Consider the following 228,461-nt stretch of genomic DNA (forward strand, 5'->3'; position numbering starts at 1 on the left):
GGCGCGCTCAACCTGTCCCAGGGGTTTCCCGATTTCGATGGTCCGCAGGCCCTGCGCGATGCGGTTGGCCGGCATATCGCCCAAGGTCATAACCAGTATTCACCCATGACCGGGTTGCCGGCCCTGCGTCAGCAGATTGCGGCGAAGATCGCCCGCAGTTATGGCGCCAATGTCGACGCCGATCAGGAAGTCACCGTGACCCCCGGTGCGACCCAGGCGATTTTCTGCGCCATCGCAGCGGTGGTTCAGAGCGGCGATGAAGTGATCGTGTTCGACCCTTGCTATGACAGCTACGAACCCTCTGTCCAATTGGCCGGTGGGCGTTGCGTGCACGTCCAGCTGGGACTGGATGACTTTGCCATCGATTTCCAGAAGCTCGGCGAAGCTCTGAGCCCGCGTACGCGGATGATCATTCTCAACACGCCCCACAACCCCAGCGGCGCCTTGATCAGTCGCGCCGAGCTGGATCAATTGGCGGCGTTGATCCGTGATCGCGATATCTACCTGATCAGCGATGAGGTCTATGAACACCTGGTGTTCGACGATGTGCCCCATGCCAGCGTGCTCGCCCATGAGGAACTGTACCGTCGCGCCTTCGTGGTCAGTTCGTTCGGCAAGACCTACCACGTCACTGGCTGGAAAACCGGCTACGTCGTAGCGCCACCGGCCCTGACGGCGGAGTTGCGCAAGGTCCATCAGTACGTCAGCTTCTGTGGCGTGACGCCGCTGCAATACGCCCTGGCCGACTACATGGCCGAGCATCCCGAACATGTGGAAGAGTTGCCGGATTTCTACCAGGCCAAGCGCGACCTGTTCTGCGATCTGCTGGCCCCGTCGCGGTTCAGCTTCAAGCGCGTGACCGGTACCTATTTCCAGTTGGTGGATTATTCGCATATCCGCCCGGACCTGAACGATGTCGACATGGCGGTCTGGATGACCCGTGAGCACGGCGTGGCGACGATTCCGGTGTCGGTGTTCTACCAGACCCCACCCGAAGGCCAGCGCCTGGTGCGCCTGTGCTTTGCCAAACGCGAGGAGACGCTGCGCGAAGCAGCGGAAAAACTATGCGTGATCTGAGCGCGTTGCCAAACCTCAACATCGCCCTGATCCAGACCACCCTGACCTGGCATGACCGCCAGGCCAACCTGGAGCATTTCGAAGGCCTGCTGGAGCAGGCGCGGGGTGCTGATCTGGTCATCCTGCCGGAAATGTTCACCACCGGGTTTTCCATGGAATCGCAAACCCTGGCGGAGCCGGAACACGGGCTTACCAGCGTATGGATGCGGACCCAGGCGGCAAGGCTGGATGCGGTGATCACCGGCAGCGTGATTGTCCAGGCCGCTGACGGCAGCCATCGCAATCGCCTGCTCTGGGTGCGACCGGACGGCGAGGTGCTGCACTACGACAAGCGCCATCTGTTTCGCATGGCCGGCGAACACGATCACTACACGCCGGGCGAACGCCAGGTGCTGTTCGAGCTCAAGGGGTGGCGGGTCCGTCCGTTGATTTGCTACGACCTGCGTTTCCCGGCCTGGAGCCGCGACGCCGACGACACCGATCTGTTGCTGTACACCGCCAACTGGCCGGGGGCCCGGCGCCAGCACTGGAACCGCCTGCTGCCCGCCCGCGCCATCGAGAACCTGTGCTACGTGGCGGCAGTGAACCGCATCGGCACCGACGGCAAGGGCTTTGCCTATACCGGCGACAGTCAGGTGCTGGACTTCCAGGGCGAAACCTTGCTCAGCGCAGGGGAGGCTGATGGTGTGTTCATGGTGAGTTTGAATGCAGCGGACCTGGCGGCGTATCGCACGCGGTTTCCGGCGAACCTGGATGCCGACCGTTTCGAATTCATCTGATTGAAACGATTCAGCCCTTAAGAAGCGCTGTTGCGTGCCGATAACGGGTCAGCCAAGGAGGAGTCCACATGACCACGATCAGCGCAACTACCGTAAATCCTTACCCGCTCTCGGCCTCAAAGGCCCGGATCGGCGGGGCGGCCGAAGAAACGACGGCCACTTCGCCGGCATCGACCGATGCGGGTGATGAGAAGGAACAATCACTGAAAGTCGATACCAGCGGCGCCAACATCGCCGGGGCGCCTGCCGCCGGTGGTGTGGATACCGTCGAGCAGTTGAAGAAGCAGATCGAGCAGGCCGAAAAGCTGTTGGCCCAGCAGCAGGCCGAACTGGTCCGTGTGCAAAAGAGCCAGGCCAGCGAAGAGCAGAAGATCCAGCAAGCGATGGCCATCCAGACCCAGATCATGGGCACCCAGGCCGCTTTGCAGAGCCTGCGGGCCTCGTTGTTGCAGGCCATGGCCGGTTCTGTCGACACCCATGCCTGAGTTTTTGGTTGTTTGATCATTCCCACGCTCCGCGTGGGAACGAGGCCCCAGGGTTCACACCCCGGGGCCTTTTTGCATTGCAGCCGCGAATCAGGCCGCCTTGGCCTCAGGCTGGCTCAGCGAGCGGTTCAGTGCGCTGAACAGAGCCTTGAAGCTGGCGGTGGTGATGTTTTCATCGATGCCCACGCCGTGCACCGCACGTTCACCGTTGACCCGCAGTTCGATGTACGCCGCGGCCTTGGCGTTGGTGCCGGCGCCGATGGCGTGTTCGTTGTAGTCCATGATCTCCACGGGGATCGGCAGGCCGGCCACCAGTGCCTCCAGCGCGCCGTTGCCCTTGCCGCGCCAGTGCAGGTTGGTTTCGCCCTGGCCCTTGCTGGCGACTTCCACTTCCACGGCGCTGTTGCCGTTCTCTTCCTGCAGGCGATGGCTGACCAGCGCGTACGGGGTGTTGGCTTGCAGGTATTCGCGCTGCAGCAGGCTGTGGATCTGCTGGGCGGTCATCTCGAGGCCGAGACGGTCGGTCTCGCGCTGAACCACCTGGCTGAATTCGATCTGCATGCGACGCGGCAGGCTGATGCCGTACTCCTGTTCCAGCAGGTAGGCGATGCCGCCCTTGCCCGACTGGCTGTTGACGCGAATCACTGCTTCGTAGCTGCGACCGATGTCGGCCGGGTCGATCGGCAGGTATGGCACTTCCCACAGCGTGTCGGATTTCTGCTGGGCAAAGCCCTTGCGAATGGCATCCTGGTGCGAGCCGGAGAACGCGGTGTGAACCAGGTCGCCGACATAGGGGTGGCGCGGGTGCACCGGAATCTGGTTGCACTCTTCGACCACTTTGCGCACGCCGTCGATGTCGGAGAAATCCAGCTCAGGGTGGATGCCCTGGGTGTAGAGGTTCAGCGCCACGGTCACCAGGTCGACGTTGCCGGTGCGCTCGCCGTTACCGAACAGGCAGCCTTCGACACGGTCGGCGCCGGCCATGAGGCCCAGCTCGGTGGCGGCTACGCCGGTACCACGGTCGTTGTGGGTGTGCAGGCTGATGAGCACGCTGTCACGACGGGTGATGTTGCGGTGGAACCACTCGATCTGGTCCGCGTAGACGTTCGGGGTGGCGACTTCCACGGTGGCGGGCAGGTTGAGGATCACCTTGTGCTCGGGTGTCGGGTTCCAGACTTCGATCACCGCGTCACAGACCTCCTTGGCGAACTCCAGCTCAGTGGCGCTGAACGTCTCTGGCGAGTATTCGAACTGCCACTGGGTTTCCGGCTGTTGGGCGGCGTATTTGACGAACAGCTTGGCCGCATTCACTGCGATTTCCTTCACGCCTTCCTTGTCCTGATTGAACACGATGCGGCGGAACGACGGGCAGGTGGCGTTGTACAGGTGGACAATGGCTTTCTTCGCGCCGCGCAGGGATTCGAAGGTGCGGGCGATCAGGTCTTCACGGGCCTGGGTCAGCACCTGGATGGTGGTGTCGTCCGGGATGTGGCCTTCTTCGATGAGGGTGCGCACGAAGTCGAAGTCAGTCTGCGAGGCGGCCGGGAACGACGCTTCGATTTCCTTGACGCCCACGGCGACCAGGGTTTTCCAGAAGCGCAGTTTCTTGACCGCGTCCATCGGCTCGATCAGCGACTGGTTGCCATCGCGCAGGTCGGAGCTGCACCAGATCGGCGCGGCGGTGATGGTCTTCGACGGCCAGGTACGATCCGGCAGGTTGATGGTCGGGAAGGCGCGGTATTTGGAAGACGGGTCTTTGAGCATGCTCATGGGCGGAATCCTTATTGTCTTGGCCGGAAAAAGGCGGCCTGCCGGTGGTTCGAACGGGGGTGGCTCTGCAGCCTGGACGGGGTGCCGCGATTCAGCCCGGCAGTCGTGCGCTGACGAGGCACAGGCTGCGGTGCTGGCGAAGCTGAATGAGGGTGTGAGAGGTTTTCATGCCCTCAACCCTAACCGGGTGGGGGGAGGATCGCAAGCAGTCGGAAAAAATTGAGATAAGTTCTGCTTTATCGAAGGTTTTCGAGATTTTATTGCGATATTTTGTGGGGATTGTCGGTTTATTGCGTTGAAGTTTGTCGCTTGGCAATCTCTGGAACAGGGGTGCATGTGCCGGCCTCATCGCGAGCAAGCTCGGCTCCCACAGGATATTCGACGCTTTCGAAATGGCGCAGTACCTGTGGGAGCCGAGCTCGCTCGCGATGAGGCCAGTAGGCTCACCACAAAAAACTCAGGGCTCGAACGCCCCGATGAAAATCGCCGGATCCACCCGCGCATCGTTCAGGCTGATGTTCCAATGCATGTGCGGTCCGGTTGCTCGACCTGTAGAGCCAACCTTGCCCACCACCGCGCCCCGGGCCAGTTGCTGGCCGACCTTCACGTCGATCTTCGACATGTGGCAGAACATGCTGATGAAGCCCTGGCCATGGTCGACGAACACGGTGTTGCCGTTGAAGAAGTAATTGCCGGTGAGGATCACCTTGCCGGCCGCCGGCGTCTTGATCGGCGTGCCGGCGGGCACGGCGAAGTCCAGGCCGGCGTGGGGGTTGCGTTCTTCGCCGTTGAAGAATCGACGTACGCCAAACCGGCTCGACAGCGGACCGCTGACCGGTTTGTCCAACAGCAGGTTACTGGGGATGTTCGGGCTGAAGCTGCGGTAGGCCTTCAACTGCACGGCCAGCTCGGCGTTGATGCGCTTGAGGTCCGCGGGGTTCGGGTTGACCTGGCGTTTGTTCTTCAGGGTGATGCGCTGCTCGGGGTACTTTTTATAGCCGACCACGAACGGCTGGGTGCCGCCGCCGCTGCTGATCTGCTGGGTGCCCGGCTGGACGGTCAGCGGGATGCCGACAATAGCCAGCCAGTTGTTCTGTTCCTTGACCACGAGCACCGGCTTGCCTTGGTAAGTGGCTTTCGGCGCCTTGGCCGCGCTGCCCAGGTCGACCACGGCCACGCCACCCGGAACCGGTTTGTTCAGCAGGCGGGTGATGTAACTGTCGGCGTGGGCGTTGAGAGTCAGGCACAGCAAAAGCAGGGGAGCTAGAAGTCGCGGCATGGATCAATCCAGTAGAGAAAGGGTGACCGGTGTCAGGTGATTGTCTTCGACTCGTACCAGCAGCTCGCCTTCGCCGAGTCGGGCCGTCAGGCGCTGGCCGGTCCGGGTCTGTTCGGCACTGCGGATCGCATGACCGCGTTCATCCAGCAGAATGCTGTAGCCGCGGCCGAGGGTCGCCAGGGGGCTGACGATGTGCAGCGTTTGCATCTGGTTGTGCAATTGCACGCGTCGCGCTTTCAAGCCTTCGCGCATGGCCCGAGGCAGGCGTTCGGCCAGGCTGTCAAGGCGCTGGCGCAGCAGCGCCAGGTGGCGGCCTGGATGTTGTCCGGCCAGGCGCGTTTCCAGGCGGATCAGACGCTCGTGACGGGTATTGAGGCTGCGTTCGAAGGCCCGGCGCAGGCGCATGTCCAGATCGTCCAGGCGCTGGGCCTGTTGGCGCAGGCGTTCGCCGGGGTGACGCAGTCGTCGGGTCAGGCCTTCGAGGCGCAGTTGGTCGCGCATCAGACGGTCACGCATACGCATCACCAACCGCCGATGCAGGCTTTCGACCCGGCGTACCAGATCGCTCGCGTCCGGCGCCAGCAGTTCTGCTGCGGCGGACGGGGTCGGGGCGCGCACGTCGGCGACGAAATCGCTGATGGAAACGTCGGTTTCATGGCCGACGGCGCTGACGATCGGCGTCACGCAGGCATCCACGGCCCGGGCCACGGCTTCTTCGTTGAAACACCATAGGTCTTCCAGGGAACCGCCGCCTCGGGCCAGGATCAGCGCATCGAAACCCCGGGCGTCCGCCAGCTTCAGGGCGCGGACGATCTGCGCGGTGGCTTCGCGGCCCTGCACGGCGGTAGGGATCAGTGTCAGGGCAACTTGCGGCGCACGGCGACGGAACACGCTGATGATGTCGCGGATCACCGCGCCGGTGGGCGAACTGATGATGCCGATACGTTGCGGGTGCGCGGGCAGAGGCACCTTGCGCTCGGCGCTGAACAGGCCTTCGGCGCTGAGTTTTTCCTTCAGGGCATCGAAGGCCAGGCGCAGGGCGCCATCGCCGGCCGGCTCCACGGTGTCGAGAATCAGTTGATAATCGCCACGGCCCTCGAACAGCGAAACCTTGCCGCGTACCTTGACCGCCAATCCGTCCTTCAAGGCCTGGCGCACCCGCGCGGCGTTCTGCCGGAACAGTGCGCAACGCACCTGGGCGCCGCTGTCCTTGAGGGTGAAATACACGTGGCCGGAGGCGGGGCGGGCGAGGTTGGAGATTTCGCCCTCGACCCAGATGTTGCTGAACACGTCCTCGAGCAACACTCGCGCGCGGCCGTTGAGCTGGCTGACAGTCAGGACCTCGCGGTCCAGGCCCAGGCGGGCAAAGGGATCTTTAATCATGGGCGGCATGATAAGGGCATTTGCCGCTTAATCTCCATGTGTAGAAACAATTGGACCGGGTTGCTTTCATCGCGAGCGGGCTCACAATGACCGCATGGAACCCTGTGGCAAGTGACCTGACTGGTGCCTGCCAGCGGCCTCGCGCTGATCGGGCGCTGCCTGAGTCCTTGACCTTGTTTGGCCAGGGATTAAGCTGCCGGCCTCCATTTTTATCCTGTGGAGCAAAGCTTGCTCTCACAAAGAAACGCCAGGCCTTGCCATGAACTCCCAAAGCATCATCGTCCCGAAAATTTCCACCTTGCCGGTCCATGAGCCTCGGGCCCGGGCGATCGTGCGCTGGCTGGTGCGCAAGAACATTGTCGAGGAACAGTTGACCACCTGTGGGCGCACCGGCAATCGCATGGCCCACGCCATCGCCCCTGGCGCCCGCGCCGTGGTCCTGCGTCCCGATGCCTTGCCGTTCGACGAGCCGGTCAACGGCCTGGAGATCATCACCAAGCGCTGCATCTATACCCCGGCCAAGGGCTTTCTCGAGGAAGCGGGTTGCGCAGAATGCCGCCGGGAAATCGGCGAGGCGCTGTTCGAAAGCCTGGAGGACTGGATGCCTAACCGTACCGACAACTTCACCTGCCCCGAATGCAGGCATGAAGATGACATCAACGGCTTCCTGTTCCTGCAGCCCTGCGGCTTCTCCAACCTGGGGTTCATCTTCAACAACTGGCTGGAGGCGGGGTTCAAGCAGGACTTCCTCGACGAATTCGCCGATTGGCTGGATCAGCCAGTGAGTTGGGTGCAGGTGGAGTTGTAGGTAGGCACACTGGAGACTGCTTTTGTGGCGAGGGGATTTATCCCCGCTGGGGCGCGAAGCGGCCCTAAACCCAGGCTGTGCGGTACATCAGGCATATGAGTCGACCACCTTGGGACTGCTGCGCAGTCCAGCGGGGATAAATCCCCTCGCCACAGGGGGGCGGTGTACCGCCGCAGTGGAGCGATCAGCCCCGTCAATCACCCCGCCAATAATAGGCAGAGTTTTACATTGAGCCAGACGGTGTGCATGAGTATAATGGCGCGCTTCCATTTTTCCCGCTCGGGAGCCCCCGCGATGCTGCGTATCAGCCAAGAAGCTCTGACCTTCGACGACATTCTCCTAGTGCCTGGTTATTCCGAGGTGCTGCCTAACGAAGTCAGCCTCAAAACCCGTCTTACCCGTGGCATCGAACTGAATATCCCGTTGGTTTCCGCTGCCATGGACACCGTGACCGAAGCCCGTCTGGCCATTGCCATGGCCCAGGAAGGCGGTATCGGTATCATCCACAAGAACATGACCATCGAACAGCAGGCCGCCGAAGTGCGCAAGGTCAAGCGGTTCGAGGCTGGCGTGGTCAAGGACCCGATCACCATCGAGGCCGATGCCACGGTGCGCGATCTGTTCGAACTGACCCGCATGCACAACATCTCCGGCGTTCCGGTGCTGCACGATGGCGACCTGGTCGGCATCGTCACCTCCCGCGACGTGCGTTTCGAGAACCGCCTGGATGCCACCGTCCGTCAAGTGATGACGCCTAAAGAGCGCCTGGTCACCGTCAAGGAAGGCACCAGCAAGGACGAAGTCCGCGAATTGCTGCACAAGCACCGCATCGAGCGCGTGCTGATCGTCGACGACAAATTCGCCCTCAAGGGCATGATGACCGTCAACGACATCGAAAAAGCCAAGGCCTACCCGCTGGCCAGCAAGGACGACCAGGGTCGTCTGCGCGTCGGTGCCGCGGTCGGTACCGGCAAGGACACCGGTGATCGCGTCGCCGCGCTGGTCAATGCCGGCGTCGACGTGGTGGTGGTCGACACCGCCCACGGCCATTCCAAGGGCGTGATCGACCGCGTTCGCTGGGTCAAGCAGAACTTCCCTGAAGTGCAGGTGATTGGCGGCAACATCGCCACCGGCGCTGCCGCCAAGGCCCTGGCCGAAGCTGGCGCCGACGCGGTCAAGGTCGGTATCGGCCCTGGCTCGATCTGCACCACCCGGATCGTCGCCGGTGTCGGCGTGCCGCAGATCAGCGCCATCGCCAACGTCGCCGCCGCCCTTGAAGGCACTGGCGTACCGTTGATCGCCGACGGCGGCATCCGTTTCTCCGGTGACCTGTCCAAGGCCATCGTGGCCGGTGCTTCTGCCGTGATGATGGGCTCGATGTTCGCCGGTACCGAAGAAGCACCGGGCGAGATCGAACTGTTCCAGGGGCGTAGCTACAAGGCTTACCGTGGCATGGGTTCGCTGGGCGCCATGTCCCAGGCCCAGGGCTCTTCCGACCGCTACTTCCAGGACTCCTCCGCGGGTGCCGAGAAGCTGGTACCGGAAGGCATCGAAGGTCGTGTGCCGTACAAAGGCACCCTGACCGCGATCATCCATCAGCTGATGGGTGGCCTGCGTTCCTCGATGGGCTACACCGGCAGCGCCAACATCGAAGAGATGCGCACCAAGCCGGAGTTCGTGCGCATCACCGGCGCTGGCATGGCCGAGTCCCATGTCCACGACGTACAGATCACCAAGGAAGCGCCGAACTACCGCGTAGGTTAAGGCTTCCAGCAAAACGTTAATCACCGGGGCTGTTCATTCAGCCCCGAGTTGTTTCTGATTCACTACATGAGAATGAGTCATGGCCCTCGACATTCACGCTCACCGCATCCTGATCCTCGACTTCGGTTCCCAGTACACCCAGCTGATTGCCCGCCGCGTGCGTGAAATCGGCGTGTACTGCGAATTGCACCCGTTCGACATGGATGACGAAGCGATTCGCGAGTTCGCTCCCAAAGGCGTCATCCTCGCCGGCGGTCCCGAGTCCGTGCACGAAGCCGACAGCCCGCGCTGCCCGCAAGCGGTGTTCGACCTGGGCGTACCGGTCTTCGGCATCTGCTACGGCATGCAGACCATGGCCGAGCAGCTCGGCGGCAAGGTGGAAGGCTCCGACCTGCGTGAGTTCGGTTATGCCCGTGTTGACGTGGTCGGCAAGAGCCGCCTGCTGGATGGCATCGAAGACCATGTCGACGCCGATGGCCTGTTCGGCCTGGACGTGTGGATGAGCCACGGTGACAAGGTCACCAAGATGCCGGAAGACTTCCACATCCTCGCCAGCACCCCGAGCTGCCCGATTGCCGGCATGTTCAGCGACGAGCGTCGTTACTACGGCGTGCAGTTCCACCCGGAAGTGACCCACACCAAGCAGGGCGGCCGCATCCTGTCGCGCTTCATCCTCGACATCTGCGAGTGCGAAGCTCTGTGGACACCGTCGAAAATCGCTGAAGACGCCATCGCCCAGGTGCGCGCCCAGGTCGGTACCGACAACGTGCTGCTGGGCTTGTCCGGCGGCGTCGACTCGTCGGTGGTCGCTGCGCTGCTGCACAAGGCCATTGGTGATCAACTGACCTGCGTCTTCGTCGACAACGGCTTGCTGCGCCTGCACGAAGGCGAGCAAGTGATGGCCATGTTCGCCGAGAACATGGGCGTCAAGGTGATCCGCGCCAACGCCGAAGAGCAGTTCCTGACCAACCTGGCCGGCGAGTCCGACCCGGAGAAGAAGCGCAAGATCATCGGTCGTACCTTCATCGACGTGTTCGATGCCGAATCCTGCAAGCTCGACAACATCAAGTACCTGGCCCAGGGCACCATCTATCCCGACGTGATCGAGTCGGCCGGCGCCAAGAGTGGCAAGGCCCACGTGATCAAGTCTCACCACAATGTCGGTGGCCTGCCGGAAGAAATGAACCTCAAGCTGGTCGAGCCGCTGCGCGAGCTGTTCAAGGACGAGGTCCGTCGCCTCGGCCTGGAACTGGGCCTGCCTTACGATATGGTCTACCGCCACCCATTCCCAGGCCCGGGCCTGGGCGTGCGGATCCTCGGTGAAGTGAAGAAGGAATACGCCGACCTGCTGCGTCGCGCCGACCACATCTTCATCGAAGAACTGCGCAAGGCCGACTGGTACCACAAGGTCAGCCAGGCGTTCGTGGTGTTCCAACCGGTGAAATCCGTCGGCGTGGTCGGCGATGGCCGTCGCTACGCCTGGGTCGTGGCCCTGCGTGCGGTGGAAACCATCGACTTCATGACCGCTCGCTGGGCACACCTGCCGTACGAGTTGCTGGAAACCGTTTCCGGCCGCATCATCAACGAAATCGACGGCATCTCCCGCGTCACTTACGACGTGTCGAGCAAGCCGCCGGCGACGATTGAGTGGGAGTGACGGAACGTCCCTAGGAGATACCATCTCCTACTGTCCCGGAATCGACGCAAGGTCGATTCAGTAGTCGGGGAGGGAAGAGCGCTTGTACAGGCCCTTCGCTTCCCGAACTCCGACGAACTCGGGTTCGTTGGTAAATAATCGTTTTTTTGCGCATCCTTTATTTTCTAATTGTTTTTGTTCGATCGTAACCATTAGCTGACAAGATCAGGCATGCCGCATCATTTTTGAGTACCTGAAAATCGTCTTGTCCAAAGAGAGGGCAGCGGGGGAAGCTGATGATGCTGTGATCGATCAACATCGCCCCGAAAAGCCCGCTGGACGCTGAGGCTGTTTGGATAGCCTTCCCCGGACTTTAGATGCCAGAGGAACTGGGATCGGATCAAGTCCGTATCGAACGGCGTTACTCCTTGTCAGGCGCAAATACTGTCCCCAATTGTTCATTTGGGTCAGTAAACAAAAAAACCGTGTGAACCTACATTTACACGGTTTTTTTTCATTTCAGCGCCGCGCCACATCCGAGAAATAGAACTTGTCGAGGGTATGCCGCGATTCGGTGTATTCGAACTGCCGGCCGTCCTGGAGAAAGGTCTGGTTGCTGACCACGATGACATGGCTTTGGCCGTCGAGGTCGAGGTGTTGCTGGTCGTCATTGCTGCACCGGACGGCTTCGATGGTGCGCTGGGCATAGGCGATCTGCAGTTGCAGGGTCTGTTCGATGTAGGCATAGATCGATCGCTCGGCGATCTCGCGGGTCAGGTCGGGGATCACGTCGCTGACGAAATGGTTGATGTCCAGGATCACCCGTTTGCCGTCGATTCTTCGCACGCGCTTGATGCGCGTCACCTGGCTGCCGGCGGGGGCCTTGATGTGTTCGAGCAATGCACCTTCCAGCGGCAGTTGGCTGAACTCGACCACTTCAGTGCGGACGTCATCGCCCAGGCGCGGGTACGTCTCCTGGAAGCTGACAATGCCGCCGAGCTGGAATTCGATAGGGGAGGTTGACAGTACAAAGGTGCCCTTGCCATGGATCTTCTGGGCGAAACCGCGCTCCTGAAGCTGTTCGATCGCCTTGCGCACGGTGCCTCGACTGGCTTGGTAGCTGTCCATCAATTCGGTTTCGGAAGGCAGGCGGGCGCCACGCTCCAAGCGTTCGGTGGTGATGCTGGCGAGCAGGTCGCTGTAGATCCGGTTGTATTTACTCATGGAAATGGCTCTGTAACGCGCGGTACACCGGGGGCGGAACCTTAAGGGGGAAGTGGGGGGCTTGTCCAATCCACTGTGGTTTTTGAAGCAAGGAGCGTAGGGCGTTTCGCGATGATAGTGGAATGCTGCAATAAAAAACTACAACTCGTCTGTACGAGTTGTTGCTTTAACTCGTACAGACGAGTATTTTTCCTTCCGTGTGTTGTCGACTCCCAATAACAAAAACGACGCGGAAGAAAAAAGCATGAGCCACGATTACCCCAGAATCGCCAGCGAGCTGCTGCAAAGCCTCGGCGGCGTCGGCAACATCGAGCAGGCAGCCCATTGCGTGACGCGCCTGCGGCTATCCCTCAAGGATGCATCACAGGTGGACAGTGCAACACTGAACCAGGTCGACCTGGTCAAGGGCTCGTTTTTCACTGGCGGACTGTTCCAGGTGGTCATCGGGCCGGGCGAAGTGGAAAAGGTCTATGCCGCCTTGCGCGAGTTGACCGGCCTGGCGGCCGCGACCATCGCCGACGTCAAGCGCAAGGGCGCACAGAAAGGCAATGGCATGCAGCGTCTGGTGCGGGTCCTTTCCGATGTGTTCATGCCGATCCTGCCCGCGCTGGTAATCGCCGGCCTGTTGATGGGCGTCAACAACCTGCTGGGCGCCAAGGGCATGTTCATTGCCGACCAGACGTTGCTCGACGCATACCCGAACCTGGACGGTGTCTGGAGCCTGATCAACCTGATGGCCAACACCTCTTTCGTTTTTCTTCCGGCGTTGGTGGGCTGGTCGGCGGCCAAGCGTTTTGGCGGCAGTGAGATCCTGGGTATCGTGCTCGGGCTGATGCTGGTCCACCCGGATCTGCTCAATGCCTGGAACTACGGCAAGGCCGTGGCGGGGCTGGATGGCCAGAGCCTGCCGTACTTCGATATCTTCGGTTGGTTCCGAATCGAAAAAGTCGGTTACCAGGGACAGATCCTGCCGATCCTGTTGGCGGCCTATGTCATGAGCGTGATCGAGCAATGGTTGCGTGCCAGGGTGCCCAACGCCATCCAGTTGCTGGTCGTGCCGATCACCACCATCGTCGTCACTGGCGTGCTGGCGCTGGCGATCATTGGCCCGGTCACCCGGCACCTGGGAATCCTGATCACCGAAGGCATGGTGGCGTTGTTCGATCTCGCGCCGGTGATTGGCGGGGCTATCTTCGGCCTGTTGTACGCGCCGCTGGTGGTCACCGGCATGCATCACATGTTCCTGGCGGTGGATCTCCAACTGATCTCGACCCAGGGCGGGACCTTCATCTGGCCGATGATCGTCATGTCCAACCTTGCCCAGGGTAGCGCGGCGCTGGCGGTGTTCTACATGACCCGCAATGCCCGGGACAAGAGCATGGCCTCTACCTCGGCGATTTCCGCCTATTTCGGCATCACGGAACCGGCGATGTTCGGCGTCAACCTACGCTACAAGTTTCCCTTCTACTGCGCCCTGGCGGGCTCGGCCCTGGGCTGCATCTTCCTGTCGCTGAACAAGATCAAGGCTTCGGCCATCGGCGTGGGTGGTCTGCCGGGTTTCATTTCCATCGTTCCCGACTATATACCGATGTTCGTGATCGGCATGGTCATCGCCATGACCGTGCCCTTTGCGCTGACCTGCGGGTTGAGCATGAAGATCGTCCGCCCCGGCTATCGCGTCGCCTGACACCCGGCTTGTCCACGATGGGCCATGGGCCCGCACTGAAGGAATCGCGTCATGCAAGACTGGCAACGCTCGGTGATCTACCAGATTTATCCGAAGAGTTTCTACAGCCACGGCGGTCAGGCGACCGGTGATTTGCTGGGGGTCGTGGACAAGCTCGATTATCTGCACTGGCTCGGGGTGGATTACCTGTGGCTGACGCCGTTCCTGCGTTCGCCACAGCGCGATAACGGCTATGACATCAGCGACTACTACGCCATCGACCCCAGCTACGGCACGATGGCTGACTGTGAGCTGTTGATCGCCGAGGCCGGCAGACGCGGTATCAAGTTGATGCTTGATATCGTGGTCAATCACACGTCCATCGAGCATCCCTGGTTTCAGGCCGCCCGCAGCAGCCTCGACAACCCGTACCGCGATTTCTACATCTGGCGCGACCAGCCGAACAGCTGGGAATCCAAGTTCGGCGGCTCGGCCTGGGAATACGAGGCGCAGACCGGCCAGTATTACCTGCACCTGTTCGATCACACCCAGGCCGACCTGAACTGGGATAACCCTCAGGTGCGTGCCGAAGTGTTCAAGATGATGCGCTTCTGGCGGGACAAGGGCGTGGGGGGCTTTCGCCTCGATGTCATCAACCTGATTTCCAAGCCGACTGATTTTCCTGATGACCACACCGATGGTCGGCGTTTCTATACCGATGGCCCGAACGTACATCGTTACCTGCAGCAAATGCACCAGGAGGTCTTTGAAGGTTTCGACCTGATCAACGTTGGCGAGATGTCGTCCACCAGTCTCGAGCACTGCATTCGCTATTCGTGCCCGGACTCGCGCGAGTTGTCGATGACCTTCAATTTCCATCATCTGAAGGTGGATTATCCGAATCTGCAGAAATGGGTGCGAGCCGACTTCGATTTCTTCCAGCTCAAACGCATCTTGTCCGACTGGCAGACCGGCATGCAGGTCGGTGGCGGTTGGAACGCGCTGTTCTGGTGTAATCACGACCAGCCGCGGGTGGTCTCGCGCTTCGGAAATGACGGTGAGCACCGGGTGGCTTCGGCGAAAATGCTGGCCACCGCGTTGCACTTCCTCCAAGGCACGCCCTTCGTGTATCAGGGCGAAGAGCTGGGGATGACCAATCCGGGCTTTGATCACATCGACCAGTACCGCGACGTCGAGACCTTGAACATCTTTCGTCTCCAGCGTAACGCCGGGGTGTCCGAAGCCGACGCCATGGCGGCGATCATGCAGAAGTCGCGGGACAACGGGCGTACACCGATGCAGTGGACTGCCGGACCGAACGCGGGTTTCAGCCAGGCCGAGCCCTGGATCGGCGTACCGGCCAACGCTGCCGTCATCAACGTCGAACATCAACTGCAAGATCCGACATCAGTGCTGCATTTTTACCGCCAGCTGATAGCCCTGCGCCGTAGCGAAGCCTTGATCCAGGAGGGCGTCTACCGCCTGTTGCTGCCCGAACATCCTCTTGTGTGGGCCTACCTGCGGGAGGGGCAGGGGGAGCGTTTGCTGGTCGTCAATCATTTCCATGGCGGTGACTGCGAGGTTGAGTTGCCCGACGGGATTATCACCCCCGACATGAAGCAACGATGGGTGATCGGTAACTACGACCGGGGGCACCGTGATCGACGGGTGCGCCTGCGGCCCTACGAGTCGTTCGTACTGCACCTGAGCGATTGAATCAAAGCCCGTTCTGACCCAGGCATCGCCTGACAGCGATCACGTTGCGCTCGACGCACCGTGTGGCCCTTTATCGTCCATTCGTTGGCTGGCAAAGGGGGGGCAGCGCATTACAAAAATAAAAAACAAGGAGCGGCATATGAGAACAACAATAAATCGGGGCCTTGCGGTGTCCTGTATCTGCCTGGCATTGCCATTCCCGGCCCAGGCGCTGGAGTTTTCCGGCTACTTGCGCAGTGGCGTCGGCAGTGCAACCAATGGTCGATCGCAATCCTGTTTCCAGTTGCCCGGGGCACAGAGCAAGTACCGATTGGGCAATGAATGTGAGCAATATGGCGAACTGGAACTGCGCCAGGACCTTCTCACCCTCGATGACGGTTCGGTGTTGAGCGTGGACGGCATGGCATCGCTATACAACCATTACGACCGTACGCCGACTTTCCAGGGTGACAACGGCGCAGCGCGGATGCCGCAGATGTATGCCCAGTGGTCGAACATGCCCAGTCTGAACGGAGGGTCGCTTTGGGCCGGTCGGCGCTACTACAAACGTAACGACATTCATATTTCCGATTTTTACTACTGGAACCAGAGCGCCACCGGAGGCGGGATCGAGGACGTACTCATTGGCGGGCTGAAATACAGCTATGCCTTCTCGCGCAAGGACAACCTGTATCAGAAGGATCCGGTCAATCGACATGATTTCAACGTGGCTGGTTTCAAGACCAACCCCGGCGGCGAGTTGGAACTGGGCTTGAGCTTCATCGACCAGGCGGCCCGTCGTGATGCCCATCGCGGCTGGGCGCTGACCGCCCAGCATGTGCAGCAGGCCTTTGTGGGTGGCAAGAACAAGCTGGCGTTGCAATATGGCGAGGGGCCCGGCACCGGGCTGGGGTATACCGGCGATACGGGCCTGGATGACAGCAACAAGAGCTATCGTCTGGTTGAATTCTTCGATTGGCAGGTCACGCCGCGTTTCGGTGGGCAGGCGCAGGCGGTTTATCAGAAGGATATCCGCCGCGATGGCGGCGGCCAGGACTGGGTATCGCTGGGGGTTCGCCCGGCCTATGCCATCACTGACCAGTTCAAGCTGGTGGCTGAACTGGGCCATGACCAAGTGCAGGCGAGCGACGGCACGCGCAAGCTGAGCAAGTTTACCTTTGCACCCACCTGGTCGCCCAAGGGGCCGGAGTTCTGGGCCCGACCGGAGATACGGCTTTATTACACCTACGCCAGTTGGAACGAAGCGGCCCAGCGTGCGGCCAACCAATTGGCGGCGGGGTCGGCATTGTCCGACACCGGCGCATTTGACCGCGCGCGACATGGCTCCAACGTGGGCGTGCAGATCGAGTACTGGTGGAAATGATCCATGTAGCGCGTGTCGGCGGATCCTTTTATCGCCGTGATGCCCGCAAGAATAGACAGCAGCAGGTGAAGTCATGAACACAACGCAACCTTTGCAATTGCTCGCGCCGTTGTCCGGGGTCCTGATGCCTCTGGACAATGTGCCGGATCCGGTTTTCTCCAGCCGTGTAGTGGGAGACGGGATTTGCATCGACCCGACTTCCCAGACCCTTTGCGCACCGTTGGCCGGTGTCATCGGCACGCTCCAGGGCAGTGGCCATGCGGTGAGTGTCACCGGTGACAACGGCGTTCAGGTACTGATGCACATTGGCCTGGACACGGTGAACCTGGCAGGCAAGGGCTTTACCCCCCGGGTGGAAGCGGGTCAACGTGTCGAGGCCGGGCAGCCGCTGATTGATTTTGATGCCGACTACATTGCCCTGCATGCGCGCAGCCTGTTGACCTTGGTGCTGGTGGTCAGCGGCGAGCCCTTCAGTGTGCTGGCAGACCAGGCTGCTTGCATCGAGAGCGGCGACCCGCTGTTGCGGGTAAGCCTGGGCCAGTCGGGACCTGTCGACGATGCACGGCAGGGCTCGGCGCTGTTTTCCAGGCCATTGATCGTGCCCAACGAATGTGGCTTGCATGCTCGCCCTGCCGCGGTGTTCGCCGAGGCGGCCAAGGGATTCGACGCAGACATCTGCCTGCATCGGCAGCAGGCCGGCGCCAATGCCAAGTCCGTGGTGGCGGTCATGGCGCTGCAAACGGTCAAGGGCGACAGCGTGCAGATCAGCGCCACTGGCCCTCAGGCCGGGCAAGCCATCGACGCATTGGAACAGCTGTTGCTGTCGGGGTGCGGTGAAACGGTTGGCGTGCCGTCGGCGCCGGTGTCGTCCCATGTTGCCGAACCGTCGATGTCGGATCGGCTGCGAGGTGTCTGCGCTTCGCCCGGTTTGGCGTTTGGCGAGGTGGTTCAAGTCGCCTCGCAGGTGTTGGACATCGACGAGGCGGGCCTCGGCATTCAGGCTGAACAAGCGGCCCTGGACCAGGCGCTGGGCCAGGCGGCTGAAGCGTTGAGGACCTTGCAGGGCGAAGCGACGGGCAGTGTCCAGGCGCAGATTTTTCGCGCTCATGAAGCATTGCTGGAGGATCCCACCCTGCTGGAGCACGCCCAAACCCTGGTCCTTGAGGGCAAGAGCGCGGCATTCGCCTGGAACGCCGCTACGCAGGCAACTGCCGAACTGTTCCAGCAGTTGGGTAGCGCTTTGCTGGTCGAACGGGCAATGGACCTGGCCGATGTAGGGCAGCGGGTGCTCAAATTGATCCTGGGGGTGCAGGAAGGCGCCTGGACATTGCCCGAGCGTGCGATTCTGGTGGCCGAGCAACTGACACCCTCCCAGACCGCCAGCCTGGATACCTCGCGAATAGCCGGTTTTGTCACGGTCGATGGGGGAGCTACCAGCCATGTGGCAATCCTTGCCCGAGCGCTGGGCTTGCCGTCGTTGTGTGGCATGCATGGACAGGTGCTGGCCATCGCCAATGGCACCCAAGTGTTGCTGGATGCCGACAGCGGCGAATTGCATTTGAATCCTGATCAGGCCCGGATCGAGCAATTCCGGGTCCTGCGTGACGGGCAGCATCAGCGCCGCCAGCGAGACATCGAACAGGCGGCCCTGCCGGCCCGCACCATTGATGGTCACCGAGTCGAAATCAGCGCTAATGTCGGTTCGCTACGGGACGTGGAGCAGGCCATGACCCTGGGAGGTGAAGGGGTGGGGCTGCTGCGCTCCGAACTGCTTTATCTGGATCGCTTGCAGCCGCCGGGGCATGACGAGCAGGCAGCGCTGTACAGCGCCGTCGCCCAGGCACTGGGCCCGGAGCGCAACCTGGTGGTGCGGACCCTGGATGTGGGTGGAGACAAGCCGTTGGCCTACGTACCCATGGAGCGCGAAGACAATCCGTTCCTGGGAATGCGCGGCATTCGCTTGTGCCTGGAGCGACCACAACTGTTGCGCGAGCAGTTCCGGGCGATACTCGCCTGCTCCGGAATGGCGCGCCTGCACATCATGCTGCCCATGGTCACCCAATTGTCGGAGTTGCGCCTGGCGCGGCGGATACTGGAGGAGGAGGTTGGCGGCCTTGGCCTGAAAGAGCAGCCGAAGCTGGGGATCATGATCGAGGTCCCGGCGGCGGCCCTGATGGCTGATCTGTTTGCTCCCGAAGTGGATTTCTTTTCCATCGGCACCAACGACCTGACCCAGTACACCATGGCTATGGACCGAGACCATCCGCGCCTGGCCAGCCAGGCCGACAGCCTGCATCCCTCGGTATTGCGACTGATCGCTCGTACCGTCGATGCCGCGCATGCCCAGGGCAAATGGGTCGGGGTGTGTGGCGCGCTCGCCTCGGAACCCTTGGCGGTGCCGGTGTTGCTGGGGCTTGGTGTGGACGAACTATCGGTCAGCGTGCCGTTGATTCCAACAATAAAGGCGTGTGTGCGTGAATGGGACCTGGGCGACTGCCGCAGGCTTGCCCAACAAGCCCTTGGTCGGGAAAGCGCCGAACAGGTGCGCGGTATCCTGCGCATGCATTCATCCACGATCGACCCGGCCAGACTGGTCATGGAGCATTGAACATGTTTGACAAACTGCAGCGGACATTCTGGAAGGCCCTGACCCCGGACCTGGTGCCGGATGAGCCCCAGCCGGCGGCATCGGTTGATGGCGTCGCGCCGGCTATCGTCGCCGCGCTGGGTGGCGCGGATAATCTCAAGCGCCATCAGGCCGTGGCATTGACGCGACTGCGGGTGGAGTTGCGGGATGTTGCCCGGATAGACCGGTCGGGGTTGAAGGCCGCAGGAGTGGCAGGGGTGTTGCCGCTGGACAACGGCGTGGTACACCTGATCACCGGTTTGCCATCCTGAGCCGTCAAGACGGCTGGAGGTGGGGTCGGGCACGTAGCCGAGGCGCGCTCTATACTGACGCACGTCCAGTTTCGGCGACGGTCCCGCCGCCATAAGGAGCCCGTCATGAACGACACCCAAAGACTCGCTGCCCTGCGCATGGTTTTGATCGTGGTGGGCCTGATCTCCGTGTTTGCGATCGGGCCGCTGATGTTGCTATGGCCGTCCGGTTGGACATGGCACAGCGGTCATTCCGACTATCCGCTGATGATCGTTGGCCTCTACGCGACCCTTGGCGTGTTCCTGCTGAGAGCTTCACGGGATCCGCTGAAGCACCTGAGCCTGATCTGGTTCACGGTCTGGTCGAGCGTCGTGCATGGCGCGATCATGGCCGTGCAGTCCTTTGGTGTCGGGATGGACGGCATGAGCCATTATGGCCACCTGCTCGGCGATGTGCCTGCGCTGTTCGTGGTCGCGGCGGTGCTGGCGTTCTTCACTCCCCGTGGCGAGAAGGCGCGTTTACTGGCGGGTTGATCCATGTGTTGAGGTGTACCTGAAAAGCCCTGTGGATAACCTCTCCAGGGCTTTTTAGTGGCCGTACTGTTTTTCCTCAGCGCTCTTCTGCACCTGACAGCGAAAGCCGTCCGGTACCGTCACCTTTCGCTACGATTCGGCCCTCATCGGTGCGCCGAGAATGCCTATCATCCAAGGGAATGATCTGGTTGTCATTTGACAACCAGGCAGGTCATGCGAATACTGGAGAGCACTGATGATTCGTCCCTCGCATCCGAAAAAGGAAGTCGAAGAAGCGCTCAGGCGTGCCGAAGCGTTGGGGTGGCGTATAGAGGTCGGTGGTGGTCACGCATGGGGGCGGGCTTATTGTCCGTATAACGACGAGGAGTGTCGTTGCGGTGAGTTCTGTATCACACCGATATGGAGCACGCCGAGAAACCCTGGCAATCATGCGCGAGCATTACGACGCGTCGTGGACAATTGCACTACCCATCGCAATCGTTGCGAGGCTGATGACGATGCTGAGGAGTAAGACATGGAATATACCTTTACCCTGAAATATCAGCTTGCTGACGATGACCGTACCTCGGATGAACTGGTGGAGCGGCTGGGGGTAGCGGGCTGCGACGATGCCCTGGTAGGCATGGGACAGCCGGGACGGTTGGCTCTCGAATTCACGCGCGATGCTCCTGATGCGATTGAGGCTGTGCTCAGCGCTTTGAGCGACGTGCGCCGTGCGGTGCCATCGGCCAGGCTGATTGAAGTCGCCCCTGATCTGGTTGGGCTAACCGACGTAGCCGAGATCGTCGGCGTGTCTCGGCAGAACATGCGCAAGTTGATGTTGGCCCACCCAAACAGCTTCCCGACGCCCGTACACGAGGGCAGCGCGTCTATCTGGCATTTGGCGGACGTTCTGACCTGGCTGCAGAGCAAGGGCAGCTATTCGCTTACCAGGAATGTGTTGGACGTGGCCCAAGCAGCCTTGCAGGTCAACGTTGCGAAAGAAGGCCGACGCTTACCAGGATTGGTTTTCAAGGACTTGGAAGCTTTGGTTGGCTGACAACCTGGGATGAGGGGCGCCGTGAGGCGCCTTCATCGCATCTGGCGGGGATGACGCGACAATCCTTCACTTAATATTTCTCAATTGCGGGTGTATCGTATTCGCCTTTTGCGGACCTTCCGGTTCGCCGCGGATTCAATAGGTGGTTACCTTCATGTCGTTTACCCGTCGCCAAATACTCGGTGGCCTGGCCGGTCTTGTTGTCGTGGGCGTTGGCGCGGGAGGCGCATCGCGGTATTGGTTGGGCAAGCGGGCGGATGCCGAAGCCGGGCACGACTATGAATTGATTGCGGCGCCTCTGGACGTCGAGCTGGTGGCCGGACACAAGACCCAGGCCTGGGCCTTTGGGCCATCGGCGCCGGGTACCGAATTGCGGGTGCGCCAGGGGGAATGGTTGCGGGTGCGTTTTATCAACCACCTGCCGGTCGCCACCACCATTCACTGGCACGGGATCCGCCTGCCGCTTGAGATGGACGGTGTGCCGTATGTCTCGCAACTGCCGGTGCTGCCGGGGGAATACTTCGATTACAAGTTCCGTGTGCCGGACGCTGGCAGTTATTGGTACCACCCCCACGTCAACAGCAGCGAAGAGCTGGGGCGTGGATTGGTGGGGCCGCTGATCATTGAAGAGCGCGAGCCCACCGGTTTCAAATACGAAAAGACCCTGAGCCTGAAGAGTTGGCACGTGGATGAGCAGGGTGAGTTCGTCGCGTTCAGCATCCCTCGCGAGGCGGCCCGTGGCGGGACGGCCGGGAGACTGGCGACCATCAACGGCGTGGCGGGAGCGGTGATCGACCTGCCGGCCGGGCAGATCACCCGGGTGCGGCTGCTCAACCTCGACAACACCCTGACCTACCGGATCAATATTCCCGGGGTCGAAGCCCAGATCTATGCCCTGGACGGCAATCCTATCGAACCGCGCCCGCTGGGCAAGGAGTACTGGCTCGGTCCGGGCATGCGCATCTGCCTGGCAATCAAGGCACCGGCGGCCGGAGAAGAGTTGTCGCTGCGCAACGGCCCGGTGCGCCTGGGCACCCTGCGTTCGGTACCCAACAACGATGCGCCGACCCAATGGCCACCCGCGTTGCCGGCCAACCCGGTGGCCGAGCCGGACCTGGCCAATGCCGAGAAACTCAACTTCAATTTCGAGTGGGTCGGTTCGGTGTCGGTCAATGTCGACAACGGCAAGCCACCCAGCCTGTGGCAGATCAACGGCAAGGCCTGGGACATCACCGACAAGACTTGCGCCGACCGGCCGATTGCCACGCTGAAAAAGGGCAAGAGCTACATTTTCGAATTGAAGAACATGACCCAATACCAGCATCCGATCCACTTGCACGGCATGAGCTTCAAGGTGATCGCGTCCAACCGCCACAAGGTCATTCCGTATTTCACCGACACCTACCTGCTGGGCAAGAACGAGCGGGCACAGGTCGCGCTGGTGGCGGATAACCCGGGTGTGTGGATGTTCCATTGCCATGTGATCGACCACATGGAAACCGGCCTGATGGCCGCCATCGAGGTCGCGTGATGCGCCAGATTCGTCCTGCCCGGATCATCGACCGCAGTCGCGACCAGGACTTCATGCGCGAAGCCCTGGCGCTGGCCGCGCAAGGGGCGGCCCTGGGCGAGGTGCCGGTGGGCGCGGTGCTGGTGCAGGACGGCGAGATCATCGGGCGCGGCTTCAATTGCCCGATCAGCGGCCACGATCCCAGCGCCCACGCGGAGATGGTCGCCATCCGCGCCGCCGCCCAGGCCGTGAGTAATTATCGCCTGCCTGGCAGCACCCTCTATGTGACGCTCGAACCGTGCAGCATGTGCGCCGGTCTGATCGTCCACTCCCGCATCGCCCGGGTCGTCTACGGTGCGTTGGAACCCAAGGCCGGCATCGTGCAGAGCCAGGGGCAGTTTTTCAGCCAAGCGTTCCTGAACCACCGTGTGATGTTCGAGGGCGGGGTATTGGCGGAGGAATGCAGCACGGTGTTGAGCGAGTTCTTCAAGGCGCGCAGGGCCAAGTCCCAGGATTGAACACCCCCCCGCCTTTGTGGGAGCGAGCCTGCTCGCGATAGCGGAGTGTCAGTCAACAACACTTTTGACTGATTTACCGCTATCGCAAGCAGGCTCGCTCCCACAGGGATGGGGGTTGTTTGATCTATCTATTTACGCGCCACAATCACCGCCCGCATCGGCGCCGGCAAGCCCTCGATGGTCTTGCTGTGGTCGTCGGGGTCGAGAAAATCGCTCAGCGACTGATATTTCATCCATTCCGTGCTGCGTTGTTCTTCCACGGTGGTGAGGCTCACGTCCACGCAGCGCACATCGCTGAAACCAGCGCGGCGCAGCCAGCGTTCCAGGGCCGGCACCGAAGGCAGGAACCAGACGTTGCGCATCTGCGCGTAGCGGTCCTCGGGCACCAGCACCTGGTGCTCGTCGCCCTCGATCACCAACGTTTCCAGCACCAGCTCACCACCCTTGACCAGACAGTCCTTGAGGGCCAGCAAGTGCTCGATTGGGGAGCGGCGGTGGTAGAACACGCCCATGGAAAAAACTGTGTCAAAGCCCTCCAGGTCTGGCGGCAGGTCTTCGAACGGGAAGGGCAGGTGCCAGGCATTGGGCTGCGACAGATAGCGCTGCACTGCCTGGAACTGGCAGAAGAACAGCCAGTTGGGGTCGACGCCGATCACCGTGTCGGCCCCGGCGCCGAGCATCCGCCACATGTAGTAACCGTTGCCGCAGCCTACATCGAGGATGCGCTTGCCCTTGAGATCCAGGTGCGGCGCCACACGCGACCACTTCCAGTCCGAGCGCCATTCGGTGTCCACGTGCACGCCGAACAAGTCGAACGGCCCTTTGCGCCACGGCGACAGGCCCATCAGTGCGGTGCGCATCCGGGCGCGGGTTTCGTCGCTGCAATCGGTGTCGAGGGTCAGCCCGTTCAACAGGTCGATTTTGCTCGGTTGCAGCAGCGGCAAGGCGTCGAGGGCGCTCTGCCAGCGTTCCAGGTCGCCATGGCCCTTTTCCATTTTGGTGTCGAGTTGCGCCTGCAGCGTCGCGGCCCAATCGGCCAGGGGCGTGCCGGCCAGGCGGCGGGCGAGGGGGGACAGATCAATCATGGCAAGGCAATCAACGAGGCGAAGTTAAGACACTGGAACCACGGCACGACTTTCGAGAATCCGGCCGCCAACAGGCGTTCGCGGTGTTCTTCGAGGCTGTCGGGCTTCATGACGTTTTCGATGGCGCTGCGTTTCTGGGCAATCTCCAGTTCGCTGTAGCCGTTGGCGCGTTTGAACGCCACGTGCAGGTCAGTGAGCAGCGCGTGTTCCTGCGCATCGTTGAAGCGCAGCTTTTCTGACAGGATCAGGGCGCCGCCGGGCAGCAGGGATTGGCGAATGCGGCTCAACAAGGCCGTGCGCTGATCCGGTGCGATGAACTGCAGGGTGAAGTTCAGCGCCACTACCGAGGCCGGCTGGAATTCCAGGGCCAGGATGTCGCCCTCGATCACCTCCACCGGCAGCAACTCCTGGAACATCGAGTCCTGGCCGTTGAGGTATTCGCGACAGCGCTCGACCATGGCCGCTGAGTTATCCACAGCGATCACCCGGCAACCGTCGGTACGCACATGGCGGCGCAGCGCCTGGGTCACCGCGCCGAGGGAGGAGCCCAGGTCATAGAGCACGCTGCCCGGCTGGGCGAATTGCGCGGCGAGCACGCCGAGGTTTTCGACAATGGTCGGGTAGCCCGGCACCGAGCGCTTGATCATGTCCGGGAATACCCGCACTACGTCCTCGTTGAAGGCGAAGTCAGGCACTTGGGCCAGGGGTTGGGCGAATAGGCGATCAGGGTCGTTGCTCACGGCGGTTCCGGCGACAGGGTGAAAAGGCGGGCATTTTAGCCAATTAATGCGCCAAAGCGTGATCTTTGATTGACGCCCGGCCCCGCCCTCATGCTCGTCGGCTCCACGGGTGCTTGCGACAGTCCGATCGAGATGAACAGCACGCAACTTCCAGGCACATTTTGTTTAGCGGTGTTTTCGATTCGTTTCTTGCTGAATAAAGATGCGTTGATATAAAAAGCGCAACTTCAAAGGCGCCTGCTGGTGTGGATATACCCATGCACTGTAAGGAACTGTTGAATTTACGCCAATCCATCAGGGAAGTTATAAATGTTTGTGCAAGGGATAAAAGCTGCTGGGCAAATACGATTTTTTATATTTGCAACAATCGCGACGGTTGCATTTCCGGTCGCTGCGGACAGCGCGGAGCACTTGTACACAGACGAGAAAGTTGCTCTCGCTATCAATGCAGGCGTTCTGAGTGGTCAGACCCACGAGCGGGTCTACGCGCCCGAGGAGGGCGGGAGGAGGATCAGCCAGCTCGACTGGAAGTACAACAATGCTGCGGTCATCAAAGGCTCTCTCGATTGGAACGTGCTGCCTTGGATGTCACTAGGGGCGTCGGGCTGGACGACCATCACCAGCACAGACGGTTATATGAATGACGATGACTGGGTCGATGCCTCCCAGAGCCAATGGACAGACCGTAGCGTTCACCCCGACACGACCCTGAGGTATGCCAACGAATTCGATCTCAATCTCAAGGGGTGGCTATTGAACGAACCTGCTTATCGCCTGGGCCTGATGGCTGGGTACCAGGAACGCCGCTTCAGCTTTACCTCCAAGGGGGGATCCTTTAGTTACAACAGAGGTGCATACACTGGCGAGTTCCCAGCGGACGTAACGATTATTGGCTACAAACAGCACTTTAAAACCCCGTATGTTGGATTGGTCGGCAGCTATCGATACAAGCGTTTCGATATGGAGGGGGTGTTCAAGTACAGTCGCTGGGCTTCTGCCACTGACATTGATGAGCACTACCTGGCCGATAAGACGTTTGTCGGCAAAACAAAGCATCAACAGTATTATTCGTTGGGAGGAAAGTTGGGCTATGACATGACCGCCAACACGAATATTTTCGTGGAGAGCACGTGGAGTCGCACACGGAATAAAAAAGGCAGCCTTACCGTCAAGAATCGTTCCGATAACTACCGCGATAGCTACACCGACTCCGCAGGCATCGAAAGCTCCAGCGTCATGACGACCATCGGGCTGAAATACGTTTTTTGAACAAGACGCGGCGCCGCATCGTGAAGCCGGCCGCCCCCATCAGCGCGAGGGCGGCCGGGCCATTCTCACTTCACCGCAATGGCACAGTCGAAGGTTTCCACGGGCGGTACTTCGGGGGCCCAGGGCTGTTGATAAGTCAGGCGCAACCGGCCGGTGCCGGTGGCGAATGCCTGGAAGCGCCAGGTCGACACGCCAGCGGCACCGACGATGCCGGCGTCTTCCGGATTGCGGTAGACCTCGGGGCCCAGCGCTTTCAACACGCCGCCCGCCGAGTCCTGGATGGCCCAGCGGTACCCGGTGGTGGGGTTGCTGGGCAAGCTGAGGATCATGTTCTGCCCGTTGTTGAGCCGCACCGGGCATTCGCTGAGTTTTTCCACGGTCACGTTGTTTTTCGGTTGCGTGGCGCAAGCGCTCAGCAGGGCAAGGCTGACGGGGACAAGCAGGCGGGTGAGGGACATGGGGACTCCGGCATTCACGACGAATGGGGAGCATAACCGAGATGCTACGGGGTGTGTCAGGTGGGCATGGGTTGTTGCTGGTGACATCATCGCGGGCAAGCCTTACTCCCACAGAACAGGGTGTGGATCACAATTTCTGTGAACAACACCCACCCCCTGTGGGAGCAAGGCTCGCCCGCGATGGGGCCAGGGCAGGCGCTACATAACCTTCAGAACAACACCTTCGCCACATCCGCAAAGCGCTTGGCAAAGTGCACTGTGATGCCTTCCTTCAGATACTCCGGCAGCTCTTCGAAGTTGCCCCGGTTGGCTTCCGGCAGGATCAGTTCGAGGATTTTCTGCCGGCGCGCCGCAATGACCTTCTCACGGACCCCGCCAATCGGTAGCACGTACCCGGTAAGGGTCAGTTCTCCGGTCATGGCGACGCCTTTTTTCGGTGGCTGGTTGCGGGCCAGGGACAGCAGGGCGCTGGCCATGGTCACCCCGGCGCTCGGGCCGTCCTTGGGCGTGGCGCCTTCCGGCACGTGCAGGTGGACAAAGGCCTCGTCGAAGAACTTCGGATCGCCACCGAACTGCTTCAGGTGCGAACTGACATAGCTGTGGGCGATTTCCGCCGACTCCTTCATCACGTCACCCAGTTGCCCGGTGAGCTTGAAACCGCGATTGTGGGTGTGGATGCGCGTCGCTTCGATCGGCAGGGTGGCTCCGCCCATACTGGTCCAGGCCAGGCCGGTAATCACGCCGACCCCGGACAGCACCTGCTCGTTGCGGAACACCGGTTTGCCCAGGGAAGCCTCAAGGTCTTTAGGCCCAAGCTTGATCACCGCCTTTGGATCGTCGATCAGCTTCATCACCGCCTTGCGCACCAGTTTGCCCAGTTGCTTCTCCAGCTGCCGTACCCCGGCTTCGCGGGCGTAGCCGTCGATCAACGCCTTCAAGGCGCTGTCACTGATGCTCAGGCTGCCCTTGGACACCCCGGCCTTGGCCAGTTGCTTGGGCCACAGGTGGCGCTTGGCGATGGCGATCTTTTCTTCGGTGATGTAGCCCGACAGGCGAATCACTTCCATCCGGTCCAGCAGCGGGCCGGGGATCGAGTCCAGGGTGTTGGCGGTGCACACGAAGAGCACTTTGGACAGGTCCAGGCGCATGTCCAGGTAGTGATCGAGAAACTCGACGTTCTGCTCCGGGTCGAGGGTTTCCAGCAAGGCCGAGGCCGGATCGCCCTGGTAGCTCTGACCCATCTTGTCGATCTCGTCGAGCATGATCACCGGGTTCATTACTTCGACATCTTTGAGCGCCTGTACCAGTTTGCCCGGCTGGGCACCGATGTAGGTGCGCCGGTGCCCCTTGATCTCGGCTTCGTCGCGCATGCCGCCGACGCTGAAACGGTAGAACGGCCGGCCGAGGGATTCGGCAATGGACTTGCCCACGCTGGTCTTGCCCACGCCCGGCGGGCCCACGAGCAGCACGATGGAGCCGCTGATCTCGCCTTTATAGGCACCCACGGCGAGGAATTCGAGGATGCGGTCCTTGATGTCGTCCAGGCCGGCGTGGTGCTGGTCGAGCACCTTGCGCGCGTGCTTGAGGTCGAGTTTGTCCTGGCCGTACACGCCCCATGGCACCGAGGTGGCCCAATCCAGATAATTACGGGTGACGGCATATTCCGGCGAACCGGTTTCCAGGATGGAGAGCTTGTTCATTTCCTCTTCGATACGCTTCTGGGCCTGGGCCGGCAACACCTTGCCCTCCAGTCGCTGCTCGAACTGTTCGAGGTCGGCGCTGCGATCATCCTTGGTCAACCCCAGCTCCTGCTGAATGACCTTGAGCTGTTCCTTGAGGAAGAACTGGCGCTGATGTTCGCCGATCTTGCTGTTGACCTCCGCCGAGATCTCTTTCTGCAGCCGCGCGACTTCCACTTCCTTGCGCAGCATCGGCAGCACTTTCTCCATGCGCTTGAGCATCGGCACGCAATCGAGCACTTCCTGCAGCTCACTGCCGGTGGCGGAGGTGAGTGCGGCGGCAAAATCCGTCAGTGGCGACGGATCGTTGGGGCTGAAGCGGTTGAGGTAGTTCTTCAGCTCTTCACTGTACAGCGGGTTGAGCGGCAGCAGTTCCTTGATCGCATTGATCAGTGCCATGCCATAGGCCTTGACCTCGTCGGTCGGCTCGCTCGGCTGGTGCGGGTATTCGACTTCCACCAGGTACGGTGGCCGATGGTGCTTGAGCCAGGTGCGGATGCGCACGCGGGTCAGACCTTGGGCAACAAACTGCAATTTACCCGCCTCGCGACTGGCGTGGTGCACCTTGACCAGTGTGCCGTACAGCGGAAGCGCCGACGTATCAAAATGGCGCGGGTCTTCCTGGGGCGTATCCATGAAGAACAGTGCCAGGGAATGATGTTCGGACTTGGCCACCAGTTCCAGGGTTTCGGCCCAGGGTTCTTCATTGACGATAACCGGCAGCACCTGGGCCGGGAAGAACGGGCGATTGTGGATGGGGATGATATAGACCTTGTCCGGCAGGTTCTGGCCGGGCAGGGCCAAGCCGGTGCCGGAGGCGGTGTGCTCGATATGTTCGGGGTCAGCGTATTCGTTCGTGGCTTCTGTAGAGTGCTGGTCGCTCATGGGGCACCTGCGCAATGGAGTATGGAGCTTAGATGGGGCAGGTGGGGGGTGGTTTCAATGGTAGGCGATTGTTAGCGGCTATTTCATGGCGTGTTGTTCAGCGTCGTGACAGGTGCTGCGGCGAGGGCGCAAGCTCCCCCGCCACAGTGGATCGTATGTTCGTTGGCTTCAGGCAACCCGATTCAAATCGTTATGGCGGGTTTCCTTCAGGCACAGCACCGCGATCACGCTGAGTACAGCGGCAGCCGATACGTAGCCGCCGACATAGCTCAAGCCGCCCATGGCCACCAGTTTCTGGGCAAAGAACGGGGCGGCCGAGGCGCCGACGATGCCGCCCAGGTTATAGGCGGCCGACGCGCCTGTATAACGTACGTGGGTTGGAAAGAGCTCCGGCAGCAAGGCACCCATGGGGGCGAAGGTCACGCCCATCAGGAACAATTCGATGCACAGGAACAGCGCCACGCCTGAGCTCGAGCCTTGGGTCAGCAATGGCTCCATGAGAAAGCCCGAGGCAATTGCCAGTACGCCACCGGTGACCAGCACCGGCTTGCGTCCGAAGCGGTCGCTGGCCCAGGCTGACAACGGTGTGGCGGCGGCCATGAACAGCACGGCAAAACACAACAGGGCAAGGAAGGTCTCGCGGCTGTAGCCGAGGGTGGCGACGCCGTAGCTCAGGGAGAACACCGTGGAGATGTAGAACAACGCATAACACACCACCATCGCCGCTGCGCCCAGCAATGTAGGCGCCCAATACTGGCTGAACAGCTCGACCAGCGGCACTTTCACTCGCTCCTGACGGGCCACGGCATTGGCGAAGACCGGGGTTTCATGGAGTTTGAGCCGCACGTAGAGGCCGATGATCACCAGCACGGCGCTGAGCAGGAACGGAATCCGCCACCCCCAGGAGCGGAACTGCTCGTCGTCCAGGCTCATCGCCAGGGTCAGGAACAGCCCATTGGCCGCCAGGAAGCCAATGGATGGGCCCAGTTGGGGGAACATGCCGAACCAGGCACGCTTGCCCTTGGGGGCGTTCTCGGTGGCGAGCAGCGCGGCGCCACCCCATTCACCGCCCAGCCCCAGCCCCTGACCGAAACGCAGCAGGCACAGCAGGAACGGTGCCCAGGCGCCAATGCTGGCATACCCGGGCAGTACGCCGATGAGGGTGGTGCAGATGCCCATCAGCAGCAGCGAGGCCACCAGCGTGGACTTGCGGCCGATCCGGTCGCCAAAATGGCCGAACAGCGCCGAACCCAGCGGACGGGCGAGAAAGGCAATGCCGAATGTCAGGAAGGACGACAGCATCTGTGCCGTGCCTGACGTCTGTGGAAAGAACACCGGCCCGATCACCAGGGCCGCAGCCGTGGCGTAGACGTAGAAGTCATAGAACTCGATGGCGGTACCGATGAAGCTCGCGGTTGCCACGCGGGTGGTGGAGTTCGTCGGCTGGGCAAGCGCGGCGTCGTTGCAGGTCGTGGAGGTCATGCAGTTATCCCTGACAGTCATGTGCTCCGTTGGAGCGAATTATTATGGTTGAAGACGACTATTTTGCTGCTCCGTGCTGGTGCAAGGGCACTATGGGATCGAACTGTGGAAGCAAGGCTTGCCCGCGATGAACGATAACGCGGTTCTAACTGTTGCACTGCGGCGGGGCCTTCGCGGGCAAGCCTTGCTCCCACAGGGTGTTGCGTACGCTAGGAAGCTGTCGGCACCGAACTGTTATGCCACGCCAGCACCTGGCTGACGCGGTTGTCCACGGTCTCGATGATTTCCAGGCGATAACGGCCGATTTTCAGACAGACCGGGCTTTCGGGAATGGTTTCCAGCGCTTCGGTCACCAATCCGTTGAGGGTCTTGGGCCCGTCGCAGGGCAGGTGCCAGCCAAGGGTCTTGTTCAGTTCACGGATCGACGCCGCGCCATCGATCATCAGGCGCCCGTCAGGCTGCGGATGGACGTGAGGGTTGTCGAGGCTGTGTTCGCTTTCGAATTCGCCGACGATTTCTTCGAGGATGTCTTCCAGGGTGACGATACCCAGCACTTCGCCGTATTCGTCCACCACCATGCCCAGGCGCCGTTGCTGCTTGTGGAAATTCAGCAGTTGCAGTTGCAGCGGTGTACTTTCGGGCACGAAGTAAGGTTCATGGCAGGCAGCCAGCAGCGCCTCCTGGGTCAGGCTCGCGTCCGCCAGCAGATGGCGGATCTGGCGGGTATTGAGCACCGCTTCGACCTGGTTGATATCGCTGTGGAACACTGGCAGCCGGGTCCGGCGATTCAGGAGCAGCTGTTCGATGATATCCCCGATGGGGTCATCGAGGTTGATGCCGTCGACCTCGCTGCGGGGTACCAGGATGTCGTTGACGGTGATGTTGTCGAGGGCGTGGATGCCGGAAACCGGATGTGGCCGCCCGGTGCTCTGTTCATGCTCATGCTCGACGCGCGCGGGTGCGGGCATTTCGTCGTCGCTTTGCTGGACGGCACTGGTCTTGCGGATAAAGGGTCGCAGCAGCAACTCGCTCAGGCCATTCAACAGCCAGGCGAGGGGATAAAGCAGTTTCAGTGGTACGCCAAGCAGGGTATTGCCCAGCGTCAGGATCGCGTCAGGGTAACGGCTGGCCAGGGTGCGCGGCAGGTAGTCGGCGAACACCAGCAGCGCGGCGCTGATGGCGAGCCAGGCGATCCACGGGCCGTTTTCCAGCCAGGTGAAGATCGCCAGCAAGGTGCCGATCACCAGCGCCAGGGCGCGACACAGGGTGTTGCACAGAATCAGGCTGGTCAGGGGGAAGTCCAGCTTCGCCAGCGGCTTGTCGCCGGCGCGTGAAGCCTTGCGCTGGGCCAGCAGGTGGTGCCGGGCGGCTTCGATGGCGGTAAACAGGGCCGCCCAGAGAATCAGCAAGACCAGTACAGCGAGCAGCGGCCCCGCGGGCAACCTATCCATCAGCGCCGTCCGTCAGATATGCAGGATGTATTCACGGACCAGTTTGCTGCCGAAGTACGCCAGCATCAGCAGGCAGAAACCGGCCAGGGTCCAGCGAATGGCTTTATGACCGCGCCAGCCAAGACGGTTGCGGCCCCACAGCAACACGCTGAACACTACCCATGCCAGGCAGGCCAGCAGGGTTTTGTGCACCAGATGCTGGGCGAACAGGTTCTCGACGAACAGCCAGCCGGAGATCAGTGACATCGACAGCAGGGCCCATCCGGCCCAGAGGAAGCCGAACAGCAGGCTTTCCATGGTCTGCAGTGGAGGGAAGTTGCGGATCAGTCCGGACGGGTGCTTGTTCTTGAGTTGGTGGTCTTGCACCAGCAGTAGCAAGGCCTGGAACACCGCGATGGTGAACAGGCCATAGGCGAGCACCGACAGCAGGATGTGGGCGAGGATACCCGGTTCTTCGTCGATGACCTGCACCGTGCCCGATGGCGCGAACTGCGACAGCAGCACCGTTGCCAGCCCCAGGGGGAAGAGCAGCACCAGCAGGTTTTCCACCGGGATACGCGAGCAGGCCAGCAGCGTCAGGGCGATCACTGCGACGGCGATCAGGCTGGCGGCGTTGAAAAAGTCCAGGCCCAGGCCGATCGGTGTCATCAGGTGGGTAAAAAGGCTGGCCGCGTGGCCAAGCACCGCCAGCACGCCGAGCGTGACCAGCAGGCGTTTGTTCGCCTTGGCACCGGTGGCCAGGCGGGTGCCTTGATAGAGGGTCGCAGCGGCATAAAGGCAAGCGGCGGCGAGGGAGGCAAGCAAGCTGGGTGACAAGGGGAGCATAAATCCTGTTAGGCAAGCCCGAAAGACGCTGAGTTTGGCATAGAACCCATCCTGCACGAAAGACCGCCGCGAGGTGTACGCGGCACGCTTCTTCGCTATAATCCGCGACCTGCCCACGCCGCAGGCTCGCCGAGCACATTTTTCACGGTCTGGGCCGCCATTATCCCGGCCTCATACGGGCCTGAAAGGATCGCGCATGTTTGAAAACCTAACCGACCGTCTCTCGCAGACGCTGCGCCATGTCACTGGCAAGGCGAAGCTGACCGAGGACAACATCAAAGACACCCTGCGCGAAGTGCGCATGGCGTTGCTCGAAGCCGACGTCGCCCTGCCGGTGGTCAAGGACTTCGTCAATTCGGTCAAGGAACGCGCCGTCGGCACCGAAGTGTCGCGCAGCCTGACGCCGGGCCAGGCGTTCGTGAAGATCGTCCAGGCCGAACTCGAAAGCCTGATGGGCGCCGCCAACGAAGACCTGAACCTGAGCGCCGTACCGCCAGCCGTGGTGCTGATGGCCGGTCTGCAGGGCGCGGGCAAGACCACCACTGCCGGCAAGCTGGCGCGCCTGCTCAAGGAGCGCAAGAAGAAGTCGGTCATGGTGGTGTCCGCGGACGTCTACCGTCCGGCGGCGATCAAACAGCTGGAAACCCTGGCCAACGACATCGGCGTGACATTCTTCCCGTCCGACCTGAGCCAGAAGCCGGTGGACATCGCCCAGGCGGCCATCAAGGAAGCGAAGCTCAAGTTCATCGACGTGGTCATCGTCGACACCGCCGGTCGCCTGCACATCGATGAAGAGATGATGGGTGAGATCAAGGCGCTGCATGCCGCGGTCAATCCGGTGGAAACCCTGTTCGTGGTCGATGCCATGACCGGTCAGGACGCGGCCAATACCGCCAAGGCGTTCGGCGATGCGCTGCCGTTGACCGGCGTGATCCTGACCAAGGTCGACGGTGACGCCCGTGGCGGTGCCGCGCTGTCGGTACGGGCCATCACCGGCAAGCCGATCAAGTTCATCGGTATGGGCGAGAAGAGCGAAGCGCTCGAGCCGTTCCACCCTGAGCGCATCGCGTCGCGCATCCTGGGCATGGGTGACGTGCTCAGCCTGATCGAGCAGGCCGAGCAGACCCTCGACAAGGAAAAAGCCGACAAGCTTGCGAAGAAGCTGAAGAAGGGCAAGGGCTTCGATCTCGAAGACTTCCGCGATCAGTTGCAACAGATGAAAAACATGGGCGGCCTCGGCGGGCTCATGGACAAGCTGCCGAACATCGGCGGCGTGAACCTGGCGCAGATGGGTAACGCCCAAGGCGCGGCTGAAAAGCAGTTCAAGCAGATGGAAGCCATCATCAACTCCATGACCCCGGCCGAACGTCGTGACCCTGACCTGATCAGTGGTTCGCGCAAGCGCCGCATCGCCATGGGTTCCGGCACTCAGGTGCAGGACATTGGTCGCTTGATCAAGCAGCACAAGCAGATGCAGAAGATGATGAAGAAGTTCTCCACCAAGGGTGGGATGGCCAAGATGATGCGCGGCATGGGCGGAATGCTGCCCGGTGGCGGCATGCCCAAGATGTAAGAATCCAGGCACCGGCAATCATGCCGGTGCAGCCCACGGGGACGTGGGATCTCCAGCCAACCCGTCTTCCGCGGGCGCTGATCGTCGCAGATCTGAATGGCAGGCCGGCACTCGCCGGAAAAAGTCATTTGCAAAAGTCTGGATATTCCTTAGAATATGCGGCCTTTCGGGCACCCATGCCCGCTGTGCATTTAGATTTGCAGCACCGACTACAGGAACGATGTTCACATGCTAACAATCCGTCTTGCCCTTGGCGGCTCCAAAAAGCGCCCGTTTTACCACCTGACCGTAACCGACAGCCGCAACCCGCGTGACGGTTCCCACAAAGAGCAGGTTGGTTTCTTCAACCCTATCGCCCGTGGTCAGGAAGTTCGTCTGTCCGTGAACCAAGAGCGCGTTGCCTACTGGCTGAGCGTTGGTGCACAACCTTCTGAGCGCGTTGCTCAGTTGTTGAAGGAATCGGCTAAGGCTGCGGCCTGAGCAATATGAACGCGACGCCAAAAGATGCTGATGATCTGATCGTTGTCGGCAAAATCTATTCAGTACATGGCGTTCGCGGCGAAGTGAAGGTTTATTCCTTTACTGATCCGATCAAGAACCTGTTGGACTACAAAGCCTGGACGCTCAAGCGCGAAGGCAGCGTGAAACAGGTTGAGCTGGTCAGCGGACGCGGGAACGACAAGTTCCTGGTCGCAAAGCTCAAGGGTCTCGATGATCGTGAAGAAGCGCGTCTTCTGGCCGGTTATGAGATCTGCGTGCCGCGCAACCTGTTCCCTGAACTGACCGACGGCGAGTACTACTGGTACCAGCTGGTGGGTCTGAAGGTCATCGACCACCTCGGGCAATTGCTCGGGAAAATCGATCACCTGCTCGAGACCGGTTCGAACGATGTCATGGTGGTAAAGCCTTGCGTCGGCAGCCTGGATGATCGCGAACGCCTGTTGCCCTATACCGGGCAGTGCGTGTTGGCCGTTGACCTGGAGGCAGGCGAGATGAAGGTGGAATGGGATGCGGATTTCTGAACGTGGCCAATTTGCGCGTTGAAGTCATCACATTGTTTCCCGAGATGTTTTCCGCCATCAGCGAGTACGGCATAACCAGCCGCGCGGTGAAACAGGAGCTGTTGCAGCTGACCTGTTGGAATCCGCGGGACTACACCACGGATCGGCATCACACTGTGGACGATCGCCCGTTTGGCGGTGGTCCGGGCATGGTGATGAAGATCAAGCCCCTGGAAGATGCACTGGTTCAGGCCAGAGCGGCAGCCGGGGAGGGTGCGAAGGTGATCTACCTGTCGCCCCAAGGCCGTCAGCTGACTCAGTCGGCGGTACGCGAACTGGCGAATTCGGATGCATTGATCCTGATTGCCGGTCGTTATGAAGGCATTGACGAGCGTTTTATTGAAGCTCATGTCGATGAAGAGTGGTCGGTTGGCGACTATGTACTGTCTGGCGGCGAGCTGCCGGCGATGGTCCTGATCGATGCGGTTACACGACTGCTGCCTGGAGCTTTAGGGCATGCAGATTCCGCTGAGGAAGATTCCTTTACGGATGGTCTGCTGGATTGCCCGCACTACACCCGACCGGAGGTGTATGCGGATCAGCGTGTTCCCGACGTGTTGCTAAGTGGCAACCACGCGCACATCCGGCGTTGGCGTTTACAGCAGTCCCTTGGTCGGACCTGGGAACGACGCGCCGATCTTCTGGAAAGCCGCTCGCTTTCTGGAGAAGAGAAGAAGCTGCTCGAGGAATACATCCGCGAGCGGGACGATAGTTAACAACGTATCGATGGTAAGTCCGAGACTTGCCTTAGGAGCACAGCATGACTAACAAAATCATCCTTGCACTCGAAGCAGAGCAGATGACCAAAGAAATCCCTACCTTTGCCCCGGGCGACACCATTGTCGTTCAGGTGAAAGTGAAGGAAGGTGACCGTTCCCGTCTGCAAGCGTTCGAAGGCGTCGTTATCGCCAAGCGTAACCGTGGCGTGAACAGTGCTTTCACCGTTCGTAAAATCTCCAACGGTGTTGGCGTAGAGCGTACTTTCCAGACCTACAGCCCGCAAATCGACAGCATGGCTGTGAAGCGTCGCGGTGACGTACGTAAAGCCAAGCTGTACTACCTGCGTGACCTGTCCGGTAAAGCAGCTCGCATCAAGGAAAAACTGGCCTGAGTCCAGCTTCCGATGCAAAAAAAGCAGCCTGAGGGCTGCTTTTTTGTTGCCTGCGATTTGCTCTTTGAGCACCCTGCATACTTTCTCTATCGCACGGATGCAGCGTTCATACGCATCCACCAAGAGTGTTTATGCCAGCCATCGATCATCCGCTGATAGACCAGTTTCTCGACGCCCTGTGGCTGGAGAAAGGGCTTTCCGACAATACCCGTGACGCCTACCGCAGCGACCTGGCACTGTTCAACGGCTGGTTGCAGGAGAAAAACCTGGAACTGGCCAATGCCGGACGTGAGCTGATCCTCGATCACTTGGCGTGGCGCCTGGAACAGAACTACAAGCCGCGCTCGACCGCGCGATTTCTCTCCGGCGTGCGTGGGTTCTATCGTTACTTGCTGCGGGAAAAACTGATCGCGGTGGATCCGACCTTGCGGGTGGAGATGCCACAGTTGGGGCGCCCGCTGCCCAAATCCCTGTCCGAAGCCGATGTGGAGGCGCTATTGGCGGCACCGGACCTCAGCGAAGCCATCGGCCAGCGCGATCGGGCCATGCTGGAGGTCCTGTACGCCTGCGGCCTGCGCGTCACCGAGTTGATCAGCCTGACACTGGAGCAGGTGAACCTGCGCCAGGGTGTCTTGCGGGTGATGGGCAAGGGCAGCAAGGAGCGTCTGGTGCCAATGGGCGAGGAAGCCATCGTCTGGGTCGAGCGCTACCTGCGGGACGGTCGCCATGAACTGCTGGGAGGGCGCCCCAGCGACGTATTGTTCCCGAGTCGTAACGGCGATCAGATGACCCGCCAGACGTTCTGGCACCGTATCAAGCATCAGGCCAAGGTCGCCGGGATCGGCAAATCCCTCTCGCCCCACACCTTGCGTCATGCCTTCGCCACGCACCTGCTCAACCATGGAGCCGACCTGCGGGTGGTGCAGATGCTGTTGGGCCACAGCGACCTGTCCACCACCCAGATCTACACCCATGTCGCCCGGGCGCGCTTGCAGGATCTGCATGCCAAGCATCATCCACGCGGCTGAGGGAGAGATGCACCGCCCCACAGCGCTATGGGGTCTCCATCGCTTCGATGGTCCGCCGAGATCCGCTGTGGGAGCAAGGCTTGCCCGCGATGGCCGCGCCGCGATGCATCGGATGAGCAGCGTTATCGTTCATCGCGGGCAAGCCTTGCTCCCACAAGCCCGCTCCCACAAAAAATGCACCGCCAATGTCTTGCGTCAGCGGCATTCGGCCCCGCCAGCCTTATGTGGTAGGCTTGACCGGTTTGCACAGTGGGCGGCCGGAACCGGATCTGCGGGTTGGCGTTTCTCGTCCCATTTGTTTGCCTCAGGAGTTCCCATGCGTTTGATCCAGATGTTCACCGCCGCTGCCATTGCGTTGGCCAGCACCTTTGCCATTGCCGACGACGCGGCGGACAAGGCTATTCGCAAGAGCCTGGAAAACCTTCAGCTCGAAGTACCGATCGAAGCCATTTCTGCCAGCCCGATGGCCGGCCTGTATGAAGTCAAGCTCAAAGGCAGCCGCGTGCTCTACGCCAGCGCCGACGGTCAGTACATCGTCCAGGGCAACCTGTTCGAGCTCAAGGACGGTAAGCCGGTCAACCTCACCGAGCTGACCGAGCGCCAGGGCGTTTCCAAGCTGATCAACGGTATTCCGGTTGCCGAAACCGTGGTCTACCCGGCTGTGGGTGAAACCAAATCCCATATCACGGTGTTCACCGACACTACGTGCCCGTACTGCCACAAGCTGCACGCCGAAGTGCCGGAGCTGAACAAGCGAGGCATCGAAGTGCGCTACGTCGCGTTTCCACGCCAGGGCCTGGGCTCGCCGGGCGACGAGCAGTTGCAGGCCGTGTGGTGCTCCAAGGACAAGAAAGCAGCCATGGACAAGATGGTCGATGGCAAGGAGATCAAGGCCGCCAAGTGCGAGAACCCGGTCTCCAAGCAGTTTGCCCTGGGGCAGTCAATAGGCGTGAACGGTACGCCGGCAATTGTTTTGGCAGATGGTCAGGTAATTCCGGGCTACCAGCCGGCGCCGCAAGTCGCCAAACTGGCCCTCGGCGCGAAATAATCATGGGCAATATGCTGATGAAGAGCATGGCTCGGCGAAAACCTTCGCCGGGCCGTTAAACGCAGAGCCGCGTTGCTGCGCGGCTGTATTTCACGGCCGACCTTGCGTCGGCCGTTTCATGGGGAGTCAAGAGTGAATCCGGTCAAAGTAGGCATCTGTGGGTTAGGTACCGTCGGTGGCGGCACCTTCAACGTACTTCAGCGTAACGCCGAGGAGATTGCCCGCCGTGCCGGGCGTGGAATCGAAGTGGCACAAATTGCCATGCGTACGCCAAAGCCTCAGTTCCAGACGACCGGTATTTCGATTACCAACGATGTATTCGCCGTGGCGGCCAACCCTGAGGTCGATATCGTCATCGAGCTGATGGGCGGCTATACCGTGGCCCGTGAGCTGGTGCTCAAGGCCATCGAGAACGGCAAGCACGTGGTCACCGCCAACAAGGCGCTGATCGCCGTGCACGGTAACGAAATTTTCGCCAAGGCCCGTGAAAAGGGCGTGATCGTGGCGTTCGAAGCCGCCGTGGCTGGTGGTATCCCGGTGATCAAGGCCATCCGTGAAGGCCTGTCGGCCAACCGCATCAATTGGGTCGCCGGTATCATCAACGGCACTGGTAACTTCATCCTCACCGAAATGCGCGAGAAGGGCCGGACCTTCGAGGACGTGCTCTGCGAAGCCCAGGCCCTGGGTTACGCCGAGGCCGATCCGACGTTTGACGTGGAAGGCATCGATGCGGCGCACAAGCTGACGATCCTGGCGTCCATCGCCTTTGGTATCCCGCTGCAGTTCGACAAGGCCTACACCGAAGGCATCACCAAGCTGACCACTGCTGATGTGAACTACGCCGAAGCCCTGGGCTACCGCATCAAACACCTGGGGGTTGCCCGCAGCACCGCCAGCGGCATCGAGCTGCGCGTGCATCCGACCCTGATCCCGGCCGACCGCCTGATAGCCAACGTCAACGGTGTGATGAACGCCGTCATGGTCAACGGTGACGCCTCTGGATCGACCCTGTTCTACGGCGCCGGCGCTGGCATGGAACCGACCGCTTCATCGGTCGTGGCCGACCTGGTGGACGTGGTGCGTGCCATGACGTCGGATCCGGAGAACCGTGTGCCGCACCTGGCGTTTCAGCCGGACTCGCTGTCGGCGCATCCGATTCTTCCGATCGAAGCGTGCGAAAGTGCTTACTACTTGCGCATCCAGGCCAAGGACCATCCGGGCGTACTGGCCCAGGTGGCGAGCATCCTGTCGGAGCGCGGCATCAACATCGAGTCGATCATGCAGAAGGAAGTCGAGGAACACGACGGCCTGGTGCCGATGATTCTGCTGACCCACCGCGTGGTCGAGCAGCGTATCAACGACGCGATTGCAGCGCTGGAAGCGCTCCAGGACGTGGTAGGCCCTGTGGTCCGTATCCGCGTTGAACATCTGAATTAATTCAGCTGCAAGCGGCAAGTCACAAGCTACAGGTTGAAAGCGGATCGGCTTCTACTTGTAGCTTGCAGCTTGACGCTCGAAGCTCAAACCAAAGGTTTGCCCCCATGCGCTATATCAGCACCCGCGGCCAGGCACCGGCCCTGAATTTCGAAGATGTCCTGCTGGCCGGCCTGGCCACGGACGGCGGCCTCTATGTGCCGGAAAACCTGCCGCGTTTCACCCAGGAAGAAATCGCCTCCTGGGCCGGCCTGCCGTATCACGAGCTGGCCTTCCGCGTCATGCGTCCGTTCGTCACCGGCAGTATCCCGGACGCCGACTTCAAAAAGATCCTGGAAGAGACCTATGGCGTCTTTTCCCACAACGCCATTGCCCCGCTGCGTCAGCTCAACGGTAACGAGTGGGTAATGGAGCTGTTCCACGGCCCGACCCTGGCATTCAAGGATTTCGCTCTGCAATTGCTCGGTCGTCTGCTGGACTACGTGCTGCACAAGCGTGGCGAGCGCGTGGTCATTGTCGGTGCTACTTCCGGCGACACCGGTTCGGCCGCCATCGAAGGCTGCAAGCACTGCGAGAACGTCGACATCTTCATCCTGCATCCGCACAACCGTGTCTCGGAAGTGCAGCGCCGGCAGATGACGACGATCTTCGGCGATAACATCCACAACATCGCCATTGAAGGCAACTTCGATGACTGCCAGGAAATGGTCAAGGCCAGTTTCGCCGACCAGGGCTTCCTCAAGGGCACGCGGCTGGTGGCAGTGAACTCGATCAACTGGGCGCGGATCATGGCCCAGATCGTTTATTACTTCCACGCGGCCCTGCAGTTGGGCGGTCCGGCACGTTCGGTGTCGTTCTCGGTGCCTACCGGCAACTTCGGTGACATCTTCGCCGGCTACCTGGCGCGCAACATGGGCCTGCCGATCAATCAACTGATCGTCGCCACCAACCGCAACGACATCCTGCACCGCTTCATGAGCGGCAACCAGTACGTCAAGGAAACCCTGCACGCCACGCTGTCGCCCTCCATGGACATCATGGTGTCGTCGAACTTCGAGCGCCTGCTGTTCGACCTGCATGGTCGCAACGGCGCGGCGATTGCCGGGCTGATGGACAGTTTCCGCCAGGGTGGCGGTTTCAGTGTCGAGGCCGAGCGCTGGACCGAAGCCCGCAAGCTGTTCGACTCCCTGGCGGTGGACGACGCGCAAACCTGCGAAACCATTGCCGAGGTGTTCGAGCAGAGCGGCGAGTTACTTGACCCGCACACTGCCATCGGCGTGAGGGCTGCCCGTGAGTGCCGCCGCAGCCTGGACATCCCCATGGTGATTCTGGGAACCGCTCACCCGGTCAAGTTCCCGGAAGCGGTGGAGAAAGCTGGTGTAGGAAAAGCGCTTGAACTACCTGCACATCTTTCGGATTTGTTTGAGCGAGAAGAGCGCTGCACGGTGCTGCCTAATGACCTCAAAGCCGTACAGGCCTTTGTCAGTCAGCATGGCAACCGTGGCAAGCCTCTCTGATCGCTGAAACCTGTCACATTTTGAAGCCCGTCTCCTGACGGGCTTTCTTGTTTCTGCATGCCAAACTGATCGGGTTTTCGCCCCTTGGAGGGACGGGCGAGTCATCTCGAAGGAAATGCAGATGTTGTTTTTTATCAAATGCAAACCAGCGTTGAGCTGGATGGCAGGGCTGGCCCTGATCTGCTGGATGCAGTGGGGTGGCGCGGCACAGTTGGCAGCCTTTGACGCGCCGCCGTTCCAGTCTGGCGAGCGGCTGGTGCTGGACGCGCAGGAATTGCAGTGGATCGAGGAGCACCCCAGGGTCGTCGTGGCCTCGATGCAGTTTCCGTTGTACCTGTTCAAGAATGAACGTGGGCAGTGGAACGGACTGAACAACGACATTCTCCTGCGCATTGCACGGATGACGGGTCTCGAGTTCGTGCACCGGGAGTCGTTCTCCCCCGACCAGTTGCTGGCGATGCTGGAGCGGGGCGAGGCTGACATGACGACCACCATGGCGATGAACGATGAGCGTCGGGACTTCCTCAACTTCAGTCACGCATTTGGCGGTTCCGGCTGGGTATTCGTCGGTCGCGACGGAGAGCCGGCGCTCCATTCGCTGGAACAACTGAGGGGGAAGGTCCTGGCACTGCCGGCACGGCATGCATTGGAGACGGAGATCCGTCGTGACCACCCCACTGTCGAGCTGCGCACGGTCAAAACCTATGCAGAGGCGAGGGCGCTGGTGGAAAGTGGGGAGGCCCATGCCACCATCGAAAACGAAACCGGAGTGCATCTCTATCCTGCGGGACAGTTGAAGGTAGGAAAAACTCTTGATGGTAAGTGGGAGCCAGACTATCTGGCTGTACGTCAGGATCTACTGCCGCTGCTGAGTATCCTGAACAAGGCACTGGAAGTGTTTCCGGCCGAGGAAATGCGTGCCCTGCGTTCCAAGTGGATGGCGGGTGTCGTCCCCAGCAAGGCGCCGTCGCTTTGGCTGCGGGTGTCCCAATGGGGCTACTGGTGCGTCGTCGTGCTCGGGGTGTCCGGCCTTCTGTCGCTGCTGTGGAGCCGACGTCTGCAGATACAGATCGATCAGCGCCACAAGGCCGAAGCGGTCCTCAACGACCAATTGATGCTCCAGAAGGCCTTGATGGACGCCATTCCCGATCCGATTTTCATCCGTGATCTCGAAGGGCGTCTGCTCATGTGCAACAAGAGCTATGAGGAACAGTTCGCGACCCGTTTTGAAAAGCTGCGAGGGACACGCTTGACCGACTCCCCCGCGTTTCCGCCGACCACCGCCGAGTTGCTGCATGGAGAGATGATGGAGCAGCTGCGAACGGGTCAGTCCCGCTTCAGCGACCGCCAAGTGATGTTCAACAGTGGACTGCGGGATATCTACCATTGGTCGGTGCCGTTCTACGGCGCCGATGGGCGGTTGCGTGGTCTGCTGGGGGGCTGGAGCGATGTCGGGCGGCGATGGCGGCGTTCGCAAAGGATCCTGGCCTGATGCACGCGCACGATGAGAATGGCTTCCCGCAAAAGCTGTTTTTTCCCTGTCATATTGAACGCGCATCCTCAGTTGAACAGGCCGGTTCGGTGCGCTGACGAACTTTCTGCTGCGGCCGACGGTCACTTACTGTGCACATGCAGTTGTTTTCGGACTATTGAAGGGTGATCGAATGGAAAGTATCAGCCTATTGCTGGGTGAGGCTTTGAGCCCGTATCAGGTCACGCTGACTCCCTCCGGCGCCGGTGGCGAATGCCTGGTGACGCTGAAGAGTGCTTCTGGAGCCATCATGGTTGAGCGGGTGTTCAATCAGGCGCAGTTGACCGACAAGCGTCAACTGACGGACGTGGTCGATGGTCTGCATCGGGATGTACTGATCGCCGAGGGGCGTTTGGAGCCTTGTGTGATCGCGGCACTGCGTAATGTGGCTCGCGACAAGGTCATGACCGCAGCGAATTGAATGGCAGGTTGTGGGAACCTTCCTACCGTCCCGTGAGTCAGACTTTTTACCAACAAGATCAAGCATTGTGCTCCGGTGCTTGTCGCTTGTTGCACGGACCTCGAATGGTCACGTTTAACCCCGAGTCGTCTCCCCACTTCTCGGGGTTTCTTTTTGCCTGTCGTTTCGTTCCGTGTGGGAGCGCCTCAGCGAACCTTCCACGTCCGACTGCCAGGACACAAGGCGTTCCTGGCTGAAACGGTGCGGGCGTATTCAGGATTTGACACCTTTAAATCGCCCCCTCGGTGCGCAGGCGAGCGATTTGCTGCGCATCGTAGCCAAGCTCGCCGAGCACCTGGGCGTTGTGTTCCCCAAGCGTTGGCCCGACCCATTCGGCGCTGCCCGGCGTGTCGGAAAGTTTCGGTACGATGCCTGGCATCTTGAACGCCTTACCGTCCGGCAGCTTGGCTTGCAGGAACATTTCACGGGCCAGGAATTGTGGATCGCTGAACATGTCTTCGGCGCTGAAGATTCGGCTGGCCGGCACTTCGGCCCGGTTCAACTGTTCGATGACGGTATCGAGCGGCAATGAGTTGACCCAGCGATCGATGACGCCGTACAGCTCTTCGCGGCGGCTGTCTCGGCCGTCGTTGCTGGCCAGTTGCGGGTCATTGGCCAAATCGTCACGACCGATGACCTGCATGAAACGCTTGAAGATCGCGTCGCCGTTGGCGCCAATCTGCACGTGCTTGCCATCGGCGCTGGTGTGAATCGACGACGGCGTGATGCCGGGCATGATATTGCCGGTGCGCTCGCGGATGAAACCGAACACGTCGAATTCCGGCACCATGCTTTCCATCATGGCGAATATCGCCTCGTACAATGCCACGTCCACCACTTGTCCGCTGCCGCCGTTGACTTCGCGGTGACGCAGGGCCATCAATGCACCGATCACGCCCCACAGGGCGGCGATGGAGTCACCGATGGAAATCCCGGTGCGCACTGGCGGGCGGTCTTCGAATCCGGTGATGTAGCGCAGGCCGCCCATGGATTCGCCCACTGCGCCGAACCCGGGCTGATCCTTCATCGGCCCGGTCTGGCCGAACCCGGAGAGACGCACCATCACCAGCTTCGGGTTCAATGCGTGCAGCACCTCCCAGCCCAGGCCGAGCTTTTCCAGTACGCCGGGGCGAAAGTTTTCGATCAGGATGTCGGCTTCGCCAATCAGCTGTTTCAGGACCGCCAGCCCGTCGGGGTGTTTCAGGTTCAGGGTCAGGGATTTCTTGTTGCGCGCCTGGACGAACCACCACAGGGAGGTGCCTTCATACAACTTGCGCCACTTGCGCAGCGGGTCACCGCCGTCGGGCGATTCGACCTTGACCACTTCGGCACCGAATTCGGCACAGATCCGCGAGGCAAAAGGCCCGGCGATCAAGGTGCCGAGTTCGATGACTTTGACCCCGGCAAGGGGTTTGGCTGTGAGCGACATGAAAGATCCTGTAGGACAAAACGGAACGAATAGAGCGTTTTATCATAGGCCAGCGTCAGTCGCCGCAGGTTGATGGTCGGCAATTCGTGGATTTGCCGTTTCATCGGTTAGACTTGCCGCCTTTCCACGTATCAAGAAGCCCGTTCATGGCCCAGCCGTCCACGACCTACAAGTTTGAACTGAACCTCACCGACCTCGATCGCAATGTCTACGAGAATGTGAAGCAGACCATCGCCCGCCATCCTTCGGAAACCGAGGAGCGCATGACCGTGCGGCTGCTGGCCTACGCTCTCTGGTACAACGAACTGCTGTCGTTTGGTCGTGGTCTGTCAGATGTCGATGAACCTGCACTGTGGGAAAAAAGTCTGGATGACCGCGTGCTGCACTGGATCGAAGTCGGTCAGCCCGACGTTGATCGCCTGACCTGGTGCTCGCGCCGTACCGAGCGCACCAGCCTGCTGGCCTATGGCAGCCTGCGGGTCTGGGAAGGCAAGGTGATCCCGGCGGTGAAAGGCCTGAAGAACGTCAACATCGCCGCTGTGCCCCAGGATGTGCTGGAAACCCTGGCCCAGGACATGCCCCGCGTGATCAAGTGGGATGTCATGATCAGCGAAGGGACAATGTTCGTGACCGACGACCGTGGCCAGCATGAAGTTCAACTGCAGTGGTTGCTGGGCGAGCGCGGTTGATTCCTGTGGGAGCGAGCCTGCTCGCGATAGCGGTGGATCATCTCGCAACTCAGAGACTGACACACCGCTATCGCGAGCAGGCTCGCGCCCACATGCAGCTCTTTTGCCGATAGTTTCAATGACCCATAGAAGAATGTCTGTAACCCCATGCGCATAGAACCCCGCCAGCTCCCCGCCACCCTGCCGTTCCTCGGTGACCTGCCGCCCCTGCTGACCCGCCTGTATGCGGCGCGTGGCGTGCAGTCCGAGGCCGAACTGGACAAGAGTCTGGCGCGCCTGATTCCCTATCAGCAGCTCAAGGGCATCGATGCGGCGGTGGATCTTCTGGTAGTGGCCCTGGAGCAGCGCCAACGGATCCTGATCGTTGGCGATTTCGATGCCGACGGGGCAACGGCCAGTACCGTGGGTCTGTTGGGGCTGCGGCTGCTGGGGGCGGCCCATGTCGACTATCTGGTGCCCAATCGCTTCGAATACGGCTACGGGCTGACCCCGGAAATCGTCGAAGTCGCCCTGACCCGCGAGCCGCAACTGTTGATCACGGTGGACAACGGCATTTCCAGCGTGGAAGGTGTGGCGGCGGCGAAAGCGGCGGGGCTCAAGGTACTGGTGACCGACCACCACTTGCCGGGCACCGAGTTGCCGGCGGCCGATGCCATCGTCAATCCGAACCAGCCGGGCTGTGAATTCCCGAGCAAGGCGCTGGCGGGGGTCGGGGTGATTTTCTATGTGCTGATGGCCCTGCGCGCGCGGTTGCGCAGCTTGGGTTGGTATGCCACCAAGCCTCAGCCGAACATCGGTGAACTGCTGGACCTGGTGGCTCTGGGCAGTGTGGCAGACGTGGTGCCCCTGGATGCCAACAACCGGATCCTCGTGCATCAGGGCCTGGAACGCATTCGTGCCGGGCGCGCGCGCCCTGGCATCAAAGCCATTCTGGAAGTTGCCAAGCGTGACCACTCACGCATTACCTCGACCGATCTCGGGTTCATCCTGGGGCCGCGTCTGAATGCGGCAGGACGCCTGGACGACATGAGCCTGGGCATCGAATGCCTGCTCACCGACGACGAGGCGCTGGCCCGGGAAATGGCCGCGCAGCTGGATGGCATGAACCAGGATCGCAAATCCATCGAGCAGGGCATGCAGCGTGAGGCGCTGGCCCAGCTCAAGGAGCTGCCGGTTGAATCGATGCCGTTCGGTCTGTGCCTGTTCGATCCGCAGTGGCACCAGGGTGTCATCGGCATCCTTGCCTCCCGAATGAAAGAACGTTACTTCCGTCCGACCATTGCCTTCGCCGATGCCGGAGACGGCATGCTCAAGGGGTCTGGCCGTTCGGTGCAGGGGTTTCATATTCGCGACGCCCTGAGTGTCGTGGCCGCGCAGCATCCTACCCTGATCACCAAGTACGGCGGTCATGCCATGGCGGCAGGGCTGTCATTGCCGGAGGCGAATTTCCCGTTGTTCGCCGAGGCTTTCGACGCGGAAGTGCGCAGGCAGTTGCGTGAAGAGGACCTGACCGGGCGCCTGTTGTCGGATGGCACCCTGGCGGTGGAAGAATTCCATCTGGAACTGGCCCGGGCCCTGCGCCATGCCGGCCCCTGGGGCCAGCATTTTCCGGAACCGTTGTTCCACGGTGTGTTCCAGCTGGTCGAGCAGCGGGTGGTGGGCGAACGGCACCTGAAGGTGGTACTCAGGAGCGAGTGCGGTTCGGTGAAGCTCGATGGCATCGCCTTTGGCATCGACCGCGACGTCTGGCCGAACCCGACCGTGCGCTGGGTCGAGTTGGCCTACAAACTCGATCTCAACGAGTTTCGTGGCCAGGAAACGGTGCAGTTGATGATTGCCCATATCGAGCCGCGGTAGGCCCACAGATTTCCCAAGGCGATGATCCTCCTGTGGCGAGGGGATAAATCCCCTCGCCACAGGAGCTTGTTTTAAACGCGAAACCCTGCCTTATCCCAGGTTGTCGACTAGGCTCTAAACACTGGTTGATAGCCCTTGTGACGTCTTGTCCTTTTTCTTTGCCCGCGGGGGCGGGTGCTGCACCTTTTGTCACTCGTCGACTTTTCAAACAGAACCTGGAGCCTGCCCACTGATTCGAAGAGGTGCCCCATGAGTCTGCTGCTTGAACCCTATACCGTACGCCAATTGACCCTGCCCAACCGCATCGCGGTATCACCGATGTGCCAGTATTCGAGTGTCGATGGCCTGGCCAACGACTGGCATCTGGTGCACCTCGGCAGCCGTGCCGTGGGCGGCGCCGGCCTGGTATTCACCGAAGCCACCGCTGTCACCGCCGACGGCCGCATTACCGCCCAGGACCTGGGGTTGTGGAACGATGAACAGATCGAGCCGCTGCAACGCATCACCCGCTTCATCACCGCCCAGGGCTCTGTGCCGGGCATTCAGTTGGCCCACGCCGGGCGCAAGGCCAGTACCTGGCGGCCCTGGTTGGGCAAGCATGGCAGCGTGAAGCCTGCGGATGGCGGCTGGGTGCCGGTCGGTCCCTCGCCGATTGCCTTCGACCCGCAGCACACGCAGCCGTCCCAACTGGACGAAGGACAGATCAATGGTGTCATCCAGGCGTTCGTGGATGCCGCCAAACGGGCCTTGACGGCCGGTTTCAAGGTGGTCGAGGTCCACGCGGCCCATGGCTATCTGCTGCATCAGTTCCTGTCTCCGCTGAGCAATCAGCGGCGCGATCAATATGGTGGTTCGTTCGAAAACCGTATCCGGCTGGTGCTGCAGGTCACCGAAGCGGTCAGGGCCGTATGGCCTGAGGAGTTGCCGGTGTTCGTGCGTGTCTCGGCCACCGATTGGGTCGAGGATGGCTGGAATCCCGATGAAACCGTCGAGCTGGCGCGGCGATTCAGGGCGTTGGGGGTCGATCTGATCGATGTGTCATCGGGCGGTACCGCGGCGAATGCGGAGATCCCTACCGGTCCGGGTTACCAGACGCGTTTTGCCGAACGGGTGCGCAAGGAGTCGGAAATCGCCACCGGCACCGTCGGCATGATCACCGAGCCAGCCCAGGCCGAGCACATTCTGCGAACCTGCCAGGCCGACATCATTTTCCTGGCCCGCGAGTTGTTGCGCGATCCGTACTGGGCGCTGCATGCCGATGATGACCTGGGTGGGCGCAAGGCAGTCTGGCCGGCGCAGTATCAGCGTGCGACCCATCGGGACCAGCCGATTCATGAGTCGGATCTGCGGGACTGACTGTTTCTGCAAAAAACAAAGCCCCGGTCGTTCAGGCCGGGGCTTTTCTTTGGTTGAAATTTTCTCTGCTTGCACTGGCCTCATCGCGAGCAGGCTCGCTCCCACAAGGAATTCCTATGCAATGAGATCACTGTGTGGGAGCGAGCCTGCTCGCGATGGGGCCAGCCCGGACGACCAATAACTATCAGGGATACTTGCGCTTATCCGGCGCCGGCGGGAAGTACTGGTAAAGCCAGGTCTCGCTCAGGGTCCGGTCCTTGCTGCGAATGAACAGGCGCATCTCCACCGGGTCCACCCGGTCATCGGTCGGGTACCAGTCGAAGGTAATGCGATAGCCCTTGATCGCATCCACCACCAACACGTTGAAGTCCTTCACCTCGCCATGGGAGCAAGTCACCACCGGTTCGATACCGGTCCCAGGGGGCAACTGGTCGATACCGCCGCCACTGAAGTCCACGGCAAAGCGTCGCGCCCAGACGGTGGGGTAATGCTCGCCCGGTGCCCAGCCTTCGATGAACCCACCCATGCCTGAACGGCTCGCATGGACCTGTGCCAGCTCGGTGCTCACCGGTGGCAGGGCGCTCCAGTAGAGTTTGTAGCCGTAGTTCAGTGAATCACCGGCTGCAACCGGTTTTTTTGGCGACCAGAACGCGACGATGTTATCCAGGGTTTCGCCGGTGGTAGGAATTTCCAGCAGATCCACAGAGCCTTCGCCCCAGGCTGTTGTCGGCTCGACCCATAGGCTTGGACGCTTGCTGTACCAGTCCACGGTATCCTGGTAGCTCTCGAAGCTATGGTCGGTCTGCACCAGGCCGAAGCCTTTCGGGTTGTTGTCGGCAAAAGCGTTGAATTGCAGGGTGGCTGGATTGTTCAGCGGACGGCAGACCCATTCGCCATTGCCGCGCCACATGGCCAGTCGGTCGGAGTCGTGGATCTGCGGGTGAATGGTGTCGCACATGCGCCGTTCGACGGTGCCGCAACTGAACATGCTGGTCATCGGCGCAATGCCGAGTTGTTCGATGGCGGTCCGAGCGTTGATGTGGGCGTCGACTTCCATCACGACCCGGGTGGGCTGGCAATCGATGTCAAAACGATAAGCGCCGGTGGCGCTGGGGGAGTCGAGCAGTGCATAGACCACGAAACGGGTGCTGTTCTTGTCCGGGGTTTCGAACCAGAACTGAGTGAAGTCCGGAAACTCCTCGCGGTGTTTGGCATACGTATCGATTGCCAATCCACGGGCCGAGAGGCCGTACTGGCCGCTGGCGTCCACGGCGCGGAAATAACTGGCGCCCAGAAACGAAACGATGTCGTGCCGGTCCAGCTCCGGCGCCTTGAAGGCCCGGAACCCGGAGAACCCCAGGTCACCCGTCAGTTGCGCGGTGTTGACCGTGGTTTTCTCGTAGTTGAACAACTCCGGGCGGAAATGCACTTCACGGGCCAGGCGGGTCTTCGGATTGACACTGTGCATGCGCACCGGCTGCTTGAAACCCATGCCGACGTGGAAAAACTGTACGTCCAGTTGGCCATCCAGCTCATTCCACAGCGAATGGTTGGCGTCATACCGGATAGCGTTGAACTGCAGGGGCGACATCATCGCCAATGTTTCCGGCAAGACTTGCTTGGTATCGACGTAACGTTGCCCGGCCAGCCGCTTGGCCTGGTCTTTCAGGTTCTTGAAGTCGAAGGGGAGGGCTTCGCCGTCTGCCGTCCGATCGGCGGCCCAGGCCCGTGCCGCCATGAGGCCCGAAGCCGAAAGCCCGGTATAGGCGGCGAAAGCCATGGAGGCCTTGAGCAGGTTCCTGCGATGCATAAATACAACCTTTCTCGAAACAATCCCCAGCCGCTCCTGGCAACAGAGACTGATACAACTGATAAAGGAGTTCGGACATGCCTTTGGCCAAACGCGACGGAGGTGGCCTGTGTGGCTAACTCGAATACTCAAATTAACCGCACAAGCCACCAGAACAGATGCCTGAGAGCCGGATCGGTTCACCGAGGCGCAAAATCATAGGGGATACGTCGACGGCTGAGAAAAGGAAAGCGTGGCTTGGTTAAATTTCCTTACAGATATTTCTTTTTTCTCCGGGGTATCTGCATTTTTTTGACTAATTACTCTAAAACTGCCTCCTCGCTGTGTGAATCGCCCCTATTCTTTAGCTTGGCAAAGGGGTTCCGTCCGCGAGCCCGGCAGGCTCCGGGAATCAATTCGACGTACACAAGGACACCGTTCATGACGAAACTACAGGGCATTGCTGAAATGCTGGGGCTCTTCCCATGCCTGCACAACGTGCGCCGGACGCGGCGCCTTAGCCTGGAGGAACTGCGATTGGTGGAGCGCTACCGCGAGCTGTCGGAAAACGACCGGATCGCCATGCGTTACCTGGTGGATGCGATGAGGAGTGTTTCGCGGTTTTGAGCCGGTTGTCGTACTGGATCGGTCTGGGCAGAGTCACTGCTTATTCCATCGACCAGTCCCGGGGACGTTCTGTGCGCTGGTGCAATATGCGCAAGATCTGCAATTGACCTTGTACGACCCGGTAAGGTGCAACGAATGGGTAGCGTGTCAGCACCAGTTCTCGAACATCCGGAACGGCTGAAGGACGGCCGCAGCCGGGGAGACGCCAAACGACAAAACAGGCGAGACCATGGAGAGATACCCTTGGGTGTATACGTTGTAGACAACTCCAGGGCCTGCCAGGATTTCCGTCAACCAGCGAGGGTGCACCGGTTGACGAAAACCTTAGCAAGACGAAGGCGGGGGGCCGTGCGCATGTGTTTCCAGATACTTATTGCATTTAATGCTTGAACATCACATGCCGCACCACCGTGTAGTCCTCCAGCCCATACATGGACATGTCCTTGCCATACCCGGAATGTTTCTGACCGCCGTGGGGCATTTCGCTGACGAGCATGAAGTGGGTATTCACCCAGGTGCAGCCGTATTGCAGGCGCGCCGACAGGCGATGGGCGCGGCCGACGTCGCGGGTCCATACCGATGAGGCCAGGCCATAGTCAGAATCGTTGGCCCAGTCCAGTACCTGCGCTTCATCGAGGAACGGGGTGACGGACACCACCGGGCCGAAGACCTCCCGGCGCACGATCTCATCGTCCTGCTGGGCATCGGCCAGTACCGTCGGTTCGAAGAAGAACCCGTTGCCGTCCACGGCTTTGCCACCGGTGATCAAACGGATATGTGGCTGGGCGATGGCGCGTTCGACGAGCCCGGCCACGCGGTCTCGATGCTGGGCGGTGATCAGCGGGCCCATCTCGGTGTCCGGTGCGGTCTGCAGGCCGTACTTGATGCTGCCCACCGCAGCGCCGAGTTTTTCGACGAACTGGTCGTAGATGCCTTGCTGGGCATAGATGCGGCAGGCCGCGGTGCAATCCTGGCCGGCATTGTAGAAACCGAAAGTGCGGATGCCTTCCACGGCGGCGTCGATGTCGGCGTCGTCGAAGATGATCACCGGGGCCTTGCCGCCCAGTTCCATATGCGTGCGTTTGACGCTGTCGGCGGTGCTGGAAATGATGTGCGAGCCGGTGGCGATGGAGCCGGTGAGCGACACCATGCGCACTTTCGGGTGAGTGATCAGCGGCTGGCCGACGGTCTGCCCACGACCGAACACCACGTTGAGTACCCCGGCCGGGAAAATGTCTGCTGCCAGTTCCGCCAGGCGCAACGCCGTCAGGGGCGTCTGTTCCGAGGGCTTGAGTACAACGGTATTACCCGCGGCCAGGGCCGGGGCGATTTTCCAGGCAACCATCATCAGCGGATAGTTCCAGGGTGCGATGGAGGCAATAACGCCCACCGGGTCGCGGCGGATCATCGAAGTATGCCCCGGCAGGTATTCGCCCCCCGCCGAGCCGTTCATGCAGCGACTGGCGCCGGCAAAGAAACGGAACACATCGGCAATGGCCGGGATCTCATCGTTCAGGGCGGCGCCCAGGGGTTTGCCACAGTTGTCCGACTCCAGCTTCGCCAGTTCTTCGCCATGGGCTTCAATGGCGTCGGCCAGTTTGAGCAGCAGCAGGGAGCGGTCCTTGGGCGGGATCTGCGACCAACTGTCGAAGGCATCAGCGGCAGCGCGCACGGCGGCATCGACCTGGGCCTCGCTGGCTTCGTTGATTTCCACCAGCACCCGACCCAGTGCCGGATTGAACACGGCCTGTCCGGGACCTTCGCCGTTCACCAGGCGACCGTTGATCAGCAGTTTGGTTTGCATGTCCATGTCCTCTCAAGTTGTTGTTTTTTGTGGGAGCGAGCCTGCTCGCGAAGGTGTTCCACCAGGCAACCCTTGCACTGACTGGAGCACCGCTTTCGCGAGCAGGCTCGCTCCCACAGGGGGGCATCGCTGTTCATGCCTGAGTTATTTCCCCCCGCTCCCCGCCACGCTCTCACCCCCACGGGTCAGGTAGTAGGCGCCCAATATCGGCAGCATGGTGACGATCATCACCAGCATGGCGACGACGTTGGTCACCGGCACGTCGCGGGGGCGGCTGAGTTGGTTGAGCAGCCAGAGCGGCAGGGTACGTTCGTGGCCGGCAGTGAAGGTGGTGACAATGATTTCGTCGAACGACAGCGCGAACGCCAACATGCCGCCGGCCAGCAGTGCCGAGCCGAGATTGGGCAGGATGATGTAGCGGAAGGTCTGCCAGCCATCGGCCCCCAGGTCCATCGAGGCCTCGATCAGGCTGTGGGAGGTACGGCGCAACCGGGCGATGACGTTGTTGTAGACGATCACTACACAGAAAGTGGCGTGGCCGACGACGATGGTGAACATGCCCGGCTCGATTCCCAGGGTCTTGAACGTGGCCAGAAGTGCAATGCCGGTGATGATCCCCGGCAGGGCAATGGGCAGGATCAGCATCAGGGATATTCCCTGCTTGCCGAAGAAGTCGCGGCGGTACAGCGCCGCCGAGGCCAACGTGCCGAGTACCATGGCGATCAGGGTGGCGATGCTCGCGATCTGCAACGACAGCTTGATCGCCTCCAGTACATCAGGACGGGCGAAAGCCACGCTGAACCATTTCAGGGTCAAGCCCTTGGGCGGGAAGCTGAACGCGGCGTCCTCGGTATTGAAGGCATAGAGGAAGATGATCAGGATCGGGAAGTGCAGGAACACCAGTCCCCCCCAAGCCGCGATGCGCAAACCCCATGACGCCCGGGATGAAGAATCAGAGTGCATCGAAAGCCCCCAGGCGCTTGACGATAGACAGGTAAATGGCGATCAGCACGATGGGCACCAGCGTGAAGGCTGCGGCCATGGGCATGTTGCCGATGGCGCCTTGCTGGGCGTAGACCATGCTGCCGACGAAGTATCCCGGCGGGCCCACCAGCTGGGGCACGATGAAATCCCCCAGGGTCAGCGAGAACGTGAAGATCGAACCGGCGGCGATGCCCGGGACCGACAGCGGCAGGACCACTTGCATGAACGTCTGGCGTGGCTTGGCACCCAGGTCCGCCGAGGCTTGCAGCAGCGAGGGCGGCAGGCGCTCCAGGGACGCCTGGATCGGCAGGATCATGAACGGCAGCCAGATATAGACAAACACCAGGAAGCGTCCCAGGTGCGAAGTGGACAGCGTGCTGCCGCCGACGCCGGGGATTTCCAGCACGAACTGCAACACCGGCCCCAGGCCCAGGTGCTGAATGAACCACTGCGCCACGCCGCCTTTGGCCAGCAACAATGTCCAGGCATAGGCCTTGACGATGTAGCTGGCCCACATGGGCAGCATTACCGCGATGTAGAAAAACGCCTTGGTCTTGCCGCTGGTGTAGCGCGCCATGTAATAGGCGATGGGGAACGCGACGACGGCGCTGGCGATGGACACCGCGATGGCCATGGTCACGGTGCGCAGGATGATGTCGAAGTTCGAGGGTTGGAACAGTGCCGCGAAATTCGCCAGGGTCAGGTCCGGCGTGACCGCCATGGTGAAATCGTCGAAGGTGTAGAAGCCTTGCCACAGCAAGGTCAGCAGCGAGCCCAGGTAGATCGCGCCGAACCAGATCAGCGGCGGTACCAGCAGCATCGACAGGTACAGGTTGGGCCGTCGGTACAGCAGGTTGGAAAACCGTCGCAGCGAACCCGGTGCAGGTGTCCGGGGGAGAGCCAGTGTATTCATCTCAGGCCTCGCCGCCGACAGTGTCGTGCAGGGTAATCATCGCCTCGCGGGCCCAGCGGACCCTGAGCTGCTGGCCGGTCTGGTGCTGAGCGCTGCTGTCGGCCCACTGAGTGTTGGCCTGACTGAGGTTCAGGATCTGGCCGTTTTCCAGTTTCAGCTCGTAGCGAGTGGCGCTGCCCTGGTATTGAATGTCGTGAAGCAGCCCTTGGACTTCGATTTCATGGCCGCTCAACGGGCCCTCGGCGAAACGCACGTGTTCCGGGCGGATCGAAAACGGCTGTGGATAACCGCTCAGCTGTCGCGCCAGTTCGCCGCGAATCACGTTGGAGGTGCCGACAAATTCCGCGACGAAGGTGGTCGCCGGTTTCATGTACAGGTTGCGCGGTGTATCCACTTGTTCAATGCGGCCCATGTTGAATACCGCCACCCGGTCGGACATCGACAAGGCCTCGGTCTGGTCATGGGTAACGAAAATGAACGTGATGCCCAACTGGCGCTGCAGTTTCTTCAATTCGCCTTGCATCTGTTCGCGCAGCTTCAGGTCGAGGGCGCCAAGGGGTTCATCCAGCAGCAACACCCGCGGGCGATTGACCAACGCACGGGCCAGGGCTACACGCTGACGCTGGCCGCCGGAGAGCTGCGCCGGTTTGCGTTCGCCATAGCCGCCCAGGGCTACCATCTCCAGCGCTTCGTCGGCACGCTTGATTCGCTCGGCCTTGGCGACGCCTTTGACTTTCAGGCCGTAGGCCACGTTGTCGCGTACGTTCATGTGGGGGAAGAGGGCGTAGTCCTGGAATACCGTATTGACGTCCCGTTGATAGGGTGGCAGCCCGGCGGCCTCCTCGCCATGAATGCGGATCGAACCGGCGCTCGGCTGTTCGAAACCGGCAATCAGCCGCAGACAGGTGGTCTTGCCCGACCCGGAGGGGCCCAGCATGGAAAAGAACTCGCCGTCCTCGATGTCGATGGAGACCCGGTCAACGGCCTTCACCTCGCCGAATTGACGGGAAACCTGGGTGAACTGGACTGCGAGTGTCATGGTGCGGTGCTCCATAAGCGCAACTGCTGCTGTTGAATCATTAATGATGACGGGCACCGAACCTGTGGCGCGGGGATAAATCCCCTCGCCACAACGACAGTATTTATCTGTAGTTTTTACACCGCCCGATCAGCCCTACCGCCCGCCCATGATCGCGATGTAATCCTGGGTCCAGCGGCTGTACGGCACGAACTTGCCGCCCTCGGCCTGTGGGGTTTTCCAGAAGGCGATCTTGTCGAACTGGTCGAAGCCGTTGGTCTTGCAACCTTCAGCCCCCAGCAGCTCGCTGCCCTGGCACGCCGCGGGCACTGCCGGCAAGGAGCCGAACCATGCTGCCACGTCACCCTGGACCTTCGGTTGCAGCGACCAGTCCATCCATTTGTAGGCGCAGTTGGGGTGCTTGGCCTCGGCGTGGAGCATGGTGGTGTCGGCCCAGCCGGTGGCGCCTTCTTTCGGAATGGTCGAGGCGATCGGTTGTTTTTCGTTGATCAGGCCATTGACCTGGTATGGCCAGGCACCGGACGCCACCACGCCTTCGTTCTTGAAGTCACTCATCTGCACGGTGGTGTCATGCCAGTAGCGATGGATCAACGGTTGCTGGGCCCGCAGTAGCTCCAGCACGGCCTTGTATTGGGCTTCGTCGAGTTGATACGGATCCTTGATGCCCAGCTCGGGCTTGGCAGTCTTGAGGTACAGCGCCGCATCGGCGATGTAGATCGGTCCGTCGTAGGCCTGCACGCGGCCCTTGTTCGGCTTGCCGTCGGGCAGGGCCTGGGGGCTGAACAACACGCTCCAACTGGTAGGGGCCTGTTTGAATACGTCGGTGTTGTACATCAGCACGTTCGGCCCCCATTGATACGGCGTGCCGTAGGTTTTCTGGTTGACCACGTACCACGGCGCGTCCTTGAGACGCGGATCAAGGTTCTTCCAGTTGGGGATCAATGCGGTGTTGATTGGTTGCACCCGCTTGCCGGCGATCAGTCGTAACGAAGCATCGCCCGAGGCCGTGACCAGGTCGTAGCCACCCTTGCTCATCAGGCTGACCATTTCGTCGGAGGTCGCGGCGGTTTTCACATTGACCTTGCAGCCGGTTTCCTTCTCGAAACCGGTCACCCAATCGTAGGCCTTGTCGCTTTCGCCTCGCTCGATATAACCCGGCCAGGCCACGATATCCAATTGGCCTTCACCCTTGCCAACGGTCTTGAGCGGTTCGGCGGCCTGGACGCTGAGGCTGGTCAGCATCGCCAGGGTGATTGCACTGAGCAATACGGTGTTGTGCGCGTACATGGGAATCCCTCTTGCTTTAATTGTTTTGGATTAGCCGCAAGTCTCAAGCTGGAAGCTGCAAGAAACGGCGGTCACCTACAACTTGTAGCTTGCTGCTTACAACTCCCGCCCGTGACGGGCCATGATGTGGCGCACCACGCTGTAGTCCTGGAGCGAGTCACAGGACAAGTCTTTCCCGTAGCCCGAGCGCTTCAGGCCGCCGTGGGGCATCTCGCTGACCAGCATGAAGTGGCTGTTGATCCAGGTGCAGCCGTATTGCAGGCGCGCCGCCACTTGCATCGCCTTGTCCAGGTTCTGGGTCCATACCGAGGACGCCAGGCCGTATTCGGAATCGTTGGCCCAATCCACCGCCTGGGGGAGTTCGTCGAAGCGGGTCACGGTGACCACCGGGCCGAACACCTCGCGCTGGACGATTTCATCGCTTTGCTTGCAGCCGGCCAGCAAGGTCGGCTGGTAATAGAAGCCGGCACCGGAATGCACCGCCGCGCCGGTGATGCGCTCGATGTGCGGCTGGGCGAGTGCGCGTTCGACGAAACTGGCGACACGGTCGCGCTGGCGGGTGCTGATCAAGGGACCGATTTCGTTGTCGGCGTCGCGCTTGCCGGCAAAGCGCAGGCTGCTGACCGCCGTGCCGAGTTCGGCCACCAGTCGATCGTGAATGGCGCCCTGAGCGTAGATCCGGCAGGCCGCGGTGCAATCCTGGCCTGCGTTGTAATAGCCGTAGGTGCGCACGCCATCGACCACCGCCTGGATGTCGGCGTCGTTGCAGACGATCACCGGTGCCTTGCCTCCCAGCTCCAGGTGCGTGCGCTTGAGGGTTTTCGCCGCGGCCTGGAGGATTTTCTGGCCGGTGACGATATCGCCGGTCAGCGAGACCATGCGCACCTTGGGATGGCTGACCAGATGGCTGCCAACCCCTTCGCCGCCTCCGCAGATGACGTTGATGACGCCCCGGGGCAGGATCCCGGCCAGCAGCGGCGCCAGGGCCAGGATCGACAGCGGCGTATGCTCCGAGGGTTTGAACACCAGGGTGTTGCCGGCGGCCAGGGCCGGGGCGATTTTCCACGCGGCCATCATGATTGGGTAATTCCACGGCGCAATGGACGTGATCACGCCGATGGGGTCGCGGCGCACCATGCTGGTGTAGCCGGGCAGGTACTCACCGCTGAGCTGGCCGGTCTGGCAGCGCACGGCGCCGGCGAAGAAACGGAACACATCCACTGTGGCACTGAGGTCGTCCTGCCGCGCCAGGTGCAATGGCTTGCCGCAGTTCAGCGATTCGAGACGGGCCAGGTGATCGGCATGCTTTTCGATCGCGCTGGCGATCTCCAGCAGCAGGTTCGAGCGTTGTTGCGGGGTGGTGCGCGACCATCCGTCGAAGGCTTGGTGGGCGGCCAGGACCGCTGCCTCGACCTGCTCGATGCTGGCCTCGGCGATAGAGGCCAGTACTCCGCCGGTGGCCGGATTGAGTATCGGCTCGACAAATCCCTCGCCGGAAACGAGCTCCCCATCGATCAGCAATGCGGTGCACAGTGGGGTTGGTGTGCCAGCCATGTTTGATTTTCTCTTATTAAATGGCCCGGAGGATTCAGCAAGACTAGTGCGCAGCCTCCAGGCCGACAAATTCTAAATACTCAAGTATGCATTCGATTAAATAGATGGCTTACGCCCGCCGTGGGGCTGCTCCCTGGCGACGGTCAGGAAAGGATCGACCAATGCCGGTCGTGACGTGCCGCGGCGCCAGGCCAGCCCGACGTCGAGGGTCTGGTTGAGGTCGGCGATCGGACGCGCTTCGATGATGTCGCCCTCCAGTGACCAGGGGCGGTACGTCATGTCCGGTTGGATCGACACGCCCAGTCCCGCCGCTACCAGGCTGCGCACCGCTTCGGTCGAGGCGGTGCGCAGCGTGATCTTCGGTTGCAGGCTGGCACCACGCCACAGGCGCTGGGCGTTGCGTTCCATTTCATCGACGTTCAGCTGGATCAGTGGCTCACTGGCGACGTCCGCCAGGTTGATGCTGTCGTGTTCCAGCAACGGGTGCCGGGGCGGCAGCCACAAGCGGTGAGGAGAATGGGTCAACACTTCGGTCTGCAAGGCATGGCGATCTTCGAGGTTGGACAGAATGAGCACGCCGACATCGATTTCCCCGCTGACTAGCAGATGCTCGATATAGGGCCGTTCGTCCTCCATCACGCGGATCACCACATTCGGGTAGGCGCGCTGGAAGCGGGTCAGCAGATCGGCCAGGTAGTAGCCGGCGACCAGGCTGGTGACGCCGACGGTCAGATGGCCGGCGATCTGGTCGGTGCTTTGCTGCAGGCTGCGCTTGGCGTTGTCTACGGTGGCGAGGATCAGGTGGGCCTGGCGCAGGAACTGATGGCCCTGATGGGTCAGGGTCATGCCCTTGGCATGGCGGTTGAACAGGCTGACGCCGATCTCCTGCTCCAGTTGCTGGATGGCCAGGGTCAAGGTGGACTGGGAAATGAATGCGGCTTGCGCAGCGGCGGAAATCGAGCCGGTCTCGGCCACGGCGATGAAATGGCGGATCTGACGCAAGGTCATCATGGGTGAATACCCGGTAGGCTGTTTTTGTCGATGTTTTGCAGTGTATATCGTTTTTTCTGAAGGGTAGCGGGAGCGGTTGAAAGGGCAAGCAACATCTCGAAGCAATCTCGCCGACGACTTTGAATACTTTCGATTTAGGCTGGTGGCCTTGCCCATTCGGTTACCCGAACACAGGGAGGCAGCGAAATGAATACCCGTGGATTGCTCGATCAGTTACTCAAGTCCGGTCAGGACCTGTTGCAGAACAAGGCGGGCGGCGCGCAGAACAAGCAGACCGGCGGGCTTGGCAGCCTGCTTTCCGGCGCTGGCGGTGGTGCACTGGCGGCAGGCGCCATGGGGTTGCTGCTGGGTAACAAAAGAGTCCGCAAGACGGGCGGCAAGGTTGCGCTCTACGGCGGTCTCGCCGCGCTGGGCGTTATCGCCTACAAAGCCTATGGCAACTGGCAGGCCCAGCAGGGCCGCGCGCCGCAAACGGAACCCCGGACCCTGGACCGGATCCCACCGGCACAGGTCGAGCAGCACAGCCAGGCCATCCTCAAGGCGTTGGTCGCAGCGGCCAAGGCTGATGGTCATGTGGATGAGCGTGAGCGGCAGTTGATCGAAGGCGAACTCACCAAGCTCGACAACGACCAGGAGCTGCGACACTGGCTGCATGCCGAGCTCAACAAGCCTCTGGACCCCACCGACGTCGCCCGCGCCGCCAGCACTCCGGAAATGGCCGCGGAAATGTACATCGCCAGCGTGATGCTGGTGGACGAGGAAAACTTCATGGAAAAGTCCTACCTCGATGAGCTGGCGCGACAGCTCAAGCTGGAGCCGGGGTTGAAGGTCGAGCTGGAGAATCAGGTGCGACGGGCTTCCTTGTAGATAACGCCTGACAAACACCATGCTCCTGTGGGAGCGCAAACCTGTGGGAGCAAAGCTTGCTCGCGATAACGACAGAACAGTCAACATTGCTGCTGACTGACTTACCGCAATCGCGAGCAAGCTTTGCTCCCACAGGTTTGTGGCTTGACTGACTGGCATCAGGGCTTGCCCGCTCCTACAGTGGTTGGCATCCAACATCAGTACACCACGCCCCTCGGCTATACTCCCCAACATTTCGAAGTCCCTCCGAGGTTTTACTGTGAAGAACTGGACGTTGCGCCAACGCATCCTGGCGAGTTTTGCGGTGATCATCGCCATCATGCTACTGATGGTGGTCGTCTCGTATTCGCGGTTGTTGAAGATCCAGGACAGTGAAGAGCGGGTACGTACCGATGCGGTGCCAGGGGTCTATTACAGTTCCATGATCCGCGGCGGCTGGGTCGACAGCTACGTCCTCACCCAACAGATCGTCGGCCTTTCGGGAAACCGGGAAATCACCGCCGAGGACAACGCCCACTACAAGGGCTTCGAACAGCATCTGCGTGAAGAAATACAGAACTATCAAAAGCTGATCCAGAACCCGGCCGACCAGGCCTCTCTGGATGAGTTCGAAACCAATCACCAGGCGTTCAACCAGGCGATGGCGAAAGTCCTCGACCTCTATCAGCGCAAGGATTACGAAGGTGCGCGACAGGCGCTGGACAAAGAGCTGGCGCCTGCCTGGATCGGTGGGCGCACGCACCTGAATCATATTATCGAGCGCAATCGGGAACTGGCGGAACAGGCCACCGGCACCATAGACGACGCCGTTACGGCGGCCAAGGTCGCCATGGGCCTGTCGTTTCTCGTCGCGATAGTCGTTGCCGTTCTCTGCGGGCTGTTGCTGATGCGCGCAATCATGGCGCCGATGAATCGCATCGTGGAAATTCTCGAAGTCATGCGCAGCGGCGACTTGAGTGGACGCCTGAACCTGGCGCGCAAAGATGAGTTTGGCGCGGTGGAAACCGGATTCAACGACATGATGACCGAGCTGACCTCCCTGGTGTCCCAGGCTCAGCGCTCGTCGGTGCAAGTCACCACCTCGGTGACCGAGATCGCCGCCACCTCCCGCCAGCAACAGGCCACGGCCACGGAAACCGCCGCCACTACCACGGAGATCGGCGCCACCTCTCGCGAGATCGCGGCGACCTCTCGCGATCTGGTGCGCACCATGACTGAAGTCTCCACCGCCGCCGACCAGGCCTCGGTGGCCGCCGGTTCCGGTCAACAAGGCCTGGCGCGCATGGAAGACACCATGCATTCGGTAATGGGCGCCGCCAACCTGGTGAATGCCAAGCTGGCGATCCTCAACGAGAAGGCTGGCAACATCAACCAGGTGGTGGTCACCATCGTCAAGGTAGCCGACCAGACCAACCTGCTATCCCTCAACGCCGCCATCGAAGCTGAAAAGGCGGGCGAGTACGGTCGTGGTTTCGCCGTGGTCGCCACCGAGGTACGCCGCCTGGCCGACCAGACGGCGGTAGCCACCTATGACATCGAGCAGATGGTGCGCGAAATCCAGTCCGCCGTGTCCGCCGGTGTGATGGGCATGGACAAGTTCTCCGAAGAGGTACGCCGTGGCATGGCCGAGGTGCAGCAGGTCGGTGAGCAACTGTCGCAAATCATCCATCAGGTCCAGGCGCTGGCGCCGCGGGTGCTGATGGTCAACGAGGGCATGCAGGCGCAGGCCACCGGGGCCGAACAGATCAACCACGCTCTGGTGCAACTGGGCGATGCCAGTAGCCAGACCGTGGAGTCCTTGCGTCAGGCCAGTTCTGCCATCGACGAGCTGAGTCAGGTAGCCGTGGGGCTGCGTGGCGGCGTCTCGCGTTTCAAAGTCTGATGGGCGAATTCGAGGCCAGGCGTGGAGCCGCGCCGGCGGCCCGTCAAATCCTGTTCCTGATGTTTTGCATCGGCAACGAGCGCTATGCCCTGCAGGCCACCGACGTGGTTGAAGTGCTGCCGCGCCTGCCTCTCAAACCGATCGCCCGGGCTCCGGCGTGGGTGGCGGGAGTGTTCGCCTGGCGCGGGACAGTGGTGCCGGTGATCGATCTGTGCAGCCTGGCCTTCGGCCAACATGCCGAGGCCCGTACCAGTACGCGTCTGGTGCTGGTGCATTACCGTCCCGACGAGCAATTGCCGGGGCAGGTGCTGGGGTTGATCCTGGAACAGGCCACCGACACGTTGCGCTGCGATCCGCTGGAGTTCCAGCCTTATGGCCTGGATAACCGACAGGCGCCCTACCTGGGCCCGGTGCGCGAAGATGCCCAGGGGCTGCTGCAATGGGTGCGGGTCAATGATCTGCTTGATGAATCGGTCCGCGCCGTGCTGTTTCCCGCGTCGCCGTTGAACCTTGATGGCTTTGAGGCACTGCCATGAACGGCGACCAGCGTTTTTTCGACTTTCTAAAGGAGCGCATCGGTCTGGATGTCACCTCCGTCGGCACCGCCATCATCGAGCGAGCCGTGCGCCAGCGCATCATCGCTGTACCTGGGCGAACCGCCGATGAGTATTGGCACAGCCTGCAGGCATCGACCCAGGAGCAGCAAGCGCTGATCGAAGCGGTGATTGTCCCGGAGACCTGGTTCTTCCGCTACCCGGAGTCCTTCGCGACCCTCGCCAGGCTTGCCGTCAAGCGCCTGGCCGACATCAGGCACCTGCGCGCCCTGCGTGTCCTCAGTCTGCCGTGCTCTACCGGCGAAGAACCTTACTCCATCGCCATGGCCTTGCTCGATGCAGGCCTGGAGCCCCATCAGTTCAAGGTCGACGGGCTGGACATCAGTCCCTTGTCGATAGAGCGAGCCAGAGGCGCATGTTATGGCAGGAATTCGTTCCGTGGCGCAGACCTCGGTTTTCGCGAGCGACATTTCACCCTCGACGGCGAGGGTTACCGCCTCAGCGAGCGTGTGCGCGAACAGGTACGCCTGCAAGTGGGTAACCTGCTGGATCCGGCTCTGCTGGCGAACGAAGCACCCTACGATTTTGTGTTCTGTCGCAACTTGCTGATCTATTTCGACCAGCCGACCCAGCGACTGGTGTTCGAGGTGCTCAAGCGCCTGACCCACCAGGACGGCGTGTTGTTCATCGGCCCCGCCGAAGGCAGTTTGCTCGGGCGGCTGGGCATGCGCTCGATCGGGGCCGCCCAGTCGTTTGCCTTCAGCCGCCAGGGCGCTGCGGATCCTCAACCATTGCCAGCCCTGATACCCACGCCGTTGCCGATTCGCCAGACACCGCCCCGTGGCGTTCCACCTGCGGTTCGGCCCCGCCCGTTCATGACGAGCGTGACGCCGATTGTCGAACCGGAAAGCAGTGACGCCACCACCTTGCTGGCCAACATCGCCGCCCTGGCCAACGGCGGCAACAGCGCCGAGGCCCGTGCGGCCTGCGAGCAATACCTGCGCAGCCACGCGCCCAGCGCCCAGGTGTTCTATTGGCTGGGCTTGCTCAGCGACATGGCCGGCAGTGCGCTCGAGGCCCAGGGTTTCTATCGCAAGGCGCTTTATCTTGAGCCGCAACACGCCGAGGCCCTGGTGCACCTGGCGGCGTTGCTGGCTTCCCAGGGAGACGCGGCCGGGGCCCGTCGATTGCAGGAACGCGCCGCCCGCAGCGGACGCTTGGCTGACAGTGAGCGTAAATGATGAGCGGTTCGGCTTTCCATAACGTCATCCATGACGACGCCCAGGCAATCGACGACTGCTGGAACCGCATCGGCGTGCATGGCGACAAATCCTGCCCGTTGCTGGCCGAGCATATCCACTGTCGCAACTGTTCGGTGTATTCGGCCGCGGCCACCCGCTTGCTGGATCGCTATGCCCTGCAGCAGGACGACCGGGATCTGGCCCATGCCTCGGTGGACATTGATGTAGCGACGCGCTCGCTGCTGATGTTCCGGTTGGGCGAAGAGTGGCTGGCCCTGACCACCCGCAGTCTGGTGGAAGTGGCGCCGTTGCAACCGATCCATTCATTGCCGCACCAGCGTTCCCGTGCACTGCTGGGGGTGGCGAATGTGCGCGGGGCGCTGGTGGCCTGCCTGTCGCTGGTCGAGCTGCTGGGACTGGAGCCCGGTGCGGCAACGACAGCCGGCGGGCGGGTCATGCCGCGCATGTTGATCGTCGCCGCCCAGGGCGGACCGGTGGTGGTGCCGGTGGACGAAGTGGACGGCATTCATGCCATCGACGAACGCCTCCTGGCGGCTGCTTCGCAGTCCGGCGGCAAATACACCCGTGGCGTATTGCATTACAAAGGGCGCAGCCTGCGCTGGCTGGATGAGCAACAGTTACTGTCCGCCGTGACCCGGAGCCTGTCATGACCCCTGATCAGATGCGCGACGCCTCGTTGCTGGAGCTGTTCAGTCTGGAGGCCGAGGCCCAGACCCAAGTGTTGAGCGCCGGCCTGCTGGCCTTGGAGCGTGATCCCACCCAGGCTGACTCTCTTGAGTCGTGCATGCGCGCGGCCCATTCCCTCAAGGGGGCGGCGCGGATCGTCGGCGTGGACGCCGGGGTCAGCGTGGCTCACGTCATGGAGGATTGCCTGGTGAGTGCCCAGGAGCGTCGCCTGGTCCTGAGCGCCGAACACATCGACGCCTTGTTGCAAGGAACCGATCTGTTGACGCGCATCGCCACGCCGGGCAGCAGCGTCGGCGTGGCGGACGTCGATGGCTACGTGGCGCTGATGGGGCGCTTGCTGGATCCCGCCGCGCCACCGGCACCGATCGCGACGCCGCCGATGATCGAGATACCTGCCGAGCCGGTACCCGTCGAACCGCCGGAGCCGGTCGCGCCGGCGCGCCCCAAGGGCAAGCGGGTCACCGAAGGCGGCGAACGGGTGCTGCGGGTCACTGCAGAACGGCTCAACAGCCTGTTGGATCTGTCGAGCAAATCCCTGGTAGAGACCCAGCGCCTCAAGCCTTGGCTGGCAACGATGCAACGGCTCAAGCGCCAACAGAGCAATGGTTTGCGCGCCCTGGAAGAATTGAACGTCCACCTCAAGGACCACGCCTTGAGCCTGCAGGCCCAGGAAGCGCTTGGCGATGCCCGCCGCCTGCTGGCTGAAACCCAGCAGTTGCTGGCGCAGAAAACCGCCGAGCTGGACGAGTTCGCCTGGCAGGCCAGCCAACGGGCGCAGGTGCTGTACGACACGGCGCTGGCCTGTCGCATGCGGCCTTTCGCGGATGTGCTGTCGGGCCAGGCGCGGATGGTGCGTGATTTGGGCCGCAGCCTGGGCAAACAGGTGCGCCTGGAGATCGAGGGCGAGAAAACTCAGGTTGACCGTGATGTGCTGGAAAAACTCGAAGCGCCGCTGACCCATCTGCTGCGCAACGCCGTGGACCACGGCATCGAACCCCCGGAGCAGCGACTGCTGGCCGGCAAGCCCGCCGAGGGCCTGATCCGCCTGCGCGCCTCCCATCAGGCCGGCCTGCTGGTGTTGGAACTGGCGGACGATGGCGCGGGCGTGGACCTCGAGCGCGTGCGGCGCAGCGTCGTCGAGCGCGGGCTGTCTCCCGAACAGACCGCCGCCAGCCTGAGTGAAGAGGAGCTGCTGACGTTCCTGTTCCTGCCTGGCTTCAGCCTGCGGGACACGGTCACCGAAGTGTCCGGGCGCGGTGTCGGCCTGGATGCGGTCCAGCACATGGTCCGGCAATTGCGCGGCGCGGTGACTTTGGAGCAGACGGCGGGCGAAGGCAGTCGCTTCCACCTGGAGGTACCGCTGACGCTTTCGGTGGTCCGCAGTCTGGTGGTAGCCGTCGGCGATGAGGCCTACGCCTTTCCCCTGGCCCATATCGAGCGCATGTGCGACCTGGCGCCGGAGGACATCGTGCAGGTCGAGGGGCGCCAGCACTTCTGGCATGAAGACCGGCATGTCGGGCTGGTTGCGGCCAGCCAGTTGCTCAATCGTCCGGCAACCCAGGACAGTGGCCAGCACCTCAAGGTGGTGGTTATTCGCGAGCGCGAGGCGATCTACGGCGTGGCGGTGGAACGCTTCATCGGCGAAAGGACCCTGGTGGTCCTGCCGCTGGACGAGCGCTTGGGCAAGATCCAGGACATATCCGCCGGGGCCTTGCTGGACGACGGCTCGGTGGTGTTGATCGTCGACGTCGAAGACCTTCTGCGCTCGGTGGACAAACTGCTCGATACCGGACGCCTGGAGCGCATCGCCCGCCAGAGTCAGGCCCAGGCTCCGCGCAAGCGGATCCTGGTGGTGGATGACTCCCTGACCGTGCGTGAGTTGCAGCGCAAGCTGCTGCTCAATCGGGGTTATGACGTCGCGGTGGCGGTAGACGGCATGGATGGTTGGAACGCGTTGCGTTCGGAGGATTTCGACTTGTTGATCACCGACATCGACATGCCGCGCATGGACGGTATCGAACTGGTGTCGCTGTTGCGCCGCGACAGCCGCTTGCAATCGCTGCCGGTGATGGTGGTGTCCTACAAGGACCGTGAGGAAGATCGCCGCCGTGGCCTGGACGCCGGAGCCGACTATTATCTGGCGAAGGCGAGTTTTCATGACGACGCCTTGCTCGATGCCGTGGTCGAACTCATCGGAGGCGCTCGCGCTTGAAAATCGCCATCGTCAATGACATGCCCCTGGCGGTCGAGGCCCTGCGCCGCGCGCTGGCGTTCGAGCCGGCGCATCAGGTGGTCTGGGTCGCCGCCAACGGGGCCGAAGCGGTACAGCGCTGCGCCGAATACACCCCGGACCTGATTCTGATGGACCTGTTCATGCCGATCATGGATGGTGTGGAGGCCACCCGACGCATCATGGCCGAAACGCCCTGCGCCATCGTGATCGTCACCGGTGACAGCCAGCAGAACGTCCATCGGGTGTTCGAAGCCATGGGCCATGGTGCACTGGACGTGGTCGACACGCCGGCCTTGGGCGTGGGCAATCCCGAAGGCGCGGCGGCACCGTTGCTGCGCAAGATCACCAACATTGGCTGGCTGATCGGTGAGCGCGCCAGTCGCGCACGTGCGACGCCGGCTGCGCCGCGTCCCGCCGCTTCCCGTAAGAGCCTGGTGGCCATCGGCTCGTCGGCGGGTGGGCCGGCCGCGCTGGAGGTCTTGCTCAAGGGCCTGCCGCTGCACTTCGCCCCGGCCATTGTGCTGGTCCAGCATGTGGACGAGGTGTTTGCCGCAGGTATGGCCGAATGGCTGAGCAGTGTGTCGGGGCACAAGGTTCGCCTGGCACAACACGGCGAACCGCCACAAAATGGCACGGTGTTGCTCGCCGGCACCAACCACCATTTGCGTCTGTTGAAGGACGGTACCCTGGCCTACACGGCCGAACCGGTGAACGAGATCTATCGGCCCTCCATCGACGTGTTCTTTGAAAGCGTCGCGAGCTTCTGGAATGGCGACGCAGTGGGTATTTTGCTCACCGGCATGGGCCGCGACGGTGCACAGGGGCTCAAGCTCATGCGACAGCAAGGCTATGTGACCATTGCCCAGGACCAGCGGAGCAGTGCTGTATATGGCATGCCAAAAGCGGCGGCGGCCCTCGGCGCGGCTGCGCAAATTCTTGCGCTGGACAATATAGCGCCACGATTGATAGAGATTTTTTCAAGATGACGACCCTCAGCAGTCCTGGTCAAAGCCGCACTCAGGTGAGCCTCCATGAATGACTTACAGCTCGACGATTTCAAGAGCGATGAAAATGCCGCCATGGTCTTGCTCGTCGACGATCAGGCGATGATCGGCGAGGCGGTTCGGCGTGGGCTGTCGAATGAAGAAAACATCGATTTCCACTTCTGCTCCGACCCTCACCAGGCCGTCGCTCATGCGATTCGCATCAAGCCGACGGTGATTCTCCAGGATCTGGTGATGCCCGGGCTCGACGGCCTGAGCCTGGTGCGCGAATACCGCAACCATCCGGCCACCCGCGACATTCCGATCATCGTCCTGTCCACCAAGGAAGACCCGCTGGTCAAGAGCGCGGCGTTTGCCGCCGGGGCGAACGATTACCTGGTCAAGTTGCCGGACAACATCGAGCTGGTGGCGCGTATCCGCTATCACTCGCGGTCCTACACGATGCTGTTGCAGCGCGACGCGGCCTACCGCGCCCTGCGGGTCAGCCAGCAGCAACTGCTCGACACCAACCTGGTGCTGCAACGCTTGATGAACTCCGATGGCCTGACCGGGTTGTCCAATCGCCGGCACTTTGATGAATACCTGGAACTGGAGTGGCGCCGGGCGATGCGGGACCAGTCCCAGCTGTCGTTGTTGATGATCGACGTGGATTACTTCAAGTTCTACAACGACACCTTCGGCCACCTGGAGGGTGACGAAGCCCTGCGCAAGGTCGCCACGGCGATCCGCGAAGCCTGCAGCCGCCCGTCCGATCTGCCGGCCCGCTACGGCGGCGAGGAGTTCGCCCTGGTGCTGCCCGGCACCTCGCCTGGCGGTGCCCGGTTGATGGCCGAAAAACTGCGCCAGAGCGTGGTCGCCCTGAAAATCCCCCATACCGTGCCCGAAGAGGGAGCGAGCCTGACCGTCAGCGTCGGCGTCTCCACCGTCACCCCGCAGCAAGGCAGCGATAGCCGACAACTGATTTCGGCGGCGGACAAGGGGTTGTACATGGCCAAGCACAATGGGCGTAACCGGGTGGGCATCGAGTAAATCCCCTCGCCACAGGTCTGTGTTGCCTGTGGGGGCTGTGTTGAATCTCATTACCCTCCCAAGCCGCCAGGCGGGCTGCCGTCGGCGCTTGATTACGTTATACTCGCCGGCTTTCAAAAGTTCGCCAACGAGTGCTGCCCGCCATGGAAATCAACCCGATCCTTAACACCATCAAGGACCTGTCCGAGCGCTCCGAAACTATTCGGGGGTATCTTTGACTACGATCAAAAGCATGAGCGTCTGACCGAAGTCAATCGCGAGCTTGAAGATCCGAGTGTCTGGAACAAGCCTGAGTACGCTCAGGAACTGGGTCGCGAGCGTTCTGCGCTGGCGCTGATCGTCGAGACTCTGGACGAGTTGTCCAGTGGCCTGGCCGATTGCCGCGACCTGCTGGACATGGCTGTCGAAGAAAACGACGAAGGCGCGGTCGGTGACGTGGTCGCCGAGCTGACACGCCTCGACGAGGCCCTGGCCAAGCTGGAATTCCGCCGCATGTTCAGCGGCGAGATGGACATGAACAACGCCTACCTGGACATCCAGGCCGGTTCCGGCGGCACCGAGGCCCAGGACTGGGCCAACATCCTGCTGCGCATGTACCTGCGCTGGGCCGACAAACGCGGTTTCGACGCGACCATCATGGAGTTGTCGGCCGGTGAAGTCGCCGGGATCAAGGGCGCAACCGTACATATCAAGGGTGAATACGCCTTTGGCTGGCTGCGTACCGAGATCGGCGTGCACCGCCTGGTGCGCAAGAGCCCGTTCGACTCCGGCAACCGTCGCCACACCTCGTTCTCGGCGGTATTCGTTTCCCCCGAGATCGACGACAAGGTGGAAATCGAGATCAATCCGGCGGACCTGCGCATCGATACCTACCGTTCCTCGGGCGCCGGTGGTCAGCACGTCAACACCACCGACTCGGCGGTACGGATTACCCACGTACCGACCAACACCGTGGTCAGTTGCCAGAACGAACGGTCCCAGCATGCCAACAAAGACACCGCGATGAAAATGCTCCGGGCCCGCTTGTACGAGCAGGAGATCCAGAAGCGCAACGCGGCGTCCCAGGCCCTGGAAGACAGCAAGTCCGACATCGGTTGGGGTCACCAGATCCGTTCCTATGTGCTCGATGCCTCGCGCATCAAGGACCTGCGCACCAACATCGAACGCAGCGACTGCGACAAGGTGCTGGACGGCGACATCGACGAATATCTGGAAGCGAGCCTCAAACAAGGGCTGTAACGCGACACCCATGCGGCGGGCGGGCACGCTTTTGCGAAAGCGAGGCCCGCCGGCAAACTCCGGCCCCGGGGCCGGGGGCAACGAACCTGTGATGGAATCCATAAAGACATGAGCGACCTAGAACTCGACCCGCAAGCCCTGCAACAGGAAGAAAACTCCCTGATCGCCCTGCGCAAGGAAAAGCTTGCTGCCGAGCGCAACAAGGGCCAGGCCTTCCCCAACGACTTCCGCCGCGACGCCTACTGCGACGCCCTGCAGAAGAAGTACGCGGACAAGACCAAGGAAGAGCTGGCCGAGGCGGCGATTCCTGTCAGGGTTGCCGGTCGTATCATGCTCGACCGTGGTTCGTTCCTGGTGATCCAGGACATGACTGGCCGCATCCAGGTCTATGTCAACCGCAAGACCCTGCCGGAAGAAACCCTGGCCGCCGTCAAGACCTGGGACCTGGGCGACATCATCGCCGCCGAAGGCACCCTGGCCCGTTCCGGCAAGGGCGACCTGTATGTTGAAATGACCAGTGTGCGCCTGCTGACCAAGTCCCTGCGCCCGTTGCCTGACAAGCATCACGGCCTGACCGACACCGAGCAGCGCTATCGCCAGCGCTACGTCGACCTGATCGTCAACGAGGACGTACGCCAGACGTTCCGCGTGCGCTCCCAGGTGATCGCCCACATCCGCAGCTTCCTGATGAAGCGCGACTTCCTGGAAGTCGAGACGCCGATGCTGCAAACCATTCCCGGCGGTGCGGCGGCCAAACCGTTCGAAACCCACCACAACGCCCTGGACATGGAAATGTTCCTGCGCATCGCGCCGGAGCTGTACCTCAAGCGGCTGGTGGTTGGCGGGTTTGAAAAGGTTTTCGAGATCAACCGCAACTTCCGTAACGAAGGCGTTTCGACCCGGCACAACCCCGAGTTCACCATGCTCGAGTTCTACCAGGCCTACGCCGACTACGAAGACAACATGGACCTGACCGAGGAGCTGTTCCGCGAGCTGGCGCAGCTTGTTCTCGGGACTACCGACGTGCCGTACGGCGACAAGGTGTTCCACTTCGGTGAGCCGTTCGTGCGTCTGTCGGTGTTCGACTCGATTCTCAAGTACAACCCTGAACTGACCGCCGATGACCTCAACGACATCGACAAGGCCCGCGCCATCGCCAAGAAGGCCGGTGCCAAAGTGCTCGGCTTCGAAGGCCTGGGCAAGCTGCAGGTGATGATTTTCGAAGAGCTGGTGGAGCATAAGCTGGAGCAGCCGCACTTCATTACCCAATACCCGTTCGAGGTGTCGCCGCTGGCTCGTCGCAACGACGAAAACCCGAACGTGACCGACCGTTTCGAGTTGTTCATCGGCGGCCGTGAAATTGCCAACGCCTACTCCGAGCTCAATGACGCCGAGGACCAGGCCGAGCGCTTCATGGCCCAGGTGGCCGACAAGGACGCCGGTGACGACGAGGCCATGCACTACGATGCCGATTTCGTGCGTGCCCTCGAGTACGGCATGCCACCCACGGCCGGCGAAGGCATCGGCATCGATCGCCTGGTGATGTTGCTGACCAACTCACCGTCGATCCGGGATGTGATTCTCTTCCCGCACATGCGGCCTCAAGCGTAAGTGTTTCAATTAAAAAACCGCCTGGAAGGGCGGTTTTTTATTGCCTGTCTGGTACAAACGTATCAATTGGTTACTTTTGAAATAGCGAGGAAAGACCTGTCGTGAATCGTGCAATGTCTCCAGAAGGTGCAGCGGGCGTCGCCACTGCAGTCGCTGAAAGTGTTCAGTACCAGGGCCGCAAGGCGAGCCGACAGGGCAGTGAGCAGCGTCGCCAGGAGATTCTCGATGCGGCCATGCGCATTGTGGTGCGCGATGGCGTGCGGGCTGTGCGACACCGGGCAGTGGCCGCCGAAGCAGGCGTGCCGTTGTCGGCCACTACTTATTACTTCAAGGACATCGATGACCTGCTCACCGATACCTTCGCCCAGTACGTGGAGCGCAGCGCGGCTTTCATGGCCAAGCTGTGGGCCAACAACGAAGGCTTGCTGCGGGAAATGGTCGCGTACGGGGACGGCAGCCCGGGATCCCGTTCGCAACTGGCCGACGACATTGCCCGGATGACCGTCGACTACGTGCAGCATCAGTTGGACAGTCGCCGCGACTACTTGATGGCTGAGCAGGCCTTCCGTCAGGAGGCGCTGCTCAACCCGCGCCTGGCGGAACTGGTGCGGTCCCATCAGCAGATCCTGTTGCATGGCACGTGTCAGTTTTTCCAGGTGTTGGGCTCTCGTGAGCCGCAACAGGATGCCAAAGTGTTGACGGCGATTATCGGACGGATGGAATATCAGGGTTTGCTCAATGGCGCCGAGCCGGTCGCCGGTGAAGACATGCTCGGCATTCTGACCCGCTACATGCACTTGGTATTGGCGTCTGTCTGAAACACATGGTCCCTTGTGGCGAGGGGATTCATCCCCTCGCCACAAAGGTCCAGTCGCCAGTCATAGGGAGTTCCAATGAAAGCCTGGCGTGCCGTTGTAATGGCCATGTCGTTGCTGCTGCTCAGCGGCTGCCTGGTGTCCTTCAAGGCTCCGTTGCCCGACGCTGAGGCCGCGCCCAAGGGCTTGCTCGGCCACTGGACCAGCACCAATGCCTGGGGCGAGCCGCTGAACCTTGAACTGACGAAAGTTGACAAGCACCGCTACCAGGCCATTAGCTACTTCAGGGCCAGGCCCCAGGAGCGGGAAGCCATTCCCCTGACCGTTTCCCGTCACGGCAGCCGCTGGTATCTGTCGGCCAAGGTACCGGCCCGGTATGGCGGGCATTTCGTGATCGCTGGTTTCGAGCTGACCGACAAGCAGGAACTGGTGGTCTACAACCTGGACATGGAACAGATCAACCAGGCCATCAGCCAGAAAATTCTCAGCGGCCAGCCGAACCGGAGCGAGGAGGGCGATGGGGTCCTGGTGGACAGCGACATGAGCAGGGTCTTCAGTTATCTCGACGACCCGGCCAATTCCGATGTGTTCTCGGAAGCCGTGCGTTACCAGCGGCTCAAATCCCAATAGACTCAAACATCAAAAGCTGCAGCAAGCGGACGTTTTTCACAGGAGTTCCGGGTGGACGATTACCAGCAGACGATACGCACCTTGTCCGATCGCATAGTGCTGGCGCAAACGCCGATTCGCGTTCTCGACGCGGTGAAATGGGACGAGAACATCCGTAAGGGGTTTCTCAAGGCCAAGGGCAAGGAACCGCCTGCCGTGGACCGTGACTATTACCTCAACCGGCCGTTGTCCTTCGATTCCAGCAAGGTCAAGCTGGAGTTCCAGAATATCGAGCGCGACATTACCCGTCAGCTTGGGCAATTCAACCCGGTTGGCCAGATCATGCGCCGCATGTGCAAGGAATACCGCATGGTGGTGCGCATGCTCGAAGCGCGCGGCACCGAGGACTTCGGGCTGATTTCCCAGGAGCTCTACGGCGCCGCTTCCGACGCCTTCCATGCCGGCGATCCGACCCTGTCCGACCTCGGCCTGATGCTGTCCGATTACCTGAACAATATCGATGGTCGTGGTGATCTGAAGGACGAGCCCAAAGTCCTCAGTGCCAAGGAAGCGGTGGGCCTGCTGCAGCATCGCCTCAACCGGGTCTTTGGCGAAGCCGAGGAAACCATCCGGGTGTTCGAGTCCGACGGGATCGTCGCGGACGCGGCGGCAGGTGCCGACTACATCAAGATCCGCGCCGATGCGATGTTCAACGAACGGGACGTGCGGGCCCTGGAGGTCCATGAAGGCCTTGTACACGTCGGCACGACCCTCAACGGCTTGAACCAGCCGATCTGCACGTTCCTGTCCAAGGGCCCGCCCTCGTCCACCGTGACCCAGGAAGGCCTGGCGATCCTGATGGAAATCATCACGTTTGCCTCCTACCCGAGCCGCTTGCGCAAGCTCACCAACCGCACCCGCGCCATCCATATGGTGGAGGAAGGGGCCGATTTCCTGCAGGTCTTCGAGTTCTTCCGCGAGCAGGGCTTTGAAATGGCCGAAAGCTACGGCAATGCCAGCCGGGTCTTCCGTGGCTCGGTGCCGAACGGCCTGCCATTCACCAAAGACTTGTCCTACCTCAAGGGCTTCATCATGGTTTACAACTACATTCAGTTAGCCGTGCGTAAAGGCAAACTGGAGCAGGTGCCGCTGTTGTTTTGCGGCAAGACCACCCTTGAGGACATGCGTACCCTGCGGCAACTGGTGGACGAAGGCCTGGTGGTGCCACCCAAGTACCTGCCCGAGCAGTTCCGCGACATGAATGCGCTGTCGGCCTGGATGTGTTTCTCCAACTTCCTGAACCATCTGAGCCTGGACCGGATCGAAGCGGATTATTCCAATATCCTGTAAGCGAATGTGGGAGCGAGCCTGCTCGCGATAGCGATATGTCAGGAACCTTTGCATCAACTGACACACCGCTATCGCGAGCAGGCTCGCTCCCACAGGGACTGTGTTTCAACTTCAAACTTATGCGAGGTTCACCGGATGCGAACCCTCGGCATTTTTTGCCTGCTGCTGGCCCTGAGTGGTTGCAGTTCGCTGTTGTTCTACCCCGAACGGGGGCAGCCCTTCACCCCGGAGCGGGCGCGGCTCGAATACCGTGACGTCACCCTGCTCACCGCTGATGGTTTGAAACTCCACGGCTGGTGGCTGCCGGTCAAGCAGGGGGTCGAGGTCAAGGGGACGGTGCTGCACCTGCACGGTAACGGTGGCAACCTCGCCTGGCACCTGGGCGGTAGCTGGTGGCTGCCGGAGCAGGGCTATCAGGTGTTGATGGTGGATTATCGCGGTTATGGCTTGTCCGAAGGCGAGGCGAGCCTGCCGGCGATCTACCAGGACATCGACGCGGCATTCAAGTGGCTCGACCAGGCGCCGGAAGTCCAGGGCAAGCCGTTGGTGTTACTCGGCCAAAGCCTGGGTGGCGCGCTGGCGGTGCATTACCTGGTCGATCACCCGCAGCGCCAGCAGCAACTCAAGGCCCTGGTACTCGACGGCGTGCCCGCCAGCTATCGCGACGTGGGACGTTTTGCCCTGAGCACGTCGTGGCTCACCTGGGCCTTCCAGGTGCCTTTGTCCTGGCTGGTGCCCGACGGCGACAGCGCCATCGGTTCCATCGCGCAATTGAAAGGCGTGCCGAAGTTGATCTATCACAGCCTCGACGACCCTATCGTGCCTCTTTCCAACGGTATCCGCCTGTATCAAGCTGCGCCGCCGCCGCGAGTCCTGCAGCTGACTCGTGGCGGGCACGTGCAGACGTTCGCCGACCCGGTCTGGCGAACCGTGATGCTGCGCTACCTCGACGACCCGCAACACTTCAACGGGCTGCGCCGCCTGGGCGAAGTCCCGAATTACCCGAAATCCCCTGTTGAATCTCCAGAGAGCCCGCAATGAGCGAAGAACGCAACGCCATCCCCCTGATCATCACTGGTATCTGCAGCATTCTCGGCACCGTCGCGGTGCTGTGGTACTACGGCTACCTGCACTTCGCCAAGCCCGAGGATGCGTTGTTGCTCAATGAGTTCACCATGCTCAAGACCATGCCGGGCGAAGACTATAAGGTTTCCCTGGAGCCGGCGCCCCAGGTGGCCCAGTGCATCGATGGCGTGCTGGTGCTGTTTGACACCGAACAGAAAGGCCTGACGGGCGTGCTGATCAATGACAAGAAGCGCGCGGTGCGGTGCATGGGCCAGGAGACGCCGCAGAAGCTCCAGCCGTAATGCCATGAGGGCCGGTGACCCCCTGTGGGAGCGAGCCTGCTCGCGATGACGTCCGTTCAGTCAGTCATGCATTGACTGACACTCCGCCATCGCGAGCAGGCTCGCTCACACAGGGGGAAAATATTCGGCGATAAAAAGCCCCGCCTGAGCAACCCAGGCGGGGCTTTTTCGTTGCACTCAACCGATCAGTTGGCGCTCATGGTCGAGCGTGGTGCCACTGGCTGATTGTCGTTGGAGATGGTGACTTCCACCCGACGGTTCATGGCTCGGCCCGACACGCTGTTGTTGTCGGCCACCGGGAATTCCTTGCCATAGCCCTGGGTCACGATGCGCGCCGGATCGACGCCCATTTTCACCAGCGCGGTGCGCACGGAGCTGGCGCGGCGTTCGGACAGCGACTGGTTATAGGAATCCGAACCGGTGCTGTCGGTGTAGCCTTCGACGATCACCTTGCGGTCAGGGTTTTCCTGGAGGAACTGGGCCAATTTATTCACGTTGACCAGGCCGCTGGAACGCAGCTCGGACTTGTTGGTAGCAAACAGCACGTCGCCGAAGGTCACCAGGGTACCGCGCTCGGTCTGCTTGGCGTTGAGGCTTTCCTGCAACTGCTTGATCTGTGCGTTGCGGGCGTCGAGCAGGGCACGGGCACGCTCGTCGCCGGCGTTTTTCAGCTCCATCTCGGCGGTACGCAGGGCAATGGTCTGTTTGGCCACTTCGACGCGCTGATTGGTCAGGTAGGCCAGTTGGTCGACCTTGGCTTCGTCTTCCCGGTCCATATAAGCCTTGTCGGCCTTGGCCAGGAAATCGGCCGCGTCCTTGGTTTCCAGCGCTGCCACCTTGGTTGCTGCCGGATTGGCCTGCAAGCCGTTGTAGTTGGTTCGGGCCTGTTCCAGATTCACGTTCGGGTCGTGGGAGCAAGCGGCCAAGGCTACACAGGCGGCGAGCAGGGCGGGCATCATCAAATGTTTGTGCATCATAGTCTGTCGTCCTTTTATCAATGAGAAGTACGTCGTGGCGTGAACGGCTTACTGAACCTTGTTCATGCCTTCCTGACGCAGTTCCTGAATCCCTTTCTGGGAATCCTTGAGTGCCTGTTCGGCTTTGGCGGCCTGGGCCTTGCGTTCAGCGACGCGAGCATCCCACTCGGCCTGTTCGGCCAGACGCTTGGCTTCGTCGTATTTTTTGTCATGCATGGCCAGCTCGGCTTGCTTGAGCTTGTCCTGGGCCGACTTCATTTCCACCGCGGCGAATTCGGTACCGCCGGCGCTGACGGCGCTGTTGACGGCCGATTGAGTCACTGCATACTGCTCCGAAGGCGGATTGCCGGCGCACCCGGCAAGGATCAAGCTGCTTCCGATGGCCAGGGCAGCCAACTTCAGACCACGCAGGCCATTGAATGAGGGTTTGGCAGTGCAGGTATTCATAGGCTTCAACTCCATTGGAAAACTCCTGGGAAACTACAAATCCATGCCGGAACCGAAGCCTTGACGTCCGTATTGATGCTTGATGCCAGGCGCGTTTATTTAAACAACCGTTCCAGTATGGTTATTCGGTGTGACCCGAGGCATTTTTCAAAAGTTCAGCAAAGATGGCCAATCGCCAAAAAGCTTTACTGACTGATTGGTCAAGTGCGAAAAAGCTGAACTTTCCTGGCGCGCAGCGGTATTCCCGGGGAGTGGAGATGCGAAGATTTCTAATGGCGAACGCCCCGTAGGAGCTGCCGAAGGCTGCGATCTTTTCACTGACGCTCGAGCTCCAGAGTGAAAGATCAAGATCAAAAGATCGCAGCCTGCGGCAGCCCCTACGGAGATGTGCGGTGCGCTCAGTGCTTGGACTTGTCGTTCTGTGAACTCAGTTCATGCAAGTGACGACGGGACAGGGCGAGAAAACGCGGCGTCGGGCCCACGTCTTCATACAGCGGGTCGCCTTCTTCATCGGTGGCGACCACTTGGGAGCCCTTGATGTACGGGAAACTTGCTTCCAGCTCCTCCAGCGCGGCCCCGATCAATTCGCCGAGCAGTTCCTCGGGCTGGCGCTTGGGGTACATGTCGCAGATTGCGGCGAGGCGTGCGGCGGCTTCCATGTCCAGATGAATGGTGTAGCCGGTCTGGGTCAGGTGGCCCTTGGCGTTCTCTTCCCAATGCTGGGCAAGCTCACGGATTTTCATGATGGCCTCATAAAACCTGCTCGTGGCAGATGCAGTGAGTGACAAGCCGTCGTGCGGCTTACTGTTGAGACTAGTGTCCTGTTTCGCAAATACGTTCTTTTTTTGACGAGTGGCTGTTGTCGTCCGATAAGGTTTAAAGACCCTTCGTCGCTTGTCATAAACGGCCGGCATCGGCACTCTCTCTTGAACGTCTCACCCAAGAGCTGTCCGGACCTTTTTTGCTGGAGAACTGCTGATGACCGATATCGATGCCCGCTTGCGCGAGGATGTCCACCTGCTCGGCGAGCTGCTGGGCAATACCATCCGCGAACAGTATGGGGACAGGTTTCTCGACAAGATCGAGCAGATCCGCAAGGGCGCCAAGGCCGATCGACGCGGCTCCGTTGATGCCGAACTCAGTGCCAGTCTCAACCAGTTGAGCGAAGACGAACTGCTGCCGGTGGCGAGGGCGTTCAATCAGTTCCTCAACCTGGCGAACATTGCCGAGCAGTACCAGCTCATCCACCGCCGCGAGGAGTCGCAGCCAGCGCCATTCGAGGCGCGGGTGTTGCCTGAGTTGCTCGCCCGGTTGCGCGCCGAAGGCCATACCGCCGAGTCCCTGGCGAGGCAATTGGGGCGCCTGGAAATCGAGCTGGTGCTCACGGCCCACCCTACTGAAGTGGCCCGCCGCACCCTCATCCAGAAATACGATGCCATCGCCGGGCAACTGGCGGCCCAGGATCACCGCGACCTGAGCAGTGCCGAGCGTGCGCAGATCCATGGGCGCCTGCAGCGGCTGATCGCCGAAGCCTGGCACACCGAGGAAATCCGCCGCACCCGTCCGACCCCCGTGGACGAAGCCAAGTGGGGCTTCGCGGTGATCGAGCATTCGCTGTGGCAGGCCATTCCCAATTACCTGCGCAAGGCCGACCAGGCCCTGCACGCCGCTACCGGGCTGCGCCTGCCGCTGGAGGCGGCGCCGGTACGCTTTGCTTCGTGGATGGGCGGTGACCGCGACGGCAACCCGAATGTCACCGCTGCGGTGACCCGTGAAGTGCTGTTGTTGGCGCGGTGGATGGCGGCGGATCTGTATTTGCGCGACGTCGATCAACTGGCCTCCGACCTGTCCATGCAGAAGGCCAGCGAGGCCTTGCGTGCCCAGGCCGGCGACAGCGCCGAACCCTACCGTGCCGTGCTCAAGCAACTGCGCGAACGCCTGCGCGCCACGCGCAACTGGGCCCAGGCATCCTTGAAAGCCACTACACCGGCCGGCGCCGATGTGTTGCAGAACAACCGCGAACTGCTGGATCCCCTGGAGTTGTGCTACCAGTCGCTGCACGACTGCGGCATGGGCGTGATCGCCGACGGCCCGCTGCTCGATTGCCTGCGCCGGGCGGTGACCTTCGGGTTATTCCTGGTGCGACTCGACGTGCGCCAGGATTCGACCCGCCACACTGCGGCCATGACCGAAATCACCGATTACCTGGGGCTGGGCCGTTATGAGCAATGGAGCGAGGAGCAGCGCATCGGTTTCCTGCTGGACGAACTGAATAACCGCCGGCCGTTGCTTCCGGCCAATTTCAAACCGTCGGCCGATACGGCGGAAGTCCTGGCCACGTGTCGGGAGGTCGCGGCGGCGCCGGCGGCGTCCCTGGGTTCCTATGTGATCTCCATGGCCGGTGCGGCTTCCGATGTGCTGGCGGTGCAACTGCTGCTTAAAGAGGCCGGTGTGCTGCGGCCTATGCGGGTCGTGCCACTGTTCGAAACCCTGGCCGACCTGGACAACGCAGGGCCTGTGATCGAACGGTTGTTGCTGCTGCCGGGTTATCGCGCGCGCCTTCACGGGCCCCAGGAAGTGATGATCGGCTACTCCGATTCGGCCAAGGACGCGGGGACTACCGCGGCGGCCTGGGCGCAGTATCGGGCCCAGGAACGGCTGGTGGAGATCTGTCGCGAGCAGCAGGTCGAATTGCTGCTGTTCCATGGTCGTGGTGGCACCGTCGGCCGTGGCGGCGGTCCGGCCCACGCGGCGATTCTGTCCCAGCCCCCGGGATCGGTGGCGGGACGTTTCCGTACCACGGAGCAGGGCGAAATGATTCGTTTCAAATTCGGCCTGCCGGACATCGCCGAGCAGAACCTCAATCTGTACCTCGCGGCCGTGCTGGAAGCGACCCTGCTCCCACCGCCGCCACCCACGCCCGAATGGCGACACCTGATGGACGAACTGGCGGCCGACGGGGTCAATGCCTACCGTGCCGTGGTGCGGGAGAACCCCCAGTTCGTCGAGTACTTCCGCCAATCCACCCCGGAGCAGGAACTGGGACGCCTGCCCCTGGGCAGCCGGCCGGCCAAGCGCCGTGCCGGTGGCATCGAAAGCCTGCGGGCGATTCCGTGGATTTTCGGCTGGACCCAGACCCGCCTGATGCTCCCGGCCTGGCTCGGCTGGGAAACCGCACTGGGCAGGGCTCTTGAGCGGGGAGAGGGCGAGTTGCTGGGACAGATGCGCGAGCAGTGGCCATTCTTCCGTACCCGCATCGACATGCTGGAAATGGTGCTGGCCAAGGCCGATGCCGATATTGCGCGTTCCTACGATGAGCGCCTGGTGGAGCCGGGATTGCGACCTTTGGGTGCGCATTTACGCGACCTATTGTCGCAGGCCTGTTCCGTGGTGCTGGGGTTGACCGGTCAGTCGCAACTACTGGCACATAGCCCAGAGACGCTCGAATTCATTCGCCTGCGCAACACTTACCTCGACCCCTTGCACCTGTTGCAGGCTGAACTACTGGCCCGCTCGCGGCAACAGAACGTTGCCCAGGGCAGCCCCGTGGAGCAAGCATTGCTGGTGTCTGTGGCGGGTATTGCCGCCGGATTGCGCAACACCGGCTAAGCTCAGGCGGCGCCTCGAAACGGTTCGCCCGGCGTCGCCGGGCGTTGCCTGGCAGACAGGGCAGCAGGCCGACCAGGCGACAGTTTGTTGTCCGGTTGCGACGCTCGCCACCCCCTCCAAAGGTCGCGTCGGGCGGCGGTTCCTCCGACTTTCGGCGGCTTGTGTGGGTCGGGCCTGCTGTGTATCTTGATCAGCCTTTGGCCGTTTGGGCGGTCACGATTCCAGTTTTCCGAGATTGGCCCGACGAGGCGAATCCGAGCGTTTTACATAAAAAAATTGAGGAGCACATCGATGCGCGTCATTCTGCTGGGAGCTCCCGGGGCCGGTAAAGGTACTCAGGCAAAGTTCATCACCGAAAAATTCGGTATCCCGCAAATCTCCACCGGCGACATGTTGCGTGCAGCGGTCAAGGCCGGCACCGAGCTGGGCATCAAGGCCAAGAGCATCATGGATGCCGGCGGCCTGGTGTCGGATGACCTGATCATTGCTCTGGTCAAGGATCGCATCGCTCAGTCCGACTGCGCCAAGGGCTTCCTCTTCGATGGTTTCCCGCGCACCATTCCCCAGGCCGAAGCCTTGGTGCAAGCCGGTGTGGAGCTGGATCACGTCGTCGAGATCGCCGTCGATGACGAAGAGATCGTCCAGCGCATCGCCGGACGTCGCGTCCACGAGCCTTCTGGCCGCGTGTACCACACCGTCTACAACCCGCCGAAAATTGCCGGCAAGGACGACCTCACCGGTGAAGAACTGGTGCAGCGCAAGGACGACACTGAAGAAACCGTGCGTCATCGCCTGTCGGTCTACCATTCCCAGACCAAGCCGCTGGTGGACTTCTACCAGAAGCTGTCCGCCAAGACCGGCGGCAAGCCCAAGTACAGTCACATCCCGGGCGTCGGCACGGTCGATGCGATCACCGGCAAGGTGCTCGAAGCGCTGAGCTGAAAAGTCTGATCGGTTGCAACAACTACGGCCCGCTTGCGGGCCGTAGTTGTTTATACTGGCGCCCCTTTTTTCCCTGATTGACGGACACATCGATGAGCACCTTGCTGGCCCTGGACACCGCGACCGAAGCTTGCTCCGTTGCCCTGCTGCACGACGGCAAGGTTACGAGCCATTACGAGGTGATTCCACGCCTGCATGCCCAGAAACTGTTGCCGATGATCCAGCAACTGCTCAGCGACGCCGGCACCACCTTGCAGGCTGTGGATGCGATTGCCTTTGGTCGCGGCCCAGGGGCCTTCACCGGTGTGCGAATCGCCATCGGCGTCGTCCAGGGACTGGCATTCGCGCTGGAGCGCCCGGTGTTGCCGGTATCGAACCTGGCCGTGTTGGCCCAGCGTGCCTTGCGTGAGCACGGCGCCCAACAGGTGGCCGCGGCCATTGATGCACGCATGGACGAGGTGTACTGGGGTTGCTATCGCGACGTCGCTGGCGAGATGCGTCTGGTGGGGGCCGAGGCGGTGCTGCCGCCCGAGGTTGCGGCGTTGCCGACCGATGCGACGGGTGAGTGGTTTGGCGCCGGCACCGGTTGGGGGTATGGCGAACGTATTGCCGTCAACCTCAGCGGCCAGGACGCCAGCCTGTTGCCCCACGCCGGAGACCTGTTGGCCCTGGCCCGCTTCGCCTGGGAACGCGGCGAAGCCATCCCGGCCGACGATGCCCAGCCGGTGTATCTGCGGGACAAGGTCGCCACGCCCAAGTCCGAGCGATAACTGCACGCTCAAGCGGGCAAAGTTGTGGCGAGGGGATTTATCCCCGCTGGGCGCGAAGCGCCCCCGCCATTATCGTGTCGGTCAATTATCCAGCGAGCGCTACGCACTCGAGCGGGGATAAATCCCCTCGCCACAAAGTCACCAGCTACAAAACCCTTAGCACCCTGTAGTCCCCTCGCCACACGTCATTCCAGAGCCCGAAAGTCACATCCAATATCGCCAGTCGTCACTTTTTCACCCGGTTTTTAAACCTTTTCGACTTTATGTGTTCTAGTTATCACTTGCGCATTTGCGCGGCTGGGAAAGTGCCGCTAAATTGCCATCATTGATGCTGAGCATTCTGTTATGCGTATAGACGGATATTCACCGCAGTCCTACCCCATCAAGCGCCGGCCTCGGACAGGCAAGGTCGCTGATCAGGAGTCCTTCGACGACGTCGATGGCGAATTGGAGTTTCCGTCTGAAGAGCAACTGGCCGCCCGTGCTGCCAAAGCCTCCGCACAGCGCTTGAGCAATCTCCCCGCCCGCCAGCAAGACATGCTCTATCACCGTTCCATGAGCCGCAGTGTTGCCACGGCGCTGGCCAGTTATCTCAGCACCGCCGGTTTCGTCGATTGGGATATGGAAGTGCTGGGGCTCGATCTTTACATCTGATGGCGTTGCCTTATTACGTCGGCTGCCCCTCCTGGAGCGAAAACGCCTGGCGTGATTATCTTTATCCCCAGGACGCCAGAAGCGCCGATTTCCTGAGTCTCTATTCCCAGGTATTCAACGCCGTGGAAGGCAACACGACCTTCTATGCGAGCCCGTCTGCGGCCATCGTGCAGCGCTGGGCCGAGACCATGCCCGAGCACTTTCGCTTCACTGCCAAGTTCCCCGGTGAGATCAGCCACAATGGCGACCTGCGCGATCACCAGACGGCAGTCGATACCTTCGTGCAACTGCTCAGCCCATTGGGCGAACGGGTTTCGCCATTCTGGTTGCAGCTGTCCAAGGCGTTTACGCCGAATCGGTTGCCGGAACTGGCGGGGTTCATCGACGCCTTGGAGCGCCCGTTGGCGGTGGAGGTCCGTCACGATGAGTTCTTCGCCAAGGGGGATGCCGAACGGCAGCTCAATCGCCTGCTGCTCGATCGTGGTGTCGAGCGTATCTGCCTCGATCCCCGGGCACTGTTCAGTTGCACCTCCACCGATCCTGCCGTGCTCCATGCACAATCGAAAAAACCGCGCGTACCCCCCCGGCCGGCGGCCTTCACCCAATGCCCGCAGGTGCGCTTCATCGGTCATCCGGTACTGGAAGCCAATGAGCCATTCCTGACGCCCTGGGTGGAAAAAATCGCCGGTTGGATCGAAGAAGGGCGCACGCCCTACATTTTCCTGCACACCGCCGACAACCTGCTGGCGGCAAAGCTGGCGTTGCGTTTTCATCAGCGGTTGATGCAGCGATTGCCTGGCTTGCCATTCCTGCCTGAGTTATATAGAGAGCCCGCCGCCGAGCAACTGGGTTTGCTCTGAGGCCGAATCCTTCCCTGCTCAGGAGTGACCTACATGGATGCGCAAACTCGTCGGGCCCAGGCGTTCAAAGCCTTGCACGAACGCGAAGGGGCTTTTGTCATTCCCAACCCGTGGGATGCCGGTTCCGCGAAGATGTTGGCCAGCCTGGGGTTCGAGGCGTTGGCCACCACCAGCGCCGGTCATGCTTTTTCCCTGGGACGCCCGGACGGCGCACTGGGGCTGGAAGACACCCTGGCCAATGTGCGGGCGATCGTGGCCGCCACTGACCTGCCGGTGGCGGTCGATTTCGAAAACGGTTTCGCTGACGCTCCCGAAGATTGTGCCCGCAACCTGCTGCGTGCGGCGGAAGCCGGTGCGGTCGGGGGCTCCATCGAAGATGCCACGGGGCGCGAGGACAGCCCGATCTATTGTTTCGAGCATGCCGTGGCACGGGTCAAGGCCGCGGCCGAAGCGGTACGCCGCCTGCCTTACCCGTTCCTGCTGACCGCCCGGGCGGAGAACTTTCTGCACGGCAATCCCGACCTGGATGACACGATCCGTCGCCTGAAGGCGTTCGCCGACGCCGGTGCCGACGTGCTCTATGCCCCAGGGTTGAGTACTGCCGAGCAAGTGCTGGCGGTGGTGCAGGCTGTGGCGCCGAAGCCGGTGAACGTGTTGATGTCCGGGGCTCTGGACCTGACACTCGCGCAATTGAGCGAGCTGGGTGCCAAGCGCATCAGCGTCGGCTCGGCCCTGGCCCTGGCGGCGTACGGCGAGTTCATGCGCGCCGCTGGGGAAATCCGCGAGCAGGGCACGTTCACCTTTACCCGTCGCTCGATGACGTTCAAGCAAGCCAACCAGTTGTTCAAGGGTTGATGCTCGAGACGTTGCCGTGAGGATTGCCAAAGGCTTGGCGTCGGTGATGGCGCTCGTCGGCGTCGCGGTGCTGGGGGTGTGGCGGGGCTGGTTGCCGGTGCCGTCGGAATGGAACCCCTGGGCACCCCTGGACGTCAATGCACCACCGAACCTGCTGACCCGTTACAAACTCATGGCCTTGCGCAGTGATGCGCAACTGTGTGAACAGGCCCTGGCCACGTCGGGGTTGCGGGTTGCCCATCAGGCCGACAGCAATCCTGCGGCCAGTTGCCCGTTGACCAACGTACTGCGGGTGCAGGGCGGCGAGGTGGCATTGAGCAGCAGTTTTCTCGCCAGTTGTTCCCTGGCAGTGGCATTCGCCTTGTTCGAGCGGTATGCGCTGCAACCGGCTGCGCAGGCCGCCTATGGGCGGAAAGTGACGCGGGTTGATCACCTGGGCAGTTTCGCCTGTCGCAACATGTACGGTCGTGAAGACGGGGCGCGCAGCCAGCATGCCACGGCCAGTGCCTTGGATATTGCCGGGTTTCGCCTGGCCGATGGCCGAACGGTCAGCGTCCTCCGGGACTGGCCGAAAGACAGCGCCGACGCGCGTTTCCTGCGGCAGGTGCGCGACGGCGCCTGCGACATGTTCAGTGTGGTCTTGAGCCCGGACTACAACGCGGCGCACCGCAACCATTTCCATCTGGATGTGGGGCCTTGGTGGATCTGTAGATGATCAGGCGGCGATACGCAGATTCTGCAGGACGATCGGGCGGGCCCAGCGGGTGTCGAAGTCCAGGGCTTTCTGTTGGGCGACGATTTCTTCTTCCGGGAACGGCGGGAAGGGCTTGTCCAGCAGGTCGAGTTCGAACTCGGCAATCGGCAGGTGCAACGGACGTGGCTGCGGCGCCGGGCCGGGTTCCGGCTGCGCTTGGCCGGCAGCGAGGACGATGGGGCGAACCCAGTTGCTCTCGAAGTTCTGCTGTTTTTGCTGGGCGCTGATTTCTTCTGGCGGGAAGGGTGGGAACGGCTTGTCCAGCAGGTCCAGTTCGAATTCGGCGATGGGCAGGAACAGCGGCTCAGGTGGTTTGACCTGGGTTTCTGTCACATCGCAGGTGCGCTGGCTGACGATGTGGTCCAGCAGTTCGGCGCCGAGGGTCGGTTCAACGGTCTCATCGAGGGCGACGGGCTGGTAGCTGCCAGGCGCGGGTGCGTTTTCACCCAACTGATCGGCCAGGGCCCGGGCAAAAAAATCTTGCCACAGGTGACTGACGCCGCTCAGGGCCTGGGTGTTGCGCAGGCTGTAATCACCGTAACGGGAGATGAAGCCTATCGATGTGGAATGAATGTCTGACATTTTTCTCGGTCGACGCTCAGCTCTGGCAAAATGCCGTTCACCGTTGTTATCGGCCGTTTTTGCCGATCCTTAATTTTTTGAGCGTGTTTTCCATGAGTGAGCAACCCGCGGCCTGCCGCATCCACGTCGAGGCCCTGGCCCCGGCCTTCCAGCCTCAGGCCGAGCACTGGGCCCTGCGCCTTGGCCTGCCCTTGCAGGTGGACGATGGCGAGTTTGCCTTGCAGGTCGGCGAGCACGGGCTGCAACTGCAACAACTGGGGCCGGACGCTCCGGGGCCGGTGCGAGTGGATTTTGTCGAGGGCGGCGCGGCCCATCGCCGGTTGTACGGTGGCGGTAGCGGTCAGATGATCGCCAAGGCGGTCGGCATCGCCCAGGGCGTGCGTCCACGTGTGCTGGATGCCACGGCCGGTTTGGGCAAGGATGCCTTCGTGCTGGCCAGCCTGGGCTGTGAGATGAGCCTGATCGAACGCCAGCCGTTGATCGGCGCCTTACTGGAGGATGGTCTGGCCCGTGGCGCGGAGGACTTCGACGTGGCGCCCATTGTGGCCCGCATGCGCTTGCTCAAAGGCAATTCCATCGAGGTGATGCAAAACTGGGAAGGCGAGCCGCCCCAGGTGATCTATCTGGACCCGATGTTCCCACATCGTGAGAAAACTGCCCTGGTGAAGAAGGAAATGCGCCTGTTCCGGCCCTTGGTTGGCGACGATCCCGACGCTCCGGCGCTGCTGGCCGCAGCCCTGGCCCTGGCGACGCATCGGGTGGTGGTCAAGCGCCCGCGCAAGGCGCCGTGCATCGAAGGGCCGAAGCCGAGCCATGGGCTCGATGGCAAATCCAGTCGGTACGACATCTATCCCAAGAAAGCGCTCAAGGCTTGAGCTGTGGGAGCAAAGCTTGCTCGCGATGAAGGCGCCTCGGTTTCAGGGCTAAACGCATAAATTTCATCGCGGGCAAGCCTTGCTCCCACGGGTTTTGGGCAACGCCAATCCACTGTGGGAGCGAGCCTGCTCGCGATCAAGGCCATCCCAGGCACCGAAAACCTAAGGCCGATACGCCCGCATGAACAACCCCACCACCTCCTGCACATGCTCCTCGGCCGCCTCAGCCACCAACGGCGCGCCGCAGCCATACAGCAAGCGGAAATTCGCCGCGCCCTTGATCAGACAGAAGAAATGCTCCGCCGCATGACGGGGTTTGTCGATACACAGGGCACCGCTCTGGTTGACCTTGGCCAGTAACCGCTCCATGCCCGAGAGCATCCGCTCGGGGCCGGCTTGGTAGAAAATCGTCGAAAGCTTGGGGTCCTGGCTGCCCAGGGCCATGATCACCCGATGCAGGTTCACTGATTCTTCGCTGCTGACCAATTGGTGAAAGCCTCGGGCAATGTTCAACAGTACATGTTCAATCGGCACGCCATCTGGCCACTCAAAGAACAGCGGTGGCACCTGCTCTTCGCACTTGGCAATCACGGCGGCGGAAAACAGTGTTTCCTTGTCGTTGAAGTGACTGTAGACCGTCAGCTTCGACACGCCCGCTTCGGTGGCGACGGTATCCATGCTGGTATTGGCGTAACCCAATTCTATGAACAGCCGTTTGGCGGCGTCGAGAATGGCCTGGCGCTTGACCAGATCCTTCGGGCGGCCAGGGCCGCTGGTGGGTAAAAGATTGTTCGACATTCTTCGCTTTAATACTGGACTGGTGAGTTTGCTATTAATACCATACCCGTCAGTATAATTATTCCAAGCACCATTAGCGAAAGGTCTGCCGCCATGTTCCGCTATGCATTGCCCCTCGCCGTGCCAGTCACCCTGGCTTTTTTATTGTCTGCGTGTGGTCATGACGAGCCGGTAGTGGTCGCCGTGCGTCCGGCCATGGTCGTGAAACCAGAGCCTTCGGCCCAGGCGACCGACAGTTACCCAGGTGAAGTGCGGGCCCGTTTCGAGCCGGACCTGGCTTTTCGCATTGGTGGCAAAGTGAGCCGACGACTGGTCGAAGAGGGGCAACGGGTCAAGGCCAACCAACCACTGGCCGAACTCGATCCCCAAGACGTGCGCTTGCAACTGGAAGCCACCCGGGCCCAGGTGGCCGCGGCCGAGGCCAACCTGAACCTGGTGCGGGCCGAGCGTGATCGCTACAAGAAACTGCTGGACCGGCAGATGGTCAGTCGCTCCCAGTACGACAATGCCGAGAACCTCTACCGCTCGGGCGCCGCGCGTCTCAAGCAGATCCAGGCGGAGTTCGACGTTTCCAGCAATCAGGCCAGCTATTCGGTATTGCGGGCGCCCCAGGATGGCGTGGTCGCCCGGCGTTCGGTGGAAGTCGGTCAGGTGGTGCAAGCCGGACAAACCGTCTTCACCCTCGCCACCGACGGTGAGCGAGAAGTGCTGATCAGCCTGCCGGAACAGAGCTTTGGTCGGTTCAGGATTGGCCAGCCAGTCTCGGTAGAGCTATGGAGCCAGCCGGGTCAGCGTTTCAGTGGGCATATTCGCGAACTCTCGCCGGCAGCCGATCCCAAGTCCCGTACTTTCGCCGCCCGTGTCGCATTCGTCGGGGGCAGCGTTCCCGCCGAGCTGGGCCAGAGTGCCCGGGTCTTCATTCAGACGGTCGACAAAGTGCCGCTGTCGGTACCGCTATCGGCTCTGACGGCTGAAAACGGCGCGACGTATGTCTGGGTGGTCAACGCCAACAACACCGTGAAGAAGGTTCCGGTGCGTGTCGGCGCCTTCGGTGAGAAGACCGTTCCAGTGCTTGAGGGCCTCAGTGCCAATGACTGGGTAGTGGCGGCCGGCGTGCATGTGCTCCTTGAAGGCCAGCAGGTACGGCCGGTGGATCGCTCCAACCGCGTGGTCAACCTGGCGGCCAAGGAGTAATCCCCGATGGGCTTCAATCTTTCCGAATGGGCGTTGCGTAATCGTCAGATCGTACTGTTCCTGATGCTGTTGCTCGCCATTGTCGGCGCGCTTTCCTACACCAAGCTGGGTCAGAGTGAAGACCCGCCGTTCACCTTCAAGGCCATGGTCATCAGTACCAACTGGCCGGGAGCCACGGCCGAGGAAGTGTCGCGCCAGGTCACCGAACGCATCGAAAAGAAGCTGATGGAAACCGGCGATTACGAAAGAATCGTCTCGTTTTCCCGTCCGGGCGAGTCCCGGGTGACCTTCATGGCCCGGGACTCCATGCATTCGGCGCAGATTCCCGAGTTGTGGTACCAGATCCGCAAGAAGGTCGCCGATATCCGGCATACCTTGCCGCAGGGTGTCCAGGGGCCGTTCTTCAACGATGAGTTCGGGACCACCTTCGGCAATATCTACGCCCTGACCGGCGATGGTTTCGACTACGGTGTGCTCAAGGACTACGCCGACCGTGTCCAGATCCAGCTGCAACGGGTCAAGAATGTGGGCAAGGTCGAGTTGCTCGGTCTACAGGACGAGAAAATCTGGATCGAGCTGTCGAACGTCAAGCTGGCGACCCTCGGTCTGCCTTTGTCGGCGGTCCAGCAGGCCCTGGAAAAGCAGAACACCGTCTCGACCGCGGGCTTTTTCGAAACCGGTAGTGAGCGTTTGCAGCTACGGGTGTCGGGGAATTTCCAGACGGTAGAAGAGATCCGCAACTTCCCGATCCGGGTCGCCGATCGTACGTTCCGTATCGACGATGTGGCGGACGTGCATCGTGGCTTCAACGAACCACCGGCACCGCGTATGCGCTTCATGGGCGAAGATGCCATTGGCCTGGCCGTGGCGATGAAGGAGGGGGGCGACATCCTGATCCTGGGCAAGGCGTTGGAAGCCGAGTTTGCCCGGATCCAGAACAACCTGCCGGCCGGGATGCAGTTGCGCAAGGTGTCGGACCAGCCGGCGGCAGTGAAGACCGGCGTCGGTGAGTTCGTCCAGGTGCTGGTGGAAGCGCTGACGATCGTCTTGCTGGTGAGCTTCTTCTCCCTGGGGCTGCGTACCGGGTTGGTGGTCGCCCTGGCGATTCCGCTGGTGCTGGCGATGACCTTCGCGGCGATGTATTACCTGGGGATCGGCCTGCACAAGATTTCCCTGGGCGCGCTGGTGCTGGCGCTCGGGTTGCTGGTGGATGACGCGATCATTGCGGTGGAGATGATGGCGATCAAGATGGAGCAGGGCTTCGACCGGATCAAGGCGGCCAGCTACGCCTGGACGAGCACGGCGTTCCCGATGCTCACCGGTACGCTGATCACGGCGGCAGGGTTCCTGCCGATCGCCACGGCGCAATCGGGCACCGGCGAATATACCCGCTCGATTTTCCAGGTTGTGACCCTCGCGCTGCTGGCGTCCTGGGTGGCTGCGGTGGTGTTCGTACCCTACCTGGGGGAAAAACTCCTGCCGGACCTGGCGAAAATTCATGCGGCCAAGCACGGCACCGGTAACGGCCAGCCCGACCCTTACGGTACGCCGTTCTACCAGCGGGTCCGGCGGTTGGTGGAATGGTGCGTGCGTCGGCGCAAAACCGTCATTGCTTTGACCGTGCTGTTGTTCATCGGCTCGGTGATGCTGTTCCGTTTTGTCCCGCAGCAGTTCTTCCCGGCATCGGGGCGGCTGGAATTGATGGTCGATCTGAAGCTGGAGGAAGGAGCGTCCCTGCGTAACACCGCCGAACAGGTCAAGCGCCTGGAGGCGTTGCTCAAGGATCACCCGGGTATCGATAATTACGTGGCCTATGTCGGCACCGGTTCACCGCGTTTCTACCTGCCGCTGGATCAGCAACTGCCGGCGCCGAGCTTTGCCCAGTTCGTGGTGTTGGCCAAGACCATCGAAGACCGCGAACCCTTGCGCAGCTGGCTGATCAGCACCCTGAACGAACAGTTTCCGACCTTGCGCTCCCGGGTCACGCGCTTGGAGAACGGTCCGCCAGTGGGGTATCCGGTACAGTTCCGAGTGACCGGTGAGCATATTGAGAAAGTCCGAGCGCTGGCGCGGAAAGTCGCGACGAAGGTTCGCGAAAACCCCTACGTGACGAATGTACACCTGGATTGGGAAGAACCGAGCAAAGTCGTGTACCTGAATGTCGACCAGGAGCGCGCCCGTGCTTTGGGCGTGAACACCGCCGACCTGTCGAAATTCCTGCAGAGCACCCTTGTCGGCTCCAGCGTCAGCCAGTACCGGGAGGACAACGAACTGATCGAGATCCTGTTGCGTGGCACGCTGCATGAACGCACCGAACTGACGCTGCTGCCGAGCCTGGCGGTGCCTACCGAGAATGGTCAGAGTGTCGCGCTGTCACAGATCGCGACGCTGGAGTACGGTTTTGAAGAGGGCGTGATCTGGCATCGCAATCGCCTGCCTAGCGTGACGGTGCGGGCCGATATCTATGGCAAGGAGCAGCCGGCATCCCTGGTGCAGCAGATCTTCCCGACCCTGGATCCGATTCGCGCAGAGTTGCCGGACGGTTACCTGCTGGAGGTCGGTGGTACGGTCGAGGATTCGACCCGAGGGCAGAAGTCGGTGAATGCCGGGGTACCGTTGTTCATCGTGGTGGTGCTGACCTTGCTGATGCTGCAACTGCGCAGTTTCTCACGCACGGCCATGGTATTTCTGACGGCGCCTCTGGGGCTGATCGGCGTTACGCTGTTCCTGCTGGTGTTCCGTCAACCGTTTGGTTTCGTCGCCATGCTGGGCACCATTGCCCTGTCGGGGATGATCATGCGCAACTCGGTGATCCTGGTGGACCAGATCGAACAGGATATCGAGGCAGGGCTGACGCCGTGGCAGGCGATCATCGAAGCCACGGTACGACGCTTCCGACCGATCGTGCTCACCGCGCTGGCGGCGGTGCTGGCAATGATTCCACTATCACGCAGCCTGTTCTTCGGCCCGATGGCGGTGGCGATCATGGGTGGGCTGATCGTTGCGACGGCGTTGACGCTGCTGTTCCTGCCGGCGCTGTATGCGGCTTGGTTCAGAGTCAGGAAAACCTGACTGAGCGGTTGTGAACGCCAAATCTTTTGTGGGAGCGGCTTGCTCGCGAAAGCGGTGGCTCTGTCACTCAGAGTCTGACTGTACCGCCGCCATCGCGGGCAAGCCCGGCTCCCACAGGGTCCGAGGTGATCGCAGATTGGCCGTCCACCGCAAAGCAATGTGGGAGCGAGCTTGCTCGCGAAAGCGGTGGGTCAGCTTGCGTCGATGTTGTCCGTGCCACCGCCATCGCGGGCAAGCCCAGCTCCCACAGGGTCCGAGGTGATCGCAGATTGGCCGCCCACCGCAAAGCAATGTGGGAGCGAGCCTGCTCGCGAAAGCGGTGGGTCAGCTTGCATCGATGTTGTCCGTGCCACCGCCATCGCGGGCAAGCCCGGCTCCCACAGGGTCCGAGGTGATCGCAGATTGGCCGTCCACCGCAAAGCAATGTGGGAGCGAGCCTGCTCGCGAAAGCGGTGGGTCAGCTTGCATCGATGTTGTCCGTGCCACCATCATCGCGGGCAAGCCCGGCCCCCACAGGGTCCGAGGTGATCGCAGATTGGCCATCCACTGCAAAGCAATGTGGGAGCGGGCTTGCTCGCGAAAGCGGTATAGCAGCCAACGAATAGGTCATGGCTGAAACCGCTATCGCGAGCGGGCTTGCTCCCACAGTTGTTTACCGCATTCAGAGACTGCCAAACACCTTCTTCGCCAGGCTGGTGGCCGCGGCCGCCGGGTTCTGGCGAATCGCGGCTTCCTGCTTGCCGATCATTTCGAACAAGCCGTCCAGTGCCTGCTCGGTCACGTAGTTTTCGACGTTGGCGCTTTTGGCATCCAATACGCCGAACGTCGCGGCCTGACCGGCAAAGGCATTGTATTTCTGGGCGAGGCCGACCTTGTCGGTGGCTTGCTTGACGATGGGCAGGAACTTGGCGCGGATCTGCTCGCGGCTGCTCTTGTTCAGGTACTGTGTCGCCGAGTCCTTGCCACCGCTCAAGATGCCCTTGGCATCGTCCACGCTCATGTTCTTCACGGCATTGACCAGAATCGGCTGGGCCTGGACCACGGCAGTCTCGGCCGCCTGGTTCATGCTGGCTTCCAGTTGATCGACCTGATCACCCATGCCGAAGGCTTTCATCTTGCTGGCGACTTTGCCGAGTTTGCCCGGCAGTTCGATTTTCACTTCCGGGTTGTTGCTGAATCCCCCGGGAGTGCCCAGTTGCTTGACCGCTATTTGCGCGCCCTGGGTCAAGGCGTCCTTGAGGCCTCCCGTGGCATCTTTTTGCGACAGATCACCCAGGGACAGGGCCATGGCATTGGCACAGACCAGCAGGCCTGCGAACAGTAGAGTAGAACGGAGCATGACAGCGTCCTTGAAGTGAATGGAAAGGGATCAACGTGCAGGGTTGACGCGGATCTTCAACGGCTGCGGATCTTTGCCATCGAGTTGCACGGTGTGTTGTTCGGTGCTGATGAACATCAACTGGCCGTCTGCTTCGATGCGGGCACTCACGGCATAACGATGGCCGGGTTTGACCTGGGACGGATCATAACTGAGGTGGAATGGCAGCGGGACCTGTCCTTTGACGGGGCCGCTCTGCTGATCGAGCACCACCGCCGGAGCATCGGCCAGGGAAACATCTTGCAGGCTCACGCTCAGGGTCGCGGAGGGCGGCAAGGCGATGCGTTGCAGGTAGAACACTTCACCGTCGAGGTGGTTCTTGCTTGCCAGCGGCGCGCTGGAGCAGGCGCCGAGCAGTGCGGCAACAACCAGCAGGGGTATTTTCTTCATGGCGCAACTCCTTGTTCGAGGGCGCCAGGAAACGGCCTGGCGCCGGTGGGGCTCAGTCCTGGGGCACCGGAGCAACCTGATCCGCCGCATCTTCACTGCGATGCAACGCCACCTGGCGGATCGACAAACGAATCTCCGCCGGCAGCACCCGTTTGGCGGCGCCTTCGGCCAGTTCGCCCAGCAGATCGTGATAGCTTAGCTTGCCGGCATCGTCCCGGCGCAGAACATCGAGGTCCAGCATCGTCTGAATGAAATGGCGGAACAGGGTCTTGTCGAAGAATTCCGGTGCGTTGAGGCCATGCAGGATCGACAGGCGCTGGGCCATGACGGTGCAGAGGTCCTCCAGCTCTTCGGCGCTGATGCTGTTCTGGCCACTGTTGAGCAGCAGCGAGACGGTCATGTAGAAGCGTTGCAGAGCCTGGGCGATACTTTTGGACAGCAGGGTCAGCAGCACGAAGTGCCGCGAACTCGGCGCTGGACGCAGGTACAGATCATTTTCGAAACGTAGCAGGCCCTGTTCGACGAACGCTTCGAGCCACTGGTCGATCACATCGTCCAGTTGCTCCAGCGACCAGCGAATGAACAGTTCCGATTGCAGGTACGGGTACAAGGCGCGGGTGTAGCGCAGGATCTGCTCGCGGCTCATGCGCGAAGAACTCTGGAAAAAACTCGCCAGCAACGCCGGCAGGGCGAAGATGTGCAGCACGTTATTGCGGTAGTAGGTCATCAGCACCGCATTCTGCTCATCCAGGTACACAATCTTGCCCAGGGCATCGTTCTGTTCCGACAGCAGATCCATGCCTTTCACATGTTCGATCAACGCCCGGCCATCTCCCTCGGGCAATGTGGTGTGGGGCGAATACGGTACTTTGCGCAGCAATGCCAGATACAGGTCCAGCACCCGGGCCATGGCCTGATCGTCGAGCGCCAGGCGGCTGGTGGAAAGCAGCGCCAGAGCCACGAGATTGACCGGGTTGATGGCGGCGGCTTCGTTCAGGTGTCGGGCCACGCGCTCACCCAGGCGATGGGTGGTCGCATTGAGCCAGGTCGGTTTGAACTGCGGCCCCAGCTCCTGCTGGCGCCAATCCGGTTGTTCGCCATCGAGGAATTCGGCCAGTTTGATCGGCTCGCCAAAGTTCACCGCCACCTGGCCGAAGCGTTGCTTGAGAGCTCCGATGACCTTGAAAATGTCGAAGATCGATTCCTTCTTCTTGCTGGCCCCGCGCAACTCACCCAGGTAGGTACGACCTTCCAGCACCCGTTCATAGCCGATGTAGACCGGGACGAACACGATGGGCGTGCGCGATGAGCGCAAGAAGCTGCGCAGGGTGATGGCGAGCATGCCGGTCTTGGGTTGCAGCATGCGCCCGGTGCGCGAACGACCACCCTCGACGAAGTACTCCACCGGAAAGCCCTTGGTGAACAGCGTATGCAGGTATTCGTTGAATACAGCGGTGTAGAGCGGGTTGCCTTTGAAAGTACGGCGCATGAAAAACGCCCCGCCACGACGCAACAGGCTGCCGATCACCGGCATGTTGAGGTTGATGCCGGCAGCGATATGCGGTGGGGTCAGGCCATTGCGGAACAGCAGGTACGACAGCAGCAGGTAGTCGATATGGCTGCGGTGGCACGGCACATAGATGACTTCGTGACCTGGGGCGATGTCCTGCACGCCTTCGATATTGTTGACCTTGATGCCATCGTAGATCTTGTTCCAGAACCAGCTCAGCACCACTTCCAGGAACCGAATGGCGGTGTAGGTGTAGTCCGAGGCAATTTCGTTGCCGTAGCGCAGGGCCTGGGCCTTGGCTTTTTCCGCCGGGATTTTTTCCCGCTCGGCCTCGTCGGCAATCGCCTGCTTGACCAATGGCTGGTTCACCAGGCCCTTGACCAGGTTGCGTCGATGGGAAATGTCGGGGCCGATGACCGCCGCCTTCAGGTTGCGAAAATGCACCCGCAGGATCCGCTGGGCCATGCGTACGGTGCGTGCGTGACCTTTGTCGTGCTCGATCAGTTCGCGCAGATGGATCGGCGCGGAGAACTGCACGCGGGTCTTGCGTCCCAGGATCATGATGCTCAATAGGCGACGCAGGCGTCCGGTGACCGCCCAACTGTCGGCGAACAGCAGTTTCCATGGGCTGGACTCGCTGTCGGGCGACTGGCCCCAGAACACGCTGACCGGGATGATCTGTGCGTCTTCGGCGGCATCATGAGTCAGCACATTGACCAGTCGCGTCAGGGTCGGTGGCGCACCGCGCTTGTCCTGGCGCCCGAGCCAATCCGGCGCTGGCGTCAGATAGAAGAATGCCGCCGGTTCCAGCAGGTTGCCCACCGACACCGGCAACACTGGACGGGGCAGGCCCGCTTTGGTGCACTCGGTGTCGAGTACCGCCAGGTCGGTCAGCGACGGATCTTGCAGAACGTAGAACACCGGACGACTGCGGTCGAGGTTGAGGGTGAAGGACGACTGGTTGATCGTCTCGGAGCGAACCCAGAGGTACAGCAGTCGGCGCAGGGTGCCAAACACAAGACGGCGGAACGGGGAACGGGTCATACGGCTTCTGCATGGGTGGATGAGATCAAGCGGCAGGTAGTGTGCCGGATTCGCCGAAAATCGGCAAAAAAGCACCGAAGTAAAGTCAGTTGAGAGTTTTCTCGAGTGTCATATACTCGGCCGGTGCCTGCCACGGCTTCCCTTATGGAAGACTGCACGGCGGCTAAAGTTCGTACGGCTTTCTTTCGAAAAGCCGACTCAAAAAATAAAAATGGGAGTGAACATCATGGCAGCACGGGAAACCGGCAGCGTTAAGTGGTTCAACGACGCCAAGGGTTACGGCTTTATCCAGCGTGAAGGCGGGGCGGATGTATTCGTGCATTACCGCGCGATCCGCGGCGAAGGCCACCGTTCACTGACCGAAGGCCAGCAGGTCGAATATGCGGTGGTGGAAGGGCAGAAAGGCTTGCAGGCCGAGGATGTAGTGGGGCTGTAACCCACTCTTCCAAAAAACACTGCAAACCCCTTGTGGGAGCGAGCCTGCTCGCGATAGCGGTATATCAGGCAATACATAATCGACTGACATACCGCTATCGCGAGCAGGCTTGCTCCCACATTTGAATCTGTCGAGGACCTGAGCCGAATCAGGCAGTCTTCCAGGTAATCTCTTCTTCCCCATCGGCACTGATGCGAATCCAGCGATCGGCTGATTCCTCACCTTCCTCTTCCACCCACGAGCCGGGCGCGCAGCGTACTTCGACATTCAGTGCGGCGAACGCGGCACGGGCGCAGGCGATGTCGTCATCCCATGGGGTCCGATCGCTTTCCAGGTACAGGCTGTTCCATTTCCCCACGGCCTTGGGCAGCCAGGTCACCGGAATATCCCCGGCCTTGCATTTATAGGTCTGGCCTTTTTGGGTCCATTCGCTGCACGGGCCCAGCGCCTGGGTCAGCCAGGCGGCGACGGCCTTGTGATCGACGTCGGCGTCTTTGAGGTAAATCTCGATATCGGGTTGGCGCATGGATGTCCTCACTGCGGTTTCGAAAAATCCATTCGCGGATTTAACTGGTCCCAAGCGACGCTCGGGACCCGGAATCAAAAAAGGTTACTGAAGAACGAAATAATCGTAGCGCATCGACACTGTGACTTCGAACGGCTCGGCCTGCTCGATCACGCTGGCGCGGCGTTCGGCACTGGCGCGCCAGCCGTGGGGCGTCATCGCCAGCAGGTTGGCGCGATCCTGGCCGCTCTCCAGGGTCAGCTTGAACGCCAGGGTTTCGCTGTGCTCCAGCGCCATGCCCTGGGGCACCAGCGCCAGGTGCTTGTCATCGGTGTATTCGCGCACTTCGTCGTACAGGCGTTCGCGCAGCTCCATCAGGTGACCGCGGGTGGGGCCGACTTTCATCAGGCCGCCACCGGGACTGAGCAAGCGCTTGGCCTCCTGCCAGTCCAGTGGACTGAACACGCTCGCCAGGAACTGGCAACAGCCATCGGCCAGCGGCACCCGCGCCATGCTGGCGATCAACCAGGTCAGCTGTGGATTGCGTTTGCAGGCACGCTTGACTGCCTCGCGGGAAATGTCCAGGGCATAGCCATCGGCATCGGGCAGTGCGTCGGCGATCTGCGCGGTGTAGTAACCCTCGCCACAGCCGATGTCCAGCCAGCGGCCGGGGTTGCGTTCAGCCGCCAACTCGGCCAGGCGTCGGGCGACAGGGGCGTAGTGCCCGGCGTTGAGGAAGTCGCGGCGGGCTTCGACCATGGCCTGGTTGTCGCCGGGGTCGCGGCTGTTCTTGTGCTGCACCGGCAACAGGTTCAGGTAGCCCTGGCGGGCGCGGTCGAACCGATGCCCGGCCGGGCAGGCCACGCCGTTATCCACGGCGTTCAGTGGTTCACTGCAGATCGGACACGCGAGCATCAGGCGAGCAACTTGATCAGCGTTTTGTAGTAGATCTCGGTGAGCACATCGAGATCGGCCGCCAGCACGCGTTCGTTGACCTGATGGATGGTCGCGTTGACCGGGCCCAGTTCCACCACTTGGGTGCCCATGGTGGCGATGAAACGACCGTCGGACGTGCCGCCGCTGGTGGAAGCCTGGGTTTCGCGACCGGTCACGTCCTTGATGCTGGACGACACGGCGTCCAGCAGCGCACCCGGCTTGGTGAGGAACGGCAGGCCGGACAGGGCCCAGTCGATGTGCCAATCCAGTTGATGCTTGTCGAGAATGTCGGCGACGCGCTGTTGCAGGCCTTCGACGGTGGATTCGGTGGAGAAGCGGAAGTTGAACACCGCCACCAGGTCGCCCGGGATCACGTTGGTCGCGCCGGTGCCGGCGTTTAGGTTGGAGATCTGGAAACTGGTGGGCGGGAAGAAATCGTTGCCATGGTCCCAATGTTCGGCGGCCAGTTCCGCCAGTGCCGGAGCCGCCAGGTGGATCGGGTTCCTCGCCAGGTGCGGATAGGCCACGTGGCCTTGCTTGCCGCGCACGGTCAGCTTCGCCCCGAGGGAGCCGCGACGGCCGTTCTTGACCACGTCACCCACCAGGGTGGTGCTCGACGGCTCGCCGACGATGCACCAGTCCAGGCGTTCCTGACGGGCCTTGAGGCGCTCGACTACAGCCTTGGTGCCGTGGTGGGCCGGGCCTTCTTCATCACTGGTGATCAGGAAGGTGATCGAGCCCTTGTGGTCCGGGTAGTCAGCGACGAACCGCTCAGCCGCCACCACCATCGCCGCGAGGCTGCCTTTCATGTCGGCCGCGCCTCGGCCACAGAGCATGCCCTCATCGTCGATGACCGCATCGAACGGATCGAGCTGCCAGGCCTGCACCGGACCGGTCGGCACTACATCGGTGTGCCCGGCGAAGCACAGCACCGGACCGTCATGCTTGCCGTGGCTGGCCCAGAAGTTATCCACATCCTCGATGCGCATCGGTTCGAGCTTGAAACCTGCATCGCCCAGGCGCTGCATCATCAGTTTCTGGCAATCGGCATCCACCGGCGTCACGGACGGACGGCGGATCAGGTCGCAGGCGAGTTGCAGGGTCGGCGAGAGGTCGGCGTGGGCCGTCATGGAAACTCCGGGAATATTGTGTGAACGCAAGGCGAGTGCTGAAGCGGGCAGGCTCCCGCAAAATGGCGGTTATCTTATAGCAAAACGGCAATCGTTGGCCGCAGTGTCTATCGGCTGGAGCACAAAACCTTGTGGGAGCGAGCCTGCTCGCGATGGTGGAGGATCTGTGGCGGTGATATTGACTGAAGCACCGCCATCGCGAGCAGGCTCGCTCCCACAATGGTTTTCCGGTGCCCTATAATGCGCGCCGGTTTTTGGGGTATTGGTCATGAGTACAGAAGATCCACGGTTTGCCGGCATCGCCCGTTTGTATGGCCTCGAAGGCCTGGAGCGCTTGCGGGCGGCCCATGTGGCGATTGTCGGGGTGGGCGGGGTCGGTTCCTGGGCGGCGGAAGCCATTGCCCGGTGTGGTGTGGGCGAGATTTCGCTGTTCGACCTGGACGACGTCTGCGTCAGCAACGCCAACCGCCAGTTGCACGCCCTGGACAGCACCGTCGGCAAACCCAAGGTCGAGGTGATGGCCGAGCGTCTGCGCGGGATCAATCCTGATTGCACGGTGCACGCCGTGGCGGATTTCGTCACCCGCGACACCATGGCTGAGTACATCACGCCGAACATCGACTGCGTGATCGACTGCATCGACAGTGTCAACGCCAAGGCAGCGCTGATCGCCTGGTGCAAACGCCGCAAGATCCAGATCATCACCACCGGCGGCGCGGGCGGGCAGATCGACCCGACGCTGATCCAGGTCTGCGACCTGAACCGTACCTTCAATGACCCGCTGGCGTCGAAAGTACGTTCTACCCTGCGCCGCGACTACGGCTTTTCTCGCACCGTGACCCGTCACTACAGCGTGCCCTGCGTGTTTTCCACCGAGCAACTGCGCTACCCCAAACCCGACGGCAGCATCTGCTTGCAGAAGAGTTTTGTCGGCGACGGCGTGAAGCTCGACTGCGCCGGCGGGTTTGGCGCGGTGATGATGGTGACGGCGACGTTCGGCATGGTCGCGGCGACCAAGGCTGTGGATAAGATTGTCGAGGGTGTGCGGCGGCCGGCGGATAGGCTAAAGAGCGGGCAGTAACCGCTTTTGTGGCGAGGGGATAAATCCCCTCGCCACAATCATTGCGCCAGTTGGTGCATCCGCTTCAACACTGCATTCAAGCCATTGCTGCGCGACGGCGACAGCTGTCGCGACAGTCCCAACTGATTGAACCAGCCCGGCAAATCCACCTGCTGCAACGCTTCGGCCGACAAGCCGTTGACCCGTGCCAGCAGCAGCGCCACCAACCCGCGAATCAACCGCGCATCACTGCTGGCAGCAAACTGCCAGTGTCCGTCCTGCAACCGCCCCACCAGCCATACCTGACTTTCGCAGCCATTGACGAGGTTGGTGTCGCACTTGTCCGCCTCGTTCAGCGGCGGCAGGCGGTCGCCCCACTGCATCAGCAGCCGGGCCCGTTGTTCCCAGCCCGAGGCGTCCTGGAAGATTTGCAGCGCTGTGGCGGCATCGGCCGGCAGGTTCATCGCAGCATCTCCAGGGCCTGATCGAGGGCTTCGAAGAAACGCTCGATATCGGCGGAGTCGTTGTACAGCGCCAGCGATACCCGGATCGCTCCCGACAGCTGCAGATGCTTGAACAGCGGCATGGCGCAGTGATGCCCGGCGCGCACGGCAATGCCTTGCTCGGTCAGCAGATGAGCGAGGTCGGCGTTGTGCACGCCGTCCACCACGAAACTGACCAGCGCCAGCCGTGGATTGCCCACCAGGCGCACGCCGTTGCGCGCCAGCAGGCCGTGGAGCAGGTAGTCGTGCAACGCAGTCTCATGGTCAATGACATCTTGTGCGTCGAGGGTGGACAGGTAATCCAGGGTCGCCCCCAGGCCTATCACGCTGGCGATGGGCGGTGTGCCGGCTTCGAAGCCCAGGGGCGCAGGGCGGAACGTGGCGCGGTGGTAGTCGGCCTGCTGCACCATTTCGCCACCGAACTGCCAATGACGCAGCTCGCGAAGCGCTTCGTCGCGGCCGAACAACACCCCCAGCCCTTCGGGCCCGTAGAGCTTGTGGCTGGAAAATACATAAAAGTCGCAGCCCAGGGCCTGCACATCGTGACGGCCGTGGACCACTCCCTGGGCACCGTCGATGACCGTCAAGGCGCCTTGGGCCTTGGCCAGTGCCAATAGCGGCGGCAAGGGTTGCCAGGTGCCAAGCACATTGGACAGTTGGCTCACGGCCAGCAAGCGTGTACGCGGGCCGATCAGGTCGGCGGCGGCGTCGAGGTCGATGACGCCGTGGGAGTCGAGCGGCAACACCACCAGCGTCAATGAACGGCGCTCGGCCAGTTGCTGCCAGGGCAGCAGGTTGGCGTGGTGCTCCAGGGCGCTGATGACGATTTCATCGCCTGGATTGAACAGGTGTTCCAGCCCGTAGGCCAGGAGATTCAGCGCCGAAGTGGCGCCGTGGGTAAACACGATCTGTCCGCATTCCCCCGTATTGAGCCATTGCGACACCTTGAGACGACTGTCTTCGAACGCTTGGGTGGCATGGGCGCCGGGCAGGTGTTGCGCACGGTGCACATTGGCTGCGCCGTTGGCGTAGTAATGCGCCAGGGCATCCAGCAATGCTTGGGGTTTTTGCGTGGTGGCGGCGTTGTCCAGGTAGGTCTGGCCTTGCCGTTGCAGGGCGGCGATGGCCGGGAAATCGGCACGCCAGGGGGATGGAATCAACATGCTTTCGGGCCCTGCTGAAGTGAAGCTGGACCCTGTGGAAGCGGGCCCTGTGGGAGCCGAGCTTGCTCGCGATGGGAGCAACACGGTTTAACTGCAAGACCGTGTCATCGTTCATCGCGAGCAAGCTCGGCTCCCACAAAGCTTGCTCCCACAGGTGACGGTAAAGCGGCTTAGTTATGCGCGTGCAGTGCTTCGTTCAGCTCGATGGCCGACTTGTGGGTCTTGCATTCCACCGCGCCGGTTTCGGAGTTGCGACGGAACAGCAGGTCGGGCTGGCCGGCCAGGTCGCGGGCCTTGACCACTTTGACCAGCTGGTTGTTCTCGTCCAGCAGCGCCACCTTGGTGCCGGCGGTCACGTACAGGCCCGATTCCACGGTGTTGCGGTCGCCCAATGGAATACCGATACCGGCGTTGGCGCCGATCAGGCAGCCTTCGCCGACCTTGATCACGATGTTGCCGCCGCCCGACAGGGTGCCCATGGTGGAGCAGCCGCCGCCCAGGTCCGAGCCCTTGCCGACGAAGACGCCAGCCGACACACGGCCTTCGATCATGCCCGGGCCTTCGGTGCCGGCGTTGAAGTTGACGAAACCTTCGTGCATCACGGTGGTGCCTTCGCCCACGTAGGCACCCAGGCGGATCCGTGCGGCATCGGCGATACGCACGCCGGCCGGAACCACGTAGTCAGTCATTTTCGGGAACTTGTCCACCGAGAACACTTCCAGCAGCTCGCCACGCAGGCGGGCTTCGAGCTGGTGCTCGGCCAGTTCGCCCAGGTCGATCGCACCCTGGCTGGTCCAGGCCACGTTCGGCAGCAGCGGGAAAATGCCGGTCAGGTTCAGGCCATGGGGCTTGACCAGGCGATGGGACAGCAGGTGCAGCTTGAGGTAGGCCTCGGGGGTGGAGCTCAGTTGCGCATCTTCAGCCAGCAGGGTGGCGACCAACGGCTTGTGGCTTTCGGCCAGGCGGGTCAGCAACGCGGCTTGCGCGGCATCGACACTCTTGAGAGCCTCAGCCAGTTGCGAGGCCTGGGCGGTGGTGAAGGTGATGGCCTGGTTGCCTTCGCTGTAACCCAGGATCGGCGCGATGGCCTTGACGATGTCGGCCGACGGGTTGAGCAGTGGTTGTGCGTAGAACACTTCCAGCCAGGCGCCTTGACGGTTTTGGGTGCCGACGCCGAAGGCCAGGCTGAACAGGGTAGTGGACATGAGCATTACCTCAACAAAATGGACTGGGCAGGCTTACTTGATTTCTGCCGCGTAGATATCTGGCTTGAAGCCAATCAGGGTACGGTCACCGAGATCGAGCACCGGGCGCTTGATCATCGAGGGTTGGGCGAGCATCAGTTCGATGGCTTTCGACTGGTCGAGATCGGCTTTGCGTTCGTCGTCGAGCTTGCGAAAGGTCGTACCGGCACGGTTCAACACCACTTGCCAGCCATGCTCGTCGCACCATTGGGTCAGGTGCTCACGGTCGATGCCGGCGCTCTTGTAGTCGTGAAAGTCGTAGCGCACGGCGTGCTCATCGAGCCAGGTGCGCGCCTTTTTCATGGTGTCACAGGCTTTGATGCCGAAAAGGTGCAACGTTTTGCTTGAATCGGTCAAGGAACTGCCCCCTTTGCAGGTGCCGGAAATAAAAGGTGAAGGATTATGCCATGACCGGACGGCTGTGGGAGCGTGGCTTGCCCGCGATGAACGATGACGCGGTCTTCTGGCAGAGGCGAGGCTTGGTAGCCTAACTGGCTCAAGAGCCTGGACACCGATTCTGCATCGGTTAGTAAGGCTTTTCGAACTTTCATATTGTCCTCAACCCGGTATTGCATAGGCTACCTACTTTGTATGCGACTTGACCTGCCCTTTGCATCGGAATAACCGGCACGGGAAGGCAGGCCTTCACTCCTGCGATTACGCGTTGCATGTCCTCAGAGCCTAGGCGAGGAACAAAAGTATTCGCGGCCCTTTCAATCCTCGACCCTCTTTAAAAGCAAAGCCGCCCGAAGGCGGCTTCAATTGACACGCGGTTGAGCTTGCTTCGCCCTTTCCGCGCCGCTGGGTCAACCTCGAGAGAGACCCAGACTCCTGCCAGCTTTCGCTGGTGACGGGGTCGATTATGGCTAGCGGCGATAGCGAATTCAAACCAGCTTGAACTCTCGAAACAAGGTTGCATGGGATCTGTCAATGGACTAAGTCCACGAAATCAATGGCTTGGCCTGACGCATTACGTTTTATTTCATTTCTTGTCTGAGCAGGCGCTTGTGGTCTGTCAGACGCACCGAAGTTTCCGACAAGTTTTTAAGGTTGTCCGTCGGAAGCGAGGGCTCTAGCCTCTGGGTGTCGCTGCCAATTCAGCGACCGGACGTGAGAATCCGATTTCCCCTAGTAGGCGCGCAGGCGCCGACCATATAAAGTGCAGGCGCTTTTCGCCTGGGCATTGTGTTATGGCGGCTGTGCGCGGGCATGCTTCGGCATGGCCGGGCTTCTAGGGACCCGGATTCTCACCCCGCGTATGGCTGCCACCCTCCAGTCCGTGAGAAGACCCGGTGGCGGCTTCTAATTTCCCTAGGAGCAATGACATGATCAAGGAAACGCCGAATCCTCCAAAACCAGCACCCACTTTCCCCTACGGCGACTACGCCCCCGAAAAGCTGCAAGAAGCTGCTGATCGTGCGCTGGATCATTACCTCAAGCCTGACGACAGCGAGTCAGACCCCGAATCCTCCACGCAGTTGTTCATTGTGGCGGACAGTGTCGACACCGAAGTTCTGTTAGCCAACCTCAGCGAAACCCTGGCCTCGGCCAATGCCATGCTGAGTGACCTGGCCTTCGATCTGGCCGGTTCGCGGCGGCATGTGGCATTGGGGGGGGTGCAGATGATTGAGTTGGGGGCACTGCTGGCGGAGAAGGCTTTGGACCGGGTAGAGGCTCGGGCCTGATGCAATAAGTGCCGGCCTCATCGCGAGCCTGCTCGCGAATGCGTTGGATCAGCTTGCGATGTTGTCGACTGTGCCGCCGTCATCGCGAGCAAGCTCGGCTCCCACAGGTTTCGGCGTCGCTACGGGGAGAGTGGGAACCTGTAATTCAGTGTGGGAGCGGGCTTGCTCGCGAAAGCGGTGTATCAGTCTACGGATAGGCCACTGAACTGACGCCTTTGCGAGCAAGCCCGCTCCCACAACAACCCTTAACCCCGGCGCTGGATGAATGCGCGGATTCGCTCCGCCGCTTCCACGCATTCGGCCAGCGGTGCGACCAGGGCCATGCGCACGCGGCCGGCGCCCGGGTTGACGCCATCGACTTCGCGGGACAGGTAGGAGCCCGGTACCACGGTCACGTGTTCCTGTTCGAACAGATCCCGGCAGAAGGCTGCGTCGTCGCCCGCCACGTTTGGCCACAGGTAGAAGCTGCCATCAGGGCGTTGCACGTCCAGCACTGGGCTGAGGATGTCCAGCACGGCGTCGAACTTCTCCCGGTACAGCGTCCGGTTGGCCCGTACATGTTCTTCGTCGTTCCACGCGGCGATGCTCGCCAGTTGGGTCTGCACCGGCATCGCGCAGCCGTGATAGGTGCGATACAGCAGGAAACCCTTGAGGATGTCTGCGTCGCCCGCCACGAAACCGGAGCGCAGGCCCGGCAGGTTGGAGCGCTTGGACAGGCTGTGGAACACCACGCAGCGCTTGAAATCCTGACGGCCGAGTTCGACGCAGGCGCTGAGCAGGCCCGGTGGCGGGGTCTGTTCGTCGAAGTACAGTTCGCTGTAGCACTCGTCGGCGGCGATCACGAAGTCGTGCTCATCGGCCAGGGCAATGAGTTTCTTCAGCACGTCCACCGGAATCAGGGCGCCGGTCGGGTTGCCAGGGGAGCACAGGAACAGGATCTGGCAGCGTTTCCAGATGTCCGCCGAAACGGTGTCGAAATCCGGGTTGAAGCCGTTCTCGTCCAGGCACGGCAGGTAGTGCGGCTTGGCTCCGGCCAGGAACGCGGCGCCTTCATAGATTTGATAGAAAGGGTTGGGGCTGACTACCAGCGCATCGTCGCCACGGTTGACCACGGTCTGGGTGAAGGCGAACAGCGCCTCCCGGGTGCCATTGACCGGCAGCACATGGCGCGCTGGGTCAAGCCAGCCGTTGGGCACGCTGAAGCGTCGCTCGCACCAGTCGGCGATGGCTTCCCGCAGGGCCGGGATACCCAACGTGGTCGGATAGACGGCCATCTGGTCCAGGTTGCCGGCCAGGGCTTCGGCGACAAAACTGGGTGAACGGTGCTTGGGTTCGCCGATGGACAACGCAATCGGCCGCTTGTCCGGGTTGGGCGTGACACTGCCAAGCAGGGCGCGAAGCTTTTCGAACGGGTAGGGCTGCAACTGGTTCAGAGCGTTGTTCATGGGGGCCTCGTTCAATGTGGGACTGTGGGGGCGAGCCTGCTCGCGATAGCGGTGGGGCAGGCGATCTCAATGCTGAATGTCGCGCCGCCATCGCGAGCAGGCTCGCTCCCACAGGGGAATTTATGGGTCAGATGTTGATGCGTGTCAGGTGGGTATCAGGTTCCTGGTTGACGCTCAAATGCTGGACGATCGCGTCCTGCAGGCGACTGCACAGCAGAGGATCGGACAGCGGCTGGTTGTGGGCGTCGGTGATGAAGAAGACGTCTTCCACTCGCTCGCCCAGGGTGGCGATCTTGGCGTTCTGCAACGACAGGTCGAACTCCAGGAAAATATGACCGATCCGTGCCAGCAGCCCGGGACGGTCCGGGGCGCTGAGTTCCAGCACCGTGATCTGGCGGTGGGCATCATTGTGGATCGTCACCTGCGGGGCGAACGCGAAGTGCTTGAGCTGGCGTGGCACCCGCCGCTGGATGATGGTCGGGTAGTCCGCCGGGTTGCGCAGGGCGTTGGTGAGACCGTCGCGAATCTGCTTGACCCGTGTCGGGTTGTCGCCAATCGAATCGCCGTCGGTATCGAGCACGATGTAGGTGTCGAGGGTGAACTGGCTGCTGGACGTGATGATCCGCGCATCGTGGATATTGAGGTTGAGCTGGTCCATGGCGGCCACGGTCACGGCGAAGAAGTCATGTTGGTCTGGCGCATAGATGAAGATCTGCGTGCCGCCTTCGAACTCGCGCTGCGTAGTCTCCTTGATCAACACCAACGGCCCGCCGTCGGCCGGTTGTTGCAGGATCGCGTCGCTGTGCCAGGCCACGTCGCCGGCGGTGTGGCGCAGGAAATAATCATCGCCCAGTTGTGACCAGAGCTGTTCGACATCGTCCGGGTCGGTGCCACCGCGCACCAGGATATCCAGTGCAGCGCTTTGGGTGCGACGGATCTGCTCTTCACGGTCCACCGGGTTTTCCAGGCCACGGCGCAAGGCCCGCTTGGTTTCAGTGTAAAGCTGGCGCAACAGGCTGGCCCGCCAGGAGTTCCACAAGGTCGGGTTGGTGGCGTTGATGTCGGCCACCGTCAGCACGTAGAGGTAATCCAGGCGCGTTTCATCACTGACGATCTGGGCGAAGTCGTGGATCACCTGCGGATCGGACAGGTCCTTGCGCTGGGCGGTGGTCGACATCACCAGGTGATTCTGTACCAGCCAGACGATCAATCGGCTGTCCCAAGCGGGCAACTGGTGCCGCTGGCAAAACGCCTCGGCATCCACCGCGCCGACTTCCGAGTGGTCGCCCTGGCGACCCTTGCCAATGTCGTGGTACAGCCCGGCCATGTAGATCAGTTCAGGCTTGGGCAGCTTGCCCATGAGTTTGCTGGCCAGCGGGAATTTTTCCGAGACCTGGGTGTACTGCAGCTTGCGCAGATGCTTGATCAGGTTAAGGGTATGGGCATCGACGGTATAGATATGAAACAGGTCGTGCTGCATCTGCCCGACGATAAAGCCAAACTCCGGCAGGTAGCGCCCCAGGATCCCGTAGCGGTTCATGCGTCGCAGGTTGCGGTGCACGCCGATCTTGCACTTGAACAGCTCGATGAACAGGCTGGTGTTGCGGATGTCGTTGCGGAAGTCGTCATCGATCAGGTGACGGTTCTCCCTCAGCAGGCGAATGGTATCGGCGCGTACTCCCTTGATCTCCGGCTGCTGGGCCATCAGTACGAAGATTTCGAGCATGGCGAAGGGGGTGCGACGGAACACATTGGCGTTACGTGCTTCGATGTAGCCGTCGTGCAATTGGAAGCGGGAGTTGATCGGCTGCGGCGGCGCGGTATCTTCCGGTGCGAGGATGACTTCCTCGAAGTGCTGGATGATCAGTTCGCTGAGCTGGGCGATGCTCATCACCACCCGGTAGTACTGCTGCATGAAGTTTTCGATGGCCTGCTTGGCATCCTGGCCTTCGAAACCCAGCAGGGCCGCGATGGAGCGCTGGTGATCGAACAGCAAGCGGTCTTCGGCACGCCCGGCGAGCATGTGCAGGGCGTAGCGGACCTTCCACAAAAACTCCTGGGATGAGGCCAGCAAGGCGTTCTCGCTCTCTACCAGGAACCCTTCGCCGGCAAGGTTGCGCAGGTTCAGCGTGCCGTACTGGCGGCGGGCGACCCACAGGATGGTCTGGATATCCCGCAGCCCGCCCGGAGAGCCTTTGACGTTGGGTTCCAGGTTGTATTCGGTGTCGTTGTACTTGTGGTGGCGGGCCTTTTGCTCGGCGCGTTTGGCCAGGAAGAAGTCCTTGCTCGGCCACATGTGCGCCGTGCTGGTCACCTCGAGCATGCGCTGGCGCAGCCCCTCGGGGCCGGCGATGGTGCGACTTTCCATCAGGTTGGTCACCACCGTCAGGTCGGCGCGGGCCTCGTCGGCGCACTCCTGTACCGAGCGCACGCTCTGGCCGACTTCCAGGCCGATGTCCCACAGCAGGGTCAGGAAACGCTCGATGGAGTCACGAAAGATCTCGTGATCGGCGTTGTCCAGCAGGATCAGCAGGTCGATGTCGGAATAAGGGTGCAATTCGCCACGCCCATAGCCACCCACTGCCACCAGGGCGATGTCGGCATCCAGGCTCCAGTCGAACTGCTCCCAGGCCTTCTGCAGGATGTTGTCGACGAACCAGGCACGGTCCTCGATCAGCCGGCGGATATCCCTGCCATCGCGAAAGCGCTGGTCGAGTACTTCGTGGGCCTGGCGGATCGCCTTCTTGAAGGCCGAGATGGGACTTGCCTTCAGGGCCAGTTCAGCCTGGAACTGGCCGCGGTCGAAGAGTTCTGGATCCACCTGCGGCATCGAATGGCTTTCCTTTCTATCTAAAGCTGTACGCTGGGTTCGGCTCAGGCGGAAACGCGAGGGATGGTGTCGTCGCCGCGCAGGGTGAAGATCTCGTACCCGGTCTCGGTCACCAGCAGGGTGTGCTCCCATTGGGCCGACAATTTGCGGTCCTTGGTGATGGCGGTCCAGCCGTCGCCCAGGACCTTGGTGTCGGCGCGCCCCTGGTTGATCATCGGCTCGATGGTGAAAGTCATGCCCGCCTGGAGCTCCATGCCGGTACCGGCGCGGCCGTAGTGCAGGATCTGCGGTTCTTCGTGGAAGACCTTGCCAATGCCGTGGCCGCAGAATTCACGCACTACCGAAAAGCCGTTCTTCTGCGCGTGTTTCTGGATCACTTCGCCGATGTCTCCCAGGCGGCAGCCCGGTTTCACCAGTTCGATGGCCATGTACATGCATTCCTGGGTGACTTTCGACAGGCGCTGGGCCCACTCCGGCACGTTGCCGACATGGAACATGCGGCTGGTGTCGCCGTGATAGCCATCCTTGATCACGGTGACGTCGATGTTCAGTGTGTCGCCATCCTTCAACGGTTTCTCGTTGGGAATGCCGTGGCAGACCACATGGTTGATCGAGGTGCAGATCGACTTGGGGAAGCCCTTGTAGTTGAGCGGCGCCGGAATGGCTTTCTGCTCGTTGACAATGTAGTCGTGGCAGATACGGTCCAGCTCTTCGGTGGTCACGCCCGGCTTGACGTAATCGGCGATCATTTCCAGCACATCGGCGGCAAGTTTGCCGGCGACGCGCATTTTTGCGATGTCCTCGGGAGTCTTGAGGGTGACGGTCATACAGGCTCTCTCTGCGCCCGGCGGCGCTGTTCGAAACGAAATGGGCGGCGGATGATGACCAGCACGGCCCTGAAAACGCGATTCTAACAGACGAACAGTACAAAGAACTGCCCAGGCCGAACTCAGTGGCGAGGGGGAGGGGGGGAAGCAAAGCTTGCTCGCGACCCAGGCGACTCGATTTCTGAGGGACCGCATAGGCTTCATCGCGGGCAAGCCTTGCTCCCACAATCCCTCGCCACAGAGGATTTCAGAATCCGTATTCCGTTTTCGCCCTTGCTGTGGTATAAAATGCGCCGCTTTCCGGGGATGACCCCGTGAGCTTAAATCCACACACGTGTCGACACGATGACCTGGGTGCCTTCGGCTTATACAGCTGCTGGTTGGTCATTGGGATACGTGGAGGCCAAACCCGACTTATCAAGGAACTATCATGTCCCAAGTCAACATGCGCGATATGCTGAAGGCCGGTGTGCACTTCGGTCACCAGACCCGTTACTGGAACCCGAAAATGGGCAAGTACATTTTCGGCGCGCGTAACAAGATCCACATCATCAACCTTGAAAAAACCCTGCCGATGTTCAACGAAGCACTGACCTTCGTAGAGCGCCTGGCCCAGGGCAAAAACAAGATTCTGTTCGTCGGCACCAAGCGTTCCGCTGGCAAGATCGTTGCTGAAGAAGCAGCACGTTGCGGTTCGCCGTACGTCGATCACCGCTGGTTGGGCGGCATGCTGACCAACTTCAAGACCATCCGCGCTTCCATCAAGCGTCTGCGTGATCTTGAAGTCCAGTCCGAAGACGGCACTTTCGCCAAGCTGACCAAGAAAGAAGCGCTGATGCGCACTCGCGATCTTGAGAAGCTGGACCGCTCCCTGGGTGGTATCAAGGACATGGGCGGTCTGCCTGACGCGCTGTTCGTGATCGACGTTGACCACGAGCGCATCGCGATCACCGAAGCCAACAAGCTGGGTATCCCGGTCATCGGCGTTGTCGATACCAACAGCAGCCCGGAAGGCGTTGACTACATCATCCCAGGCAACGATGACGCCATCCGCGCCATCCAGCTGTACATGGGTTCGATGGCTGACGCTGTTATCCGTGGTCGCAACAATGTTCAAGGCGGCACCGAAGTCTTCGCTGAAGAAGCTCCGGCAGCAGCCGCTGAGTAATTGACGCCCTGGCGTTGACTCAGTAAGCAAAAAGGGGGCTTGGCCCCCTTTTTGCCACCTCGAAAACCATTTGTCGCCAGCGCAGCTACCTGTTTGTAATCTGCCGCGGTCTATAAGCAGTGGTTTTCAGGAAGAATTGATCGCCCGTTCGATCGGGTGGAATGGTTGAAAACCTATCCAAGAGGATTTTGAAATGGCAGAGATTACTGCAGCGTTGGTCAAAGAACTGCGCGAGCGTACCGGCGAAGGCATGATGGACTGCAAGAAAGCCTTGACCAAGGCTGGCGGCGACATCGAGAAAGCCATTGATGACATGCGCGCTTCGGGCGCCATCAAGGCTGCCAAGAAGGCTGGCAACGTTGCCGCTGAAGGCGCCATCGCCATCAAGGACGACGGTAAGGCCGCCGTTCTGCTGGAAGTGAACTCCCAGACCGACTTCCTGGCTCTGCAGGACGACTTCAAGGCATTCGTCGCTGCCAGCGTCGACAAGGCCTTCGCTGACAAACTGACCGACGCAGCGCCGCTGATCGAAGCTCAGGAACAAGCGCGCCTGGTACTGGTTGGCAAGACCGGCGAGAACGTCAACATCCGTCGTCTGGTTCGCGTTGAAGGTGACGTGGTCGGTACTTACCTGCACGGCAACAAGATTGGTGTGGCTGTCGTCCTCAAGGGCGGTGACACCGAGCTGGCGAAAGACATCGCCATGCACGTGGCAGCGACCAACCCTGAATTCCTGCTGCCTTCGGACGTTTCGCCTGAAGCGATCGAGCGCGAAAAAGGCGTTTTCCTGCAGTTGAACGAAGAGAAGCTCAAGGGCAAGCCTGCCGACATCGCCGAGAAGATGGTGGCCGGTCGTATCTCCAAGTTCCTGGCTGAAGCCAGCCTGGTTGAGCAGGCGTTCGTCAAGAACCCTGAAGTCAAGGTCGGTGACCTGGCGAAGAAAGCCGGTGCTGAAATCGTCTCCTTCACCTACTTCAAAGTAGGCGATGGCATCGAGAAGCCGGTCGACAACTTCGCTGAAGAAGTTGCCGCCCAGGTAGCAGCTGCCAGCAAGCAATAAGACAGGTTTTTACAACTGTCGCCCAGAAGAGGCTGCCCGCTCACGCGCGCAGCCTCTTTTCGGATGAGGATGCCGATTTTTATTGGTTTCCTGTCGGAACTGGCTTACAAAGCCGTGTTCCGATGGCGCTGTGTCAGCGTCACGCTAGAGTGAGAGCAGGCTGCAAACAGTCTGCCAAGAATTTTCGTAAATACGCCGCAGGAGAGATTCGCAATGGCTCAGCAGGGCAGTGGTTATCAGGCTCGCTATAAACGCATTCTACTCAAGCTTAGCGGCGAGGCCCTGATGGGCTCGGAAGAGTTCGGGATCGATCCGAAGGTGCTGGACCGTATGGCCCTCGAAGTGGGTCAGTTGGTCGGGATCGGCGTTCAGGTCGGTCTGGTCATCGGCGGCGGCAATCTGTTCCGTGGTGCGGCGCTGAGCGCGGCCGGCATGGATCGGGTTACGGGCGACCACATGGGCATGCTGGCCACTGTGATGAATGCCCTGGCTATGCGCGACGCCTTGGAGCGTGCCAATATCTCGGCCATCGTGATGTCGGCCATTTCCATGGTTGGCGTGACTGATCACTATGATCGCCGCAAAGCCATGCGCCACCTCAACGCCAAGGAAGTGGTGATTTTTGCCGCCGGTACCGGTAATCCGTTCTTTACCACGGATTCGGCGGCCTGCTTGCGAGCGATCGAAATCGATGCCGATGTCGTGCTCAAGGCAACCAAGGTCGATGGTGTGTACACCGCCGACCCGTTCAAGGACCCGCATGCCGAGAAGTTCGATCATCTGACCTACGATGAAGTGCTGGATCGCAAGCTGGGGGTCATGGATCTGACGGCTATCTGTCTGTGCCGCGACCACAAGATGCCATTGCGTGTCTTCAACATGAACAAGCCCGGTGCCCTGCTGAATATCGTGCATGGTGGCGCCGAAGGAACCCTGATCGAGGAAGTTCAACAATGATCAACGAAATCAAGAAAGACGCTGAGCAGCGCATGCAGAAGTCCGTGGAGTCTCTGGCGCACAACTTCGGTCGCATCCGTACCGGCCAGGCACACCCGAGCATCCTCGAAGGTGTGATGGTGCCTTACTACGGCTCCGATACCCCGATCAAGCAAGTGGCCAACATCACTGTCAAGGACGCGCGCACCCTGCAAGTCGTGGCTTTCGAGCGCAACATGCTCGCCGCGGTCGACAAGGCTATCGGTAGTGCCGGTTTGAACCTGAACCCGACCAACCTGGGTGAGTTGCTGCTGATCTCCATGCCGGCCCTGACTGAAGAAACCCGCAAGGGCTTCACCAAGCAGGCTCGCGATGTGGCTGAAGATGCCCGTGTCGCTGTGCGCAACATCCGCCGCGACGCCAACAGCCAGTTGAAGGACCTGGTCAAGGAAAAGGAAATCAGCGAAGACGAAGAGCGTCGCGCCACTGGCGAAATCGATGACCTGACCAAAAAATATGTGGCTAAGATCGATGCGGATTTGGCACAGAAAGAAAAAGACCTGATGGCCGTATAAGGGTCTCGTTTTCATGGATAAGACCAAGCAGGCCGCGTCGTTCGCGGTGCCGCGCCACGTAGCGATCATCATGGACGGCAACAACCGCTGGGCCAAGAAACGCTTCATGCCCGGTGTCGCCGGGCATAAGGCGGGGGTCGATGCGGTTCGCGCGGTCATCGAGGTGTGCGCCGAGGCTGGCGTCGAGGTGCTGACCCTGTTCGCGTTCTCCAGCGAAAACTGGCAGCGTCCGGCCGACGAGGTCAGTGCCTTGATGGAGTTGTTCCTCAAGGCCTTGCGTCGTGAGGCCAAGCGTCTCAACGAAAACAGCATCAGTCTGCGCATCATCGGTGATCGCTCGCGGTTTCATCCGGAGTTGCAGGCTGCGATGCGCGAGGCCGAAGCCGCGACGGCCGGCGCTGACCGCTTTGTCCTGCAGATTGCCGCCAACTACGGCGGTCAGTGGGACATAGCCCAGGCTGCCCAGCGGCTGGCGCGGGAAGTCCAGGCCGGGCACTTGCGGCCGGAAGACATCACGCCGGAACTGCTACAGACCTGTCTGGCTACGGGTGACCTGCCGCTGCCGGATCTGTGCATCCGTACCGGTGGCGAACATCGCATCAGCAATTTTCTCCTTTGGCAGCTGGCTTACGCCGAGCTGTACTTCTCCGACCTGTTCTGGCCGGACTTCAAACACGAAGCCATGCGCGTTGCGCTGGCCGATTTCGCTTCCCGTCAGCGTCGTTTCGGTAAAACGAGCGAGCAGATCGAAGCTGGAGCCCGGGTTTAATGCTCAAACAACGAATCATCACTGCACTGATCCTGCTGCCCATCGCCCTGGGTGGGTTCTTCCTGCTTGACGGTGCGGGTTTCGCCCTGTTCATTGGGTTGGTCGTGACGCTGGGGGCGTGGGAATGGGCGCGGCTGGCGGGTTTCGCCGCGCAGTCGGCCCGTGTGATCTATGCCGCAGTCGTGGCGGCCATGCTGTTCGTCATGTACGTGGTGCCCGGTATTGCGCCCTGGGTGCTGGGCGCTTCGGTGCTATGGTGGGCGACGGCGACCTTCCTGGTATTGACCTACCCCCACACGACCCATCACTGGTCCAACGCCGCGACCAAGCTGTTGATCGGCCTGTTGATCCTGCTGCCGGCCTGGCAGGGGCTCATCTGGATCAAACAAGGTGCGCTGGGTAACTGGCAGATCATGGCCGTGATGGTGCTGGTCTGGGGGGCCGATGTCGGGGCTTACTTCTCCGGCAAGGCATTCGGCAAGCGCAAGCTCGCGCCTAAGGTCAGTCCCGGCAAGAGCTGGGAAGGGGTCTACGGTGGTCTGGCCCTGAGCCTGGTCATTACGACGATCGTCGGTGTCATGCGGGAATGGACGGCCGGCCAGTTGCTGATCGGTCTGTTTGGCGCCGCCCTGATTGTCTTTGTCTCGGTGGTCGGGGACCTGACCGAAAGCATGTTCAAGCGCCAGTCCGGCATCAAGGACAGCAGCAACCTGCTGCCTGGTCACGGCGGCGTGCTGGATCGTATCGACAGCCTTACCGCCGCAGTCCCGATCTTTGCTGTGCTGCTGTGGATGGCGGCATCGTGAGTCGCCCCCAGCAGATCACCGTCCTTGGCGCTACCGGGTCGATCGGCCTGAGTACGCTGGACGTCATCGGCCGGCATCCGGAGCGTTATCAGGTGTTCGCCCTCAGCGGCTTCACGCGTCTGAGCGAGCTGCTGGCTTTGTGCATTCGTCACACCCCGCGGTTTGCCGTGGTGCCCGAGACTGGCGCAGCACGGGCGCTGCAGGATGAGCTGCGTGCAGCTGGTCTGCAGACCCGCGTACTGGTGGGAGAGGAGGGGCTGTGCGAAGTGGCCTCCGATCCTGAAGTCGATGCGGTGATGGCGGCGATTGTCGGTGCTGCGGGCCTGCGCCCGACGCTGGCAGCGGTGGAGGCCGGCAAGAAGATCCTGTTGGCCAACAAAGAAGCGCTGGTCATGTCCGGCGCGTTGTTCATGCAGGCAGTGGGCAAAAGTGGTTCGGTACTGCTGCCGATCGACAGTGAACATAATGCGATTTTTCAATGCATGCCGCGGGATTTCTCCCGTGGCCTGGGTGCTGTGGGTGTTCGGCGGATCTTGCTGACAGCTTCCGGCGGTCCGTTCCGGCAGACACCGCTGACAGAATTGGAGCATGTTTCACCCGAACAGGCCTGTGCCCATCCGAACTGGTCCATGGGACGCAAGATTTCCGTGGATTCGGCCAGCATGATGAACAAGGGGCTTGAGCTGATCGAGGCTTGCTGGCTTTTCGATGCCAGGCCGTCCCAGGTCGAAGTGGTCATTCATCCTCAGAGCGTGATCCACTCTCTGGTGGACTATGTAGATGGTTCGGTACTGGCCCAATTGGGCAATCCGGACATGCGCACACCCATCGCCAACGCGCTGGCCTGGCCGGATCGAATCGATTCGGGTGTGGCGCCGCTGGACCTGTTTGCCGTCGCCCGCCTGGATTTCCAGGCCCCCGATGAGCAGCGCTTCCCTTGCCTGCGCCTGGCGCGGCAGGCGGCCGAGGCAGGCAACAGTGCCCCGGCCATGCTGAACGCCGCCAATGAGGTGGCGGTGGCCGCGTTTCTCGATGGACGTGTCCGTTACCTCGAGATCGCGAGTATCATCGAGGAAGTCTTGAATCTCGAGGCCGTGGTTGCCCTCGATGACCTCGACGCAGTGTTCACCGTGGATGCTCGGGCCCGCGAGCTGGCGGGTCAGTGGTTGAGGCGCCACGGACGTTGAAGCTGCGGTACGTTAGCCGGGGCTGCCCTGGACAGGATTGCGGAGAAAACAGATGAGCGCGCTCTATATGATTGTCGGCACCCTGGTTGCGTTGGGTGTGCTGGTCACTTTTCACGAATTCGGTCATTTCTGGGTCGCCCGTCGCTGTGGCGTGAAGGTCCTGCGTTTTTCCGTCGGCTTTGGCATGCCCTTGCTGCGCTGGCATGACAAGAAGGGCACCGAATTCGTTGTGGCCGCCATCCCGCTGGGCGGTTACGTGAAAATGCTCGACGAGCGTGAAGGCGAAGTGCCCGCCGATCAGCTCGATCAATCCTTCAATCGCAAGACTGTCCGGCAGCGCATTGCCATCGTGGCGGCGGGGCCGATCGCCAACTTCCTGCTGGCCATGGTGTTCTTCTGGGCGCTGGCCATGTTGGGTAGCGAGCAGGTACGTCCTGTCATCGGCGCGGTCGAGGCTGGCAGCGTCGCGGCCCGGGCGGGATTGAGCGCGGGAGAGGAAATCGTTGCCATCGACGGCGAGCCGACTTCCGGTTGGGCTGCCGTCAACCTGCAACTCGTGCGCCGCCTGGGTGAAAGCGGTTCGTTGAAGTTGATGGTGCGCGAGCAGGGCTCGGCAACGGATTCTCCGCGGGAACTGGTGCTGGACAACTGGCTCAAGGGGGCCGATGAGCCGGATCCGATCCGTTCCCTGGGCATTCGCCCGTGGCGTCCGGCGCTGCCGCCGGTGCTGGCCGAACTTGATCCGAAGGGGCCGGCTCGGGCTGCCGGGCTCAAGACCGGTGATCGTCTGTTGGCCGTTGACGGCCAGTCGGTCAGTGACTGGCAGCAGGTGGTTGATGCGGTTCGTGTACGTCCTGATACCAAAATTGTGCTGCGCGTCGAGCGCGACGGTGCTCCAATCGACGTCCCGGTGACCCTGGCCGCCCGCGACGAGAGCAAGACGCCGGCAGGTTACCTGGGGGCGGGCGTCAAGGCTGTCGACTGGCCGCCGGAGATGATCCGCGAGGTCAGTTTCGGCCCGGTTGCGGCGATTGGCGAAGGTGCGCGTCGTACGTGGACCATGAGTGTCCTGACCCTCGACTCACTGAAGAAAATGTTGTTCGGCGAGCTCTCGGTAAAAAACTTGAGTGGACCGATAACCATTGCTAAAGTGGCGGGCGCTTCTGCCCAGTCGGGCGTTGTTGATTTCCTGAATTTCCTTGCTTATCTGAGCATTAGCCTGGGGGTTCTGAATTTGCTGCCCATCCCGGTACTGGATGGGGGGCATCTGCTGTTTTATCTGATCGAGTGGGCGCGTGGTCGTCCCTTGTCGGATCGGGTTCAAGGTTGGGGGATACAGATCGGTATCAGCTTGGTGGTCGGGGTGATGTTGCTTGCCCTGGTCAACGATCTGGGTCGTCTGTAACGCTTCGCTGAATTGCGAATCTGCCGCATTTTGCGGCAGTTTGTTTATTGCCAGTTGGAATAAGAAAGGACTTCATGAAACGTCTGCTGCTAACCGCGGTTCTTACCGTGTTGATGATCGCCGAAGTTCACGCCGAGTCCTTCACTATCTCTGATATTCGCGTCAACGGCCTCCAGCGGGTTTCCGCGGGTAGCGTCTTTGGTGCCTTGCCGTTGAACGTCGGCGAGCAGGCGGATGATCGGCGCCTGGTGGAGTCCACTCGTGCGCTGTTCAAGACCGGTTTCTTTCAGGATATCCAGCTGGGCCGTGACGGTAACGTCCTGGTCATTACGGTCGTCGAGCGGCCGTCAGTCGCCAGCATCGAGATCGAAGGCAACAAGGCGATTTCCACCGAAGACCTGATGAAAGGCCTCAAGCAGTCCGGCCTGGCCGAAGGCGAGATCTTCCAGCGTGCCACCCTCGAAGGTGTGCGTAACGAGCTGCAGCGCCAGTACGTCGCCCAAGGGCGCTACTCGGCCACCGTCGACACCGAAGTGGTACCGCAGCCGCGCAACCGTGTGGGCCTGAAGGTCAACATCAACGAAGGCACCGTGGCAGCCATCCAGCACATCAACGTGGTGGGCAACACGGTTTTCCCCGACGAAGACCTGATCGACCTGTTCGAACTCAAGACCACCAACTGGCTGTCGTTCTTCAAGAACGATGACAAGTACGCCCGTGAAAAACTCTCCGGTGACCTGGAGCGCCTGCGTTCCTACTACCTGGACCGTGGCTACATCAACATGGACATCGCTTCGACCCAGGTGTCCATTACCCCGGACAAGAAGCACGTCTACATCACCGTCAACGTCAACGAAGGCGAGAAGTACACTGTCCGCGATGTCAAGCTCAGCGGTGACCTGAAGGTGCCCGAAGACCAGGTCAAGTCCCTGCTGCTGGTACAGAAAGGCCAGGTGTTCTCGCGCAAGCTGATGACCACCACGTCCGAGCTGATCACCCGTCGCCTGGGTAACGAGGGCTATACCTTCGCCAACGTCAGCGGCGTGCCGCAGCCCCACGATGAAGATCACACTGTCGACATCACCTTCGCCGTAGACCCGGGCAAGCGTGCCTACGTCAATCGCATCAACTTCCGTGGCAACACCAAGTCCGAGGACGAGGTGCTGCGTCGTGAAATGCGTCAGATGGAAGGTGGCTGGGCTTCGACCTACCTGATCGACCAGTCCAAGACCCGTCTGGAGCGTCTGGGCTTCTTCAAGGAAGTCAACGTCGAGACACCGGCAGTGCCGGGCGTCGACGACCAGGTCGATGTGAACTACAGCGTCGAAGAGCAAGCGTCCGGCTCGATCACCGCCAGTGTCGGTTTCGCCCAGAGCGCCGGCCTGATCCTCGGTGGCTCGATCACCCAGAACAACTTCCTGGGTACCGGTAACAAGGTCAGCGTCGGCCTGACCCGCAGCGAATACCAGACCCGCTACAACTTCGGTTTCGTGGACCCCTACTGGACCGCTGACGGTGTGAGCCTGGGCTACAACGCCTTCTATCGCACCACTGACTATGACCAGCTCGACTCCGATATCTCCAGCTACGCAGTGGACAGCTATGGTGTCGGCGCCAACATCGGTTATCCGATCAGCGAGACCTCGCGCCTGACGTTCGGTCTTACTGCCCAGCAGGACAAGATCAACACCGGTAAATACACCGTCGACGAGATCTTCGATTTCGTTAACAAGGAAGGCGACAGCTACCTGAACTTCAAGGCGTCTGCCGGTTGGTCCGAATCGACCCTGAACAAGGGCGTTCTGGCTACACGTGGTCATTCCCAGAGCCTGGTCCTGGAAACGACGACGCCTGGCAGTGACCTGTCGTTCTTCAAGCTCGACTATCGCGGCCAGCTGTTCCAACCGTTGACCGACACCTACACCATGCGCCTGCATACCGAACTGGGCTATGGTGATGGCTACGGGTCGACCGATGGCTTGCCGTTCTACGAGAACTACTACGCAGGTGGTTTCAACTCGGTACGTGGTTTCAAGGACAGCACCTTGGGGCCGCGCAGTACGCCGAGCAAGGGTACCAACCCAGGTACCATCCGCGACCCGGACCAGGATCCGCTGCCATTCGGTGGCAACGTACTCATCCAGGGTGGTCTCGAGGTTCTGTTCCCGATGCCGTTCGTCAAGGATCAGCGCTCGCTGCGGACCTCGGTATTCTGGGATGTGGGTAACGTCTTCGACTCCACGTGCAGCGACACCACCAACGCTAACGGCACCAAGTCCAACACTCAGTGCAACGACATCAGCCTTAGCAACATGGCCAGTTCCGTTGGTGTAGGCGTGACCTGGGTCACCGCGCTCGGTCCTTTGAGCTTCGCGCTGGCGATGCCGGTCAAGAAACCGGATAACGCTGAAACCCAAGTGTTCCAATTCTCCCTCGGCCAGACGTTCTAAGCGTCTGACCCAAGATAACGACAATGGATTTTGTAGGAGTACATCGTGCGTAAGTTGACTCAATTGGTTCTCCTGGCGACCGTGCTGGTCGCAGGTCCGGCTTTTGCCGACATGAAGATCGCCGTACTGAACTATCAGATGGCTTTGCTGGAATCCGACGCGGCAAAGAAATACGCCGTGGACGCAGAGAAAAAGTTCGGTCCGCAGCTGACCAAGCTCAAGAGCCTGGAAAGCAGTGCCAAAGGTATCCAGGATCGCCTGGTCGCCGGCGGCGACAAGATGGCCCAGGGCGAGCGTGAGCGTCTGGAGCTTGAATTCAAGCAAAAGGCCCGTGACTTCCAGTTCCAGTCCAAGGAACTGAACGAAGCGAAAGCCGTTGCCGACCGTGAAATGCTCAAGCAGCTCAAGCCGAAGCTCGACAGCGCCGTGGAAGAAGTCATCAAGAAGGGTGGTTTTGACCTGGTGTTCGAGCGTGGCGCAGTGATTGATGTCAAACCTCAGTACGACATCACGCGCCAGGTCATCGAGCGCATGAATCAGCTGAAGTAATCCATGACAGCGACTATCAAACTCGGCCAGTTGGCCGAGTTCCTCGGAGCCACCCTGCGTGGCGACCCGGAGAAGGCAATTACTGGGCTAGCCACTTTGCAAGAGGCTGGCCCAGCTCAGTTGAGCTTCCTGGCAAATCCTCAATATCGCAAATACCTGGCCGATAGCCGGGCCGCTGCGCTGTTGCTCAAGGCCGCCGATGCCGAAGGTTTTGCCGGTGATGCGCTGATCGTGCCCGATCCATACCTGGCGTATGCGCGGATTTCCCATCTGTTCGACCCCAAGCCCAAATCGGCTGCCGGCATTCATCCCAGTGCGGTGATTGCGGCAGATGCGGTGGTCGACCCGACGGCCAGCATCGGACCTTTCGTGGTCATCGAGGGTGGGGCACGGGTGGGTGCCGGTGTCACACTGGGGGCTCATTGTTTCATTGGCGCCCGTAGCGAGATTGGCGAGGGCGGCTGGCTGGCTCCACGGGTCACCTTGTATCACGATGTGCGCATCGGCAAGCGAGTGGTGATCCAGTCCGGTGCGGTGCTGGGCGGTGAAGGATTCGGTTTCGCCAACGAGAAAGGTATCTGGCAGAAGATTGCCCAGATCGGTGGTGTCACCGTCGGCGATGATGTGGAGATCGGCGTCAATACCGCCATCGACCGCGGTGCGCTGGCTGACACGGTCATCGGCAATGGCGTGAAGCTGGACAACCAGATCCAGATTGCCCACAACGTCCAGGTCGGTGACCACACCGCCATGGCGGCCTGCGTGGGTATCTCCGGCAGTACCAGGATCGGCAAGCACTGCATGCTCGCCGGTGGGGTCGGGCTGGTGGGGCACATCGATATCTGTGACAACGTTTTCCTGACCGGGATGACCATGGTGACCCACTCGATTACCGAGCCGGGTGCCTATTCTTCCGGTACAGCGATGCAGCCTGCGGCCGAATGGCGCAAGAGCGCGGCCCGTATCCGTCAGCTCGATGACATCGCTCGACGCCTGAAACAGGTGGAAAAGCGTGTAGGGGACGTGACCCCTGACGGTAATGCTTCATCAGATGGCTGATACCATTTCCATATCAAGTGTGCACGGCCGCCAGGCTTCCTTGATTTGCTAGCGGAGCGCGCGTCTATCGCGCACCTCCCAATCTTTACATAGGCTTCCCCCCGAAATGATGGACATCAACGAGATTCGCGAATACCTGCCTCACCGTTACCCGTTCCTGCTCGTGGATCGGGTAGTGGAGCTGGATATTGAGGGCAAGCGCATTCGCGCCTACAAGAATGTCAGCATCAACGAGCCGTTCTTCAATGGTCACTTCCCTGCGCACCCCATCATGCCGGGCGTGCTGATCATCGAGGCCATGGCTCAGGCTGCCGGAATCCTTGGTTTCAAGATCATGGACGTGAAACCTGCGGACGGTACGCTCTACTACTTCGTCGGGTCCGACAAGTTGCGTTTCCGTCAGCCGGTGACCCCAGGCGATCAATTGATCCTCGAAGCCACGTTCATCAGTTGCAAGCGCCAGATCTGGAAGTTCGAATGCCAGGCTTCGGTCGACGGCAAGCCTGTCTGCTCCGCTGAAATCATTTGCGCGGAACGCAAGCTATGAGTTTGATTGACCCTCGCGCAATCATCGATCCGACGGCCGTCCTGGCCGCCGATGTCGAGGTCGGCCCTTGGTCGATTATCGGCGCAGGTGTGGAAATCGGCGAGGGTACGGTGATCGGCCCGCACGTGATTCTCAAGGGGCCTACCCGGATCGGCCGGCACAATCGTATCTACCAGTTTTCTACGGTAGGCGAGGACACTCCCGATCTCAAATACAAGGGTGAAGAAACCCGCCTGGTCATCGGCGATCACAATGTGATCCGCGAGGGCGTGACGATTCACCGTGGCACCGTTCAGGATCGTTCCGAAACAACCCTGGGCGACCACAACCTGATCATGGCCTATGCCCATATCGGCCATGACAGCGTCATTGGCAACCATTGCATCCTGGTCAACAACACCGCACTGGCCGGCCATGTCCACGTGGACGACTGGGCGATCCTGTCCGGCTTCACCCTGGTTCACCAGTACTGCCATATAGGCGCCCACAGCTTTTCCGGCATGGGCACCGCCATTGGCAAGGATGTTCCGGCTTATGTCACCGTGTTCGGCAATCCGGCCGAGGCTCGCAGCATGAACTTCGAAGGCATGCGCCGGCGGGGCTTCAGCGAAGAAGCGGTTGCCGCACTGCGTCGGGCCTATAAGGTTGTCTATCGCCAGGGTTTGACCGTCGAGCAGGCGCTCGTCGAGTTGGCAGAAGCATCGACCCAGTTCCCGGAAGTCGCGGTGTTCCGCGACTCCATCCAATCCTCGACCCGCGGCATCACTCGCTGACCATGGGCAATTTGCGTGTTGCGCTGGTGGCGGGCGAAGCTTCCGGCGATATCCTGGGTGCTGGCCTGATGCGAGCGCTCAAGGCGCAGCATCCGGCGGTCGAGTTCATCGGTGTCGGTGGGCCATTGATGCAGGCCGAGGGGCTGAGCTCCTATTTCCCAATGGAACGCCTGTCGGTGATGGGGCTGGTGGAGGTGCTTGGTCGGCTGCGAGAGTTACTGGCCCGGCGCAAGAAGCTTATTGCGACCCTGATTGATGAAAAGCCGGATGTGTTCATCGGTATCGACGCGCCGGATTTCACCCTCAACATCGAACTCAAGTTGCGTCAGGCCGGGATCAAGACGGTGCACTACGTCAGCCCATCGGTCTGGGCCTGGCGGCAGAAACGCGTGCTGAAGATTCGCGAAGGCTGCGACCTGATGCTGACGCTGCTTCCATTCGAAGCCAGGTTTTATGAGGAGAAGGGCGTGCCGGTGCGGTTTGTCGGGCACACCCTGGCCGACACCATTCCCCTGGAAGCCGATCGCGAGGATGCCCGCCAGACGTTGGGCTTGTCCGACGGGCCGCTGGTGGCGCTGATGCCTGGCAGCCGGGGTGGCGAGGTAAGTCGCCTGGGTGGTTTGTTTTTCGACGCCGCCGAGCGCCTTCGGGCAATGCGTCCCGACGTGCGTTTTGTCCTGCCGTGTGCCAGTGCGCAGCGGCGTGAGCAGCTTGAGGCATTGTTGGTCGGTCGCGACCTGCCGGTCACGCTGCTCGACGGTCGCTCCCACGAGGCGTTGGCTGCTTGCGACGCGGTATTGATTGCGTCAGGTACTGCTACCCTTGAGGCGTTGCTGTACAAGCGCCCGATGGTGGTTGCCTATCGTCTGGCACCGCTGACGTTCTGGATCCTCAAGCGCATGGTCAAGAGTCCTTACATCTCCCTGCCGAACCTGCTGGCCCAGCGTTTGCTGGTGCCCGAGTTGCTGCAGGACGATGCAACGGCCGATGCATTGGCCAATACGCTGGCGCCGTTGATCGACGGCGGCCAGGAACAGACCCGCGGCTTTGACGAGATCCACCGCACGTTGCGTCGCGACGCCTCCAACCAGGCCGCAGACGCGGTACTGACCTTGATCGGTGCCAAACCATGAAGCATTCGAAGCAACAGATGGGCCTGGACTTCAACCTGGTCGCCGAAGTCGAAGAGCTGGTGGCGGGCGTCGATGAAGTGGGGCGTGGCCCGTTGTGCGGCGCGGTGGTGACGGCGGCGGTGATTCTCGACCCGAACCGGCCGATCCTGGGTCTCAACGATTCCAAGAAGCTCACCGAGGCCCGTCGCGAGAAGCTCTACGACGAAATCTGCGAGAAAGCCCTGAGCTGGTGCATCGCCCGGGCCGAGGTCGAAGAAATCGATGAGCTGAATATCCTGCACGCCACCATGCTCGCCATGCAGCGTGCGGTGCAAGGCCTGCACATTACACCGAAGCTGGCGATGATCGATGGCAATCGTTGCCCGAAACTGTCGATGCGCGCCGAGGCGGTGGTCCAGGGGGACGCGAAGGTGCCGGCTATCGCGGCGGCATCGATCCTGGCCAAGGTCAGCCGTGACCGGGAAATGAGCGCCTTTGAACTGATTTACCCAGGCTATGGCATCGGTGGCCACAAGGGTTACCCGACGCCCGTGCATCTGGAAGCCTTGGCACGCCTGGGGCCAACGCCGATCCACCGGCGCTCGTTCGCGCCGGTGCGGCTGGCTTATGAGGCGCGTGAAGGTTTGGTAACAGCGGGTCCCCTTCAGCCAAGTGCAATCCCCTGCGCAAGCGAGCTCGCTCGCGAAGAGGGCGGCACGGTTAACATTGATGTGGCCTGATACACAGCCTTCGCGAGCAGGCTCGCTCCCACAAGGTCGGTATTTCGACTGACGGGCATTCGCCACTCATACCCAAGGCCCGGTACAATCCGGGCCTTGTTGTTTTCATGACTTAACGCAGGATCACTATGCCGGCTTCATTCGTTCATCTACGCCTGCACACTGAATACTCCCTGGTCGACGGTCTGGTGCGGATCAAACCACTGGTCAAGACCCTGGTGGGCATGAACATGCCTGCCGTGGCGGTCACCGACCAGAACAACATGTGTTCGCTGGTCAAGTTCTACAAGACCGCCATGGGCGGTGGAATCAAGCCGATCTGCGGAGCCGACCTGTGGCTGTCCAGCAAGGATCCGGACGCACCGTTGAGCCGTATCAGCCTGCTGGTCATGAACGCCGTGGGTTACCGCAATCTGACTGAGTTGATCTCCCGCGGCTTTATCGATGGCCAGCGCAACGGTTCGATCATCATCGAGCGCGAGTGGGTGGCCGAGGCCAGCGAAGGCCTGATCATGCTGTCGGCGGCCAAGGAGGGTGAAATCGGCCTGGCCCTGCTCAGCGGCAACGCCGACGAAGCCGAGACCCTGGCTCGGGACTGGATGGACGTGTTCCCGGACCGCTTCTACATCGAAGTACAGCGCACCAACCGTCCCAACGACGAAGAGCACCTGCACGCTGCAGTGGCGCTGGCTGACAAGATCGGCGCGCCGCTGGTGGCGACCAACGACGTGCGCTTCATCAAGCAGGAAGATTTCGAAGCCCACGAAACCCGTGTCTGCATCGGTGAAGGCCGGGCCCTCGATGACCCGCGCCGGCCCAAGAACTACAGCGATCAGCAATACCTCAAAAGCGCCGAGGAAATGGCCGAGTTGTTCAGCGATCTGCCCGAGGCGCTGGAAAACACCGTCGAGATCGCCAAGCGCTGCAACATCGAAGTGAAGCTGGGCAAGCACTTCCTGCCCAACTTCCCGATTCCCGATGGCATGACCATCGACGAGTATTTCCGCAAAGTGTCGTTCGACGGCCTGGAGGAGCGCCTCAGCGTCCTGCTGCCCAAGGACACCACTCAAGACTACGAAGCCAAGCGCCAGGTCTACATCGACCGGTTGAATTTTGAGCTGGATATCATCATCCAGATGGGCTTCCCCGGTTACTTCCTGATCGTGATGGACTTTATCCAGTGGGCCAAGAACAACGGCGTGCCGGTAGGGCCCGGTCGTGGATCGGGTGCCGGGTCGCTGGTGGCTTATGTACAGAAGATCACCGACCTCGATCCGCTGGAATATGACCTGCTGTTCGAACGTTTCCTCAACCCGGAACGGGTTTCCATGCCCGACTTCGACGTCGACTTCTGCATGGATGGTCGTGACCGGGTAATCGATTACGTGGCCGAGAAGTATGGCCGCAACGCGGTGAGCCAGATCATCACCTTCGGTTCCATGGCCGCCAAGGCGGTGGTGCGTGACGTGGCCCGGGTACAGGGTAAGTCCTATGGCCTGGCGGATCGTCTGTCGAAGATGATTCCGTTCGAAGTCGGCATGACCCTGGAAAAAGCCTACGAACAGGAAGAAATTCTGCGGGACTTCATCAAGGTCGATGAAGAGGCGGCGGAAATCTGGGAGATGGCCCGCAAGCTCGAAGGCGTGGTGCGTAACGTCGGCAAGCATGCTGGTGGCGTGGTGATCGCGCCAACCAAGCTGACCGACTTCTCGCCGATCTATTGCGACGAAGAGGGCGACGGCCTGGTAACCCAGTTCGACAAGGATGACGTCGAGGCGGCGGGCCTGGTGAAGTTCGACTTCCTGGGGCTGCGGACCCTGACCATCATCGATTGGGCGCTCAAGACCATCAACCGCGACCGGGCCAAGGTCGGCGAGGAGCCGCTGGACATCGCGTTCATTCCTCTGGACGACAAACCGACCTACAGCCTGCTGCAGAAAGCGGAAACCACGGCGGTGTTCCAGCTTGAATCCCGCGGCATGAAGGAGCTGATCAAGAAGCTCAAGCCCGACTGCCTGGAAGACTTGATCGCACTGGTGGCCCTGTTCCGTCCGGGCCCGCTGCAATCGGGTATGGTGGACGACTTCATCAACCGTAAACACGGTCGCGCCGAGCTGGCGTACCCGCACCCGGATTACCAGTACGACGGCCTCAAGCCGGTACTGGCGCCGACCTACGGCATCATCCTGTATCAGGAACAGGTGATGCAGATTGCCCAGGTCATGGCCGGCTACACCCTCGGCGGCGCGGACATGCTGCGTCGGGCAATGGGTAAGAAAAAACCCGAGGAGATGGCCAAGCAGCGCGGCGGTTTCATCGAGGGTTGTGCGAACAACGGTATCGATGCGGACCTGGCCGGTAACATCTTCGACCTGGTGGAAAAATTCGCCGGCTACGGCTTCAACAAATCCCACTCTGCCGCCTACGGCCTGGTGTCTTACCAGACCGCGTGGCTGAAGGCGCATTACCCGGCACCGTTCATGGCCGCCGTACTGTCGGCGGATATGCACAACACCGACAAGGTCGTGACCCTGATCGAAGAAGTGCGGACCATGAAGCTGCGCCTCGACGCGCCGGACGTGAACGCTTCGGAGTTCAAGTTCACGGTGAACGACGAGGGGCGCATCATTTATGGCTTGGGCGCGATCAAGGGCGTGGGCGAGGGGCCGGTGGAGGCCATCACCGAGGCGCGCCAGGATGGGCCGTTCAAGGATTTGTTCGATTTCTGTGCCCGGGTCGACCTCAAGCGTATCAACAAGCGCACCCTCGACGGTTTGATCCGCAGTGGCGCGCTGGACCGGTTGGGTCCTTATTTCCATGACGAGCCCAAGGCCTACCAGGCCAACATCGACCGCAACCGCGCGGTGCTGCTGGCGGCCATGGAAGAAGCGATCAAGGCTGCCGAACAGACCGCCCGCACCCATGACAGCGGCCACGCGGACCTGTTTGGCGGCCTGTTCGTCGAGGAAGATGCCGATGTCTACGGCAACCATCGCAAGGCCAAGGAACTGACCCTCAAGGAACGCCTCAAAGGCGAGAAAGACACCCTTGGGCTGTACCTCACCGGTCACCCGATCGATGAATACGAAGGCGAAATCCGCCGCTTCGCCCGTCAGCGCATCATCGACCTGAAGCCGGCTCGCGATACGCAAACCGTCGCCGGGATGATCATCGCCCTGCGGGTGATGAAGAACAAAAAAGGCGACAAAATGGGTTTCATCACCCTCGACGACCGTTCCGGGCGCATCGAGGCATCGTTGTTTGCCGATGCGTTCCACTCGGCGCAGTCTTTGTTGCAGACCGACGCGATGGTGGTGGTGGAAGGCGAGGTCAGCAACGATGACTTCTCCGGTGGCCTGCGGCTGCGGGTCAAGCGGGTGATGAGCATGGAGGATGCCCGGACCAACCTGGCCGAGAGCCTGCGCCTGAAGTTGCAGACTCAGGACCTCAAGGGCGACCAGCTACGCTGGCTGGGCGAGTTGTTCAAGCGCCATCGCGGTGCCTGTCCGATCACCATGGAGTATGTGCGCCCCGACGCCAAGGCCGTGCTGCAGTTCGGCGAGGGCTGGCGGATCGATCCGGCGGATGCGTTGATTCAAGCCTTGCGTGACCAGTTCGGCAAAGACAACGTCTTCCTCCAATACCGTTGACGGCCAGGGGCCACTCCTGGATCTGGAGTGTCCCTGACCGCGACCCGAATTTTTAATCTCGACCTGAACGCGCCTCTCCCTTAAGGTAGGGCGCGAATAGACAACCGGCCGGCCCAAGCTTTCTTGGACGTCGACCCAAGACGGACGCCTATGAACCCGAATTTTCTAGATTTCGAACAGCCGATCGCCGACCTGCAAGCCAAGATCGAAGAGTTGCGCTTGGTCGGTAATGACAATTCGCTGAATATCGGCGATGAGATCTCTCGTCTGCAGGACAAGAGCCGCACGCTGACCGAAGACATCTTCGGCAAGCTGACCAGCTGGCAGATCGCGCGCCTGGCGCGTCATCCTCGTCGTCCATACACCCTGGACTACATCGATCACATCTTCACCGAATTCGACGAACTGCACGGCGATCGTCACTTCTCCGACGACGCCGCGATCGTTGGCGGTGTCGCCCGCCTCGACGACCAGCCGGTGATGGTCATCGGTCACCAGAAGGGCCGCGAAGTGCGCGAGAAAGTCCGTCGCAACTTCGGCATGCCGCGTCCGGAAGGCTACCGCAAGGCCTGCCGCCTGATGGAAATGGCCGAGCGCTTCAAGATGCCGATCCTGACCTTCATCGACACCCCGGGCGCCTACCCGGGTATCGACGCCGAAGAGCGCAACCAGAGTGAAGCGATTGCCTGGAACCTGCGGGTGATGGCTCGGTTGAAAACCCCGATCATCGCCACAGTCATCGGCGAAGGCGGTTCGGGTGGTGCATTGGCGATTGGCGTCTGTGACCAGTTGAACATGTTGCAGTACTCCACTTACGCGGTAATTTCGCCGGAAGGCTGCGCCTCGATCCTGTGGAAGACTGCCGAGAAAGCGCCGGACGCCGCGGAAGCCATGGGCATCACCGCCGAGCGTCTCAAAGGCCTGGGTATCGTGGATAAAGTGATCAACGAACCAGTGGGCGGTGCTCACCGTGACCCGGCCGCGGCTGCCGCGCTGATTCGTGCAGAGCTGAGTTCGCAACTGTCGATGCTGAAGAAGTTCGACAACGACGCGCTGCTGGCCCGTCGCTACGAGCGGTTGATGAGCTACGGCCTCTGATTCGAACGCTATACCCCTGTGGGAGCGAGCCTGCTCGCGAAAGCGGTTTAACATTCAACAAATGAGTTGATTGATACACCGTTATCGCGAGCAGGCTCGCTCCCACAGTTGTTTGTGCCAAGGCTGATTCCTATGAACTCCCGCGCTGATCTCCCCACCCGACTCCTCACCCAACTGGCCCCCTGGCGCAACGCTACCGCCTGGCGCATCGCCTTCTCCGGCGGTCTCGACTCCACCGTCCTGCTGCACCTGCTGGCATCGCTCTCAAACACACACGCACTGCCTCCGCTCAGCGCTATCCACGTCCACCACGGTCTTCAGGCTGCGGCCGATGCGTGGCCGGATCATTGTCGTCGGGTGTGTGAGGCGTTGGGGGTGCCGCTGCAAGTGGTTGACGTACAGGTCCGCCCCGGTGCGAGTCTCGAGCGGGCCGCCCGGGAGGCGCGCTATGGCGCCTTCGTCGCGGCGCTCCAGGGCAACGAGGTGCTGCTCACTGCCCAGCATCGCGATGACCAGGCTGAAACCCTGTTGTTTCGTTTGCTGCGGGGGGCGGGAGTCCGGGGCTTGTCGGCGATGCCGCAGCAGCGTCCCCTCGGGCAGGGGTGGTTGCTGCGCCCGTTGCTTGATGTGTCCCGTGCTGAGCTGGAAGCCTATGGGAAGCAGCAGGGCTTGAGCTGGATCGAAGACCCGTCCAATAACGATCATCGGTATTCGCGCAACTTCCTGCGTCAGCGGGTTTTTCCGCTGCTGACCGAACAGTGGCCCCAGGCTGCATCAGCCCTGGCCCGTGGCGCCGCACACATGACGCAAGCCCAGGGTTTACTGGATGACCTGGCACGGATCGATCTGACCGATGCTACGCCTCCCGGCGCCTTTGGCTGGCTCGGATTGCCATCTCTGGCGCTGGCACCTTTGCAGACCTTGTCGGTGGCTCGCCAACGTAATGCATTGAGTCACTGGCTGACGGCCCTCACGACGCTGCCCGACAGCGACCACTGGGCCGGCTGGGATTCACTGCGTGACGCTGGGGACGCTGCCCGGCCGATCTGGCGTCTGGCCGGCGGTGAGTTGCATCGGGCGGGTGGGCGGGTCTGGTGGTTATCCGACCATTGGCTGCAACCGGTCTCGGGCTGCGCCGAATGGCCCCGGGCAGTTGATACCTTGGGGCTGCCGGGTAATGGCCGGGTGACCCTCACTGGCAAAATCCCCGACGGTCGGCTTTGCGTGCGCTATCGTCAGGGCGCAGAGGTGATGGCCTTGCCGGGCCGTGGTCATCGGGATCTCAAGCGTTTACTCAACGAAAGTGGCTTGCCGGCGTTCGTTCGCGGCCGATTACCGCTGCTGTATCGGGACGAGCGATTGCTGGCGGTGGCCAACCTGCCGGGGCTCGACGGGGACGCTGATGGCACCTGGCAATTGCATTGGCAGCCACCGGAGCAAGATCTGGGTTTGAGCTGAAAGGGGCTTTCCGGTAGACTACGCTCCCTTCTTGATACAACTTCTGTGGATTCGCCTGAATTGCAGGAGTTGCCGATTACCAAGCAGTCTTTGCTGGGCGATTCCAAAAAATGTGTAGCGAGCAACGTACCGGTGATTTTTCTTCCGGTCTGTCCCAACGCGGCGGTTTTTTTGAAAGGTGCACTGTGATTAATGCAGGTGATCGGGGGCTTCGGCCTTCCTTCGCTTTCCCCGGCGGCTCGGACCGCTTTAACGCAGACTTCTAGGGTTTTTCATGACGCGCTACATATTCGTCACGGGCGGTGTTGTTTCTTCATTGGGGAAAGGCATTGCCTCGGCTTCATTGGCGGCCATCCTGGAGGCGCGGGGACTTAAGGTCACCATGCTCAAGCTGGACCCGTACATCAACGTCGACCCGGGCACCATGAGCCCGTTCCAGCACGGCGAAGTGTTCGTCACCCACGACGGCGCCGAGACCGACCTGGACCTGGGCCACTACGAGCGGTTCATCCGCACGACCATGACCCAGAACAACAACTTCACCACCGGTCGTGTCTACGAGCACGTGCTGCGCAAGGAGCGTCGTGGTGATTACCTGGGCGCGACCATCCAGGTCATCCCCCATATCACCGACGAGATCAAGCGCCGTATCATCAAGGGTGCTGGCGACGCCGACGTGGCAATGGTCGAGATCGGCGGTACCGTGGGCGACATCGAGTCCCAGCCGTTCCTCGAAGCCATCCGCCAGTTGCGTTTCGAAATCGGCGCCAAGCGCGCGATGCTGATGCACCTGACGCTGGTGCCGTACATCGCCACTGCCGGCGAAACCAAGACCAAGCCAACCCAGCACTCGGTCAAGGAGCTGCGCTCCATCGGCCTGCAGCCGGATGTGCTGATCTGCCGCTCCGATCACCCGATCGATATTTCCTCGCGTCGCAAGATCGCCCAGTTCACCAACGTTGAAGAGCGTGCGGTCATCGGCCTCGAAGACGCCGACACCATCTACAAGATCCCGGGCATCCTGCACTCCCAGGGCCTGGACGATTTCGTCGTCGAGCGTTTCGGCCTGCAATGCGCTGGCGCCGACCTGTCCGAATGGGACGCTGTGGTCGATGCCAAGCTCAACCCTGAGCACGAAGTCACCATCGCCATGGTCGGCAAGTACATGGAGTTGCTGGATGCCTACAAGTCGCTGATCGAAGCGATGAGTCATGCCGGCATCAGCAACCGCACCAAGGTCAACCTGCGCTACATCGACTCCGAAGACATCGAGAACCAGGGCACCGGCCTGCTCGAAGGCGCCGATGCGATCCTGGTCCCTGGCGGCTTCGGCCTGCGGGGCGTGGAAGGCAAGATCACCGCGGTCCAGTACGCTCGCGAAAACAAGGTGCCATACCTGGGTATCTGCCTGGGCATGCAAGTGGCGGTCATCGAGTTCGCCCGTAACGTGATGGGCTGGAAGGACGCCAACTCCACCGAGTTCGATCGCGCCAGCGGTCACCCGGTCGTGGGCCTGATCACCGAGTGGGAAGACGCCACCGGTGCCGTGGAAGTGCGGACCGAAACCTCCGACCTGGGCGGTACCATGCGCCTCGGCGCCCAGGAATGCCTGCTCGAAGCCCGCTCCCTGGTGCACGATTGCTACGCCAAGGATGTGATCGTCGAGCGTCACCGCCATCGTTACGAAGTGAACAACAAGCTGCTGCCACAGCTGATCGAAGCCGGCCTGAAAATCTCCGGCCGCTCCGGTGATGGCGCGCTGGTCGAAGTGGTCGAGTCCCCGGATCACCCATGGTTCGTGGCTTGCCAGTTCCACCCCGAGTTCACCTCGACGCCACGGGACGGTCATCCGCTGTTCAGCGGTTTCGTGAAGGCCGCTTTGGCTCAACACCAGAAAAAGGCATAAGACGATGGCCCAGAAGATCATTCGCGTTGGCGACATCGAAATTGCCAACGACAAGCCCATGGTGCTGTTCGGCGGCATGAACGTGCTGGAAAGCCGCGACATGGCGATGCAGGTCTGCGAGGAGTACGTCAAGGTGACCCAGAAACTGGGTATTCCTTACGTCTTCAAGGCCAGCTTCGACAAGGCCAACCGGTCGTCCGTGACCTCTTACCGTGGCCCGGGCCTGGAAGAGGGCATGCGGATCTTCCAGGACATCAAGCAAGCCTTCGGCGTGCCGATCATCACCGACGTCCACGAGCCTGACCAGGCCGCGGTCGCCGCCGAGGTCTGCGACATCATCCAATTGCCGGCATTCCTGTCTCGCCAGACCGACCTCGTGGTCGCGATGGCCAAGACCGGTGCGGTGATCAACATCAAGAAAGCCCAGTTCCTCGCGCCCCAGGAAATGAAACACATCCTGAGCAAGTGCGAAGAGGCCGGGAACGACCAGTTGATCCTCTGCGAGCGCGGTTCGAGCTTCGGCTACAACAACCTGGTGGTGGACATGCTCGGCTTCGGCATCATGAAGCAGTTCGAATACCCGGTGTTCTTCGACGTGACCCACGCGCTGCAGATGCCTGGCGGCCGTTCCGACTCCGCCGGTGGCCGTCGCGCCCAGGTGACCGACCTGGCCAAGGCCGGCATGAGCCAGTCCCTGGCGGGCCTGTTCCTCGAGGCCCACCCTGACCCGGATAACGCCAAGTGCGATGGCCCTTGCGCCTTGCGCCTGAACAAGCTGGAGCCGTTCCTGTCTCAGCTCAAGGCGTTGGACGAGTTGGTCAAGGGTTTTCCGACGATAGAAACCGCGTAGCGCGGTTTTCTCCGGTAAAGTACCGCTCGATTATCGCTCTGGCCCGCTGGCCGCACTGCTCTTGTGGGAGCATGGCTTGCCAGCGATGGCGCCCTTGAGGCCCCCATCGCCGGCAAGTCGTGCTCCCACAGCGTTTCGTCAACTTTGGAGTGTTTACAACAATGGCAAAAATCGTCGACATCAAAGGTCGTGAAGTTCTCGACTCCCGTGGCAATCCCACTGTTGAAGCGGACGTGCTTCTCGACAACGGCATCATCGGCAGCGCCTGCGCGCCGTCCGGTGCTTCCACCGGCTCGCGCGAAGCGCTGGAGCTGCGTGATGGCGACAAGAGCCGTTACCTGGGCAAGGGCGTACTGAAGGCTGTTGCCAACATCAACGGTCCGATCCGTGACCTGCTGCTCGGCAAGGATCCTGCCGACCAGAAGGCCCTCGACCTGGCGATGATCAAGCTCGACGGTACCGAGAACAAGGCCACTCTGGGCGCCAACGCGATCCTCGCCGTGTCCCTGGCCGCCGCCAAGGCTGCCGCCCAGGACCAGGACCTGCCGCTGTACGCTCACATCGCCAACCTCAACGGTACGCCGGGCGTCTACTCGATGCCGGTCCCGATGATGAACATCATCAACGGCGGCGAGCATGCCGACAACAACGTCGACATCCAGGAATTCATGGTCCAGCCGGTTGGTGCCAAGTCCTTCTCCGAAGGCCTGCGCATGGGCACCGAGATTTTTCATCACCTCAAGGCTGTGCTGAAGGCCCGTGGCCTGAGCACCGCGGTTGGCGACGAAGGCGGTTTCGCACCGAACCTGGCGTCCAACGAAGACGCGCTGAAAGTCATCTCCGAAGCCGTGGCCAACGCCGGCTACAAGCTGGGCACCGACGTGACCCTGGCTCTGGACTGCGCCGCCAGTGAGTTCTTCGAAGACGGCAAGTACAACCTGTCCGGCGAAGGCCAGGTGTTCACTGCCGAAGGTTTTGCCGACTACCTCAAGGGCTTGACCGAGCGCTATCCGATCATCTCCATCGAAGACGGCCTGGACGAGTCCGATTGGGCTGGCTGGAAAATCCTCACCGACAAGATCGGCGAGAAAACCCAGCTGGTGGGCGACGACCTGTTCGTGACCAACACCAAGATCCTGAAAGAAGGCATCGACAAGAAGATCGCCAACTCGATCCTGATCAAGTTCAACCAGATCGGCACCCTGACCGAAACCCTGGAAGCTATCCAGATGGCCAAGGCCGCCGGCTACACCGCGGTGATCTCCCACCGTTCCGGTGAAACCGAGGACTCGACCATTGCCGACTTGGCCGTGGGCACCGCGGCAGGGCAGATCAAGACCGGTTCGCTGTGCCGTTCCGACCGCGTATCCAAGTACAACCAACTGCTGCGTATCGAAGAACAGTTGAACGGCAAGGCCAAGTACAACGGTCGTGCCGAGTTTCGCGGTTAAGCGGTAAATGATAAAAAGACAGCGGGTCGGGGCGAAAAAGTCGCTATAGCGGCGGTTTTGCTTCTAATCTGATGCCTTATGAAGCACAAGCCTGGTTCTTCCAGGCTTCGTGCTATCAGACGTTTCAAAGTTTGGCATGGCGGTCTTTTTTCACTGGATACCTGATATTCGATGCGCAGTCCCAATTGGTTGTTTCTTGTCTTGCTCCTGTTGCTGGCCGGCCTGCAGTACCGCCTGTGGGTGGGTAACGGCAGCCTGGCGCAAGTGGCCGACCTGACTCAGCAGATTGCCGACCAGCATGCCGAGAACGAGGCATTGCTGGAGCGTAATCGGGTGATGGACGCCGAAGTGATGGAGTTGAAAAAAGGCATGGAGACCGTTGAAGAGCGGGCTCGTCATGAGTTGGGCATGGTCAAGGAGGGCGAAACCCTCTACCAGTTGGCCCAATGAGTATCCGATTGCCGGCCTTCTGGGCCGTGATTCCTGCCGCGGGCGTCGGAGCCCGTATGGCCGCGGACCGTCCCAAGCAATACCTGCAACTGGGCGGGCGCACAATTCTTGAACACAGCCTCGGCTGTTTCCTCGATCATCCGACCGTCAAGGGCGTGGTGGTCTGCGTTGCACACGATGATCCTTACTGGCCGACCCTGGCTTGTGCCGACGACGCTCGCATCCAGCGGGTAGACGGTGGCGCGCAGCGTTCGGATTCGGTGCTCAATGCCTTGCTGCATCTGCATGCCCAAGGCGCTGACGATCATGATTGGGTGCTGGTGCATGATGCCGCCCGGCCCAACCTGTCCAGGGACGATCTGGACACGCTGCTCGGCGAGCTGGCGAACGACCCGGTCGGTGGCCTGCTGGCCGTCCCGGCACGCGATACCCTCAAGCGCGTCGACAAGCACGGTCGTGTGCTGGAAACCGTTGATCGCAGCGTGATCTGGCAAGCCTATACACCGCAGATGTTTCGCCTTGGAGCCTTGCATCGAGCGTTGGCCGACAGCCTGGTGGCGGATGCGGTGATTACCGATGAAGCTTCGGCCATGGAGTGGGCGGGGCAGGCACCCCGGTTGATCGAAGGGCGGTCGGACAATATCAAGGTCACCCGTCCCGAAGACCTGGAGTGGTTGCGCCAGCGTTGGGCTTATCGCCACTGAGTGAAATCGCCATCGCGAGCAGGCTCGCTCCCACAAAGATCTATGTCGTACACAGATTTTGTGTCCACCCAGGCTCCACTGTGGGAGCGAGCCTGCTCGCGAAGCGCTAGTTCAAACGCCGCTGATCTCCGGCATCAACCCCGATACTCCGGTCGCTCAGCCAACCCTTCCTTCAAATAATCCACCAGCTTGCGCACCTTCGGCGACAGATGCCGTTGCTGTGGATACAACGCCCACACCGCCGTATTCGGTGGCTGATGCGCTTCCAGCAGCGAGATCAACGCGCCGCTGTGCAAATGCTCCAGCACGTAGTAATCCGGCAACTGACACAGCCCGACCCCTTGCAAGGTCGCCTCCAGCACCGCCTGGCCGCTGTTGCAGCGCCAGTTTCCCTGCACGCGCTGGGAAAATTCCCGCCCGTTCTGCTCCAGTTGCCAGAGGTCGGAACTGCCGATCAGGCAGTTATGGCGGCTCAGTTCCGACAAGCTATGGGGTCGACCATACCGTTCCAGGTAAGACGGCGAGGCGCACAGGTACATGCGACGTGGTGCGAGGCGCGTGGCAATCAGGCGAGAGTCTTGCAGGCGACCCAGGCGAATCGCCAGGTCCAACCCTTCGTGGACCAGGTCGAGGGGGCGATTGCTCAGCTCGATGTCTACCCGCAATTGTGGGTAGAGCCCCATGAAACGGGTGACCAGCGGCACGATGAACCGCTCGCCGTAGGCCACCGCGCAGGTCATTCGCAACATGCCCTTGGGTTCGCTGGTGAGATCACCCACAGCCCGGAGTGCCTCTTCGCGGCCATCCTGCAGCCGTTGGCAATGCTGCAAAAACGTCTGCCCGGCCTCGGTCAGGGTGACTCGACGGGTGCTGCGGTACAGCAAGCGTGTCTGTAGCCGCTCTTCAAGTCGCACGATCTGTCGACTGATGTGAGAGGAGGACACCCCGAGGCGTTCGGCTGCAGCGGTGAATTGGCTGCATTCGGCCACGGCGACGAATTCGTCGATCCCTTCCCAGCGGTTATCGGACATGAAGGATTATCCCTGTATGGCAATAATGTTTTGCTTTTGATTGGATTATTCATCGTCCTGCGGCGGATTACACTCCCGGTCTTGTTTTTATTTGATGGAGAGACCGGATGATCAAGTCGCGCGCTGCCGTTGCCTTCGAGGCCAAGAAACCCCTGGAAATCGTTGAAGTCGATGTCGCCATGCCCAAGGCAGGGGAAGTGCTGTTGCGTGTGGTGGCTTCCGGTGTTTGCCATACCGACGCCTACACCCTGTCGGGCGCCGACCCGGAAGGTATTTTCCCCTCGATCCTCGGCCACGAAGGCGGTGCAATCGTCGAAGCCATCGGTGAGGGCGTGACGTCGGTTGCAGTAGGTGACCACGTGATTCCGCTGTACACGCCGGAGTGCGGCCAGTGCAAATTCTGCAAGTCGGGTAAGACCAACCTCTGCCAGGCCATTCGCGCCACGCAGGGCAAAGGCCTGATGCCGGACGGCACTTCGCGCTTTTCCTACAAGGGCGAAACCATTTTCCACTACATGGGTACCTCGACGTTCTCCGAGTACACCGTGTTGCCGGAAATCTCCGTTGCGAAAATCCCGAAGGAAGCACCCTTGGAAAAGGTCTGCCTGCTGGGTTGCGGCGTCACCACCGGTATCGGCGCGGTGATCAACACCGCCAAGGTCAAGCCGGGTGACACCGTGGCCATCTTCGGCCTGGGTGGTATCGGCCTGTCGGCGGTGATCGGCGCCGTGAAAGCCAAGGCATCGCGGATCATCGCCATCGACATCAACCCGGCCAAGTTCGAGATTGCCAAGCAGTTGGGCGCTACCGATTGCGTCAATCCGAAAGACTTCGACCGTCCGATCCAGGAGGTCATTGTCGACATGACCGACGGCGGCGTGGACTTTTCCTTCGAGTGCATCGGCAACGTCCAGTTGATGCGTGCCGCACTGGAATGCTGCCACAAGGGCTGGGGCGAGTCGGTGATCATCGGCGTGGCCGGTGCCGGCCAGGAAATCGCCACCCGTCCGTTCCAACTGGTGACGGGCCGCGTCTGGCGCGGTTCGGCGTTTGGCGGCGTGCGCGGTCGCAGCGAGTTGCCCAGCTACGTGGAAATGGCCGAGAAGGGCGAGATCCCGTTGGATACCTTCATCACCCACACCATGGGCCTGGAAGATATCAACAAGGCATTCGACCTGATGCATGAAGGCAAGAGCATCCGTACCGTCATTCATTTTTAAGAGCAGCAGCAAGCCAAAGGCTACAAGCTGCAAGTGAAGCGCGGTGCTTTTTCTTGCGGCTTGCAGCTTGGAGCTTGGAGCTGAGGTGAAGTTATGAACCTCGAAAATATCTCCTGCCAGAAAAGCTTCGGCGGCTGGCACAAGCGTTACCGGCACCGCTCCGAAGTGCTCGGCTGTGACATGGTGTTTGCCGTGTACCTGCCACCGCAGGCCGAGCATGGTGGCAAGTTGCCCGTGTTGTATTGGCTGTCCGGGCTGACCTGCACCGACGAGAACTTCATGCAGAAGGCCGGTGCCCAGCGTATGGCTGCCGAGTTGGGTTTGATCATCGTTGCGCCGGATACCAGCCCTCGGGGCGCCGATGTACCGGGTGATCCGGACGGCGCCTGGGACTTCGGCCTTGGTGCGGGCTTCTACCTGAACGCCACGCAGGAACCCTGGGCGCGGCACTATCGGATGTATGACTACGTGGTGCAGGAATTGCCGGCGTTGGTCGAGGCGCATTTTCCGGCGTCGGACAAGCGCAGCATCAGTGGTCACTCCATGGGCGGCCATGGCGCGCTGGTCTGCGCCTTGCGCAATCCGGGACGTTACCGTTCGGTGTCGGCCTTTTCGCCGATCAACAATCCGATGGATTGCCCATGGGGTCAGAAAGCCTTCTCCCGTTACCTGGGGGAAGACCGCTCGAAATGGCGTGAATGGGATGCCTGTGCGCTGATTGCCGAGGCTGACGAGAAGCTACCGTTGCTGGTGGACCAGGGCGATCGCGACGATTTCCTGGCCAACCAGCTCAAGCCTGAAGCCTTGCAACAGGCGGCGAAGGCTGCGGGTCATCCCCTGGAGTTGCGCCTGCAACCGGGATACGACCACAGCTACTTCTTCATCGCCAGTTTCATTGATGACCATCTGCAACATCATGCACGCGCTCTAAACGTCTAATGCAGGTAGAATCACGCCCTGACAGAAATCAGGGCTTTTTTTTATGCGTATTGGCCACGGCTACGATGTTCACCGTTTCACTGAAGGCGATTTCATTACGCTGGGCGGCGTGCGTATCGCACACGGCTTCGGGTTGCTCGCGCATTCTGACGGTGATGTCCTGCTGCACGCCCTGAGCGACGCATTGCTCGGCGCGGCGGCCCTGGGTGATATCGGCAAGCATTTTCCCGACACCGATCCTCGATTCAAGGGCGTCGACAGCCGCGTGCTGCTGCGCCATGTGGTCTCGCTGATCCAAGCCAAGGGCTGGAAGGTCGGCAATGTCGATAACACCATTGTTGCCCAGGCGCCGAAAATGGCGCCGCACATCGAGGCCATGCGCCAGTTGATTGCCGAGGATCTTCAAGTTGAGCTGGACCAGGTGAACGTGAAAGCCACCACCACCGAGAAGCTGGGTTTCGTCGGTCGCGAAGAAGGCATTGCCGTCCATTCCGTTGCCTTGTTGCTGCGCCCATGACCGAACTGGAATTGTTGGGGCCGCGTGCCTATGGCGAGTCACTGGGCAGCGCGGTGCTCAAGGCCACTGCTGAAGATTTCCAGGTCGATGAAGTGCTCGACATCCCGTTGACCGGCGATGGCGAGCATTTGTGGCTCTGGGTCGAAAAGCGTGGCTTGAACACCGAGGAGGCGGCCCGGCGAATTGCCAAGGCCGCCGGTGTGCCGCTGCGTACCGTCAGCTACGCCGGGCTCAAGGACCGTCAGGCCCTGACGCGGCAATGGTTCAGCATTCAATTGCCGGGCAAGGCGGATCCGGACCTGTCGGCGGCAGAGAACGACACGCTGAAGATCCTCAAGACCGGTCGCCACAAGCGCAAGCTGCAGCGCGGCGCGCACTCGGCCAATGGTTTCACGTTGCGTCTGACCCAGTTCAAGGGCGACCCGGCGGCCATCGACGCGCGCCTGCAACAGATCGTCCGCCAGGGAATCCCCAACTACTATGGTACCCAGCGCTTTGGTCATGACGGCGGCAACGTCGTCGATGCCCGTGCCTGGGCGGCACGCAGGGCCTTGCCGGAGCAACGCAACGTGCGTTCGCGGCTGTTGTCGGCAGCCCGCAGTTTCCTGTTCAACCGTGTATTGGCGGCACGGGTGGCCGACGGTACCTGGCGACAAGCCCTGGTGGGCGACTTGCTGGCCTTCACCGACAGCCGCAGCTTTTTCCCGGCAGGTGAAGCTGAATGCAACGATCCGCGCCTGGCGATTCTCGATCTGCACCCGACCGGGCCACTGTGGGGCGAAGGCCCTTCGCCGGCCTCGGGCGTGACCCACGATCTGGAACAGGCCGTCGCCGAGCGCGAAGCGGACTTGCGCGATTGGTTGGTAAACGCGGGAATGAGTCACGAACGTCGCATCCTGCGACTGCCCATTGGCGGGCTGTCGTGGCATTATCCCTCGCTAGACATTCTGCAACTGGAATTCGTCCTGCCGGCCGGATGTTTCGCCACTGTCTTGGTGCGCGAACTCGTCGATCTGGTGCCGGTGGGGCAGACGGACAGCCCATGCGTATTCTGATTTCTAACGACGACGGGGTGACAGCACCCGGTCTTGCCGCGCTTTATGCTGCGTTGGCGGATTTTGCCGAGTGCGTGGTGATCGCCCCGGACCAGGACAAAAGCGGCGCCAGCAGCTCGCTGACGCTCGACCGTCCGTTGCACCCCTGTTATCTGGATAACGGTTTCATCAGCCTCAACGGCACCCCTACCGATTGCGTGCACCTGGGCCTCAACGGCCTGCTGGAGCGCGAGCCGGACATGGTGGTCTCGGGCATCAACCTGGGCGCCAACCTGGGAGATGACGTGTTGTATTCCGGTACAGTCGCCGCCGCCCTGGAAGGTCGCTTCCTGAAACAGCCATCGTTTGCCTTTTCGTTTGTTTCACGGCAGGTCGATAACTTGCCTACCGCTGCCTACTTCGCCCGCAAGCTGGTAGAAGCCCATGGCGAACTGGACCTGCCGCCGCGCACGGTGCTGAACGTGAACATCCCGAATCTGCCCCTGGATCACATTCGTGGTATCCAACTCACGCGTCTGGGCCATCGTGCCCGCGCCGCCAAGCCCATGCACGTGGTCGACCCGCGGGGCAAGGCCGGTTACTGGATCGCCGCCGCCGGTGACGCGGAGGATGGTGGGCCGGGCACCGATTTCCATGCGGTAATGCAGGGGTATGTCTCGATCACCCCGTTGCAGCTAGACCGGACCTTCAACGATGCCTTTCGAAACATTGATGGCTGGCTGGAGGGGCTGAGTTGATGCGTGAGCAAGACGATATGCTGCGCCGGGGGATCGGCATGACCTCCCAGCGAACCCGAGAGCGACTGATTCAGCGGCTCTACGAAGAAGGCCTGTCCAACGCCCAAGTGCTGGAAGTGATTCGCCGTACGCCTCGGCATTTGTTCGTCGATGAAGCCCTGGCCCATCGCGCCTACGAAGATACGGCGTTGCCGATCGGTCACAACCAGACCATTTCCCAGCCTTATATGGTGGCCCGCATGAGCGAGTTGCTACTGGAGGCGGGGCCGTTGGACAAAGTGCTGGAAATCGGCACCGGTTCGGGCTACCAGACGGCGGTGTTGTCGCAACTGGTGGAGCGGGTGTTTTCCGTGGAACGAATCAAGGTGCTGCAGGATCGCGCCAAGGAGCGCCTGGTTGAACTGAACCTGCGCAACGTGGTGTTTCGCTGGGGCGATGGTTGGGAGGGCTGGCCGGCGCTGGCACCTTATAACGGCATCATCGTCACCGCAGTGGCCACCGATGTACCTCAGGCCCTGCTGGATCAACTCGCCCCTGGTGGGCGGATGGTCATTCCGGTGGGTTCCGGTGAGGTTCAGCAGTTGATGTTGATCGTGCGTGAAGAACAAGGTTTTTCACGCCATGTCCTGGGTGCGGTGCGGTTCGTGCCGCTACTCAACGGGCCATTGGCCTGAGCATTTATAAACGGACGCTGAATTCCGAGGCGTGGGTTGTGTCTTACAGCGGCCCCCCAATGTCGAACAGGGCTCAATGGCGTCGAGCAAACGTGTGCGACAGCGCTTGGCGCTTCATTAATAGAGACGCAGTCGCGCTCCGTTATACTTGCATAGTGTCTGCCCGGGCAGGCAGTTTCCAATTTTTCAACCACCACAAAGGGAGCGGCGGGTGAGTCTCACAGTCATTGCGCAGCGTATGGGTATCACGAGTTTTCAGCGCCTGGTGACTGGCCTTGTCTTGAGTACCTTGCTGGTCGGTTGTTCCAGTACGCCACCGGGCAATGTCCGGGTTGTCGATCGCAACAGTGCTGCACCGCAGCGTCCTACAGTAACGACCGGTCAGTATGTAGTCCGTCGCGGCGATACCATGTTTTCCATCGCTTTTCGCTACGGCTGGGACTACAAGTCCCTCGCCGCGCGGAACAACATTCCTGCGCCTTATACGATTCATCCAGGTCAGGCGATTCGCTTCGATGGTCGCAGTGGGTCAACGCCTACGGCGGTCGTCACGCAGTCGGATACGACACCTTCGTCATCGAGCAAAACTACGGTCATCCGCCGGCCGATCGGGGCTGCGACGACGACAGTACCGTCCGTCGCGAGCAAACCGGCACCTGCCCCCCTGCCTCCTGCAGGCCCCGCCCCGACTGGCTGGGGATGGCCTTCTAGTGGCGTTCTCATTGGAAAATTCTCTTCAAACGGTAGTTTGAATAAAGGAATTGATATCGCCGGGGATTTGGGACAGCCTGTTTTAGCCGCGTCTGATGGCACGGTTGTGTACGCCGGGAGTGGTTTGAGGGGCTACGGCGAACTCGTGATCATCAAACACAGCGATACCTACGTCAGTGCCTACGGTCACAACCGCAGGCTGTTGGTTCGGGAGGGGCAGCAGGTCAAGGTCGGACAGACAATTGCCGAAATGGGTTCCACAGGTACAGACCGGGTGAAACTGCACTTTGAGATTCGCCGACAAGGTAAACCGGTAGATCCACTGCAATTCCTGCCACGTCGTTGATTTGGTTGTCAGCCTGTTCCGTCACGTAGAGGGAACAGGCTCCAGCGTTGCCAAGGATAAAGGCGTCGCTTGAGCTTGAGGTCGAACTCACCAAAGGACTATAACAATGGCTCTCAGTAAAGAAGTGCCGGAGTTTGACATCGACGATGAGGTTCTCCTGATGGAGACCGGCATCGCTATGGATTCGATGTCGAATGATGAGGGAGCGTCTCCTCCTTCCGTTCGTGCCAAATCCAGACACTCCACTTCACTTAAACAACATAAGTACATCGATTACACCCGGGCGCTTGACGCCACTCAGCTGTACCTCAACGAAATCGGTTTCTCACCGCTGCTCTCCCCAGAGGAAGAGGTTCATTTTGCGCGGCTGTCGCAAAGCGGTGACCCGGCTGGTCGAAAACGCATGATTGAAAGCAACTTGCGCCTGGTGGTGAAAATCGCCCGACGCTACGTCAATCGTGGGCTTTCGCTGCTGGACCTGATCGAAGAGGGCAACCTGGGGCTGATTCGCGCCGTCGAGAAATTCGACCCTGAGCGAGGCTTCCGCTTCTCGACCTACGCGACCTGGTGGATCCGCCAGACCATCGAACGGGCGATCATGAATCAGACGCGTACCATCCGGTTGCCTATTCATGTGGTCAAGGAGCTTAACGTCTACCTGCGGGCCGCCCGTGAGCTGACCCAGAAGCTCGATCATGAGCCTTCACCCGAAGAGATCGCCAATCTGCTGGAAAAACCGGTGGGTGAGGTCAAGCGCATGCTTGGGCTCAATGAACGGGTTTCCTCGGTGGATGTCTCGTTGGGGCCGGACTCGGACAAGACCCTGCTGGACACCCTTACTGACGAGCGCCCCACGGACCCTTGTGAACTGCTTCAGGATGACGACTTGTCCCAGAGCATCGACCAATGGCTTTCGGAGCTGACGGACAAGCAGCGGGAAGTGGTGATCCGCCGCTTTGGCCTGCGTGGCCATGAAAGCAGCACCTTGGAAGATGTAGGCCTGGAAATCGGCTTGACCCGCGAGCGGGTGAGACAGATTCAGGTGGAGGGCCTCAAGCGTCTGCGCGAGATCCTGGAGAAGAACGGCCTCTCGAGCGAGTCGCTGTTCCAATAGCAACCCGGCAAGTGCAGCAGGAAAAGCCCCGACTGGTTCGGGGCTTTGCCGTTTCTGGGGGGAGGGTCTCGGCCCTGCCATGTTTCCGGCTCGGCTTGTAAGCTTTTGCCTAGTGTTGTGTAAGTGTTCGGTTCCTCGTGGCCGGGGACAGACGACAATCAATGCCGCTTCTTTTTATTATCCTATTGATTTTAAAGGGTATTTAAATAGATGAACGAGGCGTGACAGGTGCTGTCGGCCGCTTCGGATGAATTGCGCTCGCTGGGGAAAACACTAATATCAGTCCTGTGTCGACGGACAGACACACCCGTCACGGACGATGGGGAAGGAAGGACATCGCAGGATGCGATTCATCAGGATGATGAAAAGGATCAAAGGGATTAGGGAAAAAATGTGGGCGGGTCAAACCGCCCCTTTTTTTTGCCTGCGAATTGGTAACGGGCTGCTTGGGAACGCCTCTACGGACGCACTGCGTTCGACCTCTCTGATCGATTCCAGCCGCCGGAAAGCAAAAAGGCCCGCAAGGGGCCTTTTCGAAGAACGCAGATGATCAGCGTTCGAGGTCTGCGATCTTGCCTGGCTTGCCATCCCACTCTTCGGCGTCCGGCAGCGCATCTTTCTTCTCGGTAATGTTCGGCCAGATGTCCGCCAGTTCGGCGTTCAGCTCGATGAAGTTCTCCATGCCGGACGGCACTTCGTCTTCCGAGAAAATGGCGTTCGCCGGGCATTCCGGTTCACACAGGGCACAGTCGATGCACTCGTCCGGGTGAATGACCAGGAAATTCGGCCCTTCGTAGAAGCAGTCCACCGGACAGACTTCTACGCAGTCGGTGTACTTGCACTTGATGCAGTTGTCGGTGACGACGAAGGTCATTTCTAATTCTCTCCTCAGGCGGCGGCAGCGGATCCCTCTTCACGGTGGGGTCGCCAGGCTTGGGAGCGGACCAGGCTAATAGTCCGCAGCATCCCAAACCGCGCGCGATTCTAACAGCTTGAACGCCCTTGCGTTAGATCCGTGTCTTCAATGCATAGAGTAAATCCAATGCCCGGCGTGGTGTCAGGTCATCCAGGTCGAGCTTGGCCAGCTCATCAAGCACCGGATGGGGCAGGCTGGCGAACAGGTCGCTTTGCTGCGGTACGGCCGGTTTGCCTTTGTTCGGGCGTGGTGTTTCATGGGGCAGGCTGGAGGTTTCCAGGCGGCTCAAGTGCTCGCGGGCGCGGCTGATCACCTCGCCCGGCACGCCCGCCAGCTGTGCCACTGCCAGTCCATAGCTCTGGCTGGCCGGGCCGGGTAGCACGTGGTGCAGGAACACGATGCGTTCGTTGTGCTCGGTGGCGTTGAGGTGGACGTTGGCCACCAGCGGCTGGCTTTCCGGCAGCACCGTCAGCTCGAAATAATGGGTGGCGAACAGCGTGTAGGCCCGCAGGTGCGCCAGGCGTTCGGCCGCCGCCCAGGCCAGCGACAGGCCGTCGAAGGTACTGGTGCCGCGCCCGACTTCGTCCATCAGCACCAGGCTGCGTTCGGTGGCATTGTGGAGGATGTTCGCGGTTTCGCTCATTTCCACCATGAACGTGGAACGCCCGCCGGCCAAGTCATCACTGGAGCCGATCCGGGTGAATATCCGGTCGACCAGGGACAATTCGCAGCTTGCCGCGGGTACGAAGCTGCCAATGTGGGCCAGCAGCACGATCAGGGCAGTCTGGCGCATGTAGGTGGATTTACCGCCCATGTTAGGACCGGTGATCACCAGCATGCGGGTGTTGTCGTCCAGACTCAGATCGTTGGCCACGAACGGGGTGGTCAATACTTGCTCGACCACCGGGTGGCGACCCTGGCTGATGCGCATGCACGGCTCGCTGACAAAGCGCGGGCAGTTGAGGTCCAGGTTCAGCGCACGCTCGGCCAGGTTGCTCAGCACGTCCAGCTCCGCCAGGGCGGCAGCGGTGTCCTGCAGGGGCGGCAGTTGGCTGATCAGGTCTTCGAGCAGCGCCTCGTAGAGCATCTTCTCCCGGGCCAGGGCGCGGCTCTTGGCCGACAGCGCCTTGTCTTCGAAGGCCTTGAGTTCCGGGGTGATGAAGCGTTCGGCACCCTTGAGCGTCTGGCGACGAACGTAGTCGGCCGGTGCTTGCTCGGCTTGTTTGCTCGGCAGTTCGATGAAGTAGCCGTGGATGCGGTTGTAGCCGACCTTGAGGTTGCTCAGGCCGGTCCGGGCTTTTTCCCGGGCTTCGAGATCGATCAGGAACTGGCCGGCGTTTTCGCTCAGGGCTTGCAACTCGTCGAGCTCGGCGTCATAGCCGGTTTTCAACACGCCACCGTCACGGATCACGGCGGGCGGGTTATCGATGATGGCTTTTTCCAGCAACGCGGCCAGGTCCGGGTAGGTGCTGGTGATCCGTGCCAGTTGTTGCAGATGCGGCGCTTCAAGGTCGGTCATCGCCACCTGGAGTTCCGGCAGCGCGCCGAGGGCATCGCGCAGGCGCGCCAGATCCCGTGGGCGGGCGTTGCGCAGGCCGATACGCGCCAGTATTCGCTCGATGTCACCGATTTCCTTGAGCAGCGGTTGCAACTGCTCGAAGCGATAACGATCCAGCAGGCAAGTAATGGAGGTCTGCCGCGCCAGCAACACCGTCAGGTCCCGCAGGGGGCGGTTCAGCCAACGGGTCAGCAGCCGGCTGCCCATGGCGGTCTGGCAGCGATCGACCACCGACTGCAAAGTGTTGTCCCGTCCACCGGCCAGGTTGGTGTCCAACTCCAGATTACGCCGGCTCGCCCCGTCCAGCACCACCGTGTCGTCCAGGCGCTCGTGGCGCAGGCTACGCAAGTGGGGCAGGGCGGTGCGCTGGGTTTCCTTGGCGTAGGCCAGCAGACAACCGGCGGCGCCGATGGCCAGGGTCAGGTTTTCACAACCGAAACCCTTGAGATCCTGGGTGGAAAATTGCTGGCAAAGACTTTTCAACGCCGAGTCGCGCTCGAAATCCCACGGCGCCCGACGCCGAACGCCACGGCGTTTTTCTGCCGGCAGGTCCTTGGGCCAGTCGTCGGGGATCAGCAGTTCCACTGGATTGACCCGCTCCAGCTCCGCCAGCAGGTTTTCCCAGCCCTTGATCTCCAGCACCGAGAAATTGCCACTGGTGATGTCCAGCACCGCCAGGCCGAACAGGCGCTCGTCCCCCAGCACGGCGGCAATCAGGTTGTCCCGGCGTTCGTCCAGCAGCGCCTCATCGCTGACCGTACCCGGTGTGATGATGCGCACCACTTGCCTTTCCACTGGTCCCTTGCTGGTGGCCGGGTCACCGACCTGCTCGCAGATCACCACCGACTCACCCAGCTTGACCAGTTTCGCCAGGTAACCTTCCGCCGCGTGGTAAGGAATCCCACACATGGGAATCGCCATGCCTGCCGATTGCCCACGCGCCGTCAGGGTGATGTCCAGCAGCTTGGCGGCCTTCTTCGCATCCTCATAGAAGATCTCGTAGAAGTCGCCCATGCGGTAGAACATCAACTGATCGGGGTGCTGATTCTTCAGGCGCCAGTACTGTTGCATCATCGGCGTATGGGAGGACAGATCGTTCACGGCTGTATTCATCGGTGTCAGGCAAACTCGTTGAAAGGGGTAGGGCAAAAGGAGGGGCATCGGCCCGGCTTTTCCGCGATGGGCGCAAGGTTAACATGGGGGGGCTGGTGCGACCCAGATGGAGTGGCTCCAATGGGCTTTGAATGGTAGCCCTTGATTGCCGGCAAAAAAAACGACATATGGCTGATGTCGGTCGGATAAGCCGCGGGGTAACCCTGTGGGAGCGAGCCTGCTCGCGATAGCGGCGTGTCAGGCAACGTATCTGCCGACTATTGCGCCGCCATCGCGAGCAGGCTCGCTCCCACATGGGGTCATGCGTTGATGAATGCGTTACCTCGGCTCAACCACATCCAACGCCCGGTTCGCCAGCAACTGGCCCAGCTCGATCATCTGTTGGACCCCTAGCGCGATATGCCGCCGCGAGCCCTCCAGGTCGAACGCCAGGTCACTGACCATGGCATTGGCCGAGGCCAGGGTTTCGCTGAGGTTGGCGAGCAGGCATTCGGCGTCGATGTTCGGGGCGATGATGAAAAGAGTGTCGAGGATGTCGCAGGTTTCTTTGTCGGCTTTTGGTTTGAGGTAATAGTCCAGGGCGCGGGTGGCGGCTTCGTCGAGTTTCTTGGCGTTGGCCGATTGGCTGCGGGAGACGTGATCGTCAGGGGGATTTGGAGTGTTCTTCGGCATTCTATGGATCCTTGAAGTTGAGCCACCACGCACTCGCGACTAAACGAGGGGTGGCAGCTGTACGCAGGTTAGTCGACCGGGGATCCAAGAAACCGGCGCGCCCGAGGGCGCCCTGCGCACAGCCACCATCAAGTACAGGGATGAGATACCTGACTAATGGAGCAGTGAGCACCTTGGAGTACCGAGCGACTAAACCCGATCACTGATGGGCAGTGACGAGAACCAAAGTACCGATGGGATCCAAGATGGACAAGCCGGCGGATTCTGGCGCAGTTGTAGGCAGAGACGCAAGGCGATGTAGCCTGGTGCCGCGCATTTGAAGGACGCAGGGGCGGCGGCTTCCTAAGAATGTGTAGGAGGCGTTTCTTCGTGGCCAGCAAGCTCTTATGGCGAGGGGATTTATCCCCGTTGGCTGCGCAGCAGCCCCTAGAGTCAATTCAATGGCTGCGGCATTTGGGGCCGCTTCGCGCCCCAGCGGGGATAAATCCCCTCGCCACACTGGCCTGAATAGGCTTCAAGTGTGCTGCATCCCATGTTTATGCAAATCAGCATTTGTCTTCTTCGAAAAGAACAAGCACTATGCGCGTTATGCAAAAACGCAACGTTTCTACCGTATTAAGAGCATTGCTCGATCAGCACGGGATCTCCCCCACGGAGCTTCACCGGCGTACCGGCGTGCCTCAATCCACCCTCTCGCGGATCCTCAGCGGCAAGATCGTCGATCCTTCGGATAAACACATCTCGAAGATCGCCGAGTACTTCGCCGTGAGCACCGACCAATTGCGCGGGCGCGCCGATGTTTTGCCTGCCGGCAACAGCCGCCGCGACGAGCCGCATTCCGAGCTCAAGGACATAAGCCTTTGGGATGACGATACCCCAGTCGAAGAAGACGAGGTGTCGGTTCCTTTTCTGCGTGAGGTTGAATTGGCTGCTGGATCAGGAAGATTCGTCATCGAGGAGAGCGAGCGCTCAAGCCTGCGCTTTGGCAAGCGCAGCCTGCGTCATAACGGCGTGCAGTTCGACCAGGCCAAATGCGTGACAGTACGCGGCAACAGTATGTTGCCGGTGCTGCGCGATGGCGCCACGGTCGGGGTGAATGCGGGTAAATGCGGAATCGGCGACATCGTCGACGGTGACCTCTACGCCATCAATCACAACGGCCAGTTGCGGGTGAAGCAGCTTTACCGTCTGCCCACCGGCATCCGCCTGCGCAGCTTCAACCGCGATGAGCATCCGGACGAAGACTACAGCTTCCAGGAAATGCAGGATGAGCAGATCGTCATCCTCGGCCATGTCTTCTGGTGGGGCATGTACGCCCGCTAACCCTTCCGCTGTCAGATAAAACCCGCCGATGTGCGGGTTTTTTTTCGCCCACGAAAAGGGCGCCAACCCTTGTTCCCACTGGGCGGCAATGCGCTGATGCATTTGTCGCGCATAAATAAATGCATTTGTGCATTGACTGTATATGCATCCATGCATATTCTGTGTCCAAGCCGCTCGACAAAGTGGCTGGCAACAACCGCTCTTTAGTTTCATCAACAGGCAGCGATGAACCGGCCTCAACGGTTCAGAGGGTTGGCAACTGGCCCAGGTGTGCAGCGTAAAGCACCAGAAGCAGTTATCCGGCGGGCAGGGACCGCGGCCGGAGGAACAATTTGAATGGATCCGTACCGCGCCAGTCGCGCCGAAAGATCAAGCGCATTACTGAAAAGCCTGGGCGACCGGGCTTTTTGGAATGCCTGCGCCGTGAGGCGCTTCAAATCATCACCGCCGCCAATGGAGGGCTTTCAAATGCTGAAGGATTTCAGATGCGGTCGCTGCAAACGACTTCTGGCCCGCATGGGCGAGAACACCGAACTCCAGATCAAATGTGCCCGGTGTGGGACGTTGAATCATGTGAAGGCCGTTGAGCCTCGAGTGAACGCCTTTGAGCGACATGAATGCGGAATGCTCCGCGCAAGAACATCGACTCTTCAGGTGAAAGCATGAAAAAAATCAAAAAACTTATTGGTTCGTTCGTCCTGTCCATGGCGATGTTGGCGGTGGGCAGTTCTGCCTTCGCGGCCAACCTGGTCGTGAATGGCAGTTTTGAAACCCCCGGTTGTGGCAATGACTGCGTTCTGAATACCCCTGCCCAAGCCGACTTCGTAACCGGTTGGACCACGTTTCTGTCGGGTGTGGAATACATCAATGTCAGGGCTGCCATTGGCAGCTCAGTCGCCGCTGAAGGGGCGATGAGTGTTGACCTCGCCAACTACACCTATCAAAACGGCGGTGGCATCCAGCAAAACATCAGCACGGTAGTTGGCGCAGGTTATCGCCTGACGTTCAGTGCTGGCAGTTCCAAATACGTGAACCGCACGGGGACCGGCATCATCAACGTCAAGGTGGCAGGTCAGGCCGCCCGTTTCGACACCCCTGTCGCCACCAGCGACGCAACGGTGTGGGAAACCAGAACCTACGATTTCACCGCGGTGAGCGATCAAACCACGCTGAGTTTTTGGAATGAGCAGGATCCGAATGCTCACTTCGCTTTTGTCGACAACGTCATTGTCGAGCGGTTGTAAAACACCGTTCGTCCCGCAATTGCCCACCCCAATCACCCCCAGGAGGCGTGAATGACAAACGAGCAACAAGCGTTGCTGGACATGCCGATCTGGCTGGTCATCCTGCTCGCCCTGGTGGGCGGGGTGTCCGGCGAGATGTGGCGTGCCGACAAGGAAGGTGCCCGAGGCTGGTCGCTGTTGCGGCGCCTGGCCTTGCGCTCCGGCGCCTGCGTGATCTGCGGTGTCTCGGCAATCATGCTGCTGTATGCCCTCGGCATGTCGATCTGGAGTGCCTGCGCCTTGGGGTGCCTGACCGCCATGGCCGGTGCCGATGTGGCCATCGGTCTCTACGAACGTTGGGTCGCCAAGCGGATTGGCGTTTGTGAAGTGCCACCGCCGGATTCCCGTCCCGACCAACAATGAGCCGGTGCCGCCGATCCACAGGAATGAGGCCATCCAATGCCCACTCTCATCGAAAAACCCTCGCAGTTGTTTTCCGCCATTGCCGAGACGCTGCGTACCACCTTTCCCGACTTGAAGGTTGGAAGTCTCCAGGACTTTGACGACACCGGCGATCAGTCTTGGGTATTGATCGCCATCGAACGCGACACGTCAGGCAACCGTGCCAATGACGGGCGTATCGCCCATGTCCTGACGCTTTCCATGCAAGTCGTTTCGCCCGGCACGGGTTTGACGGCCTGCGACCTGGCCTGCCAGTTGAAACGCCTGATCGTCGACAACCGTTGGGATCTGTCAGCTGAGCAGTGCAGCCGGCCCACGGATATCGAGGGCGTTGCATCGGTGTTCAACGGAGGGACCCGGCCGTACAGCGCCTGGGCCGTTTCATTCACCCAAACCCTGTACCTCGGTCCGACGCTGTTGGAGGACCCGCTGGGCATCCCGAAATTCGCCCGCACCTGGGAAGTGTCGAACATCGACGACCCGGACCAATACACCGCACTGGAGGGCTGAACCATGTTCGATGCGCTTCTACGCCTGTACCTGGGGCCGATCATCGAGCGCCTGGCCGGGATGGAAACCGAGCTCGAAGACTTGTACCGACGCGCAGACAATCTCTGTCGCATCGGCGTCTGCCAGGAAGTCGATGCGGCCACCAATACCTGCAAGGTCGCCCATGGAGAGCTGTTAACCCCGGCGATCCGCTTTTTCAACCCGAGTGCCGGTGCCCAGAGCGAATCGCGGATTCCCTCCGTGGGTGAGCAATGCCTGCTGCTGAACCATGGCGGCGGCGATGACGGTGGACAATCGGTGGCGTTGTTCGGCCTCAACGGCGGTCAGTTTCCTCCCGTCTCGACACAGGCAACGCTGACCCGTCGCCTTTATCCGGATGCCACGGAAAACGGCTACGACCATGCCAGTCATGTACTGCATTGGAAAAACGGCCCGGCGACATTCACCGGTTCCCGTGAATCCCTCGAATTAACCATCGGCCCGTCGAGGCTGGCGATGACACCTGAGGCCATCGACCTGCAACTGGGTGCCGTCGGCATCCGGCTCGACGCTTCCGGTGTGCACCTGAGCGGCCCGTTGGTGGATCACCAGGGGCGTGTCATCAGTACCGCATAAGAGCTTCCCATGATCGGAATCGATAGAAACACCGGCGCTACGGTGGATGACTGGCCGCAGTTCGTGCAGCGCGCCACCCGGGCGCTGACCACCCCCTTGGGCACCCGCCAGAAACGCCCTTTGTATGGCTGCGCGCTCACGCAATTGCTGGGGCAGAACCTCGGCGATGACCTGCTGATTCTTGCCCAGAGTCACGCAGCCCAAGCCTTCTACAACCCACACAACGGCATCAGCGATTTCGAGCCGCAGGTCATCGTCGCCAGCCGCCAGGGCGCCGGATTACTGCTGCGCTTCGCCGGCACCTGGAAAAACCGCAAACAGACTTTCGAGGTGGTGACATGAGCATGTTGATACCCGGCCAGAACCAACTGGCCGAACCGGCCATCGTCACCGTTGACGCGTTCGAGGATCTGCTCGCCGAGTTCAAGACCTTCGTGGTCGAGTACGTCGGTGCGCGCTCGCCCGACAGCGCGGCGAGGCTTGCGGTCAGCCTGGAAAACGAAAGCGAGTTGCTGACCCTGGCCCTCGAGGCCTTCTGCGTGCGCCTGCAAACCCACGAACGCAAATACAACGCCCGGATCAAGCAGATGCTGGCCTGGTGGGCCACTGGCAGTAACCTCGATGCCCGCCTGGCCGACATGGGCCTCGAACGCCAGTTGCTCGACCCGGGCGATCCGGCGGCGTTCCCACCCATCGCCCCGGTCTACGAAAGCGACGATGACGCCCGGTTGCGTTATTACCTGGCGCCCCATGCCCCGGCGGCCGGTTCGCGCATGCAGTATCGGCGGGAGATTTTTACCCTTGGCGCACGCCCCGCAGTAAAGGTGGACAGCAGTGCGGCGGGTGTCGTGACGGTGACGTACAGCTTCGACCCGGATGGGCTTGCCGCCCAGGTCAAGGACGGCAATGGACGCCGCACGGCACCGGGTGAAGTTACGGTGACGGTGCTTTCCCGAGAGGGTGACGGTACACCGTCGGAGGCATTGCTCGAGGGTGTTCGCCAACATTTCGCCCGGCCTGATGTGCGCCCGGAAACTGACCTGGTCATCGTCCAGGCCGCGCAGATCAAACCTTACAAGATCCGTGTCGTGGCGAAGATCAATGCCGGCCCTGACTCGGGCCTGACCAAGGTCGCCGCGCAACAGCAGTTGCAAGCATACGCCGAGGCGTGTCATCGCCTGGAGGGCCGGGTCGATCCAAGCTGGATCGACTACATGCTGCACAGCGTAGGGGCGGTTCAATTGCAAATTCTCGAACCGCTGGTGCCGATAGTGACGACAGCTTTCCAAGCCCCGTATTGCACGGGCGTCGAGGTTGAGGTGGACACGCTATGAGTGATGACGCCTCTCGTCCGAGCCTGTTGCCCGCCAACAGCTCAGCGTTGGAACGAGCACTTGACCTGGGTTTCGCCCGGTTGCTGGAGCGCATTGATCCGCCATTCCCCGAGCTGATGAACGCGAGCCAGACACCGTCCTCCTTCTTGCCTTATCTGGCGGCGGATCGCGGCGTCAGCGAATGGGATGCGACAGCCAGCGATCTGGAAAAGAGATTGACGGTTTCGCTGTCCTGGCAGATCCAGCGCCAGGCGGGCACCCGCCAGGCCTTGAACCGTGCCGTCGAATCCCTGGGGTTCACGCCCCACGTCACCGCCTGGTACGAACAGCAACCCAATGCCCATCCCTACACCTTTGATGTGCAAGCCATCATCGGCCAAGGCTGGGCCAGCGGTGATCACAGTCGCTTGATACAGCGAATCAATGCCGCCAAGAGCGAGCGCGACCAAGCCACCATCACCGTCGTGCATCAAACGCGCGGCGGCCTGGGCGCGGCGGCAGCTTTGCACGGGCCGCTGAGCGACAGTGAACTGGTTTTATGCGGAGCACTGCCGGTACTTGAGTTCGGTGCGCGGCTTATCAGCATTGGAATTTCCCAACGCTACACCATTAACGATTACGACCTCAGGGCGCAGCCATGACAGAAGACATTACGCGCTTGGTTCGCTTCACTTCCGCCGGCTTGGCGGAAGTGTTGCAGGCAAAGAACCAAGGCTTGAAAGGTGAGATCACTCACATCGGTGCCGGCACTGCCCGCTACGATCCAACTGGAGCGGAAACTGCGCTTCGCAATGAGCGACAGCGCGTGGCAATCGTGGATTACGAAGACCTTGATCCAGGGCAACTGAGAATGGCTGCATTATTCGACGGGCCTGATGAATACGAGATCGGGGAGTTCGGCTTCTACCTCTCTACCGGCACGTTACTGGCGGTTTATTCAGTGGCCGGAAAGTTGCTGACTTACAAAGCGGCGGCGGCGCGAGTACTGCAAAAATTCACGCTGGATATCTCACCATTACCGGCGCAAAGCGTCACGGTGGTCGTCGGCTCCGAGAGCCTGAATATCTTGCTCAGCGAGGAGATCGCTGCGCTGGCGACGGCCAACATCGACAACATGGCGCGGCACGTCGGCCTGATCTTTCGGGTCATGGCGCTTGAAGCCAAATAAATCAACTGCACAAGGAATTTGAAACGTGAGTCTGGAAACCACTATCGCGTCGCTGGTGACAGCGGCCAATAACTTGACCACGGCGGTCAATGGAAAGATTGGCAGCATCAATACGACCATGGCCACGGCATTGGCACAGTTCAATGAGTGGCGCAGCCTTAAGGATGTAGAAGGGGATCCGGCTGCGCTGGGTACGATTCGTCGCAATGTGCTGCAGGGGCATGTTTATGGGACTGGAGGCCCCTACCCCAGCCTCGCACAGGGGGAGTTTACGACTACCGACCTGGGCTCCAGCACGAATGTATATATGCATTTCAAGGTGCCGTTGAACATCAACGTCAACTCTGAAATGTTCTGGTTCAACATCAAGGGGTATAGCTACGGTACTGCAAAAATTATCGACGAAACCCTGGTGGGATACTGCTATCAACCGACTCGGGTACTGCAAAACGCCTCGACCTTCGGAAACATGACGCCTGCCGTTTATGTCGATACGAACGGCAACATTGTCATGCGAATTTTGATTCCCAATATTTACTACACCACTGTACGGATTGACACGATGCGCGTGGGCAATGGCCGGCTGTTCAATCAGGGCGACTTGAAAACCAAGTTGTCATTGGCCGACACCGTCGTTTTCAGCAAGGAATGAATATGTCTGACCTATCCACCGGTAACACCCCTGAGCTTCCACTGGCCGTTCCCACGCGAGAAATTGAATGGGCCGCCATTCGTACACGCCGCGATCAACTTTTGCGGCAGACGGATTTCACCCAGTTGCCCGACTACCCGGCGACAGACGCACAGCGAGCCCAGGTCAAGGCCTACCGCCAAGCCTTGCGTGATATCCCCGAGCAGATCGAAGACCCATCCAAACTGGTCTGGCCCGTGCTGCCGGCCTTCGTCAAGTAAACCCAACCGCGACAGCGGTTTTTTTTCGTCCGCAAAAAGCCCCCGTGATCGGGGCTTTTGTGTTTTCGCGTCTGGAGGAACCCATAGATGCCCATTTGTAAGCCTTACACCGTGCTGGTGCCATTTCCTACCGGCGGCGGCCACTGGTCGAGCATCGGTCAGGAGCTCGAACTACTGGATGTCGAGGCCAATGCCTTGCGTAGTGCCGGTCGCCTAGAGCTGACCAGCGTCCTGGAGGCGCACAAACAGGCTGTCGACACGCAAGCCACCCCAACCCAACCGGCCAAAAAGGCCACTACCAAAAAGGCTGAATAACCATGGCTGAGGTTTTGAACTTCGAGCACAACGGCATTACCGTCAATGCCACCGAATCTCCCGAGGCCATGGGTGGCCTGGGGGACAACGTCATCGGGCTGGTCGGCACTGCGCCGAAGGCCGATCCGCTGATTCCGCGCAACGCACCGTTCCGCATCAACAGCTTCACCACCCAGGCATTGCTCGATCCGACCGGCACCGAAGCCGGTACGCTGTATCACGCGGTGTTCCAGATCCTCAAAGTGGTCAAGGTGCCAGTCTACGTGGTGATCGTCGAAGAGGGCGCCACCCCCGCCGATACGCAGAACAACGTCATCGGCGGCATCGAAGCGCAGACCGGTCGCAAGCTGGGCCTGGCGGCCTTGAGTGGCGTGGCCGAGGACTTGACCATCATTGGCGCGCCGGGCTTCACCGGCACCAAGGCGGTGGCCAGTGAGTTCGCCTCGTTCGGAAAGCGCATCAAGGCTCGCGTGGTACTCGACGGCAAGGATGCCGCGGTCGCCGATCAAGTGACCTACAGCCAGGAACTGGGCGGCGCCGACCTCGGTTTCGACCGTTGCCTGGTGGTGCACAACATGCCGGCGGTCTACTCCAAGGCCGCGAAGAAAAACGTCTTCCTGGCCCCGTCGAGCCTGGCCATCGCCGCGCTCGCCAAGGTCAAGCAATGGGAGAGCCCGGGCAACCAGGTGACCTACGCCGAGGACGTTTCGCGCACCGTGGAATACAACATCCTCGACACCTCCACCGAAGGCGACCTGCTCAACCGCTACGGCGTCAGCTACTACGCCCGGACCATCCTCGGTGGCTTCTCGCTGCTGGGCAACCGCTCCATCACCGGCAAGTTCATCAGCTACGTCGGCCTGGAAGATGCCATCAGCCGCAAGCTGGTCAAGGCTGGCCAAAAAGCCATGGCGAAGAACCTGACCAAGTCGTTCATGGACCAGGAGGTCAAGCGCATCAACGACTGGCTGCAAACCCTGGTGGCCGACGAAACCATCCCGGGCGGCAGCGTGTACCTGCATCCGGAACTCAACAGTGTAGAGAAGTACAAGAACGGCACCTGGTACGTGGTGATCGACTACGGCCGCTACGCGCCGAACGAACACATGATTTATCAACTCAACGCCCGCGATGAAATCATCGAGCAGTTCCTGGAGGACGTTCTCTAATGTTTACCAACCGCGTAAGACAGGCCATCGCGGCCACCCTGCAAGGCCTGCCGTTGTCGGCGACCGTGGAAGAGTTTACCCCGCCGAAGATCGAGTTCGACATGGAAGAGATGCGCGGCGGGCGTTTCATCACCGAGGAAATGGCCAAGGGCGGTAAGGCACTCAACGCCAAGCTCAGCCTGCAAGGTGTCGGTCCGGAAATCATGCTGGCGCTGGGCGTCAGTGTCGGTGACGACATTCTGCTGAACGTGCGTGAGGCCGGTCAGGATCAGGATGGCAACACCTGGTTCACCTACCACACCGTCGGCGGCAAGCTGAAATCCCTGGAAGAAACCGCGCTGAAGATGGGTGAGAAGCCCAAGACCAATCTTGAGCTGTCGTGCCGCACCTACAATCGCCTGGAAAACGGCGTTCCAGTGATCGACATCGACGTGCGTACCCAGAAGTTCGTGCTCAACGGCGTCGACATTCTCGGCGATGCGCGCCGTGCGGTGCTGTTGCCTTGAAGCTCAGTTGAACACAGTCCCTGTGGGAGCGAGCCTGCTCGCGATGGCGGCGGTACAGCCAGCATTGTCGCCAACTGAACCACCGCTATCGCGAGCAGGCTCGCTCCTACAAGGGGCACACATTCACCAAGGAATTGATTCATGTCCTGGACGCCTCCCCAACACATTCTGCTGTCACCCATCACTGGTGACGACGGATCGCAGATCGACCAGCTGCAACTCAAACCCCTGTTCTACGCCGCGCAGAAAGACGCCCTGGCCCGTGCCGGCGACGATGAGGACGACCAGTTCTTCGAGCTGGCCAAGTTAGCCACCGGCCTGTCGGTCAAGGAACTGGATCAGCTCAAGCGCCCGGACTACGTGAGCATCGCCCAGTACGTGCACGACATGTCGACCCGTCCGGCGGCGTATTTCCTCGCACAGGTCGCCGAGACGGACCACGCGGCGGCCGATCCCGACCAAGTGCAACTGCTGCAACCGCTCAACGTGGCGGGCCGCAGCGTGACCTCGTTGGCCCTGGAAATGCCGGTATTGCGAGCCACCAAGGCGATGAAGAAGCTGAAGACGGCCAAGGAGCGTGCGGAGTTCATCACCGCCCACTGCACCGGCCTGATGCTGCCCGACCTGGACCTGCTGACCGTGCCCGACTGGACACAACTGCAGGTGCGCATCGACGATTTTTTAAACAAACCGGCGGACTTCTTTCGGAGCGCGACATCGAAGTGATCCTCGATGTGGTGCCGCTCATTTATCCGATAAGTGAAGCGGAAATTCTGGAGTGGGACGCCGGCAAGGCATTGCGCCGTTACGACATCGCGATCACTCGCCTTGGCGTGAAACAGGAGTAGAGCGGGATGGCAGACAGTAAATATTCGCTGTCCTTTGCGGCGAGCACCGATATGCCGACACTCGGCGGTGTGTCTGAAGCGTCGGGGCTGAATCTGGCATTGAGCACGGCCAGTCTCGACATCCGGCTGCTGGTGTCGGAGCAAATGAAACTGCGGGAGACGCTGGCATCGCTGAACACCACGCTCTTGGCGCAACAGTCATTGCTCAAGGCGAATGCAGTGGTGCCAGCGACGAGTGCGGTGCCTAAGTCGAAGCTCAGGGCAGAGGTCGATCAACTGGCGCCTCCTGGTGTCCTCAAGCCTGCAATGGCGATGCAGACGGCCATGGTCGACCTGAACCAGAAGCTGCAGCTGTCACCGGAACAACTGCAGGTGATGTCCAACGAAAACCAGAAGATCGCCGCTGAAAAGCAAGCCGCATCCAGCGGGGCGACCGCTGTGCAACTGGCGCAGATCCAGCTGGCGGCGATCAACGCGGGGCTGCTCAAAGACGTCAAACCCGAAGACCGCCAGCAAGTGCTGACGGATTTCGCCCGCGACAGTGTGGTGATGGCGTCGGCCTACAGGATTGAGGTGCTGAACGCCGGCGCGCTCATGGCTGGCTTGCGCACTGGCTTGAACTTGGATCGAGGGAAAAGTCTCGAATTGGCTAACGCGGCCAACCGCCTTGGCGCCAGCGCCAGTTTGAAAGCCTCGGCGGCGGACATCGGTTCGGTTGCCCAGCGCGGTGGCGAGACCGCCATCGCGGCGGGCATGACACCTGAGCAGGTCGCCGCCATTGCGGCCGCGCTGTTGAGCGCCTCTGTCGGCAAGGACGAAGCGGGCGCCTCCCTGAAGACCCTGGGCGCCGCGTTGGGCAAGGGCGACAAGGTCACGCCGGAGCAGCGAACGGCCTGGACTCAACTGGACATCGAGCCGGGGGCGCTGGCCAGCAGGCTGCGCACGGATGCATCGGGCGCGATCAAGGATCTGCTGGCGGCGTTGCAGAGCAAACCTGCCGAGCAGCAGAGCTCATTGCTCAAGACGCTGTTCGACGGCGACGAGGGCATCGGCAAGTTGCTGAAGTCGCCCCAGGATCTGAAGACCGCGCTCACCGTGGCATCCGATAAGGGCGATGGAGACAAGGGATCGATGGCCCAAACCGCCGACGCGCTGGGAAACACCTCGCAAGCGCGCTGGAATGCACTGGATGCCAGCGTGACCCGTCTCGATACAGCGATTGGCAGCGCCATCACGCCCATTACCGATCTGGCGATGCTTGGCGTGGACGCGCTGGCGACGGGGTTGAGCGCTGCGGCCGAGTCGCTGCCGAAAGTCACCGCGGCGTTGGCCTTGTTTGGCGCGGCGCTCGCGTCACCGTTTCGCAGCGCCATTCTGGACAAAGTGACGTCGGGCGTTGCCTCCACCCGTGAGGCACTGCTGAAACCGGACGCAGCCATCCAGCCACCGGCAAGCGATGCGCCTGGAACTCAAGCCAAGGACGGCGGGCAGAAGCAACCGGACGCAGGAAAAGCCCGAACTTCCCGCCCTGATATGCGCAGCCGACTGGCAATCTCCGCAGCTCGAGCGAGAACCTTCACCGGCAGGCTGGGCGCGCCCCTGGCGCTGGCCAGTGCCGGCTACGACGGTATCAAAGCTCTTGAGGCCGGTGATTACAAGGCCGCTTCAGGCGCGGCTGGAGCCGGCCTTGGTGGGCTGGCAGGCGGTTATGCCGGTGCCGCCGCCGGCGCGATGCTGGGCAGTTTCGTTCCGGTGATCGGCACCGCGATCGGTGCATTGGTCGGCGGTGCGCTGGGTTCCTATTTCGGTAGCGAGGGCGGTGAATCCCTGGGCGAGGCTATCTACACCGGGGGTGATCGCCTCAAGTCGCCGGAACAGGTCAGCAAAGACCTCACCAGCAGCCAGACCAGTACCCAACAAAACACCATGACCGCCAACATCTACATCAATGGTCAGGACCAGGCCAGCGCCAGTCAGTTGGCCAATCTGGTGGTGCAGCAGATTACCGGCCAGTTCGGCCTGACAACCATGCCCAACTCACTGGCCATGCGCAGTGACGCGGCCCTGACCGACGGAGGTACGTGATGCGTCAGCAAATGGCACTCGGCAGTTTCATTTTCGGGCTGTCGAGAAACTTCGCGTACCACTCGCTGGTACGCACCTCGGATGGCGGCTGGAAGAGCATCGACATCCTTACCAGCAAACCCAAGTCCAGCCAGGTCGGCCAAGGCCTGCAAGGGCTGACGATCACGGGCAAGTCGATGTACGCGACCGCCATGGATCGGCTCGATGAGCTGCGTGCATTGCAGGCCTTGCGCGTGCCTGTGCCGTTGGTGGATGGCATCGGGCGCAACTGGGGGTTTTGGCAGATCAACAAGGTGTCGGAAACCCAGACTGAGGTCATCGATGACGGTACGGCGATGGTGGTCGGCTGGGTGATTGAATTGACGGAGTTCGCCAATGCGTAGGGTTCGAAGTATCGCCGGTGATTCGGTGAATCTGTTGCTGTACCGCGAGCTTGAGTGTTGTGACGATGCCTCCGAGCAAGCGCTCTGGCTGCTCAATCCCGGACTGGCCGAATGGGGCCCGGTACTGCCGGCGGGGGTGTGGGTTGCCTTGCCGGAGGTGGATCTGAAACCCGTTGCACCCGCACCGGTATCGGCTTGGGATTAAGGAGGCAACATGTCACTGGGTTTCACGCCAGCAGTAGAAATCTATGGTGCGAATGCGGCACTGCTCAATGAGCGCTTGCTCAGTTGGACCCACGTCGACGCGGCGGGGATCGAGTCCGATCAGTTGACCCTCGTCATCAGCCTGGAAGGGCTTGAGGGGTTACCCAGCCTCGGCGGAAAAATCGGTCTGCGGGTGGGTTATCTGGAGTCCGGACTGGTGGACAAGGGGGAGTTCGTCATTACCCGGCGCACGCCGACGCTGTTTCCCCTGCGCTTGACGTTGGTGGCCATGGCCGCGCCGTTCAGTGCGGCGGACCAGACCGGATTCAAACAGCGTCGGTCCGTCAGCCATGGCCCGACGACCCTGGGCGCACTGTTCCGTGAACTGACCGCCAGGCATGGTTTTTCGCCGCGTGTGGCGCCGGAGCTGTCGCTGATAAAAATTGGGCACATCGACCAGTCCAACGAAACCGATATGGGCTTCCTGACGCGCTTGGCCCATCGGCATGACGCCGTCGCCAAACCGATCAACGAATGGTATGTGCTGGCTCGGCGTGGTCAGGCGAAGTCGCTGTCGGGCAAGGTTTTGCCGCAGATCAAGCTGTCGGTGACGACGAACAATCGTCCTGGAGATCAGGCTTTTATCTCCGCCGTCCTCGATGAAACCGCCCGGGCGAAATACCAGGGCTGCAAGACCCGTTGGTGGGATGCGGCGGCTGGCAAAGTGCAGGTGGAGGAAAGTGGCATCGCGCCGTTCAAGATCCTTCGACAGCATTTCCAGAGCGCAGAAGACGCCCGCGCCGCCGGTGAAGGCGAAGTGCGCAGGCTGATGCGCGAAGCCCTCAAGGTTGCCATCGAATGCCCCGGCAACCCGGGGTTGTCCGCCGAAGGCATCGTCCTGCTGGACCCGACCTGGCCGGATTTCATGCGCGGCCGCTGGTCGATCGACAAGGTCACCGCCACGGGTGACCGGGAAAAAAGCTATCGCTGCAAGATCGATGCAACCTGCCTCGACGCCAAGGCCTGATTCTCACCCAGGATCGCCCTCAATCACGACATCCGGGAATGACGCGGGGTCTGTGGGAGCGAGCCTGCTCGCGATGAGGTCGGCACATCCAACATCCATTTCGACTGACCCACCGCCATCGCGAGCAGGCTCGCTCCCACCCTGGATCGTTGGCGATCACAGCATTCGGGAACACCACCGGACCTTTGTGGGAGCGGGCTTGCTCGCGATGAGGTCGGCACATCCAACATCTATCTCGACTGATCCACCGCTTTCGCGAGCAAGCCCGCTCCCACCCTGGATTGCTGGCGATCCCAGCATTCGGGAACACCACCGGACCTTTGTGGGAGCGAGCCTGCTTGCGAAGACGTCGGCACATCCAACATCTCTCTCGACTGACCCGCCGCTTTCGCGGGCAAGCCCGCTCCCACAGGGCTTCTGACTTTACTTGCCTATCACCGGAGCACTCTCCATGAAGATCACGCCGATCCTCACGCAGTTGCGTGAGCAATGCCCAACGCTCGCCAGTCGAGTGGTCGCGGGCCTGGACCTCGTTGCGTTGCAAGCCGGCACGCCCCTGCAAACCCCATGTGCCTATGTTCTGTCGAGCACCGATGTGGCGAGCCGGAACACGGCACAGAACGTCACGCTGCAAACGGTGCGTGACCGTTTCGACGTTGTGCTGGTGCTCGATGCCAGTGACCCGACAAATGCGCTGGATCTGCTTCACGACCTGCGAGCCGAATTGTGGCGCGGATTGGTGGGGTTCAAGCCCGGCGCCACTTACTCCGGCATCGAATACGACGGCAGCGAACCGGTCTCGATCAACAGCGGCCGCGGGTTGTTCCGGCTGCGCTTTTTCACCGAGTTCCAGCTGGGCCGCAATCTGGCGAGCCAGCCTGCCGAAAGCTGGCACGAACGTGAACTGGACGGCTTGTCGTCCTTTACCGGGGCCACCGTGCGGGTCGATGCCATCGATCCGGCGGACCCCAATCTGAAACGTCCCGGCCCCGATGGGCGCCTGGAGCTGACTTTCTCTGGAGACGTAACCCCATGAGCAAACGCATCACCGTGCTGCCGGCCCCGGGCCGTGTGGTACCGGACCCGGAAGCGGGCGATCTGTTGCCCCTCGAAGGCCGCGAAGTGCCAGACAACGCCTGGTGGCGTCGGCGTCTGGCCGATGGCGATATCACAACCAAAGCCGTGAAAGCGGCCAAACCACAGGGAGCCAAGTAATGGCGATCGGATTCAGCAACATCCCCGCGGACATTCGTGTTCCGCTGTTCTACGCCGAGATGGACAACTCGGCCGCCAATAGCGCGTCGTCGGCCATGCGCCGGTTGATCGTCGCTCAGGTGAACGACAACATTGTCCCGGCAGACGTCGGAAAACTGGTGCTGGTCTCCAGCGTGGCCTTGGCAAAAAGCATCGGCGGTCAGGGCTCGATGCTCGCCTCGATGTACGAAACCTGGCGCAAGACCGACCCGCTCGGCGAAATCTGGTGCCTGCCGCTGCACAACGTCGAAGGTGCCATCGCCAACGGCGTGCTGACCTTCACCGGTACCGCCACCGAAAGCGGTGCGCTCAATCTGTACGTCGGCGGCGTACGTGTCCAGGCAGCCATCGTCAACGGTGCCACAGCGGCCCAGGCCGCCACGGCACTGGCGCTGAAAATCAACGCGACAGCCGATCTGCCAGTGACCGCCGCGGCCGTCGACGGCGTCGTGACCCTCAGCGCCAAATGGACCGGCGACAGCGGCAACGACATCAGCCTGCAGTTCAATCGCCTGGGCAAGAGCAATGGCGAAGACACCCCTGCGGGCTTGACCACTGCGATCACCGCCATGACCGGCGGCGCTGGCGTACCGGACCAGACCGCCGCCGTCGCGGCCCTGGGTGACGAGCCATTCGAATTCATCGCCATGCCGTGGTCCGACCTGTCGAGCCTGAATACCTGGCAAGCGGTGATGGATGACAGCACCGGTCGCTGGTCCTGGGCCAAGCAGTTGTTCGGCCATGTCTACAGTGCCAAGCGCGGCACCATCGGCACTTTGGTGGCGGCCGGCCAGGCGCGCAACGACCAGCACATGACCATCCAGGCCCTGGAGCCGGGCGTGCCGCAACCGTCGTGGGTCCAGGCCGCCGCACTGGCAGCCCGCACTGCCGTGTTCATCTCGGCCGACGCCAGCCGTCCTACCCAGAGCGGCAGCCTGCCGGGCCTGGATCCGGCACCGGCCAGCGAACGCTTCACCCTGACCGAGCGCCAGTCGCTGCTCAACTACGGTATCGCGACCGCCTACTACGAAGGCGGCTACGTGCGTATTCAGCGTTCCATCACCACGTATCAGAAAAATGCCTTCGGCCAGGCTGACAATTCCTACCTGGACAGCGAAACCATGCATCAGTCGGCGTTCATCGTGCGTCGTTTGCAAAGCGTGATCACCAGCAAATACGGTCGCCACAAACTGGCCTCCGACGGTACCCGTTTCGGCGCCGGCCAACCCATCGTGACCCCGAGCACGATTCGCGGCGAGCTGATCGCCCAGTACGCCAAGCTCGAGCTGGAAGGCCATGTGGAAAACGCCGAGTTGTTCGCCGAACACCTGATCGTCGAGCGCGACAGCCAGGACCCGAGTCGGGTCAATGTGCTGTTCCCACCGGATTACATCAACGGCCTGCGGGTGTTCGCGCTGCTCAACCAGTTCCGTCTGCAGTATGACGCTGCTGCCTGAGTGTCGTGTTTGAACGCATGAATTCAGCCCACCCCGCGTGGGCTTTTTATTTGAAGGAGAAACACCATGGGTCAACTGATCGCGGGCACCTGCTACGTCAAAGTGGACGGCGCTCAACTGACCATCAACGGTGGCTGCGAAGCGCCGTTGATGTTCACCAAACGTGAAACCGTCGTACCGGGTTTCTACAAGGAAACCGACATCGCTCCGTCCTTCAAGGTGACGGCGTTGCACACCGCGGACTTCCCGCTCAAGCAACTGGTGGCCGGCACCGACATGACCGTCACCTGCGAGTTCAGCAACGGCAAGGTCTACGTGCTGGCCGGCGCCTACCTGGTGGAAGAACCAGTGTCCAAGGGCGACGACGCCACCATCGAGCTGAAATTCGAAGGCATCAAGGGGACCTGGCAATGAGCGATATGGTGACCTTGCGCGTGGCCATCGAGGCCCACGGCGAGCCATTGAACGAACTGACCCTGCGCCGTCCGACGGTGCAGGAGGTCCGGGCGATCAAGGCGCTGCCGTACAAGATCGACAAGAGCGAGGAGGTGAGCCTGGACATGGACGTCGCGGCCAAATACATCGCGGTCTGCGCCGGCATCCCACCATCGTCGGTCAACCAGCTGGACCTGGCCGACCTCAACGCGCTGAGCTGGGCCGTTGCGAGTTTTTTCATGAGTGCGGCGTCGCAGCCATCGGCGACCTGATCGCAGCCGCCTATGACCTGGCCTGGTTCTGGAAGGTTGACCCCGAACAGATGATGGCCAGGCCACTGGATGTGCTCCGTGAATCCCTGGAGCACGCGCAACGGATCAATGCGATGCAGCAGGTGCAGTGATGGCAGACACACAAAAGGTAGAGAAAAAAGCGGTGTTGCTGACCGGCATCGACGAGCTGTCGCCCAAGCTCGCCGGCCTTCGGGCGAAGGTCCAGGGCTTCAAACAGAACCTCGATGCGACCGGTCTTGGCAGCCTGGATATTTCCGGGCTGCTGCCGGACGGGGGGATCGCCAAACCGTTCATGGACGGGCTCAAGTCGGCGCTGGCGTTCAAGGGTGAAGTCGTGGACGTGAACGCGGCAGCCAGCGCAGTCCAGGCACCGGCAGCGCCGTTGGTGGCGGCGCAAGGGCTGGATGGATTGAAGACGTCCATCAGCAATGTGTCGTTGCAGTTCGGCTCGGCGTTGGTACCCGCGGTCAATGCGTTGACGGTTGGTCTACAGCCGATGATCGGCGGTGTGGCCCAGGTGCTGCAGGACAATCCGCAACTGGTGCAGGGCCTGGCAACGGGCGCCGTGGCGTTCAGTGCGATGCAGACGGCGGTCAGCGGTGCGAGCCAGGCCCTCGAAGTGGTCAGCCTCGCCCTGAAAATGAACCCTATTGGCCTAGCTGCCATGGGCATCGCCTTGGCGGCTGGGATGATCATCGCTTACTGGGAACCGATCTCGGCGTTCTTCGCCGGGCTCTGGCAAAGGCTTGCGCCCATCGTTCTGCCAATGGCTGAGTTCTTCAAGACGCTGTTCGCCTTTACCCCGATGGGGCAGGTGATCAGCAACTGGGGGCCGATCAGCAGTTTCTTCGGCGCGCTGTGGAATGTGCTCGTGGCGGCGGCGACGCCCATCATCGGCTTTATGCAGACGTTGTTCGCTTGGTCGCCCCTGGGTTTGATCATCAATAACTGGGGCCCCCTGACCGGGTTGTTCTCGGCCATCTGGGATCTGCTCAAGGCCTTGACCGTGCCGGTGATGGACGCGCTCCAGGGCCTTTTCAACTGGACGCCGTTGGGCCTGATCATGGCCAACTGGGGCACCCTTGTGGACGTCTTCGCCGGAATCTGGGAAGGCCTGCGCAATCAGGTGTCGATCATGTTGGCAGTGTTCGGCGGGCTATTCGACTGGTCGCCCATCGAGGGCCTCACGAAGCAGTGGGGGCCAGTGAGTGAGTGGTTCAGCCAGTGGTGGGACGAGCTGCAGAGTGTGATCGCGCCGATCAAGGCGTTCTTCAACGGTGGTTTTGGCGAGGTCATCACCACGTTTACCGGCAAGGTCCAAGGGCTGACCGACGCGCAACAGAAGACCAATGCCGAGGGCAAAGGTGAACTCGCGCCGGCGCTTTTTGGTAGCGCCGGTGCGCTGCCGCAGACCTCCAGTGCGTTGGTGCAACAAAGCGCCGCGAACAGTCGCACCCAGCTTGAAGGCGGCCTGACCGTACGCTTCGAAAACGCGCCGGCCGGTTTGCGCGCCGAGCCACCCCAGACCAACCAACCTGGCCTGGCGGTGAGTTCGCGTATCGGTTATCGCTCTCTGTCCGCAGGAGGTTCCAATGAGCTGGCGTGATCGTTTGTTGCCGGCGTCGTTCCGTGGCGTCGGGTTCTGGGTCGACCAGGCGAAAACCCCGGTAGGGCACAAGGGCCAGTTGCATGAATACCCGCAGCGCGACCAACCGTTTTTCGAAGGGCTGGGCCAGCAGGCGAAGATCCATGAACTGACCGCGTTTATCGTCGGCCCCGACTGCCTGGAGCAGCGTGACAAACTGCTCAAGGCGTTGGAGCAGGGCAGCGGCGAGCTGGTGCATCCTTGGCTGGGACGGATGCAGGTCAAGGTCGGCGAGTGCGACATGACCCAGACCCGCCAGGACGGCGGGCTGGTCACGTTTGCCCTGAAGTTCTACCCCGACCAGCCACTGCAATTTCCTTCGGCGGCGATCAACAGCCAGAAACTGCTGCTGGTGTCGGCTGATAGCTTCCTGGGTTCGGCGGTGCGGCGTTTCGAAGACGCGATGAGCTTGATCAAGGCCGCGCGGATCGGCATCGCCGACCTGCGCAACAGCCTCAAGGAGGTCTACGGGGTTATCGAGCAGGAGCTGAAGCCGTTGATCGAGGTCTATGGGCAGCTCAGCGATCTGGTCAAGGCGGTAAAGGAGCTGCCCAAGGAAGTGGCGGCCGAGTTCAAGGGATTGTTGGGGGACATCCGGGAGCTGAAGGACTTTGCCCGTGACGGCTATCGCGGCGTGATTGCCAGCGTGTCGCAACAGGTCGAAGCCATCCGTCAGGCGGACGCGCCCAAACTCACCACCGGCAAGGACACCACGGCGGCGGCCCAGGCGTTGGCCGACCTGGTCCAGGACACGCTGCTGGTCCAGGCCGCGCAATGGATTGCGGCGATGCCCGTGGCGGCGCCGGTGGTCAAGCTCGGTGCCACGCCTTCGGTGGCGCAGCAGGCCGTGCAGCCGATCCAACGCCGGGATGTACCGGTGGCCGACGATGTCCTGGCCCTGCGTGATGCCCTCAACGAAGCTATCTGGCAGGCCTCCCTCAAGACGGGTCCAGATCACTATCAGGCGTTGAACCACCTGCGCCAGCAAATGGCCGCGCACCTGACGGCGGTGGCCTCATCGGGTGTTCGGTTGATCAACCTGTCGTTCAAGCAAAGCCTGCCGGCACTGGTGGTGGCCTATCAGCAATTTGCCGATGCCACCCGGGTGACCGAAGTGATCCAGCGTAACGGTGTGGCCCACCCAGGTTTCCTGCCGCCCAACGACCTGAAAGTCTCGGGGGAGTAAGCCATGAGCGAGTTCGATAACGTCGTCACGCTCACCGTCGGTGGGCTGGACTACGGCGGCTGGAAAAGCGTGGAAATCAGTGCGGACCTGGAGCGGCAGTTCCGCACCTTCAAACTCGACATCACCTGGCAATGGCCGGGGCAGATCCAGGCGGTGCCGATCCGTCCCGGTGATGAATGCCAAGTGCGCATCGGTGCCGACCTGGTGCTCAGCGGCTACGTGTTCAAGGCTCCGGTCAGCTATGACGGGCGCCAGATCACGCTGAGCATCGAAGGGGGGTCCAGAACCCAAGACCTGGTGGATTGCGCGGCGATCAATCGTCCGAGCCAATGGCGGGGGCAGACGGTGCTGAGCATTGTTCAGGCCCTGGCCTCGCAATATGGCGTGGGGGTGGTCAGTGAAATCCCGGAAACGACGCGTTTGAGCGAGCACAGCATCGTGCCGGGAGAAACCGTCTTTCAATCCATCGACCGTTTGCTGACGTTGTTCCGGGTGTTTTCCACCGACGACGCCGAAGGCCGCGTGCTGCTGGCCAAGCCCGGCAGCGCAGGGCGGGCCAGTGATGTGCTGGAGCTGGGCAAGAACATTCTTTCGGGCAACGCGCCGATGGACTTCAGCCAAGTGTTTTCCGAATACCGAGTCATTGGCCAGCACAAGGGTAATGACCAGCAGAGCGGGACGGCAGTCAGCGAGGTGTCGGGCACCGCCACCGACTTGGGTTTCAAACGCAAGCGGGTGACGGTGATCAGCGAAAGCGCCCAACTGACCTTCGAGCTGGCCCAGCAACGAGCGGACTGGGAAAGCGCCATCCGCTCCGGCCGCGCCCTGACCACCACCTACCGCGTGCAGGGCTGGCGCCAGGCCAATGGCGACTTGTGGCGCCACAACAGCCTGGTGCGGGTGATCGACCCGGTGCTCGGGTTCGACGGCGACATGCTGATTTCCAAGGTGAGTTATTCACTGTCCGCCCAAGGCTCGGTCACCACCTTGCAAGTCGCCCCGCCCCATACCTTCGACGCAAACCCGGTCAAGCCCAAGTCCTGAGCCCGGCAGCGCCCACCTGTGAGAGCAGGCTCGCTCCCACCCTGTTCCGAGGGCGACCACAAAATCCCCGTCCACCACAAATCCCCTGTGGGAGCGAGCCTGCTCGCGATGGCGGCGGCCCAGCCACCGATCACTTCGACTGACAGCCCGCCCCAACCCGATTTCCGAAGGAACCCCAATGAGCCTACTGACCCGCCTACTGGCGCGCGGCACTGTCGTGCTCGCCAATTCGGCTTCCAAACTGCAGTCGCTGCAGATGCGCCTCACCGCGGGCGAAGTGAACGACGACATGGAACACTTCGAACCCTACGGCTTCACCAGCAACCCGCTGGCCGGCGCCGAGGGCATCGCCACCTTCCTGGGCGGCGACCGTTCCCATGCCGTGGTACTGGTAGTCGCCGACCGCCGCTTTCGCCTCAAGGCCCTGGCCCCCGGCGAAGTGGCGATCTACACCGACGAGGGCGACAGGATTCACTTCAAGCGCGGCCGTGTCATCGACATTGACACCGCCACCCTGAACATCCGCGCCAGCAGCGCGGTGAACATCGACAGTCCTGTCATCAACCACACCGGCAAGATCATTTCCCAAGGCGACCAGATCGCCGGCGGCATCAGCCAGATCAAGCATGTGCATGTCGGCGTACAGCCCGGCACCGGCCAGACCGGCACGCCGGCGGGAGGTCAGTGATGTTCATCAGCCAGAACCTGCACGCCGCGTTGACCCGATCGGTACTGATCAGCCTGTTCACCTGGAGCCGCGCCGCTGACGACGATGCCGTCGATGACGAGGAACGTTTCGGCTGGTGGGGCGACACTTTTCCTACGGTCGCCGATGACCGCATCGGCTCGCGGCTGTGGCTGCTGCGCCGGGTCAAGCTGACCCGCCAGACCCAGCTCGACGCCGAGTTCTACGCCCGCGAAGCCCTGCAATGGCTGATCGACGACGGCCATTGCAGCGCCATCGACATCATCAGCGAACGCCTCGACGCCCAGCGCTTGAACCTGCGCACCATCCTGACCCTGGCCGATGGCCGGCGCCTGGACATCAATCCCGATAACAGTTGGCAGGTGACCTATGCCGTTTGAAACCCCTTCGCTGCCGGTGCTGATCAAACGCACCCAAAGCGACCTGGCCAGCGATTCGCTGCGCCAGTCCGATGCCCAAGTGTTGGCCCGTACCCTGGGCGGCGCAGCCTATGGCCTGTACGGCTACCTCGATTGGATCGCCGAGCAGATCCTGCCGGACAAGGCCGACGAATCCACCCTGGAGCGCATCGCCGCCCTACGGCTGAACCAGGCGCGCAAAGCCGCTCAGCCAGCCAGCGGCACCGTCAGTTTCACCGCAACCGCCGGGGCGGTGCTGGATGTCGACACGCTGCTGCAATCGGCCGATGGTCGCGCCTACAAAGTGACCACCGCCCGCACCACCAGCAACGGCCTCAACACCACCACCATCGCCGCGCTGGAGGCCGGCAGCCTGGGCAATGCCGATGCCGGCCTGGCGCTGACGCCGGTGCAACCGATCCTCGGCATCTCCGGCAGCTTCACCGTGCTGGCGCCGGGGCTGACCGGTGGCGTCGCCCGGGAAAGCCTCGAATCCCTGCGGGCGCGGGTGATTCGCTCCTACCGTATCATCCCCCATGGTGGCTCGGCCCAGGACTATGAAACCTGGGCTCTGGAATGTGCTGGCATCACCCGCGCCTGGTGTCGTGGCAGCTACCTGGGGCCCGGCACTGTCGGCCTGTTCGTCATGCGTGACGACGATCCGCAGCCGATTCCCAATGCCGAGCAACTGGAGGAGGTCCGGGCCTACATCGAGCCCCTGCGCCCGGTGACCGCCGAGGTGCATGTGCTGGCGCCGGTGCAGGTCCCGGTGACCTACAGGCTGCGTATCACCCCTGACACCAGCGCCGTACGCGCCGCCATCGAGGCCCAGTTGCGCGACCTGCACAACCGTGAAGCCGGCCTCGGCGAAACCCTGCTGTTGACTCACATCGCCGAAGCCATCAGCAGTGCCACTGGTGAAACCGACCACACGCTTACTGCGCCCGCCGCCGATGTGATTGCGGCGAGCAATCAGTTACTGACCTTCGGAGGCTGCGTATGGCTGGAATAAGAACCGCCGGGGAATACCAGGCCCAACTGCGCAGCCTGCTGCCCAGCGGGCCGGCGTGGGATCCGGAGCGCGTACCGGAACTGGACGAAGTGCTGCAAGGCATCGCCCAGGAATTGGCGCGCCTCGATGCGCGTGCGGGTGATTTGCTGCATGAAATGGATCCGGCGGGTGTGAGTGAGCTGGTGCCGGATTGGGAGCGGGTGATGAACCTGCCGGACCCCTGCCTGGGGGCCACGCCGCTGTATGACGATCGGAAGTTGGCGGTGCGTCGGCGGTTGTTGGCGGTCGGCAGCCAGGCTGCGGCTTACTTCGTCACCATCGCGCGCAGCCAGGGTTACCCCAACGCGAATGTGACCGAGCACCGGGCACCGCGCATGGGGCTTTCGCGGTTTGGTCAGACGCATTTCGGAACATGGCAAGTGCAATTCATGTGGACCCTCAATACTGGCGGACGCCTTTCGCTCGGGCGCTGTTTCGGCGCTAGCTACTGGGGCGAACGATTCGGCATGAATCCAGGGTCTGCGCTGGAGTGCCTGATTCATCGCAGTACGCCGGCACATACGAAAATTCATATTAATTATGACTAAGGAGTAGAGAATGGATTATCCAAAAAGTGTTCCCAGCGCTGGGTTGGCAAATGGGAAATTCGTAGACGAAGACCAAATAGCCGGAGCCCCCGGATCGCTGATCCCTGCTCAGTGGGGTAATGCCGTAACCGAAGAGTTTTTGAATGTCATTTCGTCCGCCGGCTTCTCCCCAGACGAGGACAATAATGCTCAGCTCCTAGCTGCGATCAACGCAAAAATCGCCGCTGCGGTCCCTTCTTCTCCACCGGACGCTTCGGCGACAGAGAAAGGGCTCGTAGAGCTCGCTAATGTTGCTGAAACTCAGGCCGGCAAAGATACCCAGCGCGCGATTACTCCTGCCGTTTTAAGAGTGGCGTATGGGCTCGGCGACTCGATCTTGGTGTCAGATTTAAATGATGCTACTACTGGCTATTTTTATGCTTCTCCAAACGCATCTAATAATCCAGGTAGCACTATTGTTTTTGGGGAGACTCGAGGAAGTAGTGGGTCGGTCACCAAAATACAGATTTGCATGGATGTTACAACTCGGATTGTCTATAAGCGGGCATACAGTGGCAGCTCATGGACTCCTTGGAGTTTCATTGTTGATTCAGGTGCTTTCGCCTCAGAAACAACCGTCGGTGTTGCCAAAGTTGCCACTCAATCATTAACAAATGCTGGAGTAGATGATGCAACCATCGTGACTCCAAAGAAGCTGCGCGCAGGGTTCAGTTCTCTTTTTGCTGCCAATGGTTATGTCGCGTTTCCGTCTTGGTTGGGGGGGCTAATCATCCAATGGGGTAGTGTAACTAGGACCGGAGTAGGGAGTATTTCTTACAACTTTCCGTTGACCTTTCCTAATGCAGTATTTCAAGCCGTGGTTAGCAACTTGGATGCTAACGGCGTAGCTGATACAGGCGTGCCTTCCTTGTCAACGACACAGATAACGATTAGCTACGACACTTCTTCTGCGGTCGCGGGTGTTCGTTACATTGCAATAGGTAATTGATCGGAGAATAAAATGGCTGGAAAATACGTAGTGGTAGATTCAAAAGGTCTGGTAGTCAAGCAACTAATCGATAATGTCCACCAGATACCCGATGGGGCTTTTAGGGTAACAGACGAACAATGGTTGGAAATCACCCAGCAGACAGGAGGGGGCTGGTTTCTTCAAACAGACGGGAGCTTCTCGCACGTCATAACCCCCCTGACAGGCGATGATATTGCCGCGTTAATCGCAAGCACTAGGTACGCCCATGAAACCGCGGGTACCAATGTCGAGGGTGTATCAATTGATACGAAGCGGGGCAGCCAAGCGCTTATAACTGGAGCAACGCTGTCGGCAATGATGGATAGCGAATATGTATGTGCTTGGAAGACAGCTGATGGAATGGTCAATTTGACTGCTTCAGAGTTAATCGGCATTGCGAATGCGGTACGCGCTCACGTGCAGGCATGCTTCGATCGCGAGGGTGAGTTACTTGTCGCACTGGCTGATAAAAGCTTTACGCACAGCATGCTTGAGGAGGGATGGCCCGTTTAGCGGGGCGCCAGCTCGACAGTTATCACGATTTCGCAGATAACGGTGGTGAAGAGGCATTGTTTTTTGTTCTTTGGCGCGCCGTTATTGATCTTTTAGTATTTTATTAGGTGGGAATACTGATGTTGGCTGGCATAAGATGTAGGCATTATTAGTGGGTGTCAGTTATTGGATGGTGGTAGATAGTGATGAGTGTGGAGCTTGTCGGTGGCTGGATTACTCACTATCGAAGTTATTGGCTGAATTCAAAGATGCTCAGCTGACGAGCGTGCTTTGTTTCGTCTGGAGAAAGTTATGGCTGTTTTCGAGAGTGACCGCGACATCCTCGCCGGTACTTTGTGGGCAGAAGCAAGGGGGGAAGGCCAGGTCGGACAGATTGCCGTGGCCTGGGCTATTCGCAATAGGGTGGAAGATGAAAAAGCTAAGTCTTGGTGGGGAGAAGGCTATGCTGGCGTTTGCCTGAAGCCATACCAATTCAGTTGTTGGAACAAAAACGACCCGAACTATCCGTTCCTGATTGGTGTCAAGCCGATCCCTCCGAGGCAATTTGCCCAAGCTCTGCGGGTGGCTGAGCTGGTGATCGTTGGCAGGGAGCCTGACCTCACGAGAGGCGCGACCCACTATTACGCAACAACTATGGCGAAGCCTCCAGTATGGGCAGCCAAGGCAACGCGGACTCTACGCCTGGGTAGTCACATATTCTTCAAGGATGTGCCATGAGTTTCTTGAACCTTAAGGTTTGGCCTATAGGTGGGCTTATTATCGTGTTACTAGTTGTGGGCGCGACATGGACAGTTCAGGGTTGGCGTTACGAGAAACGCCTGGCTGAGCAAATCGGCCTTCATCAGTCTGACCTGAATAAGATCAGCAGCGTGGCCGTGACCCAGTTACAGGCGGAGCAGAGCAAACGCCTCGTCCTGGAACAACAACTCTCCACCAGCGAACAAACCCACTACCGAGCCCTGATCGATGCCCAACATGACCAGGATCGCCTGCGCGATCGCCTTGCTACTGCCGATGTCCGGCTGTCAGTCCTCCTCGATGCCAGCGACGCCCCCGCCGGTTGTGCGGTGCCTGCCGCCGCCAGCACCAGCGGCATGGATCATGGTCCCCTACGCGCCCGACTTGACCCGGCGCATGCTCAACGAATTATCGCCATCACCGACGAAGGCGACCGCGGATTGATCGCCTTGCAGGCCTGCCAGGCCTACGTCAAGGCGTTGGGTCAGTAGTCCGGTGAGCCTTGCAAGCTGCGAATGCTCGTGTACGGTAGGCCCCAATTGCGTCGAATCAGGAGAGCATCATGGATGACATCACCGAACTGGCGGCTGAGCTGGGCAGGCGCCTGCAATTGCTCAATGCCCATGTGACCACGGCCGAATCCTGTACCGGTGGCGGGATTGCCGAGGCGATCACCCGGATTCCGGGGAGTTCGGCTTGGTTCGAGGCGGGTTATGTGACCTATTCCAATCGCCAGAAAACCCAGCAACTGAATGTGCCGGACGAGCTGTTCGAAAAGGTCGGGGCGGTCAGTCGTGAGGTGGTCGAGGCCATGGCGCGGGGTGCCCAGCGGAAAAGCCTGGCGCGGTTTGCCGTGGCGGTCAGCGGCGTGGCCGGGCCGGACGGTGGCTCGCCGAGCAAGCCGGTGGGCACCGTGTGGCTGGCCTGGGGCGTCGGTGACAGGGTCGTCAGTGAGCAGCGATTCTTTCCGGGCAGCCGTGACGAGGTCCGCCGACAGACGGTGAAGGCCGCGCTAGAGGGGCTGCTGCAACATGCCGCCGTAGAAATCTCAAATCAGGGGTAGGCGATCCTGAATCGCTGTGGAATAATACTGGCTACTTATACAGGTGTTGGCCGCCAGGCCTTATTGATTACGTGAGGACTTTAATGGACGACAACAAGAAGAAAGCCTTGGCTGCGGCCTTGGGTCAGATCGAACGTCAATTCGGCAAGGGTGCCGTAATGCGTATGGGCGATCAGGACCGTCAGGCTATTCCTTCCATCTCCACCGGCTCCCTGGGCCTGGACATTGCGCTCGGCATCGGCGGCTTGCCAAAAGGTCGTATCGTTGAAATCTACGGTCCTGAATCCTCCGGTAAAACCACACTGACCCTGTCCGTGATCGCCCAGGCCCAGAAAGCCGGTGCGACCTGCGCCTTCGTCGACGCCGAACACGCCCTGGACCCTGAGTACGCCGGCAAGCTGGGCGTCAACGTCGACGACCTGCTGGTGTCCCAGCCGGACACCGGCGAGCAGGCCCTGGAAATCACCGACATGCTGGTGCGTTCCAACGCGGTTGACGTGATCATCGTCGACTCCGTGGCGGCATTGGTACCCAAGGCTGAAATCGAAGGTGAAATGGGCGACATGCACGTGGGTCTCCAGGCTCGCCTGATGTCCCAGGCCCTGCGCAAGATCACCGGTAACATCAAGAACGCCAACTGCCTGGTGATCTTCATCAACCAGATCCGCATGAAGATCGGCGTGATGTTCGGCAGCCCGGAAACCACCACCGGTGGTAACGCGCTGAAGTTCTACGCCTCGGTTCGCCTGGACATCCGCCGTACCGGCGCGGTGAAGGAAGGCGACGAGGTGGTCGGCAGCGAAACCCGCGTCAAGGTCGTGAAGAACAAGGTCGCTTCGCCGTTCCGTCAGGCCGAGTTCCAGATTCTCTACGGCAAGGGCATCTACCTCAATGGCGAGATGATCGACCTGGGTGTGTTGCACGGTTTCGTCGAGAAGTCCGGCGCCTGGTATGCCTACAACGGTACCAAGATCGGTCAGGGCAAAGCCAACTCGGCCAAGTTCCTGGCGGATAACCCGGAGGTTGCCGCAGCGCTCGAGAAGCAACTGCGTGACAAGCTGCTGAGCCCGGTTGCCGACGTCAAGGCAGTGGCCAGCCGCGAAACCGCTGACGACATGGCCGACGCTGATATCTGATCGATTCGATGACCGTGGTACTCGATACTCTCGTCGCGGTGCGGCGAACCGCGATGGACCTGCTTGCCAGACGCGAGCACGGTCGAGTCGAGCTGACGCGAAAACTGCGTCAGCGCGGCGCTCCTGATGACTTGATCGAAACGGCCCTCGACCGCTTGACGGAAGAGGGCCTGTTATCGGAAAGCCGATATCTCGAAAGTTTTGTCTCTTATCGCGCCCGCTCCGGCTACGGTCCGTTACGAATTCGTGAGGAGCTCGGCCAGCGCGGTTTGCAACGTACGGATATCGAACAGGCCTTGCGTGAGAGCGGGATCGATTGGCAGGATCAGTTAACGGATACCTGGCGTCGAAAGTTCTCCGGGCATTTGCCCATTGATGCGCGAGAACGGGCCAAGCAAGGGCGTTTCCTGGCGTATAGAGGCTATTCCATGGAAATGATCAACCGCTTGTTCAGCGGTCGTGGACTGGATGATTGAGTAAAACGGCCCGCTATTTCGATAGCGGGCCGTTTTATTATGGGTTCAGGTTACCTTGATGGGTTCCCATGTCAGAGGGTGCGCCTTGGAGGAGGGTTCCGCCCAGTTTTCTGGCAGGTTGATATAGTCCACCAATTCTCTTAATCGGCCTTGGTTGCGCGCATTGAAGTTGAACGCCAGTCGCGTCAAATGGCTGAACGAGGCCTCGTCCTGTTCTTCGCCACTGTAGCCTTGTTGATAAAAACAGTCGTTCAGGCACAGGTCGGCGAACTCAATCTGTATTTGGGCCATGGCCTGTTCGCTGAGTTTATGGTTCATGCGGATCACGAACTGATGCTTGAGCCAGCGGCTGGAGTGGAAGTTGCGGTAGAACTGGTTGATTTCTTCCACTGCGTCTTCAGCGCTGTGCACCAGCCGCATCAGTTTCATGTCGGTGGGCAGGATGTAGCGGTTTTCTTCCAGTTGCTCGTGGATGAAGTCCAGGGCGCTCTGCCAGAACCTGCCCCCTTGTGCGTCCAGCAGCACTACCGGCACCAGGGGGCTTTTACCCGTCTGCACCAGCGTCAGGACCTCCAGGGCTTCATCCAGGGTGCCGAAGCCGCCCGGACAGAGCACCAGGGCGTCTGCCTCCTTGACGAAGAACAGTTTGCGCGTGAAGAAAAAGTGGAACGGCAGCAGGTTCGGCGTGCCTTCGACCGTCGGGTTTGCGTGCTGCTCGAAAGGCAGGATGATGTTGAATCCCAGGCTGTGTTCCCGGCCAGCGCCTTCATGAGCAGCGGCCATGATGCCGCCGCCGGCTCCGGTGATGACCATCATGTCCGAGCGGGCCAGCGCCGCCCCCAGTTCCCGGGCCAAGCCGTACAGTGGATGTTCGATGGGTGTTCGGGCCGAGCCGAAGACGGTGACTTTGCGTCGGCCCTTGAATTGTTCAAGCGTGCGAAATGCATGTTCCAGCTCTCGCAGTGCCTGCAGGGTGATCTTGGCATTCCAGCGGTTGTGATCTTCCTGGGCCATGCGCAGCACGATCAGGATCATGTCGCGGTAGATGGGAAGGTTCGGGCTGTCGGGTGATACAAGGTTGAGTTGCTCTTCGACCTTGCGGGTGAGGTCGTGGCCGTGGTTCTCAAAATGACGACTGAGCTGGTCATTCGGTTTATAAGGCATTCAGCTACTCCTTCTTACTTCTGAATCCTAGACCCTCGCGTTGATCTTCGCTGCCTTGATCATGGCCCTCAAAAGTGACAGTTGGCAACAAGCAACGAATGACCACACCGCTCGTCAGAATACTGGCCGGGTATGTGCCGCTCTGATTTACTGATAACAGGCGTGCCATGCAATTCGATGCCCACGGTTGGGCCACGAGATGGATTGAGATAGATCGGGCAAGGAGGCGGGAAAGATGACCAGGGTAACTCTGGAACTCGACAGGCAGCTGTATCTGGCGCTGTTGGAAGCGGCTCAGGCCAATCGGGTCAGTCTTGAGGAAGAATGTTGCCGCCGTCTGGAAGGCCGGGCTTGGCGCTCGCGCTATTTACAGGCACTGGTGGCGGAGCTGCGCGCCGATGATGAGCAGCGGCGCGACAGTGGCCTGTGTGGCTGATCCATGAGTCAGATTGATCGGACAGGCCGCTGGCTTGGGTTGATTATTTCCTGGTCTTGGCCGGTTTCGGGCAATCCGATTCCTTGAAGCGTTCGGTGGCGACCGGGCGATTGGTCTTAACCTCGGTGAACTCGTAGCGCATGGTTGCGCCCTTGGCCATCAATTTGCGGAAACCCAGGTTGGTACAGACTCTGGCACCCAACTGGAAATACACAGCCTTGGGATCAGCGCGCATTTGCTGGGCATGGCTGCTCTGCACGCTGAGGTGGTTGATCAACTCGGTGCCTTCGACGGTATAGCCTTGGTCGAGAATGTCTTCGTTGATTGCCCGCGGAGTGCCAACGCTGCTTTGTGCGGCGACGTTCTGCAGCATCTTGTTCAGTTCGAGTTCTTTCAACGAAGCAGCCTGAGCGCTGAAGGACGTAGCCAGCAGAACGGCAACGGTAGGGACGATAAGGCGCAGCATGAAACTCTCCTGGTTCAGTGACGGCTATTTCGACCGGTCACGTGACTGTGCGTTCAGTGGCGGCGAATTATAGGGGAGGCCGGGTGGGACGGTACAGGTTTGCGCGCTCTGGTAGACTGCCGGCCATTATTGCCCTGCCGAGTGTTGTTTGTGTCGAGTTCTTTTGTTCGTCGGCGTTGCCCACGATGAATCATGCCCCTAACGCCGTAGCCCGCCTGCGCGACCAGCGCATCGATGAAGGCATCAAACCGCTGCAGGCCCGTGGCTGGCGCGCTCCTCGATGCAGCGCCTGCCGGGTGATCGAGAGCCACTGCCTGTGCGCCTGGCGTCCGAGCGTCGAAACCCGTTCCGGGGTCTGCCTGATCATGACCAACAAGGAAGTGTTCAAACCGAGCAACACCGGCTGGCTGATCGCCGATGTGGTGCGTGACAATCATGCCTTCATCTGGTCGCGCACCGAAGTCGACAAGCAACTGCTGGCGCTGCTCGACGACCCGCAATGGCAACCCTACCTGGTATTTCCCGGCGAATACGTCGAGCCATCGCGCGTCACCCAGACGGTGGATCTCGATCACTCCAGACGCCCACTGTTTATTCTGCTGGATGCAACCTGGACGGAGGCACGCAAGATCTTCCGCAAGAGTCCGTATTTCGACCGCTTGCCGATCCTCAGCCTGCAGCCCGACAAGCTGTCGCGTTACCGTTTGCGTCGTTCGACCCGCAGCGAGCATCTGTGTACCGCCGAAGTGGCTGCGCTGTGTCTTGAACTGGCCGGGGACAACGACGCCGCGTCTGCCCTGGATGCTTATTTCGATGTGTTCAGCCAGCATTACCTGGGTGCAAAACGGCAGCAGGAGATGGATGTGTCGACGCCGGCTCACGCTGAGCTGCAACCCTTCATCCGCGCGTGCCAAGCAGTATCGGCCCAATAGTGGCGCATACTCAGGACAGTGATGGCCGTGCTGCTTGACCACCCCGGCTTCGCTGGGCATGCTTGGCGCCGACCAGGGAGCGGCCGAAGTTCGAAACGCTGCGCGGTGTCTTGAGTTGTTTTGGCGAGGCGCGATTGCATCGGGTCTCCCATAAAAACAGGATCATTTGAAAAATGGCCACATACGAAATCCTGATCGCCGATGACCATCCGCTCTTTCGCAGCGCGTTGCATCAGGCAGTGACCTTGGGCCTCGGCCCGGCTGTCCGGCTGACGGAGGTGGCCAGTATTGCGGAACTGGAGGCCCGGTTGACCGAAAAGGCCGACTGGGACCTGGTCCTGCTGGATCTGAATATGCCTGGCGCGTACGGTTTTTCCGGGCTGGTGCTGTTGCGGGGGCAGTATCCGCAGATACCCGTGGTGATGGTGTCCGCCCAGGAAGAGGCTTCGGTGATGGTCAAGGCCCGGGAGTTCGGTGCCAGTGGGTTCATACCCAAGTCGAGTTCCCTGGAGATGATCCAGCAGGCCGTGAAGAAAGTCCTGGACGGCGATGCCGCCTGGCCACCCCAGGCGTTCGAAGTGGTGAGCGTGTCCGAGGAGGCCAAGGCGGCCAGCGAAGGCCTTGCCAGTCTCACGCCACAGCAGTTCCGAGTGCTGACCATGGTCTGCGAAGGTCTGTTGAACAAGCAGATTGCCTATGAACTTAACGTGTCGGAGGCCACCATCAAGGCCCATGTGACGGCGATTTTCCGTAAGTTGAATGTGCGTACCCGGACCCAGGCGGCCTTGTTGCTGCAACAACTTGAGTCAATTTCACCGCAGTCATAGCGTATTTATTCACGCTTTTTTGACTAGTGTTGAATTAGCTTCCCCACTTCTTTCAATCAGTTGCCCATCCTATGTCTCCTTTTAAAGGCCAAACCGGCCTGAAACGCATCCTGAATGCTTCCGGCTACTCTCTGGACGGCCTGCGCGCTGCCTTCACCGGTGAAGCTGCATTCCGTCAACTGGTGCTGCTCAACGTCATCCTCATTCCGCTGTCGTTTTTCCTGAACGTCAGCCGTGTCGAGCAGGCGATGCTGATTGCGGTCTGCCTGCTGGCATTGATCGTGGAGTTGTTGAACTCGGCAGTGGAGGCGGCCATCGACCGCATTTCCCTGGAACTGCACCCCTTGTCGAAAAACGCCAAGGACATGGGCAGCGCCGCCCAGCTTGTCGCCTTGACCATGATTGCCCTGGTGTGGGGGCTGGTGCTTCTTTAAATCAGGCAATGGCCGGCAGCACGATTTCGTCGCTGCGCTGCGCCCCGGCGGTGAATGCCCGACACAGCTCGAGGAATTCGCGCATCGCCGAGGTCTGGTACTTCTGCTTGTGCCAGATGAAATAGAATTGCCGCGCCAGATCCATGTCCGGTGTCTCCACCGGCACCAGGCTGCCGCGCCGGAATGCATCGCGCAACGCAAGGCGTGAGATGCAGCCAATCCCCAAACCGGACTCCACGGCGCGCTTGATGGCTTCGGTGTGTTCCAGCTCCAGGCGGATGTTCAGGGCGCTACGATGGTGGCGCATGGCTTGGTCGAACGTCAGGCGGGTGCCGGAACCCTGTTCCCGCAGGATCCATGCCTCATGGGTCAGCTCCTCCATGGTCGCCTGACCGCGCTTGGCCAGCGGATGCTGGGGGGCGCAGAACACCACCAGTTCGTCCTCGACCCAGCTCTGTACTTCGATGTCCGGGTGGCTGCAATCGCCCTCGATTAGACCCAGATCAATTTCATAGTGGGCAACCTGGTGCACGATATTGGCAGTGTTCTGCACGTGCAGCTTCACCTGGCTTTCCGGATGGCGCTGCATGAAACCGCCGATCAGCAGGGTCGCCAGGTAATTGCCGATGGTCAGGGTCGCACCGACCGCCAGTGAGCCGAAGCCGGACTTGCCGTTGAGCAGGTCTTCGATCTCCTTGGCCTGGTCCAACAGCGCCACGGCCTGGGGCAGCAGCTGTTTACCCAAGGCATTGAGGCTCAGGCGCTTGCCGGCGCGGTCGAACAACTGGCAGCTGGATTGTCGTTCCAGTTCGGTAATGGAGGTGCTGGCGGCCGATTGCGACAGACTGAGCTGGCCCGCAGCACGGGAGACGCTCTCTTGCTGGGCGACGGCGACGAAGACCTGGAGTTGACGTAGAGTAAATCGCATATCGATATAACCGATAACCCTTATCTTAATAATTCAGTTAACAGATATTGTCGTCGCCATTAGAATGCGATGCAAATGCGCATATAACGACGCAGGCAATATTCCCAGGAGTCCCACGTACATGAGCAACATGAACCACGAGCGTGTCCTCAGTGTTCATCACTGGAACGACACTCTGTTCAGCTTCAAGTGCACCCGCGATCCGGGCCTGCGCTTCGAGAACGGTCAGTTCGTGATGATCGGCCTGCAACAGCCCAATGGCCGCCCGCTCATGCGCGCTTACTCGATTGCCAGCCCGAACTGGGAAGAGCATCTGGAGTTCTTCAGCATCAAGGTGCCTGATGGCCCGCTGACTTCCCAGCTGCAGCATCTGAAGGAAGGCGACGAGATCATCATCAGCAAGAAACCCACCGGCACCCTGGTGCTGGATGATCTCAAGCCCGGCAAGCATTTGTACCTGCTCAGCACCGGTACTGGCCTGGCGCCGTTCATGAGCGTCATCCAGGATCCGGAAACCTACGAGCGTTTCGAAAAAGTGATCCTGTGCCACGGCGTGCGTTACGTCAATGAAGTCGCCTATCGCGAATTCATCACCGAGCACCTGCCGCAGAACGAATTCTTCGGCGAAGCGCTGCGTGAGAAGCTGATCTACTACCCGACCGTGACCCGCGAGCCGTTCGAGAACGAAGGCCGCCTGACTGACCTGATGCGCAGCGGCAAGCTGTTCCGCGATATCGGTCTGCCACCGATCAACCCGCAGGACGATCGCGCCATGTTGTGCGGCAGCCCGAGCATGCTGGATGAAACCAGCGAAGTGCTCAACAGCTTCGGCCTGACCGTTTCTCCGCGTATGCGCGAGCCGGGTGACTACCTGATCGAGCGGGCGTTTGTAGAGAAGTAACCTGTAGGATTTGGTGGCTGACAGGCCGTCATCGCGAGCAGGGTTCTGTGTTGATTCATATCTCAAGAACAACCCTGGACCCTCTGTGGGAGCGAGCCTGCTCGCGATGAAAGCGACTCGGTACAACTGAAAGCACCAAAAAAGCCCGCGTTGCCTGATGAAGGCAACGCGGGCTTTTTCGTTTCTGGTGGTCATGGCCGGGCTGGAACGACCTCCAGCACCCGGATCGACCCCGGTTGTGGGTAATGCCAACGGACATCCACATCCCAGAACTGCGCGCCATACTCCCGTTCTGCTGCAGGAGTCTGGTACGCCGGGCGTGGATCTTGAGCCAGGCATTGTTCGATCAGCTCCACCAAGGGCTCCTCCAGGCGCATGGCGTGGTCTCGCGCCTGAAGCAGCGCTGAGTCTGTCCATTGCACTGCAATCAACTCAGGCGCCGTGCTGGCGATGTCGTTGGTCGCCGAGCCGACGATGTCGGCGTAGGGCACGTAGGGCTTGATGTCCAGCACTGGTGTGCCGTCCAGTAGATCGATGCCCGAGATCCACAGCCGGCCGGCTTCGACCCGTTCCAGCTTGACCACGGACTGGCCGATGCCATTGGGGCGATGGGTGGCGCGGGTGGCAAACACCCCCATGGACTTGTTGCCGCCCAGGCGCGGTGGGCGCACCTTCAAGCGCGGCTTGTCTTCCAGGGCCTGGTGGAACAGGAACAACAGCCAGACGTGACTGACTTGTTCCAGACCCTGCACCGCATCACTCTGGTCGAACGGCGCCACCAGCTCCAGAACACCCCGTGCGGCCGGGGCCAGTTGGGGTTGGCGGGGGATGGCGAACTTCTCCTTGAAGCAGGAGCGGACGAAGCCGATGGGGGACACAGTGTAGGTCATGGGTCGGAATCAGCCGCGAACGCGCAGCGTCAGCCCTTTGAGGAAATTGCGCAGCAACTGGTCGCCACACGGACGGTAGTTGGTGTGGCCGAACTTGCGAAACAGGGCGCTCAGCTCCGGCTTGGATACCGGGAACTCGGCGGCCTTGAGGATCGCGTGCAGGTCGTCCTCCTTCAACTCGAAAGCCACCCTCAGCTTCTTGAGGATGATGTTGTTGGTCACCGGTACCTCGATGGGCTGTGGCGGGCGACTTTCGTCCTTGCCACGCTTGAAGATCACCAGGCCATCGAGAAAGTGCGCCATGACCTCGTCGGGACAGAATACAAAGCCTTCTTCTTCGTCTTTCTTGAGGTAGCCCACCAGGTCCGCGAGGGACACATCCAGACCGCCCAGCTTGATGATCTCGATGACTTTCTTGTCGCTGATGTCGAGCATGTAGCGAACGCTGCGCAGTACGTCGTTGTGAATCATGTATGCAATCCTGATCGATCGGCAGTGGGCGCCCCAGCCGGCTGTGGCGCCGAAAAAATTAGAATTTCTCTTTGGCGGACAGGTAGCGCCACTGGCCCAGCGGTACCTTGCCAATGGACACGCCGCCGATGCGGATACGGCGAATGGCGACCACCTTGAGGCCGACGGCCTGGCAGAGCAGGGCCAGGATGCCCGGTTGCGGGTTCTTCATGGCGAAGCGCAGGCGGTTCTCGTTCTGCCAACTGGCCTTTACCGCCGGCAATTCCTTGCCTTTGTAGGTCAGGCCATGGTTCAGGCGATTCAGCCCATGGGCGACCATCTCGCCTTCGACTTCCACCACATATTCCTGCTCGATCTTGGCGGCGTCGGCGGTGAGCTTGCGCAGGATCTTCCAGTCCTGGGTGAACACCAGCAGTCCGCTGGCGTTGGCCTGCAGGTCGGCGCTGGCGGTCAGGCGCAGGAAATGCCCCTTGAGCGGGCGTTTACCGAAACGGTGTTCTTCGCTCAGCGTCTCTGGCCGAAGGGTTGCCATTGCCGCGTCGGTTTCCATGCCGGCCGGGACGTTCAACAGGATCGTCACCGGCTCCGGTGCGGTGGCCTTGGCCTCGGGGTCAAGCTCGACGCGTTGGGCGTCGACTTTGAATTGCGGCTCGTCGACGACTTCACCGTCCACGGTGACCCAGCCACCCTCGATGAACAGTTCAGCCTCCCGACGGGAACAGCCGATAAGTTCGATGAGACGTTTGGAGAGGCGAATCGGGTCAGTCATGACAGGGCCGTAACAAAAAGAGGGGGGACATTGTACCTGCCTGGCGCCGGTTAATCGCGTGTCCATTTGTCTCGTCTACCCGCGTCGGGCCTTCAGGTCGGGCTGCCTGTAGCGCATGTGCAGCAACGGGTAAGGCTGGTTCATGCCGTCCCGTGCCGAACGGCCGACCACTTCGAAGCCTTGCTTGAGATAGAAGCCCAGGGCTTGCGGGTTCTGTTCGTTGACGTCCAGTTGATCGGCATTCAAGTGGTCCATGGCATAGCGCAGTAATTGCTTGCCCAAACCTTGGCCGCGGTGTTGCGGGTCGATGAACAGCATCTCGACCTTGCCGGCCGCGACACCGGCGAAACCGGTGATGCGCTGGCGGGTGTCCCGCGTGCAGATCAACATCACGGCATCCAGGTAACGGGTGAGCACCAGGTTTTTCAGCAGCTCGATGTAGCTGTCCGGCAGAAAGTCATGGGTAGCCCGTACCGACGCCTCCCAGACCTGGGTCAGTTCCTGGTAATCGCTGGATTTCGGTGTGTGGATGACCGAATGCTGGCGCATGCCCGCCTGTTCCTTGTGCTGGATGTCCTGGGTTTATCCATACGATAGCCGTAAAAAAGCCCCGCATCTTGTCGCAAGGGCGGGGCTTGTCAATTTTTGCCTGAATATGAGAACCCTGTGGGAGCCGAGCTTGCTCGCGATAGCGTCGGATCAGCTGGTCTCTCATTCGGCTGACACACCGCTATCGCGAGCAAGCTCGGCTCCCACAGGTTCCTCATAGGCTCCCACGGGTAAAGCGGTGGTCCGTTAAACCAGTCAGATCAGTTGATCTGTTCAGCCCACAAATCATACTCATCGGCATCGGTCACCTTGCACCAGACCTTGTCGCCCGGCTTGAGGTTGCTGCCGTTGTCGATGAAGACGTTGCCATCGATTTCCGGAGCATCGAAGAAGCAACGACCGACGGCGCCTTGCTCGTCCACCTCATCCACCAGCACTTCGATTTCACGGCCGATGCGCATTTGCAGGCGCGCCGAGCTGATGGCCTGCTGGTGAGCCATGAAGCGCTCCCAACGGTCCTGCTTGATGTCGTCCGGTACCACGTCCAGGTCCAGGTCGTTGGCGGGTGCGCCGTCGACCGGCGAATACTGGAAGCAGCCGACGCGGTCGAGCTGGGCTTCGGTCAGCCAGTCCAGCAGGTACTGGAAGTCTTCTTCGGTTTCGCCGGGGAAACCGACGATGAAGGTCGAGCGGATGATCAGGTCCGGGCAGATTTCGCGCCAGTTCTTGATGCGCGCCAGGGTCTTGTCTTCGAACGCCGGGCGTTTCATGGCCTTGAGGACTTTCGGGCTGGCGTGCTGGAACGGGATGTCCAGGTACGGCAGGATCTTGCCGGCGGCCATCAGTGGGATCAGTTCATCCACATGCGGGTATGGGTAGACGTAATGCAGGCGGACCCAGACGCCGAGGGTGCCGAGGGCTTCGCACAGTTCGGTCATGCGGGTCTTCACCGGCGCGCCATTCCAGAAACCGGTGCGATATTTCACGTCGACGCCGTAGGCGCTGGTGTCCTGGGAGATCACCAGCAGCTCCTTGACACCGGCCTTGACCAGGCGCTGGGCTTCGTCGAGCACATCGCCCACCGGGCGGCTCACCAGCTTGCCGCGCATCGACGGGATGATGCAGAAGCTGCAGCTGTGGTTGCAGCCTTCGGAAATCTTCAGGTAGGCGTAGTGGCGCGGGGTCAGCTTGATGCCTTGTGGCGGCACCAGGTCGATCAGCGGGTTGTGGTCCTGTTTCGGTGGCACCACCTCGTGCACGGCGTTGACCACTTGCTCGTACTGCTGCGGACCGGTCACGGCCAGCACGCTTGGGTGCACGTCGCGGATGTTGCCTTCTTCCACGCCCATGCAGCCGGTGACGATGACCTTGCCGTTTTCCTTGATGGCTTCACCGATCACTTCCAGGGATTCGGCCTTGGCCGAGTCGATGAAGCCACAGGTATTGACCACTACCACGTCGGCGTCCTGGTACGTGGACACGACGTCATAACCTTCCATGCGCAACTGGGTCAGGATGCGCTCGGAGTCGACCAGAGCCTTCGGGCAACCCAGGGATACGAAGCCGACCTTGGGATTGGCTGGCGTAGTAGTGGTGGACATGTCTAACCTCGGTGTAGGGGGATCGTCTCTTGCGGAGACAGGGCGCCTGGCGCGCCTCTGATCAAAAAGTGCGCAATTCTAGCGATGGGCGAGGCACTTGACCAGCTTTATACGGGGAAAAGCGACGAGTGCTGCGCTATGCTTCGCCCCTTTGCGCTTTACCGGCCATTACAGTCAACTAAACACCTGTAACGGCATGTAAAACAGCGCATGCTGCGTAACGAGGCATAAGACTTCGTTGAACAAGAAGACAGATCTGGGAATCAGGAGTGCTGGATGGGTCATGCAAGTAGTCAGGCGGCAGGTGCCGAGCATTCGGCATCGAAGTCGCTGAGCATGCTGGTGGCGGCGGTCGGGGTGGTTTACGGCGACATCGGCACCAGCCCGCTGTATACCCTTAAAGAAGTGTTCACCGGTGGCTACGGCGTGGCGGTCAACCATGACGGGGTGCTGGGCATCCTGTCCTTGATCTTCTGGTCGTTGATCTGGGTGGTGTCGATCAAGTACATGATGTTCGTTCTGCGCGCCGATAACCAGGGCGAGGGCGGGATCATGGCGCTCACCGCCCTGGCGCGAAGGGCGGCGGGTGACCGGGCGCGGCTGCGCACGTTCCTGGTAACCTGCGGCTTGATCGGCGCGGCGCTGTTCTATGGCGACAGCATGATCACCCCGGCGATCTCCGTACTGTCGGCGATCGAAGGTCTGAATCTGGCGTTCGAAGGCATTGATCACTGGGTGGTGCCGTTGTCGCTGGTGGTGCTGGTGGGGCTGTTTCTGATCCAGCGGCACGGCACGGCACGGATCGGCATCCTGTTCGGCCCGATCATGGTGACCTGGTTCTTGGTGCTCGGTGCGCTCGGTATCTATGGCATCAGCCGGCAACCAGAGGTATTGCTGGCCGTTAACCCCGCCTGGACCGTGCGTTTCTTCGTGGTCCATCCGGGCATGGGCGTGGCGATCCTCGGCGCGGTGGTGCTGGCGCTGACCGGTGCCGAAGCGCTGTACGCCGACATGGGCCACTTCGGGCGCAAACCGATGGCCCGTGCCTGGTTCCTCCTGGTGCTGCCGGGGCTGATGCTCAACTATTTTGGCCAGGGTGCTCTGATGCTGGGGGACCCGGAAGCGGCACGCAACCCGTTCTATCTGTTGGCGCCAAGCTGGGCGCTGCTGCCATTGGTGGGCCTGGCGACCGTGGCCACGGTGATCGCTTCGCAAGCGGTGATTTCCGGCGCGTTTTCCCTGACCCGCCAGGCGATCCAGCTGGGCTATATCCCGCGTATGTACATCCAGCACACCTCCAGCGCCGAACAGGGCCAGATCTACATCGGCGCGGTGAACTGGTCGTTGATGGTCGGCGTGGTGCTGCTGGTGCTGGGGTTCGAATCCTCCGGTGCGTTGGCTTCGGCCTACGGCGTGGCGGTGACCGGTACCATGCTGCTGACCACCGTCCTGGTGTCGGCCGTGATGCTGCTGTTGTGGAAATGGCCGCCGCTGCTGGCGGTACCGGTGCTGCTCGGTTTCCTGCTGGTGGATGGCTTGTACTTCGCCGCCAACGTGCCGAAGATCATCCAGGGCGGCGCATTTCCAGTCATCGCCGGTATCGCTTTGTTCGTGTTGATGACCACCTGGAAACGTGGCAAGCAGTTGCTGATGGAGCGTCTCGACGAAGGCGCCTTGCCGCTGCCGATCTTCATCAGCAGCATCCGCGTGCAGCCACCCCATCGGGTGCAAGGCACCGCCGTGTTCCTGACCGCGCGTTCCGACGCCGTGCCTCACGCGCTGTTGCATAACCTGTTGCACAATCAGGTGCTGCACGAGCAAGTGGTCCTGTTGACGGTGGTGTACGAAGACATCCCGCGGGTTCCGCCGCAGCGGCGCTTCGAGGTCGATTCCTATGGCGAAGGCTTCTTCCGGGTGATCCTGCATTTCGGCTTCACCGACGAGCCGGACGTGCCCCAGGCCCTCAAGCTTTGTCATCTGGATGACCTGGATTTCAGCCCGATGCGCACGACCTACTTCCTCAGCCGCGAAACGGTCATTGCGTCCAAGCTCGAGGGCATGGCCCGCTGGCGCGAATTGCTGTTTGCCTTCCTGCTGAAGAATGCCAACGGCAACCTGCGCTTTTTCAACCTGCCGGTGAACCGGGTGATCGAGTTGGGGACGCAGGTCGAGATATAGCGTCCACACAACCTGTTCAGCGCCCAGGAGCGCAGTGCGTCCCTGGCCGAGTGTGGGAACCAGGAGCCCCGTTGCCTTGCGGCAGCGGGGCTTTTTTAGCGGCATCTTCTGCCCCGGTATTCCGTGACAACACGCCGTGCGCGGCTTTGGAAGGTTTGACAGCTGCTCGCTTACTGTAGGAGGTTTACCCGCCCGCAGATCAAGAGGTATCTGCCGGCGGCCAAGGATTTGGCTGCCGTCACCATCAAACAAGGGATTGTCTATGCAGGGTTCAACTACCGTTGCTCAACAGGTGGGCGGTCAGGGCGTGCATGAGCATCAGCCCGTCTCGCCCCGGAACATTGCCCAACAGATTCTCGAATGCCTGTTTCGCCGTCGTAGCCTCGCCCCTGGGGAAAGCGACGAACTTTCTTTGCAGGTGCTGGAGCCCCATCTGGCGAAAGTCATGCGGGCGGTCGAGAGCGGTCGCAAAGTTGAAATGGTCTTGCCGGCCTTTCCCGGAAAATCCCCCAGCCGCAAGAAGACCCTGAGTCACTTGCCTGACCTGGCTGAATACCATGCCATCGACGAGCTCCATCGCTTGTGTGCAGAAATCCAGGCGATCTATGCGCCGGGCGCACTGATCCACATCTGCTCCGATGGCTATGTGTTTGCCGATCTGGTGCGTGTTCCCGATGCGGACGTCAAGGCTTACACCGACTCGATCCAGGACTACGCCGAGCAGCACTACGGCGGTATGTTCGCCCATTTCGATCTCAGAAATGCCTACCCTCAGCTCGACTGCCTGGACGCCATGCGCGAAGAAATGATGATCGAGCACGGACAGTCGTTGATTCTGTTGCAACGGCGCTTCAAGGATGACCCGCACATGATGTTGATGTACTGCGGCATCCATCGCTTCCTGTCCGAGGATTATTCAGGGCTTGAAGCATTCGCTGGCGTGAGCCTCAACGCGGTGAAGAAGATCGCCAAGCCGGCCTCGCAGCGGGTGATTCAACGCAGTGAGGCCTGGAGCGCGTTGCTTCAGGCACGCTATCCGGATTGCCTGCGCCTGTCGATCCATCCGCAATTGGCGGTATCGACGAAAATCGGTATCCGCCTCGTGCCGACCAGTGACCTGTGGCGTACGCCCTGGCACTCGGTGGCAATCAAGCGACGGGGCGTGGTCACGCTCGAAAAACGCAGCAATGTCGACGAGCGTTTCCATCGACTGGTCTTTCGCAAGGGGCGTCCTTGTCACTACGCCAGCGCCCAATGAGGACGTCTCGGTTGCGGATCGATGCGGTGCTCTTCGATCTGGACGGTACCCTGGTGGACACCTTGCCGGACATCACCTGGTGCCTGAACCAGGTATTGCTGGAGCACGGATGTCCGGCGCTGACCGCGGAAGCGGTGCGGGACTATATCGGCGGCGGCACCACGGCGATGATCGAGGCGGTAGCGACGCAGTTTGGCATCGCCGATGCGGCCATGCTGCATCAGCGTTATGTAGCGATGTACCAAGATCATCTGGTGCAGTTTTCCAAACCTTTCAACGGTGTATTGGCAATGCTCGAAGGCTGCCGAGCGCTACAGCTGCCGCTGGCGATCGTGACCAACAAAGCCGAGGTCATGGCCTGCCAGGTCGCTGATGCGCTGCTCGCGCACACGCCCTTCAAGGCGATCCTGGGGCATCGCGCCGGCCGGCCACTCAAACCCCAGCCGGAGGTGGCGTGGGAAGCCGCTCGGCGGTTGTCGGTCGAGCCCCGCCATTGCCTGTTCGTTGGTGACACCGAGATCGACCTGCAAACCGCCCGCGCTGCGGGTATGCCCTCGGCAATGGTCGCCTGGGGCTATGGCGCGGTGTGCACCTGGCAGGCCCAGGCCCCGGACTTCTACTGTGAACAGCCGGCCGGGCTGTTACACATCCTCAAGCAACACTGTGGCGCCGCGCAGGCATTCACCGAGCGTGGCGATACCGTCAAATCCTGTTGATATACCCACTCTCAAGGAAGCTGTTCCATGGAACATAGAGAAGCCTGGATCACGGCCGTCAGCGATTTGCTGGGCGGTTACCTGTTCAAGGGCACGGATGATCGTTTCGAAACACAGGGTCGGGACCATCTGGCGCACCGGCTGGGGCAATGCTTCGATCAGCGCCGTCCGGTACGCCTGATCCTGCCGGGCTTTCCCTGCAAATCCCCCAATGCCATCGACCAGACCTTCGGCGTGGTGCCGGACTATGGCGAGTTCATGGCCATCGAGCGCCTCGATCAGATGGGCCAGGCGATTGCCGCGTTGCATGAGCCGGGGTGTGTGGTGTCGATTCTCAGCGATGGAACGACTTTCAACGACATCGTCGGGGTGACCGACGAGGTTCGTGCTACCTATAACCGGGCGCTGCGTGAACTGTGTACGACCCACACGATTGAGTGGGTCAGCATGGAAGACTTGTTCCCGCAGGCACAAAGTGCCGAGTCGGTGCGCGCCAGCCTGGTCAAGCAGGCCCGGTTGCCCTGGAAAAACCTGGGAGACCTGATCGAGCAGAGCCGGCACGATGAAGCCCTCGGTAGGACCCATGACAATCTCTGCAGTCATCTCTACAACGACCTGCGCCTGTGCCGCGAGGGCGGGCAGAGCGAGGACGAGTACCTGCAGCAGATCAACTACAAGGCTTACCAGATGATGCTGCGCGGGCAGGCCTTGAATGCGGCGGTGGATCGCTTCTTCCCCGATGACATTCGGCTGTCGGTCCACCAATACAACAATGCCGGGCCCAAGTTTACCGTCGGGCTGGCCGAAGGGCTGAGCCGCGCCGACAGCCCCTGGCACGCCGTGCCGGTGTGCAACCTCGATGGGAGCCAGCACCTGCGGGCGCGGGCCCAGGTCGATCTTGACCAGCATGTGCTGGTCACTTGGCAGGGGAGGCCGTGGCTTTACCACCAGACAGAAGGTCCCCAGGCACAAGGCTTTGAGTTCGAGCTGCAAAAGCTCCCGCTCTTTGGCCTGGTGGTCCGGGATCCGTTGGGGTTGGGTTTCGAGCGACTGTCCACGGGGTTGCTGGAGTCACTGGTGGAAACCTTCGGCTTTGTTTGCCTCAAGGGTTGTCATTTTGAGGACCAGGACAGTTTCGCCCGCAGTTGCGAACGCTTTGGCACGTTGTACGAATGGGCCTTTGGCGCGGTGCACGTGGTCAAGCCGGCGGACAAACCGCAGGGGGTGGTGCACTCGCTGGAAAAAACGCCCTTGCACTGGGACTTGAACATGCTGCCCGACAGCGATGCCCAGGTGCAGCGCAACCCGAAATTCTGCGCCAGCAAGTTCATGTTGTATTGCAAGACGGCGCCGCTACCGGGCGAAGGCCAGACCACCGTCGTCGACAGCCGGAACGTGCTGCGCAAGGTCGGCTTGCAGGTCGCTCGGCAATGGCAGGCGGTGAACATCACCTACTACACCAAGATGACCTACTTCGGCGGTTCGCCGCGCATGTACAGCCTGGTGGATCGTCACCCCCGCAGCGGCGAACTCATCCTGCGTTACCAGGAAGGTACCGATTCGACACTGCAGACCCTCAGCCAGTCTGTGCAGGATCATGACGAGGAGACTCAACAGGCCTTACTGGATCAGATCAACGGTCTGGTCTACGACCCTGAGTGCCTGATTGCCCATCAATGGAGCGAAGGCGATCTGGTACTGATCGACAACTATCGAACGCTGCACGGGCGGCGGGCGATGTCGGCGGGTTCTGCTTCGCGGGAGCTGTGGCGGGTGCAGGTCTACTAGGATCAACCCTTTGCGGCAGCGAGTCTGCTCGCAAAGGCAGCAGCGTCGTTACAGCAAAAAGCCCCTGCATGCTGCAAAGCTGCAGGGGCTTCTCGTTAAGGCTGCATCAGATTACTGATCGGCAGGCTTGGGTTGACGTTTGTTGATCTCATCGATCAGACGCTTGGCCAGGGCCGGGTAGTTTTCGTCGAAGTGATGGCCGCCTGGCAGTTTGATAGCTTCACCCACGGCGCTCTTGTCGGTGCAGCCGCTTTCACCGGCTTCTTCTACGCCGTAAATGCACACCACTTTTTCGGGAGGCAACTTGGCCATTTCCGGCCCGGTAGCCGCTTCGGTACCGGCGTTGCCGAGCCAGCCTTCGACTTCGATCTCGAAGCTGCCGGTGCGGGCGAAGGCCAGCAGGATGATTGCGTCGACCCTTTGCTGTTCAGTGGCCGGCAGGCGATTGTAGATCGCCGGCAGTACGTCGGCGCCGAAAGAATAGCCGGTCAGGATGAAGCGTTTGGTACCCCAGACCTGGCGGTAGTGCTGCATCAGTTCGGCGAGGTCCAGCGCGCTCTGTTCCGGACTCTTGTGCTGCCAGTAGTAGCGCAGGGTGTCGATGCCGACCACCGGGTAGCCGAGCTTGGCCATTTCATCGGCTACGTCGCGGTCCAGGTCACGCCAGCCGCCATCGCCGGAGAGGAACAGGGTCACGGTATCCCGGGCCTGGCTCGCAGGCACCTCGACCATCGGAATGGCCAGGCCACCCTTGGCCTTGTCGGTGCCGACGAGGATCTTGCGCAATTCGTTGTTCAGCACTTGCGGCAGATTGATGTCGTAGTCGCTGATGCTGGTTTCGGCATTCTTCTGATCCCGTACAAAAGCGGCGCTGGTGTCGTCGGGGTTGTCGTTCCAGGCGACCAGCCAGTGACCGTGGGCGGCGGTTTTGGGCAGCAGGTGCGTGCAGCCGGGTTTCTCCAGGGCCAGGTCCACCGAAACGGCCCTGGCCTTGTCATCCTTCTGCTCGGCCAGCCAACGCCAGGCGAGCACGGCGCCCGGGCCTATGCCGCTGACCAGCGTCGCCGGCCCTTGAAGCTCTCTCAAGCCTGCTTGCAAGGCGCGGCCCTGCAGCATGCAGTCCTTGGGCAGAATCACTTGGACGATCTGCGCCGAGCCGCTGCGGCTGAGGGTCGTCAACTGAGTGTCGCTGAGCTTCTGATCGTCATTGACCGCTACCAGCACCTGGGCGCGAGGCTGAGTGCCGGGGATGACACGGGTTATCGGCACGCCGTCGGTGGGGAGCAGTTGTTCAAGGGTGGGTTGCGGGGCCGGGCGGTTCCAATACCAATAACCGCCACCGAGAATTACCGCCAGCACCAGCAGGGCGGCCACTATGTATCGCCAGGAGCGTTGCATCATCAGCGTTTCACCAGTCCAGTCAGGCCGCCAGCAATCAAGGCGGCAGTATCGGCCAGCGCCACCAGCGGATCGAGTCCGGCGGGCACGGCCATGTAACGAGGCTCCCAGTCAGGCTGGAATTTGTCTTTGAAACGGCGCAGCCCCTGAAAGTTGTAGAGCTGCTCGCCACGGCGAAACACCATCGAACCCAGGCGCTGGGTCAATGGCGCACCGCGGCGCGGTTGCAGGCCCGACAAGGGGACCATGCCGAGGCTGAAGCGGGCGTAGTCATGGTTCTTATAATGCTGGATCAAGCCGACCATCATGAATTCCATGGTCAGCTTCGGCGCTTCGGGGTGGGCACGCATCAGGTCGAGGCTGGCCAGCTCATGGCTATGGGTTTCCAGCAGGTTGGCGAATGCCACCGGACGGCCCTCGAAGCGAATCACGGCGATGCGGAAATGCTTGAGGTAGTCATCGCTGAAGCGGCCCAGGGAAAAGCCTTTCTCGCGTACGTTCTTGCCGGTCAGCCAGGCATCGGAGATGACCTTGAGCTCATCCATCGGCGCATGCCCCGGTTCATGGATCTCCAGCGACAGGCCGTCCCGGGTGCCACGGTTCCAGGTATAGCGCAGGTCCTTCATTTCCTTGCCCTTGGCCTCAAGGTCGAAACGCTTGAGGTCGACCCGGGCTTCTTCACCCAGCTTGATCGCGGTCAGGCCGATGTCCATGTAGTACGGCAGGTTCTCGGCGCGTACCTGGTAGAACACCGGGCGGGCGTGGTGGATGTCGCACAGGTCGCGGAACTGCCAGATCATCTCGGCCCGTTGCTGGGCGGGTCCGATCGGGTCGTACAGGGCTACCAGGCTGCGACCACGGCGGGCGTACATCAGGAACGCCTCGTCATGGGGGTGGAACAGCAACGCCTTGTCACCGGTCAGGGCCAGGCCCCCGTCGGGCTGCGAAGAGGCCAAGAGGATCGTCCTGGCCCGCTCCAGTTCTTCTGCCGTGGGCAGATGGATCACCGGCCGCGCGGTGCGCAGCAGCCACGTCAGCGACACCACCACCAGCAGCACGGCGGCTCCCAGTAGTGAGCGCAGGCCACGGGGAGCGTCGGCGTCGAGGGTGAACTGCCACCATAGCTGATGGCTGTAGGGCACGTCCTGGTAGGCAAACAGCAGAAGCCAGATCGAGGCGCCGAGCACGCAGAGACTGGCGATCAGGAACAGCGGAGAAAACGGCAGTTCGGTCAGGCGGCTCGGACGATAGAAGGAGCGCCGGAATATCGCCAGCAGGGCGGCTGTAGAGGTCAGCAGAGTGGCCTCTTCCCAGTCGAAACCCTTGAGCAGGGAGAGCAGGGCGCCCACTAGCAGCAGAACAGTGGTCAGCATCCAGGCCGCCGACAGGCGACGGCGAAGGCCCTGGGCGAGCAACAGGCACAACACTCCCACCAGGCTGGCGCCGAAGTGCGAAGCGTCCACCAGTCGGTGGGGAATCAGGAAGCCGATGTGCTCCAGACGTGTATCGATCTCCGGGGTCACGCCGGAAAACAGTAGTACCACGCCGGACAGGAACACCAGTACTGCGAGGATCGGTGCCGCAAATCCTGAGGCCGCCCGCAGAGTCTGACGCGTCTGGAACAGTCGCTGGGCCTCATTGATCAACAGCAACACGCAGGCCACCAGCATCGGCAACAGTACATAGATCAAGCGATACAGCAGCAGGGCGGCGGCCAGTGGTGCGGCGCCCAGTTTGTCGGCAAATGCCGCCAGCAGGATCGCTTCGAACACTCCGACCCCACCGGGAACATGACTGAGCACGCCAGCGGCCAGTGCCAACAGGTAGACCAGCAGGAATGCGCCGAATGGCGGCGTCTCGGGCAGCAACAGATACAGCACCGTGGCAGCAGCCGCGACATCCAGCGCCGTAATGATCAGTTGCAGGAAGGTCAGGCGTCGGCTCGGCAGGCGCAGTGTACGACGTCCGGCCTTGATCAGGAGGGCATCCCGATGAGGTTGCTCCGGCAGGCGCCGACGATAGATGCCGATGACCAGTACGCCCATGAGCAGCAACACCGCCAGGGAGACACCCGCCAGCAAGGTAACAGGCAGATGCAGCGCGGCGGACGCGGCAGGCAGGTTGCTGAGGGTGGCCAGGGCGGCCAGTGGCGGCAGCGCACAACCCAGGGACAGGCTGGCGAACAATGTCATGTGGGCAACGTCCGATGCCCCGAGGCCATGACGAGCATACAGGCGGTAGCGAACCGAGCCACCCGACAGTAGCGACAGCCCAATGGCGTTGCCGATGGCAAACGCGGTGAACCCACCCAGGACCAGGGTCTGTGGCGGCAATGTCGCCCCGGCATAGCGGCTCGCCGACCATTCGTAGCCCAGCAGAATGATGAAGCCTGCGACCGTCGCGGCGACAGCACCGAACAGGGCCTGTCGAGGCACATCGAGAATCGAGTCGTGCAGCGCGTAAAGATCGAGTTCACTCAGGAGATGGCGACAGGCAATCAGCGCAATCGCAAACAGCAACAGCGTGACGGCGAGGCCGATGGGCTGGCGGTACTGGCTGACTCGGTCCAGCCAGCGCAAGCGTTCGGCCTTGATTGGTTGTGTAGCGGAAACAGAGTCTTGCGGGTCAGAATTTGCGCGCATCAATCACCTCTTGAGCTATGCGCGACAGGATGGGGGTATCCAGCCAAGTTACCAATCCCTTCGGCAGAAAATAATTACAAAACTTTTGTAATGAGGCCGATTTTAGACAAGCAAAAAACAACAGGCACAAAAAAGGCCACTCTTTCGAGTAGCCTTTCCTGATGTTTGGTTGCGGGAGCCGGATTTGAACCGACGACCTTCGGGTTATGAGCCCGACGAGCTACCAGGCTGCTCCATCCCGCGTCTGTGAGGCGGCATTCTACAGGCGAACGCTTGAGTGTCAACTGTTAAAAGGGCATCGAGGCAAATTAATGGTCGGCGTGCCCCTTTTTCCCTAAATGCCAGAAAACAAAAGGGAAATTGTCCTACAACTCCTGGCTCGTTGGCGCTGAGCGGCGCTACGGGTGATCATTTCCACACGCAGCAAAAGAACCTGGTGGCAGGAAAGACACGCACACAAAAAAGGCCACTCTTTCGAGTGGCCCTTCTTGACGTTTGGTTGCGGGAGCCGGATTTGAACCGACGACCTTCGGGTTATGAGCCCGACGAGCTACCAGGCTGCTCCATCCCGCGTCTGTGTGTCGGCATTCTACAGAGAATCGCCAGGCTGTCAACCCTTGTCCCGGAAAAAACTGTTCCGCTTCAAGTGCTTAGCCTCTCAAAAAACATTGTGACCATGCTGTGACGCAGGCGGGGCAAGGGTTGCGGCTCTATTGGATGGTTCGGTGCGATTGAAGAAATACATTTTAAGTAGTCCTTTTCCAGGCTAAGCGTCGGATCTTTCAAACTACTGGTGCTATATACAGCCCCTGATGCGATACTGGCGGTCCGATTCATCCCTCATCCCGCTTCTTTATGACGCAACGCAAAATCATCCACGTCGACTGTGATTGCTTCTATGCCGCCATCGAGATGCGTGATGACCCGCAGCTGGCCGGTAAACCCATGGCGGTCGGCGGCTCGGCGGATCGACGGGGCGTGATCGCGACCTGCAACTACGAGGCACGGGCCTACGGTGTGCGTTCGGCCATGTCCTCCGGGCATGCCTTGAAGCTCTGTCCGGACCTGATCATCGTCAAGCCCAGGATGGACGCCTATCGCGAGGCGTCGAAGGAGATCCAGGGCATCTTCCGCGACTACACGGACCTGATCGAGCCGTTGTCCCTGGACGAGGCCTATCTGGATGTTTCCGACAGCGCCCATTTCGGTGGCAGCGCCACCCGCATCGCCCAGGACATTCGCCGACGCGTATCCAATCAGTTGCATATCACGGTGTCCGCCGGTGTCGCGCCGAACAAGTTCCTGGCCAAGATTGCCAGTGATTGGAAAAAACCCAACGGCCTGTTCGTCATTACTCCGGACCAGGTCGAGGACTTTGTCTCGGCCCTGCCGGTCAGCAAGCTTCACGGCGTCGGCAAGGTGACGGCCGACAAGCTGAGCCGGCTCGGCATTGCCGATTGCCTGCAATTGCGTCAGTGGGACAAGCTGGCATTGGTGCGCGAATTCGGTAGTTTCGGTGAGCGACTCTGGAGTCTGGCCCGTGGGATCGATGAGCGTCTAGTGCACAACGACAGTCGACGTCAGTCCATCAGTGTGGAAAACACCTACGATGTCGACCTGCCCGATCTGGCAAGCTGCCTCGATAAACTGCCGGAGTTGATGGAAACCCTGAGCGGGCGCATGGCGCGAATCGACAGTACCTATCGGCCTGGCAAGCCATTCGTCAAAGTGAAATTCCACGACTTCACCCAGACTACCCTTGAGCAGGCGGGGGCAGGGCGGGACTTGGGCAGTTACCAGTTGCTGTTGACCCAGGCGTTCAATCGCGGCGCAAAGCCGGTGCGGTTGCTGGGGATAGGAGTACGGCTGGAGGATTTGCGCGGTGGGTTCGAGCAGTTGGAGTTGTTTGAGCGGTGATGCGGGGAGGGCTGATCAGAAGGCTTTTTGTGGCGAGGGGATTTAGCGAAACGTCGCACCGCCCCGCTGGGGTGCGACGTTTCGCTAAATCCCCTCGCCACGGGAGTTTCAGTGAGCGCCCGGATCCGCCACCAACCGCCCGCCACTCTTGGTCAGTGCCTTCATGAACTCGGCCTGTAATTCCGGATCATTGCGGGTCAATTCGATCAGGCTCTGTTCCAGCTCGCTGGCTTCTTCTTCCAGACCCAGTTCCGACAGGCGCTTGACCCGATGAACCCACTGGCTCACCTCGTCGTCTTCCAGATCGTCGTAGATCAATGCGTGGGCTTCTACCAGCTTGCTGCGCAGGGTGCTGCTGACGCTAAGGGATGAGTCGGTGTGCACCTCGTCCTGGGCGTCCGTCACGCTGATTTGCAGCTTGCCGAAATGGTTCAGGTCCTGCTCGGCGAACGGACTCTCCAACAGATTGAGGCGCAGCACACCATTGCGGTCGGTGCTCAGCTCGAATGTCTGCCCGCCGGCCTTGACCTCAACCGGGCGTTCGCTCCAGGGCAGGCTCGAGTGCTCCGTGCGTTTGTCTCGCTGGACTTCATCGATGCCTGCCAGGTTCTGTTGAGCGCGGCCATGGGAGGGCGCGTTCATGAACGGGTTCAGCCCGGCGACACCATAGCTGAGCCAGTCGTGGGTCGCTGTCTCAGGCAGGTTACCGAGTGCAAACACATTGACCACGTTCGCGCCGATGCCGGCCACTACTGCCACTGCGCCCAGCGGGATTTCGTAGATTTCCCGCCAGGGTTGGTACGGTGTGTAGCGATCGTAACGACGCGTGACTTCGAACTCGGTGACTTCGAAGGTCTTCTGCTCATGGATCCGTACCCGGCGTTGCGGCAGGTCGAGCACCTTGGGTTCGCCCACATCGATCTGCAGGCTATGGTCGAGCAATTTCCGCTCGACCCGCTCTTCGTGCTCGCTGCGTTGCGACATTTGGTTGGCACAGCCGCTGACCAGCAGGGCACCGCAGAGCGCGGCGCCACCGAGGCCTAAGGTGTTTCGCTTGAACATGACGTCTCTATCTGATGTCAGCGGCGGATACGGGCCTGGAGGAAGGAGAGCACGTCGGCGACTGGCAGCGCTTGCGGCTCCGCCTCGGTTCGGCTCTTGTATTCCAGGTTGCCTTCGGCCAGGCCACGGTCACTGACGACGATCCGGTGTGGGATGCCGATCAATTCCATGTCAGCGAACTTGATGCCGGGGCTGGTTTTCTTGTCGCGATCATCCAGCAGTACTTCAAAGCCGGCGGCCGTCAGTTCGGCGTAGAGCTTGTCAGTGGCTTCGCGCACCAGGTCGGTCTCGTAGCGCAACGGCACCAGGGCAATCTGGAATGGCGCCAGGGTGTCGCTCCAGATAATCCCTTTCTCGTCGTTGTTCTGTTCGATGGCAGCAGCCACCACGCGGGACACGCCAATGCCGTAGCAACCCATTTCGAGGGTGACCGGCTTGCCGTTCTCGCCCAGCACTTCGCACTTCATCGCCTTGCTGTACTTGTTGCCCAACTGGAAGATGTGCCCGACTTCGATGCCGCGCTTGATTTCGAGTACACCCTTGCCGTCCGGGCTCGGATCGCCGGCCACGACGTTGCGCAGGTCGGCGACGGCTGGAACCGGCAGGTCGCGCTCCCAGTTCACGCCGAAATAGTGCTTGTCGTCGATGTTGGCGCCGATGGCGAAGTCGCTCATCAGTGCCACCGAACGGTCGATGATGATCGGCAGCGGCAGGTTCAGCGGGCCGAGGGAGCCAGCACCGGCGCCGATGGCGTCGCGCAGTTCGGCGTCGGTGGCCATGACCAGCGGGCTGGCGACGCCAGGCTGGTTGGCGGCCTTGATTTCGTTCAGCTCATGATCGCCACGTACGATCAGTGCAATCAGCTTGCCTTCCTCTTCGGCGCGCACGATCAGGGTCTTGATCGTGCGTTCGATCGGCAGGTTGTAGCCTTCCACGAGTTGGGCAATGGTCTTGGCGTTCGGGGTGTCCACCAGCCGCATTTCTTCCGACGGCGCAGGACGGGAGGTTTCCCGTGGCACGGCTTCGGCTTTCTCGATATTGGCGGCGTAGTCGGAGCCGCTGCTGAAGACGATGTCGTCTTCGCCGGAGTCTGCCAGTACGTGGAACTCGTGGGAGCCGGCGCCGCCGATGGAGCCGTTGTCGGCTTCAACCGGGCGGAATTTCAGGCCCAGGCGGGTGAACACATTGCAGTACGCCTGGTGCATGCGGTCGTAGGTGACTTGCAGCGAAGCCAGGTCGGTGTGGAAGGAGTAGGAATCCTTCATGATGAACTCACGACCGCGCATCAGGCCGAAGCGTGGACGGATCTCGTCACGGAATTTGGTCTGGATCTGGTACAGGTTGATGGGCAGCTGCTTGTAGCTGCTCAACTCGTTGCGCATCAGGTCGGTGATCACTTCTTCGTGGGTCGGGCCAGCACAGAAGTCACGACCGTGACGGTCCTTGAGGCGCAGCAGTTCAGGGCCGTATTCTTCCCAGCGTCCGGATTCCTGCCACAACTCGGCCGGTTGGGTGCCCGGCATCAACACTTCCAGGGCGCCGGCGGCGTCCATTTCTTCACGCACGATGGCTTCCACCTTGCGCATGACCCGCAGGCCCATCGGCAGCCAGGTGTACAGGCCCGAGGCGAGCTTGCGGATCATGCCGGCACGCAGCATCAACTGATGGCTGATCACGACGGCGTCGGAAGGCGTTTCTTTCTGTGTGGCGAGCAAAAATTGACTGGTGCGCATGGTTGGCCGTTGTCGGTTGCTGATGACGAGAAGTGACGGAGCATTGTACGGGCGAGATGCCCTGGCGTACAGGCGCGTAGCCGGTCGCCAGGTGCGAATGCCGGTTTCGCCGGCGTTTGCTGACGTTTCCTACGACTCTTCCGCCGGCCGGGTGGGTGTCGGTTCCGGGGCGGAGGGTGAGCCCTGGCGACGGTTCTCCTGGAACCAGTGCAGTGCGATCAGCAGCAGGGTCGGGACGCCGAGCAGGGCGGTGATCAGGAAGAAATTGTGATAACCGAATTTCTCTACCATCACCCCGGAATAGCCACCGATCAAGCGTGGCAGCAGCAGCATGATCGAGCTGAGCAGGGCGTATTGGGTGGCGGAAAACTTCAGGTTGGTCAGGCTCGACAGGTACGCCACGAACGCCGAGGTGGCAAGGCCGGAGCTGAAGTTGTCCAGGGAGATGGTGAGCACCAGCATCTTCAGGTTGGGGCCCATGTCGGCGAGCATCAGGAACAGGATGTTGGTGGCGGCCGAGGCCACGCCGCCGATGAACAGAATCGGCAGGATGCCGAAACGCACGATCAACAGACCGCCCATGCCGGCACCGACGAGGGTCATGATCAGCCCGAAAATCTTGCTGACACTGGCGATCTGGTCCTTGGTGAAGCCCTGGTCGATGTAGAACACGTTGGCCATGACACCCATGACCGTGTCGGACATCCGGTACGTGGCGATCAGTCCGAGCAGCAACAAGGCCTGCCAGCGGTAGCGCAGGATGAAGTCGTTGACCGGCGTGAGCACCGGCGCCAGGCCGCGCCGCCCCATGGCCGACAGGCACATGGCGGTCAGGAGGATATAGAGAATGGCCCGCAGGAAGGCGCGGTCCTCGAGCAGCAGATCAAGCAGGCTGACGCCTTCGAACAACACGCTGGCAAAGTCGGCGTTGTAGAGCTGGGTGAACATCGCCGGGACTGACACCAGTAGCACGATCAGCACGAACACCGATGCCAGTTGATGAGCGAACGTGTAGCGCCCGGCCTGCAATTGCGTACGCAGGGGTACCGGCGGTTCGCGCATGAACAGCGATGTGAGCAGTGCCGGGACCATCAATACGCCGAACAGCAGATAAGTACCGGCCCAGGCCGAGTGCTTGTAGCTGAAGCCGGTGGAGCCGAAGCCCTCGGCGAAGAACAGTGCGCCGGCGGTCGCCAGCAGTGCGGCGACCCGGTAGCCGGACATGTAGCTGGCGGCGAGGGCGGCCTGGCGGGTGTCATCGACGATTTCCAGGCGATAGGCATCGACCGCGATGTCCTGGGTGGCCGAAGCGAACGCCACGAGCACGGCAATGGCGATCAACCATGAGAGGTGTTTCTGCGGATCGCAGAAACCCATCCCGATCAGGCCCAGGATCACCAGGCCTTGGGAAAGCACCAGCCATGATCGACGACGGCCGAGTTTGCCCAGCACCGGAAGGCGCCATTGATCGAGCAACGGCGACCAGACCCATTTAAAGGCGTAGGCCAGGCCGATCAGGCTCGCGTAGCCGATGGTTTCACGAGCCACGCCGGCTTCGCGCAACCAGACTGAAAGCGTGGAAAACACCAGCATGTAGGGCAGGCCGGCAGCGAAGCCAAGCAGCAACAGCACGAGCGTCGAAGGACTGGCATAGGCGGCGAGGGCTGCGCGCCAGGTTTTACGGGGCATGGGCTGGAGTCTGCCTCAAAAATTGCGAAAACAAAGCGCGCACTCTAACCGCTGTGCTCTACCGGGCGCCAGCCATGGAGCCGAATATCAACACGATTATTCAGGATACTGATCCCTTCCATGCGCAGGCGTGCGCGCTGTTCATTCCCCGAGACGCTGCCTGCTGGCAGGCTGATCCGACCACCGGCGCCCAATACCCGATGCCAGGGCAGGCGGGTGTCGTTGGGCAGTTGGCTGAGGGTGCGGCCCACCCAGCGCGCTGCCCGACCCAGGCCGGCCAGCTCGGCGAGCTGGCCATAGGTGACGACTTTGCCGGGTGGCACTTGCGCAAGGGTCAGGTAGAGCGTGGTACGGCGTACCTGCGCGGCGTCTTCGGGGCCTGCTGGGATATCGGTCACGGGTAGGTTCCTGGGAAAAATACATGTCCGTTCGTAGGTTTATTCTGGCAGAGCTGATTGAGAAATGAACTCATCCCACATCCTTGGGTCAGTCCTTGCTGAGGTGTCGTCCTGGGGGATAATGCCGCCTTTTCACCGCAAACTTGAGCTCCTCATACGCTTATGTTGTCCAGAACCCTGCTATGCCTGGCTGTTGCCAGCATCTCCACGCCCTTGCTTGCCGATACCGTCTGGTTGAAGAACGGTGACAAACTCAGCGGCAAGATCACTGTTTTCGATGGCGGCAAGTTGCTGATCCAGACCGATTATGCCGGCGCCGTTCCCATCGACTGGAAACAGGTCAAGACCCTTGAAAGTGACCAGCAGTTGCTGGTCAAACAGGACGCCTACACCGGTGAGAAAGCCAAGGCCCTGCACGCTGCCGAAGACGGCAAGGTGACCCTGGCCAACGGTGACGCGCCCAAGACTGTCGAACTGGCCAGTATCCAGCAGATCCTCAAGCCCAAGCCGGTAGTCGAGGATCTGGTATGGAAAGGCAATGTCGATGCAGCGCTGGATTACCAGCGGGCGGAAAAAGATGTCGACGACTACGACATCGACTTCAAGACGACAGCGCGCCACGGCCGATGGCGGCACACCGCCGAGGGCGAGTACAACCGCGAATTCCAGGATGACGTGGTCTCGGCCGACAATTGGAAGCTGGAATACTCCCTCGACCGCTTCCTTACGGACAAATGGTTCTGGCAGGGTCGTCTGAATTACAAGCGCGACAAGGTCGAAGACCTGGCCCGCCAGCGGGTGGTGGGTACCGGTCCGGGCTACCAGTTCTGGGATGACGAACTGGGAGCGTTCTCGCTGGGTTCGCTGTTGAACCGCACCGATTACGAGTATCAGGACGGCGGCAAGGACAACTTCTATTCCGTCGCCATGAAGTGGGACTACAACCGCTACCTCGTAGGCAAGCGTGTCGAGTTCTTCACCAACGGCGAGGTGGGTAAACCGCTGTCCGGCGTTGCGGAGTACGCCTACGACGCGGAGATGGGCCTGCGCTACAAGGTCACCGACTGGGCCTCGCTCAACCTCAAGGCTGAGAAAGATGTGATTGAAGGTTCCGAGGACAGTGATTTGAGCAAGACGCGCTACACGGCCGGTTTTGGCGTGACCTGGTAAGCCCTGGGCAGAAGTGCCCCCTGTGGGAGCGAGCCTGCTCGCGATAGCGGTAGACCAGCAACAATACTGTTGACTGACACACCGCTATCGCGAGCAGGCTCGCTCCCACAGGGTTTTTTGTGTGCTGGCAAAAACTGGCGGGCACAAAAAAGCCCCGCTTTTGAGGGCGGGGCTCTTTGCTAAAGCAGGAACAGTTAGATAACTGTTACTTCTTCAGCTTGCATGCCTTTCTGACCGCGGGTAGCGACGAAAGAAACCTGTTGGCCTTCTTTCAGGCTTTTGAAGCCGTCGGATTGGATAGCTTTGAAGTGTACGAACAGATCGTCACCGGATTGTGGGGTGATGAAGCCGAAGCCTTTTTCATCGTTGAACCACTTAACGGTACCGGTTTGGCGATTAGACATGGTGTAACTCCTTGAACAAAGATAACTGCGACTCAGGAAGAACCCTGGCCGAGACTGAGTGCAAAGAGCAGGAAAAATTCTTGTAGATGGTTGGATCGAAATTCAACATATCGTGTAGAGATTCTCAGTGACACAAGCAGCACAGTGACGCCACCTTAACCCTTTTTCCCAAACGTGCCAATGGTCTTTGCGAAGGTTTCTCGATTTTGGTGACTGACGGCGCTCAGGCCCGGGAAAACAGGACGGATCGGCGAGAATTGCTTGCCACGCTTTGAACCCTGCCTCTCGCCCCGGTAAGATGCCGGACAGTTTTCTCCACCCTCGCTATTCAGGACACCGCCATGAGCATCAAATCGGACAAGTGGATTCGCCGCATGGCGCAAGAGCACGGCATGATCGAGCCCTTCGTAGAGCGCCAGATGCGCGGTGAAGGCGCCGACCGACTGATTTCCTTCGGCGTCTCCAGCTACGGCTACGACGTGCGCTGCGCCGACGAATTCAAGGTGTTCACCAACATCAACTCGGCCACCGTCGATCCGAAGAACTTCGACGAGAAGAGCTTCGTCGACATCAAGAGCGACGTTTGCATCATTCCGCCGAACTCCTTCGCCCTGGCCCGCACCGTCGAGTACTTCCGCATTCCGCGCAACGTGCTGACCATCTGCCTGGGCAAGAGCACCTATGCCCGTTGCGGCATCATCGTCAATGTCACGCCGCTGGAACCGGAGTGGGAAGGCCATGTGACCCTGGAGTTCTCGAACACCACGACCCTGCCGGCGAAAATCTACGCCAACGAAGGTGTGGCACAGATGCTGTTCCTCGAATCCGATGAAGAATGCGAAGTGTCCTACAAGGACCGGGGTGGCAAATACCAGGGCCAACGTGGTGTGACACTGCCGCGCACCTGATTCTGACGAACAGTGGGAATTCCTGAGCGGGCAGACACTCTATTGCGTGTACTGCCCGTTTTTTTGCGCCAGCGCAACGGGCTTCGCTCAGGAGTTGCTCTATGAAGATCGATCCGCGAATCAGTGCCGAACTGGCAAGGCTTGAGCCCAATCAGATCGGCGTCATGGCCTGGTCCCTGCTGGCCCACCCTGTCGAAGCGGCAGGCGGTATTCCTGGCCAGCCTGATCCCGATACCCCGAATGAACAACCCACCGAGCCGGGCGAACCGACCCTGCCGGACGAGCCGCCTCCTGCGCCAGTAGCCTGAAAACCAGCTACAAGCTGCAGGCGAGCAGGACCTCACTTGTGGCTTGCAGCTTAAAACTTGCAGCTATACCGGCCACATTTCGTTATCGCCAATGACAAAAATCCTGCAGTCGTTGTCCTGCTCGACCCGATAGCCGCCTGTAAAGGCGCCGAAGGCCGGTAGCAGGCTGATGGCGCTGCCCAGCCGGAAGCACGCCAGGCGCAGGCGCTGGCGGCCTTTGCCGTTCAAGTGATACACCGGGTGTACGTGACCGGCCAGCACATGGCGACTCGGATGCGGGTCGGGTTCGTGTTGCACCGCGAAGGGGCCCAGCAGCAGGGGTTCTGGTACCACGCGAATGTTCAGCGAGGGCGGTGGATCGCCGGCGTGTTTGTCATGGTTGCCGCGAATCAGCGTCATGGCCATGTTCGGATGCCTGTCCCGCCAATCTGAAAGGGCCTTCAGGGTACCCGGCGCGTGTGAGCCAGGGCCGTGGAGAAAATCTCCGAGGAAAATCAGCTGTCGGCACGGCAGGCTCGCCAGTAATCCATCCAGGATCGCGATGTTACTGGCGGTGGTGCCGTGGGGCACCGGTTGGCCGAGCCTGCGATAGGCGGCGGCCTTGCCGAAATGCACGTCTGCCACCATCAGGGTCTCCTGGGCGGGCCAATAAATGGCTTTTTCCGGTAGCAACCAAAGCTCTTCGCCGGCCAGGCTGACGGGATAAGGCGCGGGCATCAGGCATCACCCCGCTCGGCAGTCTTTTCCAGTTCGCTGACCATTCGCCTGATGCGATCGGCAAGCTTTTCCGAACTCAAGCTTTCCCTGAACCGCTCCACCAGCAATGGAAAGCCCAGTGGAGTGGGGCGCTTGATGATGTGCAGGTCCAGCTTCAAGGTGTTGAGGCGTTCCAAGGTCTGCTCCAGACGACGTATATCCAGTTCTTCACGCAGAACTTCTTCTCCGGCCTGGGCCAGCAAGAGGTTGTCGGCGTCGTATTGCTTGAATACTTGAAAGAACAACCCGCTGGAGGCCTGGACCTGCCGGGTGCTTTTCGGTGCGCCGGGGTAGCCGGCGAATACCAGACCGGCGATCCGGGCGATCTCGCGAAAGCGTCGAAGGGCCAACTCCCCGGCGTTCAGGCTGGCGAGCACATCGGCCAGCAGGTTGTCGGTGCTCAAGAGCGTGGGATTCAGGTAGTGCGACCAATCCAGTGCCGTGGCACTGAGCAGTTCGAGGCCGTAGTCGTTGACCGCAATGGAAAAGGTCAGCGGTTCCTGCTGGCTGACGCGCCAAGCCAGCAGGCTAGCCAGCCCCAGATGCACCTGGCGTCCGGCAAACGGGTACAGGAACAGGTGCCAGCCTTCCCGGGACTTCAGCGCTTCGGCCAGCAATGAAGTCTGCGTGGGCAGGCCGGACCAGCGCTGCTGAGTCAGTAACAAGGGCTGTACGGCTTGCATCTCCGGGCCCTCGAAGCGCCCCGCGGCGGCCTCGCTCAGGCGCGCCACCACGGCGGCAGCCAGTTCGTTGGAAAGCGGCATCCGCCCGCCGTTCCAGCGCGGCACGGCGGCTTTTTTCGCTTGGCTGCGACGCACGTAGGCGGTCATGTCCTCAACCCGGACCAGTTCCAGCAATCGTCCGGCGAACAGGAAGCCGTCCCCCGGTCGCAGGCGGGCAATGAAGCCTTCTTCCACGCTGCCCAGGGTTTTGCCGCCGCCGCCCTTGGTCCAGAATTTCAATTGCAAGCTGGCATCGCTGACGATGGTGCCGATGCTCATGCGATGACGCCGGCCCAGGCGCGCGTCGGGGACTCGCCAGATGCCGTGCTCGTCTGGCTCGACCCGACGGTAATCGGGGTAGGCGGTCAAGGACAGGCCGCCATGGCGCACGAAAGCCAGGGCCCAAGCCCATTGCGTTTCGTGCAGGTCACGGTAGGCCCAGGCGCTGCGCACTTCCCGGTACAGCTCATCGGGTACGAAGCCGCCGCCCAAGGCCATGCTGACCAGATGTTGCACCAGCACATCCAAAGGCTTATGAGGCGACTCACGAGGTTCGATGCGCCGCTGGGTCACCGCATCCCGAGCGGCGACGGCTTCGATCAACTCCAGGCTGTGGGTCGGCACCAGGGTGATCCGCGAGGTTCGTCCCGGTGCGTGACCTGAGCGCCCGGCACGTTGCATCAGCCGCGCCACACCCTTGGCCGAGCCGATCTGCAATACCCGCTCGACGGGCAGGAAATCCACACCCAGGTCCAGGCTGGACGTACACACCACCGCCTTGAGTTGACCGTCCTTGAGCGCACGCTCGACCCAGTCCCGGGTATCGCGGGACAGCGAGCTGTGGTGCAGCGCGATCAGTCCGGCCCAGTCAGGACGCGCTTCAAGGAGCGCCTGATACCAGATTTCGGCTTGCGCCCGGGTGTTGGTAAAGACCAGGCAACTGTTGCTGGCGTCGATTTGCGCGATGACCTGGGGCAGCATTTTCAGGCCGATGTGGCCGGCCCACGGAAAACGTTCGAGGGCAGGGGGCAGCAGCGTATCGACCCGCAGCGTTTTGTCATTGGCCCCTTGGATGCTGATACCGTTGCCTCGGGGGATCAACACCTGCTCGGCGTGGGCCTGATTACCCAGGGTGGCGGACACGCCCCAGACGATGAGTTCGGGGTACCAGTGCCGCAGCCGCGCCAACGCCAGTTGCAACTGCACGCCTCGCTTGTTGCCCAGCAGTTCATGCCATTCGTCCACTACGACCATGCGCAACGTTGCCGTTGCTGTTTGCGCATCGCTGCGGGCAAGCATCAGGGTCAGGCTCTCGGGGGTGGTGATCAGTGCCGTGGGCAGGCGCCGGCCTTGGCGGGCCCGTTCGCTGGCACTGGTATCGCCGGTGCGCAGGCCTACGCTCCAGGGAATCTGCAGATCCGCCAGCGGCGCTTCGAGGGCTTTGCCAGTGTCGGCGGCCAATGCACGCATTGGCGTGATCCACAGGACGGTCAGCGGTTCGACCGCAGGTTTGCGTTTGCGCGGCTTATCCGGGGGCGGGGCGGTACGGGCGAAACGGTTGAGGGCGGCAAACCACAGCGCGTAGGTTTTGCCCGCTCCGGTGTTGGCGTGCAGCAACCCCGATTCCCCACGCTTGACTGCCGCCCAGACCTGTTTCTGGAAGGCAAACGGCTTCCAGCCGCGGGCGCTGAACCATTGGTTTGCGAAGTTGTTGGATGTCGCCATGCCTGCCGCGTGCGCCCTGGAAGTCTTCTTTCAAGGACCACGGCGGCAGGGGAAAGGTTTAAATAGGCGGATGGAGTTACCGCAGATTGCTCTGCAAAACCCTGTGGCGAGGGGATAAATCCCCTCGCCACACGTTTTTCACGCTGTTCTGGTATAGGGTTCTATTTCAGGTTGCCGCTGAGGAACTGCTTCAGCCGCTCGCTGTTCGGATTGCCCAGCACATCTTCCGGCGCGCCTTCTTCTTCGACCAGGCCTTTGTGCAGGAACAGCACCTGGTTCGACACCTTGCGGGCGAAGCTCATTTCGTGGGTCACCATGATCATGGTCCGGCCTTCTTCAGCCAGCCCCTGGATGACCTTCAACACTTCCCCCACCAATTCGGGGTCCAGGGCCGAGGTCGGTTCGTCGAACAGCATCACCTCCGGTTCCATCGCCAGGGCGCGGGCGATGGCCACGCGTTGTTGCTGGCCGCCGGACAGGAACGCAGGATACTGCTCGGCCACGCGCGCCGGTAGTCCGACCTTGTCCAGGTAGCGATGGGCTCGCTCGTCGGCTTCCTGCTTGCTGATGCCCAACACCCGGCGTGGCGCCATGGTGATATTTTCCAGCACGGTCATGTGGCTCCACAGGTTGAAGTGCTGGAACACCATGGCCAAGCGTGTACGGATGCGTTGCAATTCGTCGGCGTCGGCCACATGCATGCCATGGTGGTCCTTGATCATCTGGACCGGTTTGCCGTCCAGGCTCATGGCGCCGTCGTTGGGTTGTTCCAGGAAGTTGATGCAGCGCAGGAAGGTACTCTTGCCCGAGCCGCTGGCGCCGATCAGGCTGATGACGTCGCCGGTCTTGGCCTTGAGCGAAACGCCCTTGAGCACCTCATGTTCGCCGTAGCTTTTATGCAGGCCTTCGATGGTCAGTTTGTACATGGAACAGGCATCCTCAAGGCGAAAGTAGGTAGCCGCTGCGGTAGGCTTCGGCGCCGGCGACATGGGCGATGACCATGCCAGCGGTGGCCATGCGACGCAGCGAGCGGGCGTACATCAGCCCGGCATTGCAGCAATGAATGGGGGTGACGGTGTCGTTGACCGGGTCGATGATTTCCGCCACCAATTGACCGGCCTCCAGATACTCGCCAGGCAAGGCGGCATAGACCAGTAACCCGCCCACGGGGGTCGCCACCGGCTCGACGCCTGCCAGCGGCGTGGCTGGATAAGGCAATTCGGGCAGAGGCATCGGTTCGCCTTCGATGGCGCCGTAGCGGATCAGGTATTCGATCAGGGCCTGGCAGTCGAGGCTCGCCAGCCCATGGTTGACGTCGCCCTGGCCGCGCAATTCGACGGTGACCGAAAAACTGCCCAGGGGAATCTCGAAGCGTTCGCCGAAGCGCTCCTTGAGCTGCCACCAGAGCAGGGTGAAGCATTCATCGAACGACTGGCCGCCCGAGTCGGTTGCCAGCAGGCTGGCCTCGGCGCCTATGTAGCGGGCCAGCGGTTCGACCTGGGGCCAGGCTTCCGGCGTGGTATAGAGGTGCGCCACGGCTTCGAAATCGCAGTGCAGGTCCAGCACCATGTCGGCGTCGCAGGCCAGCCGTTGCAGGGTCAGGCGTTGGGATTGCAGTTGTGTGGCAGCGGTCTGCCGGGCAAGGGCATCGCGCAGGCTGGTGCGGATCAGCATCAGGTTGTGCTGGGGGTCATGGGTGAGCAGGTCTTCGATCTCGTTGCCGACTTCCTCGCTCAGGTCGACGAAGCGACGATTGAAGTTTTGCCCGCTCTCCAATTCGTAGCGACCCAATGGCACATCCATCAGCACTTGTTCGAGGCCGATGGGGTTGGCCACGGGCACCAGTACGATTTCGTGTCGCAGGTGGCCGGACGCCTCGAGCGCCGCCAGGCGTTGTTTGAGATGCCAGGCCACCAGCATGCCGGGTAGTTCATCGGCATGCAGGGAGGACTGGATGTAGATCTTACCGACGGCTTTTTCCGGGCCGAAGTGAAAACTGTGGATCTTGCGTGCGGTCCCCGGCAGCGGGGCCAGCAGGTCATGGATCTGGTGGCGCATTTGCTTGTGTGTCCTGGACTAATGAGTCGGCCCGAGAAAGGCCAGCCAGCGGCGCTCGGCGAGGCGGAAGAGGCCTACCAGTGCGAAGGTGACGGTCAGGTAGATCAACGCGGCGATCCCGAACGATTGGAACGTCAGGAAGGTGGCCGAGTTGGCATCCCGGGCCACTTTCAGCACGTCTGGAACGGTAGCGGTGAATGCCACGGTCGTCGAGTGCAGCATCAGGATCACTTCGTTGCTGTAGTAAGGCAGCGAGCGCCGCAGTGCCGACGGCATGATCACATAGGCATACAACTTCCAGCCGGTCAGGCCGTAGGCCTTCGCTGCTTCGACTTCGCCGTGGTTCATGCTGCGGATCGCCCCGGCAAAGATTTCCGTGGTGTAGGCGCAGGTGTTCAGGGCGAAGGCCAGGATCGTGCAGTTCATCGCATCGCGAAAGAAGCTGTCGAGCAGGGGTTGGGCGCGCACCGCCGCGATGCTGTAGATACCGGTGTAGCAGATCAACAGCTGGATATAGAGTGGTGTGCCGCGGAACAGGTAGGTATAGAACTGCACAGGCCAGCGCACGGAGCGCTTGGGCGAAACCCGGGCGATGGACAGCGGGATCGAGACCAGGAAGCCAATCAGCAACGAAGCGCTGAGCAGCCACAGGGTCATCGCCAGGCCCGTGACGTTGACGCCGTCGCTGTAGAGAAACGGCCGCCAGTACTCTTGCAGGAGTTCGATCATCGCACTGCCTCCCGTGTTCCGGCGGCGTAGCGGCGTTCAAGCCTGCGCAGAATGAAGTTGGACGCGCTGGTAATCAGCAGGTAGATCAGCGCCGCCAGCACCAGGAAGTAGAACAGTTGATAGGTGCTCTTGCCCGCATCCTGGGCCGCCTTGACCAGATCGGCCAGGCCGATGATCGATACCAGCGCGGTGGCCTTGAGCATCACCATCCAGTTGTTGCCGATCCCCGGCAGGGCAAAGCGCATCATTTGCGGAAACACCACGAAGCGGAAGCGCTGGCCGCGCTTGAGGCCATAAGCGGTGGCGGCTTCGATCTGGCCCCTCGGCACCGCGAGGATCGCGCCGCGAAAGGTCTCGGTGAAGTACGCGCCATAGATGAAGCCCAGGGTAATCACTCCGGCGCCGAACGGGTCGATCTCGATGTAATCCCATTCCAGGAAGTCGGTAAGAGAGGTCAGCCAGGTTTGCAGGCTGTAGAAGATCAACAGCATCAGCACCAGGTCCGGCACGCCGCGAATCAGCGTGGTGTAGAGCTGGGCCGGGATTCGCAGCAGTTTGACCGGGGACAGCTTGGCGCTGGCGCCCAGCAGGCCGAGCAAGACGCTCAATAATAGCGACAGGGCCGCCAGTTTGATGGTCATCCAGGTGCCTTGCATCAGCAGCGGGCCAAAGCCCTTCAGGCTGAAGGCGGAGAGCCCCAGATTTTGTAAGAGTTGTTCGAGCATGAAAGAGGCCTTTGGCAGTCGAAAAGCGCCCATCCGTGATCGGATGGGCGCTGCGCATTATTTGCCGCTGTACAGATTCAGATCGCCAAAGTGTTTCTTCTGGATTTCGGCGTATTTGCCGTCGTCGTGTAACGCTTTGATACCTTTATCCAAAAGTGCCTTCAGGTCTTTGTTACCTTTCTTGATACCGACGGCGGTCTTGGAAGGCAGCAGTTCGCTGTCCACCGGCTTGCTGACTTCATAGTCGGCGCCCTGAGGGGACTTCAGGAAACCCAGCTCGGCTTGCAGCATGTCCTGGATCGACGCGTCGAGACGGCCGGAAACCAGGTCGGCATAGACTTGATCCTGGTTGGCATAGGCCTGGGTCTTGACGCCGGCCTTGTCCAGTACTGCCTTGGCGTAGGCTTCCTGGATGGTGCCCTGTTCGTAACCGACGGTTTTGCCTTTGAGCGAGGCGAGGTCGGTGCTCAGGCCAGAGCCTTTCTTGAATACGAGGGAGGTCGGGCCGGAGAACAGTTCGTTGGAGAAGTCGATGACTTTCTCGCGGGCCGGAGTCACGGTCATGGACGAGATGACACCGTCGAACTTGTTGGCCTTGAGGCCTGGGATCATGCCGTCGAAATCACTTTCGACCCACTTGCATTTGACCTTCAGTTCTTCGCATATCGCATTGCCCAAGTCGATATCGAAACCTACCAGGCTGCCATCGGCTGCCTTGGATTCGAATGGAGCATAGGACGGGTCGACACCAAAACGCAGTTCCTTGTATTCCTTGGCCGTGGCGGCGCCGGCGGCCATGCACAATGCCAGTGCAGAAAGGGTCAGCAGTGCTTTTTTCATTATCGAGTCCCTAAAACCATGATGAGCGCTTGTGGCGCATGAAGTTTTGTTACCGGTGCAGGTAAGAACGGTAAGACGGCATAAAGGTAGCAATTTCCGAACCACAGTGCCGAACAAGTGTTTTAAAAAGCTTCGGCGACAGGCAGTGGAACGTGTTGGTGCGCGAAGCGAAGCGTACATCAAAAGGCGCACCGCAGTGGTGCTCCGCAGGGTCGGCAAGAAGCATGTTCTGTGGCGAGGGGATTTATCCCCGCTGGGCTGCGCAGCAGCCCCTTGGCTCTGTCTGACACACCACAGTGGCTGAAGTTTTTTGGGGCCGCTTCGCAGCCCAACGGGGATAAATCCTCTCGCCACAATTGATAGTGCAGCCACAGAGAGGTTATTTCAGCAGGTCCTGGAGCGTTGCCAGGGTATCGGCGTCTTCGACGGTCTTGTCCTGGCGCCAGCGCAGCATCCTTGGAAATCGCACCGCAATCCCGCTCTTGTGGCGCCTGGACAAGGCAATGCCTTCGAAGCCCAACTCGAAAACCAGGGTGGGCGTGACACTGCTTACCGGACCGAACTTCTCCACGGTGGTCTTGCGCACGATGCTGTCGACCTGGCGCATTTGCTCATCGGTCAGCCCCGAATAGGCCTTGGCGAACGGCACCAGGTTGCGCTCGCGGCTGCCCGGCGGGTTGTCCCATACGGCGAAGGTGTAGTCGCTGTACAGACTGGCCCGGCGACCGTGACCGCGTTGAGCGTAGATCAACACAGCGTCGACGCTGAACGGGTCGATTTTCCATTTCCACCACACTCCCATGTCCTTGGTCCGACCGACGCCATACAGGGCGTTGCACGCTTTGAGCATCATGCCCTCGACGCCGAGGCTACGGGACGCTTCACGCTGGCGGGCGAGGTCGAGCCAGTCCTGGCCGGTGACGATCGGCGACGGCAGCAGAACCGGGCTCTGGGAATCTGCAATCAGCGCCTCCAACTGCTCACGGCGCTCGGCCTGGGTATGGCTGCGCCAATCCTCTCCTTGCCATTCCAGCAAATCGTAGGCCATCACCACCACGGGGGCCTCTTCGAGGATTTTCTTGCTCAGGGTCTTGCGACCAATGCGCTGTTGCAACAGGGCGAACGGTTGTACGGCCGGTTGCAGCGGTGCATCCGCATCGAAGGCATCCCCGGTCACCGGTCGCGAGGTTTTCCAGACCACGATTTCGCCGTCGATCACCGTACCGTCGGGCAGCAGCGATGTCAGGGTGTGCAATTCAGGGAAGCGTTCGGTTACCAGCTCTTCGCCTCGGGACCAGACCCACAACTGGCCGTCGCGCTTGATCACCTGGGAGCGGATGCCATCCCATTTCCATTCCACTTGCCAATTGCTGGGCGGCCCCAGTAGCGCGTCGAACTGCTCTGCGGGGGCGGACAAGGCATGGGCCAGGAAAAACGGATACGGCTGGCCGCCACGTTGGGCATGTTCATCCTCGGATTCGGCGGCGATCAATTTGAGGTAACTGTCAGCCGTCGGGCGATGGGACAGGTCGGTGTAACCCACCAGGCGCTGGGCGACCCGTTTGCTGTCCAGCCTGGCCATTCCGGCCAGGGCCCGGGTCACCAGCAGCTTGGAGACTCCGACACGGAAGCTGCCGGTGATGAGCTTGATGCAGAGCATCAGGCTCGAGCGGTCGAGTTGTGCCCACAAGGTGGGTAGTCGCAGTGCCAATACCTCAGGCGTTTCACCGCGCAGCGGCAGCAGTTTCTCCTCTACCCACAACGCCAGGCCTTCGGCAGAAGTGTGAGGGGACTCCGGCAACACCAGGGAAATGGTTTCGGCCAGGTCTCCCACGGCCTGGTAACTTTCTTCGAACAGCCAGGGCGACAATCCGGATACCTGTACGGCCAGGTCTCGGAGGATTTTCACCGGTACCAGTTGCCGGGGGCGGCCCCCGGACAGGAAATACACGGCCCACGCTGCATCTTGGGGCGGAGCCTGAGTGAAGTAGCGTTGCATGGCCGCCAGCTTGGCGTTGCTGGAGGTGGTGGCGTCCAGGTCGGCGTAGAGTTCGGCGAAGGCTTTCACGATGCGTCCTCGCCAGTGGCGGCGATGACGTCTTCTTCATCGTCGCCGTATTCGGTGTTGAAACCCTGGGCGTCGAGGCCGAGCTCGCATAAATGCCGCACCAGCACGCTCACCGCCCCGTGCGTGACCATGACCCGCTCGGCGCCGGTCTGTTCGATGGCCCAGAGCAGGCCGGGCCAGTCGGCGTGATCGGAAAGCACGAAGCCCCGATCCACGCCACGCCGCCGTCGGGTACCCCGCAGGCGCATCCAGCCGCTGGCGAAGGCATCGCTGTAGTCGCCGAAACGGCGCATCCAGCTGCTGCCACCGGCCGACGGCGGGGCGATGACCAGGGCCTGGCCCATGATCGGGTCGTTCTTCTGGATGTCACCGGCGTAAATCGTCGGCGGCAAATGAACCCCGGCCTCGCGGTAGACCCGGTTCAACGGCTCCACCGCCCCGTGGGCAAGGATGGGGCCCAGGCTGGCGTCGATGCCATGGAGAATCCGCTGGGCTTTACCGAAGGAATAGCAGAACAGCACGCTGGCCCGGTTGGCGGCAATGTTTGCGCGCCACCATTGATTGATCTCGTCGAATATCTGCGCCTGGGGCTGCCAGCGATAGATGGGCAGGCCGAACGTGGATTCGGTGATGAACGTATGACACTTCACTGGCTCGAACGGCGTGCAGGTGCCGTCGGGTTCGACTTTGTAGTCTCCGGATGCCACCCAGACCTCGCCTTCATGCTCCAACCGCACCTGGGCCGACCCCAGCACGTGGCCGGCAGGGTGAAAGCTCAAGGTCACGCCGTGATGTCGCAGGCGTTCGCCGTAGGGCAGGGGCTGCAGATGGATGTCCTGGCCCAGTCGCGAACGCAGGATGCCTTCACCGGGGGCTGCTGCCAGGTAGTGCTGATTGCCACCGCGGGCATGGTCACCGTGGGCATGGGTGATGACCGAGCGCTCAACCGGACGCCAGGGGTCGATGTAGAAATCCCCGCGCGGACAGTACAGGCCTTCAGGGCGGGCAATGACAAGATCCATGCAATCACCGGGGCGATGGGCTTGTCAGGTAGAGGCGATGGCGGGATCAGAAGTTCTATCGGGTTTGGGTGGAGAGGCGCCTGCCCTCTGTAGGAGCTGTCGAGCAACGCGAGACTGCGATCTTTCCTATGACACTTGAATCTCAAGCGAAAGATCAAAAGATCGCGGCCTCTCGTTGCTCGACAGCTCCTACGACCGCGGTCTGACGGGAGCAAGCCTGGGACGCCTTATTTACCGGGAACGAGGGTCAACCGAGTCTTGCCATACCCCCGATCGAAGTTCTGCGGTTGCAGCGGCAGGCTTTGGTACTGCCCCTTGATCCACGAATCGACGCCATTGACGTAGTAGGGGCTGGCCGCGTTACCCGACTGGCCGCTGCCGCCCTGGACCATCAACGGCTCGGGCTGGCCGAAGTCGACGATAAAGCGCATATCCGGCGCCTGGGTGGTGTTGAAGTCCAGGCCCCAGGCGAACGCCGCAGTGTTGAGCGTGGTGGCATCGCCGCCGGCCGATAGCGGACCGCGTACGACCTGGCCGCGGCCGTTTTTCCACGCGTAGCTGTGCAATTTGCCCCACTGCCAGGCCTTGTGGTCACCGCCCAATTGGCTATCGCCGGCACTGATGGTCGCCGCCAGGCTGCGGGCGAGGATAACCGCCTTGTCTTCCTTCTGCGGGGTTCGCACGTCATCCCAGAACGGGCTGTCTTCGCGTCCCAGCAGGTGATCGGCCTGGGCCGAATAGGACAGCTGTCCGTTGGCAACCAGCGCTTTCCACGCCGGGCTGCTTTCCGGGCCCAGTTCGTCGAGGAAAATCTGCTTCATGCTCTCCTGCAGGAACAGTTCGTAGATGGCCGCATCGGCGGAGATCGGGCTGAGTCGGCCATCAAATGCCATCAGGCGGGTATAGGCTTCGCGGGCTTTGGCCCGGTCAGCCGCTGGCAGGGCTTCGATTGCCTGTTTGAGGGGCTGGGCCATGCCAGGGGCTTCGAAGACTTTCTTGAGTTTGGCCGCGAACGTCGTGGTCTGGTCGTACTGCATGGCGGTCAGGCTGCGGATGTCGTGCTTGCTGGTGCCGGCCAGTTCGGCCAGGCGTTCACCCCGTTCCGGCGCAGCCCAGGAGTTGGACAGCTGCATGCCGTAGCCATGGGGTATGACCCGCTGGTTGGCGTTGCCCAGCCAGCCCTGGTTCGGATCCTGATCGTAGGGATGCGCCATCGGATCGGCGTAGCCTTCCCAGTCGTAGCGACCATCCCAGCCCGGCGATGGCAACAGGCCTTCGCCTTCCCGGCGGTTCGGATAGCGACCGGTGACTTGCCAGCCGATGTGGTTGGCGTCGGCAAACACCAGGTTCACTGTCATGGCCCGGATTTCACGGCTGGCGTCGGAGGCTTTCTCGGCGTTCTGTGCCCGGGACAGGTCGAAGAATGCGTCCAGGGTCTTGTCGTCGGTCAAGCCCGGTGTCTGCAAGGCCAGACCGAAGCCATTGGCCGTGGCCGGACCCTGGACGCTGTTGAGCAATGGGCCATGGCGGGTTTCGTACACGGCTTCGCGAATCGACCGCTGACCTTTTATGAAGTAGGTTTCGTTGCGCACCGTCGCCGGCTGCCATTTGCCGTTGACCTCGTAGGACAAGCCATTGCCCTGACGCCGGATTTTTTCCAGGAACAGATCCTGGTTGTCCCCCTGCACGCTGCTCATGCCCCAGGCCACGTCACCGTTGTAGCCCGCCAGAATCAGGGGGATGCCAGCCACGGAGACCCCGGCCGCCTGATACTTGGGCGCGCGGATCTGCACCACACTCCATAACGACGGCACGTTCAGCGGTCCGTGGCTGTCGCTCGCCAGCAGGCTCTTGCCGTTGCGGCTGCGTTGCGGGGCCATGGCCCAGCTGTTCGAAGACGTAGTCCCCAACAGGTTCAGCTCAGCCAACTGGCGGGTGGCGTTGTTGATTTCGTTCAGACCCGGGATCTGGCCGTTGAGCCGTACACCCTGGAGCTTGTCGGCTTCGCCCTGGGGCAGGGGTTCGTCCGGGTAGGACGGGTTCAGCCAGGCCAGCTTGTCCTGGCTGACGGTCTGGGCCATTACCAGGGCGGCAATTTCTTCCGGCAGGTTGGCCGACTGGCTGAAGTTCAACAGGCAGAACATCAGCGCCGAATCTTCCGGTTTCCAGTATTCGGGTTTGTAGCCGGTGGCGGCCAGGTCGGCCGGCAGTTTATCGCGGTAGCGGAACAGGTAGGCGTTGACGCCGCGGGCGTAGACTTCGAAGAAGCGCTTGAGTCGCGGCGAAGAAGCCTTGTACAGCTCATCGGCACTTTTCTTCAGGTTGACCGCACGCATGTAGCGGTCGACGTCCAGCCGTTCGGCCCCGGACATTTCCGCCAGCCTACCCTGGGCCAGCAGGCGCATGGTCACCATCTGGGTGATTCGGTCGCTGGCGTGGACGTAGCCGAGGGCGAACAGCGCGTCATGGAAGCTGTTGCTCTCGATCAGTGGCATGCCCATGGCATTGCGCCGAACCGAGACGTTTTGCGCCAGCCCCTTGAGTGGTTGCACGCCGGAAGTCGGTGGGAGACTGTCCTGGGTATTCCAGGCCTGGCAACCGCTCAAACCGAGCACACTGGCCACGGCGGCAGCAATGCCGAGCCGGGGGAAGAAGAAATTAGAGGCTGGCGAGGCCATGACAAAGCTCCTGCGGGAGGGGGGCGGCAAATAAAGGCGCTACGTTAGTGAGCAGGAGGGGGCCGCGCAAGCGGGGGCGGGGGTTATTTGTGAGTTTGGCGATGAAACTCCGTGCGACGGTACGCCTGGTTATCTGTGGCGAGGGGATAAATCCCCTCGCCACAGGTTGCTCAGGGCTTCGGTGGATTGATCTTATCCAACAGCGCATAGGCCCTCACCGTGGCCGGGCGCTCCTTGATGCGATTGAACCAGCGCTGCAGGTTCGGGAAGTCCTCCAGGCGCTGGCTTTGCCATTGATGGGACACCGTCCAGGGGTAGATCGCCATGTCGGCAATGCTGTATTCGCTGCCCGCCACAAAATCACGGTCCGCCAGGCGTCGATCCAGCACGCCATACAGGCGAGCGGTTTCGTCGACGTAGCGCTTGATCGCGTAGGGGATCTTTTCCGGCGCGAACCGGCTGAAGTGATGGTTCTGCCCGGCCATCGGCCCCAGGCCGCCCATCTGCCAGAACAGCCATTGCAGGACTTCCCGTCGCCCGCGCAGGTCCTGTGGAATGAAATGGCCAGTCTTTTCCGCCAGATACAGCAGGATCGCGCCCGACTCGAACAGCGAGATCGGCTCGCCACCGTCGGCGGGTTCATGATCGACAATGGCCGGAATGCGGTTGTTGGGGGCGATCTTCAGGAAATCCGGTTTGAACTGCTCGCCCTGGCCGATGTTGACCGGATGTACCTTGTAGGGCAGGCCGGCTTCCTCCAGGAATAACGAGATTTTATGGCCGTTGGGGGTGGTCCAGTAATACAGGTCGATCATGGAGGGCTCCAGATGAGACAGCGTAATGGATGGACAACAAACGACGACGGGTGTCGTTTTCTTTTGTCCGAAGGCTTGCCTGTAGTAAGAGGTGATGCTCCAGTGTGGAAAATTCAATGACCGGGTAAGCGAAAGCCGGAACGGAGTGATAGACATGGAACTAGAGAAAAATGCAGCGTTGATCCTCATCGATCAACAGAAAGGCATCCTGCATCCCAGGCTCGGTTCTCGCAACAACCCCGAGGCTGAGCAGCGCATGCTCGAACTGTTGGCCTTCTGGCGAGATTCGGCGCGGACGGTGATTCATGTCCATCATCTGTCCCGTTCGCCGGATTCGGTGTTCTGGCCAGGGCAACAAGGGGTGGAAGTCCAGGAGCGGTTCGAACCGCAGGAAGGGGAATGGTTGATCCACAAGGACGTACCGGATGCGTTCTGCGCCACTCACCTGGAGGCTGACTTGCGCCGGGCGGGGATCGGACAATTGGTCATCGTCGGTGTGGCGACGAACAACTCGGTGGAATCCACGGCGCGTACGGCAGGTAACCTGGGCTTCGATACCTGGGTGGCCGAGGACGCCTGTTTCACTTTCGACAAGGCCGATTATTTCGGGCGGGCCCGTTCGGCCGATGAGGTGCACGCCATGTCCCTGGGCAACTTGCATGGCGAGTATGCGACGGTGGTCAGTGCGAAGCGGATTCTGGCGGCGGGCTGATCGCGTGGGAGCGGGCTTGCTCGCGAAAGCGGTTTGCCGGCCAACATATGTGCCGAATGTGATGGCTCTTCGCGAGCAAGCCCGCTCCCACGCTGAATATCGCAGGTCACCCTGTGGGAGCGAGCCTGCTGATGACTCAACCGGCGAAGCCAGGCTCCGCCCCGGTCATCAAGCCCCGTGGCACTTCTTGAACTTCTTGCCATTGCCGCATGGGCAAGGGTCGTTGCGGCCGACATCCTTCAAGGCATTGCGCACTGGCTCCTGATGGGCATGGCCGCAATTCGGACCATGGACGTGGCCGTGGTCATGATCGTGGTGATGGTCGTGATCGTGGTTGCAATCAGGACCGTGAACGTGGGGTTGCTGGGTCATCGGGGTTACTCCGCAGTAAAATCGGCGGCGATTATCACGCCATTGCGCTTCAGGTGCACGTAGTGGGCGATGAATAATCCGGTTTCCAACTCACCTTCCAGACGATAGGGGATCTGCTGGCGGGGTTTCTCGAGCAGTTTCACCACGTCTCGCACCTGCGGCCACAGGTTGGTGCGGATCGGTATCTTGAAGAAGCCACTTTGCCCGGGAGGGACGGTGAACCAGTGCTCATGCTCACCTTCGGTCAGCAGCAGGTCGCCCAGATGGATCCGGTAGGTCAGGCCGCGCACGGTCAGGTCGCTGTCGCCAGGGTTGTCGACTCGCAGATGCAGCATGAACCGCTGCTCCAGCAGCCGGGCCCGCACCACTTCGACCCTGACCAGATGCACCTGGGGCTCAGAGGCCTCGTCGGTTTGCCAGGACGCACAGCCGTCAAGCCCAATGAACAGCAGCAGGCAGGTGATGCGTAGCATATGTAATGAAAGGGTCATGTCCGCGCCTCTGCTTTCAGTCTAGCCCGCTGACAAAGGGGCAAGCGTCGGACGTTTCCGAAATCAGCGAGCGAAGTAACCCGCACAGCACTTCTTGAATTTGTGCCCGCTGCCGCATGGACAACTGTCGTTGCGCCCGGCCCTGACCGGCACGGTCGGGTCGATGAAGTACCAGCGCCCATCGTTTTGCACGAACGACGACTGTTCACGGTGGCTGTGTTCTCCCTGGCCGTCATGCCAACGCGCGGTGAAGGTGACAAAGGCATGTTCCGGTTGTCCACCGAACACCTCGCTGCTTTCCACATCCAGTCCCAGCCAGGTGCTTTTGCTGCTCCACTCACTGATGGACAGGCGATCGAGCCCCTCCTGCTGGGCGGGCAGGGTGGTGCTCACCAGGTAATCCACCAGCCCCAGTACATAGGCACTGTAGCGCGAACGCATCAGGGCTTCGGCGCAGGGGGCCGGGTGGCCGTCATGGTAATGGCCGCAGCAGGCATTCAACAGGTTGCCACTGCCGCAGGGACAAATGGTTGCGTGCAGGCTTGTGTTCACAGCTACCACCAATATTTTCCGAAGTTTTCGGGGTTGGCCCAAAAACGTGAATTGAGCCAATCGGGGACTTGTTTGTATTCAAGCAGATCGTAGGTAAACAAGGTCAGCACCTGTTCCTCGCGCTGGAACCGTTCGCTGGCTTGCAGGGCCAGGGAAAAGAAGTCCGTTTCCTGCCAGCCGCAGGCAGCGAGGTCCGCCAGCACGACGATGCGGCTGGCGTTGAGATTACGGATGCCACCCAGCAGGTTCAGACCGTCGCGCTTGGGCACATGTTCCAGGCAATCGAGTGCCAGGGCCAGGTCGAAGCGCTGTCCGGCGACGTCCACCGGCAGCGGGCCGGGAGCGACCTGGACCACTTCGGTATCGGGATGCGCCTGCCGGAACGCCTCGAGGGCAGGAAAGCTGCTGGCGCCGATCAGCAGCAGTTTTCGCGGAGCGTAACGGTCAAGCACGGCAGCCAGTGCTTGCTGGGGGGTGCGCGATGAAATGGCAACGGTCATTGAAATTCCTCGATCAGAACCGCCACGATAGCCTGCCTGGACAACGTGGCCTAGAGCGGTTTGCACTAAAACGTGCCGAACAGTCGCAAACACTGGGCAAAATCCGCGATAGCGCGGTGCTGGCGCAGATCCTCACTCGGGTCTTTACTCCCCTGAATCGGTGCAAAGCCGATCCCTCAAGGAGAAACCCAATGAGCATAGTTCGGACAGCGTTACCCCTGGTTCTGCTAACCGGTGTGTTGACTGGTTGCGCAGGTTTGCAAAAAACCGACTGGCCGACCTGTGCGGCCGCCGGTGGCGTGGTCGGCGCGGGATTGGGCGCCACTGAAAGCACCTCCTGGGCCGGCGGCGGCGCGCTGTTTCTCGGCACCATGGCGGCCGCCTATTGCTGGGTGCACGGAGACGGTGACGAAGACGGCGATGGTGTGCCGGACAGCCGCGACAAGTGCCCGGGCACACCGAAGGGTGTGCAAGTCGACGCAGATGGCTGCCCGCCGCCGGCCCCGGCGCCAATGGCAGAGGAGCCGGTTGTCGTCAAAGAGGAAACCATCGTGGTTCGCGATGTGCATTTCGAATTCAACAAGTCCACGTTGACGCCGGCCGACAAAGAGGTACTGAGTGGTGTCGCGACCCGTCTGAAACAGGAATCGTCCACGGCCCAGCTTCGGGTGACCGGTCATACCGACAGTGTTGGCAGCAATGCCTACAACCAGCGACTGTCGGAAAAACGGGCCAATTCAGTGGTGCAGTACCTGGTTGAAAGCGGCGTGCCTCGTGCCAGTTTCGTCTCGGTGGCTGGTGCCGGTGAGAGTCAGCCGGTGGCCGACAACAAAACCGCCGATGGACGCGCCATGAACCGTCGCACTGAAATCAAGATAAACCGCTGACCCCTGTGGCGGGGAGCTTGTTGTGGTGGGGGCTCCCTCGCCACGACAAGCTTTCCAGCCAATATCTGCAGGCTTTGTCACATGGATTAAATTTGCTCCGCCCTCTGGCTTAACCAGCGCGCAAGCCGTTACTGTGCGTGCAAAGAATAATGTTCACTGGGGGGCGTATGAAGGTGTTGTGGGGGCTGGGGCGCTTGTTGACCCTGTTGTTCTGGCTGGTGGTGCTGGTCAATCTGGTCGTGCCGTTCGTCCATCCGCTGCATGTGCTGGTCAACCTGGCCGGGGCGTTGCTGTTGGCGGTCCATTTGCTTGAGCTGCTGCTGTTCAGGGCCCGTTTTCGCGGCTTGCTCTCTCCCGGTCGTGAACGCCTCAGAGTGCTGCTGTTCGGCATCTTTCATCTGCAAACCCTCCCGACTGCCGCAGAGGCCTCTCATGCGTAAATTGTGTCTGCTCGCTGCATTCGTGTGCCCATGGGCGAGTGCTCAAGTGCTCCAGGTGGAAACCCACTCGTTGATGCGCCTGCCCAATACAGCCACTACCTTGACCCTGGAGCGGCTGGACGTCGCCGATTACGGCACGTTGCTGGTGCCGTCGAACGTCACTCAATTGTCCATTGGTCAATTGCACCTGGGGCGCGAGGCGCGGATCGCTATCGTGCCTGCGCAACAGCCGCTGGCGATGAGCGTTACCCAGGCGGAACTGGCTGATGGCAGCCAGATCACTTCCCGCGGCGCGCCGGGCACCTATACGAAGGCTGCGCGGCCGGGACGCGATCTCAACCTGCGTTTCAATGCGTTGAATGCCCCGGCGCTGTCGGTGGATGCCCGTGGCGGTACGGGTGCGCCAGGCTACGTGGGCCTCGACGGTGCCAACGGGCAGGCTCCGGGTTGTACCTGGGGGGCTGCCGGGCGCGGTGCCGACGGCAGCAATGGCAGCGATGGCCAGCCAGGCGCGGCCGGTGCACTGGTGCGCCTCGAACTGCCTCGTGATTACCCCGCCGAGCGGATCAAGGTTGTGGTCGATGGCGGCGTCGGTGGCGCGGCGGGGCCCGGCGGCAAGCCTGGCGCCGGCGGCAAGGCCAA

The 228,461-nt window shown here is 61.0% G+C and carries 218 protein-coding genes, 2 tRNA genes and 2 pseudogenes (2 of these 222 running past the window's edge); 147 read left to right on the forward strand and 75 right to left on the reverse strand.

All coding sequences use genetic code 11. The features are described 5' to 3' along the window. The 3 genes from AD665_RS15060 to AD665_RS15070 form a co-directional block, all read left to right on the forward strand. On the forward strand, positions 1-1,077 hold the 3' portion of the coding sequence (locus AD665_RS15060; RefSeq protein ID WP_024777072.1) for a pyridoxal phosphate-dependent aminotransferase. 72 nt of this gene lie to the left of the window's left edge; the window shows 1,077 of its 1,149 coding nt (coding positions 73-1,149); the start codon falls outside the window, past its left edge; it ends in the stop codon at positions 1,075-1,077. Beyond that, on the forward strand, positions 1,065-1,856 hold the full coding sequence (locus AD665_RS15065) for an amidohydrolase (RefSeq protein WP_053192646.1): 792 nt from the start codon (positions 1,065-1,067) through the stop codon (positions 1,854-1,856). The genes AD665_RS15060 and AD665_RS15065 overlap by 13 nt, the downstream gene beginning before the upstream one ends. A 68-nt stretch (positions 1,857-1,924) precedes the next feature. After that, entirely contained in the window at positions 1,925-2,341 is a 417-nt protein-coding gene (locus tag AD665_RS15070; RefSeq protein WP_053192648.1) for a hypothetical protein, read from the forward strand. 90 nt (positions 2,342-2,431) lie between these two features. Here AD665_RS15070 and leuA read toward each other — a convergent pair whose 3' ends face one another. The 3 genes from leuA to xseA form a co-directional block, all read right to left on the reverse strand. Beyond that, positions 2,432-4,111, reverse strand: a complete 1,680-nt coding sequence (leuA, locus tag AD665_RS15075; protein ID WP_053192650.1) for a 2-isopropylmalate synthase — start codon at positions 4,109-4,111, stop codon at positions 2,432-2,434. 457 nt (positions 4,112-4,568) lie between these two features. Then, positions 4,569-5,390: a M23 family metallopeptidase gene (locus AD665_RS15080; RefSeq protein ID WP_024777060.1), complete on the reverse strand. Its 822-nt coding sequence runs from the start codon at positions 5,388-5,390 to the stop codon at positions 4,569-4,571. A 3-nt stretch (positions 5,391-5,393) separates the two neighbouring features. Further along, positions 5,394-6,773, reverse strand: coding sequence for an exodeoxyribonuclease VII large subunit (xseA, locus tag AD665_RS15085; protein WP_053192652.1), 1,380 nt, complete (start codon positions 6,771-6,773; stop codon positions 5,394-5,396). 259 nt (positions 6,774-7,032) lie between these two features. Here xseA and AD665_RS15090 point away from each other — a divergent pair, with 259 nt between their 5' ends. From AD665_RS15090 to guaA, 3 genes are all read left to right on the forward strand, one after another. Beyond that, positions 7,033-7,581, forward strand: coding sequence for a hypothetical protein (locus AD665_RS15090; protein WP_053192654.1), 549 nt, complete (start codon positions 7,033-7,035; stop codon positions 7,579-7,581). 294 nt (positions 7,582-7,875) lie between these two features. Next, positions 7,876-9,345: an IMP dehydrogenase gene (gene guaB / locus AD665_RS15095; protein WP_024777063.1), complete on the forward strand. Its 1,470-nt coding sequence runs from the start codon at positions 7,876-7,878 to the stop codon at positions 9,343-9,345. Between the two features lie 79 nt (positions 9,346-9,424). Next, entirely contained in the window at positions 9,425-11,002 is a 1,578-nt protein-coding gene (gene guaA / locus AD665_RS15100; RefSeq protein WP_053192656.1) for a glutamine-hydrolyzing GMP synthase, read from the forward strand. A gap of 498 nt (positions 11,003-11,500) precedes the next feature. On the opposite strand, the gene treR is transcribed toward guaA, so the two are convergent. Next, on the reverse strand, positions 11,501-12,205 hold the full coding sequence (gene treR / locus AD665_RS15105; protein WP_024778924.1) for a trehalose operon repressor: 705 nt from the start codon (positions 12,203-12,205) through the stop codon (positions 11,501-11,503). Between the two features lie 244 nt (positions 12,206-12,449). Here treR and treP point away from each other — a divergent pair, with 244 nt between their 5' ends. From treP to tadA, 10 genes are all read left to right on the forward strand, one after another. Then, positions 12,450-13,892: a PTS system trehalose-specific EIIBC component gene (gene treP, locus AD665_RS15110; protein WP_053192657.1), complete on the forward strand. Its 1,443-nt coding sequence runs from the start codon at positions 12,450-12,452 to the stop codon at positions 13,890-13,892. A gap of 51 nt (positions 13,893-13,943) precedes the next feature. Next, positions 13,944-15,587: an alpha,alpha-phosphotrehalase gene (treC, locus tag AD665_RS15115; protein WP_053192659.1), complete on the forward strand. Its 1,644-nt coding sequence runs from the start codon at positions 13,944-13,946 to the stop codon at positions 15,585-15,587. A gap of 139 nt (positions 15,588-15,726) precedes the next feature. Then, on the forward strand, positions 15,727-16,950 hold the full coding sequence (locus AD665_RS15120) for a maltoporin (RefSeq protein ID WP_053192660.1): 1,224 nt from the start codon (positions 15,727-15,729) through the stop codon (positions 16,948-16,950). 73 nt (positions 16,951-17,023) lie between these two features. Further along, on the forward strand, positions 17,024-19,558 hold the full coding sequence (gene ptsP, locus AD665_RS15125) for a phosphoenolpyruvate--protein phosphotransferase (protein ID WP_053192663.1): 2,535 nt from the start codon (positions 17,024-17,026) through the stop codon (positions 19,556-19,558). A 2-nt stretch (positions 19,559-19,560) separates the two neighbouring features. Further along, on the forward strand, positions 19,561-19,848 hold the full coding sequence (locus tag AD665_RS15130; protein WP_024778929.1) for a PTS sugar transporter subunit IIB: 288 nt from the start codon (positions 19,561-19,563) through the stop codon (positions 19,846-19,848). A gap of 105 nt (positions 19,849-19,953) precedes the next feature. Further along, positions 19,954-20,361: a DUF6632 domain-containing protein gene (locus AD665_RS15135; protein WP_024778930.1), complete on the forward strand. Its 408-nt coding sequence runs from the start codon at positions 19,954-19,956 to the stop codon at positions 20,359-20,361. A 235-nt stretch (positions 20,362-20,596) separates the two neighbouring features. Next, positions 20,597-20,872, forward strand: a complete 276-nt coding sequence (locus AD665_RS27865; RefSeq protein WP_080996592.1) for a hypothetical protein — start codon at positions 20,597-20,599, stop codon at positions 20,870-20,872. A gap of 3 nt (positions 20,873-20,875) precedes the next feature. Next, entirely contained in the window at positions 20,876-21,400 is a 525-nt protein-coding gene (locus tag AD665_RS15140; protein ID WP_053192664.1) for a helix-turn-helix transcriptional regulator, read from the forward strand. A 154-nt stretch (positions 21,401-21,554) separates the two neighbouring features. Continuing rightward, positions 21,555-22,931 (forward strand): multicopper oxidase family protein, encoded by a 1,377-nt coding sequence (locus tag AD665_RS15145; protein ID WP_053192666.1) that lies wholly within the window; start codon positions 21,555-21,557, stop codon positions 22,929-22,931. Further along, positions 22,931-23,428, forward strand: coding sequence for a tRNA adenosine(34) deaminase TadA (gene tadA, locus AD665_RS15150; protein WP_024778933.1), 498 nt, complete (start codon positions 22,931-22,933; stop codon positions 23,426-23,428). Before AD665_RS15145 ends, tadA begins: the two co-directional genes overlap by 1 nt. Before the next feature lie 128 nt (positions 23,429-23,556). On the opposite strand, the gene cmoB is transcribed toward tadA, so the two are convergent. Continuing rightward, positions 23,557-24,513 carry a tRNA 5-methoxyuridine(34)/uridine 5-oxyacetic acid(34) synthase CmoB gene (gene cmoB / locus AD665_RS15155; protein WP_053192668.1) on the reverse strand — a complete coding sequence of 319 codons (957 nt, stop codon included), beginning with the start codon at positions 24,511-24,513 and terminating at the stop codon, positions 23,557-23,559. After that, positions 24,510-25,253 carry a carboxy-S-adenosyl-L-methionine synthase CmoA gene (gene cmoA, locus AD665_RS15160; RefSeq protein WP_024778935.1) on the reverse strand — a complete coding sequence of 248 codons (744 nt, stop codon included), beginning with the start codon at positions 25,251-25,253 and terminating at the stop codon, positions 24,510-24,512. The genes cmoB and cmoA overlap by 4 nt, the downstream gene beginning before the upstream one ends. Positions 25,254-25,562: 309 nt before the next feature. Between cmoA and AD665_RS15165 the strand changes: the two genes are divergently transcribed. After that, positions 25,563-26,522, forward strand: coding sequence for an omptin family outer membrane protease (locus tag AD665_RS15165; RefSeq protein ID WP_122319493.1), 960 nt, complete (start codon positions 25,563-25,565; stop codon positions 26,520-26,522). Positions 26,523-26,587: 65 nt separating this feature from the next. On the opposite strand, the gene AD665_RS15170 is transcribed toward AD665_RS15165, so the two are convergent. The 5 genes from AD665_RS15170 to AD665_RS15190 all read right to left on the reverse strand — a co-directional run bounded on the left by AD665_RS15170 (position 26,588) and on the right by AD665_RS15190 (position 33,362). Then, complete coding sequence (locus AD665_RS15170) at positions 26,588-26,980, reverse strand: protease inhibitor I42 family protein (RefSeq protein WP_024778937.1); 393 nt, start codon at positions 26,978-26,980, stop codon at positions 26,588-26,590. Positions 26,981-27,189: 209 nt separating this feature from the next. Beyond that, positions 27,190-29,604: an endopeptidase La gene (gene lon, locus AD665_RS15175; RefSeq protein WP_024778938.1), complete on the reverse strand. Its 2,415-nt coding sequence runs from the start codon at positions 29,602-29,604 to the stop codon at positions 27,190-27,192. Positions 29,605-29,772: 168 nt separating this feature from the next. Continuing rightward, positions 29,773-31,086, reverse strand: coding sequence for an MFS transporter (locus tag AD665_RS15180; protein ID WP_024778939.1), 1,314 nt, complete (start codon positions 31,084-31,086; stop codon positions 29,773-29,775). A gap of 209 nt (positions 31,087-31,295) precedes the next feature. Continuing rightward, positions 31,296-32,537: a CNNM domain-containing protein gene (locus AD665_RS15185; RefSeq protein ID WP_024778940.1), complete on the reverse strand. Its 1,242-nt coding sequence runs from the start codon at positions 32,535-32,537 to the stop codon at positions 31,296-31,298. 12 nt (positions 32,538-32,549) lie between these two features. Further along, positions 32,550-33,362: a cytochrome C assembly family protein gene (locus AD665_RS15190; protein ID WP_024778941.1), complete on the reverse strand. Its 813-nt coding sequence runs from the start codon at positions 33,360-33,362 to the stop codon at positions 32,550-32,552. A gap of 196 nt (positions 33,363-33,558) precedes the next feature. Here AD665_RS15190 and ffh point away from each other — a divergent pair, with 196 nt between their 5' ends. The 11 genes from ffh to AD665_RS15250 all read left to right on the forward strand — a co-directional run bounded on the left by ffh (position 33,559) and on the right by AD665_RS15250 (position 44,086). Beyond that, positions 33,559-34,935, forward strand: coding sequence for a signal recognition particle protein (gene ffh / locus AD665_RS15195; protein WP_024778942.1), 1,377 nt, complete (start codon positions 33,559-33,561; stop codon positions 34,933-34,935). Positions 34,936-35,163: 228 nt separating this feature from the next. Continuing rightward, positions 35,164-35,415, forward strand: a complete 252-nt coding sequence (rpsP, locus tag AD665_RS15200; RefSeq protein WP_007927680.1) for a 30S ribosomal protein S16 — start codon at positions 35,164-35,166, stop codon at positions 35,413-35,415. 5 nt (positions 35,416-35,420) lie between these two features. Next, positions 35,421-35,957: a ribosome maturation factor RimM gene (rimM, locus tag AD665_RS15205; RefSeq protein ID WP_024778943.1), complete on the forward strand. Its 537-nt coding sequence runs from the start codon at positions 35,421-35,423 to the stop codon at positions 35,955-35,957. After that, complete coding sequence (trmD, locus tag AD665_RS15210; RefSeq protein ID WP_173668653.1) at positions 35,939-36,712, forward strand: tRNA (guanosine(37)-N1)-methyltransferase TrmD; 774 nt, start codon at positions 35,939-35,941, stop codon at positions 36,710-36,712. The genes rimM and trmD overlap by 19 nt, the downstream gene beginning before the upstream one ends. 44 nt (positions 36,713-36,756) lie before the next feature. After that, positions 36,757-37,107, forward strand: a complete 351-nt coding sequence (rplS, locus tag AD665_RS15215; protein ID WP_003175895.1) for a 50S ribosomal protein L19 — start codon at positions 36,757-36,759, stop codon at positions 37,105-37,107. Between the two features lie 131 nt (positions 37,108-37,238). Then, positions 37,239-38,135, forward strand: a complete 897-nt coding sequence (xerD, locus tag AD665_RS15220; protein WP_024778945.1) for a site-specific tyrosine recombinase XerD — start codon at positions 37,239-37,241, stop codon at positions 38,133-38,135. A 316-nt stretch (positions 38,136-38,451) separates the two neighbouring features. Then, complete coding sequence (locus AD665_RS15230) at positions 38,452-39,183, forward strand: DsbC family protein (protein ID WP_024778947.1); 732 nt, start codon at positions 38,452-38,454, stop codon at positions 39,181-39,183. Between the two features lie 132 nt (positions 39,184-39,315). Further along, positions 39,316-40,620 carry a homoserine dehydrogenase gene (locus tag AD665_RS15235; protein ID WP_024778948.1) on the forward strand — a complete coding sequence of 435 codons (1,305 nt, stop codon included), beginning with the start codon at positions 39,316-39,318 and terminating at the stop codon, positions 40,618-40,620. Positions 40,621-40,724: 104 nt separating this feature from the next. Further along, the gene (thrC, locus tag AD665_RS15240) at positions 40,725-42,134 is read left to right on the forward strand and encodes a threonine synthase (RefSeq protein WP_024778949.1); all 1,410 of its coding nucleotides are present in this window, start codon (positions 40,725-40,727) and stop codon (positions 42,132-42,134) included. A 121-nt stretch (positions 42,135-42,255) separates the two neighbouring features. Then, entirely contained in the window at positions 42,256-43,626 is a 1,371-nt protein-coding gene (locus tag AD665_RS15245) for a transporter substrate-binding domain-containing protein (RefSeq protein WP_024778950.1), read from the forward strand. Positions 43,627-43,798: 172 nt separating this feature from the next. Then, complete coding sequence (locus AD665_RS15250; RefSeq protein WP_053192672.1) at positions 43,799-44,086, forward strand: DUF3509 domain-containing protein; 288 nt, start codon at positions 43,799-43,801, stop codon at positions 44,084-44,086. 268 nt (positions 44,087-44,354) lie between these two features. Here AD665_RS15250 and AD665_RS15255 read toward each other — a convergent pair whose 3' ends face one another. Further along, positions 44,355-45,554 (reverse strand): CaiB/BaiF CoA transferase family protein, encoded by a 1,200-nt coding sequence (locus AD665_RS15255; RefSeq protein WP_053192674.1) that lies wholly within the window; start codon positions 45,552-45,554, stop codon positions 44,355-44,357. A 146-nt stretch (positions 45,555-45,700) separates the two neighbouring features. Here AD665_RS15255 and AD665_RS15260 point away from each other — a divergent pair, with 146 nt between their 5' ends. The 3 genes from AD665_RS15260 to AD665_RS15270 all read left to right on the forward strand — a co-directional run bounded on the left by AD665_RS15260 (position 45,701) and on the right by AD665_RS15270 (position 49,456). Beyond that, on the forward strand, positions 45,701-46,243 hold the full coding sequence (locus tag AD665_RS15260; protein WP_024778953.1) for a YaeQ family protein: 543 nt from the start codon (positions 45,701-45,703) through the stop codon (positions 46,241-46,243). Between the two features lie 147 nt (positions 46,244-46,390). Then, positions 46,391-48,100, forward strand: a complete 1,710-nt coding sequence (recJ, locus tag AD665_RS15265) for a single-stranded-DNA-specific exonuclease RecJ (protein WP_053192677.1) — start codon at positions 46,391-46,393, stop codon at positions 48,098-48,100. Between the two features lie 249 nt (positions 48,101-48,349). Next, positions 48,350-49,456, forward strand: coding sequence for an NADH:flavin oxidoreductase/NADH oxidase (locus tag AD665_RS15270; RefSeq protein ID WP_024778955.1), 1,107 nt, complete (start codon positions 48,350-48,352; stop codon positions 49,454-49,456). Between the two features lie 184 nt (positions 49,457-49,640). Here the strand turns inward: AD665_RS15270 and AD665_RS15275 are convergent, their stop codons facing one another. Further along, on the reverse strand, positions 49,641-51,266 hold the full coding sequence (locus tag AD665_RS15275) for a glucan biosynthesis protein D (RefSeq protein ID WP_024778956.1): 1,626 nt from the start codon (positions 51,264-51,266) through the stop codon (positions 49,641-49,643). 420 nt (positions 51,267-51,686) lie between these two features. On the opposite strand from AD665_RS15275, the gene AD665_RS15280 reads away from it, so the two are divergent. Continuing rightward, positions 51,687-51,872, forward strand: coding sequence for a hypothetical protein (locus AD665_RS15280; RefSeq protein WP_024778957.1), 186 nt, complete (start codon positions 51,687-51,689; stop codon positions 51,870-51,872). A gap of 40 nt (positions 51,873-51,912) precedes the next feature. Here AD665_RS15280 and AD665_RS27870 read toward each other — a convergent pair. From AD665_RS27870 to AD665_RS15315, 8 genes and pseudogenes are all read right to left on the reverse strand, one after another. Continuing rightward, positions 51,913-52,077: pseudogene (locus AD665_RS27870) on the reverse strand (type II toxin-antitoxin system RelE/ParE family toxin); the annotation flags it as partial. A 174-nt stretch (positions 52,078-52,251) separates the two neighbouring features. Further along, entirely contained in the window at positions 52,252-53,676 is a 1,425-nt protein-coding gene (locus tag AD665_RS15285; RefSeq protein ID WP_024778958.1) for a gamma-aminobutyraldehyde dehydrogenase, read from the reverse strand. Positions 53,677-53,820: 144 nt separating this feature from the next. Continuing rightward, a complete protein-coding gene (locus tag AD665_RS15290) occupies positions 53,821-54,639 on the reverse strand; it encodes an ABC transporter permease (RefSeq protein WP_024778959.1) in 819 nt (272 codons plus the stop codon). Further along, positions 54,629-55,573: an ABC transporter permease gene (locus tag AD665_RS15295; RefSeq protein WP_024778960.1), complete on the reverse strand. Its 945-nt coding sequence runs from the start codon at positions 55,571-55,573 to the stop codon at positions 54,629-54,631. The genes AD665_RS15290 and AD665_RS15295 overlap by 11 nt, the downstream gene beginning before the upstream one ends. Position 55,574: 1 nt before the next feature. After that, the gene (locus AD665_RS15300; protein WP_024778961.1) at positions 55,575-56,612 is read right to left on the reverse strand and encodes an ABC transporter ATP-binding protein; all 1,038 of its coding nucleotides are present in this window, start codon (positions 56,610-56,612) and stop codon (positions 55,575-55,577) included. 135 nt (positions 56,613-56,747) lie between these two features. Next, positions 56,748-57,899, reverse strand: a complete 1,152-nt coding sequence (gene ydcS, locus AD665_RS15305; RefSeq protein WP_024778962.1) for a putative ABC transporter substrate-binding protein YdcS — start codon at positions 57,897-57,899, stop codon at positions 56,748-56,750. A gap of 96 nt (positions 57,900-57,995) precedes the next feature. After that, positions 57,996-59,453: a gamma-aminobutyraldehyde dehydrogenase gene (locus AD665_RS15310; RefSeq protein ID WP_053192678.1), complete on the reverse strand. Its 1,458-nt coding sequence runs from the start codon at positions 59,451-59,453 to the stop codon at positions 57,996-57,998. Positions 59,454-59,549: 96 nt separating this feature from the next. Further along, positions 59,550-60,464, reverse strand: a complete 915-nt coding sequence (locus tag AD665_RS15315) for a LysR family transcriptional regulator (RefSeq protein ID WP_024778964.1) — start codon at positions 60,462-60,464, stop codon at positions 59,550-59,552. Between the two features lie 186 nt (positions 60,465-60,650). On the opposite strand from AD665_RS15315, the gene AD665_RS15320 reads away from it, so the two are divergent. From AD665_RS15320 to AD665_RS15390, 15 genes are all read left to right on the forward strand, one after another. Next, entirely contained in the window at positions 60,651-61,331 is a 681-nt protein-coding gene (locus AD665_RS15320) for a tellurite resistance TerB family protein (RefSeq protein ID WP_053192681.1), read from the forward strand. A gap of 259 nt (positions 61,332-61,590) precedes the next feature. Next, positions 61,591-63,213 (forward strand): methyl-accepting chemotaxis protein, encoded by a 1,623-nt coding sequence (locus AD665_RS15325; protein WP_024778966.1) that lies wholly within the window; start codon positions 61,591-61,593, stop codon positions 63,211-63,213. Then, complete coding sequence (locus AD665_RS15330) at positions 63,213-63,749, forward strand: chemotaxis protein CheW (protein ID WP_053192683.1); 537 nt, start codon at positions 63,213-63,215, stop codon at positions 63,747-63,749. Before AD665_RS15325 ends, AD665_RS15330 begins: the two co-directional genes overlap by 1 nt. Beyond that, the gene (locus AD665_RS15335) at positions 63,746-65,008 is read left to right on the forward strand and encodes a CheR family methyltransferase (RefSeq protein ID WP_053192685.1); all 1,263 of its coding nucleotides are present in this window, start codon (positions 63,746-63,748) and stop codon (positions 65,006-65,008) included. Before AD665_RS15330 ends, AD665_RS15335 begins: the two co-directional genes overlap by 4 nt. After that, entirely contained in the window at positions 65,008-65,679 is a 672-nt protein-coding gene (locus tag AD665_RS15340; protein WP_053192687.1) for a chemotaxis protein CheW, read from the forward strand. The genes AD665_RS15335 and AD665_RS15340 overlap by 1 nt, the downstream gene beginning before the upstream one ends. After that, the gene (locus AD665_RS15345; RefSeq protein WP_053192689.1) at positions 65,676-67,928 is read left to right on the forward strand and encodes a hybrid sensor histidine kinase/response regulator; all 2,253 of its coding nucleotides are present in this window, start codon (positions 65,676-65,678) and stop codon (positions 67,926-67,928) included. The genes AD665_RS15340 and AD665_RS15345 overlap by 4 nt, the downstream gene beginning before the upstream one ends. Further along, a complete protein-coding gene (gene cheB, locus AD665_RS15350; RefSeq protein WP_024778971.1) occupies positions 67,925-68,935 on the forward strand; it encodes a chemotaxis response regulator protein-glutamate methylesterase in 1,011 nt (336 codons plus the stop codon). Before AD665_RS15345 ends, cheB begins: the two co-directional genes overlap by 4 nt. 45 nt (positions 68,936-68,980) lie before the next feature. After that, positions 68,981-69,982, forward strand: coding sequence for a response regulator (locus AD665_RS15355; RefSeq protein ID WP_024778972.1), 1,002 nt, complete (start codon positions 68,981-68,983; stop codon positions 69,980-69,982). 143 nt (positions 69,983-70,125) lie between these two features. Next, positions 70,126-71,221 (forward strand): peptide chain release factor 2 gene (prfB, locus tag AD665_RS15360; protein WP_122319494.1). Its coding sequence is split into 2 segments (ribosomal slippage): positions 70,126-70,197 and positions 70,199-71,221, totalling 1,095 coding nucleotides; the frame shifts between segments, so codons are not numbered across the junction. A gap of 108 nt (positions 71,222-71,329) precedes the next feature. Beyond that, complete coding sequence (lysS, locus tag AD665_RS15365; RefSeq protein ID WP_024778974.1) at positions 71,330-72,832, forward strand: lysine--tRNA ligase; 1,503 nt, start codon at positions 71,330-71,332, stop codon at positions 72,830-72,832. A gap of 113 nt (positions 72,833-72,945) precedes the next feature. After that, positions 72,946-73,650 carry a TetR/AcrR family transcriptional regulator gene (locus tag AD665_RS15370; protein ID WP_033034556.1) on the forward strand — a complete coding sequence of 235 codons (705 nt, stop codon included), beginning with the start codon at positions 72,946-72,948 and terminating at the stop codon, positions 73,648-73,650. A 75-nt stretch (positions 73,651-73,725) separates the two neighbouring features. Further along, complete coding sequence (locus AD665_RS15375; RefSeq protein ID WP_024778976.1) at positions 73,726-74,277, forward strand: hypothetical protein; 552 nt, start codon at positions 73,726-73,728, stop codon at positions 74,275-74,277. Positions 74,278-74,328: 51 nt separating this feature from the next. Next, positions 74,329-75,606 (forward strand): flavohemoglobin expression-modulating QEGLA motif protein, encoded by a 1,278-nt coding sequence (locus AD665_RS15380; RefSeq protein ID WP_053192691.1) that lies wholly within the window; start codon positions 74,329-74,331, stop codon positions 75,604-75,606. 135 nt (positions 75,607-75,741) lie between these two features. Further along, positions 75,742-76,647 carry an alpha/beta hydrolase gene (locus tag AD665_RS15385; protein WP_053192693.1) on the forward strand — a complete coding sequence of 302 codons (906 nt, stop codon included), beginning with the start codon at positions 75,742-75,744 and terminating at the stop codon, positions 76,645-76,647. Beyond that, entirely contained in the window at positions 76,644-76,973 is a 330-nt protein-coding gene (locus AD665_RS15390) for a PA3694 family proteiin (RefSeq protein ID WP_024778979.1), read from the forward strand. Before AD665_RS15385 ends, AD665_RS15390 begins: the two co-directional genes overlap by 4 nt. A 185-nt stretch (positions 76,974-77,158) precedes the next feature. On the opposite strand, the gene lptF is transcribed toward AD665_RS15390, so the two are convergent. The 3 genes from lptF to AD665_RS15405 all read right to left on the reverse strand — a co-directional run bounded on the left by lptF (position 77,159) and on the right by AD665_RS15405 (position 79,140). After that, positions 77,159-77,947, reverse strand: a complete 789-nt coding sequence (lptF, locus tag AD665_RS15395; RefSeq protein ID WP_024778980.1) for a lipotoxin F family OmpA-related lipoprotein LptF — start codon at positions 77,945-77,947, stop codon at positions 77,159-77,161. A gap of 51 nt (positions 77,948-77,998) precedes the next feature. Continuing rightward, positions 77,999-78,412, reverse strand: coding sequence for a DUF4398 domain-containing protein (locus AD665_RS15400; RefSeq protein WP_024778981.1), 414 nt, complete (start codon positions 78,410-78,412; stop codon positions 77,999-78,001). Between the two features lie 383 nt (positions 78,413-78,795). Further along, entirely contained in the window at positions 78,796-79,140 is a 345-nt protein-coding gene (locus AD665_RS15405; RefSeq protein WP_024778982.1) for a hypothetical protein, read from the reverse strand. A gap of 235 nt (positions 79,141-79,375) precedes the next feature. Here AD665_RS15405 and ppc point away from each other — a divergent pair, with 235 nt between their 5' ends. From ppc to AD665_RS15440, 7 genes are all read left to right on the forward strand, one after another. Beyond that, positions 79,376-82,006: a phosphoenolpyruvate carboxylase gene (ppc, locus tag AD665_RS15410; protein ID WP_024778983.1), complete on the forward strand. Its 2,631-nt coding sequence runs from the start codon at positions 79,376-79,378 to the stop codon at positions 82,004-82,006. Positions 82,007-82,297: 291 nt separating this feature from the next. Further along, the gene (gene adk / locus AD665_RS15415) at positions 82,298-82,948 is read left to right on the forward strand and encodes an adenylate kinase (RefSeq protein WP_024778984.1); all 651 of its coding nucleotides are present in this window, start codon (positions 82,298-82,300) and stop codon (positions 82,946-82,948) included. A gap of 92 nt (positions 82,949-83,040) precedes the next feature. Next, entirely contained in the window at positions 83,041-83,718 is a 678-nt protein-coding gene (gene tsaB, locus AD665_RS15420) for a tRNA (adenosine(37)-N6)-threonylcarbamoyltransferase complex dimerization subunit type 1 TsaB (RefSeq protein ID WP_053192696.1), read from the forward strand. Between the two features lie 345 nt (positions 83,719-84,063). Then, positions 84,064-84,372, forward strand: coding sequence for a hypothetical protein (locus tag AD665_RS15425; RefSeq protein WP_024778986.1), 309 nt, complete (start codon positions 84,064-84,066; stop codon positions 84,370-84,372). Beyond that, entirely contained in the window at positions 84,372-85,232 is an 861-nt protein-coding gene (locus AD665_RS15430) for a DUF72 domain-containing protein (RefSeq protein WP_053192698.1), read from the forward strand. Before AD665_RS15425 ends, AD665_RS15430 begins: the two co-directional genes overlap by 1 nt. Positions 85,233-85,265: 33 nt before the next feature. Beyond that, positions 85,266-86,087 (forward strand): isocitrate lyase/PEP mutase family protein, encoded by an 822-nt coding sequence (locus tag AD665_RS15435; RefSeq protein ID WP_024778988.1) that lies wholly within the window; start codon positions 85,266-85,268, stop codon positions 86,085-86,087. A gap of 46 nt (positions 86,088-86,133) precedes the next feature. Beyond that, complete coding sequence (locus AD665_RS15440; protein WP_414860489.1) at positions 86,134-86,802, forward strand: extensin-like domain-containing protein; 669 nt, start codon at positions 86,134-86,136, stop codon at positions 86,800-86,802. On the opposite strand, the gene AD665_RS15445 is transcribed toward AD665_RS15440, so the two are convergent. Next, positions 86,803-87,423 carry a hypothetical protein gene (locus AD665_RS15445; RefSeq protein ID WP_024778990.1) on the reverse strand — a complete coding sequence of 207 codons (621 nt, stop codon included), beginning with the start codon at positions 87,421-87,423 and terminating at the stop codon, positions 86,803-86,805. Between the two features lie 92 nt (positions 87,424-87,515). On the opposite strand from AD665_RS15445, the gene AD665_RS15450 reads away from it, so the two are divergent. Next, a complete protein-coding gene (locus AD665_RS15450) occupies positions 87,516-88,298 on the forward strand; it encodes a class I SAM-dependent methyltransferase (RefSeq protein ID WP_024778991.1) in 783 nt (260 codons plus the stop codon). Positions 88,299-88,460: 162 nt separating this feature from the next. Here the strand turns inward: AD665_RS15450 and AD665_RS15455 are convergent, their stop codons facing one another. Next, positions 88,461-89,096 carry a TetR/AcrR family transcriptional regulator gene (locus AD665_RS15455; protein WP_024778992.1) on the reverse strand — a complete coding sequence of 212 codons (636 nt, stop codon included), beginning with the start codon at positions 89,094-89,096 and terminating at the stop codon, positions 88,461-88,463. A gap of 93 nt (positions 89,097-89,189) precedes the next feature. Here AD665_RS15455 and AD665_RS15460 point away from each other — a divergent pair, with 93 nt between their 5' ends. Together AD665_RS15460 and AD665_RS15465 are read left to right on the forward strand one after the other, a co-directional pair. Continuing rightward, on the forward strand, positions 89,190-90,290 hold the full coding sequence (locus tag AD665_RS15460; RefSeq protein WP_024778993.1) for an efflux RND transporter periplasmic adaptor subunit: 1,101 nt from the start codon (positions 89,190-89,192) through the stop codon (positions 90,288-90,290). A 6-nt stretch (positions 90,291-90,296) separates the two neighbouring features. Next, positions 90,297-93,362, forward strand: a complete 3,066-nt coding sequence (locus AD665_RS15465; RefSeq protein ID WP_024778994.1) for an efflux RND transporter permease subunit — start codon at positions 90,297-90,299, stop codon at positions 93,360-93,362. Positions 93,363-94,023: 661 nt separating this feature from the next. Here AD665_RS15465 and AD665_RS15470 read toward each other — a convergent pair. Genes AD665_RS15470 through plsB form a run of 3 tightly spaced genes read right to left on the reverse strand, consistent with a single transcriptional unit; the run spans position 94,024 to position 97,684 of the window. Continuing rightward, positions 94,024-94,701, reverse strand: coding sequence for a DUF4197 domain-containing protein (locus AD665_RS15470; RefSeq protein WP_024778995.1), 678 nt, complete (start codon positions 94,699-94,701; stop codon positions 94,024-94,026). Between the two features lie 30 nt (positions 94,702-94,731). Next, entirely contained in the window at positions 94,732-95,130 is a 399-nt protein-coding gene (locus AD665_RS15475) for a YbaY family lipoprotein (RefSeq protein ID WP_053192703.1), read from the reverse strand. Positions 95,131-95,182: 52 nt separating this feature from the next. Further along, positions 95,183-97,684 (reverse strand): glycerol-3-phosphate 1-O-acyltransferase PlsB, encoded by a 2,502-nt coding sequence (gene plsB / locus AD665_RS15480; protein WP_024778997.1) that lies wholly within the window; start codon positions 97,682-97,684, stop codon positions 95,183-95,185. A gap of 226 nt (positions 97,685-97,910) precedes the next feature. Here plsB and AD665_RS15485 point away from each other — a divergent pair, with 226 nt between their 5' ends. Next, on the forward strand, positions 97,911-98,120 hold the full coding sequence (locus tag AD665_RS15485) for a cold shock domain-containing protein (protein WP_003198198.1): 210 nt from the start codon (positions 97,911-97,913) through the stop codon (positions 98,118-98,120). A gap of 148 nt (positions 98,121-98,268) precedes the next feature. Here AD665_RS15485 and AD665_RS15490 read toward each other — a convergent pair whose 3' ends face one another. The 3 genes from AD665_RS15490 to dapE all read right to left on the reverse strand — a co-directional run bounded on the left by AD665_RS15490 (position 98,269) and on the right by dapE (position 100,691). Next, positions 98,269-98,646 carry a hypothetical protein gene (locus AD665_RS15490; RefSeq protein ID WP_024778998.1) on the reverse strand — a complete coding sequence of 126 codons (378 nt, stop codon included), beginning with the start codon at positions 98,644-98,646 and terminating at the stop codon, positions 98,269-98,271. A gap of 84 nt (positions 98,647-98,730) precedes the next feature. Then, positions 98,731-99,540, reverse strand: coding sequence for a putative RNA methyltransferase (locus AD665_RS15495; protein WP_024778999.1), 810 nt, complete (start codon positions 99,538-99,540; stop codon positions 98,731-98,733). Further along, positions 99,540-100,691 carry a succinyl-diaminopimelate desuccinylase gene (gene dapE, locus AD665_RS15500; protein ID WP_053192705.1) on the reverse strand — a complete coding sequence of 384 codons (1,152 nt, stop codon included), beginning with the start codon at positions 100,689-100,691 and terminating at the stop codon, positions 99,540-99,542. The genes AD665_RS15495 and dapE overlap by 1 nt, the downstream gene beginning before the upstream one ends. A gap of 268 nt (positions 100,692-100,959) precedes the next feature. Between dapE and tcdA the strand changes: the two genes are divergently transcribed. Next, positions 100,960-101,772: a tRNA cyclic N6-threonylcarbamoyladenosine(37) synthase TcdA gene (gene tcdA, locus AD665_RS15505; RefSeq protein WP_053192707.1), complete on the forward strand. Its 813-nt coding sequence runs from the start codon at positions 100,960-100,962 to the stop codon at positions 101,770-101,772. 38 nt (positions 101,773-101,810) lie between these two features. Here the strand turns inward: tcdA and AD665_RS15510 are convergent, their stop codons facing one another. From AD665_RS15510 to AD665_RS15525, 4 genes are all read right to left on the reverse strand, one after another. Then, on the reverse strand, positions 101,811-102,215 hold the full coding sequence (locus tag AD665_RS15510; RefSeq protein WP_024779002.1) for a SufE family protein: 405 nt from the start codon (positions 102,213-102,215) through the stop codon (positions 101,811-101,813). Beyond that, a complete protein-coding gene (locus AD665_RS15515) occupies positions 102,212-103,417 on the reverse strand; it encodes an aminotransferase class V-fold PLP-dependent enzyme (protein WP_053192708.1) in 1,206 nt (401 codons plus the stop codon). The genes AD665_RS15510 and AD665_RS15515 overlap by 4 nt, the downstream gene beginning before the upstream one ends. A 170-nt stretch (positions 103,418-103,587) precedes the next feature. Continuing rightward, positions 103,588-104,622: a 2,3,4,5-tetrahydropyridine-2,6-dicarboxylate N-succinyltransferase gene (gene dapD, locus AD665_RS15520; protein ID WP_053192711.1), complete on the reverse strand. Its 1,035-nt coding sequence runs from the start codon at positions 104,620-104,622 to the stop codon at positions 103,588-103,590. 33 nt (positions 104,623-104,655) lie between these two features. Beyond that, positions 104,656-105,018, reverse strand: a complete 363-nt coding sequence (locus AD665_RS15525; RefSeq protein WP_024779005.1) for an ArsC family reductase — start codon at positions 105,016-105,018, stop codon at positions 104,656-104,658. Between the two features lie 968 nt (positions 105,019-105,986). Here AD665_RS15525 and AD665_RS15530 point away from each other — a divergent pair. Then, entirely contained in the window at positions 105,987-106,346 is a 360-nt protein-coding gene (locus AD665_RS15530) for a DUF6124 family protein (protein WP_053192713.1), read from the forward strand. A gap of 245 nt (positions 106,347-106,591) precedes the next feature. Here AD665_RS15530 and dapC read toward each other — a convergent pair whose 3' ends face one another. The 3 genes from dapC to map all read right to left on the reverse strand — a co-directional run bounded on the left by dapC (position 106,592) and on the right by map (position 111,448). Continuing rightward, complete coding sequence (dapC, locus tag AD665_RS15535) at positions 106,592-107,791, reverse strand: succinyldiaminopimelate transaminase (RefSeq protein WP_053192715.1); 1,200 nt, start codon at positions 107,789-107,791, stop codon at positions 106,592-106,594. A 127-nt stretch (positions 107,792-107,918) separates the two neighbouring features. Next, positions 107,919-110,621 carry a [protein-PII] uridylyltransferase gene (locus tag AD665_RS15540; RefSeq protein WP_024779008.1) on the reverse strand — a complete coding sequence of 901 codons (2,703 nt, stop codon included), beginning with the start codon at positions 110,619-110,621 and terminating at the stop codon, positions 107,919-107,921. A gap of 44 nt (positions 110,622-110,665) precedes the next feature. After that, positions 110,666-111,448, reverse strand: coding sequence for a type I methionyl aminopeptidase (map, locus tag AD665_RS15545; RefSeq protein WP_024779009.1), 783 nt, complete (start codon positions 111,446-111,448; stop codon positions 110,666-110,668). A 430-nt stretch (positions 111,449-111,878) separates the two neighbouring features. Between map and rpsB the strand changes: the two genes are divergently transcribed. The 23 genes and pseudogenes from rpsB (at position 111,879) to ispD (ending at position 138,151) form a co-directional block, all read left to right on the forward strand. Continuing rightward, positions 111,879-112,616: a 30S ribosomal protein S2 gene (gene rpsB / locus AD665_RS15550; protein WP_033034560.1), complete on the forward strand. Its 738-nt coding sequence runs from the start codon at positions 111,879-111,881 to the stop codon at positions 112,614-112,616. 193 nt (positions 112,617-112,809) lie between these two features. Next, complete coding sequence (gene tsf / locus AD665_RS15555) at positions 112,810-113,676, forward strand: translation elongation factor Ts (RefSeq protein ID WP_024779011.1); 867 nt, start codon at positions 112,810-112,812, stop codon at positions 113,674-113,676. 213 nt (positions 113,677-113,889) lie between these two features. Continuing rightward, entirely contained in the window at positions 113,890-114,633 is a 744-nt protein-coding gene (gene pyrH, locus AD665_RS15560; RefSeq protein WP_024779012.1) for a UMP kinase, read from the forward strand. Further along, positions 114,630-115,187: a ribosome recycling factor gene (frr, locus tag AD665_RS15565; protein WP_024779013.1), complete on the forward strand. Its 558-nt coding sequence runs from the start codon at positions 114,630-114,632 to the stop codon at positions 115,185-115,187. The genes pyrH and frr overlap by 4 nt, the downstream gene beginning before the upstream one ends. A gap of 13 nt (positions 115,188-115,200) precedes the next feature. Next, positions 115,201-115,956: a polyprenyl diphosphate synthase gene (gene uppS, locus AD665_RS15570; RefSeq protein WP_024779014.1), complete on the forward strand. Its 756-nt coding sequence runs from the start codon at positions 115,201-115,203 to the stop codon at positions 115,954-115,956. Then, complete coding sequence (locus AD665_RS15575) at positions 115,956-116,762, forward strand: phosphatidate cytidylyltransferase (RefSeq protein ID WP_024779015.1); 807 nt, start codon at positions 115,956-115,958, stop codon at positions 116,760-116,762. The genes uppS and AD665_RS15575 overlap by 1 nt, the downstream gene beginning before the upstream one ends. Beyond that, entirely contained in the window at positions 116,759-117,949 is a 1,191-nt protein-coding gene (ispC, locus tag AD665_RS15580; protein WP_053192717.1) for a 1-deoxy-D-xylulose-5-phosphate reductoisomerase, read from the forward strand. Before AD665_RS15575 ends, ispC begins: the two co-directional genes overlap by 4 nt. 52 nt (positions 117,950-118,001) lie before the next feature. Then, entirely contained in the window at positions 118,002-119,354 is a 1,353-nt protein-coding gene (gene rseP, locus AD665_RS15585; protein WP_053192719.1) for a sigma E protease regulator RseP, read from the forward strand. 74 nt (positions 119,355-119,428) lie between these two features. After that, a complete protein-coding gene (gene bamA / locus AD665_RS15590; RefSeq protein ID WP_024779018.1) occupies positions 119,429-121,804 on the forward strand; it encodes an outer membrane protein assembly factor BamA in 2,376 nt (791 codons plus the stop codon). Between the two features lie 45 nt (positions 121,805-121,849). Then, complete coding sequence (locus AD665_RS15595) at positions 121,850-122,353, forward strand: OmpH/Skp family outer membrane protein (RefSeq protein WP_024779019.1); 504 nt, start codon at positions 121,850-121,852, stop codon at positions 122,351-122,353. 3 nt (positions 122,354-122,356) lie between these two features. Next, positions 122,357-123,412 (forward strand): UDP-3-O-(3-hydroxymyristoyl)glucosamine N-acyltransferase, encoded by a 1,056-nt coding sequence (gene lpxD, locus AD665_RS15600; protein WP_053192721.1) that lies wholly within the window; start codon positions 122,357-122,359, stop codon positions 123,410-123,412. 106 nt (positions 123,413-123,518) lie between these two features. Then, on the forward strand, positions 123,519-123,959 hold the full coding sequence (fabZ, locus tag AD665_RS15605) for a 3-hydroxyacyl-ACP dehydratase FabZ (protein WP_024779021.1): 441 nt from the start codon (positions 123,519-123,521) through the stop codon (positions 123,957-123,959). After that, on the forward strand, positions 123,956-124,732 hold the full coding sequence (gene lpxA, locus AD665_RS15610) for an acyl-ACP--UDP-N-acetylglucosamine O-acyltransferase (protein WP_024779022.1): 777 nt from the start codon (positions 123,956-123,958) through the stop codon (positions 124,730-124,732). The genes fabZ and lpxA overlap by 4 nt, the downstream gene beginning before the upstream one ends. 2 nt (positions 124,733-124,734) lie before the next feature. Beyond that, the gene (gene lpxB / locus AD665_RS15615; RefSeq protein ID WP_053192723.1) at positions 124,735-125,865 is read left to right on the forward strand and encodes a lipid-A-disaccharide synthase; all 1,131 of its coding nucleotides are present in this window, start codon (positions 124,735-124,737) and stop codon (positions 125,863-125,865) included. Then, a pseudogene (rnhB, locus tag AD665_RS15620) lies at positions 125,862-126,464 on the forward strand (ribonuclease HII); the annotation flags it as partial. The gene lpxB and the pseudogene rnhB, both read left to right, overlap by 4 nt. A 248-nt stretch (positions 126,465-126,712) precedes the next feature. Beyond that, on the forward strand, positions 126,713-130,234 hold the full coding sequence (gene dnaE, locus AD665_RS15625; protein ID WP_024779025.1) for a DNA polymerase III subunit alpha: 3,522 nt from the start codon (positions 126,713-126,715) through the stop codon (positions 130,232-130,234). 150 nt (positions 130,235-130,384) lie between these two features. Beyond that, positions 130,385-131,332 (forward strand): acetyl-CoA carboxylase carboxyltransferase subunit alpha, encoded by a 948-nt coding sequence (locus AD665_RS15630; protein ID WP_024779026.1) that lies wholly within the window; start codon positions 130,385-130,387, stop codon positions 131,330-131,332. Positions 131,333-131,464: 132 nt separating this feature from the next. After that, on the forward strand, positions 131,465-132,790 hold the full coding sequence (gene tilS / locus AD665_RS15635) for a tRNA lysidine(34) synthetase TilS (RefSeq protein WP_053192725.1): 1,326 nt from the start codon (positions 131,465-131,467) through the stop codon (positions 132,788-132,790). A gap of 274 nt (positions 132,791-133,064) precedes the next feature. Then, on the forward strand, positions 133,065-134,696 hold the full coding sequence (locus AD665_RS15640) for a CTP synthase (protein WP_053192727.1): 1,632 nt from the start codon (positions 133,065-133,067) through the stop codon (positions 134,694-134,696). Positions 134,697-134,700: 4 nt separating this feature from the next. Beyond that, positions 134,701-135,546 (forward strand): 3-deoxy-8-phosphooctulonate synthase, encoded by an 846-nt coding sequence (gene kdsA / locus AD665_RS15645; RefSeq protein WP_024779029.1) that lies wholly within the window; start codon positions 134,701-134,703, stop codon positions 135,544-135,546. A 161-nt stretch (positions 135,547-135,707) separates the two neighbouring features. Beyond that, entirely contained in the window at positions 135,708-136,997 is a 1,290-nt protein-coding gene (gene eno, locus AD665_RS15650; protein WP_024779030.1) for a phosphopyruvate hydratase, read from the forward strand. Positions 136,998-137,168: 171 nt separating this feature from the next. Next, positions 137,169-137,447 (forward strand): cell division protein FtsB, encoded by a 279-nt coding sequence (gene ftsB, locus AD665_RS15655; RefSeq protein WP_024779031.1) that lies wholly within the window; start codon positions 137,169-137,171, stop codon positions 137,445-137,447. Continuing rightward, a complete protein-coding gene (gene ispD / locus AD665_RS15660) occupies positions 137,444-138,151 on the forward strand; it encodes a 2-C-methyl-D-erythritol 4-phosphate cytidylyltransferase (RefSeq protein WP_024779032.1) in 708 nt (235 codons plus the stop codon). Before ftsB ends, ispD begins: the two co-directional genes overlap by 4 nt. A 134-nt stretch (positions 138,152-138,285) precedes the next feature. On the opposite strand, the gene AD665_RS15665 is transcribed toward ispD, so the two are convergent. After that, complete coding sequence (locus AD665_RS15665) at positions 138,286-139,182, reverse strand: LysR substrate-binding domain-containing protein (RefSeq protein ID WP_024779033.1); 897 nt, start codon at positions 139,180-139,182, stop codon at positions 138,286-138,288. A gap of 107 nt (positions 139,183-139,289) precedes the next feature. Between AD665_RS15665 and AD665_RS15670 the strand changes: the two genes are divergently transcribed. The 8 genes from AD665_RS15670 to rpoS all read left to right on the forward strand — a co-directional run bounded on the left by AD665_RS15670 (position 139,290) and on the right by rpoS (position 146,495). Beyond that, a complete protein-coding gene (locus tag AD665_RS15670; RefSeq protein ID WP_024779034.1) occupies positions 139,290-140,402 on the forward strand; it encodes an S-(hydroxymethyl)glutathione dehydrogenase/class III alcohol dehydrogenase in 1,113 nt (370 codons plus the stop codon). A 93-nt stretch (positions 140,403-140,495) separates the two neighbouring features. After that, positions 140,496-141,341 (forward strand): S-formylglutathione hydrolase, encoded by an 846-nt coding sequence (gene fghA / locus AD665_RS15675; RefSeq protein ID WP_053192729.1) that lies wholly within the window; start codon positions 140,496-140,498, stop codon positions 141,339-141,341. Positions 141,342-141,384: 43 nt separating this feature from the next. Next, a complete protein-coding gene (gene ispF, locus AD665_RS15680) occupies positions 141,385-141,858 on the forward strand; it encodes a 2-C-methyl-D-erythritol 2,4-cyclodiphosphate synthase (protein ID WP_053192730.1) in 474 nt (157 codons plus the stop codon). Beyond that, the gene (gene truD / locus AD665_RS15685; protein WP_024779037.1) at positions 141,855-142,913 is read left to right on the forward strand and encodes a tRNA pseudouridine(13) synthase TruD; all 1,059 of its coding nucleotides are present in this window, start codon (positions 141,855-141,857) and stop codon (positions 142,911-142,913) included. Before ispF ends, truD begins: the two co-directional genes overlap by 4 nt. Continuing rightward, positions 142,901-143,650 carry a 5'/3'-nucleotidase SurE gene (gene surE, locus AD665_RS15690; RefSeq protein WP_024779038.1) on the forward strand — a complete coding sequence of 250 codons (750 nt, stop codon included), beginning with the start codon at positions 142,901-142,903 and terminating at the stop codon, positions 143,648-143,650. Before truD ends, surE begins: the two co-directional genes overlap by 13 nt. 38 nt (positions 143,651-143,688) lie before the next feature. Beyond that, the gene (locus AD665_RS15695) at positions 143,689-144,324 is read left to right on the forward strand and encodes a protein-L-isoaspartate(D-aspartate) O-methyltransferase (protein WP_162164412.1); all 636 of its coding nucleotides are present in this window, start codon (positions 143,689-143,691) and stop codon (positions 144,322-144,324) included. 211 nt (positions 144,325-144,535) lie between these two features. Next, the gene (locus AD665_RS15700) at positions 144,536-145,381 is read left to right on the forward strand and encodes a peptidoglycan DD-metalloendopeptidase family protein (protein ID WP_024779040.1); all 846 of its coding nucleotides are present in this window, start codon (positions 144,536-144,538) and stop codon (positions 145,379-145,381) included. A gap of 106 nt (positions 145,382-145,487) precedes the next feature. Beyond that, a complete protein-coding gene (gene rpoS, locus AD665_RS15705; RefSeq protein ID WP_024779041.1) occupies positions 145,488-146,495 on the forward strand; it encodes an RNA polymerase sigma factor RpoS in 1,008 nt (335 codons plus the stop codon). Between the two features lie 550 nt (positions 146,496-147,045). Here the strand turns inward: rpoS and fdxA are convergent. The 3 genes from fdxA to AD665_RS15725 form a co-directional block, all read right to left on the reverse strand. Continuing rightward, a complete protein-coding gene (gene fdxA, locus AD665_RS15715; RefSeq protein WP_024779043.1) occupies positions 147,046-147,369 on the reverse strand; it encodes a ferredoxin FdxA in 324 nt (107 codons plus the stop codon). 133 nt (positions 147,370-147,502) lie between these two features. Further along, entirely contained in the window at positions 147,503-150,070 is a 2,568-nt protein-coding gene (gene mutS / locus AD665_RS15720; protein ID WP_170167954.1) for a DNA mismatch repair protein MutS, read from the reverse strand. Positions 150,071-150,400: 330 nt separating this feature from the next. Beyond that, on the reverse strand, positions 150,401-150,754 hold the full coding sequence (locus tag AD665_RS15725) for a DUF6124 family protein (protein WP_024779045.1): 354 nt from the start codon (positions 150,752-150,754) through the stop codon (positions 150,401-150,403). A 588-nt stretch (positions 150,755-151,342) separates the two neighbouring features. Here AD665_RS15725 and AD665_RS15730 point away from each other — a divergent pair. The 39 genes from AD665_RS15730 (at position 151,343) to recX (ending at position 179,790) form a co-directional block, all read left to right on the forward strand. Beyond that, complete coding sequence (locus tag AD665_RS15730; RefSeq protein ID WP_024779046.1) at positions 151,343-152,077, forward strand: LexA family transcriptional regulator; 735 nt, start codon at positions 151,343-151,345, stop codon at positions 152,075-152,077. A gap of 468 nt (positions 152,078-152,545) precedes the next feature. Continuing rightward, positions 152,546-152,743, forward strand: a complete 198-nt coding sequence (locus tag AD665_RS26970; protein ID WP_122319408.1) for a Com family DNA-binding transcriptional regulator — start codon at positions 152,546-152,548, stop codon at positions 152,741-152,743. After that, on the forward strand, positions 152,740-153,321 hold the full coding sequence (locus AD665_RS15735; protein ID WP_024779047.1) for a DUF642 domain-containing protein: 582 nt from the start codon (positions 152,740-152,742) through the stop codon (positions 153,319-153,321). The genes AD665_RS26970 and AD665_RS15735 overlap by 4 nt, the downstream gene beginning before the upstream one ends. A 51-nt stretch (positions 153,322-153,372) precedes the next feature. Continuing rightward, complete coding sequence (locus AD665_RS15740; RefSeq protein WP_024779048.1) at positions 153,373-153,723, forward strand: phage holin family protein; 351 nt, start codon at positions 153,373-153,375, stop codon at positions 153,721-153,723. Between the two features lie 36 nt (positions 153,724-153,759). Then, a complete protein-coding gene (locus AD665_RS15745) occupies positions 153,760-154,272 on the forward strand; it encodes a hypothetical protein (RefSeq protein WP_024779049.1) in 513 nt (170 codons plus the stop codon). 3 nt (positions 154,273-154,275) lie between these two features. Then, on the forward strand, positions 154,276-154,887 hold the full coding sequence (locus AD665_RS15750) for a phage baseplate assembly protein V (RefSeq protein WP_024779050.1): 612 nt from the start codon (positions 154,276-154,278) through the stop codon (positions 154,885-154,887). Positions 154,888-154,896: 9 nt separating this feature from the next. After that, positions 154,897-155,229, forward strand: a complete 333-nt coding sequence (locus AD665_RS15755; RefSeq protein WP_053192734.1) for a hypothetical protein — start codon at positions 154,897-154,899, stop codon at positions 155,227-155,229. Next, positions 155,226-156,221 carry a baseplate J/gp47 family protein gene (locus AD665_RS15760; RefSeq protein WP_053192736.1) on the forward strand — a complete coding sequence of 332 codons (996 nt, stop codon included), beginning with the start codon at positions 155,226-155,228 and terminating at the stop codon, positions 156,219-156,221. The genes AD665_RS15755 and AD665_RS15760 overlap by 4 nt, the downstream gene beginning before the upstream one ends. Continuing rightward, positions 156,218-156,862 (forward strand): phage tail protein I, encoded by a 645-nt coding sequence (locus AD665_RS15765; RefSeq protein ID WP_053192739.1) that lies wholly within the window; start codon positions 156,218-156,220, stop codon positions 156,860-156,862. Before AD665_RS15760 ends, AD665_RS15765 begins: the two co-directional genes overlap by 4 nt. Then, a complete protein-coding gene (locus AD665_RS15770; protein ID WP_024779054.1) occupies positions 156,859-157,389 on the forward strand; it encodes a tail fiber protein in 531 nt (176 codons plus the stop codon). The genes AD665_RS15765 and AD665_RS15770 overlap by 4 nt, the downstream gene beginning before the upstream one ends. A gap of 25 nt (positions 157,390-157,414) precedes the next feature. Next, positions 157,415-158,041 carry a hypothetical protein gene (locus AD665_RS15775; protein WP_053192741.1) on the forward strand — a complete coding sequence of 209 codons (627 nt, stop codon included), beginning with the start codon at positions 157,415-157,417 and terminating at the stop codon, positions 158,039-158,041. 2 nt (positions 158,042-158,043) lie between these two features. Then, the gene (locus tag AD665_RS15780; RefSeq protein WP_024779056.1) at positions 158,044-158,301 is read left to right on the forward strand and encodes a tail fiber assembly protein; all 258 of its coding nucleotides are present in this window, start codon (positions 158,044-158,046) and stop codon (positions 158,299-158,301) included. A gap of 87 nt (positions 158,302-158,388) precedes the next feature. Further along, positions 158,389-158,616, forward strand: a complete 228-nt coding sequence (locus AD665_RS15785) for a hypothetical protein (RefSeq protein WP_024779057.1) — start codon at positions 158,389-158,391, stop codon at positions 158,614-158,616. A gap of 2 nt (positions 158,617-158,618) precedes the next feature. Next, on the forward strand, positions 158,619-159,785 hold the full coding sequence (locus tag AD665_RS15790) for a phage tail sheath protein (RefSeq protein ID WP_053192743.1): 1,167 nt from the start codon (positions 158,619-158,621) through the stop codon (positions 159,783-159,785). Further along, on the forward strand, positions 159,785-160,291 hold the full coding sequence (locus AD665_RS15795; RefSeq protein WP_024779059.1) for a phage major tail tube protein: 507 nt from the start codon (positions 159,785-159,787) through the stop codon (positions 160,289-160,291). The genes AD665_RS15790 and AD665_RS15795 overlap by 1 nt, the downstream gene beginning before the upstream one ends. A gap of 141 nt (positions 160,292-160,432) precedes the next feature. Further along, a complete protein-coding gene (locus AD665_RS15800; RefSeq protein ID WP_053192744.1) occupies positions 160,433-161,017 on the forward strand; it encodes a phage tail assembly protein in 585 nt (194 codons plus the stop codon). A 128-nt stretch (positions 161,018-161,145) separates the two neighbouring features. Continuing rightward, a complete protein-coding gene (locus AD665_RS15805; RefSeq protein WP_053192747.1) occupies positions 161,146-163,224 on the forward strand; it encodes a phage tail tape measure protein in 2,079 nt (692 codons plus the stop codon). Further along, on the forward strand, positions 163,224-163,607 hold the full coding sequence (locus AD665_RS15810) for a phage tail protein (RefSeq protein ID WP_053192749.1): 384 nt from the start codon (positions 163,224-163,226) through the stop codon (positions 163,605-163,607). Before AD665_RS15805 ends, AD665_RS15810 begins: the two co-directional genes overlap by 1 nt. After that, on the forward strand, positions 163,600-163,812 hold the full coding sequence (locus tag AD665_RS15815) for a tail protein X (protein WP_024779063.1): 213 nt from the start codon (positions 163,600-163,602) through the stop codon (positions 163,810-163,812). The genes AD665_RS15810 and AD665_RS15815 overlap by 8 nt, the downstream gene beginning before the upstream one ends. 9 nt (positions 163,813-163,821) lie before the next feature. Further along, a complete protein-coding gene (locus tag AD665_RS15820) occupies positions 163,822-164,838 on the forward strand; it encodes a contractile injection system protein, VgrG/Pvc8 family (protein WP_024779064.1) in 1,017 nt (338 codons plus the stop codon). A gap of 451 nt (positions 164,839-165,289) precedes the next feature. Continuing rightward, the gene (locus tag AD665_RS15825; protein WP_024780164.1) at positions 165,290-165,874 is read left to right on the forward strand and encodes a phage tail terminator protein; all 585 of its coding nucleotides are present in this window, start codon (positions 165,290-165,292) and stop codon (positions 165,872-165,874) included. Next, entirely contained in the window at positions 165,871-166,053 is a 183-nt protein-coding gene (locus AD665_RS15830) for a DUF2635 domain-containing protein (RefSeq protein WP_007907211.1), read from the forward strand. The genes AD665_RS15825 and AD665_RS15830 overlap by 4 nt, the downstream gene beginning before the upstream one ends. Next, a complete protein-coding gene (locus AD665_RS15835; protein WP_024780163.1) occupies positions 166,053-167,549 on the forward strand; it encodes a phage tail sheath subtilisin-like domain-containing protein in 1,497 nt (498 codons plus the stop codon). The genes AD665_RS15830 and AD665_RS15835 overlap by 1 nt, the downstream gene beginning before the upstream one ends. Positions 167,550-167,615: 66 nt before the next feature. After that, positions 167,616-167,963 (forward strand): phage tail tube protein, encoded by a 348-nt coding sequence (locus AD665_RS15840; RefSeq protein ID WP_024780162.1) that lies wholly within the window; start codon positions 167,616-167,618, stop codon positions 167,961-167,963. Beyond that, positions 167,960-168,256, forward strand: a complete 297-nt coding sequence (locus tag AD665_RS15845) for a phage tail assembly protein (RefSeq protein ID WP_024780161.1) — start codon at positions 167,960-167,962, stop codon at positions 168,254-168,256. Before AD665_RS15840 ends, AD665_RS15845 begins: the two co-directional genes overlap by 4 nt. A 130-nt stretch (positions 168,257-168,386) precedes the next feature. Next, positions 168,387-169,883 carry a phage tail tape measure protein gene (locus tag AD665_RS15850; RefSeq protein ID WP_024780160.1) on the forward strand — a complete coding sequence of 499 codons (1,497 nt, stop codon included), beginning with the start codon at positions 168,387-168,389 and terminating at the stop codon, positions 169,881-169,883. Further along, on the forward strand, positions 169,870-171,108 hold the full coding sequence (locus AD665_RS15855; protein ID WP_053192751.1) for a DNA circularization protein: 1,239 nt from the start codon (positions 169,870-169,872) through the stop codon (positions 171,106-171,108). The genes AD665_RS15850 and AD665_RS15855 overlap by 14 nt, the downstream gene beginning before the upstream one ends. Positions 171,109-171,111: 3 nt before the next feature. Then, positions 171,112-172,152, forward strand: a complete 1,041-nt coding sequence (locus AD665_RS15860; RefSeq protein ID WP_053192753.1) for a phage baseplate assembly protein — start codon at positions 171,112-171,114, stop codon at positions 172,150-172,152. Between the two features lie 178 nt (positions 172,153-172,330). Beyond that, positions 172,331-172,840, forward strand: a complete 510-nt coding sequence (locus tag AD665_RS15865; protein WP_024780157.1) for a phage baseplate assembly protein V — start codon at positions 172,331-172,333, stop codon at positions 172,838-172,840. Beyond that, positions 172,840-173,238 carry a phage GP46 family protein gene (locus AD665_RS15870; protein ID WP_053192755.1) on the forward strand — a complete coding sequence of 133 codons (399 nt, stop codon included), beginning with the start codon at positions 172,840-172,842 and terminating at the stop codon, positions 173,236-173,238. The genes AD665_RS15865 and AD665_RS15870 overlap by 1 nt, the downstream gene beginning before the upstream one ends. Further along, positions 173,228-174,268, forward strand: coding sequence for a baseplate J/gp47 family protein (locus AD665_RS15875; RefSeq protein WP_053192757.1), 1,041 nt, complete (start codon positions 173,228-173,230; stop codon positions 174,266-174,268). The genes AD665_RS15870 and AD665_RS15875 overlap by 11 nt, the downstream gene beginning before the upstream one ends. Then, positions 174,256-174,855, forward strand: a complete 600-nt coding sequence (locus AD665_RS15880) for a YmfQ family protein (protein ID WP_024780154.1) — start codon at positions 174,256-174,258, stop codon at positions 174,853-174,855. Before AD665_RS15875 ends, AD665_RS15880 begins: the two co-directional genes overlap by 13 nt. Before the next feature lie 10 nt (positions 174,856-174,865). Then, positions 174,866-175,843: a gp53-like domain-containing protein gene (locus tag AD665_RS27405; protein ID WP_122319407.1), complete on the forward strand. Its 978-nt coding sequence runs from the start codon at positions 174,866-174,868 to the stop codon at positions 175,841-175,843. Between the two features lie 12 nt (positions 175,844-175,855). Then, positions 175,856-176,377: a DUF4376 domain-containing protein gene (locus AD665_RS15885; protein ID WP_024780153.1), complete on the forward strand. Its 522-nt coding sequence runs from the start codon at positions 175,856-175,858 to the stop codon at positions 176,375-176,377. 291 nt (positions 176,378-176,668) lie between these two features. Further along, complete coding sequence (locus tag AD665_RS15890) at positions 176,669-177,094, forward strand: cell wall hydrolase (protein ID WP_024780152.1); 426 nt, start codon at positions 176,669-176,671, stop codon at positions 177,092-177,094. Then, positions 177,091-177,606 carry a lysis system i-spanin subunit Rz gene (locus tag AD665_RS15895; protein ID WP_053192759.1) on the forward strand — a complete coding sequence of 172 codons (516 nt, stop codon included), beginning with the start codon at positions 177,091-177,093 and terminating at the stop codon, positions 177,604-177,606. Before AD665_RS15890 ends, AD665_RS15895 begins: the two co-directional genes overlap by 4 nt. Before the next feature lie 71 nt (positions 177,607-177,677). After that, positions 177,678-178,178, forward strand: coding sequence for a CinA family protein (locus AD665_RS15900; RefSeq protein ID WP_053192761.1), 501 nt, complete (start codon positions 177,678-177,680; stop codon positions 178,176-178,178). 83 nt (positions 178,179-178,261) lie between these two features. Then, positions 178,262-179,314, forward strand: coding sequence for a recombinase RecA (gene recA / locus AD665_RS15905; RefSeq protein WP_024780149.1), 1,053 nt, complete (start codon positions 178,262-178,264; stop codon positions 179,312-179,314). A gap of 8 nt (positions 179,315-179,322) precedes the next feature. After that, positions 179,323-179,790: a recombination regulator RecX gene (recX, locus tag AD665_RS15910; protein ID WP_024780148.1), complete on the forward strand. Its 468-nt coding sequence runs from the start codon at positions 179,323-179,325 to the stop codon at positions 179,788-179,790. A gap of 45 nt (positions 179,791-179,835) precedes the next feature. Here the strand turns inward: recX and AD665_RS15915 are convergent, their stop codons facing one another. Continuing rightward, on the reverse strand, positions 179,836-180,954 hold the full coding sequence (locus AD665_RS15915) for an LOG family protein (protein WP_024780147.1): 1,119 nt from the start codon (positions 180,952-180,954) through the stop codon (positions 179,836-179,838). 235 nt (positions 180,955-181,189) lie between these two features. Here AD665_RS15915 and AD665_RS15920 point away from each other — a divergent pair, with 235 nt between their 5' ends. Continuing rightward, complete coding sequence (locus AD665_RS15920) at positions 181,190-181,390, forward strand: hypothetical protein (protein ID WP_024780146.1); 201 nt, start codon at positions 181,190-181,192, stop codon at positions 181,388-181,390. Between the two features lie 43 nt (positions 181,391-181,433). Here the strand turns inward: AD665_RS15920 and AD665_RS15925 are convergent, their stop codons facing one another. Continuing rightward, on the reverse strand, positions 181,434-181,856 hold the full coding sequence (locus AD665_RS15925) for a PA3611 family quorum-sensing-regulated virulence factor (RefSeq protein ID WP_053192763.1): 423 nt from the start codon (positions 181,854-181,856) through the stop codon (positions 181,434-181,436). A gap of 185 nt (positions 181,857-182,041) precedes the next feature. On the opposite strand from AD665_RS15925, the gene AD665_RS15930 reads away from it, so the two are divergent. The 3 genes from AD665_RS15930 to AD665_RS15940 all read left to right on the forward strand — a co-directional run bounded on the left by AD665_RS15930 (position 182,042) and on the right by AD665_RS15940 (position 184,049). Continuing rightward, entirely contained in the window at positions 182,042-182,788 is a 747-nt protein-coding gene (locus AD665_RS15930) for a tRNA-uridine aminocarboxypropyltransferase (protein WP_024780144.1), read from the forward strand. A 173-nt stretch (positions 182,789-182,961) separates the two neighbouring features. Further along, positions 182,962-183,615 (forward strand): response regulator transcription factor ErdR, encoded by a 654-nt coding sequence (gene erdR, locus AD665_RS15935; protein WP_024780143.1) that lies wholly within the window; start codon positions 182,962-182,964, stop codon positions 183,613-183,615. 71 nt (positions 183,616-183,686) lie between these two features. Next, positions 183,687-184,049: a diacylglycerol kinase gene (locus tag AD665_RS15940; RefSeq protein ID WP_024780142.1), complete on the forward strand. Its 363-nt coding sequence runs from the start codon at positions 183,687-183,689 to the stop codon at positions 184,047-184,049. A gap of 1 nt (position 184,050) precedes the next feature. On the opposite strand, the gene AD665_RS15945 is transcribed toward AD665_RS15940, so the two are convergent. Further along, positions 184,051-184,977, reverse strand: coding sequence for a LysR family transcriptional regulator (locus AD665_RS15945; protein WP_053192765.1), 927 nt, complete (start codon positions 184,975-184,977; stop codon positions 184,051-184,053). 121 nt (positions 184,978-185,098) lie between these two features. Between AD665_RS15945 and fpr the strand changes: the two genes are divergently transcribed. Then, positions 185,099-185,878, forward strand: a complete 780-nt coding sequence (fpr, locus tag AD665_RS15950; RefSeq protein WP_003198368.1) for a ferredoxin-NADP reductase — start codon at positions 185,099-185,101, stop codon at positions 185,876-185,878. A gap of 191 nt (positions 185,879-186,069) precedes the next feature. Here the strand turns inward: fpr and tsaA are convergent, their stop codons facing one another. The 5 genes from tsaA to rimO form a co-directional block, all read right to left on the reverse strand. Then, positions 186,070-186,768 (reverse strand): tRNA (N6-threonylcarbamoyladenosine(37)-N6)-methyltransferase TrmO, encoded by a 699-nt coding sequence (tsaA, locus tag AD665_RS15955; protein ID WP_053192767.1) that lies wholly within the window; start codon positions 186,766-186,768, stop codon positions 186,070-186,072. Between the two features lie 9 nt (positions 186,769-186,777). Beyond that, on the reverse strand, positions 186,778-187,239 hold the full coding sequence (locus AD665_RS15960) for a YehS family protein (RefSeq protein WP_024780139.1): 462 nt from the start codon (positions 187,237-187,239) through the stop codon (positions 186,778-186,780). Between the two features lie 58 nt (positions 187,240-187,297). Continuing rightward, positions 187,298-188,008: an rRNA pseudouridine synthase gene (locus AD665_RS15965; protein ID WP_024780138.1), complete on the reverse strand. Its 711-nt coding sequence runs from the start codon at positions 188,006-188,008 to the stop codon at positions 187,298-187,300. A gap of 75 nt (positions 188,009-188,083) precedes the next feature. Beyond that, positions 188,084-188,557, reverse strand: coding sequence for a GNAT family N-acetyltransferase (locus AD665_RS15970; protein ID WP_053192769.1), 474 nt, complete (start codon positions 188,555-188,557; stop codon positions 188,084-188,086). A 260-nt stretch (positions 188,558-188,817) separates the two neighbouring features. Next, on the reverse strand, positions 188,818-190,158 hold the full coding sequence (gene rimO / locus AD665_RS15975; RefSeq protein WP_024780136.1) for a 30S ribosomal protein S12 methylthiotransferase RimO: 1,341 nt from the start codon (positions 190,156-190,158) through the stop codon (positions 188,818-188,820). A 336-nt stretch (positions 190,159-190,494) separates the two neighbouring features. On the opposite strand from rimO, the gene AD665_RS15980 reads away from it, so the two are divergent. The 4 genes from AD665_RS15980 to AD665_RS15995 all read left to right on the forward strand — a co-directional run bounded on the left by AD665_RS15980 (position 190,495) and on the right by AD665_RS15995 (position 196,098). Next, on the forward strand, positions 190,495-192,336 hold the full coding sequence (locus AD665_RS15980; RefSeq protein WP_392396962.1) for a potassium transporter Kup: 1,842 nt from the start codon (positions 190,495-190,497) through the stop codon (positions 192,334-192,336). 262 nt (positions 192,337-192,598) lie between these two features. Beyond that, positions 192,599-193,594 carry an isocyanide synthase family protein gene (locus tag AD665_RS15985; RefSeq protein ID WP_053192771.1) on the forward strand — a complete coding sequence of 332 codons (996 nt, stop codon included), beginning with the start codon at positions 192,599-192,601 and terminating at the stop codon, positions 193,592-193,594. Beyond that, positions 193,591-194,310, forward strand: a complete 720-nt coding sequence (locus AD665_RS15990) for an HAD family hydrolase (RefSeq protein ID WP_024780133.1) — start codon at positions 193,591-193,593, stop codon at positions 194,308-194,310. The genes AD665_RS15985 and AD665_RS15990 overlap by 4 nt, the downstream gene beginning before the upstream one ends. A 27-nt stretch (positions 194,311-194,337) precedes the next feature. Beyond that, the gene (locus AD665_RS15995) at positions 194,338-196,098 is read left to right on the forward strand and encodes an isocyanide synthase family protein (RefSeq protein ID WP_024780132.1); all 1,761 of its coding nucleotides are present in this window, start codon (positions 194,338-194,340) and stop codon (positions 196,096-196,098) included. A gap of 111 nt (positions 196,099-196,209) precedes the next feature. Here the strand turns inward: AD665_RS15995 and AD665_RS16000 are convergent, their stop codons facing one another. The 4 genes from AD665_RS16000 to AD665_RS16015 all read right to left on the reverse strand — a co-directional run bounded on the left by AD665_RS16000 (position 196,210) and on the right by AD665_RS16015 (position 200,711). Then, entirely contained in the window at positions 196,210-197,499 is a 1,290-nt protein-coding gene (locus tag AD665_RS16000; RefSeq protein WP_024780131.1) for a virulence factor family protein, read from the reverse strand. Continuing rightward, complete coding sequence (gene mprF / locus AD665_RS16005; RefSeq protein ID WP_024780130.1) at positions 197,499-200,138, reverse strand: bifunctional lysylphosphatidylglycerol flippase/synthetase MprF; 2,640 nt, start codon at positions 200,136-200,138, stop codon at positions 197,499-197,501. The genes AD665_RS16000 and mprF overlap by 1 nt, the downstream gene beginning before the upstream one ends. A 166-nt stretch (positions 200,139-200,304) precedes the next feature. Beyond that, positions 200,305-200,381: transfer RNA gene (locus AD665_RS16010), tRNA-Met, on the reverse strand. A gap of 253 nt (positions 200,382-200,634) precedes the next feature. Continuing rightward, positions 200,635-200,711, reverse strand: a tRNA-Met gene (locus tag AD665_RS16015). A 282-nt stretch (positions 200,712-200,993) separates the two neighbouring features. Here AD665_RS16015 and dinB point away from each other — a divergent pair. Then, positions 200,994-202,055 carry a DNA polymerase IV gene (gene dinB, locus AD665_RS16020; protein WP_024780129.1) on the forward strand — a complete coding sequence of 354 codons (1,062 nt, stop codon included), beginning with the start codon at positions 200,994-200,996 and terminating at the stop codon, positions 202,053-202,055. Between the two features lie 108 nt (positions 202,056-202,163). Here the strand turns inward: dinB and AD665_RS16025 are convergent, their stop codons facing one another. From AD665_RS16025 to AD665_RS16040, 4 genes are all read right to left on the reverse strand, one after another. Next, positions 202,164-203,117, reverse strand: coding sequence for a hypothetical protein (locus tag AD665_RS16025; RefSeq protein ID WP_024780128.1), 954 nt, complete (start codon positions 203,115-203,117; stop codon positions 202,164-202,166). A gap of 17 nt (positions 203,118-203,134) precedes the next feature. Further along, entirely contained in the window at positions 203,135-204,850 is a 1,716-nt protein-coding gene (locus AD665_RS16030) for a proline--tRNA ligase (protein WP_024780127.1), read from the reverse strand. Positions 204,851-204,979: 129 nt separating this feature from the next. Then, positions 204,980-206,539, reverse strand: coding sequence for an AmpG family muropeptide MFS transporter (locus tag AD665_RS16035; protein ID WP_024780126.1), 1,560 nt, complete (start codon positions 206,537-206,539; stop codon positions 204,980-204,982). Between the two features lie 44 nt (positions 206,540-206,583). Beyond that, a complete protein-coding gene (locus AD665_RS16040) occupies positions 206,584-206,937 on the reverse strand; it encodes an MGMT family protein (protein WP_024780125.1) in 354 nt (117 codons plus the stop codon). Positions 206,938-207,099: 162 nt separating this feature from the next. Between AD665_RS16040 and AD665_RS16045 the strand changes: the two genes are divergently transcribed. Beyond that, the gene (locus AD665_RS16045) at positions 207,100-208,107 is read left to right on the forward strand and encodes a DUF481 domain-containing protein (RefSeq protein ID WP_053192773.1); all 1,008 of its coding nucleotides are present in this window, start codon (positions 207,100-207,102) and stop codon (positions 208,105-208,107) included. 194 nt (positions 208,108-208,301) lie between these two features. On the opposite strand, the gene AD665_RS16050 is transcribed toward AD665_RS16045, so the two are convergent. Further along, complete coding sequence (locus AD665_RS16050) at positions 208,302-208,511, reverse strand: cold-shock protein (protein WP_024780123.1); 210 nt, start codon at positions 208,509-208,511, stop codon at positions 208,302-208,304. 341 nt (positions 208,512-208,852) lie between these two features. Here AD665_RS16050 and dcd point away from each other — a divergent pair, with 341 nt between their 5' ends. Then, a complete protein-coding gene (gene dcd, locus AD665_RS16055; protein ID WP_017126297.1) occupies positions 208,853-209,419 on the forward strand; it encodes a dCTP deaminase in 567 nt (188 codons plus the stop codon). Positions 209,420-209,520: 101 nt separating this feature from the next. Next, positions 209,521-209,727 (forward strand): hypothetical protein, encoded by a 207-nt coding sequence (locus AD665_RS16060; protein ID WP_003184748.1) that lies wholly within the window; start codon positions 209,521-209,523, stop codon positions 209,725-209,727. Positions 209,728-209,790: 63 nt separating this feature from the next. Here AD665_RS16060 and pdeM read toward each other — a convergent pair whose 3' ends face one another. The 11 genes from pdeM to AD665_RS16115 form a co-directional block, all read right to left on the reverse strand. Continuing rightward, positions 209,791-210,444, reverse strand: a complete 654-nt coding sequence (gene pdeM, locus AD665_RS16065) for a ligase-associated DNA damage response endonuclease PdeM (protein ID WP_053192775.1) — start codon at positions 210,442-210,444, stop codon at positions 209,791-209,793. Beyond that, positions 210,444-212,930 (reverse strand): ligase-associated DNA damage response DEXH box helicase, encoded by a 2,487-nt coding sequence (locus AD665_RS16070; protein WP_053192777.1) that lies wholly within the window; start codon positions 212,928-212,930, stop codon positions 210,444-210,446. Before AD665_RS16070 ends, pdeM begins: the two co-directional genes overlap by 1 nt. A 161-nt stretch (positions 212,931-213,091) precedes the next feature. Further along, positions 213,092-213,856, reverse strand: a complete 765-nt coding sequence (locus AD665_RS16075; RefSeq protein ID WP_024780120.1) for an ABC transporter ATP-binding protein — start codon at positions 213,854-213,856, stop codon at positions 213,092-213,094. Positions 213,857-213,869: 13 nt separating this feature from the next. Beyond that, positions 213,870-214,988 carry a succinylglutamate desuccinylase/aspartoacylase family protein gene (locus AD665_RS16080; RefSeq protein ID WP_024780119.1) on the reverse strand — a complete coding sequence of 373 codons (1,119 nt, stop codon included), beginning with the start codon at positions 214,986-214,988 and terminating at the stop codon, positions 213,870-213,872. A gap of 18 nt (positions 214,989-215,006) precedes the next feature. Next, a complete protein-coding gene (locus AD665_RS16085; protein ID WP_024780118.1) occupies positions 215,007-215,717 on the reverse strand; it encodes an ABC transporter permease in 711 nt (236 codons plus the stop codon). Then, complete coding sequence (locus AD665_RS16090; protein ID WP_024780117.1) at positions 215,714-216,442, reverse strand: ABC transporter permease; 729 nt, start codon at positions 216,440-216,442, stop codon at positions 215,714-215,716. Before AD665_RS16090 ends, AD665_RS16085 begins: the two co-directional genes overlap by 4 nt. Before the next feature lie 57 nt (positions 216,443-216,499). After that, entirely contained in the window at positions 216,500-217,282 is a 783-nt protein-coding gene (locus AD665_RS16095) for a transporter substrate-binding domain-containing protein (RefSeq protein WP_024780116.1), read from the reverse strand. A gap of 379 nt (positions 217,283-217,661) precedes the next feature. Beyond that, positions 217,662-219,350 (reverse strand): ATP-dependent DNA ligase, encoded by a 1,689-nt coding sequence (locus AD665_RS16100; protein WP_053192779.1) that lies wholly within the window; start codon positions 219,348-219,350, stop codon positions 217,662-217,664. Continuing rightward, positions 219,347-220,372 carry a ligase-associated DNA damage response exonuclease gene (locus AD665_RS16105; RefSeq protein ID WP_053192781.1) on the reverse strand — a complete coding sequence of 342 codons (1,026 nt, stop codon included), beginning with the start codon at positions 220,370-220,372 and terminating at the stop codon, positions 219,347-219,349. The genes AD665_RS16100 and AD665_RS16105 overlap by 4 nt, the downstream gene beginning before the upstream one ends. 227 nt (positions 220,373-220,599) lie before the next feature. Next, the gene (locus AD665_RS16110; protein ID WP_053192783.1) at positions 220,600-223,050 is read right to left on the reverse strand and encodes a penicillin acylase family protein; all 2,451 of its coding nucleotides are present in this window, start codon (positions 223,048-223,050) and stop codon (positions 220,600-220,602) included. A gap of 170 nt (positions 223,051-223,220) precedes the next feature. After that, on the reverse strand, positions 223,221-223,865 hold the full coding sequence (locus AD665_RS16115; RefSeq protein ID WP_053192786.1) for a glutathione binding-like protein: 645 nt from the start codon (positions 223,863-223,865) through the stop codon (positions 223,221-223,223). Positions 223,866-224,019: 154 nt separating this feature from the next. Between AD665_RS16115 and AD665_RS16120 the strand changes: the two genes are divergently transcribed. After that, the gene (locus AD665_RS16120) at positions 224,020-224,577 is read left to right on the forward strand and encodes a cysteine hydrolase family protein (RefSeq protein WP_053192788.1); all 558 of its coding nucleotides are present in this window, start codon (positions 224,020-224,022) and stop codon (positions 224,575-224,577) included. A gap of 168 nt (positions 224,578-224,745) precedes the next feature. Here the strand turns inward: AD665_RS16120 and AD665_RS16125 are convergent, their stop codons facing one another. From AD665_RS16125 to AD665_RS16140, 4 genes are all read right to left on the reverse strand, one after another. Next, the gene (locus AD665_RS16125) at positions 224,746-224,949 is read right to left on the reverse strand and encodes an SEC-C metal-binding domain-containing protein (RefSeq protein WP_003198420.1); all 204 of its coding nucleotides are present in this window, start codon (positions 224,947-224,949) and stop codon (positions 224,746-224,748) included. 5 nt (positions 224,950-224,954) lie between these two features. Then, entirely contained in the window at positions 224,955-225,422 is a 468-nt protein-coding gene (locus AD665_RS16130; RefSeq protein ID WP_392397210.1) for an LEA/WHy family protein, read from the reverse strand. Positions 225,423-225,503: 81 nt separating this feature from the next. Then, positions 225,504-225,980, reverse strand: coding sequence for a YchJ family protein (locus tag AD665_RS16135; protein WP_024776343.1), 477 nt, complete (start codon positions 225,978-225,980; stop codon positions 225,504-225,506). Positions 225,981-225,994: 14 nt separating this feature from the next. Further along, complete coding sequence (locus AD665_RS16140) at positions 225,995-226,492, reverse strand: DUF6231 family protein (RefSeq protein WP_024776344.1); 498 nt, start codon at positions 226,490-226,492, stop codon at positions 225,995-225,997. Between the two features lie 191 nt (positions 226,493-226,683). Between AD665_RS16140 and AD665_RS16145 the strand changes: the two genes are divergently transcribed. The 3 genes from AD665_RS16145 to AD665_RS16155 form a co-directional block, all read left to right on the forward strand. Beyond that, on the forward strand, positions 226,684-227,379 hold the full coding sequence (locus tag AD665_RS16145) for a PA1041 family peptidoglycan-binding anchor lipoprotein (protein ID WP_024776345.1): 696 nt from the start codon (positions 226,684-226,686) through the stop codon (positions 227,377-227,379). A gap of 167 nt (positions 227,380-227,546) precedes the next feature. Next, positions 227,547-227,819, forward strand: a complete 273-nt coding sequence (locus tag AD665_RS16150) for a DUF1145 domain-containing protein (protein ID WP_053192789.1) — start codon at positions 227,547-227,549, stop codon at positions 227,817-227,819. After that, positions 227,812-228,461 carry the 5' portion of a hypothetical protein gene (locus AD665_RS16155; RefSeq protein ID WP_024776347.1) on the forward strand. 109 nt of this gene lie beyond the right edge of the window, so 650 of the gene's 759 nt are visible here — the first part of the coding sequence; the start codon lies at positions 227,812-227,814; the stop codon falls past the right edge of the window. Before AD665_RS16150 ends, AD665_RS16155 begins: the two co-directional genes overlap by 8 nt.

This window comes from Pseudomonas corrugata, assembly GCF_001269905.1.
In the GTDB taxonomy this organism is placed as follows: Bacteria; Pseudomonadota; Gammaproteobacteria; order Pseudomonadales; family Pseudomonadaceae; genus Aquipseudomonas; species Aquipseudomonas corrugata.

Coding starts and splice junctions, on each gene's coding strand:
- AD665_RS15065 (WP_053192646.1), top strand. CDS start 1,065: ATGCGTGATCTGAGCGCGTTGCCAAACCTCAACATCGCCCTGATCCAG.
- AD665_RS15070 (WP_053192648.1), top strand. CDS start 1,925: ATGACCACGATCAGCGCAACTACCGTAAATCCTTACCCGCTCTCGGCC.
- leuA (WP_053192650.1), bottom strand. CDS start 4,111: ATGAGCATGCTCAAAGACCCGTCTTCCAAATACCGCGCCTTCCCGACC.
- AD665_RS15080 (WP_024777060.1), bottom strand. CDS start 5,390: ATGCCGCGACTTCTAGCTCCCCTGCTTTTGCTGTGCCTGACTCTCAAC.
- xseA (WP_053192652.1), bottom strand. CDS start 6,773: ATGATTAAAGATCCCTTTGCCCGCCTGGGCCTGGACCGCGAGGTCCTG.
- AD665_RS15090 (WP_053192654.1), top strand. CDS start 7,033: ATGAACTCCCAAAGCATCATCGTCCCGAAAATTTCCACCTTGCCGGTC.
- guaB (WP_024777063.1), top strand. CDS start 7,876: ATGCTGCGTATCAGCCAAGAAGCTCTGACCTTCGACGACATTCTCCTA.
- guaA (WP_053192656.1), top strand. CDS start 9,425: ATGGCCCTCGACATTCACGCTCACCGCATCCTGATCCTCGACTTCGGT.
- treR (WP_024778924.1), bottom strand. CDS start 12,205: ATGAGTAAATACAACCGGATCTACAGCGACCTGCTCGCCAGCATCACC.
- treP (WP_053192657.1), top strand. CDS start 12,450: ATGAGCCACGATTACCCCAGAATCGCCAGCGAGCTGCTGCAAAGCCTC.
- treC (WP_053192659.1), top strand. CDS start 13,944: ATGCAAGACTGGCAACGCTCGGTGATCTACCAGATTTATCCGAAGAGT.
- AD665_RS15120 (WP_053192660.1), top strand. CDS start 15,727: ATGAGAACAACAATAAATCGGGGCCTTGCGGTGTCCTGTATCTGCCTG.
- ptsP (WP_053192663.1), top strand. CDS start 17,024: ATGAACACAACGCAACCTTTGCAATTGCTCGCGCCGTTGTCCGGGGTC.
- AD665_RS15130 (WP_024778929.1), top strand. CDS start 19,561: ATGTTTGACAAACTGCAGCGGACATTCTGGAAGGCCCTGACCCCGGAC.
- AD665_RS15135 (WP_024778930.1), top strand. CDS start 19,954: ATGAACGACACCCAAAGACTCGCTGCCCTGCGCATGGTTTTGATCGTG.
- AD665_RS27865 (WP_080996592.1), top strand. CDS start 20,597: ATGATTCGTCCCTCGCATCCGAAAAAGGAAGTCGAAGAAGCGCTCAGG.
- AD665_RS15140 (WP_053192664.1), top strand. CDS start 20,876: ATGGAATATACCTTTACCCTGAAATATCAGCTTGCTGACGATGACCGT.
- AD665_RS15145 (WP_053192666.1), top strand. CDS start 21,555: ATGTCGTTTACCCGTCGCCAAATACTCGGTGGCCTGGCCGGTCTTGTT.
- tadA (WP_024778933.1), top strand. CDS start 22,931: ATGCGCCAGATTCGTCCTGCCCGGATCATCGACCGCAGTCGCGACCAG.
- cmoB (WP_053192668.1), bottom strand. CDS start 24,513: ATGATTGATCTGTCCCCCCTCGCCCGCCGCCTGGCCGGCACGCCCCTG.
- AD665_RS15165 (WP_122319493.1), top strand. CDS start 25,563: ATGTTTGTGCAAGGGATAAAAGCTGCTGGGCAAATACGATTTTTTATA.
- AD665_RS15170 (WP_024778937.1), bottom strand. CDS start 26,980: ATGTCCCTCACCCGCCTGCTTGTCCCCGTCAGCCTTGCCCTGCTGAGC.
- lon (WP_024778938.1), bottom strand. CDS start 29,604: ATGAGCGACCAGCACTCTACAGAAGCCACGAACGAATACGCTGACCCC.
- AD665_RS15180 (WP_024778939.1), bottom strand. CDS start 31,086: ATGACCTCCACGACCTGCAACGACGCCGCGCTTGCCCAGCCGACGAAC.
- AD665_RS15185 (WP_024778940.1), bottom strand. CDS start 32,537: ATGGATAGGTTGCCCGCGGGGCCGCTGCTCGCTGTACTGGTCTTGCTG.
- AD665_RS15190 (WP_024778941.1), bottom strand. CDS start 33,362: ATGCTCCCCTTGTCACCCAGCTTGCTTGCCTCCCTCGCCGCCGCTTGC.
- ffh (WP_024778942.1), top strand. CDS start 33,559: ATGTTTGAAAACCTAACCGACCGTCTCTCGCAGACGCTGCGCCATGTC.
- rpsP (WP_007927680.1), top strand. CDS start 35,164: ATGCTAACAATCCGTCTTGCCCTTGGCGGCTCCAAAAAGCGCCCGTTT.
- rimM (WP_024778943.1), top strand. CDS start 35,421: ATGAACGCGACGCCAAAAGATGCTGATGATCTGATCGTTGTCGGCAAA.
- trmD (WP_173668653.1), top strand. CDS start 35,939: ATGGGATGCGGATTTCTGAACGTGGCCAATTTGCGCGTTGAAGTCATC.
- rplS (WP_003175895.1), top strand. CDS start 36,757: ATGACTAACAAAATCATCCTTGCACTCGAAGCAGAGCAGATGACCAAA.
- xerD (WP_024778945.1), top strand. CDS start 37,239: ATGCCAGCCATCGATCATCCGCTGATAGACCAGTTTCTCGACGCCCTG.
- AD665_RS15230 (WP_024778947.1), top strand. CDS start 38,452: ATGCGTTTGATCCAGATGTTCACCGCCGCTGCCATTGCGTTGGCCAGC.
- thrC (WP_024778949.1), top strand. CDS start 40,725: ATGCGCTATATCAGCACCCGCGGCCAGGCACCGGCCCTGAATTTCGAA.
- AD665_RS15245 (WP_024778950.1), top strand. CDS start 42,256: ATGTTGTTTTTTATCAAATGCAAACCAGCGTTGAGCTGGATGGCAGGG.
- AD665_RS15250 (WP_053192672.1), top strand. CDS start 43,799: ATGGAAAGTATCAGCCTATTGCTGGGTGAGGCTTTGAGCCCGTATCAG.
- AD665_RS15255 (WP_053192674.1), bottom strand. CDS start 45,554: ATGTCGCTCACAGCCAAACCCCTTGCCGGGGTCAAAGTCATCGAACTC.
- AD665_RS15260 (WP_024778953.1), top strand. CDS start 45,701: ATGGCCCAGCCGTCCACGACCTACAAGTTTGAACTGAACCTCACCGAC.
- recJ (WP_053192677.1), top strand. CDS start 46,391: ATGCGCATAGAACCCCGCCAGCTCCCCGCCACCCTGCCGTTCCTCGGT.
- AD665_RS15270 (WP_024778955.1), top strand. CDS start 48,350: ATGAGTCTGCTGCTTGAACCCTATACCGTACGCCAATTGACCCTGCCC.
- AD665_RS15275 (WP_024778956.1), bottom strand. CDS start 51,266: ATGCATCGCAGGAACCTGCTCAAGGCCTCCATGGCTTTCGCCGCCTAT.
- AD665_RS15280 (WP_024778957.1), top strand. CDS start 51,687: ATGACGAAACTACAGGGCATTGCTGAAATGCTGGGGCTCTTCCCATGC.
- AD665_RS15285 (WP_024778958.1), bottom strand. CDS start 53,676: ATGCAAACCAAACTGCTGATCAACGGTCGCCTGGTGAACGGCGAAGGT.
- AD665_RS15290 (WP_024778959.1), bottom strand. CDS start 54,639: ATGCACTCTGATTCTTCATCCCGGGCGTCATGGGGTTTGCGCATCGCG.
- AD665_RS15295 (WP_024778960.1), bottom strand. CDS start 55,573: ATGAATACACTGGCTCTCCCCCGGACACCTGCACCGGGTTCGCTGCGA.
- AD665_RS15300 (WP_024778961.1), bottom strand. CDS start 56,612: ATGACACTCGCAGTCCAGTTCACCCAGGTTTCCCGTCAATTCGGCGAG.
- ydcS (WP_024778962.1), bottom strand. CDS start 57,899: ATGTACGCGCACAACACCGTATTGCTCAGTGCAATCACCCTGGCGATG.
- AD665_RS15310 (WP_053192678.1), bottom strand. CDS start 59,453: ATGGCTGGCACACCAACCCCACTGTGCACCGCATTGCTGATCGATGGG.
- AD665_RS15315 (WP_024778964.1), bottom strand. CDS start 60,464: ATGATGACCTTGCGTCAGATCCGCCATTTCATCGCCGTGGCCGAGACC.
- AD665_RS15320 (WP_053192681.1), top strand. CDS start 60,651: ATGAATACCCGTGGATTGCTCGATCAGTTACTCAAGTCCGGTCAGGAC.
- AD665_RS15330 (WP_053192683.1), top strand. CDS start 63,213: ATGGGCGAATTCGAGGCCAGGCGTGGAGCCGCGCCGGCGGCCCGTCAA.
- AD665_RS15335 (WP_053192685.1), top strand. CDS start 63,746: ATGAACGGCGACCAGCGTTTTTTCGACTTTCTAAAGGAGCGCATCGGT.
- AD665_RS15340 (WP_053192687.1), top strand. CDS start 65,008: ATGAGCGGTTCGGCTTTCCATAACGTCATCCATGACGACGCCCAGGCA.
- AD665_RS15345 (WP_053192689.1), top strand. CDS start 65,676: ATGACCCCTGATCAGATGCGCGACGCCTCGTTGCTGGAGCTGTTCAGT.
- AD665_RS15355 (WP_024778972.1), top strand. CDS start 68,981: ATGAATGACTTACAGCTCGACGATTTCAAGAGCGATGAAAATGCCGCC.
- lysS (WP_024778974.1), top strand. CDS start 71,330: ATGAGCGACCTAGAACTCGACCCGCAAGCCCTGCAACAGGAAGAAAAC.
- AD665_RS15370 (WP_033034556.1), top strand. CDS start 72,946: ATGTCTCCAGAAGGTGCAGCGGGCGTCGCCACTGCAGTCGCTGAAAGT.
- AD665_RS15375 (WP_024778976.1), top strand. CDS start 73,726: ATGAAAGCCTGGCGTGCCGTTGTAATGGCCATGTCGTTGCTGCTGCTC.
- AD665_RS15385 (WP_053192693.1), top strand. CDS start 75,742: ATGCGAACCCTCGGCATTTTTTGCCTGCTGCTGGCCCTGAGTGGTTGC.
- AD665_RS15390 (WP_024778979.1), top strand. CDS start 76,644: ATGAGCGAAGAACGCAACGCCATCCCCCTGATCATCACTGGTATCTGC.
- lptF (WP_024778980.1), bottom strand. CDS start 77,947: ATGCACAAACATTTGATGATGCCCGCCCTGCTCGCCGCCTGTGTAGCC.
- AD665_RS15400 (WP_024778981.1), bottom strand. CDS start 78,412: ATGGAGTTGAAGCCTATGAATACCTGCACTGCCAAACCCTCATTCAAT.
- AD665_RS15405 (WP_024778982.1), bottom strand. CDS start 79,140: ATGAAAATCCGTGAGCTTGCCCAGCATTGGGAAGAGAACGCCAAGGGC.
- ppc (WP_024778983.1), top strand. CDS start 79,376: ATGACCGATATCGATGCCCGCTTGCGCGAGGATGTCCACCTGCTCGGC.
- adk (WP_024778984.1), top strand. CDS start 82,298: ATGCGCGTCATTCTGCTGGGAGCTCCCGGGGCCGGTAAAGGTACTCAG.
- tsaB (WP_053192696.1), top strand. CDS start 83,041: ATGAGCACCTTGCTGGCCCTGGACACCGCGACCGAAGCTTGCTCCGTT.
- AD665_RS15425 (WP_024778986.1), top strand. CDS start 84,064: ATGCGTATAGACGGATATTCACCGCAGTCCTACCCCATCAAGCGCCGG.
- AD665_RS15430 (WP_053192698.1), top strand. CDS start 84,372: ATGGCGTTGCCTTATTACGTCGGCTGCCCCTCCTGGAGCGAAAACGCC.
- AD665_RS15435 (WP_024778988.1), top strand. CDS start 85,266: ATGGATGCGCAAACTCGTCGGGCCCAGGCGTTCAAAGCCTTGCACGAA.
- AD665_RS15440 (WP_414860489.1), top strand. CDS start 86,134: ATGGCGCTCGTCGGCGTCGCGGTGCTGGGGGTGTGGCGGGGCTGGTTG.
- AD665_RS15445 (WP_024778990.1), bottom strand. CDS start 87,423: ATGTCAGACATTCATTCCACATCGATAGGCTTCATCTCCCGTTACGGT.
- AD665_RS15450 (WP_024778991.1), top strand. CDS start 87,516: ATGAGTGAGCAACCCGCGGCCTGCCGCATCCACGTCGAGGCCCTGGCC.
- AD665_RS15455 (WP_024778992.1), bottom strand. CDS start 89,096: ATGTCGAACAATCTTTTACCCACCAGCGGCCCTGGCCGCCCGAAGGAT.
- AD665_RS15460 (WP_024778993.1), top strand. CDS start 89,190: ATGTTCCGCTATGCATTGCCCCTCGCCGTGCCAGTCACCCTGGCTTTT.
- AD665_RS15465 (WP_024778994.1), top strand. CDS start 90,297: ATGGGCTTCAATCTTTCCGAATGGGCGTTGCGTAATCGTCAGATCGTA.
- AD665_RS15470 (WP_024778995.1), bottom strand. CDS start 94,701: ATGCTCCGTTCTACTCTACTGTTCGCAGGCCTGCTGGTCTGTGCCAAT.
- AD665_RS15475 (WP_053192703.1), bottom strand. CDS start 95,130: ATGAAGAAAATACCCCTGCTGGTTGTTGCCGCACTGCTCGGCGCCTGC.
- plsB (WP_024778997.1), bottom strand. CDS start 97,684: ATGACCCGTTCCCCGTTCCGCCGTCTTGTGTTTGGCACCCTGCGCCGA.
- AD665_RS15485 (WP_003198198.1), top strand. CDS start 97,911: ATGGCAGCACGGGAAACCGGCAGCGTTAAGTGGTTCAACGACGCCAAG.
- AD665_RS15490 (WP_024778998.1), bottom strand. CDS start 98,646: ATGCGCCAACCCGATATCGAGATTTACCTCAAAGACGCCGACGTCGAT.
- AD665_RS15495 (WP_024778999.1), bottom strand. CDS start 99,540: ATGCTCGCGTGTCCGATCTGCAGTGAACCACTGAACGCCGTGGATAAC.
- dapE (WP_053192705.1), bottom strand. CDS start 100,691: ATGACGGCCCACGCCGACCTCTCGCCGACCCTGCAACTCGCCTGCGAC.
- tcdA (WP_053192707.1), top strand. CDS start 100,960: ATGAGTACAGAAGATCCACGGTTTGCCGGCATCGCCCGTTTGTATGGC.
- AD665_RS15510 (WP_024779002.1), bottom strand. CDS start 102,215: ATGAACCTGCCGGCCGATGCCGCCACAGCGCTGCAAATCTTCCAGGAC.
- AD665_RS15515 (WP_053192708.1), bottom strand. CDS start 103,417: ATGTTGATTCCATCCCCCTGGCGTGCCGATTTCCCGGCCATCGCCGCC.
- dapD (WP_053192711.1), bottom strand. CDS start 104,622: ATGTCCACTACCCTGTTCAGCCTGGCCTTCGGCGTCGGCACCCAAAAC.
- AD665_RS15530 (WP_053192713.1), top strand. CDS start 105,987: ATGATCAAGGAAACGCCGAATCCTCCAAAACCAGCACCCACTTTCCCC.
- dapC (WP_053192715.1), bottom strand. CDS start 107,791: ATGAACAACGCTCTGAACCAGTTGCAGCCCTACCCGTTCGAAAAGCTT.
- AD665_RS15540 (WP_024779008.1), bottom strand. CDS start 110,621: ATGCCGCAGGTGGATCCAGAACTCTTCGACCGCGGCCAGTTCCAGGCT.
- map (WP_024779009.1), bottom strand. CDS start 111,448: ATGACCGTCACCCTCAAGACTCCCGAGGACATCGCAAAAATGCGCGTC.
- rpsB (WP_033034560.1), top strand. CDS start 111,879: ATGTCCCAAGTCAACATGCGCGATATGCTGAAGGCCGGTGTGCACTTC.
- tsf (WP_024779011.1), top strand. CDS start 112,810: ATGGCAGAGATTACTGCAGCGTTGGTCAAAGAACTGCGCGAGCGTACC.
- pyrH (WP_024779012.1), top strand. CDS start 113,890: ATGGCTCAGCAGGGCAGTGGTTATCAGGCTCGCTATAAACGCATTCTA.
- frr (WP_024779013.1), top strand. CDS start 114,630: ATGATCAACGAAATCAAGAAAGACGCTGAGCAGCGCATGCAGAAGTCC.
- uppS (WP_024779014.1), top strand. CDS start 115,201: ATGGATAAGACCAAGCAGGCCGCGTCGTTCGCGGTGCCGCGCCACGTA.
- AD665_RS15575 (WP_024779015.1), top strand. CDS start 115,956: ATGCTCAAACAACGAATCATCACTGCACTGATCCTGCTGCCCATCGCC.
- rseP (WP_053192719.1), top strand. CDS start 118,002: ATGAGCGCGCTCTATATGATTGTCGGCACCCTGGTTGCGTTGGGTGTG.
- bamA (WP_024779018.1), top strand. CDS start 119,429: ATGAAACGTCTGCTGCTAACCGCGGTTCTTACCGTGTTGATGATCGCC.
- lpxD (WP_053192721.1), top strand. CDS start 122,357: ATGACAGCGACTATCAAACTCGGCCAGTTGGCCGAGTTCCTCGGAGCC.
- fabZ (WP_024779021.1), top strand. CDS start 123,519: ATGATGGACATCAACGAGATTCGCGAATACCTGCCTCACCGTTACCCG.
- lpxA (WP_024779022.1), top strand. CDS start 123,956: ATGAGTTTGATTGACCCTCGCGCAATCATCGATCCGACGGCCGTCCTG.
- lpxB (WP_053192723.1), top strand. CDS start 124,735: ATGGGCAATTTGCGTGTTGCGCTGGTGGCGGGCGAAGCTTCCGGCGAT.
- dnaE (WP_024779025.1), top strand. CDS start 126,713: ATGCCGGCTTCATTCGTTCATCTACGCCTGCACACTGAATACTCCCTG.
- AD665_RS15630 (WP_024779026.1), top strand. CDS start 130,385: ATGAACCCGAATTTTCTAGATTTCGAACAGCCGATCGCCGACCTGCAA.
- tilS (WP_053192725.1), top strand. CDS start 131,465: ATGAACTCCCGCGCTGATCTCCCCACCCGACTCCTCACCCAACTGGCC.
- AD665_RS15640 (WP_053192727.1), top strand. CDS start 133,065: ATGACGCGCTACATATTCGTCACGGGCGGTGTTGTTTCTTCATTGGGG.
- kdsA (WP_024779029.1), top strand. CDS start 134,701: ATGGCCCAGAAGATCATTCGCGTTGGCGACATCGAAATTGCCAACGAC.
- eno (WP_024779030.1), top strand. CDS start 135,708: ATGGCAAAAATCGTCGACATCAAAGGTCGTGAAGTTCTCGACTCCCGT.
- ftsB (WP_024779031.1), top strand. CDS start 137,169: ATGCGCAGTCCCAATTGGTTGTTTCTTGTCTTGCTCCTGTTGCTGGCC.
- ispD (WP_024779032.1), top strand. CDS start 137,444: ATGAGTATCCGATTGCCGGCCTTCTGGGCCGTGATTCCTGCCGCGGGC.
- AD665_RS15665 (WP_024779033.1), bottom strand. CDS start 139,182: ATGTCCGATAACCGCTGGGAAGGGATCGACGAATTCGTCGCCGTGGCC.
- AD665_RS15670 (WP_024779034.1), top strand. CDS start 139,290: ATGATCAAGTCGCGCGCTGCCGTTGCCTTCGAGGCCAAGAAACCCCTG.
- fghA (WP_053192729.1), top strand. CDS start 140,496: ATGAACCTCGAAAATATCTCCTGCCAGAAAAGCTTCGGCGGCTGGCAC.
- ispF (WP_053192730.1), top strand. CDS start 141,385: ATGCGTATTGGCCACGGCTACGATGTTCACCGTTTCACTGAAGGCGAT.
- truD (WP_024779037.1), top strand. CDS start 141,855: ATGACCGAACTGGAATTGTTGGGGCCGCGTGCCTATGGCGAGTCACTG.
- surE (WP_024779038.1), top strand. CDS start 142,901: ATGCGTATTCTGATTTCTAACGACGACGGGGTGACAGCACCCGGTCTT.
- AD665_RS15695 (WP_162164412.1), top strand. CDS start 143,689: ATGACCTCCCAGCGAACCCGAGAGCGACTGATTCAGCGGCTCTACGAA.
- rpoS (WP_024779041.1), top strand. CDS start 145,488: ATGGCTCTCAGTAAAGAAGTGCCGGAGTTTGACATCGACGATGAGGTT.
- fdxA (WP_024779043.1), bottom strand. CDS start 147,369: ATGACCTTCGTCGTCACCGACAACTGCATCAAGTGCAAGTACACCGAC.
- AD665_RS15725 (WP_024779045.1), bottom strand. CDS start 150,754: ATGCCGAAGAACACTCCAAATCCCCCTGACGATCACGTCTCCCGCAGC.
- AD665_RS15730 (WP_024779046.1), top strand. CDS start 151,343: ATGCAAAAACGCAACGTTTCTACCGTATTAAGAGCATTGCTCGATCAG.
- AD665_RS26970 (WP_122319408.1), top strand. CDS start 152,546: ATGCTGAAGGATTTCAGATGCGGTCGCTGCAAACGACTTCTGGCCCGC.
- AD665_RS15735 (WP_024779047.1), top strand. CDS start 152,740: ATGAAAAAAATCAAAAAACTTATTGGTTCGTTCGTCCTGTCCATGGCG.
- AD665_RS15740 (WP_024779048.1), top strand. CDS start 153,373: ATGACAAACGAGCAACAAGCGTTGCTGGACATGCCGATCTGGCTGGTC.
- AD665_RS15745 (WP_024779049.1), top strand. CDS start 153,760: ATGCCCACTCTCATCGAAAAACCCTCGCAGTTGTTTTCCGCCATTGCC.
- AD665_RS15750 (WP_024779050.1), top strand. CDS start 154,276: ATGTTCGATGCGCTTCTACGCCTGTACCTGGGGCCGATCATCGAGCGC.
- AD665_RS15755 (WP_053192734.1), top strand. CDS start 154,897: ATGATCGGAATCGATAGAAACACCGGCGCTACGGTGGATGACTGGCCG.
- AD665_RS15760 (WP_053192736.1), top strand. CDS start 155,226: ATGAGCATGTTGATACCCGGCCAGAACCAACTGGCCGAACCGGCCATC.
- AD665_RS15765 (WP_053192739.1), top strand. CDS start 156,218: ATGAGTGATGACGCCTCTCGTCCGAGCCTGTTGCCCGCCAACAGCTCA.
- AD665_RS15770 (WP_024779054.1), top strand. CDS start 156,859: ATGACAGAAGACATTACGCGCTTGGTTCGCTTCACTTCCGCCGGCTTG.
- AD665_RS15780 (WP_024779056.1), top strand. CDS start 158,044: ATGTCTGACCTATCCACCGGTAACACCCCTGAGCTTCCACTGGCCGTT.
- AD665_RS15785 (WP_024779057.1), top strand. CDS start 158,389: ATGCCCATTTGTAAGCCTTACACCGTGCTGGTGCCATTTCCTACCGGC.
- AD665_RS15790 (WP_053192743.1), top strand. CDS start 158,619: ATGGCTGAGGTTTTGAACTTCGAGCACAACGGCATTACCGTCAATGCC.
- AD665_RS15795 (WP_024779059.1), top strand. CDS start 159,785: ATGTTTACCAACCGCGTAAGACAGGCCATCGCGGCCACCCTGCAAGGC.
- AD665_RS15800 (WP_053192744.1), top strand. CDS start 160,433: ATGTCCTGGACGCCTCCCCAACACATTCTGCTGTCACCCATCACTGGT.
- AD665_RS15805 (WP_053192747.1), top strand. CDS start 161,146: ATGGCAGACAGTAAATATTCGCTGTCCTTTGCGGCGAGCACCGATATG.
- AD665_RS15810 (WP_053192749.1), top strand. CDS start 163,224: ATGCGTCAGCAAATGGCACTCGGCAGTTTCATTTTCGGGCTGTCGAGA.
- AD665_RS15815 (WP_024779063.1), top strand. CDS start 163,600: ATGCGTAGGGTTCGAAGTATCGCCGGTGATTCGGTGAATCTGTTGCTG.
- AD665_RS15820 (WP_024779064.1), top strand. CDS start 163,822: ATGTCACTGGGTTTCACGCCAGCAGTAGAAATCTATGGTGCGAATGCG.
- AD665_RS15825 (WP_024780164.1), top strand. CDS start 165,290: ATGAAGATCACGCCGATCCTCACGCAGTTGCGTGAGCAATGCCCAACG.
- AD665_RS15830 (WP_007907211.1), top strand. CDS start 165,871: ATGAGCAAACGCATCACCGTGCTGCCGGCCCCGGGCCGTGTGGTACCG.
- AD665_RS15835 (WP_024780163.1), top strand. CDS start 166,053: ATGGCGATCGGATTCAGCAACATCCCCGCGGACATTCGTGTTCCGCTG.
- AD665_RS15840 (WP_024780162.1), top strand. CDS start 167,616: ATGGGTCAACTGATCGCGGGCACCTGCTACGTCAAAGTGGACGGCGCT.
- AD665_RS15845 (WP_024780161.1), top strand. CDS start 167,960: ATGAGCGATATGGTGACCTTGCGCGTGGCCATCGAGGCCCACGGCGAG.
- AD665_RS15850 (WP_024780160.1), top strand. CDS start 168,387: ATGGCAGACACACAAAAGGTAGAGAAAAAAGCGGTGTTGCTGACCGGC.
- AD665_RS15855 (WP_053192751.1), top strand. CDS start 169,870: ATGAGCTGGCGTGATCGTTTGTTGCCGGCGTCGTTCCGTGGCGTCGGG.
- AD665_RS15860 (WP_053192753.1), top strand. CDS start 171,112: ATGAGCGAGTTCGATAACGTCGTCACGCTCACCGTCGGTGGGCTGGAC.
- AD665_RS15865 (WP_024780157.1), top strand. CDS start 172,331: ATGAGCCTACTGACCCGCCTACTGGCGCGCGGCACTGTCGTGCTCGCC.
- AD665_RS15870 (WP_053192755.1), top strand. CDS start 172,840: ATGTTCATCAGCCAGAACCTGCACGCCGCGTTGACCCGATCGGTACTG.
- AD665_RS15875 (WP_053192757.1), top strand. CDS start 173,228: ATGCCGTTTGAAACCCCTTCGCTGCCGGTGCTGATCAAACGCACCCAA.
- AD665_RS15880 (WP_024780154.1), top strand. CDS start 174,256: ATGGCTGGAATAAGAACCGCCGGGGAATACCAGGCCCAACTGCGCAGC.
- AD665_RS27405 (WP_122319407.1), top strand. CDS start 174,866: ATGGATTATCCAAAAAGTGTTCCCAGCGCTGGGTTGGCAAATGGGAAA.
- AD665_RS15885 (WP_024780153.1), top strand. CDS start 175,856: ATGGCTGGAAAATACGTAGTGGTAGATTCAAAAGGTCTGGTAGTCAAG.
- AD665_RS15890 (WP_024780152.1), top strand. CDS start 176,669: ATGGCTGTTTTCGAGAGTGACCGCGACATCCTCGCCGGTACTTTGTGG.
- AD665_RS15895 (WP_053192759.1), top strand. CDS start 177,091: ATGAGTTTCTTGAACCTTAAGGTTTGGCCTATAGGTGGGCTTATTATC.
- AD665_RS15900 (WP_053192761.1), top strand. CDS start 177,678: ATGGATGACATCACCGAACTGGCGGCTGAGCTGGGCAGGCGCCTGCAA.
- recA (WP_024780149.1), top strand. CDS start 178,262: ATGGACGACAACAAGAAGAAAGCCTTGGCTGCGGCCTTGGGTCAGATC.
- recX (WP_024780148.1), top strand. CDS start 179,323: ATGACCGTGGTACTCGATACTCTCGTCGCGGTGCGGCGAACCGCGATG.
- AD665_RS15915 (WP_024780147.1), bottom strand. CDS start 180,954: ATGCCTTATAAACCGAATGACCAGCTCAGTCGTCATTTTGAGAACCAC.
- AD665_RS15920 (WP_024780146.1), top strand. CDS start 181,190: ATGACCAGGGTAACTCTGGAACTCGACAGGCAGCTGTATCTGGCGCTG.
- AD665_RS15925 (WP_053192763.1), bottom strand. CDS start 181,856: ATGCTGCGCCTTATCGTCCCTACCGTTGCCGTTCTGCTGGCTACGTCC.
- AD665_RS15930 (WP_024780144.1), top strand. CDS start 182,042: ATGAATCATGCCCCTAACGCCGTAGCCCGCCTGCGCGACCAGCGCATC.
- erdR (WP_024780143.1), top strand. CDS start 182,962: ATGGCCACATACGAAATCCTGATCGCCGATGACCATCCGCTCTTTCGC.
- AD665_RS15940 (WP_024780142.1), top strand. CDS start 183,687: ATGTCTCCTTTTAAAGGCCAAACCGGCCTGAAACGCATCCTGAATGCT.
- AD665_RS15945 (WP_053192765.1), bottom strand. CDS start 184,977: ATGCGATTTACTCTACGTCAACTCCAGGTCTTCGTCGCCGTCGCCCAG.
- fpr (WP_003198368.1), top strand. CDS start 185,099: ATGAGCAACATGAACCACGAGCGTGTCCTCAGTGTTCATCACTGGAAC.
- tsaA (WP_053192767.1), bottom strand. CDS start 186,768: ATGACCTACACTGTGTCCCCCATCGGCTTCGTCCGCTCCTGCTTCAAG.
- AD665_RS15960 (WP_024780139.1), bottom strand. CDS start 187,239: ATGATTCACAACGACGTACTGCGCAGCGTTCGCTACATGCTCGACATC.
- AD665_RS15965 (WP_024780138.1), bottom strand. CDS start 188,008: ATGACTGACCCGATTCGCCTCTCCAAACGTCTCATCGAACTTATCGGC.
- AD665_RS15970 (WP_053192769.1), bottom strand. CDS start 188,557: ATGCGCCAGCATTCGGTCATCCACACACCGAAATCCAGCGATTACCAG.
- rimO (WP_024780136.1), bottom strand. CDS start 190,158: ATGTCCACCACTACTACGCCAGCCAATCCCAAGGTCGGCTTCGTATCC.
- AD665_RS15980 (WP_392396962.1), top strand. CDS start 190,495: ATGCTGGTGGCGGCGGTCGGGGTGGTTTACGGCGACATCGGCACCAGC.
- AD665_RS15985 (WP_053192771.1), top strand. CDS start 192,599: ATGCAGGGTTCAACTACCGTTGCTCAACAGGTGGGCGGTCAGGGCGTG.
- AD665_RS15990 (WP_024780133.1), top strand. CDS start 193,591: ATGAGGACGTCTCGGTTGCGGATCGATGCGGTGCTCTTCGATCTGGAC.
- AD665_RS15995 (WP_024780132.1), top strand. CDS start 194,338: ATGGAACATAGAGAAGCCTGGATCACGGCCGTCAGCGATTTGCTGGGC.
- AD665_RS16000 (WP_024780131.1), bottom strand. CDS start 197,499: ATGATGCAACGCTCCTGGCGATACATAGTGGCCGCCCTGCTGGTGCTG.
- mprF (WP_024780130.1), bottom strand. CDS start 200,138: ATGCGCGCAAATTCTGACCCGCAAGACTCTGTTTCCGCTACACAACCA.
- dinB (WP_024780129.1), top strand. CDS start 200,994: ATGACGCAACGCAAAATCATCCACGTCGACTGTGATTGCTTCTATGCC.
- AD665_RS16025 (WP_024780128.1), bottom strand. CDS start 203,117: ATGTTCAAGCGAAACACCTTAGGCCTCGGTGGCGCCGCGCTCTGCGGT.
- AD665_RS16030 (WP_024780127.1), bottom strand. CDS start 204,850: ATGCGCACCAGTCAATTTTTGCTCGCCACACAGAAAGAAACGCCTTCC.
- AD665_RS16035 (WP_024780126.1), bottom strand. CDS start 206,539: ATGCCCCGTAAAACCTGGCGCGCAGCCCTCGCCGCCTATGCCAGTCCT.
- AD665_RS16045 (WP_053192773.1), top strand. CDS start 207,100: ATGTTGTCCAGAACCCTGCTATGCCTGGCTGTTGCCAGCATCTCCACG.
- AD665_RS16050 (WP_024780123.1), bottom strand. CDS start 208,511: ATGTCTAATCGCCAAACCGGTACCGTTAAGTGGTTCAACGATGAAAAA.
- dcd (WP_017126297.1), top strand. CDS start 208,853: ATGAGCATCAAATCGGACAAGTGGATTCGCCGCATGGCGCAAGAGCAC.
- AD665_RS16060 (WP_003184748.1), top strand. CDS start 209,521: ATGAAGATCGATCCGCGAATCAGTGCCGAACTGGCAAGGCTTGAGCCC.
- pdeM (WP_053192775.1), bottom strand. CDS start 210,444: ATGCCCGCGCCTTATCCCGTCAGCCTGGCCGGCGAAGAGCTTTGGTTG.
- AD665_RS16070 (WP_053192777.1), bottom strand. CDS start 212,930: ATGGCGACATCCAACAACTTCGCAAACCAATGGTTCAGCGCCCGCGGC.
- AD665_RS16075 (WP_024780120.1), bottom strand. CDS start 213,856: ATGTACAAACTGACCATCGAAGGCCTGCATAAAAGCTACGGCGAACAT.
- AD665_RS16080 (WP_024780119.1), bottom strand. CDS start 214,988: ATGCGCCACCAGATCCATGACCTGCTGGCCCCGCTGCCGGGGACCGCA.
- AD665_RS16085 (WP_024780118.1), bottom strand. CDS start 215,717: ATGATCGAACTCCTGCAAGAGTACTGGCGGCCGTTTCTCTACAGCGAC.
- AD665_RS16090 (WP_024780117.1), bottom strand. CDS start 216,442: ATGCTCGAACAACTCTTACAAAATCTGGGGCTCTCCGCCTTCAGCCTG.
- AD665_RS16095 (WP_024780116.1), bottom strand. CDS start 217,282: ATGAAAAAAGCACTGCTGACCCTTTCTGCACTGGCATTGTGCATGGCC.
- AD665_RS16105 (WP_053192781.1), bottom strand. CDS start 220,372: ATGGATCTTGTCATTGCCCGCCCTGAAGGCCTGTACTGTCCGCGCGGG.
- AD665_RS16110 (WP_053192783.1), bottom strand. CDS start 223,050: ATGGCCTCGCCAGCCTCTAATTTCTTCTTCCCCCGGCTCGGCATTGCT.
- AD665_RS16115 (WP_053192786.1), bottom strand. CDS start 223,865: ATGATCGACCTGTATTACTGGACCACCCCCAACGGCCATAAAATCTCG.
- AD665_RS16120 (WP_053192788.1), top strand. CDS start 224,020: ATGGAACTAGAGAAAAATGCAGCGTTGATCCTCATCGATCAACAGAAA.
- AD665_RS16125 (WP_003198420.1), bottom strand. CDS start 224,949: ATGACCCAGCAACCCCACGTTCACGGTCCTGATTGCAACCACGATCAC.
- AD665_RS16130 (WP_392397210.1), bottom strand. CDS start 225,422: ATGCTACGCATCACCTGCCTGCTGCTGTTCATTGGGCTTGACGGCTGT.
- AD665_RS16140 (WP_024776344.1), bottom strand. CDS start 226,492: ATGACCGTTGCCATTTCATCGCGCACCCCCCAGCAAGCACTGGCTGCC.
- AD665_RS16145 (WP_024776345.1), top strand. CDS start 226,684: ATGAGCATAGTTCGGACAGCGTTACCCCTGGTTCTGCTAACCGGTGTG.
- AD665_RS16150 (WP_053192789.1), top strand. CDS start 227,547: ATGAAGGTGTTGTGGGGGCTGGGGCGCTTGTTGACCCTGTTGTTCTGG.